The sequence below is a fragment of the Bordetella sp. BOR01 genome (assembly GCF_019218885.1).
Lineage (GTDB): Bacteria > Pseudomonadota > Gammaproteobacteria > Burkholderiales > Burkholderiaceae_B > Bordetella_A.
Window position 1 is genome coordinate 227,616 of record NZ_JAHUWT010000001.1, and the last position, 223,951, is coordinate 451,566.

Here is a 223,951-nt window from a genome sequence, read left to right on the forward strand (position 1 = left end):
GGCGCGCCTGTGCGCAGCGCCGCCCGAAAGCCGCTTCTGGATCTGGGGCGGTGTTGAGGACGGGGCGCGCTTTCCCGTTCTGCAAGAGGCACCGGTTCGCTTTTCAGATGCTCATTACAACGTCTGGCGGATCGACACCGATGATGCCTTCAGGCGGCGATTTTGCGGCGAAACGCCCATAGGCGGCTCGCCAGGAAGGTAAGTACCGCCAGCCCCAGCAAGATAAGCGCCAGCAGTATGTCGTAGCGCAGGCGCGTCGTGTGCAGCAGCAATGCATACGACACTTCATTGAACAGGAATCCGCACGCCGAGATCAGGAAGAAGCGGCGCGCGGCGATGGTCCAGTGTGACGCCAGATGGCGGAAAGTGAGTCGATAATGGCCCGTGAACGATACGATGAATGCAACCAGCCAGCCTGCCGCATTGGCGGCCAGGGGCGGCATGCCCAGCAGTTCCACGCAGCCCACGGCAACCCCCCAGTGCGTGGCCGCGGCCGCGCAGCCTACCGCAATGAACCAGCCTATTTGTTTGATCAAGGGGGGCATGGCGAATCTGGCTATGTGGACAAGTGCCGCACGCAAGGTGCGGCAGGCGTCTGGTGGAAACGCATCGTGGTGTGTGGCGACGATTTTGGCATGAATACGGCAATCGATGCCGGCATGTTGCACCTGGCGCTATCGGGACGGCTGAGCGGCATCGGCAGCCTGACGCAGGGCCCCACGTTTGCCGCCCATGGCCCCGACCTGCGTGCCCTGGATCTGGACCTGGGCGTGCACGTGAACCTGACCGAAGCCATGGGCTCGGCAGCGCAGGCGCCGGTGATGCCGTTGCACGCGCTGATCGCGCGAGCCTACGCAAACCGCCTGGATGGCGCCTGGCTGGACGAGCAATTGGCTCGCCAGTTCGACGCCTTTGAAAAGGTGATGGGCCGCTCGCCGGACTATGTGGATGGCCATCAGCACGTGCACCAGTTGCCCGGCGTGCTGCCGCGCCTGTTGCGCCTGATACGGCAGCGCTACGGCCGATGCGCGCCATGGCTGCGCCATACCGCGCCCGGCATGCAGGAAGGCATCCCGCTGCGCGAAGCGGCCAAGGCCCGCTTGATCGGCGCCCTGGGTGCCCGCGCGCTTGCGCGGGCGGCCCGTCTTGAGGGCCTGCGCACCAATCGCCGCCTGCTGGGGGTTTATTGCCTGCAAGGCGGCGCTCGCCGTTATGCCGAGCTTCTGCAAGGCTGGTTCAGCAACGCCCGCGACGGCGATCTGCTGCTCTGCCACCCGGCCCTTCCGGGCGCTGGCGATGCGCTGGCCACACAGCGCGCGGCTGAATTCGAAGTGCTGGCGCGTCCGGAACTGGGCGACTGGATGCGATTGAACGGTATATGCATCACGCGGCCGCCATCGGGGGGCCGGGGCATCGCAACCGGCATCGGCCGCCATACAGCGGCACGCCTGTGGGCGCCGCCGTGTTCGTCCTAGAATAGATGGTTATTGCCGGTGGCTCGATGCCACCGTTTCCCTCACGGCCGACGAATGCCAAGGTGCCGCGTACCGGATCCCATCGCCCATGACCACCGTCTCCGTCAATGCACACTACCGGATACTGATCGTCGAAGACGACCTGACTATCGCGGGCAACCTGTACCAGTTCCTGGAAGTGAGTGGCTTCGTGCCCGACGTGGCCTACGATGGCCGCACGGCGCTGCGCATGCTCGACGCCCAGCGGTTCGACGCGGTGGTGCTGGATGTGGGGCTGCCCGGGTTGGACGGCTATCAAGTGCTGCACGCGCTGCGGCTGGAGCGGCGCCAGGCCATTCCCGTATTGATGCTGACCGCGCGCGATGCGCTGGATGACAAGCTGGCCGGTTTCGCGCACGGCGCCGACGACTATCTGACCAAGCCCTTCGCGCTGGCCGAGGTGCAGGCGCGCCTGCTGGCCTTGATCCATCGGGCGCAGGGGGCCGTGGTGGACGCGGTGCGCGAGTTCGGCCCTTTACAGTTCGATGGGCGTACGCGCAGCGTATCCGTGGCCGGACGCCCGGTACGGCTGACCCGCAAATCCGGCCTGATCGTCGAGGCCCTGCTGCGTGACCCAGGCCGGATGGTCCCGCGCGAGGAACTCGAAGCACTGCTGTGGGATGACGAGCCGCCCTCGACCGATGCGTTGCGCAGCCAGATGCACCTGCTGCGGCGCGCCCTGGTCGAAGCGGGCTTCGATGGCATCGAGACGATGCACGGCATCGGCTGGCGGTTGGTCATGCCCGAGGCGGGCGCATGAGGGGTGGCACGCTTACCCAGCGCGTTGTCTGGGCGCTGACGGGGGCGGTGACCGTGTTCGTCGCTGCGCTGGCCCTGCTGGCGTACCTGGCGTTCGACCAAATGGAAGACGGGCTGGTCGACCAGATCCTGACGACCGAAGCCGAGCGGGTTGCGCAGCACGTGGCGGCTGAAGCGCAATTCCTGCCACCCCATGGTGCGCGGGAATTGGGCGGTTCGATGCGGGCCTGGCTGCAGGACGGCCAGGTTCCGGACGACATGCCGGCCCAGTTGCAAGGCCTGTCTCCGGGCCTGCATTTGCTGGAACCGGGCGCGGAAACCTGGCACGTCATGGTTACCGATACCCCGCGCGGCCGTCTTTACGTGTTGTACAACGCCACCGACCATGAAGCGCGAGTGCGCGATTTCGGCTTGATCGTGCTGGGCATGGGCGCGCTGTGCATCATTGCCGCCTACGCGCTGTCGCGCCGGGTGGCCGGCGTGGCGGTGGGGCCGCTTCTGGACCTGACCGGCCGGCTGTCGAACTGGGCGCCCGGTTCGCCCGACATGGCCGTCACGCGCGACGACGAAGCGGGCCAGCTGATCGAAGCCTTCAACCGGGTGCAGAACCAGGTCGACCGCTCGATCGCCCGCGAGCGCGAGTTTGCCGCCAATCTCAGCCACGAGGCCCGCACGCCACTGGCCGCCATTCGTTCCGACAGCGAGATCATGCTGCTGGATGCCACGCTTCCCGCCGACACCCGGCTGCGCCTGACGCGCATCGTGACCAATGTCGACCACATCGTGGCCTCGCTGGAAAGCGCGCGTTCCATGGCCAGCGATCAACCCCGCCCCGCCGAGGACGTGGATTTGGCGGCTTGCATGGATGACGCCTGGCGTGGCCTGGAGGTCGAGGCCGATGCAGCCGGCCTGTCGTTCTACAACCGCATTCCCGGCGGCACGGTGTATTTGCTGGATCGCTACGCGCTGTTGACGGTGTTGCGCAACCTGGTGCGTAACTCTATCGAACACGCTGCCCCGGCGACCCTGACCGCGGCGCTGATCGCCGACGGCACACTAGAGCTGCGCGACACCGGCAAGGGCATCGCCCCCGAAGAGCTGCCGTTCGTGTTCCAGCGTTATTACAGCGGCCGGCTGGGCGACACGCCTACCGCCTTGCCCGATGACGGCGGCTTTCCTCGCGGCCTGGGGCTGGCCATTGCCAAGCGTGTCTGCGACATGCAGCGATGGCATCTGCAGGTCGAATCCGAGCGTGGGGGGGAAAGCCATGGCGCGCGCTTCCAGTTGCGCCTGTTATAGGTACAGAACAAGCCATGGATCGAGAACATGGTCAGGCCGGTGTTTCGTGCCGCAGGCGTTCGTCGGCCATCTGGCGCAACCTGGCGCGCTGGATCTTGAAGCCGTTGGCGCTGGCGGCAGTTGGGTATTCATCCACCAGCCACAGGCGGGCCGGCACCTTGAAGGCCGCCAATGACGCGCGCAGGGGCGCCAGCAGGTCTTCTGCGGCAACGCCCGGATCGGCAATGACGAAGGCGGCGGCGCGTGGCTGTCCGTCCAGGTCGATGCCCACCACCTGCGCGTTGCGCACGCCCGGCAGCCGGGACAGCGCATGTTCGATTTCGGCGGGGTCGACCAGGAATCCGCCCAGGCGCAGGGTGTCGCCCATGCGGGACAGATACACGAAGCTGCCGTCGGGGCGCAGGTAGCCCAGGTCGCCGGTGCGGAAGTAGCCGTCGGTAGTCAGGGCCTGGGCAGTGGCGTCCGGGTTGTCCAGGTAGCCGATGAAGTTGCCGGGGGCGCGGATCTCGATCTCGCCGTGCACGCCGGGCGCGCACAGTTCCGGGCCGGCTGGATCGCGCACGCGCACCTGGGCGTGGGGCGATGCCGGAATGCCGCCGCCCAGCGCGCGCTCGGCGGCGGGCAGGCCGGGATGCTGCAACGAGAACAAGGCCTGCACCTCGCTGGATCCATACAAGCCGCGCAAGGGAAAACCGCGTTGCTGCAAGGTGTCTACCAGTTCGGCCGAGCCGGGGCTGAAACTGGCGAAACCGAACACGCGGGCGTGCGGAAAAGGGCGCTCGCCAGGCGCAAGCTCGGCGATGCGGCGCATCATTTCATCGCTGCCGAAGGCATGGGTGATGCGTTCGTCGCGCAGCAGCCGGGCGGCGCGCGGTGCGTCGAACAAGTCCATCATGACTACGGGCGCGCCGCCATGCAGGGCGGCCAACACGCCGTTCAGCCCGAACACACCGCACAGCGGCAAGGCGGCCAGCAGGCGCGCGCCGGGCTCGTGCAGGCCGTAGGCGCTGGCCACTTGCCGGCTGTGGGCCAGCAGGGTGGCCGCGCTGTGCATGACCAGCTTGGGGCCTTGGGTGGTGCCCGACGTCGTGAACAGGATGACAGGGTGCGTCGGGTCGGGTGGCCGCGCCGAGGGGGGCTCGGCCGCAAGCTTGCCATTGCTGATGCCATTGCCGATGGCGGGCGGGTAGGCAACCGTGTCGCGGCCGAGGACACGGCCAGGCCGGTCGCTGCCGGCATCGACCAGCGCAATAGTCTGCAAATCGGGCAGGGCGTCTGGCGCCATGCCCGCCAAGACGGCCGGGAAGTCGATCTTGCGGAATGACGGCTGCATCACCAGCATGCGCGCCCGCGAGCGCGCCAGGATGTACTGCAGTTCGGCGCTGCGGTAGCGGGTGTTGATGGCGACCAGGGTGGCGCCCAGGCGCGCCAGCGCGAACAGCAGGGCGGGCCATTCGCGGCGATTGGGCAGCCACACGGCCACCTTGTCGCCGGCGGCGATGCCTTGCGCGGCCAGCCAGCGGGCCGAGCGGGCGCACAGGACATCGAAGCCGCGATAGCTCAGCGCGCCGGTGTCGTCGATCAGTACGGTGTCATCCGGTCGATCACGCAGGTGCGCGGTGTACAAGTCTGCCAGGGCGTCCGGCCCCGGTGCGGCGTCGGCCGGCATCGTTACAGTTCCATCAGTACAGCTCCATCAGTTCGGCGTTGTCGGCAAAGTCGGCCGGCACGCCAGACCGGATCAGCGCGCCGGATTTCATGACGATGACACGATCGGCGATCTTCATGGCCTCGCGCACGTTCTGTTCCACGATCAGTATCGACATGCCGCGCTGCCGTTGCAGGGTGCGGATGGGGCCCATCAGGTCCTGGAACAGCTTGGGCGCCAGGCCGATGGACGGCTCGTCGAGCAGCAGGCAGCGCGGCTGGCTGAGCAGGGCGCGGCCCAGCGACACCATCTGCTGCTGGCCGCCCGACAGGGTGCCGGCGCGTTGGTGGTAGAACTTGCGCAGCGCCGGCAGTACCTGCATGACCCATTCCAGGCGTTCGGCATGGTCGGCCTTGGGCACGCCGGCCGACCACAAGCCCAGGCGCATGGTCTCGGCCACGGTCAGGCCGGGAAAGATGCCGCGGCCTTCCGGCACCATGGATATACCGGCCGCAGCCAGGCGGCGCGGGTCGGCGCGCGATACGGCCTGGCCGTCGAGCAGCACGCTGCCGGCTTCGGGAGCAATCAGGCCGAACAGGGCTTTCAGCAGCGTGGATTTACCGGCACCGTTGTGGCCGATCAGGCACAGCACTTCGTTGGCGTCCAGGCGCATGTCCAGGCCGTCGAGCACGGGCCGTTCGCCATAGCCTGCGCGCAGGCCGCGCGCCTCCAGTACCGGGGGGACGGCGTCGGTCATGCGCGTTCTCCGAAGTAGATGGCGGCCAGCTGAGGGTCTTGCAGGATGGCGGTGGGGTCGCCGCAGGCCAGCAGCTTGCCCTGGTCCAGGAAAGCCAGGCGGTCGGACAATTGCGTGACCAGGTCCAGGTTGTGCTCGATGATGCAGATGGTGATGCCACGCGCGGCGTAGTTGCGCAGCAGGGCCACGAAACGCTCGAATGAACGCGGGTCCAGGCCGGAGGCGGGCTCGTCCAGCAGCCACAGCGAGGCTTCGCTGGCCATGATGCGGGCCAGGCTCAGGAACTTGCGGTCGGCGTAGGCCAGGTCGGCGGCGCGCGCGTGCCGCTTGTCCCACAGGCCGGCGTCGTGCAGCACGGCTTCGACGCGGCCCGGGTCGCCACGGCGTTGCCATAGCCAGCTACCGCGCTCGGTCACGGTGGCGACGTTCTCCTGCACGCTCATGTGGGTGAACAGGCGCAGGTCCTGGAAAGTGCGGCCCACGCCGCGGCGGGCGATCTGCCAGGGTGCCAGGCGGGCCAGCGGCTTGCCGTGCAGGTGCACCGTGCCGGCGGTGGGCGCCAGGTGCCCCGTGATCATGTTGAACAGCGTGGTCTTGCCGGCGCCGTTGGGGCCCACCAGCGTGGTGATCATGCCGGCCGGCAGGTCCAGCGAGACGTCGCTGATGGCCTGCAGGCCGCCAAAGCGCTTGGACAGCCCCTGCATGCGCAGCAGCACGGGGGTGGCGTTCATGCCTTGCCCCCCATGCGGCGCCCGCCCACCAGCCCGCCGGGGCGGTACATCATCAGCAGCACCATGATGGTGCCGTACACGATCTGCTGGACCGTGCCCAGTTCAGAGGGCGGCAGGAAGGGCAGGTAGGTCAGGGCGGCCGGCAGCAGCATCAGCAGGGCCGCGCCGATAATCGGCCCGAACACCGTGCCGGTGCCGCCGATGATGACCATGGCCATCAACAGGATGGACGTTTCCAGCATGAAGCCTTCGACGTTGACGAAGCTCATGTAGAACGCGTAGATGGCGCCGGCCACGGCGGCCAGCCCGGCAGAGACTGCCACCGACAGGGTCTTGATGGCGGCTACCCATTTGCCGGCGGCTTGCGCGGCCGACTCGCTGTCGCGGATGGCCATCAGGCTGCGGCCGAAGCTGCCGCGCAACAGGGCCGTGGTAATGGCCAGCACGGCGGCCAGCCCCGCGATGGCCAGGGCCAGGAATTCGCCCGGCGTGGTCAGCGCGTGGCCGAATAACGTGGGAGGCGGAATGCCCACCAGTCCGCCCAGCCCGCCCGTGACGCCTTTCCATTCGGAAAACACCGTGACGCCGATCACTTGCAGGCCCAGCGAGGCCGCCACGAAGTACTCGCCGCGCACGCGCAGGGCGGGCAGGGCCAGCACCATGGACAGCACGCCCGACAGCAGCACGGCGCCGGCCACGCACAGCAGCAGCGAGTCGCTGAAATGCATGGCGATATTGGCGGCGGTGTAGGCCCCCACGCCGAAGAAGATGGCGTGCGCCAGCGAGAAGATGCCCGCGTAGCCCATGATGAAGTTCAGGGTGACCGCCAGCATGGCGTTCACGCAGAACAGCACGGCGATGTTTTGCAGATAAGCCAGCATGCGTTGCCTCGTGATACGGATGCCAGGACCCTTTTGTGAACGGGACCCCTAGGACGCGACCGCGCGGCCGAATACGCCGCCGGGCCGGAACAAGATGAACAAGAACAGCACCACGAAGGTCACGGCCTCGCTCCATTGCGGGTCGATCCACGCCAGCGACAGGTTCTCGGCCATGCCCAGCAGCAGGCCGGCCACGGCCGCGCCGCGCAGGCTGCCGACGCCGCCCACGATGGTGGCGGCGATGCTGATCAGCATGACGTGGTGGCCCATGGACGGGTTCAGCCCCGATGTTGCCGCAGTCAGGATCGCCGCCGGCACCGCCAGCAACGAGCCGATCAGGAACACATACTGCGACAGCCGGCGCGGCGTCAGGCCGTACACGCGCACCAGGTCGGGGTTCTCGCCCAGCGCGCGCAGGGCCAGGCCCAGGTTGGTGTGCGTCAGCAGCCAATGCAGCGCACCGAAAGCCACCAGGGCGCACAGCACCGCCACCGCGGCCATCGGCGCCACGTACAGGCCGGGCAGCAGTTCCAGGCTTTTGCTCAGGGGCGTGGGCACGGTCACCAGGCCGCGTCCGAAGACGATGGCGATCAGGTTCTGCGCCACGATGGCCAGCCCGAACGATGCCACGAACACGGTGAAGAAGGCGCCTTCATGGCGCTGGATGACCGAGTACACATAGCGGTCGACCAGCACGCCGAATAATGCCGCCGCCGCACCCGCGCCCAGCGCCGCCAGCGGCCAGGCCCAGCCCAGCACCGTGTACAGCTCGTAGAATACGAAGCCGGCCAGGGTGAACGTGGCGCCGTGCGCCACGTGGAAGACCCGGGTGGTGCCGAAAATCAGCGAGAAGCCCGCTGCGATCAGGGCATACAGCGCACCGGTCTGTATCCCGTTGACGAAAAGCTGGATGAACAGCATGGGCTGCGGAACCTGGCGTATGCCGGTCAGGGCGCGGCGTCGGCGATGGGCTGGGCGCCGTTGTCGCCGATCTTGTTGATCTGGATGGGGGCCTTGATGGTGCCGTTATCCGCGAACGACACGGTGGCACCGACGAAGTCGAAGGTCTTGGTGGCCTTGCGCTGCGCCAGCAGGTTCTCGCCGGTGATGGGCTTGCCGGCCTTTTCCAGGGCGGCGGCGAGCACGGCGAAGGTGCGCACGGCGTTGTAGTAGTTCAGCACGTACATACTGGGCGCCTTTCCGTACTGCTTCTTGTAGTCGTCCAGCATGCGGCGCGTGATGTCGTCGTTCTTGTCCCAATCGACCTTCTGGCTGGTGAAGATCGCGCCCTTGGATTCCGGCAGCGTCAGGGTGGACGGAATGGCAAAGGCCGAGTAACTGACGATTTGCTGCGATACGCCGTTGTCGCGCAGTTGCTTGACGATCTGGCCCTGCTGGCTGCCATACGACGCGATGTAGACCGCATCGGGCTTGACGTCGCGCACCCGCGCGGCAATGCCCGAGAACTGCTGCGCGGTGGCGGGCACCGAGAAGCTGCCGGCCAGTTCGCCGCCGGCCTTGCCCAGCTCGGCCTGCAATTCCTTGACCACCGACTGGCCCAGCGGGTCGTCGACGTACACCAGGGCAATGCGCTTGATGTCGCGCTCCTTGACCAGGTAGGGCACGATGGCGCGCACTTCGAAGTCGACCAGCGGGATCGTGTTCCAGAAATATTCGCCCAGGTCGGCCAGGTCGGGGCCCACGCCGCCGCCGTTGACCATGACGGTCTTGCTGCGGGTGCCGACGGGAGCGATGGCCTTGGATACGCCTGTGAAGGCACTGAGCACGAACGGCACCTTGGCCACGTTGACCAGCTTGTTCATGCCGATGACGCCCTGCATGGGCAGGGCCTGGCTGTCTTCGTACACGATGGACAGCTTGCCGGACAGCATCTTGGATGCATTGATGTGCTCGACGGCCAGGTTGGCGCCGGAGCTGAAGATCTGGCCGTATTCGGCATTGCTGCCGCTCATGGGCAGCAAGCCGCCGATGGTCAGGTCGGCCGCATGGGCCAGCGACGTCAAGGTCAGGCCCTGGCATAGCGCCAGGCCGGCAAGCAGCTTCTTCATGAATGTCTCCGCACGTGTCGTGGTTGTTGTGCGCCGCAGCGTCATGACGGCCGGCTGGCGGCTATGAAAATGCTAGCCAGTCTGAATGATGCGACCTATTCGGATTTACTTAACTGCGGGTTTTCCCGTGCGAGGGGTGGCTCGATATATCACCAATACTGATTAATGACAAAAAATTTCTCGTTTGTGGTTGACATTTCGCTTCCCTATGATCGCTGCACTAAACGCTAACGGTTGTACGCAACCACGAACAGGGGAAGTCATGAATATCTTCAAGCAGGGTGCCCGCGGGGGTGCCCGGGCGGCGTTGCGGGCGATGTCGCGCTCGGCGGCCGCTATCGCCGTGGCTGCCGGGATTGCCTACGGGCCGGCGGCAAGTGCCAGCAACTATCCCAACGGGCCCGTCACGCTGGTGATTCCGTTTTCGGCCGGCGGTTCCACAGACGTGATCGGCCGGCTGCTGGGCGACCGCTTGTCGGCGGCGCTGGGGCAGCCCGTCGTGGTTGAGAACCGGGGCGGGGCGGGCGGCAATATCGGTGCCTCGATGGTTGCCAAGTCGGCGCCGGATGGCCGCACGCTGCTGTTCGGCACGACCGGCATCCTGTCGATGAACGAGTTCCTGTATGCGAACCCCGGATACAAGATCGGTAAAGACCTGGTGCCGGTGGTCTATACCGCTTCGATCAGCAACGTCCTGATCGTGAATAACGACCTGCCGGTCAAGACGGTGCAGGACTTGCTCAAGCTGGTGAAGGAAAACCCGGGCAAGTACACCTTTGCCTCGTCGGGCGCGGGCAGTTCCACCCATATGTCGGGCGAGTTGTTCAAGAGCATGGGGGGCGTGGAAATCATGCACGTTCCCTACCGCGGCAGCGGCCAGGCGCTGGTGGACCTGATGGGCGGCCAGGTCGACATGATTTTCGACAATGCGCCGTCATCGGTGCCGCTGGTGAAGGCCGGCAAGGTGAAAGCGCTGGCCGTGACCAGCCGGCGCCGCCTGGCCGCGCTGCCCGATACGCCCACCATCGATGAATCGGTGCTGCCCGGCTATGAATCGCTGTCGTGGACGGGGATTGCCGTGCCCGGCGGCACGCCGCCCGAGATCATCGAGCGCCTGAGTGCCGAGATCAACAAAATACTGAAACAGCCGGACGTGCAGGCCAAGCTGGCCGAGCTGGGCGCTACGGCCACCGGCGGGTCGGCAGCCGATTTCAACCAGCACATCGACGGCGAACGCGCCAAGTGGTCGAAGATCATTGCCCAGGCGAAGATTCCCAAGCAGTAGCGTTCAGCCTTTGGCCAGCACGCGAACGCCGTCCGGCACCGGTGTTTCGTGCAGGGTGCGCAGCAGATAGCCCACCAATAGTTCCGAGCTGGGCGACAGCGAACGCAGCTTGCGGGTCAACAGATGCACCTGGCGGGCCAGGGTGGGGGTGCTGAGCATGCGGAAGACCACGTCCGGCCCGGTGATGCGCGCCGCGGCCAGGGCCGGCAGCACCGAGTAGCCGCCCGTGTTGCACAGGACGGCCGCCAGCGACGAGCTGTTGGACACCTCGTTGCCACTGTTGGTGAACAGGTCCGGGCGATTGGCATGCTGGCGCAAGTAGGCCCCGATGCCGGTGTCCGCCGTGAAGCCGATGTAGTCGCTGGCCGACAGGTCGGGCCAGCGCAGCGAACGACGGCTGCGGGCATAGCGATGATCGCTGCTGCATACCAGGCCGAAGCGGTCTTCGAACAGCGGCGTGTAGACCAGTTCGTCGAACTGCTTGTGCGGGCTGGCAAAGGCGAAGTCCACTTCGCCATGCACCACCATGCGTTCGACCTGTTCCGAGGCCGCATCGTGCAGCGATACCGTGATGTCGGGATAGTCGCGCCGCAGCTTGCCCAGCGCCTTGCCCAGGAAGTAGTGCGTGACCGATGCCGCCGCGGCAATCCGCACGTGGCCGCGGCGCCCTTGCGACAGGGCTTCCAGGTCGACGACCGAGCTGTCGAACTGCTTGAGGATGTGTTCGGCCTGGGCCTTGAAGCGTTCGGCTTCGGGCGTCATGGCCACGCGCCGCGTGCTTCGGTCGAACAGCTTGAAGCCTATCGTTTCCTCGAACTGCTGGATCGTTGCGGTCAGTGCGGATTGCGTCAGGAACAGGTCTTGGGCCGCCACGGTAAACGAGGCCGTGTTGGCAACGGCCACAAACGCACGGAAGTGCCGCAGCGACAGGTTTCGGGTCATGGCGGGCGCTCGCTCAATTATCAATGAATATGAATAATAGAAAAATAATAATCATTTGTGTGGATGAATATGCCCACCCTAGAATGTATCGGCACTAGAGGACGCATGGTGGCGTTCGCATTATTTGAGGAGATGTCCTGATGTCCCGCCCAGGCGTGCTGAACCTGACTTCCATGAAAGACCGCTGTACGCCCGAAGAGTGGCAGGCCCGCGTGGATCTGGCGGCTTGTTACCGCCTGGTCGACCTTTACGGGTTGTCGGACATGATGGCCAACCATATTTCGTCGCGCGTGCCGGGCGAAGAGGGCGCTTTCCTGATCAACCCGTACGGCATGATGTATGAGGAAATCACCGCTAGCTGCCTGATCAAGGTGGACCTGGACGGCAATATCCTGGCCGCCCCCGATTTTGGCGAGCTGAAGTACGGGGTCAACAAGGCCGGCTACGTCATTCATAGCGCGGTGCATGCGGCACGCCCCGAAGTGGGGTGCGTCATCCATACGCACAGCTGGGCGTCGATGGCGGTGTCGGCGCTTGAATGCGGCCTGCTGCCGATTACCCAGACATCGATGCGGTTCCTGCGCATTGGGTATCACGATTTTGAAGGCGTGGTGCTGAAGACGAATGAGCAGGCTTCCATCGTGCAGGACCTGGGCCAGAACGAGGCCATGCTGCTGCGCAATCATGGCGCCCTGGTGGTGGGCAATACCGTGGGTGAAGCCTTCAACTGGATGCACCGCCTGGAACTGGCCTGCCGTACGCAATTGGCCGCCATGAGCGCGCAGTCGCCGTTGCGGGAAGTCTCGCCCGAGGTGCTGCGTGAAACCTGGAACAACTATCAGCCCGGCACGCGCCGCCCTTATGGCGTCATGGAGTGGCCGGCCTTGCTGCGCAAGCTCGACCGCCTGGATCCTTCTTTCCGTGATTGAAGCCGCATCGAGCGGCACGGCCCTGCCGTGCCGCCGCTGGCATATATGATGAGCACCGCCATCCATCCCCGTATCCTGATATCGGCCCAGGCCCGGGCGCGCCTGGGCGATGCGCTGGGGCAGGCCATGCAAGGCCGCCCATATGAAGTCGTGACGCCGACCCCCGATCCCGCGACAGCGCCCGGCGAGGTGGACCTGGCCTATTGTTCCCGCGACGTGACCGGCCTGTCGACCAAGCACGACGTGAAGCCGCCGCTGGAATCCTTTTACGCCAGCCTGCGGCGCTCGCCCGGCCTGCAGTGGGTGCATGTGCACTCGGCAGGGGCCGACCGGCCCATTTTTGCCGAACTGGCCCAACGCCAGGTACGCGTGACGACCTCGCCCGGTGCCAACGCCGAGGTGGTGGCGCACACCGCCCTGGCCGGGCTGCTGATGCTGGCCAGGCATTTTCCGCTGATGCTGGCGCAGCAGCGCGAGCGCCGCTGGGTGTCGCTGGTGGCCACGGGCATGCCGGCCGACCTGGCGGGACAGACCGCCCTGGTGGCGGGCTGGGGGCCCATCGGGCAGCGTATCGCCGCCTTGCTGCGCATGCTGGGGCTTAGGGTCATCGTGGCGCGCAGCTCGAACACGCCGGTCGATGGAGATACCGAGACCCTGGAATTCGAGGGCATCGGGCAATGCGCCGCTCGCCTGGACTGGCTGATTCTTGCCTGCCCGCTGACCGATCGCACCCGCCGCTGGATCGACGCCGGCGTGCTGGCGATGCTCAAGCCCGGGGCACGCCTGATCAACGTGGCGCGCGGCGAGATCGTCGACCAGGATGCGTTGATCCATGCTTTGCGGCAGAGGCACCTGGCGGGCGCGTACCTGGACGTGTTCGAGCACGAGCCGCTGGACGCCGATTGCCCGTTATGGAGCCTGGACAACGTCATTGTCACGCCCCATGCGGCCGGACATTCGGACGGCAACGAGCGGCGCGTGGATCAGATCTTCCTGAATCATTTGCGTGCGTGGCTGGCCCGGCGGCCCGCCCGCGCCTGACCAATTACGGACCACTGGAAACACCATGGAATTCATTGCTGCACGGATCGATCGAATCAAGCCTTCCCCCAGCTCGATGGCGGGCCAGCGGGCCCGCGAACTGTCCGCGGCCGGCCGGGACATCATCGGCCTGACCGCCGGCGAACCCGATTTCGACACGCCCGACAACGTGACGCAGGCCGTCGTCAGGGCGATGGCCGAGTCCAGGACCAAGTACACCGACATCGGCGGCACGCCCGAACTGAAGGCCGCCATCCAGGCCAAGTTCAAGCGGGAAAACGAGCTGGATTTCGCCACCGGCGAGATCATCGTGGGCACGGGCGGCAAGCAAGTCATTTTCAATGCCTTGATGAGCACCGTCGACGCGGGCGTGGAGGTCATCGTGCCGGCACCCTACTGGGTGTCGTACCCCGATATCGTGCTGCTGGCCGGCGGCACGCCGGTGTTCGTGCCGTGCCCCGCCGAGCGGGGGTTCAAGCTGCAGCCCGACGACCTGGAGCGCGCCATTACGCCGCGCACGCGCTGGGTCATCCTGAATGCGCCCAACAACCCCAGCGGCGCCATCTATAGCCGCGAAGAGCTGCTGGGCCTGGCCGAAGTGCTCAAGCGCCACCCGCATGTGTGGGTGATGAGCGACGACATGTACGAACATGTGTTGTATGACGGCCGTCGTTTTTGCACGATGGCGCAAGTCGCGCCCGAACTGAAATCGCGCACGCTGACGGTCAACGGCGTATCCAAGGCCTATGCGATGACGGGCTGGCGCATCGGTTACGGGGCTGCGCCGGCGGCGCTGGTCAAGGCCATGACCAAGCTGCAATCGCAGTCCACGTCGAATCCCTCATCCATCAGCCAGGCGGCCGCGGCCGAGGCCCTGAATGGCCCGCAGGGCTTTATTGCCGAACGATGCGCGATTTTCCAGCATCGCCGCGACCAGGTCGTGGCCGCGCTTGCCGCCATTGCCGGCATCGACTGCCACGTGCCCGAGGGGGCGTTCTACGTGTTCCCGTCGTGCGCGAAGTTGCTGGGCAAGACGACCCCATCGGGCAAGGTCCTGGAAACCGACGAGGATTTCGTCCTGTACTTGCTCGACGAAGTGAATCTGGCCGTATTGCAGGGCGCGGCCTATGGTGTTTCGCCGTACTTCCGTATTTCTTTTGCCACCAGCCTGGATTTGCTCGAGCGCGGTATCGATCGGCTTGCCCAGGCCGTAGACAGGCTGCGCTGACCGCGCCACGCCGCGGCAGGGGGGCGGGCAGGTCAGCGGCGGGCGTCTTGCAGCCAATCGCCGATCAGGGCCAGGACCCGCTCGCTTTGCTCGCGATGCGGCACATGCCCGCAACCTTCAAGGATGACGGCGCGCCCCTGGGTGAGCCTGGCGATCCGCTCGGCATGAGCCGGTGACCCGTATTCATCCTGGTCTCCGTGCAGGGCCAGTACCGGGCAATCCACGCGGCGCAGTTCGTCGTCGAGCTTCCAATCGGCAAAGCCCGGCGCCAGCCAGTTGTCTACCCAGGCACTGAGCACCCATGCTGCCTTGTCGCCGTGATACTTCATCAGGCGGTCGAGCTGCCCGGGCTGCGCAAAACTGTGCCCGGCTTCCCGTATGCCCGCCAGGGTGCGGTCTTCGGCAAAGCTTTGTGCCGACACGGTGATCAAGCCCTGGCACAGGCGTCCATGGCGGGCCGCGCAGGCAACCGCCATGCCGCCGCCGACGCTGTGGCCCATGGCGACGAACCGGTCCAGGGCCAGGTGTTCCCGCACCAGGCGGAAGCCGTCATCGGCTTCGTCATGGACGAAGCGCAGGTCCAGCGTGCCCGGATGCGGATCGGAACGCCCGAAGCCCAGCCGGTCGTAGGCGATCACGGCTCGTCCGGTGGACTGCGCAAGGCGCTCGGGAAAATCGCGCCATAGTTCCACGCATCCCAGCGAATCGTGCAGCAGCACAATGGGCGGCGCGTCTTCCGGCTGATGGGAGCGCGGCCGATGGGCGGGCGGCGTCCAGCGCCGTGCAAACAGCTGGCCGCGGCCGGTGGGGATGAAAAAATCTACGCTCGTGATGGTAGGCATGGGCGGATTTTATCCAAGAAGGCGGGGTGCCCGCCGCGCGGCCTGGCGGCCGGACGGGGTTTTCAGTCTTTCGGCATTCAGCCTTCTGCCATGCTGTCTTTGCCCAATAGTTCGCGCAGGATCTCCTGGGTATGTTCGCCCAGCAGGGGCGGCGCCCGCCGATATACGACCGGCGACCCTGAAAACCGCAGCGGGCTGGCCGTGACGGCGGCCATGCCCCCAAGCGGGTGCGGCAGGTCTTTGCGCAGTTCACGCGCCCGCACCTGCGGATGCTCGAAAGTCTGCGCGAGGTTGTTGATCGGGCCGCTAGGCACGCCCACGGCTTGCAGTTTCGCGATCCAGTCGTCGCGCCGTCCTCGCTTCATGATGTCCGACAGCAACGCGACCAGTTCCTCGCGATGGGTCACCCGCAACCGGTTGGTGGCAAAGCGCGGATCGTCGCCCAGTTCCGGCGCCCCGATGGCCTTGCAGTAGGCGCGGTACTGCGATTCGTTGCCGGTGGCCACGATCAGGTGGCCATCGCTGGCGGCGAACACCTGGTAGGGCACCACATTCTGGTGCGCATTGCCTGCGCGCGCGGGGGCGACGCCCGACGCGAAGTAATTGGAATTCTGGTTGGCCAGCAGCGCCACGTGGCAGTCGAGCAGCGCGATGTCCAGGTGCTGGCCCAGGCCGCTGCGGTGGCGTTCCTGCAGCGCCGCCAGGATGGCCACGCTGGCGTACATGCCGGTGATGATGTCGGTGACGGCCACGCCGGCTTTCTGCGGCCCGCCGCCCGGCAGGCCGTCGCGTTCGCCGGTGATGCTCATCAGGCCGCCCAGGCCCTGGATCATGAAGTCGTAGCCGGGCAACGAGGCGCAGGGGCCGTCTTGTCCGAAGCCGGTAACCGAGCAATAGATCAGGCGCGGATTGATGGCGCGCAGGCTGTCGTAGTCCAGGCCATACTTGCGCAGGCCGCCGACCTTGAAGTTCTCGACCAGGATGTCGCAGTGCACGACCAGCTCGCGGATCAGCGCCGCGCCCTCGGGCGTGGCCATGTCGGCTTCCAGAGAGCGCTTGTTGCGGTTGGTGCTGAGATAGTAGGCGGCTTCACCGGTGTCCCGGCCCTGGCCGTCTTTCAGGTAGGGCGGGCCCCAGTGGCGGGTGTCGTCGCCGGTGCCGGGGCGTTCCACCTTGATGACGTCGGCGCCCAGGTCGGCCAGGTTCTGGGTGCACCAGGGGCCGGCCAGGATGCGGCTCAGGTCGAGCACGCGTATGCCGTCAAGCGGCGGAGGGCGTGAATCCATGATGATGCAGGCTCTTTGCGCGTGGCCGCGCGGTTAGGGGGTGATCGTGGCGGTGCCGTGGCTCATGACCACGGTATCGCGCGCCGTGGCGCGCACGACGAATTGCAGGGCGTCGCCCTGGCCGTGCCATATATCGAACTGCAGCGTCTCGCCCGGGTATACCGGCGCCGAGAAGCGGGCGTTCAGGCTGGTGAGCCGGGTGGCGTCGTAGTTGCAGCAGGTCTTGACGATGGCGTGCGCGGCCATGCCGTAGGTGCACAGGCCGTGCAGGATGGGCTGCGAATAGCCGGCCTGGCGCGCGATTTCCGGATCGGCATGCAGCGGGTTGCGGTCGGCGCTCAGGCGATACAGCAGCGCGGCGTTGGGCGCCACGGCCAGGGTGCACTGCCGGTCGGGTGCGCGCGAGGGCGCGGCGGGCAGGGGCGCCGGCCCTGTGTCGCCGGGCCCGAAGCCGCCGTCGCCGCGGCAGAAGGTGGTGTGCTGCAAGGTTGCCAGGCAGGTGCCGGCTTCATCGTGCAGCGTGCGCTCGGCGACCACCAGGGCGCCCTTGCTTGCGCCTTTGTCGATGACATGCAGGATGCGGTTCTTGCCGATGACGGTGCCGCTGGCGGGCAGCGGGGCGTGCAGGGCGAGGCGCTGCTCGCCGTGCACCAGGCGCACCCAGTCTATGCCGGCGCGCGGGTCGCTCATCCAGAAGCCGGGGTATCCCAGCACCGTGGCCAGGGTAGGAAAGGCCTGCAGGCCTTGTTCGTAGACGTAGCGCAGCTGCCCGGCGTCGAGAGGGTCTTGCCCCAGGCCGATGCCCAGGGCGTACAGCATGGTGTCTTTCTCGTCGTAGCGGTGGTGCACGTCGTCGAAGTGCCAGTGCTTGATGGTGTCGTAGTCCATGGGCATGGCCGCCTTAGATGGGGTCCCAGTCGATAACGTCGGGCGAACGTTCCAGCGCGTAGAACTGCTTGCGCATGGCCGGAATGGCGATCTCGCCGATCAGCTCGGGTGTCCAGCCTTCGCTGTAGTGCACGCTGCGCACCGGGCGCGGCTGGCTCATCAGCATGATTTCGTTGGCTCGCACGGCGAAGATCTGCGCGTTGACTTCGCTGGCGGCGTCGCTGGCCAGGAATACCGCCAGGGGGGCCACTTTGTTGGCTTCCATTTTCTTCAGTTTCTCGACCCGGGCCTTTTCGGCCTCGGTCTCGGCCGGGATGGAGCTGGTCATGCGGCTCCAGGCGAACGGTGCGATGCAGTTCGAACGCACGTGGTAGCGCGCCATGTCCAGCGCAATGGATTTGGACAAAGCCACGATGCCCAGCTTGGCGGCCGAGTAATTGGCCTGGCCGAAATTGCCGATCAAGCCCGAGGTGGACGTCATGTGCACAAAGGCGCCCGATTCCTGTTCGCGGAAGTAAGGGGCTGCCGCGCGGCTCATGAAGAACGTGCCGTTCAGGTGCACGTCGAGCACCTGGCGCCATTCTTCTTCGTTCATTTTGTGGAACACGCGGTCGCGCAGGTTGCCCGCGTTGTTGACCACGGCGTCGATGCGCCCGAAGGCATCGACCGCGGTCTTGATGATGTTGTGGGCGCCCTGGTAGCTGGCTACGCTGTCGGTGTTGGGGCAGGCCTGGCCGCCGGCGGCCAGGATTTCCTGCACCACCGATTGCGCCGGGCCGTCGCCGCCGCCTTCGCCCTGCAGCGAGACGCCGATGTCGTTGACCACGACTTTGGCGCCCGCCGCCGCCATCGCCAGCGCGACGCCGCGCCCGATGCCGCCGCCGGCGCCGGTGACCACCACTACTTTTCCTGCAACGATACCGCTCATGATTGTTCCTCCTGGGGGACGTGCCTGCCCCGACTCTCTGCATGGTAGATTCCATGGCAGGCCAGCGGAATTCAAAATTAAAGACCCCCCCCTTTTGCGTGGCAGAACATGAGACACGACCTGACCGACCTGCGCTTGTTCGTGAACGTAGGAGAAACCCTGAACCTGACGCGCGCGGCCGAGCGTACTTTCCTGTCGCTGCCCGCGGCCAGCGCCCGCATCAAGAACATGGAAGAGGCCTTCAAGGCGCGCCTGCTGGTGCGCCAGGCCACGGGCGTGGCCCTGACGCCGGCCGGCGAAGTGCTGCTCAAGCATGCCCATGCGGTGTTTCGACAGCTGGAATGCCTGAACGCCGACCTGCAGCCGTATTCCAGCGGCATCAAGGGCCGCCTGCGCCTGCTGGCCAATACTACCGCCACCAATTCATTCCTGGCCGACGCGATGTCCACGTTCCTGGCCGAGAATCCCGATGTGGATATCGAGCTCGAAGAGAAAATCTCGGGCGATATCGTGCTGGCCATTCGGGCCGGCGCGGCCGACCTGGGCATCGTGGCGGGCAATATCGACGTCGACGGGCTGGACGTGATGCCGCTGTTTCGCGATGAACTGGCCATCGTGACCTCGCTGGGCCATCCCTTGGCCCAGCTTGAATCGGCGCGCTTTGTCGATGTGATCGATGCCTACCAGTTCGTGGGCATCCATCCGAACAGCGCCATCCAGACCTTCCTGGAAGATATCGCCTCGGGCCTGGGCAAGCGCCTGTGCCAGCGGGTGCACGTGGGCAGCTTCGAGGCGGTGTGCCGCATGGTCGAGGCGGGCGCCGGTATTGCGGTGGTGCCGCGCGCCTGCGCGGCGCGCTATAGCCGCCCGCAGGCTTTGCACGTGCTGCGCCTGCAAGACAACTGGGCGCAGCGCGACCGCCTGCTGTGCCGCCAGCGCGGGCGCGACCTGCCGCGCTTCGTGGAAGATTTCATCGGGCACGTGCAGGTGGCGGCGCGGGCGGCGTGATGCTGGGCGGCTTGACCCGCGCTGAACAGGGGGTTCGGCAAAAAAGAATCGGCAAGCCGGGGCCGCCGCGCGAATAATAAACGTATCGCGCAAGGCAGTGCGCCTGTGGCGCGCCAATAAGAAAACCGGAGACACACCTATGCACGATCCGCAACGCCGCCGCCTGATGGCGGTGCTGGGCGCCGCCTGGGCGGCCGCTTCCTTGCCTTTGCAGGCCCGCGCGGCCAAGTGGCCCGAGCGCCCCGTCAATTTCATTGTGCCGTTCCCGCCGGGCGGGCCGGTGGACACCACCGCGCGCTTCACCACGCAGCCGCTGGGGGGAATGTGGCAGGTTCCCGTAGTGGTCGACAACAAGGCAGGCGCGGGCGGCATCGTGGGCGCGCAGGCGGCGGCCAAGGCCGAGGCCGATGGCTACAACTATTTTTTCGCCTCGATCCACCACGCGGTGCTGCCCAGCCTGCGCGGCAATCTCAGCTACGACGTCACCCAGGATTTCGTGCCGGTGGGCATGGCGGCGGTGTTTCCCATTGTGCTGGTGGTGCACGAGTCCCTGCCCGTGAAAACCGTGCCGGAACTGATCGCCTATGCGAAGCAGCACCCCGGCAAGCTGTCATTCGGCTCGTCGGGCACGGGCGGCGGTACGCACTTGGCAGGCGAGCTGTTCAACAGCATGACCGGCACGCGCATCCAGCACGTGCCGTATCGCGGCAGCGCGCCGGCCATGCAAGACCTGCTGGGCGGGCAGGTGCAGGTGATGTTCGCCGATGGCCCGTCGGCCCGGCCGCATCTGGACGGCGGCAAGATCCGCCCGCTGGGGGTGGGCAACCCTGAACCCTCGGCACTGTTCCCGGGGATTCCCACCATTGCCGCGTCGGGCGTGCCGGGATACGAGGCTTATTCCTGGAGCGGATTGCTGGCACCGGCGGGTACGCCGGTGGATGTCCTCAAGCGCGTCAATGGCGACATGGTGCAGGTGCTTGGCAACCCCGATACGGCCAAGAGCATGCTGGCCGCGGGTGCCGAGCCCAGGCCGGGCACACCCCAAGAATTCGGCGCCTTCCTGCAGGCCGAGATCGACAAGTGGGGCAAGGTGATCAAGGCGGCGGGGATCAAGCTGGAATAGGGCGGGCAGGCGATGCCTGGCTTGCGGGCGTCAGGCCCGCGCCAGGTCGATGACGGCCTGTCGGGCTTCGTCGTACTCGCGCGCCAGTTGGTCCACCAGGGCCTGCGTCGACAGCAGTTCCTGCGTGGCGCCCACGCCCTGTCCCGCGCTCCAGACGTCTTTCCAGGCCTTGGGGCGGTTGCGCTTGTCCAGGTCGACGGGATTGGCTGCCATGTCGTCCAGCAAGGCGGGGTCCAGCCCGGCGGCGGCAATGCTGGGCACTAGGTAGTTGGCCGGCACGCCCGAGAAGAACGGCGTGTACAGGACGTCGTCGACGCCGGCCCGCAGCACCATTTCGCGGTAGCGGTCGGGGGCCAGGGATTCATGGGTGGCGATGAAGCGCGTGCCCATGTAGGCGAAGTCGCAGCCCAGTGCCTGGGCCGCCAGCACATCCTTGCCGTGGCTGATGCAGCCCGACAGCGCCAGCGGGCCGTCATAGAACGCGCGGATCTCGTTGACCAGGGCGATCGGGTTGACGGTGCCCGCATGGCCGCCCGCTCCGGCGGCCACCAGGATCAAGCCGTCGACCCCGGCATCCAGCGCGCGCCGCGCATGGCGCACCGTGGTCACGTCGTGGAACACCAGGCCGCCGTAGGACCGCACGGCCTTGACCACGGCATCGGGCGCGTGCAGCGAGGTCACGATCAGCGGCACCCGGTGCGCCAGGCAGATGTCCAGGTCGCCCTGCCAGCGCGCATTGGTGGGGTGCACGATCAGGTTCACGCCGTAAGGCGCCACCACGGCGCCGGGATGGGCCTGGCGGTGTGCCGCCAGCCCTTCCTCGATACGCCTCAACCAGTCGCCCAGCACTTCCTGCGGCCGCGCATTCAGCGACGGAAAGGTGCCGACGATGCCCGCGGCGCATTGGGCGATGACCAGGTCGGGCCCAGATACCAGGAACATGGGGGCGCCGATCACGGGCAGGCGGGTGGTCGAGCGCAGGAAGTGCAGCGCGGGCATGGATAATGTGCTCCGGTCAGTTGGTCTGGATATTGGCCGACTTGATCACGTCGGCCCACAGGGCGTATTCGCGTTCGATGCGCGCCTGCACGGCCTTGCCGTCGCCATCGTCGACGGTGTAGCCGCCTTCGACCATGGCCTTGCGGAACGCCGGGTCTTGCGAGACATCCGCCAGGGCCTTGGCCAGCCGCGCCTTGATCGGCGCGGGCAAGCCGGGTGGCGCCATCAGCGCATACCAGCCGACCACTTCGTAGTCTTTCAGGCCGGCTTCGATCATGGTGGGCACATCGGGCAGTTCGGGATTGCGCGTGCGCGAGGTTACCGCCAGGGCGCGTGCCTTGCCGCTCTTGATGAACGGGATGGCCGTGCTGGTGATGTCGAACATGAACGTGATCTTGCCGCTGACCACATCCATCATGGCCGGCGAGTTGCCGCGATAGGGCACGTGCAGCATGGGAGCCTGCGCCTGCAGCTTGAGCAGTTCGGCCGACAAGTGGTTCGAGGCTCCCACGCCCGCCGAGCCGAAGCTGACCGCATCGGGGTGCGCCTTGGCGTAATCGAGCAGTTCGCCCACGCTCTTGGCGGGAATCTGCGGGCCGATCAACAGCACGTTGGTGTAGTCCACCACCATGCCTATGGGCGTGAAGTCCTTGCGCGGGTCGAACAGCTTGCTGTTCTGCACCAGCGGCGAGATCGTCAGGGACGGGCTGGCGGCGAAGCCCAGCAGGTAGCCGTCGGGCGCGGCCTTGGCGGTGGCGTCGGACGCGATCATGCCGCTGGCGCCGGCGCGGTTTTCCACCACCACGGTCTGGCCTAGCTTGTCTCCCAGGTACTTGGCGAACACGCGCGCGGTGGTGTCCACCGGGCCGCCGGGGGCGTAGCCCACCAGCAGGCGCAGCGGGCGGTCGGGGTACCTGGATTCAGCCTGGGCGGCGGTAGCGGTAGCGCATAGCGCCGTAGCCAGGGCGCAGCCCCGCAACAATGATCTGATCTGCATGGATTGTCTCCTTTGTTATGTGTGTGCCGTGGCGCCCCGTTGCGTCTCGGGCTGCGTGGCCGATGTCGGCCGGCACCAGGCGCCGCGATGCGGCGGAAATGCGCGCGCAATGCAGCAGTTGGTGGATGCGCTCGGGCATGTCGTACCGGCAAGGGGATGATGGTGCAGGAAGTGTCCGGCGCCGCGGCACGATTGACCATTCTTCATTCCCGAAGCAGGGGTTTTGCCGGGCGGTACGCTGGGCGGGCGGGGCGCATGCGAGCGCGTGCCGTGGGGCGAACGGTGCTTCGTTTACACAAAACCCCCGCTTCCACAGAGGCAGATTGCCTCGGCGGCGCGGCCGTGGCTAGATATGGCCTGAAGGAGACCGCACATGGACTTGAGCTGGACCCCGGAAGAACGGCGCTTGCGCGAAACCGTACGCGCGTTCGCGCAAGAAAAACTGCCGCAGGATATTCGCGACAAGGTGTTGCGCCACCAGCGCCTGGTACGTGACGACTACGTCCGCTGGCATCGCATCCTGGACGACCAGGGCTGGGGCGCGCCCACCTGGCCCAGGGAATTCGGCGGCACCGGCTGGAATGCCATCGAACGCCTGATCTTCGAGGTCGAGTGTTTCAAGGCCGGCGCGCCGCGCCTGCTGCCATTCGGCCTGAGCATGATCGGCCCGGTACTGATGAAATACGGCAGTCCCGAGCAGCAGCAACGCCTGCTGCCGCGCATCATCCGCGTGGACGACTGGTGGTGCCAGGGGTATTCCGAGCCGGGCTCGGGGTCTGACCTGGCTTCGCTGAAAACGCGCGCCGAGCTCGACGGCGATCACTACGTGGTCAATGGCCAGAAAACCTGGACCACGCTGGCGCAGTACGCCGACTGGATGTTCTGCCTGGTGCGTACCGACCCCGACGCCAAGGCCCAGCGGGGCATTTCGATGCTGCTGATCGATATGCGCACGCCCGGCGTCACGGTGCGGCCGATCCGCACCCTGGACGGCGGGCACGATGTCAACGAAGTATGGCTGGAAAACGTGCGCGTGCCCGTGGCCGACCGGGTGGGCGAAGCCGGGCAGGGCTGGACCTACGCCAAGTACCTGCTGGGCCACGAGCGTACCAGCATCGCCGGGCTGGGCCATTGCCATCGCGAACTGGGCATCTTGAAAGACCTGGCGGCCCGCACCCGGCATCATGGCCGGCCCATCCTGGGAGACAGCCGCATGCGCGACCGCATCTCGCGCGTGGAAGTCGACATCATGGCGCTGGAAATGCTGTTGCTGCGCGTGGCGGCCGCGCGCGGCGACACTCCGGGGCCGGAGGCCTCGGTGCTGAAGATCCGCGGCTCGGAAATCCAGCAAGACCTGGCCATGTTGCAGATGGAGATCGCCGGCCCTGATGCCTGGCCGTACGACCCCGACTGGATGCAGGCCGATGCGGCTTTCCAGGGGCCGGGCCCCGAGATGGCGGCCGCGGCCGGCGCCGGCTATGCCGATATGCGCAAGACCACCATCTACGGCGGCACCACCGAGGTGCAGAAGGGCATCATCGCCCGCATGATGCTGGGCCTGTAAGGCCAGCCACCGCAACGGAACACGATCATGGATTTCGCGTATACCGAAGAACAGCGCATGTTGGCCGATAGCCTGCGGCGCCTGGTGCAAGACCAATGGAGCTTCGCCGTGCGGCGCGCGCGCGCCGCACAGCCGGAACCGGACCCCCACGCCTGGGCGCAATTGGCCGAACTGGGCGTGCTGGGCCTGAACATCGCCGCCGAGCATGGCGGTTTCGGCGAACCGCCGGCCAGCCTCTTGCCGGTGCACCTGGAACTGGGCCGCGGCCTGGTGTCCGAGCCGGTGATTCCCAGCGCCGTGATGAGCGCCACCCTGATCGCCGCCTGCGCCGACGCGGCCACGCAGCAGCAATGGCTGCCGGCGCTGGCCGCGGGCGAAGCCATCGTGGCGCTGGCCTACCAAGAGCCCGGCCGGCGCTACGAGACCGAGCCCGAGCAATGCCGGGTGCAACCGGCGGCCGACCGCGTCCTGGAATTGTCCGGCACCAAGCACCTGGTGTGGCACGGCGCGGCGGCGCAGGCCTGGATCGTGTCGGCGCGCGATATCGACGACGAACCCCTGCTGCTGCTGGTGCCTGCCGATGCGCCGGGTGTCGCGCTGCTCGATACGCCCACGCTGGATCGCGCGCGCTGCGCGCGCATCGATTTCGATCGCACCCCCCTGCCTGCCGAGGCCATCCTGGCGCAAGGCCCGGCCGCCCGCGACGCCCTGGCCGCCGCGCTGCAATGGGGTACCGCCGCGTTGTGCGCGCATGCGGCGGGCGCCATGGAGCGCCTGCTGGAAATCACCATCGACTACCTGAAGACGCGGCGCCAGTTCGGCCAACCCCTGGCGGCTTTCCAGGTACTGCAGCATCGCATGGCCGACATGCTGGTGGCCAAGGAAATGGCCTTGTCCATGGCTTACGTAGCCGCCGCGGCGCTGAGCGAGCCCGACGCGGCCCAGCGCCGCCGCATGCTGGCTGCCGCCAAGCTCGAGGCCGCGCGTGCGGGGCGTTTCGTGGCCCAGAGCGCCGTGCACTTGCATGGCGGCATGGGCATGACCGACGAACTGGAGGTAGGGGATTATTTCAAGCGGCTGACCATGATCGACCAATTGCTGGGCGACAGCGCCGAACAACTGGCCATGCTCGAGGAACTGGAACTGGCATGACCCGGGCATACGAACAGATCGACTTCACGCTGGAAGACGGCGTGGGTGTCATTATGCTGAACCGTCCCGACCGCCTGAACAGCTTCACGGCCGCCATGCATGCGGAACTGGCGCGTGCCCTGGACACGCTGGAAGCCTGCGCCGAATTGCGCGGCCTGGTGATTACCGGCGCCGGGCGGGGGTTTTGCGCGGGCCAGGACCTGGGCGAACGCAAGCCGCTGCCGGACGGCCAGCGCCGCGATCTTGGCGAAGGCCTGCGCAATTTCTACCGGCCGCTGGTGCTGCGCCTGCGTGCGCTGCCGGTGCCGGTGGTCTGCCTGGTCAACGGCGTGGCGGCCGGGGCTGGCGCCAGCCTGGTGTTCGCCTGCGACGTGGTGTATGCGGTGGAATCGGCACGCTTCATCCAGGCATTCAGCAAGATCGGCCTGCTGCCCGACGCGGGCGGCACCTGGTTCCTGCCGCGCCTGGTGGGCTCGGCGCGCGCCATGGGGGCCGCCTTGTTCGGCGACACCATATCGGCGCGCCAGGCCGAGCAATGGGGGTTGATCTGGCGCTGTATTCCCGACGACGCGCTGGCTGCCACCCGCACGCAGATCGTCGCCACGCTGGCCGGCGGGGCTACCCGGGCTTATGGCGCCACCAAGCAGGCCCTGCAGGCGTCCGCCGGCAATACCCTGGAGCAGCAGTTCGACCTGGAATGCGAGCTGCAGCGGCAACTGGGCCATACCGACGACTACCTGGAAGGCATGCACGCCTTTGCCGAAAAGCGGCCGCCGGCGTTCCGGGGCAAGTAGGGGCGGCTGCAGGGGGCGGATTCCGGCCTCTTGAACCCGGTCTTGTAGAAATACGAATTCACAAACCCGGGTCGGGCAGGCATTCTTGCTGCTGCAACGACCTAGCCAAGGAACCCAACATGACGTCTTCCAACCCCGCAGCCTGGATCGGCCGCGGCGAGTCCGTGGCCGACAACCTCGACGCCGGCCACGCCGGGCGCATTGCCGCCACCCTGGGCGAGCCCGCGCCGGCTGCCGGCACGCCTTTGCCGCCGCTGTGGCACTGGGCCTTCTTCATCAGCCCGGTGGGCATGGATGGCGTGGGCCTGGACGGCCACCCGGCGCGCGGCGGCTTCCTGCCGCCGGCCGACGACCGCAACCGCATGTGGGCAGGCGGCCGCGTGGCCTTCCACGCGCCGCTGCGCGTGGGCGTGCCGGCCGAACGCCGCTCTACCGTGGCCGATGTGCGCGAGAAAACCGGCCGTACCGGTGCGCTGCTGTTCGTTACCGTGCGCCATGAATACCACCAGGAGGGCGTGCTGGCCATCCAGGAAGAGCAGGACATCGTCTACCGCCAGCCGTCGCCGCCCAAGCTGGTGGGCAGCGACACGCCGCCCGCTTCGCAGTGGCGCCGGCCGGTCGATCCGTCGCCGGTGCTGCTGTTCCGTTATTCGGCTGTTACATTCAACGGCCACCGCATCCACTACGACCACCCGTACGTTACCGGCACGGAAGGCTATCCGGGCCTGGTGGTGCATGGCCCCATGATCGCTACCCTGATGGTCGCGGCTTTCCGCGGCGCCCATCCCTCGGCACGCCTTGAACACTTGTCGTATCGCGGCTTGCGGCCGCTGATCGCACCCAAGCCGTTCGATGTGGCCGGCCGCATCGACGAACCCGGCCTGGCCGACCTGTGGGCCGAGCAGGACGGCACCCTGGCGCACCAGGCGCAACTGAGGTTTTCGGCATGAGCCCGCCGGGCCGCCCCAAGGGCGAATACCGGAGTGCGCAGCACGAAGGCAGAACGATGAGCCCGCCGGGCCGCCCCAAGGGCGAATACGAAGGTACCCCCATGAACGCCGCCACGCCTGTCCGTCCGCTGGACGGCATTACCGTCATCAGCCTGGAGCACGCCATTGCGGCGCCGTTCTGCACGCGCCAGCTTGCCGACATGGGCGCGCGCGTCATCAAGATCGAGCGCCCCGGCGCGGGCGACTTCGCCCGCGGCTACGACGAACGCGTACGCGGCCTGTCTTCGCACTTCGTCTGGACCAACCGCTCGAAAGAAAGCCTGACGCTAGACCTGAAGCACCCCGAGGCCGCCGAGGTCATGCAGCGCCTGCTGGATTCGGCCGACGTGCTGGTGCAGAACCTGGCGCCCGGTGCCGCCGATCGCCTGGGCCTGTCGTTCGAGACCCTGCACGCCAAGCATCCGCGCCTGATCGTCTGCGATATCTCGGGCTACGGCCAGGGCGGCCCCTACGAACGCAAGAAGGCCTACGACCTGCTCATCCAGAGCGAAAGCGGCTTCGTCTCGGTTACCGGCTCGGGGCAAGAGCCCGCCAAGGCCGGGTGCTCCATCTCTGATATCGCCGCCGGCATGTACGCCTACTCGTCCATCCTGAACGCGCTGCTGCTGCGCCAGCGCACGGGCGAGGGCAGCCGGCTCGACGTCTCCATGCTGGAAAGCATGGTCGAATGGATGGGCTACCCGCTGTACTACGCCTTCGAGGACGCCCCGCCGCCCACGCGCGCGGGCGCGGCCCATGCCACCATTTACCCGTATGGCCCGTTCCCGGTGGGCGATGGCGCCACCATCATGCTGGGCCTGCAGAACGAACGCGAATGGCGCGTCTTCTGCGACCGCGTGCTGGGCCAGCCCGCGCTGGCCGACGACGAACGCTTCGCGTCCAATTCGCGCCGCGCCGCCAACCGCGACGCTTTGCGTGCCCTGATCGTGCAAGCCTTCGCCGGCCTGACCATCGACCAGGTCACCGAGCGCCTGGAAGCCGCCCAAATCGCCAACGCCCGCGTCAACGAAATGAAAGACGTCTGGGCACACCCCCAGTTGCAGGCGCGCCAGCGCTGGCGCGACATCGGCAGCCCGGCGGGCACGCTGCCCGCGCTGCTGCCGCCGGCCTCCAGCAACGCCTTCACGCCGCGCATGGATCCGGTGCCGGCAGTGGGCGAGAACACCGATGCGGTGCTAGCATCATTGGGGTACGCGCCCGACGACGTGGCGCGCTTGCGTGCCGCGGAGGTCGTGTGATGCAAACCGTAGTCCGTACCGCCCTGTTCGTGCCGGCCAGCCGGCCCGAGCGCATTCCGAAGGCGCTGGCCAGCGGCGCCGACACCGTCATCGTCGACCTCGAAGACGCGGTCGAGCATCTGGCCAAAGACAGCGCCCGCGAAGCATTGTGCGATTTCCTGGGCACCAACCCCGGCGTACGGCTCTGGGTACGGATCAACGACGCTTCCACGGCCTGGCACGATGACGACCTGAAGGCCTGCCGCAACCATCCTGGCGTGGCGGCCATCGTGCTGCCCAAGGCCGAGACCCAGGCGCACGTACGGCATGCCGCGCAAGCCGGCATCGATATCGTGCCCATCCTGGAAACCGCCGACGGCGTGCTGAATGCCGCCGAGATCGCCGCCACGCCCGGCGTGCAGCGGCTGGCCTTCGGCAGCCTCGATTACGGGCTCGACCTGGGCCTGACTTCCGACTCCGATGGCGCAGGGGTGGTGCTGGATCATGCCCGGGTGCAGGTGCTGCTGCGCAGCCGCTCGGCGGGGTTGGCGCCGGCGCTGGACGGGGTGTTTCCGGGTGTGCAAGACACTGCCGGCATGCAGGCAGCCGCGTGCCGCGCCCGCGACATGGGTTTTGGCGGCATGCTGTGCATTCATCCCGCCCAGGTGGGCATCATCCACCGCGCCTTTGCGCCGCCGGCAGCCGACCTGGAATGGGCGCGCCGCGTCGTGGCCGTGCACCGCGACAGCGGCGCGGGCACGTTCATGCTGGAAGGCAAGATGGTCGACGCGCCGGTCATCGCGCGTGCCCGGCAACTGCTGCAGCGCGCCGGGGAACAATCCTAGGCGGTCCAGCCAGTTGGCACGCTATCGCCAGGTGTCAGGCTCCCGCAGGGTGCCTGACACCCTACGACTGAGACAGTCTTGGCACACGATGGTGTCAGGCACCTGCGGAGCCTGACACCTGACGGCGATCTCAATCGGGCAGTCGTTCGATCGGCTGGTCGGCCAGTCGTGCCAGCAATGTTTGCAGCGGCCCCTGCGGCAGCACCAGTGCCGGCGCCAGTTCGCCCAGCGGGGCCAGCACGAAGGCGCGCTGGTGCATGCGCGGGTGGGGCAGCGTCAGGCGCGGCGTGTCCATCGCGGTATCGCCGTACAGCAGCAGGTCGAGGTCGAGCGTGCGCGGGGCGTTCTTGTAGGGGCGCAGGCGGCCGTGGCGGTTTTCCAGCGCCTGCAGCGCATCCAACAGCGCCAGCGGGGCCAAGGTCGTGTCGATGGCCGCGACCGCGTTGATGAAGTCGGGGCCGGCGGCATCGACCGGTGCGGTGCGATAAAAGCCGGAAGGCCGGCAGGCCACGATGCCCGGCGTGGCGGCCAGTTCATGCAGCACGGTGCGCAGGGTGGCCTGCGCGTTGCCCAGGTTGGCGCCCAAGCCCACGTAGGCGCGCACGGGCGATGTCATTCGGTGGCGCGCGGCTCGGCGGGGCGGCGCGGGCGGCGGCGGCGCTTGCGCGGCGCGCTGGGTTCGGCCGGATCGCGCGGCAGGCGGGCCAATTCTTCGATCATGTCGGCGCGGGCGGCATCGTCGCCATTGGCCAGGTCCATCCACCACTGGGCCAGCACGCTGTCGAACTCGCCGGCGGCGGCGCGCAATTGCAGGAAATCGCAGGCAGCGCGAAAGCGCGGCTGTTCGATCATGCGATAAATGGTCTTGCCCATGCGGCGCTCGAAGCGCGGTTGCATGAACCAGATTTCCCGCATGTCGGACGAGAATCGGCGCTGGATGGCCAGTTTTTCGGTTTGCTCGTCCAGCACCGAATCGGCCGCGCGCACCAGCGCGGGTACGCTGTGCTCGCCTTCGGCGCGAAACTGCTTCCAGCGCGATTCCACTTGCTGCCACAGCAGCGCCGCAAACAGGAAGCTGGGGCTGATGCTCTTGCCGGCGCGCACGCGCGAGTCGGTGCGTTCGAGCGCCAGTTCCACGAAATGTTCGCCGCCGGGCTGCTCCAGCACCACGTCCAGCAACGGCAGCATGCCGTGGTGCAGGCCGTCGGCGCGCAACTGGCGCAGGCAGTCCATGGCGTGGCCGCAGGTCAGCAGCTTGAGCATTTCGTCGAACAGGCGCGAGGCCGGCACGTTCTCGATCAGCGCGGCCATGGTGCCGATGGGCTTGCGGGTGTCGGGATCGATGCTGCCGTTCAGCTTGGCCGCGAAACGTACCGCGCGCAGCATGCGTACCGGATCTTCGCGGTAGCGCTGGACCGGGTCGCCAATGATGCGTACCTGGCGCTTTTTCAGGTCAGGCACGCCCTGGTGGTAGTCGATGACTTCTTCGGTGTGCGGATCGTAGAACAGCGCGTTCATGGTGAAATCGCGCCGCGCGGCGTCTTCTTCCTGGCTGCCGAACACGTTGTCGCGCAGGATGCGGCCGTGTTCGTCGGTTTCCTGGTCTTGCGAGGCAGGGGCGCGGAAGGTGGACGTTTCGATGATCTCTTGGCCGAACACCACGTGCACCAGCTGGAAGCGGCGGCCGATGATGCGGGCGCGGCGAAACAGCGGGCGGATCTGTTCGGGCGTGGCGTTGGTGGCCACGTCGAAATCCTTGGGCTCCAGGCCCACGATCAGGTCGCGCACGGCGCCGCCCACGATGTAGGCCTCGTAGCCGTGCTGGCGCAGCACTTCACACACCTTGATGGCATGGCGCGAGACGTTGCGACGGTCGATGCCGTGCTTGTCGCGCGCAATGCGCTGGGGTCCCCGGGTAGCCGGCGTGAACAGCCGGCTGACGAATTTTTTTATGGTGTCGGTGATCATTTAGGATTTGGCATCTTCCATGTGTTCGAACAAGTCGAGCACCTGCCAGCCGCGCGTGCGAGCGATCTCGCGCAGCGACGGGCTGGGATTGGCCGCCACCGGCCGGCTGACGGCCTCGAGCAGCGGTACATCGTTGATCGAATCGCTATAAAAGAACGATTCGGAGAAATCCGCAAGTGTCAGTTCCATGCCGGCCAGCCACTGGTTCACGCGCACCACCTTGCCTTCCTTGAAGCTGGGGGTGCCGTGGATGCGGCCGGTGTAGCGGCCGTTGCGGTATTCGGGGTCGGTGGCGATCAGGTGCGGCACGCCGAAGGCGCGCGCGATGGGCGCGGTGACGAAACTGTTGGTGGCCGTGACCAGGGCGCAAAGATCGCCGGCGGCAAGGTGCTGGTCGACCAGCCGCATGGCTTGCGGGGTGATATCGGGGCGCACGACCTGCGCCATGAATTCTTCGTGCCAGGCGGCCAGGTCGAATGGCGTATGCGCGGCCAGCAGGCCCAGCATGAATTCGGCGGCTTGCTCGGCAGTGAGCTGGCCCTGGTTGTAGCGCACCATCAGGTCGTCGTTGCGGCGGCGTGCTTCGTCTGGATCGCCGGCGCGCCCGGTGCGTGCCAGGAAGTCGGCCCACTGGTAGTCGCTGTCGAGCGGCAGCAGCGTGTGGTCCAGGTCGAACAGCGCGAGTCGTCGGGGCGTCATGGAGTTTGTGTATCGGGGTCTGCCAGCATGGCGCGCAGCAGCGGAATGGTAATGGGCCGGCCAGTGGCCAGGGAATAGCGGTCTAGGGCATCGAGCAGGGCGGCAAGCTTGCGGATATCGCGTTCGCGATGCGTCAGCATCCACTGGATGACCTCGGGCGCCAGTTGCAGGCCACGGTCGGCGGCTTGCGCCGCCAGCGCGGCAAGCTTGTCGGCGTCGGACAGCGGTTCCAGGCGGAAGACCAGGTCCCAGCCCAGGCGGGTGCGCAGGTCTTCGCGCAACGGCATGGACAGCGGGGCGCGGTCGCCAGCAACTGCCAAGGCGAATGCGCGGCTCGTGGCCGCGCATTCGCGCCACCGATTGTACAAGGCGAACAGGCCGGCCTGCCGCGATTCGTCCATGCGGTGCACGTCATCGACGGCCACCACCGGCGGCATGGGGGCGGCCGAGTCTGCGTCGGCCAGCTGGCGCAGGGCCTGGGGGCCTTGCGCGGCATCGATATAGGCCGCGCCGGCGGCCGCGGCCAGTCCGCGCAGCAGGTGGCTGCGCCCGCAGCCGGCGGCGCCCCACAAGTACAGCGCCCGGCCTGGCGCCAGCGCGCGCGCGGCGGCCAGCGCTTCGCCATTGGGGCCGGCAAGGTAGTTCTGCAGCGTGGGAGCGGGCGCGGGAAGTACGTCGAGCAGAAGCTGGCGATTCATGGGTGAAGATCTGGATATGGCGGGGTGGCAAGGCCGTTGCGGGCCGGACTGCACGATAGCAAACGCCAGGGCATCGTAAAATGCTGGCGCGGCACCCCGTAAACCCTGCAATTGTTACATACCCCACGGTTTTTCTCATGACTACTCAACCTTCCGCCCCCCTGACGTACCGCGACGCCGGCGTCGACATCGACGCGGGCGACGCCCTGGTCGACCGCATCAAGCCCTTGGCTGCGCGCACCATGCGTCCAGGCGTGCTGGCCGGCATCGGCGGGTTCGGCGCCTTGTTCCAGGTGCCCGGGAAGTACCGCGAGCCCGTGCTGGTATCGGGCACCGACGGCGTGGGCACCAAGCTGCGCCTGGCCTTCGAATGGAACCGCCATGACACCGTGGGTGTCGACCTGGTCGCCATGAGCGTCAACGACATCCTGGTGCAGGGGGCCGAGCCGCTGTTCTTCCTGGACTACTTCGCTTGCGGCAAGCTGTCGGTGGACACGGCCGCTGCGGTGGTGGGTGGTATCGCGCACGGCTGCGAACTATCCGGCTGCGCGCTGATCGGCGGCGAAACTGCCGAAATGCCCGGCATGTATCCCGACGGCGAATACGACCTGGCCGGTTTCGCGGTGGGCGCGGTGGAAAAGTCGTCCATCCTGGACGGCAAGTCGATCCAGCCGGGCGACGTCGTGCTGGGCCTGGCGTCCAGCGGCGCGCATTCCAACGGCTATTCGCTGGTGCGCAAGATCCTGGAACGCGCCGGCGCGCGTCCCGACCAGGATTTCCACGGCCAGCCGCTGGTCGACGTGGTGATGGCGCCCACGCGTATCTACGTGAAGCAGGTGCTGGCCGCGCTGGCCGACCATATGGGTGGCATCAAGGGCCTGGCGCACATCACGGGCGGCGGCTTGCTGGACAACGTGCCACGTATCCTGCAACCCGGCCTGTCGGCCCGCTTGCATCGCGACGCCTGGCAAATGCCGCAATTGTTCCAATGGCTGCAGCAGCAAGGCGGCGTGGCCGACACCGAAATGCACCGCGTCTTCAACTGCGGCATCGGCATGGTGATCGTGGTGGACGCGGCCCAGGCCGACGCCATCGCCGCTACGTTGACGACGCAAGGGGAAACCGTCAGCCGGATTGGCGAGATCGTGGCGCAAGGGGATGGCGAGGCGCAGACGGTCGTCGTCTAGACGCCGTCGTTGCCAGGTGGCAGACGCCTGGCATGGCTGATGCAGCCCTGGCTGGCCAGGCGCTGCTGGTGTCGGCGCCGCTGCATGCCTGCCTGTCGTCGGCGTTTTATTTTTCCAGCAGCGCGGCCACGGCATCGACTGTGTGTGGCACGGCGTCGCCGGACAGGCAATCTATTACCCGCCGTTCGGGCTGCGCGCGCAGCCAGGTGAGTTGCCGCTTGGCCAACTGCCGGGTTGCCGCGATGGCCTGCTCGCGTGCGGTGTCCAGATCGACCGTGCCGTCCAGGTGCGCCCACATCTGCCGGTAGCCCACGCAGCGCACTGACGGCAGGCCGGGATGCAGGTCGCGGCGGGCGTGCAGGGCGCGGACTTCGTCCAGCAGGCCGCCGGCCAGCATGGCATCGAAGCGCTGTTCGATGCGGGCATGCAGGGCGGCGCGGTCGCTGGGTTCCAGGCTCAAGGTGATGTAGCGGTGGCTGGTGGGCGGGTCCGAGGGGCGTTGCGCCTGCAGCAGCGCCGACATCGGCTGCCCGCTGAGCATGCAGATTTCCAGCGCGCGCTGGATGCGCTGGCTGTCGTTGGGGGCCAGCCGCGCGGCGGTGGCGGGGTCCAGTTGCGCCAGTTCGGCGTGCAGGGCGGGCCAGCCCAGGCGGGCGGCGCGGGCTTCCAGTTCGGCGCGCAGGGCAGGGTCGGCCTGCGGCAGGTCGTCCAGCCCCTCGCGCAGCGCCTTGTAGTAAAGCATGGTGCCGCCTGCCAGCAGCGGCATGCGGCCGCGTGCGCGGATGGCGTCGATCAGGCGTAGCGCATCGGTGCGGAATTCGGCGGCCGAATAAGACTGCGCGGGATCGCGGATGTCCAGCAGGTGCTGCGGCACGCGCGCCTGTTCGGCAGGCGAGGGCTTGGCCGTGCCGATGTCCATGCCCCGGTAGATCGTGGCGGAATCGACGTTGATCACTTCCAGCGGCCAGCGCTGCGCCAGGGCCAGCGTGGCGGCGCTTTTGCCGGCCGCGGTGGGGCCGGCCAGGCAGAGAATGGGCGGGGCGGAACTCATGCCGGCAGGGGCGCGGCGTGCCCGCGGGGCGATACGCGCATGATGGCTACTGCCCGCGCAGGAAGAGCTTGTCCAGATCGGATACCGACCATTGCACCCAGGTGGGGCGGCCATGGTTGCACTGGTCGGCGCGCTCGGTGATTTCCATCTGGCGCAGCAGCGCATTCATTTCTTCGATGTTCAGGCGCCGGTTGGCGCGTACCGAGCCATGGCAGGCCATGGTGGACAACAGCTCGTTGCGCTGCTCGGTCAGCAGGCGCGACACGCCCACCGAGCCCAGGTCGCGCAGCACGGCGCGCGCCATGGTCTCGATGTCGCCGCGCGCCAGCAATGCCGGCACCGAACGTACCGCGATCGAGCTGGGGCCGGCCGGACGCAAGTCGAAGCCCAGTCCGGCCAGTTGTTCCTGATGCTCTTCGGCCAGGGCCACGTCTTTTTCCTGGGCGTGAAAGACCACTGGCACCAGCAGGTCCTGGCGCGGCAGGTCGCGGGCGTCCAGGGCCCGCTTCAGTTGTTCGTAGACCACTCGTTCGTGCGCGGCATGCATGTCTACCAGCACCAGGCCACGCCGGTTCTGGGCCAGGATGTAGATGCCGTGCAACTGTGCCAGCGCCATGCCCAACGGGTGTTCTTCATCGGCAGGCAGGCTGGCCGGGTAGGCGGGGCCGGGTTCGCGCAGTGTCGCGGCAGGCGCGGCTGCCGCGTTGTCCAGCGGCCGGTAAAGCGAACGCCAGTCGGCGGCGGGAATACCGGCCGGCTCGGCGTGCAGGCGGAACGGCACCTGTGTATGAGGCCGCACGGCACGGTCGGGCGCAGAGGTTGCCGTGCCGGGCCCGGCCAGGGCAGCGCGGCCGTCGGTGGAGGCGGTGCGCACGGCGGCATCCGCCAGGGCGGGTGTTTCGCCGGCCGAGGTGCCCGGCAGCGTATCTGGCGCCACGCCGGCCGCGGCGGGCACGGCCGAGGCGCCGCCGGTCTGCGCCAGCGCTTGCCCGACCACTTGCGATACGAACCGGTGCACGGCGCCGCTGTCGCGAAAGCGCACTTCGTGCTTGGCGGGATGCACGTTGACGTCTACCGCGCCGGGGTCGATGTCCAGGTACAGCACATAGGCAGGCTGGCGGTCGCCATGCAGCACGTCGGCATAGGCGGCGCGCAGCGCGTGGCTGACGGTGCGGTCGCGCACGTAGCGGCCGTTGACGTACAGGTATTGGCGGTCGGCGCGCGCACGGGCGGCAGTGGGGCGCGTGATCATGCCCGACAGGCCGATGGCGCCTGCCGAGGCGTCTACCGGCAGGCCGTGCTCGGCGAACTCGGCGCCCAGCACGTCGCGGATGCGCTGCCCCGGATCGGCCGGCAGCCACTGGCGCTGCGCGCGGTCGTGATGGAACAGGCGGAAGGCAATATCGGGATGGGCCAGGGCGATGCGCTCCATGGCATCCACGCAATGGCCGAATTCGGTGGCCTCGGCGCGCAGGAACTTGCGGCGCGCGGGCACCGCATCGAACAACTGGCGCACGTCGACCGTGGTGCCCGGCGGGCCGGACGCCGGCGCCACTTGCAGGCTGCCGCCGTCGATCTGCCAGGCATGATCGCCCTGGCGGGTGCGCGATATCAGCGTGACCCGGGCCACCGATGCGATCGAGGCGAGCGCTTCGCCGCGAAACCCCATCGACGCCACCGATTCCAGCTCGCCCAGCGAGCGGATCTTGCTGGTGGCATGGCGCGCCAGGGCCAGCGGCAATTCTTCGGGCGGAATGCCCGCGCCGTCGTCGGATACGGCAATGCGCCGGATGCCGCCGCCTTCCAGGCGCACCTCGATGGCGCGGGCGCCGGCATCGATGGCGTTCTCGAGCACTTCTTTCAGCACGGATGCCGGCCGTTCGATGACCTCGCCCGCGGCGATCTGGCTGATCAGCAGGTCGGGCAGGGCGGCGATGGCGCGGCGTTCGGACATGGCAGGCGGCTGGATGGAATCTGGCATGTGATGATTTTAGCCCCAGGCGGCATGGCCCCCGGCACCGACAGCGTGCCGCGCCGGTGCGCTATAGTCGAAGCCGGTTCGCGTCGGATAAACAGGGCGGCGTGCCATGCCGATCACCGCGCGCGACGCGGCGCCCGCCACGCTATTCACACGGTTATTGCATGCTCGAATTTTTCCAGATGGTGTTGCATATCGACCAGACGCTGGGAGTCTGGGTCGAACAATATGGGGCATGGGTCTACCTGGTCCTGTTCTTGATCATCTTCGCCGAGACCGGGCTGGTGGTGCTGCCTTTCCTGCCGGGCGATTCGCTGCTGTTCATCGCGGGCGCTTTCGGCGCCACCGGCAGCCTGGACCCGGTACTGCTGGGCGTGCTGCTGATCGTGGCGGCCGTTACGGGCAACACCGTCAACTATGCCATCGGCCGCTACATCGGGCCGCGCGTGTTCACCATGAATGTGCGCTTCCTGGACCGTGCGGCGCTGCTGCGCACGCACATGTTCTATGAAAAGCATGGCGGCAAGACCATCGTGATGTCGCGCTTCCTGCCCATTTTCCGCACCTTTGCGCCGTTCGTGGCCGGCGTGGCCGAAATGAACGTACTGCGCTTCCAGTTGTTCAACGTCAGCGGGGCGGTGCTGTGGGTGGCCAGCCTGATCACGGCGGGTTATTTCTTCGGCAATATCCCGCTGGTGAAAGAGCACCTGAACACTATCGTGCTGCTGGGGCTGGCGGCCGCCATCGTGCCGCTGGCCGTGGCGGGGCTGGTGAAACTGGTGCGCGGGCGCCGGCGGGGCGGCAGCGGCCCGCAGCCCTGAGCGCGGCCGCTGCCGGTCATTCCTGGCCGGGGCCGCTGCCGACCTTGGGCCAGTATGTGCCGAAGGTCCACAGGTTCATTTCCGGGTCGCGGCACGAGAACTCGCGGCTGCCGTAGCTGGTGTCGTTGGGTTCGGATTCGATCTGCGCCCCGGCTGCCTTCACCTTGTCGTACAGCGTGTCGGGGTTGTCCACGGCTACGTACAGCGAATCGGTGCGGCGGCCGTCCAGGCCGCCCACCATCTTGCCGTAGGCATCATCGCGATGCTGGCCCAGCATCAGGATCGACGATCCCATGGCCAGTTCGGCATGCTGCACCGTGCCCGCGTGCCGGTAGACGACATGTTCGGTGAAGCCGTATACCTCGATCAGCCAACGGATCATGGCCTCGGCGTCCTGGCAGCGCAGCGTGGGGAAAAGGCGCGGAGGATCGCCGGCCGTATTCGCGTTCATGGGGATACTCCTTCCTGGCGGTTGGAGTTTCCATCATAGAAGCAGGAAAGCCGGGCAGAGCCGGACTTTGATGAATTGTTACCCCTGCCGCGCCGGCGCCTCAGCTGGCGTCGGCGATATGCGCCAGCGGGGGATTCGCGACGAAATACTGCTGGATGCCGGTCATCATGGCCATGGCCAGCTTTTGCTGGTGGCTGGTCGAGCGCAGCAACTCTTCTTCGCGCGGGTTGCTGATGAAGGCGGTTTCCACCAGGATCGATGGAATGTCGGGGGCCTTCAGCACGGCAAAGCCGGCCTGCTCGACATCGCGCTTGTGCAGGCGGTTTATTTTCTTGATTTCGTCCAGGAACGCGGCACCCAGGCGCAGCGAATCGTTGATCTGCGCGGTGGTGGACAGGTCGAGCAGCACCTTGGCCACTTGCTTGTCGTGGCTGCCCAGGTTGACGCCGCCGATCAGGTCGGCCGCGTTTTCCTTGTTGGCCAGCCAGCGCGCCTGCGTGCTGGAGGCACCGCGCTGCGACAGCGCGAATACCGATGAGCCGCTGGCGGTGGGCTTGATCCAGGCGTCGGCATGGATGGAAATGAACAGGTCGGCGCGTACGCGGCGCGCTTTCTGCACGCGCACGTGCAACGGCACGAAGTAGTCGTCGTCGCGCGTCAGGTAGGCGCGCATATTGGGCTGGTCATCGATCATCGCCTTCAAGCGGCGGGCGATGCGCAGCACCACGTCTTTTTCACGCAGGCCGCTCTTGCCGATAGCGCCGGGGTCTTCGCCGCCGTGGCCCGGATCGATCGCGATGGTGACCATGCGCTTGCGGCGCGAGGGCCGGGACGGCTCGGGGGCCGGCTTGGGCATGGCGATGGCGGGCGGGGGCTTCTGGCCCTGGGCTTGCGGCGCGGGGGCCGTGGGCGTGACGGGATTGCGCGCGATGTCTTCCAGGATGCGCGCCAGCGGATCGTCGACGTCGGGCCCGGCCTGCTTGTTCAGCATGGCCATCAGCGGGTCTTGCGCCACTTTGGGGTACAGGTCGAGCACCAGGCGGTATTGGTAGTCGGCAACAGGCTTCAGCGTGAACACCTGGGGCGCCACCGCCTGCTTCAGGTCGAATACCAGGCGCACGACATTGGGGCGGTTCTGCGCCACCCGCAGGGTCTGGATGTACGGGTCGTCGGGGCGCACCTTGGAAACGAGCTGGTTCAGCGCGGTGCTGACTTGCAGGCCTTCGATATCGACCACCAGGCGGTGCGGGTTTTCCAGCGTGAAATGTTCAGCCTTGAGTTCGCTGTCGAGTTCCAGCGTGACGCGTGTGTATTCGTCGGCCGGCCAAGTACGCACCGCCAGGATCGTGGCAGCGTGCGCCAGCCGCGGAATGACCGGCAGGACGAGCAGGGTGGTGGCGACGCTGATCAGGCGTCGGCGGAGGGTGCCGCTGGCGGAGAGGGCACCTGGGGCGGAGGGACAATCGCGTTCAACCATGTTTGTCCTCGTGCGGTAAAGGCAGTCAGGGTGACCTCGCGGCCCGGGTCGGCATAAACCAGGGAAATCTGCATGTCCGGAGGGGGCAGAACCCCCTCGGCACGCTCGGGCCATTCGATCAGGACGACTGCGTCATCACGCAGTAAATCTCGGAATCCCGCGTCCAGCCATTCACGCGAATCACTAAATCTATAGAAATCAAAGTGATAGAAGTATAAGTTAAAAACTTTATAAGATTCAAGCAGCGCATAGCTGGGACTTTTGATTCGGCCCGTTATGCCGCATTCGCGCAACAAAGCCCGGGTAAAAGCCGTTTTTCCAGCGCCCAGCTCGCCTTGCAGGTGAATACGGCCGCCCGGCGGGTGGCCGTGTGCGCCGGTGACCAAAGGCGCGAATTGCCGGGCCAGCGCGTCGGTGGCGGTTTCGTCGGGCAATGACAGGGTCAGGCTGCGCAGCGGGACGGACATGGCGGGGATCGAGTGGTAAAACAGGGTGAACGTGCCCGGATTATAGGAAGCAGCCCGTCTGCTATCATCGTACTGATTTTTATTCTCGTTTGAGCCACGCCCGCGGCCCTTGCCGGCCCGGCTTCTGCCAGGAATATCCACGTCATGAATACGCGTACCGAAAAAGATACTTTCGGCCCCATCGAGGTACCCGCCGATCACCTGTGGGGCGCGCAGACGCAGCGCTCGCTGCAGTTCTTCGCCATTTCGACCGAACGCATGCCGGTGCCGCTGGTGGCCGCCATGGCGCGCCTGAAGCGCGCAGCCGCCAAGGTCAATGCCGAGCTGGGCGAACTGGATGGCAAGATCGCCGACGCCATCGTGCGCGCGGCCGACGAAGTCATCGCCGGCGACTGGCCCGACGAATTCCCGCTGTCGGTCTGGCAGACGGGGTCGGGCACGCAAAGCAATATGAACATGAACGAGGTGCTGGCCAACCGCGGCTCGGAATTGCTGGGCGGCGAACGTGGCGAAGCCCGCAAGGTGCATCCGAACGACCACGTCAATCGCGGGCAATCGTCGAACGACACGTTTCCCACGGCCATGCACGTGGCGGCGGCCCTGCAGGTCGAACATCACCTGCTGCCGGCCCTGAAGGCGCTGCGCGCCACCCTGGCGGCCAAGAGCGCGGCGTTCTACGACATCGTGAAGATCGGCCGCACCCATTTGCAGGACGCCACGCCGCTGACGCTGGGGCAGGAGCTGTCCGGCCACGTGGCGCAGCTGGACCTGGCCGAGCAGCAGATCCGGGCCACGCTGCCGGGGCTTCATCAATTGGCCATCGGCGGCACCGCGGTGGGCACCGGGCTGAACGCGCATCCGCAGTTCAGCGCCAAGGTGTGCGCCGAACTGGCGCACGATACGGGTTCGGCGTTCGCGTCGGCACCCAACAAGTTCCAGGCGCTGGCTTCGCACGAAGCCCTGCTGTTCGCGCATGGGGCGCTGAAGTCGCTGGCGGCCGGCCTGATGAAGATCGCCAATGACGTGCGCTGGCTGGCCAGCGGCCCGCGTTCGGGCCTGGGCGAGATCAGCATTCCCGAGAACGAGCCGGGCAGCTCGATCATGCCGGGCAAGGTCAACCCCACGCAATGCGAAGCCATCACCATGCTGGCCGCGCAGGTCATGGGCAATGACGTGGCCATCAACATCGGGGGGGCCAGCGGCAATTTCGAGCTCAATGTGTTCAAGCCGCTGGTGATCCACAACTTCCTGCAATCGGCGCGCCTGCTGGCCGACGGCATGGCCAGCTTCGACCAGCATTGCGCGGCCGGCATCGAGCCCAACCGCGAACGCATCGCCGAACTGGTCGACCGTTCGCTGATGCTGGTGACCGCGTTGAATCCCCACATCGGCTACGACAAGGCCGCGCAGATCGCCAAGAAAGCCCACAAGGAAGGCTTGTCGCTGAAGGATTCGGCACTGGCGTTGGGGTTTGTGACGGAGGAGCAGTTTGGCGAATGGGTGGTGCCTGGGGATATGACTAACGCTGGGCGGTGAGCGGGTTGCCTCATTGGTGGTGGAGTGGTTGGTTCTTTAGCGTCGGCGCGCGGGCCGGGCGGTGGCCTTGGCTTCACGGTGCCGTCCGGGCGCCCCGCGCGCCCGGGTCCGGCACCGAGGCGCCGCGGCCACCGCCCGGCCCACGCGCCGACTCGCGATGGTTCATCACTTGCTCATTGCTGGGACGAGCGGGGTTCTTGAGCTTCGTCGGCCTGTCCGTCTTGGAAGAAGAAAAAAGTGCGGGCCGCCATCGGACGCCGCCCTGCGCGGCGCCCGATGGCTTTCGCGCGGCGACAGGCGTGAGTTTGTCGCTAGCGCGCGTTCGTACGCCATGCGTTGTGTCAGCCGTCAGGGATGAGCGTGTCAGCAGGGTGGCCGCAGCATTACCTTCAAACACCCTTACGCACGTCACCGCCCGAATGGCCATCCAAGTCGCGCAGGGCGACTTGGATGGCCGGCCCATACTTTTTTCTTCTGGAGCGATGGCGCCCCATCACCAGGCAAGAACCCCGTCCGCCTCGGGGCGCCCGGACGGCACCGTGAAGCCGAGACAGGCCCGCCCCCACGACCGGACGCCAAAAGAACTACCCTCCCATTACCCAGCAACAGCCAGCCACGCAGGTATCGTCACCACCGACATCAACGTCCCCAACGACACCAGCAACGCCACCATGCGTCCATCCCCCCCCATCCGCATGGCGAGGACGTAGGTGGCGGATGCGGTGGGCAGGGCGGCGAAGAGCAGCAGCATGCGCGATTCGGCCAGCGGCAGGCCGAACAGGCGGGCCGCGCCCAGGGCGGCCAGGGGCAGCACCAGCAGCTTGACGGCCAGGATCCAGGCGATCAGGCGGCCATGGCCCCGGCCGCCTTGCCATGACAGGCTGGCGCCCACGCACAGGATGCCCAGCGCCAGCGATGCACCGCCCAGGCGCGCCAGCACGGTGTCGATCGGGCCGGGCAATTGCAGGCCGGCCAGGTTGCCGGCCAGGCCCAGCAGCGTGGCCATGAGCAGCGGGTTGCGCAGCAGTTCGCGCAGCAGGTTGCTGCCGCCGTGGCGTGCCAGGCTGTAGACCGCCACGATATTGGCGATGGGGACGGCAAAGCCGACGATCAGCGCCATGGTGGTCTGGCCGTGCGCGCCGCCCAGGCTGACCGCCAGCGCCAGCCCGATATATGTGTTGAAGCGGTAGCCGCACTGTGCCGCCGAGGCCAGCGCCAATGGCTGGGCGCGCAGGGCCAGGCCGCCCAGCCAGGCCAGCGCGACGCCGGCGGCCACGACCGCGGCCGTGGCCTGCAGCAGCAACAAGGCGCTGCCGGCGCTGATGGGGGTGCGCAAAATGGCCTGGAACAGCATGGCCGGGAACAGCACGAAATACACCATGCGTTCCAGGCCGGCGAAGAACTCGCGATTGAAACCCAGTTTGTGGCGCAGCAGCCAGCCCAGGGCGACCAGCAGGAAATCCGGCAAGACCAGCAGAGCAACCGACATGAAAATTGTGAAAAGTTGGGGAAAATACCGCATATTTCGGCCGCACCGGGCGGCCGTTTTGCTGCTATTCTCCCCGAATTCGGCAGAGCATGTGCGCCATAAGCACGCTGGATTTCATATACTTCGCTCGCCTGCTTTTGCAGCGATCGGCTTATCGGCGGTTCGCTGAAGCCTGCATCATCGGCTCCCATACGGGGGGCCCGCACCTGGAGGAAATACAACAATGAAGATCAAAGCACGTACCTTGGCCTCGGCCATTGCGTTGGCGACCGGCCTGGCGGCCACATCCGTTGCCGCCGCTGCCGACTTTCCCAGCAAGCCGATCCGCGTGATCGTGCCGTTCGCGCCAGGCGGTTCCACTGACATCATCGCGCGCCTGGTCACCCAGCGCATGAGCCAGGAACTGGGCCAGCCCATGGTCGTCGAGAACAAGGGCGGCGCCGGCGGCGCGATCGGGGCAGCCGAAGCTGCCCGTGCCGAACCCGATGGCTATACGCTGTCGATCGCCACCGTGTCGACCATGGCCGTGAACTCGGCGTGCCGTCCCAAAGATCTGCCCTACGATCCCATCAAGGACTTCCAGCCGGTCACCAATTTCGCCAACACCGCCAACGTGGTGTCGGTGAATCCCAAGTTCCCGGCCAAGGATTTCAAGGGCTTCCTGGAAGAACTGAAGAAGAACCCTGGCAAGTATTCGTACGGCAGCTCGGGCACGTGCGGCGTGCTGCACCTGATGGGCGAGTCGTTCAAGATCGCCACCGGTACCGATATCGTGCATGTGCCCTACAAGGGTTCGGGCCCGGCCGTGGCCGACGCTGTCGGCGGCCAGATCGAGATCCTGTTCGACAACCTGCCGTCGTCCATGCCGCAGATCCAGGCCGGCAAGCTGCGCGCCATGGCCATCGCATGGCCCGAGCGCATCGACACCATCAAAGACGTGCCTACCTTCAAAGAGGCTGGCTACCCGCAGTTGAACCAGCCGGTGTGGTATGGCCTGTTGGCTCCCAAGGGCACGCCGATGGACATCGTGAACAAGCTGCGCGATGCCGCCGTGGTGGCCCTGAAAGACCCGAAGGTCATCAAGGTGCTCGACGAGCAGGGTTCGGCACCGTCGGGTAATACGCCGGAAGAGTTCGCCAAGGAAATTCAAGAGCAATACGACTGGGCGAAGGACATCGTCAAGAAGAGCAACATCACGCTCAACTAAGCCGCGCGCGACGGCCGGGCCGATGGCCTGGCCGGGGCCGCACAGCACACGGGCGCCTGCGGCGCCCGTTTTTCTGCCTGAGCGGCGGCAAACCGCGTCATGCCGGAAGCTGCTGGGCCAGGTCGTCGCAAGCCTGGCGCAGCCGCTCGATGAATTCCCGGTGCAAGGCCGACAACGGATCTTGGGTGCGGGTCAGGATGCTGAGCGGCACTTTCAGCGGCGGATCGAGGCGGCGCACCACCATGCCGGGCCGCAGCATGGCGCGCACCGTGATGGCATCGACAATGGCCTCGCCGCAGCCCGCTTCGGCCAGCGCGCACGCCACATAGTGAGTCTGCACCTGGATGGCCACGTCGGGATCCAGGCCTTGCGCATCCAACGCCATTTGCAGTAAAGCGCCTGACGCGTCGCGCGAGTCCAGCACGATCAGGGTATCGTCGACCAGGTCGGCCAGCCGGGTGGCGCCGCCGCCGGGCTTGCGGCCCAGGTGCACCAGTTCGGTATGGCCCAGCGATGCGCGCGTCAGGCCAGGGTAGTCGTGCATGTCGAAGGTGACGGCCAGGTCCAGTTCGCGCGTCAGCAGGCCCTGCACCAGCTCGGCGCTATGGTAGGTATGGATGTCGAAGGTGATGCCGGGCCGCGCATCGCGGCTGGCCCGCACCACCTGGGGCAACAGGCCCAGGCCCAGGGCGGGCGCGCAGCCCAGCCGCAGGTGGCCGTGCGGGCGTTCGCGCAGGCTGGCCGCCAGCCTGCGCACGCTGTTCAAGTCCTGGTTCAGGCGCGAGACCTCGGGGGTCAGGATCTCGGCTTCGCGCGTGGCGACCAGGCGGCCTTTGACGCGCTCGAACAATTTGAAGCCAAGCTGGGCCTCGGCATGCGCCAGCAGCTTGCTGGCCGCGGGTTGCGAAATATGCAGCGCGGCCGCCGCTTCGGTCAGCGAGCCGGTCCGGCGTATGGCTTCGAAGATTTCTATGTGGCGCAGGCGCATGGCGGGGAACTGAGTGAAGGGGGTAGGGCCCTAGGCATTCTATTGCGATAATGGCCGCGTCGGTCCGCGCCTGGGGCCGCGTAACTTTGCAGGAGACCCCCGATGCGTGTTCGACCCTGGGTGGGCGCATGGTGCATCGCGCTATTGTGCGGTGGCGCCGCCAGCCAGACTGTTGCCCCGGCGGCGCACGAAAACGTCAATCCGGAAGCGGCGTCGGGCTACACGGCCAGGCAGGCGGTGTCGGCGCAGCGTTTCATGGTGGCCACGGCCAACCCGCTGGCCACGCAGGCAGGCTATCGCATTTTGCAGGCGGGCGGCAGCGCGGTGGATGCCGCCATCGCCGCGCAACTGGTGCTGGGCCTGACCGAGCCGCAGTCCTCCGGCCTGGGCGGGGGCGCGTTCCTGGTGCACTACGCGGCGCCCAAGCGCCAATTGCGCGTGTACGACGCCCGCGAGACCGCACCGGCCGCCGCCCGGCCCGACCGCTTCCTGCGAGATGGCAAGCCATTGCCATTTGCCCAGGCAGTCAACAATGGCATGTCGGTGGGCACGCCGGGCTTGCTGCGAGGCCTGGAACTGGCGCATCGGCAGCAAGGCAAGCTGCCCTGGCGCAGCCTGTTCCAACCGGCCATTGCGCTGGCCACGCAAGGCTTCGAGGTTTCGCCGCGCCTGCACTCCTTGCTGGTGGCTACCCAGGCCGAATTGGCCGCCCAGCCCGCCGCCGCGCGTTATTTCTATGCCTCCGATGGCCAGCCCTGGCCGGTGGGCCATGTGCTGAAGAATCCGGAATACGCCGAGGTGCTGCGGCGGGTGGCCGACAAGGGCGCCGACGCGTTCTATCACGGCGACATCGCTCACGACATCGTGGCGGCGGTGCGCGCGCATGCCAAGCCGGGCGACCTTAGCGTGGCCGACCTGGCGGGCTACCGCGCGCATGCGCGCGATGCGGTTTGCGGCGAGTACCGTGCCTATCGCTTGTGCGGCGCTCCGCCGCCCAGCAGCGGCCCGTTGGCCGTGCTGCAGATGCTGGGCATCATGCAGCACTTCCCCATGGACAAGCTGGGGCCGCGCAGTGTCGAGGCGGTGCACTATTTCGCCGAGGCGGGCCGGCTGGCGTTTGCCGACCGCGGCTTTTACGTGGGCGACCCCGCGTTCACCAAGGTGCCGGTGCGCCAGATGCTGGACCCCGGCTACCTGGCCCGCCGGGCCGCGCTGATCCATCCGGATCGTAGCCTGGGCACGGCGCTGCCCGGCGACCCGGCCGGCTTGCTGGCAAGCCGTGCGGCCGATGACGCGCTCGAGGTGCCATCGACCTCGCACATCGTGGTGGTCGATGCGCAAGGCGACGTGCTGTCGATGACCAGTTCCATCGAATCGGCATTCGGCAGCAAGATATTCGTGCGGGGGTTCCTGCTGAACAATGAGCTGACCGATTTCTCGCTGTCGTTCAAAGACCCCGAAGGACGCCTGGTGGCCAATCGCGTGCAGCCCGGCAAGCGGCCGCGCAGTTCCATGGCGCCCATGATCGTGTTTCGCGATGACGAGCCTTATATGGCCGTGGGGGCGCCCGGCGGCAGCGCCATCATCAACTACGTGGCCAAGACCCTGGTGGGCGTGCTGGATTGGAACCTGGACATCCAGCAGGCGATCTCGCTGCCGAACCTGGGCAGCCGCAACCAGGCGACCGAACTCGAGCGCGGTACCTACCTGGAAGACATGATGCCGGCCTTGCAAGGCATGGAGCACGAGGTGAAGACGGTGGAGTTTCCCAGCGGCATACAGGGGATTGTCATCAAGGACGGCACGTTGATCGGCGGCACCGATCCAAGGCGCGAGGGGCTGGTGCTGGGCGAGTAGTTCAGTTGCCGGCTTCGGCGCGGATCTCGGCGTCGTGCTCGCCCAGCTCGGGCGGTACCCGGCGCAGGCTGGCGGGGGTGCGCGACAGCTTGATCGGCGATCCTACGCCGCGGTAGTCGCCATGTTCCAGCACCATGCCGCGGTGGCGGGTGTGCGGATGGCGCAGCACGTCTTCAACGTTTTGCACGGCCGCCGCCGGCACGCCCTGCCGCAGCAATTGTTCAGCCAGCGCGGCGGCTTCGTGCGGGGCCAGCAACGTGGCCAGTTCGCCGCGCAGTGCCTCGCGGTGCTGCAAGCGTGCGGCGTTGCTGCCAAAGCGCGCATCGCCGGCCAGGTGCGGGGCGCCCAGCGCCTGTGCCAGGGCCGCGAATTGCCGGTTGTTGCCTACGGCCAGGAAGATCGGCCCGCTGCGCGTGGGCAGGGTTTCGTACGGTGCGATGTTGGGATGGGCATTGCCGGTGCGGCCCGGCACCTTGCCGCTGTAGAAATAATTGGCCGCGTGCGGATGCAGCAGCGATACCGCGCAGTCGTACAGGGTGATGTCCAGGAACTGGCCCAGGCCGCTGCGCGTGCGTTCATTGAGCGCCAGCAGCACTGCCACTGCCGCGTTCAGGCCGGTGACCATGTCCACCACGGGCAAGCCCACGCGCGTGGCATCGCCGTCGGCCTCGCCGTTGACGCTCATCAGGCCGCACATGGCCTGGGCGCAGGCATCGTAGCCGGGCAGGCCGCCCAGCGGCCCGTCGGCGCCGAAGCCGCTGACGCGGCAATGGACCAGGCGCGGGAACATCGCGCTCAATGCCTGGTATCCCAACCCCCATTTTTCCAGCGTGCCGGGCTTGAAGTTCTCGACCAGCACGTCGGCGTCGGCCAGCAGGCGGCGCAGCAGTTCCTGGCCGGCCGATTGCGACAGGTCGAGCGCCATGCCGCGCTTGTTGCGGTTGACGCCGATGAAGTACGACGCCGTGTCGCCCAGGAAGGGCGGCCCCCAGCCGCGTGTTTCATCGCCTGCGGGAGGCTCGATCTTGATGACGTCGGCGCCGTGATCGGCCAGCAACTGGGTGCAGTACGGGCCGCCCAGCACGCGCGACAGGTCGATGACCCGGCACCCGTCCAGGGCGCCGGCTTGCAGCATGGGAATAGGCATTTCGAATAGGTCCTCAGTCCATGGCCACGTGGGCTTCCTGGATGACAGTGCGCCACTTGGGCACTTGTGCGTCGATGAACGATGCCAGGCCCTGCGGAGTCTGGTCGTCGGCTTCGACGATGCCCTGCTTTTGCAGGGCTTGCTTGATGCCGGGGTCGGCCATCGCGGCCACGAAGGCCTGGTTCAGCCTGGCGATCGCGCTGGCGGGCGTGCCGCGGGGTGCCACGATGCCGAAGAACACGCTGACGTCGTAGCCGGCCAGGCCTTGTTCGGCCAGCGTGGGCAGGTCGGGCAGCGCGTCGGAACGTTCGGCGCTGGCCAGCCCGATGGCGCGCAGCGTGCCGGCCTGCACGTGCGGCAAGGCCGTGAGAATGTCGGTGAACGACATCGATACCTGGCCGCCCAGCAGATCGTTCAAGGCCGGTCCGGTGCCTTTGTAGGGCACGTGCAGGATCTGCGTGCCTGCCATCTTGTTGAACAGGATGCCCGCCAGGTGCGACGAGGCGCCGTTGCCCGACGAGGCATAGCTGAGCTTGTCGGGGTTCTGCTTGGCGTAGGCGATGAGTTCGGGCACGTTGTGCGCCGGTACCGACGGATGCACCACCAGGATATTGGGCAGGTGCCCGATGCGGATGACGGGCTCGAAGCTTTTTTGCGGATCGTACTGCTGGCTCTTGTACAGGCTGACGTTGATGGCCAGCGGCCCCGACGTGCCGAACAGGATGGTGTAGCCATCGGGCTGGGCGTTGGCGACGTATTCGGCGCCTATGTTGCCCCCTGCGCCGCCGCGGTTTTCCACCACGACGGTCTGCTTCAGCTGGTCTTTGAGGCCGTCGGCCAGGCGGCGTGCCAGCGCATCGGTGGGGCCGCCCGGCGGGAACGGCACCACCAGGGTCACGGGCCGCGTGGGAAAGGTGTCGGCGGCCGATACGGCACCGCACATCAATGCGGCGGCGCCTGCCATGGCCAGGCAGAAAATACGGCGTTGCATGTTTGTCTCTCCAGATGTCGATGGGCGCGCTCTCGCCCGCAGGCGGGTCGGAGGGCGTTGTTGTGGAACCTGCTGGCCGAACGGCCAGCAGGCGGTGGGTTACAGGGTGTCGGCCAGCAAGGCGCGGCAGGCGGCGTCTTCGTCGGCGGGAATGGCGCAGGGGTCGCGCGGTGCCATGCGGTGCAGCAGTACCTGGTCGGCCAGCAATGCGCGGCTGGCCAGGCCGGGGGCACGGGCTTCCCAGCGCAGCGCGGCCAGCGATAGCGCGTGGTACAGCGCCGAAGCGGCCTGGCGGGCCAGGTCGGGCCGGTTTTCCAGGGCGGCGTGCCGGGCCAGCGCGAAGGCGCCATCCATGGCGTGCCGTTGCTGGCCGGCCAGGGCCGGGTCACAGGCCACGCCGTCCTGCAGCAAGGTATCGACGTGCCGGCGCAACACGGCCAGCGCATCGGTTTTCTGGATGGCGCGCAAGACGTCCAGCGCCACGATATTGCTGGTGCCTTCCCAGATGGACCCCAGGTGGGCGTCGCGCACCAGCCTGGATTCGACAAATTCTTCGATGTAGCCGCAGCCGCCGCGCACTTCCATGCCGTCGCCGGTCACCTTGCGCGCGTCGCGGCAGGCGCGGAACTTGATCAGCGGCGTCAGCACGCGGGTCAGGGCGGCGGCATCGGCATTGGCATCGTGGTCGGCATTGGCCTGCGCGGCAGCCGTCTGGAACATGATGCTGCGCGCCTGTTCAGCCCAGACGTTCATCTTGGCCAGTTGGCGGCGCATCAGCGGCATGTCGACCAGGCGCTTGCCGAAGGCGCGGCGATGCCGCGCGAAATAGACGGCTTCGGTGACGGCGCGGCGCATCAGGCCCGCGGCGCGCATGCCGTTGGACAAGCGCGAGTTATTGATCATGTCGGCCATGTGCTTGAAACCCTTGCCGCGTTCGCCTACCAGCCAGGCCAGCGCGCCGTCCAGGCGGATCTCGCCGCTGGCCATCGAACGCGTGCCCAGCTTGCTTTTCAGGCGCAGGATGCGGTAGGCGTTGTGGGTGCCGTCGGGCAGGTCGCGCGGCAGCAGGAACAGCGAGACGCCCTTCAGGCCGTCTACCGGTTCGCTGCGTGCCAGCACCATGGCGAAGCCCGCATCGGGATTGGAGCAGAACCATTTGTCGCCATGCAGCCGCCAGGTGCCGTCGTCGTGCAGTTCGGCGCGCGTGGTGGTGGCGCTGACATCGGACCCGGCACCCTGTTCGGTCATGAACATGGCGCCCTGGCGCAGGTCGTCGAAATCTTGCGAAGTGACCTGCGGCAACACGCGTTCGACCAATGCGGGGTCGCCGAACTTGCGCAGGGTACGGGCCAGCGAGTCGGTCATGCTGACCGGGCAGCACAAACCGAACTCGGCCTGCACGAACAGGTGGCTGAGCGCGTATTTGGCCACCGACGGCATCGGTTCGGGCCAGCCCAGCACGCCGCCGCGATGGGCCAGCGCGGCCAGGCCGAATTCGCTATACGCCAGGCGTTCGAGTTCGACGTAGGCGGGATGCTTGAGCACGCGCGATTCTTCTTGCCCGGCGCGATTGCGTACCGACAGGGTGGGCGGGTTCCGGTCGGCCACCGCGGCCAGTTCGTCGATATGGCTGCCGGCCAGGGCGCCCAGGCGGTCCAGGTGCGGCAGCAGATGGGCGTGCAGGGCGGGCGGCAGGTACAGCGCGCACAGGCTGGCAGCGTACGGGTCGGCGCTGAACAGGTTCAGCCCGCGTGAATCGGGGATATCTGTGGTGGCGGAGACGGGCGGTGTGGTGGGCATGGCGGGCGCTCGGAAGCAGGAAAATGCATGGTGGCCCAGCCCATCTATCTATACAAATACTGTTTTTGTGTAGAACAATACATATAAAGTATAGATAGTTTGCCGGATATTGCTCATGGATCTCGACCCCCGCCTGCTGCGGTACTTCATCGCCGTGGCCGAAGAACGGCATTTCAGCCGCGCCGCTGCGCGCCTGCACCTGTCGCAGCCGCCGTTGAGCTATGCCATACGCCAATTGGAATCGACGCTGGGCGTGCGCCTGCTCGAGCGCACCAGCCGGCACGTGGCGCTGACCGAAGCGGGGCGCGTGCTGTACCGCGAAGCCCAGGCGCTGCTGCGCCAGTCGGAGGCCGTCGGCACTTTGGTGCAGCGTATCGATGCGGGGTTGCGCGGCCGGCTGCGCATCGGCTTCGTGGGCTCGATGCTGTACCGTGGCCTGCCCGACCTGCTGGCCTCGATGCGCGCGGCCTTGCCGGACGTCGAGCATGTCTTGACTGAGCTGAATTCGCACGACCAGATCGAGGCCGTGCGGCGCGGCGAACAAGACCTGGGCTTCATCCACGCCAACCCGGCGCCCGCCGAGGTGCAGACGCTGGACCTGATGGCCGAACCCTTTGTACTGTGCGTGCCCGATACGCATCCGCTGGCGCGGCGCCGGCGGGTGCGGCTGGAAGCGCTGGCGCAGGAAGATTTCATTCTGTTCGCTCGCGCCGCCTCGCCCAGCTACCACGAGACCGTGCTGTCGATGTGTGTCACGGCCGGCTTTCACCCGGCCATCCGGCATGAAGTGCGGCACTGGCTGAGCGTGGCGGCACTCGTGTCGCAGGGGCTGGGAGTATCGATCGTGCCGGCCTGCCTGGCCCGCAGCGGGTTGGCGGGCACGCGCTTCATTGCATTCGAGCACCAGGCACGCTCGGTCAGCCAGGCAATCTGGCCGCGCGACACGGATTCGCCGCTGCTGCGCAGGGCGATGGAGCTGGTGCGGCAGCAGTATGGGGCTGCATCAGGTGCCTGACCCCTCCTGACTTGCATCGCCGGCGCTTGCTGCGCCGCACGATGAAAAGTCGTTGACAGCTTCCCTGCCCTTGTCCGAGTATTTGTCCAGACAAAGTGACAAACTAGACAAAGGAGAGAGCATGGAAGTCCAGACCATCGGCCCCAAGCGGTATCGATTCAGTTTCGGCCGCTACCTGGAAGAGTTCGAAGTGGGAGCGGTGTACGAGCATCGGCCCGGCCGCACGCTGACAGATGCCGACAACATCCACTTCTCGCTGCTGACGATGAATTTCCATCCCATGCATTGCGACGCGGCCCATGCCAGCCAGAGCGAATTCGGCCGCTTGCTGGTCAACAGCGGGCTGACCGTGGCGGTGGTGCTGGGGATGACGGTGGGCGATGTCAGCGGCAAAGCCATTGCCAACCTGGGCTGGAAGGAAATCAACCTGACCGCTCCCGTTTTTGCCGGCGACACCTTGTACGCCGAGTCCGAAGTGCTCGAGCTGCGCGAATCGCGCAGCCGGCCCAATCAGGGCATCGTCACCACGCTTACCCGCGCCTACAACCAGGACGGGCTCGAGGTGATGAATTTCATCCGGTCCTGCCTGGTGCCCAAGCGCGGGCACGGCGTGGGCGACCAATAGAAAAAAAGCCCTGTCCGCGCGGGCGCCGCCCGCGCTGCATTGCAGTACTCACCAAAGGAGGTATTGCCATGTTTTACCCATTGTCCCGCTGGGCGGCGCTGTTGCTCGCGCTGGCCTTCCCGCTGGGTGCCGGCGCCGTCGAGATGGTGTTGACCTCGGAGGTGGCGGCATCGCACTGGAAGACGCGCTACATGAACGAATTCGCCCAGGATGTGGCCAAGCGCACCAACGGCGAAGTGCAGGTAAAGGTGTTTCCCGCCTCGCAGCTGTACAACGACCAGGATGGCCTGGCGGCCTTGGGCACCGGCGCGGTGCACATGGTGTGGCCGGTATCGGTGCGGCTGGAAACGCTGGATCCCGGGCTGGGCTACGTGAACCTGCCGTTCGGCCTGTCGGACGAGAAAATGGAGAACGCCTGCTTTGCCAGCGGCCTGACCGAATTGATGTCCGACCGCCTGAAATCGCGCCAGTTGCAGGTGCTGGGCCTGCTGCGCACGGCCGACCTGTTCTTCATCTTCCGAGACCGCGATGTGAAGTCGCTGGATGACATGCGGGGCGCCAAGCTGCGTGTGACAGGTGGGCGCATTTTCCTGGACATGGTGCGCAGCTTCGATGCCAGCCCGATCTCGATGGCGGCTTCGGAAATGAGCACGGCGCTGGCGCAAGGGGCCATCGACGGCGTGTTGACCTCGCCGGCCGGCTGGGCCGAGATGATAGGCAAGACCGGCAAATACGCCTTCCATGTGCCGGGCATGTCGCTGGCCACGTATGCGGTGGTGGCCGACCGCAACTGGATGGATGCGCTGACGCCGTCGCAGCACCAGGCGGTGGTCGACAGCCTGAACGACATCATCAAGCGCCAGTGGGACGAAGCCCGCGCGGCCGACGACAAGCTGGTCAAGCAGATGGAAGCGCAGGGGTCGGTCTACCGCGTGGCCGACGAGGCCGGCTCGGCCGAGTGGAAGGCGCGCGCGGAGTCGGCCAAGAAGGTCTATACGGACAAGTATGGCGACGTGGTCAAGCAGGTCGACGCCATCGCCAAGCGCTGCGGAGTCTGACATGGACGACTTGATCGAGTCTGCCAGGCACTGGGCGCTGGCACGCAAGCTGCCCGTGGATGGACAGGACCTGCCCGACCTGGCCGAGGCCGTGGCGGCGCTGGCCGCGGCCGTGGCGCAGCAGGCCGCGGAACTGGACATGACGCAGGCGGCGGCACCGTTCGGGCAGGTGCTGCGCGCCCTGGCACCGCAACCCTGGCCCGGCGTGCCAGGCCGGGCCGAGGCCGAGACCGAAACAGGGCAGGGCAGCGAAGCCTGGGTGCGCGCCAGCCTGGACTGCATCGAGCAGGCCGCGCCCGGCCGGCTGGCCTGGATGGATATCGATGCCGAAGGCGCGCTGGCCGAAGCGCGGCTGCGCGACCAGGAGCGCCGGCAAGGCCGGGTGCGTGGTCCGTTGCACGGCATGCCGATAGGCATCAAGGATATGTTCGACCGGCAGGGGCATGCCTCGGGCTGGGGGTCGCCCTTGCGCCAGGGCAGCGCGCCCGCCGCCGCCGATGCCGCCATCGTGGCGCGTCTGCGCGCCGCCGGCGCGGTGGTGCTGGGCACGCAGCACATGGCCGAGTTCGCCATGTCGCCCACCGGCTGGAATGCGGCCCACGGGCCGGGCCGCAATCCTTGGGATACCGACCGGGTATCGGGCGGCAGTTCCAGCGGTGCCGCCATGTCGGTGGCCGCCGGCCACGTACCACTGGCCATTGGCTCGGATACGGGCGGCTCGGTGCGCCTGCCCGCATCGCTGTGCGGGCTGACCGGCCTGAAACCCACCCAGTACCGCATCAGCATGGCCGGCGCGATGCCGCTGTCGGCCAGCCTGGACTGCATCGGCCCGCTGGCGCATTCGGCCGAATTGTGCGGCCAGGCCTACCTGGCCATGGCGGGCGCCGATGGCGTCGACCTGGCATGCCTGGATGCCGTGGCCAGTGTCGGCAGCGTGCCGCGCCATCCGCGCGTGGCCGTGCCGCAGTGGCGCGATGACGATCCCTTGTCGGACGATATGCGGCGCGCGCTGGATGAAGCGGTGCGCGCCTTGCGCGATGGCGGGGTCGAATGCGTGACCGTGCCGTCGCCGTATCCCTTGCTGCAGCGGGCGGGCCTGCTGGCTTCCACGCTGCTGGGGGTGGAAGCGGCGGCCTTGCACCAGCGCTGGCTGCGCGAGCACGGCGGCCAGTACGGGCGCCAGGTGCGCCGCCGCATCACGCGCGGCCTGCTGGTGCCGGGCGTGGACTATTACGACGCATTGCGCCTGCGCGAGCCGTTCCTGCGGCAGTACCTGCGCGAGGTGCAGGGCGAGGCCGATGCGCTGTTGCTGCCCACCACGCCCGATGTGGCGCCGCGTGTCGAGGACACGCAAGCCGGCGACCAGGCCCGCCTGGAGCGCGATTTCGCCCTGCTGTCGGTATGGACGCGCGGCATCAACTACCTGGGCCTGCCGGTGCTGAACCTGCCGGTGGGCACGGGCGCGGGCGGCATGCCGCTGGGCATGCAACTGGTGGGGCCGCCCCTGGGCGAAGACCGCGTACTGGCGCTGGGGCGCATGTTCCAGCAAGTCACTGACTGGCACCTGCGCCGCCCGGCGGCGGGTGCGGAACCAGGCCGCAAGGCCACCAAGGAGACGACATGACTGCATTCTGGCGCAAGGCCGCGCCGTGGTGCGCCGCGATGGCCATCGGCTTGGGCGCGTCGGCGAACGCCGCGGAAATGATCATCACCAGCGAGATTCCGCTGGCCACCAATCCCAGCCCGTACATCGAGCAATTCATCGCCGAGGTCGGCAAGCGCACTGACGGCGCCATCCAGGGCAAGTATTTCCCGGCCTCGCAGCTTTACAACGACCGCGACGGCCTGGCCGCGCTGGGCACGGGTGCGGTGCACATGGTGTGGCCGGTGTCGTCCCGGCTGGAGCAGTTCGACGCGCGCATCGGCGTGGCCAGCCTGCCGTTCGCGCTGACCACCGAGGAAATGACCAACTCCTGCTTCGCCGACGGCTTCACCCGCATGATCTCGGGCTACCTGGAACCGCGCGGCATGCAGGTGCTGGGCTTCCTGCGTACTGCCGACCTGATCTTCCTGATGAAAGGCCGCGACATCCAGGCGGTGGCCGACCTGCAGGGCCAGAAGGTGCGGGTGATCGGCGGGCAGATCATGCTGGACGCAATGCGGTCGGTACAGGCCAGCCCGATCTCGATGTCGGCGTCCGAGATGTCGGCGGCGCTGTCGCAAGGCGCCATCGACGGGGCCATGACTTCGCCGGCGGGCTGGGTGGACGTGCTGGGCAATACGGCCAAGTACGCCACCCTGGCGCCGGGCATGGGCCTGGCCACTTCGGCGGTCACGGTCGACAAGCAATGGCTGGACGGCTTGCCCGAGGCGCAGCGCAAGGTCATCCACGACGTGCTGCAAGAAATCATCGCGCGGCAATGGCAGGAAACCGTGGCCAAGGACCGCACGCTGATCGACCAGATGGTGGCGCAGGGCGGCCATTACCGCGTCATGGGGCCGGCGGAAGTGGACAAGCTGAAAGAGCGGTTCGTATCGGCCGGCGAGGGTTTCCGCAACAAGCACGCCGACGCCATTTCGCAACTGGAAAAGATCCGCAAGGAGTGCATCCATGATGGCAAGTGACCTGGAATCCGCGCCGCTGCCAAAGGGCGGTTCCGCCGACGACGGCGCCGTGCCGGTGTTCGGCCGGCTGGGCTGGGCCTCGCGCCTGGTGCTGGCGGCCGGCACGATACTGGCGCTGGCGGCGACCGCCATCATGATCCTGGAAGGCTTCAGCCGCTATGCGCTGAACGTCAGCTACTTCTGGGCCGAGGAATCGGTGCGCTTCCTGATGGTGTGGGCGTTCTTCCTGACTCTGGGGGTGGCTGGCTTTCGCCAATGCCACATCCGCACCGAACTGCTGGTGCAGCGGCTGCCGCGGGCCGTGCAGCGTGTGGTGTGGCTGGTGTCGTGCGCGGCCGGCATGCTGTTCGCATTCATCCTGGCCTACTCGTCGATTCCGCAAGTACAGCGCTTCTATTCGATGGGCATGGTGTCCGAGTCGTCGCTCGAACTGCCGATGTGGATACTGTTCCTGGCCATGCCGGTGGGGGGCGTGGCCCTGTTCCTGTACTACGCCTGCGCTGCCTGGTATGCGTGGCGCTGGGGCGATCCGTTTGCGCCCGAGCCGGTCGATGATGACCCCGATGCCGGCGTTGCCGCCGCGATGACCCGCCAGGAGCCGCTGCTATGACACTCGCACTTTCCGTGATGGGCCTGCTGGTGCTGCTGGCGCTGGGGGCGCACGTGGGCACGGCCATGGGCCTGGTCTCGAGCGGCCTGGTGATGTCGGTGGACGGCGTGCCCTTGACCGTGGTGGCCCAGACCGCCTTCAAGTCGGTCAACAGCTATCCGCTGATGGCGATCCCGATGTTCGTGCTGATGGGCAACCTGATGATGCGCGGCAATATCGTGGCCGTGATGATCGAGCTGATCGGCAGCCTGGTGCGCTGCGTGCGCGGCGGGCTGGCGCTGACGGTCATGCTGGCTTGCGTGTTCTTTGCCGCCGTATCGGGTTCCAGCGTGGGCTCGGCCGCCGCCATCGGCGCGGCCACCGTCGATGGCCTGAAGCGCGAGAACTATCCGCCGCGCTTCTCGGCCGCGCTGGTGGCGGTGGGCGGCACGCTGGGCCTGATGATCCCGCCATCGCTGGGCTTCATCCTGATCGGTTCCATCGTGGGGTTGCCGGTGGACCGCCTGTTCGTGGCGGGAATCGTGCCCGGCTTGATGGAAGCCGCACTGTTGCTGCTGACCACCGCATGGCTGACGCGCCGCTATGGCTACGGAGCCACCACCGGCAAGCCGGATGTGGCGGGATTCGTGCGGCGCCTGCCGCGCGCGGCGGGCGCCTTGTCGATGCCGGTGCTGGTGCTGGGCAGCATCTACCTGGGCATCTTCACACCCACCGAGGTGTCGGCGGTGGCGGCAGGCTACGCGGCCGTGCTGTGCGTGCTGGTGTATCGCACCCTGAACTGGGGCGCGGTGTGGAAGGCATCGCAGGAATCGATCCTGCAGTCCACCATGATCTTCATGGTGGTCATGGGCGGCAGCCTGATCGGCTTCATCCTGGCGCGCATGGGCGTGTCGGCTTCGCTGATCGGCGTCATGGAACGCATGGACATGGAGGCGTGGCAGTTCCTGCTGCTGGCCAATGCCGTGCTGCTGGTGCTGGGCATGTTCCTGGACGGCGTGGCCATGATCGTACTGACCGCGCCGCTGCTGTTCCCAATGGCCACCCACCTGGGCATCGACCCGGTGCATTTCGCCGTGATCATGGTGGCCAACGTCGAGATCGCCACGCTGACCCCGCCCATCGGCCTGAACCTGTTCGTGATGAGCGGCATCGCGCGCATTCCCGTGGAACAGGTGGCGCGCGGCGTGGTGCCTTTCTATGCCACGCGGCTGGTGTCGCTGGCCTTGATCACGTATGTGCCGGCGCTGTCGCTGGTGCTGCTGAGCTGACAAACTGGAGAAATCGCATGAAAGACAATGCAGACCCGCCGCCCGCCGGGCTGGCGCTATCCGAAACCCTGGCGCAATACGCATCCGGCTTCGATGCCGCGCGCATTCCGGCCCAGGTGCGCGAACGCGCCCGCCTGCTGATGCTGGACTCGATCGGCATCGCGCTGGCCTCGCATGGCTACGATTTCTCGCGCCGGGCGCTGGCCGCCATCGGCGAGCTGGACAACGGTGGCGACAGCGTGGTGATAGGCACCGGGCTGCGCATGGATGTGCGCAACGCGGCGCTGGCCAACGGAGTGTTGATCCACGGCCTGGATTACGACGACACCCATGCGCGTGGCGTGATCCACGCCACCGCCTCGGCCTTGCCCACGGTACTGTCGCTGGCCGCGCGTGACGACCGCTCGGGCGCCGACATGGTGGCGGCCTATGTGCTGGGCATGGAAGTGGCCACGCGCCTGGGCGCGGTGGCCAAGGGCGGCTTCCACCAAGTGGGGTTCCATCCCACCGGGCTGATCGGCACCTTCGGCTGCACCCTGGCGGCCGGTTGGCTGCTGGGCCTGGACGCGCGCCAGATGGTGGATGCCCAGGGCATTGCGCTGTCCACCGCGGCCGGCAGCCTGGAATTCTTGAACGACGGCGCCTGGAACAAGCGCATGCACCCAGGCTGGGCCGCCTGCGCGGGCATTACCGCCGCCACTTTCGGCAAGCACGGCTATACCGGCACCCGGCTGGCCTATGAAGGCCGCTTCGGCCTGTATGCCAGCCACCTGGGCGATGCCGACTATGACCTGGCGCTGGCCACCGCCGACCTGGGCAAGCTGTGGGAAGTACAGCGCGTGTCGGTCAAGCCGCTGCCGGCCTGCCACTTCACGCATGCCGCCATCGATGCGGCGGCACGCCTGCACGCCCAGGGCGTGCGGCCCGAGCAGGTGCGCCGCATCACGGTGCTGGTGCCGGCTGAGGTGGTCAAGACGGTATGCGAACCCGAGGCCGCCAAGCGCAAGCCCGCCAACAGCTATGAGGCCCAGTTCAGTATTCCCTACCTGGTGGGCACCGCCTTGTGCAAGGGCCGCCTGACGCTGGACGACCTGGAAGACACTGCGTTGCGCGACCCCGTCGTGCTGGCCCTGGCCGCGCTTACCGATTATCGGCACGACCCCGACAGCGGCTTCCCGCGCCATTATTCCGGCGAGGTGATCATCGAACTGCAAGACGGCCGCACGCTGCGCGAGCGCGAGGCGGTGAACCGCGGCGCCGAAGACCGCCCGCTGACAGCCGATGACATACGCGCCAAGTATCGCGACAACGCGCAGCGCCAGGTTTCGCCCGCCCGCGCCGAAGCCATCGAGCAATGCGTGCTGGGCCTGGAGCAGGGCTCGGCGCGGGCCCTGGCGGCCCAGCTGGGCCAGGGCCAGCCCGAAGGGTGAACAGGCCCCAGGCCTATCGCGGCGTGGCAACAGCATTCCAAGGAGAACATGCATGACCGTACATGACGAGGGCCAGGAACGCTTGATCCTGGATATGGTGGGCCGCTTCCTGGAACAGGAGGTGCGCCCGCACGTTTGGCAGTTCGAGCACGACGACATCTATCCCGCGGAAATCGTCGAGAAAATGAAAGAGATGGGGCTGTTCGGCTGCATGATCGCGCCGGAATATGGCGGCCTGGGCCTGTCCACCGTGACCTACGCCAGGATCATCGAGCTGATCTCGGAAGAATGGATGTCGTTGTCGGGCATCCTGAATTCGCACCTGATCATGGCCGCCGCCGTGCAGCGCAACGGCACCGAAGAACAGAAGCGCGCGTTCCTGCCGCGCTTCGCCACCGGCGAGCTGCGCGGCGGCATCGGCCTGACCGAGCCCGACTGCGGCACCGACCTGCAGGCGATCCGCACCGTGGCGCGTCGCGAGGGCGATGCCTATGTGATCAATGGCAGCAAGATGTGGATCACCAACGGCTACCACGGCAATTGTTTTGCCTTGCTGGTCAAGACCGATCTGCAAGCCGAGCCGCGCCACAAGGGCATGAGCCTGTTCATCGCCGAGAAGGGGCCGGGCTTTACCGTCAGCCGCCAGTTGGAAAAGCTGGGCTACAAGGGCATTGATTCGACCGAGCTGGTATTCGAGAACTACCGCATCCCGGCCGACCGCCTGATCGGCGGTGTCGAAGGGCGCGGGCTGCAGATGGTGTTGAATGGATTGGAACTGGGCCGCATCAATGTGGCGGCGCGCGGCGTGGGCGTGGCCCAGGCCGCGCTGCGCGAATCGGTGAAGTACGCGCAGCAGCGCAAGACTTTCGGCAAGCCCATTTGCGAGCACCAGGCCATCCAGACCAAGCTGGGCGAAATGGCGACCCGCACCGAGGCCTCGCGCCTGTTGACGCTGCGCGCAGCCGAAGCCTACGACCGCGGCGAACGCTGCGACATGGAAGCCGGCATGGCCAAGCTGTTCGCCACCGAAACAGCGGTGGAAAACAGCCTGGAAGCCATGCGCATCCACGGCGGCTACGGATACTCGAAGGAATACCTGGTGGAACGCTTCTATCGCGATGCGCCGCTGCTGGTGATAGGCGAAGGCACCAACGAAATGCAGCGCATCATCATTGCCAAGCAACTGGTGGAAAGGAATCGCATATGAGCCTGCCGCTGACAGGATTGCGCATCGTCTCGGTAGAACAGTATGGGGCGGGGCCTTTCGGCACGCAGCACCTGGCCGACCTGGGCGCCGAAGTGATCAAGATAGAAAACCCCCACGACGGCGGCGACGTGGGGCGCGCCGTGGGGCCGCATTATTTCGGGCCGGGCGACAGCCATTTCTACCAGGCCTTCAACCGCAACAAGAAAAGCGTCACGCTGAATCTGAAGCAGCCCGAGGGGCAGCAAGTGCTGCACAGCCTGTGCCGGCATGCCGACGCGGTGTTCAACAACCTGCGCGGCGATTTGCCGGCCCGCCTGGGCCTGACATATGAAAACCTGCGCGAGGTGCGGCGCGACCTGGTGTGCGTGCACCTGTCGGCTTATGGCCGCGACGGCGAACGCGCCGGCTGGCCAGGCTACGATTACCTGATGCAGGCCGAAGCCGGCTACTTGTCGCTGACCGGCGAGCCCGACGGGCCGCCTTCGCGCTTCGGCCTGTCGATCGTCGACTTGATGACGGGTACCACGGCCGCGCTGGGCCTGGTATCGGCGGTGCTGGGCGCGCGCCAGAGCGGGGTGGGGCGCGATGTCGATGTCAGCCTGTTCGACGTGGCCCTGCACAACCTGGGCTACCTGGCCACCTGGTACCTGAACGGCGGACACAAGACCGGCCGCGCACCCCGCTCGGGGCATCCGTCGCTGGTGCCCAGCCAACTGTACCCCACCGCCGACGGCTGGATCTTCGTCATGTGCAACAAAGAGAAGTTCTGGCCGCTGCTGGCGCAAGCCATGGGCCACCCGGAATGGGCCGACGACCCCGACTACCGCACGTTCAAAGACCGCCTGCGCCATCGCGATCGCTTCAACCAGGAACTCGAGGCGGTGTTCATGACCGACACGACGGAAAACTGGATGGCGCGCTTTGCCGGACGGGTGCCGGCCGCGCCGGTTTATGATGTAGCGCAAGCGCTGGACAACCCCTTCGTGCAGGCGCGCCATTGCCTGGTCGATGCCCACGATGCCGGCGGCCGGCCCATCAAGAACGTGGCCTCGCCGATTCGCTGCCCGGGTGAAGTACCGCTGGCGCGGGCGGCGCCAGCCATGGGCGCCGATACCGACGAGTTGCTGGCACAGGCGGGCTACACCCCGGACCAGATTGCCAGCTTGAGGAAGAATGCTGTTCTATGACCGTGAAGATCGAAGCGCCCGGTGGCCGTCCGCGCTATTTGCAGTTGGCCACCACGCTGGTTCAAGAGATACGTTCCGGCCGTTACCCGGTGGGCGGCCTGCTGCCCACCGAGTTCGAGCTGTGCGACCAGTTCGGCGTATCGCGCTTTACGGTTCGTGAAGCCGTCAAGCAATTGGTGCAGATGGGCATGGTGACCCGCCAGCCCGGCGTGGGCAGCCGGGTGCTGGCCGAGGCGCCCGTCACCCAGTACACGCAGACCATGTCGGGCATTACCGATCTGCGCCAGTATGCCTACGAAACCTCGCTGGAAATCGAGGGCCAGGCGCTGCTGAAAGTGAAAGGCGAACTGGCCGACACCCTGGATGCTTCGCCCGGCGAGACCTGGCTGCATGTATGGGGGCTGCGCTACACCGAGGCGCACGATACGCCCATCTGCATGACCGATGCCTATGTCGCGCCGGCTTTTCGCTCGGTATCCGGCGTACAGGGCCGCATGACGCGCGCCCTGTACGCAGTCCTGGAAGAACAGTTCGACTTGCAGATCAAGACCGTGCACCAGGATATCCGCGCCGTGGTGCTGAACAAGGCCACGGCCCGCCGCCTCGAGGCCAAGCCGGGTTCCGCGGGCCTGCGGCTGGAACGCCGCTACCTGGACGCGCGCGACGCGCTGGTCGAGCTGGCGATCAGCGTGCATCCCGCCGATCGCTTCAGCTATCGCGAGTCGTTTCGCCGCGACTGGCAGGTGCCGGCGTGAGAGTTTCCGGGGCAGGGACGCTCGCCATTACCTTGGCAGTGCAAGCGCTGGTCTCGGCCGCGGCGCTGGTCGTGCCGGTGCTGGCGCCGGTGCTCAGCGTGTCGGCCGGGGTGGGGGCCGAGCTGGTTGGCGTGTACGTATCGCTGATGTACGTGGGGGCCATGCTGGGCAGCCTGATGGCTGGCGGCTGGGTGGCGCGCCTGGGAGCCATCCGTGCCAGCCAGGCCGGGCTGGTGCTGTGCGCGCTGGGCTTGCTGTGCAGCCTGTCGGGCCACGTGGTGTTGTTGGCCGCGGGCGCCGTGCTGCTGGGGCTGGGCTATGGGCCGATTACGCCGGCCAGTTCGCACTTGCTGATCCAGACCACACCCGCTCACCGCATGTCTTTCGTGTTCTCGGTCAAGCAGACCGGCGTGCCGCTGGGCGGCGTGCTGGCCGGGTTGCTGGCGCCCAAGATGGAAATCGCCATCGGCTGGCGCGGCACACTGCTGGTCACGGCGCTGGCCTGCGTGGCCTGCGCGCTGCTGGCGCAGGGAGTGCGTGCCGCACTCGATACCGATCGCAAGCCGGGCCGGCGGGTCAGCCTGGGCGACCTGCGCACGCCGCTGGCCTTGATTTTCTCGCGGCGGTCGCTGGCGCTGCTGGCCGGCGCCTCGTTGTGCTTTTCGGCAGTGCAGTGGTCATTCAGCGCTTATGTGGTGACCTTCCTGCACGACAGCCTGGCCTATACGCTGGTGGCGGCCGGGATAATGCTGTCGCTGGGCCAGGTGGCGGGCGTGGCGGGGCGCCTGCTGTGGGGCTGGTGCGCCGACCGCTACCTGGGCGCGATGGCCACGCTGGCCGTGCTGGCACTCTTGATGACCGTGGGGTCGGTCACCCTGGCACTGTTGCCCGCGGGTGCGCCGTTGCCCGCGGTGGCCCTGGCCCTGATCGTGCTGGGCGCGGCCGGGGTGGGCTGGAATGGCGTGTACCTGGCCGAAGTGGCGCGCCAGGCGCCGGCAGGCAAGGCCGGCCTGGCCACCGGCGGCGCCCTGACATGCACATTCCTGGGCGTGGTGCTGGGCCCGCCGGCCTTCGGTGCCATCGCCTCGCTGCTCGACAGTTATCGCATTGCCTTTGTCTTGATCGTGATCCCGGCGTTGCTGTTCGGCGTGTTGCTGGCCGCCCAGCGGCATCGCTTCAAACCCCAGGAGCTCACCAAATGAATCGTCTGCGCAGCCTGTTATTCGTGCCCGGCGACCGTCCCGAGCGTTTCGACAAGGCGGCCGATGCCGGCGCCGATGCCATCATCCTGGACCTGGAAGACGCCGTCCTGCCCGATGCCAAGCCGGCGGCGCGCCAGGCGGTGGCCGGCTGGCTGGCAGCGTCGGGCCGCGCGGCCATCGTGCGCATCAACAGCGCCGGCACTCCCTGGTTCGACGACGACCTGCGCGCGGCCCGCCAGGCCGGCTGCCGCGCCGTCATGGTGCCCAAGTCCGAAGACCCGGCTGTCCTGGCCCAGGTACGCGAACAGTTGGGCGGCACCGCGGTGCTGTTCCCGCTGATCGAGACCGCGCTGGGCGCCGAGAACGCGCGCGAACTGGCGCGTGCGCCCGGCGTCAGCCGCCTGGTATTCGGCAGCGTCGATTTCGCGCGCGATACCGGCATCCAGGACGAACGCGGCTGGCTGCCCACGCGCGTCGGCCTGGTGCTGGCCTCGCGCCTGGGCGGGCTGGCCGCGCCCATCGATGGCACCGCCTTGTCCTGGGACGACCCCGCCACGCTGCGGGACATGGCCGCCGCGGCACGCCGGCTGGGCTTCGGCGGGCAGCTGTGCATCCATCCGCGGCAGGTACAGCCGGTGAATCAAGGGTTCTTGCCTTCCGAAGACGAACTGGATTGGGCGCGGCGCGTGGTGCAAGCGGTGGCCGAAGGCGGGCGCGGGGCGATCACCGTGGATGGGAAGCTGGTGGATAAGCCGCTGCATGATTTGGCGTTGGCCTGGTTGGCGCAGGGCGGTGGGGCTGCTTAGAAATGCCAGTATGGAATAGGGGGGCTACCAACTGGCCGGTGGTGTCGTGCGGCAATTGGTAAGCAGCATCGCCAAGCTGTTCGGGCTGGTCGAGAGAGGCGCGTCTCGCGCGTCCGAGGAGGCTGCCTCGCAGCCCGTGCTTCTGCGCTTGCGCCGCAATTCCTGTTCAGGTGCCGGGCAGCGTCAGCCCCATGGCCGCGAACAGGCCGCCGCAGGCCTTGTTGAAGCGCCGGCCGCTGCGTTCCAGGAACGGCCGCACCCGGTGCGCGGCGCGCGCCAGGCCGTACTCGACGATGAATTCCATGGATACGAAGGTGGCCGCCATGATGGCGAACTGGATGCCCAGGCTGCGTGCCGGGTCGATGAATTGCGGCAGGAAGGCGCCAAAGAACAGCAGGGCCTTGGGGTTGGAAACGGCCGATAGCAGGCCTTGCCCGAACAGCCGCGCGGGGCGCGCGGCCGGCGCGGCCGGACTGGCCTGCAGCTGCACGGCCGGCGCGCGCCAGAGCTGGATGCCCAGATAGACCAAATAGGCGCCGCCCACCCATTTCAGCAGGATCAGCGCCGGCGACCAGGCTTTCAGCAGCGCGCTGATGCCCAGCATCGACAGGCCGATCACCAGGGTGAAGCCCAGGGTGCCGCCGGCGATCGTGCATACCGCCTTGCGGTGGCCATGCAGCGCGCCGTGCGTCAGGGCCAGCAGGGTGTTGGGGCCGGGCGTAAGAGACAGCCCGGTGATGGCAACAAGGTAGAGCAGCCAGGTGTGCGGGGTCATGCTGTTTTGCCGTAGTGCTTCCAGGTGATTCAGTGCGTTCGATGCCGGATTCAAGCCGCGCGGACGTGCGGCTGGCGTACGTAGCCGGCTGCCAGGGCATCGGATACGCGCTCGGCGTAACGCTGCATGATATGCGCAATCGTCTCCAGGTTCTTGGTCTTGAGCCGCTGCATCGGTCCCGTCACGCCCAGGCTGTAGATCACGCCCAGATGAGGCACGCGCACCGGCACGCCCAGTGCGGCCAGGCCTTCGTCGATTTCACCTATGCAGGTGGCATAGCCGCGTTGCCGCACCTCTTCGTATTCGCGGAGGATCTGTGCGGGATCGGTGCACGTATTCGCGGTCAGCAAGGGTAGCGGCTCGGCCAGCGCCGCCTGGATCAGCGTGTCGGACTGGAACGCAAGAATGGCCTTGGCCGACGCGGCGGCATGCGGCGCCATGCCCTTGCCAGGCAGCACGAATCCGCGCCAAGGCGTGTCCGGCGCTTCCATCAGGACGGATGACACGCGATGCCCGGCGTGCAGCTTGGCCAGATAGCAGGTCTCTTCCGTTTCCGCCGCCAGATCGGCCAGGTGCGGCTTGACGACGGCGGCGACCCATTCGGTGTCGGCGCCCGTGTAGGCCAGGCGACGCACGCGATCGCCCAGCATATAGGTGCCGCTGGAGGCCAGGTCGACAAGTTGCGAATCCTGCATGGTGCCCAGCAGCCGGTGGGTGCTGGTCTTGGGCAGCGCCAGCATGCGGGCGACGTCGGTCAGCCCCAGTCCGTCAGGAAAGGAAGCCAACAGCTCGAGGATGCGTATGTAGCGCTCGAGAGGGGGAAGTTTGGGGGCGTGGTTCATGGTGGATCCTTGCTGGCGCATTGTAGGGCTGCGGATTCGGTTTCCCGGGAAAACCCGGTCTTGCTCGCCGCGCGAGTCCATCGCTATCATACCGAAAATCAGTACTATGTTCCGAAAATCGGAACAACCCCAGGGGGATGTTGCCCCGTCTTCGCCGTGATTCGCCACAGGAGCGCCGCAATATGTCAGTTCATACTTTCCGCCTTTACGCTGGCCGCCGCCTGGCGGCCGTGATGCTGGCTGGCCTGGCCGGAGCAGCTTGTGCCCAGGATGTGCTGGTGGGCGCCACCGTACCCATGACCGGTCCGCTGTCCTTGACCGGCAAGCAGTACTACAACTCGCTCAAGCTGGCCGAGGAAGACATCAACAAGGCTGGCGGCCTGCAAGGCAAGCCGGTGAAGTTCATATTCGAGGACGCCCAGGCGTCCAATGGCACGGCAGTCAATGCCTACGTGAAGCTGGTGCAGGAAAACAAGCCGGCCTTCACCTTCCTGACCAGCTACAGCACCCAGAACATCGCGGTGGCACCCGAAGTGGCCAAGGCGGGTATTCCCGCCATGTACGCCGGTGGCGCCGGCGCGGTGGCCGAGCTGGGCAACCCATGGATGTTCCGCATCCGTCCTGAAGACAGCACCGCCGCTGTGGCCATGGCGCGTTTCGTCAAGGACCAGCTCAAGCTGGCAAAACCCGGCATCATCTACATCCAGAACGATTTCGGCCAGGGCGGGGCCAATGCCGCGGCCGCCTTCCTGAAAGAGCAGGGTATCGCCGCCGTGGGCATGGAAGCCTATGGCCAGAACGACAAAGACATGTCGGCGCAGATTCTCAGCCTGAAGAACAAGGGCGCCGATGTGATCCTGGCCTTCGTTTACCCGCAGGACGGCGCCATGCTGCTGCGCCAGGTCAAGATGCTGGGCGTGAAACAGCCGGTGGTGGCCTCTTCCGCGGCTTTCGTGCCGGCCGCCATGCAACTGCTGTCGCCGCGCGACCTGGAAAATGTGTGGGGCGTGATCGACACCTATCTGCCCGCCACCGAGAAAGGCAAGGCCTACTCCGAACGCTACAAGCAGCAGTTCTCGATGGATGCCGACCCCTACGGCGCGGCCTATTACGACGGCGCCATGCTCATGGCCCAGGCGATCAATGCCGTGGGAACCGAGGCGCAGAAGCTGCAGGCCTACCTGAAGGACGTGAAAGACTACCAGGGCGTGTCGCACACGTACGGCTTCGATGCACAGGGCAATGGGGTGCATGATGTGGCCGTGGTGAAGTTCGCCGATGGCACCAAGGATATGCAGTTCATCGAAGCCATTACGGTGAAATGAGCATGGCGGTCGCGATCAGGGGACTGCCATGCAGGAATTGATACAGCTGCTCGTCAACGGGGTGGCACTGGGCAGCGTCTACGCGCTGGCCGCGCTGGGCTTCGTGATTGTGTATTCGGCCACCAGCGTCGTGAACTTCGCCGCCGGCCAGTTCGTGATGCTGGGTACGTTTTTTGGCGTCACCACCATCATCCAGGCGCAATGGCCGGCTGCTGCCGCCTATCCGATGGCCATCGCCATGATGGCCGCGTTCGGCCTGCTGTTCTATGCATTGGTGCACTTGCCGCTGCAGAACCGCCCCGTGGTGTCCGTGATCATCGGCACCGTGGCGGCCGGCATCGCCATGCAGAACGGCGCACTGCTGATCTGGGACGCCTGGCCGTTTCGCGTGCCTTCACCGTTTGGCGACGGGACGGTCAGCATCGCCGGGGGGGTGATCACCGTGCATGCGCTGGCCACCATAGGCATCACGCTGCTGCTGATCGCCGGCCTGTACGCGCTGCTGCACCGCACCGCCATCGGCCGTTCCATGCGGGCGGTGGCACAGGACGTGGAAACCGCAAGGCTGATGGGGCTGCGCGTGCGGTTGCTGCTGGGTTTCGCCTGGGTGCTGGCCGCGGTCTTCGCCGGCTTTGCCGGCCTGCTGGTCGGCCCGATGTGGTTCGCCGACGTCAACATGGGCGATGCCGTGGCACTGAAGGCGTTCGCGGCCACCATCATCGGCGGCTTCGGCAGCGTGCCGGGCGCGATTGCCGGCGGCTTGACGGTCGGGCTGATCGAGATACTGGGCGCGGCTTACCTGTCTTCCACTTACAAAGACCTGCTGGCTTTCGGGATCATGATTCTGTTCCTGCTGGTCAGGCCGCAGGGCATCTTCGGCGAACGCATCGCCGATCGGGGCTGAGCATGAAGAGATCCCACCTGCTGTATGGCCTGGCCGTACTGGTGCTGGCCGCGCTGCTGCCGCTGGTCATGCAGGGCTACGGCAATCGCCTGATGAATACCGCGCTGATTTCGGCCATCGCGGTCATCGGCCTGAACTTCGTGTTCGGCTATGCCGGGCTGATCTCGCTCGCGCATGCGGCGTTCGTGGGCGTGGCAGCCTACCTGGTGGCCATCCTGACAACCACGCACGGCTGGAACCCCTGGCTGGCGGCGTTGCTGGCCATTGCGGCCACCTGCCTGTGCGCGTATGTCACCGGGTGCATTCTGTTGCGGCTGAAGGGCCACTATCTGGCGCTGGCGACCTTGGGGCTGAACGTCAGTTTCACTATCGTGGTGTCGAACTGGCTGGACGTCACCGGCGGCTCCAATGGAATTTCCGGTATTCCGGCCCTGAGCCTGGCCGGGATCGCGCTGGACGACGAGCGGGGGTTTTACTGGTTTTCGCTGGCGGTGTTGGCGCTGCTGGCGGCATTGGCCGCGTGCGTGCGCCATTCACATGCGGGGCGGGCATTGATGGCGGTGCGCGACGATGAGCTGGCCACTGCCATGACAGGCCTGCCCGTCACGCGCATCAAGGTGGCGGCGTTCACGCTGGGCGCGGCCTATGCCGCCGTGGCGGGATGCCTGTTCGCGTTCCACATTCGTTTCGTCTCGCCGGAAGACTTCAATTTTTCGCATTCCATCATCTATCTGGCCATGCTGATCGTCGGCGGCGAAGGCAGCATCGTCGGCGCCATGCTGGGTGCGGTGGGCGTGACCTTGTTGCCCGAACTGCTACGCGGCGTGGGCAACGCCTACCTGCTGGTGTTCGGCCTGCTGGTGCTGGTCATCCTGGTGGTGCTGCCGCGTGGACTGATCAGCCTGGTGGACCCAGCCACTTATCGCCGGCGTGGCCGGCCTGGCGTGGTGGCCCCGGCTGCTCATGGAGGCCGTCCATCATGACACTCATGCGCGTACAAGGCGTCAGCAAGCGTTATGGCGGCGTGCAGGCGCTGTCCGATGTCAGCCTGGATATCGACGCCAATCAGTTCTATGCCATCATCGGGCCCAACGGCGCCGGCAAGAGCACCTTGCTGAACGTCATGACCGGGCTGGTGCCGCCCTCTGCGGGCCAGGTAAGTTTCAACGGGCACCAGCTGACCGGGCAGGCCACTCACGACATCGTGCGTGCCGGGATCGGGCGCATCTTCCAGAGTGGCCGCCTGTTCAGCCGCCTGAGCGTACTCGAGAACGTCATGCTGGGCGCGGCCATGCGCGATTCGCGCTCGCTGGCCGGCATGCTGCTGCGGCCGGCGGCCGCGCGCGCCCGCGAGCGCGCCGCCCGGGATGCGGCTTACGAGACGCTGCGCCACTTCGACCTGCATGAACTGGCCGACCGCAGCATAGGCTCGCTGTCGTACGGCAATCGACGCATGGTCGAGATGGCCCGTGTCATGGTGGCCCAGCCGCGCATGCTGCTGCTGGACGAACCGGCCGCCGGCCTGAATTCCGGCGAGGTCGAGCAATTGATGGCCTTGCTGCGCCAGCTGCGCGAGACACATCGGCTGTCGGTGGTGCTGATCGAACACAACATGGGCATGGTGATGCGCCTGGCCGAACGTGTGGCGGTACTGAACTTCGGGGCCAAGCTGGCCGAAGGCTCGCCGGTGCAGGTGCAGTCGGATCCCGCCGTGCTCGAGGCCTACCTGGGAGGAGGCTACCAGCATGTTGACGTGTAGAAACCTGGGCGCCGCCTATGGCGACATTGTGGCGCTGCGCGGCATCGACCTGGAGGTCAAGGCGGGCGAAGCCGTGGCGCTGATCGGCGTGAACGGCGCGGGCAAGACCACGTTGCTGCGGGCCATTTCGGGCTTGCTGCCCACGACAGGCGAACTCAGCTTCGACGGCCGCGCGCTCGGCGCCATGCCGGTCCAGCGGCGCGTACGGGCAGGCATTGCGCACGTGCCCGAAGGCCGGCGCATCTTTCCCGGCCTGACCGTGCGCGAGAACCTCGAGGTGGGCGCCACGGTGCGTGGCGGCGGTCCGCAATTGCGCGAGGACTTCGAGCGCGTGTACGACCTGTTCCCGCGCCTGAAAGAGCGGGCCGGCCAGTTGGGCTGGTCGCTGTCGGGCGGCGAGCAGCAGATGCTGGCGATCGGCCGCGCGCTGATGGCACGCCCGCGCCTGCTGCTGTTGGACGAGCCTTCGCTGGGACTGGCGCCGCGCCTGGCCGAAGAGGTCTATGCGCGCATCGCGCATATCAACGAAGGCGGCATGACGGTGCTGCTGGTCGAGCAGAATACCGTGCTGGCGCTGGGCATGGCCGACCGTGGCTACGTCATTGAGAACGGCAGCATCGTGCTGGCCGATACCGCCGAAACACTGCGCCATCATCCGCGGGTCCGGGATGCCTACCTGGGCCGCTAACCCTGTCAACGAGAAATCATGTATCCCGATTCATCTTCCCGATCACAGGCGCTGCATACGCGCGCCAGGCGCAGTCTGCCGGGCGGCAACACGCGCACTACGGTTTATCTGTCACCTTACCCTGTCTATGCGGCGCGGGGCCAGGGGTGCCGCGTGCATGATGTCGACGGCAATGTGCTGATCGATTGCATCAACAACTTCACCGCGCTGATTCACGGCCATGCGCATCCGGCACTGGCCGCGGCGGCGCATCGCCAGATCGACCTGGGCACTTCGTTCGGAATGCCCACCGAAAGCGAGATCGTGCTGGCCGAATTGCTGGCCGAGCGCGTGCCCGGCATCGAGCAGATCCGCTTCACCAATTCGGGCACCGAAGCAGTCATGATGGCGCTGAAAGCAGCGCGTGCCTATACAGGCCGGCCCAAGATCGCCAAGGTCGAGGGAGCCTACCATGGCTCGTACGACTACGCCGAGATCAGCCTGGATTCGGGGCCCGAAAACTGGGGCGAGGCCGCGCCGGCCTCGGTGCCGTATGCCCAGGGAACGCCGCCCGCGGTGCTGGCCGATGTGGTGGTGCTGCCCTTCAATGATTGCGCGGCCACCGAGGCGTTGCTGCGCGAGCACGGCGCCAGCCTGGCCGGCGCACTGGTTGATCTGCTGCCCAACCGCGTTGGCCTGATTCCGGCCAGTCCGGCCTATCTGGAAATGCTGCGTCGCGTAACGCGCGAACTGGGCATTCTCTTGATTGTCGACGAAGTCATCACCTTGCGGCTGGGGCCGGGTGGCGCACAGGCACGCCTGGGGGTGCAGCCGGACCTGACCACGGTGGGCAAGATCATGGGCGGCGGGTTCCCCGTGGGCGGGATCGGGGGGCGCGCCGATGTCATGGCGGTGTTCGACCCGTCCGGCGGACGGCCGGCGGTGCCCCATGGCGGTACTTTTTCAGCCAACCCGGTGTCGATGGTGGCGGGGCTGGCAGCGATGCAGTTGCTCGATGCCGAGGCCTATGCACAGCTCGATCGTCACGGCGACAGGCTGCGCCGGGACCTGAACCGGGCCTTCGCCGATTTCGCCGTGGCGGGCCAGGCCACAGGGCTGGGCTCGCTGATCAAGCTGCATTTGAAGGCGGATCCGATCGCCAGCTATCGCGACGCGTATCCCACGCCCCGGCAGGGGCAGGCCATGGCCCGCTTCAATCGCGAAATGCTCAACCGCGGCATCCTGATGGCCGGCTATGGCCTGATCGCATTGTCCACGCCCATGCGGGACGCCGACATTGCAATGATCGCCGAAGCCGCCCATGATGCGTTGGCCGCGCTGCGCCGTGCAGAGGTGCTGTAATGGCCGTCACCGTTGGTATCGATGTAGGCGGCACATTCACCGACCTGATCCTGGTCGATGACGTGGCGGGTACCGTCAAGATTTCAAAGGTGCCCAGCACCGTGGACAACCAGGCCTATGGCGTGCTGGAAGCGCTGCGGCGCACCGAGGTGCCGCTATCGCGCGTGAGCAGCATCGTGCATGGCACGACCACCACGACTAACGCGGTGCTCGAACGCAAGCTGGCAAAGGTGGGGCTGATCACCACCGAGGGGTTTCGCGACATACTGGAACTGGGCCGCCGCACCCGTCCGCATGCATACGGGTTGACCGGCAGCTTCGTGCCGCTGATTCCGCGCGAACTGCGCCGCGAAGTGACAGAACGCATGGACGCGCAGGGCCGCGCGCTGGTGCCGCTGGATGAAGCGGCTTTCGTGGCGGTCGTGCGCGAACTGGCCGGCTTGGGCGTGGAAGCGCTGGTGATCCACTTCCTGCACAGCTACGCCAACCCGGCCCACGAGCAGCGGGCCCTGGAACTGGCGCGTGAGCATTGGCCGAACCAGTACATAACCGCGGGGCACGCCATTATTTCGGAGTTCCGCGAGTTCGAGCGCGGCACCGCGGCTGCCGTGAACGCATCGGTGCAGCCGATCCTGGACCGCTATATCGACCACCTGCAAGAGAGCCTGTCGCAAGCCGGTTTTGGCAATGACCTGCTGGTCATGCAGGGCAACGGCGGCACCGTGTCGGCGCGCACCATCTCGCGCTTGGCCATCAATACCGTCATGTCCGGTCCGGCGTCCGGCGTGATGGCCGCCGCCTATTCGGGGCGCTTGTCCGGCTATCCCAACCTGGTCACTTACGACATGGGCGGAACCTCGTCCGACGTTGCCCTGATCGAGAACGGCGTGCCCAAAGTCTCGAGTGAACTCGAGCTGGAATACGGCATGCCGCTGCATGTGCCGATGGTGGACGTTCATACCGTGGGAGCCGGCGGCGGTTCGATCGCGCGCGTACAGGCCGGCGGTTTGTTGCGTGTGGGCCCGGACAGCGCGGGCGCGCACCCGGGGCCGATCTGCTATGGGCGCGGCGGCGAGCTGCCTACGCTGACCGATGCCAACCTGGTGCTGGGACGGCTGGACCCGCAGCGCTTGCTGGCCGTAGACCGCGCCGTTAGCGTGGATGAGGTGGCCGCCCGTATCGAGGCCACCATAGGCAAGCCGCTGGGGCTGGACGCCGTGCAGGCCGCCGCTGCCATCCTGCAGATCGGCAACAACAACATGGCCGGCGCCGTGCGCCTGGTCAGCCTGGCGCGCGGCTACGATCCGCGTGACTTTGCCCTGTTCGCCTTCGGTGGTGCGGGGCCGCTGCACGCGGTGGCCCTGGCTCGCGAGCTTGCCATACCCACGGTGCTGATTCCGGTGCGCCCGGGGCTGACCAACGCGCTGGGCTGCCTGGTGGCCGACGTGCGCCACGATTTCGTCAAGTCGTTCAATCGTCCGCTCAAAGACCTGAGCGACGCGGCCTTGGCGGCATGCCTGCGCGAGCAAGTTTCCCAGGGCCATGAGGCCATCATGCGCGACGGCATTGCGGTCTCGGAGGTGCAGGTGTTCCATCATGCGCAAATGCAGTTCCAGGGCCAGAGCCATTTACTGACCGTGCCGCTGGACCCCGGCAACGCAACGGTGGCGCAACTGCAGGAAGCTTTTGCCCGGGCCTATTGGCAACGCTTCCAGGTCGAGCTGTCCGAGTTGCGGCCGGTGCTGGTCACGCTGGATACCAGCCTGGTGGGCAAGCGCCAGGGGGTGGCCCTGGACAGCCTGCGCAGCACCGGCTCGGGACACCTCGCTCCGCGCTACCGAAGCGTGTGGTTTGCCGGCTCGGGCTGGGTCGATACGCCGATTTATGCACGAGAAAACGTTCCCCCCGAAGGTCTGGCGGGGCCCGCCATTGTCGAGCAGCTGGACGCAACCATCGTCATCGAGCCCGGCACGCGGGCGCGCGGCGACGACCACGGCAATCTGATCATCTCTCTTTAGGGCTGCAACATTCCCATGGCAAGCATCGATCCGGTCACGCTTACCGTCATACAGAGCGGACTGCACCAGGTGTGCAACGAAATGGACCTGGCGCATTGCCGCGCCGCGTTTTCTCCCATTATTTCCGAGTCGCAGGACCGGTCCAACGGCATCTACCATCGAGACTCGGGCGAATTGATTGCCCAAGGCGAGCTGGGTTTGCCGATCTTCGTTGGCACCATGCAGTTTTCCACGCAGGCGGTCATTGCCCGCGCCAAGAACATCGCGCCTGGCGATATCTTCATGGTCAACGACCCGTATATGGGCGGCACGCACTTGATGGACGTGCGCTTCGTCAAGCCGTTCTTCTATCGCGGCAAGCTGTACGCCTGGCTGGCCAATACCGGCCACTGGCCCGATATGGGAGGCATGGTGCCGGGCGGTTTTTCGGCCCATGCTACCGAGATCGAGCAAGAGGGATTGCGGCTGCCGCCTGTGAAGCTCTACAAGCAGGGTGAACTCGATCCCGAGATCCTGTCCATCCTGATGTCGAACATCCGTATCGCCGAGCAGCGCATCGGCGACGTCAAGGCCCAGGCTGCCGCCCTGGCCATCGGTGAGCGGCGCCTGACGCAGCTGCTGGACCGATATGGGCAGGATACCGTCGACGCGGCAATCGAAGAACTCAAGCGCCAGGCATCGCTGCAGACACGCGCCGTGATCGCTTCGATTCCGGACGGCGACTACCATGGCGAGGCATACCTGGACTCGGACGGTGTCGAGGACCGCCCCCTGAAAGTATCGGTGAAAATCCGCAAGGCGGGCGAACTGATGCACTTCGACCTGGCGGACTCGAGCCCGCCGTGCGCGGGCCCCATGAACAGCGTCATCGCCACCACGCGCTCGTCGATTTACCTGGCCATCAAGCACGTCTTTCCCGAACTGCCCATCAACGCCGGCATGTTCGAGCCGCTGCGCATTGATGACCCGGAAGGCACTTTTCTTTACGCCCGCTATCCCCGGCCAGTGTCCGGCTGCGCGGCAGAGGTCAGCCAGCGCATTGCCGAAGCCGTGTTCGATGCGCTGCAAAAGGCGATCCCGCAACGCTTGTTCGCCGCGCCCGCGGGCACCACGGCCAATCTGGCCATAGGCGGCGACGATCCGACCCGGGACCGGTCTTATGTGATGTATGTGATCTCGGGCGGCGGCTACGGCGGCCATCCCGGGGGCGACGGCTTGACCAACGGGTGTTCGACCATCGGCATCTCCAAGGCAGCCCCCATAGAGGTACAGGAACAGTTGTACCCCGTGCTGTTCGAGCGCTATGCGATACACGAAGGATCAGGCGGAAAAGGCCAGTTCCGGGGCGGCATGGGCATTCATTATCGAATCCGCCTGCGGGCTGGGTCGGCAAAGGCTTCCATGGTGATGGACCATGGAAAATTCGGGCCTCCTGGTGCAGCGGGTGGCGAAGAAGGCGGACGCACGCGCGTCACCTTCTACCGCAATGGCGAAACCTATGTGCCGCCGCATGTATCGAAGGATCAGGGTATCGTGATGCAGGCCGGCGATGTGATCGAAGTCTATACCCCCGGCGGCGGCGGCTATGGGGATCCCGCCAAACGTACGCCCGAGGCCCTGGAATACGATCGGCGCCAGGGTTATTACCCCGTTACCTGAACACCACCGTCTTGTTGCGGTTGATCAGGATGCGATGCTCGACGTGGCTGCGCACCGCGCGCGCCAATACCAGCGATTCGACATCGCTGCCCACTTGGGTCAGGCCCTGCGCCGTCATGGCGTGATCGACGCGCTCGATGTCCTGCTCGATGATGGGGCCTTCGTCCAGGTCGGACGTCACATAGTGGGCCGTGGCGCCGATGATCTTCACGCCGCGCGCATGCGCCTGGTGATAGGGGCGCGCGCCCTTGAAGCTGGGCAGGAAGCTGTGGTGGATATTGATCGCGCGGCCAGTCAGGGCGACGCACATTTCCGGCGACAGGATCTGCATGTAGCGGGCCAGTACCACCAGGTCGACCTGGTGGCTGTCCACCAGCGCCAGCACCTGCTGTTCCTGCTGGGCCTTGGTGTCGGCACTGACCGGCAAGTGATGGAACGGGATATCGTAAGACGCTGCCAGTCCGGCGTAGTCGTTGTGATTGGACACAATGGCCGCGATCTCGGCCTGCAGTTGACCGCTTCGAACGCGGAACAGCAGGTCGTTAAGGCAATGGCCCTGCTTGCTGACCATGATCAGCAGGCGCGCCTTGCGATGGGCGTCGTGTATCTGCCAATCCATGCCGTAGCCGCTGGCCAGCGCGGTGAACTGTTCGCGCAAGGCGCTTTCGGCCGCTGCCGTGGGCAGGTCGAAATGCACGCGCAGAAAGAAACGGCCGGTCTCGTCGTCGCCGAACTGCTGCGAATCCAGGATGTTGCAGCCCAGTTCGAACAGCAGGCCGCTGACGCGGTACACGATACCGGTGCGGTCGGGGCAGGACAGGGTCAGGATGTAGTCGTTGTGCGGCATGGTGTGCAAAAAGGCGGGGCAGCTAGGGCGCCAGGCGCGCCAGGGTTTCTTCGGCAATGGCCAGGCTGGCGGTCAGGCCGGGGGACTCGATGCCGAACAGGTTCACCAGGCCGGGCACCCGGTGCGCCGCCGCGCCGGCGATGACGAAATCGGCCGCCGGTTCGTGCGGACCCGAGATTTTCGGGCGGATGCCGGTGTAGCCCGGCGCCAGCGCGCCATCGGGCAGGCCGGGCCAGTACGTGCGTACCGCATCATAGAACACGTCGGCCCGCGTCGGGTCCAGCGTGTAGTCTTCCGTGGCGATCCATTCGGTATCGGGGCCGAACTTGGCCTGGCCACCCAGGTCCAGTGTCAGGTGCACGCCCAGGCCGGCGTGCTGCGGCACCGGGTAGACCAGGTGCGCGAACGGTGCCCGGCCCGCCAGGGTGAAATAGCTGCCCTTGCACAGGTATTCGGCCGGGATGCTGTCCGGCGGCACGCCCTGGATGTGGTGCGCCAGCGTGGGCGCATGGATGCCCGAGGCATTGACCAGCACATTGCACGACAGGTGCATGGCCTCGTCGCCGCCGAACTGTACTTCGAAGCCGCCTTCGGGGCGCACCCGCGCGCTCAGCATGGGGGTGTGGAACACGCATTGCGCGCCGGCATTTTCGGCGTCGCCCTGGTAGGCCAGCATCAAGGCGTGGCTGTCGACGATGCCGGTAGAAGGCGACAGCAGCGCCGCCGTGCAGCGCAGCGCCGGTTCGAGCGCGCCGGCCTCGCCGGCATCGAGCCTGCGCATGTCGTCCACGCCGTTGGCGCGGGCGCGCGCCGCGATGCCGTCGAGTTGGCGCGCCTCGGCTTCGGTGGTGGCGACGATCAGCTTGCCCAGCCGCTGGTGCGCAATGCCGCGCGTGCCGCAGTAGTCATACAGCAAGCGCTTGCCGCGCACGCACAAGCGGGCCTTCAGGCTGCCGGCCGGGTAATAGATGCCGGCGTGGATGACTTCGGAATTGCGCGAACTGGTGCCGGTGCCGATGGCTTCGCTGGCTTCGGCCACCAGCACCTCGCGGCCGGCCAATGCCAGCGCGCGCGCCACGGCCAGGCCGACCACGCCGGCGCCGACGACGATGCAGTCGATATCAGTACTCATGAGGAAATCGGATTCATTCGGAATGCTTGTGGGCGGGCGTCAGGTCGAACCCGCCGGCGTGGAACACCAGCGGCGCCTGGGCGCTGTGGCCGCAGCGTTCCACCTGGCCCACCATGATGATGTGGTCGCCCTCGACATAGCGGCTGCGGTTGCTGCATTCGAACCATGCGGCGCAGTGCGCATCCAGCATGGGCGTGCCGCCTGGCGCCCGCGCGCGCGGTACGCCATTGAAGCGTTCGCGGGTATGGCCTTGCGCGAAGCGGCGCGCCAGCGCGATCTGTTCGGCGGACAGCACGTTGACGACATAGCGTTCGCAGTGTTCGAAGATATCGAGCGAGGCCGAGCCGCGCGACAGGCTCCAGAGCACCAGCGGCGGATCCAGCGACACGGAATTGAACGAGCTGACCGTCAGGCCGATGGGGGCGCCGTCAGGCGCGGCCGTGGTAACGACGGTGACACCGGTGGCGAAGCGGCCCAATGCGGTACGGAAAAAACGCGCGTCGAAGTCGGGGGCAGTATCGGGCATGTAGGCGGGCAGGGGGCGGCTCAGGGCGAGAGCCGGTCGATGGCCCAGCCGCCGTGGCCGTCGGGCAGGTAGCGCAAGCGGTCGTGCAAGCGCGACGGGCGGCCTTGCCAGAACTCGAACAGGGTGGGCACCAGCCGGTAGCCGCCCCAGTGCGGCGGGCGCGGCGGTTGTTCGCCATATTGGGCGCGGGCCGCCTGTTCGCGTGCCTCGAGTTCGGTGCGGGTCACCGGCTGGCTCTGGTGCGAGGCCCAGGCGCCGATGCGCGAACCCAGCGGGCGGCTGTGGTAGTAAGCGTCCGACTCTTCGTTCGAGGCTTTTTCCACCCGCCCCTCGATGCGTATCTGCCGTTCGAGCGGCTGCCAGAAAAACAGCAGGCCCGCGCGCGGATTGGCGAGCAGGTCGTGGCCTTTGCGCGACTCGTAGTTGGTGTAGAACACGAAGCCTTGCTCGTCGTAGCCCTTGATCAGCACGATACGGGCCGAGGGCTGGCCGGCGGCGTCCACCGTGGCCAGCGTCATGGCATTGGGCTCGGGCACCTGCGCGGCCAGGGCCTGCTCGAACCACAGGCGGAACTGGTCGAACGGCGACGCGGCTGCCGTGTCTTCGAGCAGGGTGCTTTTTTCGTAGCTTTGGCGCAGATCGGAAACGGACATGGAAGGCTTGGAATACAGGTGCGAAGTGGAAGACGGATCACCCGGGAGTTTACCGCCATCGCCCGCTATTGCCCGTGGTTGCTGCCATGGGGGCCGGCCCTAGTTGTCGGGCACGGGGTCGGCCTGCTCTTCCAGGCGGCGGGCAATGCGGTCGAGGCGGGCGTCGTGGATGCCCGCGGCGCGTAGCGCACGCGCCGTCTGCATGACATATTCGGTGCAGCGCCCGTAGCGCCCCGAGGCGCGGCGCACGATGGCCAGCAGTTCGGCTTCGGGCAAGGCGCGGATGTACGCGGGATTGTCGCGGTTCATGATGAACACCAGCGCGTTCACGGGGCCGTCGTCGGTAACGCAGGTAATCCAGCGCGGCAGATAGGCGCCGGTGGACATCTCGCGTTCCCACAGCGCGGGAAAATAGTCGGGCACGGCATGGCCGGCCAGCCGGTACACCACGCCGCGGCACGAGCCCCCGCGGTCCAGGCCGAACACCAGCCCCGGGCATTCCGGCGTGCCGCGGTTCACCCGCGACCACAGGCACAGGGCGCGATGGTGCCCGCGCAGGGTGGCCAGGCGGCGTTCCCGGTAGTCGAAATCGGGCCGCCAGATCAGCGAACCGTAGCCGTAGACCCAGACATCCTCGCCCTGGCGCCAGTGTTTCAGGGCGTCATCGAGCGAGGCGCGCCGTTCTTCGGGCGTCCAGAGACGAAAAGGAATGACGGGGGAGGCGGAGGACAGCGGATTCACGGCGCGGGCGGCTCGGCTTCTTTCGGGGGATGACGGTTGGCCCAGCCGCCGGCGCCGAGCGCCAGGGCATAGGCCCAGAACAGAGGGGCGACACCAATTACCGCACCCAGCGCGCCGAAGGTCAACGGCAGCGATACCTGCGAGGCGTTGATGAACGCCATGCGCAGCCCCACCGCTTCGGCGGCGCGGCCGGGGGGCGTGTGCTGGTGCAGCAGCGACAGCATGCTGGGCTGGCAGCAGCCCAGTGCCAGGCCCAGGACAAAAGACAACCCGACAAGAACCGTAACTTCGACGAACAGCGGGTAAATCATGAAATCGACGGCGGTGATCACCATGGCCGTGCGCACCAGCGACCAGGACCGCACCCGCGCCTGGATAAAGGGCAATGCCAGGCGGATAAGGAATGTTCCCAGCGCGAAGGCAGCCAATATGCTGCCGATCGTGGTGGCCGACAGGCCGATGGCCACGCCGAACAGGGGGACCACGAACAAATGCGTGTCCCAGGCGCCCGACAGGATGGTGTTGACCATCAGGATGCGCCGCAGCGGCGGCAGTTTCAGCAGTTCGGTCACGCGGCGGCGCTGTACTTGGCGCGCGGCGGGTTCGATGCTGTGGTCCATGGCGCGCAGCGCGGGCTGCAGGCGGCGCAGCCCGGCCAGTGCGACCAGCGGACCCACCGCCAGGATGCCGAAGGCCATGCGCGCGCCCAGATGGTCGATGGCCAGGCCGGCGATCAGCGGGCCGCTGAAACCCGAACCGGCCATGGACAGCGACAGCCACGAGAAATTGCGCAGCCGGCGCTGGGGTTCGGCGTGGCCCAGTACGTCCTGGGTGGCCACCTGGTGCAGCATGAAGCCGACGCCGATGCTGCAGGCGGCCACCAGCAGGGCCCATTGTGTCTGGAATGCGAAGGGCAGCAGGGTGCCCAGCACCACCAGCGCATTACCCAGCGTGACGGGGCGCCGCACGCCCACGCGGTCGATCCATTGGCCAGCGCGCACCGACATCAGCATGGGGATCACGGCGAAGACGGCCACCAGGCCGCCCACCGCCAGCGTGGACAGGCCCAATTGCAGGGCGGTCAGCGATACGGTGATGCGCCCGCCTGTCAGCGCCACGTGATTCAGCATCGCGACCACGCACAGCATGCCCGCGCCGGAAAATTCCGTCGCGGCGAGGGGGGGCGAAGGGGAAGGAGAAGGGGCGGACACGGCGTTAACTTCAGCCATTCTGACCCCATCTTCGCGTAGTGTCGAGCCGTGCGCCGGGTGGGCCGCCTGCCCTGCCACCCTTGCGCGCCGGTAACGTACCGAACGCGTTGGCGGACGACCGGCGCCAGTTACATGGCAAATGGCGGTAAATGGGCGCATGGCTTGGCGGCAAAATAAATGTTCGATCAATGAATTGACCTGTGTCGTTCTTGCAACGCCCGGTAGGCGGCGGCGGTTTTCCCGGCGTCGTGGGAAAATACGCGCCATGGCTCTCTTACCCGTCCCCGAATCCACCGATGCGCCCGTTCCGCTCTGCGAAATCGACGCCGAACGCCGCTTCGGCGGCCTGGCCCGCCTGTACGGCCCCGATGCGCCGGCCCGGCTGCGCGAGGCCCATGTGGCCGTGGCGGGCCTGGGCGGCGTGGGGTCATGGGCGGCCGAGGCCCTGGCGCGCTGCGGCGTGGGGGCGCTGACGCTGATCGACCTGGACCACATTGCCGAGTCGAACATCAACCGCCAGGTGCACGCCCTGACGCCCACTTTGGGCCAGTCCAAGGTGGACGCCATGGCCGAGCGCATCCTGGCGATCAACCCCGACTGCGTGCTGACCCGGGTCGACGATTTTGTCGAGCCCGGCAATATCCAGCGGGTGCTGCCCGGCTACTACACGGCGCTGGCCGATTGCACCGACCAGGCAGCCGCCAAGATCGCCATGGTGCTGCATGCCCGCCAGCACGGTATTCCTTTGTTGTTGTGTGGGGGCGCCGGTGGCAAGACCGATCCGCTGGCCCTGCGGGCGGGCGACCTGTCGCAGGCGCTCAACGATGCCTTGCTGGCCAAGCTGCGCAACACCCTGCGCCGCCAGCACGGCTTTCCCAAGGCCAGCGATGCGCGCGGCAAGCCGTTGAAGCGCGTGCCGCGCATGGGCGTGCGGGCGCTGTGGTTCGACCAGCCCGCCATCCTGCCGGCGGCCTGGGCGCGCGCCGCCGAAGCCGACGACGACATGGGCGCGGCGGCGCAGGCGGCCGCGCCTCAGGGCCTGTCGTGCGCGGGATACGGTTCGGTGGTGATGGTGACGGCGGCCATGGGCCTGGCCGTGGCCAATGAGGCCGTGCGCCTTGCCCTGGCTCCGCCGGCGCGGCCGGCTGCCTGATCAGCCGGCGGCCAGCAGGTCGAATTCCATGCGGATTTTCTGGAACGGGAATTCCAGCCGCGCGAAATAAACGACCCGGCCATCGAGGCAGGCATAGCGGCGTAATTCCGCCACCGGCGCCGACACCGGGATCTGCAGCGCTTCGGCCGATTCGCGCCCGGCCTCGATCACGTTCAACACCTGGCGCGCCTGCGTGATGCGGCTGCCGTAGAACTGGTCCAGCACCGGCGCCACCGTGCTGGTGCGGATGCGCGAGCGGTGCTTGCGGAACAGGCTGCTGTCCAGATAGACCTCGCTATAGCAGAACGGCCCGGCCTGGGTGACGTGGACCCGGCGCAGATACTGGAAGCCGCCATCGCGGGCCTGGTCGCAGGGCATGCCCAGGTTGTCCGGCAGCGCCATGCCGGCATTCGATTCCATCAGCGACACGGTGCCCAATTGGTTGCTCAGCGCCACGGTTTCGTCCCAGCTCTTGGGGATCAGCAGGGTGGGCGTTTGCGGCAAGGCCTCGTTCACGAACGTGCCCAAGCCGCGCGAACGCCGGATCAGGCCTTCGGTTTCCAGCAGGCCGAACGCCTGGCGCACCGTGGAGCGCGCCACGCCATATTGCTCGACCAGCGCTTCCAGCGGCGGAACTTGCTGGCCCGGCCGCCAACTGCGGCTGTGGATATTGCTGCGGAACACCGCGGCTATCTGCAGGTACAGCGGCTGGGGGCTGCGCGCATAGAGTTTTGCGGCGGGCATGATCAGGGCCTGGTGCCTGCCGGCGCGGCCGCCAGCAGCGCGATGGCCATGTCGCGCAGCTTGTGCTTCTGGATCTTGACCGAATTGGCGCTTTCCACCGACGGAAACGACTGCAGCACATGAAAGCCCGCGGGTACCTTGAAGCCCGCCAGCGCGCGCCGGCAGGCCGCATGCCAGGCGTGCGGGTCGGCCTGGGCACCGGGGTGCAGCAGCACGAAGGCGTAGGGCACGGTCTTGCCCTGGCGGGTGGCGCCCACCACCTGGCAGGCGCGCACGCCGGGCAGCGATTCCACCAGTTGTTCGATTTCGGCCGGGTTCACCAGGAAACCCGCCAGGCGCAGAGAATCGCCCAGGCGCGCCTGGAACACGAATTGCCGTGGTCCGACGCTATAGCCCAGGTCGCCCGTCTTGAAATAGCCATCGGGTGTCAAGGCATCGGCGGTGGCCTGGGGGTTATCGAGATAGCCGCGCATCAGGCTGGGCGTATGGATCTGCAATTCGCCCGATTGCCCGTGCGGCAGCACGGCACCGCTTTGCGGATCGCAGGCGCGTGCCCGTGCCTGCGGATAGATCAGCAGGCCGCCGGCCAGGTAGCGCACCGACACATCGCCTTGCGCGGCATCCAGCGGCTGGGCCGCCACCAGCGCAATCAGTTCGCTGGACCCGTACAGGCCGGTCAGCGGCACGCCATGCGAGGCCGCCAGTTCGAGCAGATTGTCCAGGGCCGGCGCAAAGCTGGCGAAGCCGCACAGGCGCAGCGTAGCGAAATCGCCCGGCTGCCCCGACTGGAACAATTGCGCCAGTGCCTCGTTGTTGGCGAATGCGTGGGTGATGCGGTGGCGGCGGATCGCTTGCGCGGTACGGGCGGTGTCGTACACCGGTTCGCACACCAGCGGCACGCCGCGCGCCAGGGCGCCCACCAGCATGGCAAAGCCGAAAGCGCCGCAGAAGGGCGCGGCGGCCAGGATGCGGGCATCGTCGTCGTAGCCATAGGCTTGCGCGGCGGCATGGCCGTGGCGCAGCAGGGTGCCCTGGTCGTGCAGCACGAACTTGGGCAGCGAGGTGGTGCCCGACGTGGTGAAGCACAGCACTCCCGCGTCATCCGTCGCGCTGGGTTCGACAGCGGCATGGCTGTTCGCCAGTTGCCGCCAGGACAGTACCGGGCGGCCCCGCACCTGCGCCGGCACCGGCGCCGAGTGCGCGGCTTCATCCAGCGCGATGACGCCGCGCAGGGCGTGCAGCGCGCTGTCGGGCACGTCGTCGAGAATGGCTGCGAAGTCGATGCCCTTGAAGGCCGGCCAGTACACCAGCCATTGCGCCCGCCCGCGGCCCAGAATGTCGGCCACTTCGGCGGCCCGAAACCGGGTGTTCACCGCCAGTACCAATGCGCCCAGGTGCGCGCACGCCAGGAACGCCACGACCCATTCGGCGCAGTTGGGCAGCCAGACGGCCACGCGGCTGCCCGGGCCCACGCCCGCCTGCGCCAGCCCCGCGGCCAGGCGGCCGACTGCAGCGTGCAGTTCGGCTGCCGTCAGCGGCTGGTCGCGGTCGAGCACAGCCACGGCATCGGGCTGCCGGCGCGCCAACGCGCCGAGGTGGGCGGCGAAGGTCGACGGGACGGTGTCGGCGGGTGTTGTGGCGGCAGACATTGTTGTGGTTATATATGATTAAAGTACGTATTTAAGTACTTTATTGAAATCCTGCAGTGGAGACAAGCGGGCCTTTCCATTGACGACAAATGTACGAACAAAAGGAGACACCACTATGCGTTCTGCATTGCCGCTGTTTGCCTCGAAGTGCCTGGCCGCCGCCACGCTGGCGCTGGCGCTGGTGCCAGCCGCGCATTCCCGGGCCTATCCGGACCATGCCGTCACGGTGGTGGTGCCCTATCCGCCGGGCGGCGCCGCCGACATCTTCGGGCGCGCCATCGCGCACGCCATGGAGCCCGGCCTGAAGCAGACGGTGCTGGTGGAGAACCGTCCCGGCGCGGGCGGCAATGTCGGCATGGCGCATGTGGCGCGCAGCGCGGCCGATGGCTATACGCTGGGCCTGGGCACGATCGGCACGCAAAGCATCAACCAGTTCCTGTACGCCAGCATGTCATTCGACCCGGCGCAAGACCTGGTGCCGATCGCGCTGGTGTCCACCACGCCCAACGTGCTGGCCGTGCGCACGCAGTCGCCCTACAAGACCCTGGCCGATGTCATCGAAGCGGCCAAGGCCCGCAAAGACAAGAAACTGACCTACGCGTCGCCGGGAGTGGGGTCGTCGGTGCACTTGACCGGCGCCTACTTCGAGGCGGTGGCCGGCATCGAGCTGCTGCATGTGCCCTTCAAGGGCACGTCTGCCTCGTTGCCGGCGGTGGCGGGTGGCCAGGTGGACCTGCTGTTCGACAACCTGCCCGGCGCGCTGGCCCAGATACAAGATGGCTCGCGGGTGCGCGGCATTGCCATTACCTCGCTGCAACGCGACCCGTCGGTGCCGAACTTGCCAACCTTCGATGAGGCCGGCCTGCCTGGCTTCGACGTGACCGCCTGGTTCGCGCTGTACGCCCCGCGCGGCACGCCCGAGCCGGTGGTGCGCGCGCTGATCGATGCCGCGCGCAGCGGCTTGCAGGCCCCGGACCTGGCGCGCCAGTTCGCAGGCATGGGCGCCCGGCCCGGCACTTTGTTCGGCGCCGAGTTGGCGGCCTTCGAGCAGGGCGAGCGCGAGAAATGGGGCGGGCTGATCAAGCAGCGAGGCATCGCGGCAAAATGAACCGTCCCACTGCACTGATTACCGGCGCCAGCCGCGGCATCGGCCGCGCCATTGCCGCGCGCCTGCTGCAAGATGGCTACCAGGTCGTGAACTTCAGCCGCGGCGCGCCGGCCGAGCCGATGCCGGGCGAGACCTTTGTATCGGTGGACCTGGCCAATGCCGAGCACACGCGCCAGGCGGTGGCCGAGCTGGCGGCCCGGCGCCAGGTGCTGCACCTGGTCAACAATGCCGGCATGATCAAGGTGGCCAATATCGAGCAGGTATCGGACCAGGCCCTGCAGGACACGCTGGCGGTGAACCTGGTGGCGCCGTTGCTGTTGTTGCAGGGGTTGCTGCCCGCGATGCGCCAGCAGGGCTATGGCCGCGTGGTCAACATCGGCAGCCGCGCCGCGCTGGGCAAGCCGGGCCGTACCGCCTACGGAGCCAGCAAGGCCGGCCTGGTCGGCATGACGCGCACCTGGGCGCTGGAACTGGCCGCCGCGGGCATCACGGTCAATGCGGTGGCACCCGGCCCGGTGGCCACCGAGTTGTTCAACCAGTCCAATCCCCCCGGCCATCCACGTACCCGCGAGCTGGCCGCCTCGATTCCGGTGGGCCGCATCGGCCGCCCCGACGAAGTGGCGCACGCCGTGGCCATGCTGCTGGATGAACGTGCCGGCTTCATTACTGGCCAGACGCTATACGTGTGCGGTGGCCTGACCGTAGGCGCGGCCTGACCCCGGCGATGTCAGCGCACGCCACCGCGCGAATGGCGATCCAGGCCGCGCACAACCCCCGAACACCGAAAAGCTTCACCCCACCCGCAAGGTCACATCGAACCACCCCCGCAACGCATTCGACACCCTGATGCCGTCCGCCGCGTGCAAATCTTCCAGCGTCAGCACACGCTCATGCGCACGCTCGCTGTTCAGCAGTTCGGCCCGTTGCACGCCGAGCAGGCAACCGCTGTCGGGCGGCGGCGTGTACCACACGCCGCGCAGTTGCAGGTACACATTGGTGCGGCTGCCTTCGCATAATTCGCCGCGCTGGTTCAGGAACAACATGTCGAATACGCCGGGGTGCGCCGCCAGCCAGGCGGTGGCATCGGCATACCAGGGGCGATGGGTGGTCTTGTAGCGCAGCAGGGGTTCGCGTGCGTCCAGCACCTGGTCGGACAGCATGACCTGCTGGCCGGGCGCCAGCGCCGCCAAGGCGGCAGTCTGGATATGGCGGCGGCCCGCGCGATCCAGCAGCAGGCGCAGCCGGTGCGGGCCGGGCGTCACCAGCGACACGGCGGCCATGCGCAAATCGCGTTCGACCGCATTGCCATCGCAGGGGTAGCCCAGCGCGGCGCACGTGGCTTGCAGCCGCGCCAGGTGGCGCGCCAATAGCGGTATCTCGCCTTCGGCATCGACCAGCAAAGTCTCGATCAGCTCGGGGGCCATGGACGGGTTCCGATGAAGTGGGCCGGGCGGCCTACTGCGGCGGCAGCATGGCATCGCGCAGGATGCGGGCTTTCCACAGGCATTCCTGCCATTCCTGTTCCGGATCGGAATCATGCACGATGCCGCCGCCCACACTGTAGACGCCGTGGCCGTGTTTATCCAGTACCAGCGTGCGGATCGCCACATTCAGCGAAAAATCGCCGTCGGGCGCCAGCCAGCCGATCGCTCCGCAATACAGGCCGCGCGGTGCAATCTCGAGCTGGCGGATGCGGCGCATGGCGGCCACCTTGGGCGCGCCGGTGACCGACCCGCACGGGAACAGCGCATGCAGCACCTGGGCCAGGCTGGCCGCCGGGGCATGGGCCGTGACGGTAGAGGTCATGGTCCACACCGTGGGATAGCGTTCCAGCGAGAACAGCGCCGGCACCTGGACTGAACCGGGTTCGGCCAGGCGGCCCAGATCGTTGCGCAGCAGGTCCACGATCATCAGGTTCTCGGCCCGGTTCTTGGAGCTGGCGTGCAGCTCGCGGCCCAGCCGCGCGTCTTCGTCGGGGTTCGGGTGGCGCGGCGCGGTGCCCTTCATGGGCCGCACGGTCAGGCGTGCCCCGTCGCGCCGCACGAATAGTTCGGGCGAGAACGACAGCACCTTGCGCGCGCCGTCGTCGATGCAGGCGCCGTGGGCAACCGGATGGCGTGCGGCAATGCGCCGGTACAGTTGCTGCCAGTCGCCTTGCGCGCGCACGTCCAGCGGCTGGGTGTGGTTCACCTGGTACAGCTCGCCGGCCGCGATCAGCGCGCGTATGTGTTCGACCTGGCGCAGGTAGTCGGCGCGCGCCAGGCGCGGCTGCACCGACAGGATGCGCGCGTCATCGGCATCGGTGCCGGCATTGCCGGCCGGCGCGGCCCAGGGCGGCTCGACGGCCATGCGGCCGAACACCAGGGCGGTCAGGCGCGGCGCGCCCGTATCGGGCCGCGCTATGGCCGGCGCGCCGGTGGGCGGCGGCAAGGTGGTCTCGGGGGCCAGCCATTCGCCCAGTTCGTAGTCCAGCAGCAGGGCGATCCAGCGGCCGGCGCGCCGGGCTGTCTCGATCGCGTCCAGCGCGTCTTTCAATTGGCCGGGCTGGCGCGCCTCGATGCGCTGCAGCGGGTCGAGCAGGCACAGCGCCCGCCCGGCCAGCCGGTCTTCAAAACGGCATTGCATGACGGCCTATCGCTGTTGCGCCAGGAATTCCGCCAGCACGTGCCCGGTGTGCGACTTGCCGTGCAGTTCCATGACGTGTTCGGGCGAGCCCTCGGCCACCAGCTTGCCGCCGCCAGTGCCGCCTTCGGGGCCCAGGTCCAGCAGCCAGTCGGCCTCGGCAATCACGTCCAGGTTGTGCTCGATCACCACCACGGTATTACCCGCCGCCACCAGGCGGTGCAGAACGTGGATGAGCTTTTCCACGTCGGCCATCGACAGGCCCACGGTCGGCTCGTCCAGCACATATAGCGTATGCGGGATGCGCGAGGCGCGGCCGGTGGTGATCACCCCTTCGGTCAGGCGTGCCTTGGACAGTTCGGTGACCAGCTTGATGCGCTGGGCCTCGCCGCCGGACAGGGTGGGCGAGGGCTGGCCCAGCGTCAGGTAGCCCAGGCCGACGTCTTGCATCAGTTGCAGGGGGCGGTGGATCTTGGGGTGCGCCGTGAAGTATCCCAGCGCATCGTCGACTTCCATGCTCAGCAGTTCGCCGGCGTTCTTGCCGCGCATCTGCACCGACAGCGTGTCGCTGTTGAAGCGCGCGCCATTGCAGGCGTCGCACGGCACCTTCACGTCGGGCAGGAAGCTCATCTCGATGGTGCGCATGCCCTGGCCTTCGCAGATGGGGCAGCGGCCATCGCCGGTGTTGAACGAAAAGCGCGCCGCGCTCCAGCCGCGCATGCGCGCTTCGCGCGTGTCGGCGAACTGGCGGCGCACGTCATCCCAGAATCCGATGTAGGTGGCCGGGCACGAGCGCGGCGTCTTGCCGATGGGGGTCTGGTCGACTTCCAGCACGCGGTCGATGGCTTGCCAGCCGGTGATCTGCTCGCAGCCGTTCCAGCGGGGGGCCTTGCCCTGCGACACCGCCTGCAGCAGATTGTCGAGCAGCACCTCGCGCGCCAGGGTCGATTTGCCCGAGCCGGAAACGCCCGTCACCACGCTCAGGCGGCCCACCGGGATGCGTGCGTCGACCTGGCGCAGGTTGTGCAGCCGCGCGCCGCGGATCTGGATCATGGGCGTGTCGTCCAGCACCGGGCGGCGTCCTTGCAGCGGATGCGCCAGCGGCTTGGCCAAGTAGCGGCCGGTAACCGATTCGGGGGTGTCCATCAGGTCCTGGGCGCTGCCCTGCGCCACTACGCGCCCACCGCGCACGCCTGCGCCCGGGCCGATATCGATGATGTGCGATGCGCGCCGGATGGTGTCGTCGTCGTGTTCCACCACCACCAGGGTGTTGCCGTTGCCTTCCAGGCGGGCCAGTGCGTCCAGCAGGATGCGGTTGTCGCGCGGGTGCAGGCCGATGGTGGGTTCGTCCAGCACGTAGCAGACGCCTTGCAGGTTCGAGCCCAGTTGCGCGGCCAGGCGGATGCGCTGCGCTTCGCCCCCCGACAGGGTGGGGGCAGCGCGGTCCAGCGCCAGGTAGTCCAGTCCGACTTCTTTCATGAAGTTCAGGCGCCCGCGGATTTCCGTCAGGATGTCGCGCGCGATTTCGCCTTCGCGACCGCGTGCCACCAGCCCGGTGAAGAAGGTGTGGGCCTCGGACACCGGCATGGCCGCCAGCTCGGCAATCGAACGGTCGCGCCAGCGCACGGCGCGCGCCACGCGGTTCAGGCGCTGCCCATCGCAAACCGTGCAAGTGCCGGCCTCGCCTTCGTAGCTTGCATTCCAGGCGCTTTCTTCGCCGGTTTGCTCGGCGTCGAAATCCTGCAATTGCAGGCCGGTGCCGAAGCAGCCCGTGCACCAGCCGTGCTTCGAGTTGTACGAGAACAGGCGTGGGTCGGGCTCGGGAAAGCTGGTGCCGCACGAGGGGCAGGCGCGCTTGACCGAGAAATGCTGCTGCTGCAGTTCGCTGTCCAGCGCCTCGTGCAGCTTGTCGACCGGCCACACCATGCTCAATACGCCCTGGCCGTGTTCCAGTGCGCTTTTCACGGCCTGGCGCAGCGCCGCTTCGTTGTCGGGGTCGACCACCAGGTCGGCCACCGGCAGTTCGATGGTGTGCTCTTTATAGCGGTCCAGGCGCGGCCAGGGGCTGACGGGAATGAACGCGCCATCGACCCGCAGATGGCTATGGCCCTTGGCGCCGGCCCACTTGGCCAGGTCGGTGTAGTAGCCCTTGCGTGCGGTCACCAGGGGCGCCAGCAGGCCGATGTGCTGGCCCTTGTAGTCGCGCAGCAGGCGCGCCACGATCTGGTCGGCGTTCTGCGGTTCTACCGCCACCTGGCAGTCGGGGCAATACTGCGTGCCCAGCTTGACGTACAGCAGCCGCAGGAAGTGATGGATTTCCGTCATGGTGGCCACGGTCGACTTGCGGCCGCCGCGGCTGGTGCGCTGCTCGATGGCTACCGTGGGCGGTATGCCGAAGATGGCATCCACGTCGGGCTTGCCGGCCGGTTGCACAATGGCGCGCGCATAGGCGTTCAGCGATTCCAGGTAGCGCCGTTGCCCTTCGTTGAACAGGATGTCGAACGCCAGCGTCGACTTGCCCGAGCCCGACACGCCGGTAATCACCGTGAACTTGTTGTGGGGGATCTCGACGTTGACGTTCTTCAGGTTGTGCTCGCGCGCATTGCGGATCTCGATGGCGCGCGATTCGCGCCGGCGCCGCATCACGGATTGCAGCGGCGTGCCCGCGTCGCCGCCATAGGCCGCCACCGGTTCGGCCAGCACCGGCGTCAGGCCGGCCTGCTCGGCGATCTGCGCATCGGCATCGCTGCTTACCGTCACATCGCCGGGCAGCACGCTGATAGCGTAATCGCGCAGCGCGGCGCCGGTATGCGAACGCGGGTTATCCATCAGGTCTTGCGGCGTGCCCACGCCCATGACCAGGCCGCCGGCGTCGCCGCCTTCGGGGCCCAGGTCGATCAGCCAGTCGGCCGCGCGGATCACGTCCAGGTTGTGCTCGATCACCAGCAGCGTGTGGCCAGCCGCCAGCAGCTTGCGGAAGGCGCGCATCAGGCGCGCCACGTCATCGAAATGCAGGCCGGTGGTGGGCTCGTCGAACAGGAACAGGCTGCCTTTCTTGGCAACCTTGGCGGTCGAGATGCCGCTGCGCGCCGCTTCGGCCAGGTGGCCCGCCAGCTTCAGACGCTGCGCCTCGCCGCCCGACAGGGTCGGCACCGGCTGGCCCAGCCGCACATATTCCAGGCCGACGTCGGCCAGCGGCGCCAGGCCGGTCTGCACGTCGCGCAGCCCCTTGAAGAAGTCCAGCGCCTCGCTGACGGTCATGGCCAGCACCTGGTCGATCGAGGCGCTCTTGCCCAGGTGCTCGACGCGTACTTCCAGCACTTCGGGCCGGAAGCGCCGTCCATCGCAATCGGGGCAACGCAGGTACACGTCGGACAGGAACTGCATTTCCACGTGCTCGAAACCGGTTCCGCCGCAGGTGGGGCAGCGCCCGTCGCCGCTATTGAAGCTGAAGGTGCCGGCGGTATAGCCGCGTTCCTTGGCCACAGGCGCCTGTGCGAACAGCTTGCGGATGGCGTCGAAGGCTCCTACGTAACTGGCCGGGTTCGAGCGCGCGGTCTTGCCGATGGGCGTCTGGTCCACCATGACCACGTCGGCAATCTGTTCGGCACCCAGCAGGCGGTCGAAGGCGCCGGGCGACTCGGACGGCTTGCCCTGATGCTTGAGCAGGGCGGGATACAGCACGTCTTGTACCAGGGTCGATTTGCCCGAACCCGATACGCCGGTCACGCATACCAGGCGCCCCAGCGGCAGTTCGACCGACACATTGCGCAGGTTGTGCGCGGTGGCGCCTTCCAGCACCAGGCGTGGCGTATTGGCCGCCACCGGCATGGGACGGGGCGCCTCGACGCGCTGGCGTCCGCCCAGGTAGTCTCCGGTAAGCGTGGGCGAGGCACGCAGTTGCGCCGGCGTGCCGTCGAACACGATGTATCCGCCGCGTTCGCCGGGGCCGGGGCCAATGTCGATGATGCGGTCGGCGGCCACCATGACTTGCGGGTCGTGTTCCACCACCACCAGCGTATTGCCCGCGTTGCGCAGCCGGTGCATGACTTCGACCACGCGATGCATGTCGCGAGGGTGCAGGCCGATGGAAGGCTCGTCCAGCACGAACAGCGTATTCACCAGCGAGGTGCCCAGCGCCGTGGTCAGGTTGATGCGCTGTACTTCGCCGCCGGACAGGGTGCGGCTTTGGCGATCGAGCGTCAGGTAGCCCAGGCCCACGTCGCACAGGAACTTCAGGCGCGCGCGGACCTCGGTCATCAGCAGGTCGGTGGCGGCATCGAGCGCGCCGCTGAACGACAGCGTGTCGAAGAACGTGCGCACGCGCTCGATGGGCAGCAGCATCACGTCGTGGATCGACAGGCCGTCCAGCGAATCCAGCAGTTCGCGGCTCCAGTTTGTGCCGGCGGGCATGAAGCGCGCGTAGCGTTCGTCGCCGGGCGGCAGCACGCGGTCGGCCTCGGCCTTGGTGCCCAGGCGCCACAGCAGCGCATCGGGCTTCAGCCGCGCGCCATGGCAGGTGGGGCAGGGGGTATAGCTGCGGTACTTGGACAGCAGCACGCGCACGTGCATTTTGTAGGCCCGGCTTTCCAGCCACGCGAAGAACCGATGCACCCCGTACCACTGGGTTTTCCAGGCGTTGTTGCCGCCTTTCCAGTCGGGGTCGCCGTGCAGCACCCAGTGGCGCTGCGCGTCGCTCATGGCTTTCCAGGGCACCGACATGGGAATGCCGGCCCGCGGCGCGTACTTGGCCATGTCGTCCTGGCATTCCTTGAACGAAGGTGTCTGCCAGGGCTTGATGGCGCCTTCGCGCAGCGTCTTGTTTTCGTCGGGAATGACCAGGCCGTAGTCGATGCCGATCACGCGGCCGAAGCCGCGGCACGCCTCGCAGGCACCCAGCGGCGAATTGAACGAAAAGCTGCTGGGCAGCGGATCGGTGTATTCGATGTCGCAGTCGGCGCAGTGCAGGCGGTCGCTGTATTTCCAGGCTTGCGCGTCGGCGCCGTCGTCATCCAGCACGTGCACCGCCATATGCCCGCCGCCCATGCGCAGCGCGGTATCCAGCGCTTCCATCACGCGCTCGCGTTCGGCACTGGAATGGCGAAAGCGGTCTTGCACCACGTGCAGGATGCGCCGTTCGCCTTCGCTGGCGGCAGTCTTGACCTTGGCCTTGCGCGCGCCCTTGCCGCGGGCCGCCGGCGTGCGCGCGCGGCCGGTTTCTTCCTTGTGTACGCGCGTGTAGCCTTGCTGCTCCAGAAAGCCGCGCACTTCTTCTTCAGTGAAGTTGGCAGGCACCGCGATGGGAAAGGTCACCACCAGGCGCGGGTCGCCGGCCGCCGGCGCGCGCAGCGCCAGCGAGGCGGCAATGGAATCGGGCGTGTCGCGCCGTACTTCCTTGCCGCAGCCACGGCAATACAGCCTGGCGCCGCGTGCGAACAGCAGCTTCAGGTGGTCGTTCAGCTCGGTCATGGTGCCGACCGTGCTGCGCGAGCTGCGTACCGGGTTGGTCTGGTCGATGGCAATGGCCGGCAGGATGCCTTCGATGCGATCGACCTGCGGTTTGTCCATGCGGTCCAGGAACTGGCGCGCATAGGGCGAGAACGTTTCAACGTAGCGACGCTGGCCTTCGGCGTATAGCGTATCGAACGCCAGCGAACTCTTGCCCGATCCCGACACGCCGGTGATGACGACCAGTTCGCCCGTGGCGAGAGTCAGATCCAGGTTTTTCAGATTGTTCTGGCGTGCGCCGACGATGCGAATGTGGGAGCTCATGACGGAGGGGGTCGTAGCGTGGACGGGGGGCGATGACGAGGGGAATAAGCCGAAGGCGACAGGATATCGCTGAAAATATCTGTATATATAAACAGTATCTCAGATTACCGGAAATATCGGTAGCGCCCATCGACAGCGGCCTTGGCGCCGTAGATAATGCCTACATTGTGAATTTGATGTCCATAATGTGGTCATTAACCGGGGTTCGCTGCGTAGCCATGGCGTGGATAATGCAAGAAAAACGCGGCCGGCATGCGCGCGCTGCCCGCCGGCGATCCCTGAATCCTACTGCGAGACTTCCATGAGCCCTCCATCCGCTTCTGCCACGATGTCCCGCCTGCTTGCCGAGCGCGTCGTACCCGTGCTGCGCTATGCCGATGCCGCCACCGCCGGCTATGCGGCCGAGGTCGCGGTGCAGGCCGGGTGCGCCACGCTGGAACTGACCTGGACCATTCCTGGCGTCACCGACCTGGTGCGAGCATTGCGCGACAAGCATGGCGACGCGCTGACGCTGGGCGTGGGCACTGTGCTCGACGAAACCCAGGCGCGCGACGCCCTGGTCGCCGGCGCCGATTTCCTGGTGGCGCCCGGCCTGGTGCCCGGGATTGCCGACATGGCGCACGCGGCTGGTGCGCTGTGCCTGCTGGGCGCGTTCACGCCCAGCGAAGTATTGGCCGCGCGCAGTGCCGGGGCCGACATCGTGAAAATCTTCCCGGCCGACACCGGCGGCCCGCGCCACCTGGCGGCCCTGAAGTCGGTGTTTCCCGAGACGGTGCTGTGCCCCACCGGCGGCGTCACGCAGCAGAACATGGGCGAATACTTTGCCGCCGGGGCCGGCCTGGTGGGCATCGGCAGCAATCTTTACGACAAGGCCGCCTTCGCGGCACGCGATACGGCCGCGCTGGTGCGCCAGATCGTCCAGACCCGCGAGGCCGCCCATGGCTGATTTCGATGTGGTAGGCCTGGGCGAGCCGTTGATCGAGTTCAACCAGACTCGTGCTGGCGACCGGCAGTATCTGCAAGGATTTGGCGGCGACACATCGAATGCCGTGATCGCCGCCGCCCGGCAGGGTGCGCGTTGCGCCTACCTGACCCGCGTGGGCGGCGATGCGTTCGGCGAACAGTTGCTGCAATTGCTGCGCGACGAGCAGGTCGAGACGGCCGGCGTGCGTGTCGATCCCGACGCCCATACCGGCGTGTATTTCGTGCAGCATGGCCCCGATGGGCATGTGTTCAGCTATCTGCGCCGCGATTCCGCCGCCAGCCGCATGCAGCCGTCCGACCTGGACAGCGGCCTGCTGGAACGCAGCCGCTACCTGCATGTCTCGGGCATCAGCCTGGCCATCAGCGCCAGCGCCTGCGATACGGTGTTTGCCGCCATGGCGCGCACGCGCCAGGCTGGCGGGCAGGTCAGCCTGGATTCCAACCTGCGGCTGAGCCTGTGGCCGGTGACACGGGCGCGGGCCATCCTGCGCGAGGCGCTGGCCGTGGCCGACCTGTTCCTGCCCAGCATGGACGACCTGCGCCACCTGACCGGCCATGACGACCCGCAGCGCACGCTCGATTGGATCCGCGCCGCCGGCGCGCCTGGCGTGGTGGTGCTGAAGCTGGGTAAAGACGGGGCGCTGGTCGACGACGGCCACAGCCGCACGCCAGTGCCCGGCCTGCGGGTGCAGGCGGTTGACGCCACGGGCGCGGGCGACTGTTTTGCCGGCAACCTGCTGGCGCGCCGTTGCGCCGGCGACGATTGGCTGGCGGCCGTGCGCTACGCCAATACGGCGGCCGCCCTGTCTACCACGGGGTACGGGGCAGTCGATCCTTTGCCGCGCCCGGACGCTGTGCGGGCCCGCCTGGATGCTCAGTAGCTGCTGCTGGCCGGCATTGTCCGGTTGGCGTGCTTGGGTCGCCTCGCATTGGAAGAGTCCAACCCGTGCTCATGAGGTGAAGGCCTCAAACTGTTTTTGCTTGCGAACGGCCTGAATTGGTACAGGTGCCGTTCCGCGCCGCCCGGGGGCAGGCGGGGGGCGGCGCACGTGCGTCGGGCTCGGGCGCATCCAGGCGCCCTCGGTCTGCTGCGCAGACTGCCCCGCCGCCCAACGCGCCGCCCCCCGCCTGCCCCCGGGCGGCGCGGAACGGATCAGTACGCAAACTCCCCCCAACCCAATCCTGCTTTCCGTTGCCACAAAGTCCTCAGTTGGCGACCATGGCGATTTCGGGCTAAAATGCCGGGTTACCCCATTTTTTGCCACCAGCCTGTGGCCCCCCGAGATGCGTCCTTGCATGCCGGACACATCGGGCGAGGGGCGGGTTTGGGGGTTGGACACCATCGAACCTTACCGGAGAACCATCATGGCTGAGCGCAAACGCGTGCGTCGCAACACCCTGGAACGCCGTTGCCTGGGCAAGGCTTTCAAGCGCTTGTTCGTCAAATCGCCCAAGGGCGTTTTCAAGATGCTGGAAAAGATCAAGCGCGCGTAATATTTGCGCGCTTGATGCGAAAGAACCGCCGGCCCGCCCGGCGGTTTTTTTTCGCCTGTGCCTGCCTGTCCGCTTTATTGCACTGCGGCCAGGTGAGCCCGGCCCACCACCGTCTTCCAGCGGTCGACTTCGGCCTGCACGAAACTGCCCAGTTCTTGCGGCGTACTGGACTGCACTTCGGCACCCTGTTCGCGAAATTTCCCGATGACGCCCGGATCGCGCAGCGCCGTGTTCAGCGCCTGATTCAACTGTGCCACGATGGCCGGGTCGGTGCCGGCGGGAGCGAACAACGCATACCACTGCGGCACGCTGACGTCCGGCACGCCCAGTTCGGCCAGCGTGGGAACCTCTTTCAGTGCCTCGGCGCGGTGCTCGCCCGCCAGCGCCAGTGCCTTGACCTTGCCCGATTCCAGGTGCGGATAGGCGCTGAACAGGCTTGGGAACATCACCTGGGTAACGCCCGCCAGCGTATCGGTCATGGCGGGTGCCGACCCCTTGTAGGGCACGTGCAGCATATCGATGCCGGTACGCAGCTTGAACAGCTCGGCCGCCACGTGCGGCGCCGTGCCCAGGCCGGCCGACGCATAGCTCAGGCTCTCGGAGTCTTTGCGTGCCTGGGCGATCAGCGCTTGCACCGAATCGATGTGCGCGCTGCTGGACACCACCAGCAGCGTCGGCGAAGACGCCACCATGCCGATCGGCTGGAAATCGGCTACCGGGTCGTAGCGCAGGTGCTGCAGGGCCGGGTTGATGCCATGCGTGGCAATGTAGCCCAGCATGATGGTGTAGCCGTCATGCGCGGCCTGGGCCACGTATTCGCAGGCGATCGCGCCCTGGGCGCCGGCCTTGTTCACCACGATGATGGGCTGCCCCAGCGCCGCGCCCATTTTCTCGCCCACCACGCGGGCCAGCGTATCGTTGCCGCCGCCCGGGGCCGTGGGTACCACCAGGGTGATGGGTCGTTGCGGCCAGGCGGCCTGCGCGCCACCCGCGGCACAGGCGCAGGCCAGCACGGCACAGGCGCGCGCCGCAAGCGATCGGATATGGGAAAGAGTGGGCATGGCTGTCTCCAGTGAGTTTCTTCGATATGCCAGGCGGCGCCGCCCGGGCGCTGCCCTTCGGTCTCAGAATAGTTCGGCGGGCACGTAAAGGCTGCCGTCCATGATCTTGCGGGCCGTGCGGATCAGGCTGGCTGCCCGCACGCAGCCGGCGGCCGGGGCGGCATCGATCTCGATGTCGATCTCGATGCGGCCGGCCGGGTGCGCCACGGCGATGCGATGCCTGCCGGGCGGACGTGCCGCCGCGGCGGTGCAGGCCACCGTGCCGGGCGTGACGAACGCCGTGGCCACGCCGATGGCGCCGGTCACGGCGTGCGAACGGTGGCAACTGGCCGGCGTGAAATACCGCGACGTCACTTCATCGGGCAGGTCGCCCGGGCTGACCAGCACCGGCTTGGGCACGACACTGTGCGTGACGTCACCCAGTCCCATGCGCAGCGCCGCTTGCCGGCGCAGCGATTCCAGCCTGGCCAGCAGGCGGGCGTCGCCATCCAGCGCGGCCGGCGTCTCGTCGCCGCGCAAACCCAGCGCAGCCGCGGCAACCACGACCAGCGGCATGGCCGCGTCTATACAGGTGACCCAGACACCATCGATCAAGTCGCGCGGCTGGCCGGTGGGAAACAGCCGCCCCGAGGTCTTGCCCCAGGCATCGACGAAGTTCAGCCGGATCGGTGCGCCGGTGCCGCTGACACCGTCGATGCGCGCATCGCCCTCGTACTCGGGACGGCCATCGGGGGTCTGCACGGTGGCGTCTATGGTGGATCGCGTATTGACGTTGAAGATGCGCACCCGCGTCTCGCCCGGCCGGCCGGCCACCAGGCCCTGGTCGATGGCGAAGGGGGCCACGCCCGACAGCATGTTGCCGCAATTGGGGCGCGTGTCGACGGCGGCACGGTCTACGCTGACTTGCGCAAACAAGTAGTCCACGTCGCAGCCGGGGCGGCGTGATGGCGACACGATGGCGACCTTGCTGGTCAGCGTGTGGCCGCCCCCCAGGCCGTCGACCTGTAGTTCATGGGGCGAGCCCATGGCGCACAGCAGCACACGGTCGCGCCGCGCCGGGTCGGGCGGCAGCCAGTCGGCACGGAAGAAGGGGCCGCGCGAAGTGCCGCCGCGCATCAAGACGCAAGGAATGGTTTTCAGCATGGCTGGCATCTTCAAACAAATGCCATAATCCGTGAATTGCAAGTTTTATATTGATTAATGCATGGCACGCATCAATTTCGATCTGCAGGAATTACAGGCCTTCGTGGCGGTGGCCGAACGCGCCAGTTTTCGCGCTGCCGCCGAAGACCTGCATTTGTCGCAGCCGGCACTTAGCCGGCGCATCGAGAAACTGGAAAACCTGCTGGGTGCGCGCCTGCTCGAGCGCACCACCCGCCGGGTGGCGCTGACCCACGTGGGCCGTGTGTTCCTGGAGCGCTCGCGGGTCGCGCTGGATGAACTGGAAAACGCCATCCTGGGCGCCGAAGACCTGGCGGCGCAGCTTAGCGGGCTGGTCACGGTGGCTTGCGTGCCATCGGCCGCCTACTATTTCCTGCCTTCGGTGCTAAGCGAATTCGCCGCGCGCCACCCACGCATCAGGGTACGTGTCATCGACGAAGGCGCCAATGCCGTGCTCAATGCGGTGACGTCCGGGCGTGCCGATTTCGGCATCAATTTCATCGGCACCCAGGATGCCGAGGTCGATTTTCGCGCCATTTTCAAAGAAAGCTTCGTGCTGGCCGTGCGCAGCGACCATCCGCTGGCCAGCCGCAAAACCGCCACGTGGGACGAACTCGCCGGCCAGCGGTTCATGACGGTGGCCAAGGAAAGCGGCAACCGCCTGCTGATCGACGTGGCCCTGGCCAAGGCCGGCAAGCGCGCCATGAGCGCATTCGAGGTCAGCCACATCCTGACGCTGCTGGGCATGGTCGAGGCGGGCCTGGGCGTTGCCGCGGTACCGCAGTTGGCCCTGCCGCTCACCACCCACCCCACGCTGGTGGGCGTGCCCCTGGCCAAGCCGCGCGTCAGCCGCACGCTGGGGCTGATCGTGCGGCATGGCCGGGCGCTTCCGCCGGCTGCGCGGGTACTGTATACGCTGCTGAAAGACGCCGGGCGGGCTGCGCGGGGCTGATGCCTGGCCCGCGGGCCAGGCAGGCCCATTCACTCGACAGGGTCCAGCCAGGGCCGCAGGAATTCCATGAAGGCCCGCGTCTTGGCCGGCAGTACCGGCGACGGAAATATCGCGAACACCGGCAGGGGGTCGGTGCTCCATCCCGGCAAGATGCGTTGCAGGGTGTTGCGGTCGATGATGGGCGCCAGCGCCCGGCAGTTGGGCAGCCGCGTAATGCCCAGCCCCAGCCCCGACAGGGTGCCCATCACGCTGATGTTATTGCCGGCAATGGCGCCATGCACTGCCACGCGCTCGGAACGCTCGCCATTGCGCAGCATCCAGAATGAATGCTCGCGGTCGATGGTGGTGCGCAGGCACTCATGGCCCGCCAGGTCGGCCGGCTGCTGCGGCTTGCCGTGCGCCTGCAGATAATCGGCCGAGGCATACAGGTAGCTGTCCAGCGTGGTGATCTCTTGCACCGAAGGGTCATCCGTCGCGGGCTCGGCACCCAATTGTTCGTGGCCGAACCGCAGCGCCATATCGAACGGCCCGCCTTGCGAATTTTCGGCCGGATTGAGGCCGAGGTCGAATTCGCATTCCAGGTCCGGGTAGCGTTCAGTGAATGCTTTCAGGGCTTCCGGCAGCAGCCAGATGGCCATGCTGTACGGAATGGAGATGCTCAGTCGTCCCTGGGGGCGGGCCGACATCGCCAGCAACTGTTCGTGCGCCAGGCGGGCCTCGTCCACCAGCCCCTGGCAGCGGCGCAGATAGGCCGCGCCCGCATTGGTGAGCTCCAGCCGCCGCGTATTCCGATTGATCAACCGCAGGCCGATGGCCTGCTCCAGCTGGCCTATGCGCCGCGACAGGGTCGAGGTGGGCATGGACAGGGCGCGCGCGGCCAGGCTGAAGCTCTTGCGGCGTGCCACTTCGACGAACAGCGCAATATCGTTCAACTGGATGGGATGGGATTCCATAGATATTCCGAATGAGCCGCCCGAGTTTACCTGCTGCCGGCCTGCGCGCCGGGCCCCCTTGCGGGCGGCGCTCAGTATAAATATGGAAAAACATGACAGATTTGTTTGCAAAATGGGCGATCGCGAATGCGTTGACTTCCCACATATCCCATACACTGGAGCCCTTGTTTTTACCCATAATCAAATAGACCGTCGCAGTCCCTTCGCGAACCGGCCCAGCGCATGAGTGACCCGCATTACTTGTTCACGGTACTGACGCCCACCTATAACCGGGCTGCCACCCTGTACCGTGTTTATGAATCCCTACGTCGGCAGACCTGTCGCAATTTCGAATGGCTGGTCGTCGATGACGGCTCGACAGACCGCACGCACGAGGCGGTGCTGGCCTGGCAGGCGCATGCGGGATTCCCCATTCGCTATATCTGGCAAAAGAACCAGCACAAGAAAACCGCGTTCAATCGCGGCGTGCGCGAAGCCCATGGCGAATTCGTGGTAACGCTGGACAGCGATGACGAAATCCCGCCGCAGGCGCTGCAGATCTTGCAAGAAGGCTGGGAAGCCATCCCTGCCGATCGGCGCGAGAACTATGTGGGCGTCACCGGCTTGTGCGCCCGGCCCGATGGCTCGGTCGTGGGCGACCGCTTTCCGCAGGATGTCGTCGACACCTCGGCGGTCGAGATGTATTTCCGCCACCGCATCAAGGGCGAGAAATTCGGCAGCATGCGCACGGACGTGCTGCGCCGCTTCCCATTTCCCGAAGATGTCGAGGGCTTCGTGCCCGAAAGCCTGATCTGGTGGGCCATGGCGCGCGCCGGCTATCAGAACCGCTGCATCAACCAGGTGGTACGCATCTACCATCCCAGCGCCGACGGCCTGAGCCGCGGCGCGGTATCGGTGCGCAATAACGCCCAGGGCCTGTACCTGTTGGCCTGGGACATCCTCGAGCACCACATGGACTGGTTCCGGTACCGGCCCAAGGGATTCCTGATGGCGGCAGCGCGCTATACGCGGTTTCGCCTGGATCTCGAGCATTCCGGCCTGCCCACTGCGGTGCAGGCTTACCGCTTGACCCCGCCCTCTGCGCGGGCGCTGGTGGCCGTCATGTGGCCGCTGGGCTATGCGCTGTACTGGCGCGATCGCCGGCGCGGCCTGACCTAGCGGCCCGGCCCGGCCCGGTACGCGGCAGGCGGCTGCATTGGGGCCTTAGAACTGCAGTTGTGCAGAAAAGGCCAGGCTGCGCGGGGCGCCCAGGTAATAGCTGTTCAGCCAGTAACTGCGGTCGGTGACGTTGTTCATCGTCAGCCGTAGCGAAAGCGGGCGGCCGTTCAGCTTGGTGGCATAGCGCAGGCCCAGGTCCAGCGTGGTGTACGACGGCAGCCGGCTGGTGTTGGTGTTGTTGGCCCACTGCTTGCCCACGTAGTAGATCCCCGCGGTGGTGCTCAGGCCGGGGGCGAACGGCAAGGCGTATTCGGTATACAGCTTGGCCACGGTCTTGGGCACATTCATGGGGGCGTTGCCGCTGCTGTCTCCGCCATGCACCTTGGCCGCCAGCAGCGTCACGCCGCCCACCACCGTCCAGGCCGGCGTCACCTTGCCGAAGGCGGTTGCCTCGAAGCCACGGTGGCGCTGCGTGCCGTCCTGCGTATAGACATTCGCTGAATTGGTGTACTCGTAGGCTTTCTCGATGTCGAACAGCGCGCCGGTCAGCAGCACGCCGCCCAGTTCGGCCTTGATGCCGATTTCTTTCTGCTTGCTGACCATGGGCGGCATGATGGCCAGGCTGTTGGCGGCCTCCAGCGGCGCGAAGCCGCCTTGTTCCAGGCCTTCGATGTATGTAGCGTACGTCGTCAGCCAGGGGCGCGGCTTGTAGATCAGCGATACGTTGGGCGAGTTGCGCGACTGGTCGTAGTCCGGCTGCGTCGGGTTGCCGTCGGGATCGCGGCCAAGGCTCTGGATGCGGCTGTGGTTGATGCCCACCAGCGCCGACCACTGCTCATTGAAGGTGATCAGGTCGCCGATCATGAAGTTGTCATTGCTCACCCGGCCCGCGTAGTACATCGAGCCCTCGGGCACGGGGGGCCAGGCGGGTTCGGGCACATGGGTCGGCGAGCCAAAGCCGTATGGGCCCTGGTAGCCGGTGTTGGGGCTGTAGCTCGTGCTCCACTCGCGATCGGTGTAGCCGTAGTACCCGGCGGTGATCTTGTGGCCCACCGGGCCGGTGTCGAACGACAGGTCGGCCAGCGCCTGCCAGGCCTCGGATTCGGTGCGGGTCGGGCCCGAATGGATGCGGATCTGGTAGTACTCGGTCGGCGAGCGCACCGAGTTCATGGTGTGGTCCTGCTTGGGCCTGTCCTGGTAGTCGCGCAGGTGCGCGGCGCGCAAGGTCAGGTGGTCGTTGGCCTGGTAGACCAGCTTGGCACCGTACTTGCGGCTTTCGATCTCGTCCTCGATCCAGGGCTGGCTCCAGTTCTTGCTGGCATCCGGTGCCTTGATGCGCGGCACGCCCTCGCGAAACGTCCAGTACGCCGAGGGTGCGGTCGTCTTGTAATCGCTGTAGGACGCGTTCAGTTCGAGCTTGAGGCGTTCGGTGATGCGCCAATCCAGGGCCAGGCTGGCCAGGCTGCGGTCGATCTTCTGGTCGTCTACCGCTGTATCGCCGTACTGCCGGACCACGTTCAGGCGGTATCCGAAGCGGCCGGCATCGTCGATCGGCCCGCCGAAGTCGCCATGCACGTAATACTGGCTGCCGCCGTAATTGCCGAGCGTTACGCTATTGAACCGCTCGGCCGTGGGGCGCTTATTCACGTAGTTGATCATGCCGCCGGGCGAGGCGGCACCGAACAGGAAGCCGGACAGGCCGCTCAGCACCTCGACGCGTTCCTTGTCTTCCAGCGATGTTGCGAATCCGTATGAGCGGCGCAAGCCTTCTTCGGCCCGGTCGTAGCTGTTGAAGCCGCGAATCTTCACCATCGGTGCCCAGCCGGTGATCTGCGGCGTTTGCGAAACTGTCGTGGGGTTGATGCGATAGACATCGTCGGGGGACTGGGCCTGGGTGTTCGCGATCAGGTCGCGCGACACCACCGTCAAGGAATAGGGCGCATCTTGCAGCGCCATGCTGCCCAAGGGCCCCAACGACGAGACCGTACGGGCCAGGTAGCCGTCTTCGGCGCTGCCTTCATTCTGGATGGCATCCTGCCATGCCCGCACCTGCACAGCGGGCAAGGTCGCCACTGGCGTACCGTCACCTGCGGAAGGCGGCGCCGGCCGCAGCGAGTAGGCGCCGTTGGGCAGCGCCACGGCCCGCACGCCGGTGCCCGCCAGCAGTACCGCGAGCGCTTCGCGCACGGTATAGCGCCCGCTCAGCCCGTTGGTCGTGCGCCCCGCGACCAGGGACGCGTCATACGAAAACGTGACTTGCGCGGCACGGGCCAGCGCTTCGATCGCGGTATCCAGCCGGCCTGCCGGGATCGAGAAATCGCGCGCTTGCTGCGGCACGGACGTGGCCTGCGAGGTCGTTTGCGCCGTGACGCAGGCTACCGGGGCAAGGCTGGCCATGACGGCCAGGGCGGGCAGGGTCAGGGGCGACGGCGAGATCCGCAGCACGCAGCGCAGCAGCGCGTGCGCGGGCCAGGCAGGGGGGGCGGCAGAAAGGCGAACAGGCATGGTGTGTTCCGACTCGAGAAAGGCGAAGCCCTGGGTTAAGGCGTCTTCCTATCTACTGACGAACGAGATTCCCAATCCCTTCACTTTGGCTGCATACGAGAGCGCGCACGGTTTCAACCGGGCTTGGACCGCACGATGGTCAGCAGCCGGGTATAGCGGGCGATGGCGATCGGCTGCGTCAGTGCCAGGGTTTCCAGGGCCTTGTCCACATCGTTGGTATGGAATACGCCCGACACCCGCAGGCCGGCCACCTGCTCGTCGCACCAGATATGGCCATGCTGGTAGCGCTGTAGCTCGCGCAGCAGGTCGGCCAGCCGCAGGTCATTGCCGGCGACCACGTCGCGCGTCCAGGCGTCGGCGGCGAAGCCCGGCGAGGGGGCCGGTGCATCGCGGGCGGCCGACATCCAGCGGCTTTCCCCGGCGTTGACAACCCCGCCCGTCGCGCCCGAATCCGGATGCAGCGCCACGGCGCCTTCTTGTACGCTGACACGCACCTGCCCGGCTTCGAGGCGCACCACGAAACGCGTGCCCAGCGCCTGCAAGCGGCCCACCGATGTCTGTACCCAGAACGGGCGCCTGGCGCCCGCGCCGGTATCGGCGCCGGTGGTGATCATGATTTCGCCGCGGGTGACGCGGATCCAGCGCTGCTCGCCCGACAGGGTCGCGTTGGCGGCGCTATCGGTGTTCAGTTCCAGCAGGGTACCGTCGGCCAACTGCCAACGGCGGCGTTCGCCCACGCCGGTGCTGAAATCCGCGGTCATGCGCTGCCACGGCGCATAGCGGTAGGTGGTCCAACCCGCGCCCAACAGGATGCCGCCGCACGACAGGGCGCCCAGCACCGCGCGGCGCTGCAGCCGATGGCCGCGCTTGCGCTCGTCATGCAGCGCCTGCGCGGCGTTCAAGGTGTTCAGCGCCAGGGCTGGCGGCAGGCCGCCTAGGTCGCCGCGCACCTGCACCACGCGCTGCCAGGCCACCGCATGCTGCGGATTCTCGTCCAGCCATGCGGCAAATGCCTGGCGCATCCGGGGCGATGCCTGCGGCCCCGCGAGCTTGATCGACCAGGCAATGGCTGCGTCGACCACCTCGCCGGCAAGCCGTTCCCGGCCCGCTGCCAGCGGGGGCGCAACATGACTGCCGTTCATGGCCGGCGCGCCGTTGCCGGCCGAGGCCAGGCGTGCAGGCTCATTCGAACCTCAGGGCATAGCAGGCCCGCAGCACTTTGGCGACATAGCGCTCGGCGGTCGTGAGCGATATGTCGAGTCGCTTGGCGATCTCCGGGCAGCTTAGTCCCTCCAGCTGATTCCACAGGAACGCGCTGCGCACTGCGGGCGGAAACGCATCCAGGATCTTGTCGATTGCCGCCAGGGTTTCCAGGATGATCTGCTGGCTTTCGACGGAAGGGGTTTGTGGTCCGGGCATGGCGGCCAGGGTGTCCAGCCAGGCTTTTTCCAGTTCCCGGCGGCGCCAATGGTCGATGACCATGCGGCGCGCCATGGTCGACAGGAAGGCGCGCGGCTCGGCGGCGCGTATTGGCTGGCGGCGCGCCAGCAGCCGGGCAAAGACGTCATGCGCCAGGTCGGCGGCGTCGGCCGAATTGCCCAATGCACGGCGCAGCCGCCCCTGCAGCCAGCCATGATGGCTGCTGTACAGGGTTTCCACTTCCTTGTGGACGGCGAATTCTGCGGCTTCCAAACAGGCACCCTCGGTATGCGGCCAGGCCCGGGCAGGCAAATTCTGATCGCGGGCCTATTTGCAAACGATTCTTATTATTGCAAATGCGGTGCAAGCATAGGGGAAACTGTCTGATCCGTAAAGAGGCAGGGCTGAGGCGCCCTGCGCTAGCGGTGGCTAGCGATGGCCGTGCCCGTCGGGCGAGGCATCGTCATCGTCATCGTCTTCATCGTCGTCTTCCTCGTCCGGCAGCGGCTCGTCGCCCAGCGCGAAGGGCAGTACATCGGCCAGTTCGTCGGACCAGGCGGTTTCTTCGCCGGTCTGGTCCAGCTTGACGAAGCGTTCGCCTTCGGCCAGGGTGATCTGCACGGCCCACAAGTACAGGCAATCGTAGGTGTCGTCGTCGGCGGGATCCAGGCCGCCGCGGTTGCCCAGCAGGCGCGCCTGCGGACCGCCCATCTGTACATGGGGCTGGTCGTCGTCTTTGGCGGCCGGGGCCAGCGGCACGCCGAAGGTGACCCATTCGGTGCCTTCTTCGCCCAGCAGTACCTCGGCCAGCACAGGCTTGCCCAGGTAGGCGCTGAGGGCGTCGGCGGTCTTGGCCAGCATGTCCAGCTCTTGGGAACTGAAATGCGTCAACGAGGCCGGTGGCGTGGCGGAAGCAGACATGGAAATTCCTGGTAAGTCGCGGCGCGGGCCGCGAAACACGATGCAAATACCGCCATTGTCGCGCGTTTCCCGCGATCTTTCCTGGCCGCGGCCGGGCCGGGGCGCTAATATCGCGGCTTTGCTTTACCCCCCTTCGCTGCCATGCCCGATGCCGTACCCGCGCCGTCTTCGCGCCACATGCTGCTTCCGCTGACGGCGGTTCTGATCTGGTCGCTGAACATGGTGGTGACCAAGATGGCGGCCAGCGTGATCGAGCCGGCCGTCATCGGCTTTTACCGCTGGGTGCTGGCGGCGCTGCTGCTGACGCCCTTTGCCTTGCCCCGCGTGCTGCGGCATCGCCGCGCCATTGCGCCCCACCTGGGCAAGCTGGCGGTGCTGGGCGCGCTGGGCACGGCCCTGTACCAGGGCCTGACTTATGTGGCCGCGGCCAGCACCACTGCCACCAACATGGGCATCATTACCGCCATGGTGCCGCTGCTGACCATCATCCTGGTCAGCCTGTTGCTGCGCGAGCGTCCCGCGTCCACGGCGGTGCTGGGCGGCGCGCTGTCGCTGGCCGGCCTGGGCGTGCTGCTGGGCGAGGGCGATCCGACGCGCCTGCTGGCCGTGGGCGGCAATCCCGGCGACGCGCTGATGGGGCTGGCCGCGCTGGCCTACGCCATGTATGGCGTATTGCTGCGCCGCTGGCCGATGCCCATCGGCGTGTGGCAGTCTTTATACATACAGGTGCTGTTCGGCATTGCCCTGCAATTGCCCTCGTTCCTGCTGGCACCCGCCTCGCCGCTGAATGCCGGCAATATCCCGCTGGTGCTGTACGCCGGAATTTTTCCATCGCTGTTCGCGCCTTATCTGTGGATGCAGGGTGTGCGCTACCTGGGCCCCAACCGCGCCAGCATCTTCCTGAACCTGATGCCGGTGGCCACGGTTGCCATCGCCGCCGCGATGCTGGGCGAAGTGCCGCATGCCTATCACCTGGCGGGCGGCCTGATGGCGCTGGCCGGCGTCAGCCTGGCGCAATGGCGCCCGCGCGGCGCGCCCCGGGCCGCCTGAGCGGTTCCGGCCTACAATCATTGCTTCCTTCCGACCAGTTTTCCTGCATACGAGTCCATGGCCCAATACGTCTACACCATGAATCGCGTCGGCAAGATCGTGCCGCCCAAGCGGCAGATCCTGCGCGACATTTCGCTTTCGTTTTTTCCTGGCGCCAAGATCGGCGTGCTGGGCCTGAATGGCTCGGGCAAGTCGACGCTGCTCAAGATCATGGCCGGCGTCGACAAGGAAATCGAAGGCGAAGCCGTGCCCATGCCGGGCCTGAACATCGGCTACCTGCCGCAAGAACCCCAGCTCGATCCCGGCCACACTGTGCGCCAGGCAGTCGAAGAGGGACTGGGCGCGGTGGTGCAGGCCAAGAAGCGCCTGGACGAGGTCTATGCCGAGTACGCCGAGCCCGATGCCGATTTCGACGCACTGGCCGCCGAACAGGCCGAGCTTGAAGCGGTCATCGCCGCGGCGGCCTCCAGCGGGGCCGACGACATCGAGCACCAGATGGAAATCGCCGCCGATGCGCTGCGCCTGCCGCCCTGGGATGCCACGGTCGGCAATCTGTCGGGCGGTGAAAAGCGCCGCGTGGCGCTGTGCCGCCTGCTGCTGTCCAAGCCCGACATGCTGTTGCTGGACGAACCCACCAACCACCTCGATGCCGAAAGCGTCGAATGGCTGGAACAGTTCCTGCACAAGTTCCCCGGCACGGTAGTGGGCGTTACCCACGACCGCTACTTCCTGGACAACGCGGCCGAATGGATTCTCGAACTGGACCGCGGACACGGCATTCCCTGGAAGGGCAACTACAGTTCGTGGCTCGAGCAAAAAGACGCGCGCCTCAAGCAAGAAGAAGCCTCTGAATCGGCGCGCCAGAAGACCATCAAGAAAGAACTCGAATGGGTGCGCCAGAATCCCAAGGGTCGCCAGGCCAAGGCGAAGGCGCGCCTGTCGCGTTTTGAAGAACTGTCTTCCTACGAATACCAGAAGCGCAATGAAACCCAGGAAATCTTCATTCCCGTGGGCGAGCGCCTGGGCAATGAGGTCATCGAATTCAACAACGTCAGCAAGGCCTATGGCGATCGCCTGCTGATCGACGATCTCAGCTTCAAGGTGCCGCCGGGCGCCATCGTGGGCATCATCGGGGCCAACGGTGCCGGTAAGTCGACGTTGTTTCGCATGATCGCCGGCCGCGAGCAGCCCGATTCGGGCAGCGTCTCGCTGGGCCAGACCGTGAACCTGGCGTTTGTCGACCAGTCGCGCGATTCGCTGCAAGACGCCAAGACCGTCTTCGACGCGGTGGCCGACGGCGCCGACGTGCTTACCGTGGGCAAGTTCGAGATGCCGTCGCGTGCCTACCTGGGCCGCTTCAATTTCAAGGGCGCCGACCAGAACAAGATCGTCGGCCAGCTCTCGGGTGGCGAACGCGGCCGGCTGCATCTGGCCAAGACGCTGATCGCCGGCGGCAACGTGCTGCTGCTCGACGAACCGTCCAACGACCTCGACGTGGAAACCCTGCGCGCGCTCGAAGACGCCTTGCTGGAATTTCCCGGCAGCGTCATGGTCATCAGCCACGACCGCTGGTTCCTGGACCGCATCGCCACGCACATCCTGGCCTTCGAAGGCGATTCGCAAGTGGTGTTCTTCGACGGCAACTACCAAGAGTACGAAGCCGACAAGAAGCGCCGCCTGGGCGAAGAGGGCGCCAAGCCTCGCCGCCTGCGCTATAAAGCCCTGAAATAAGCGAGGCTCTCATGCTGCTGCAAGCTGCCGATTCCACCTTGCTGATCGTCGATATGCAAGAGCGCCTGTTGCCCGCCATCGCGCAGGGCGCGGAACTGGCGGATACGGCGGGCAAGCTGGCGCAGGGCGCGCGCCTGCTGGATGTGCCGGTGGTGGCCACCGAACACAACAGCGGCGCGCTCGGGCCCACCATCGAATCGCTGCGGGGCTCGGTGCAGGCGGTTTTCCAGAAGCGGCATTTCTCGGCGGTGCGCGAGCCGGGCTTCGATGCCTGGCTGCCGCCTGCGCGGCGCACGGTATTGGTGGTGGGCTGGGAAGCCCATGTATGCGTGCTGCAAACCATCGTGGGCTTGCTCGAATTGAACTACCGTGCCGTGCTGGTGTCTGATGCGGTAGGATCGCGACGGCCTTCCGACCAACATGCGGGCATGCGGCGCATCCGTGCCGCGGGCGCCACAGTGGTCACGGCCGAAATGGTTTTATTCGAATGGATGGAAAGCTGCGACCATCCCCACTTTCGCGACGTGTTACGTTTGGTGAAATAAGCCGCGTGTTGGGCAACATCTGCCTGCGCTGCCCTGTGCCCGGCCTACCCATGGATACAATTTATGGGCATCCCTAACAGCTCAATGCGACGCTTTTTGCGATTCTGAAGGTTCAAGAGTCTGTGGGGGACGCCGTAGTGCCTGATTGTCTGGCCTAGTCTGATTCCAGCGCGCTGTCCCGGGCACAACAATAGGAGCCTCATCATGATGAAAATTGGAACTCTCTCGAAAGTCGGCATGGCTGTCATCCTGTCCGCATCCATGGCAGGATGCTCGTCCTGGGACAGCATGAGCCGCCGTCAGAAAACCACCGTGGGTGGCGCCGCTGCCGGCGGCGTGGCCGGCGCGGTGATCAGCGGCGGCGGCATCCTGGGCACGGTGGGGGGTGCAGCCTTGGGCGGCATCATTGGCGACCAGGTCGGCAAGTAGGTCCGCGCCAGCCTCAGGGCCGAAGGCCCGAGCCCGGTATCCGCCGGCTCGGGCCTTTTCATTTGCATGCGATGCGTGCTGCCTAGCTGCCATTGGTGACCTGGATAATCCTGGAAACCAGCTCGGCCGTATTCTTGGCGTTGAGCTTGCGCATCAGCCGGCCGCGGTGAACCTCGACAGTGCGGTGCGAAATTCCAAGCTCGGACGCGGTTTCCTTGCAGGTCAGGCCGTTGACGATGAACCCCGCGATTTCCTGTTCGCGCGGCGTAAGCGAGGCCGTCTTGCTGGGCGGGCGATGCTGGATGCGGTCGAAATTCCAGATCATCAGATTGAATGGATCTTGCGGGGTCAGCGTAACGCCGCGCGCCCTGGCCCAGAAAATCTCTTTGTTGTGATGCTGCATGAAGCGCTCGTCTTCATACGTGGTGTCGTGGCGCAACGCCTTGAGACAGCGTTCGCCGATTTCGTAATAGTCGGCACTGCACGGATATAGCTTCAGGATCAGTTCGCCCGTCAGCGCTTCGACGGAATAGCCGAACAGGGATGCAAAGGCCTTGTTACAGCGCAATATGCGCCGATGCTCGGTCATGATCAGCGGCGAGGGCGATTCCCGGAACGCCAGTTCTTCCAGTTGGGTTTCTGTCATATGCGTAAAACTACGTATGTGAGTACGTGTGTGCACTTATAGACGTACGTATGAAGAGTGCTCATCATATGCCAAAGAACGATCCCCCTGGAGGAGCATCATGCACAAGCACACCGTCTCGCTTGTCGGTAGCGGGCACACCAAATTCGGCCGGCTCGACGCCCTCGATCTGGAAGACCTTATCGTTTCCGCCGCGCGCGAGGCGCTCGACGACGCGGCCGTGCCCGCCAGCGGGGTCGACGCGGTATTCCTTGGCCATTTCAATTCCGGCATGGTGAGCGATGGCTTTGCATCGTCATTGATCCACCAGGCCTCGCCCGATTTGCGCTTCACGCCGGCCACGCGTTGCGAAAATGCCTGCGCCTCCGGCGCGGCGGCGATTGCCGCCGGCGTGGCGGCCATCCAGGCCGGGCAGGCCGACGTCGTACTCGTGGTCGGCGCCGAGAAAATGACGCACAACAACACCGCCGATGTCACACGGGCGCTGGCGGGCGCCGGCTACCAGAAAGATCCGCAAGAAGCCGCGCTGAGCTTCCCGCAGGTATTCGCCCTGGCTGCCCAGCAATACACCCAGCGCTACCAGGATCCGCTCGCGGCCATGGCGGCCATTGCATCCAAGAACCACGCCAACGCCTTGCGCAATCCGCTGGCGCACATGCACCGGGCGCTCGATGCCGACGCCTGCAACACCGTGTCCGAACGCAATCCCCTGATAGCGCCGCCGCTGCGCCTTACAGATTGCTCGCTGGTCACCGATGGCGCGGCTGCAGTCGTGCTTGCCAGCGCCGAACGGGCGCGCGATTTCCGGCGCGAGGTGGCCTTGCGCAGCATGGTGCACGTCAGCGACCTGCTGCCCATGGCCTCGCGCGATTTCCTGGCTTTCGAGGGGCCGCGCAAGGCCATCGGCGATGCCCTGGGCCGTGCGGGCATCCAGCTCAACGACCTGGACTTCGCCGAAGTGCACGATTGCTTCACCATCGCCGAACTGCTTATTTATGAAGCCATGGGGCTGGCGCCCGCCGGGCAGGGCCACCGCGTGCTGGATGACGGTACCGTGATGCGCGGGGGCGCGCTGCCCGTGAACCTGTCGGGCGGCCTGAAGGCCAAAGGCCACCCCGTGGGCGCAACCGGCGTGTCCATGCATGCCATGGCGTTTCGCCAGCTCACCGGCCAGGCCGGCGATATGCAACTCGACGGCCCTGCGCTGGGCCTGGTGTTCAATATGGGCGGGGCCGCGGTCGCCAATTACGCATCCATACTCGAAGCAAGGCGGGGGTAGCCATGAATGTTGCCAATTGGCTTCATGCGCGCGCCTTGCAGACGCCGGCCGCGCCGGCCCTGTATGCGGGGGCCGAATGCCGCGCCGATTACCGTGCGTTTGCCGCCGGCGCCGCGGCATTGTCTGCGGCCATGGCGGCAGACTACGGCGTGCGTGCGGGCGACCGTGTCGCCCTGTACATGCCCAACCGCATCGAGTACCTGTACGCCATGTACGCCGCCTGGTGGGTCGGCGCGGTGGTGGTGCCCATCAATCACAAGCTGCACGTGAAAGAAGCGGCCTGGATCGCCGCCGATGCCGAAGCGTCATTGCTTATCACCGATGCTGGTAACGCGTTCGACACGGCCATGCTGCCCCAGGGCTGCCGCGAGCTGGGCGTGGACACCGCTCCATTCACGACGGCCGTGCGCAATCCGGGCGATTTCGCCGCGCCATTGCCCGCCGCGCCGGACGCGCTGGCATGGCTGTTCTATACATCGGGCACCACGGGCCGGCCCAAGGGCGTCATGCTCAGCCACGGCAACCTGATGGCCATGGCGCTGTGCTACCCGTATGACGTCGATAGCGTGTCGGCCAGCGATGCCTGGCTGTATGCGGCGCCCATGTCGCATGGCGCGGGGCTGTACAACTTCATGTTCGTGCGCGCCGGCGCGCGCCATGTCGTGCCGGCCTCCAGGGGATTCGATAGCGCCGAGATCTTCGGCCTGGCCCGCCAACTGGGCAACCTCTGCCTGTTCGCCGCGCCCACCATGATCAAGCGCATGGTCAGGGATGCCTCGCGGCCTGTCGCGGGCCTGCGCACCATCGTGTGTGGCGGCGCACCCATGTATGCCGCCGACATGGTGCAGGCGCTCGACGTGCTCGGCCCGGTGCTGGCACAGATCTACGGCCAGGGCGAAAGCCCCATGACCATCACCGCCATGCGCAAGGAGGCCGTTGCCGACCGTAGGCAGCCTCAGTGGGAAGCGCGCATTGCCTCGGTGGGTACCGCGCAGTCCTGCATGGAAGTGCGGGTGGTCGACGCCGCGTTCAACGACGTGCCCGCGGGCACCTGCGGCGAGGTCGTGACGCGCGGCCCGGCTGTCATGAGCGGGTACTGGCGCAACCCGGACGCCACCCGCCAGACCCTGGTCGATGGCTGGCTGCGCACCGGCGATATCGGTTTCCTGGGCACCGATGGTTTCCTGACGCTTACCGATCGCTCCAAGGACGTGATCATTTCCGGCGGCACCAATATCTACCCCCGCGAGGTCGAGGAAGTCGTTGCCAGCCACCCCGGCGTGTTCGAGGTGGCGGTGGTTGGCGCACCGCACCCGGAATGGGGCGAAGAAGTGGTGGCTTTCGTGGTGGTCCGGCCAGGTGGCCAGGTGCCTGACGGGGCGGCACTGGAAGCCTGGTGCCGTGCCGAGATGGCCTCGTTCAAGAAGCCGCGGCGCTACGTATTTTGCGCCGAGCTGCCCAAGAATAGCTACGGAAAGATACTGAAGACCGAATTGCGAGAGCTGGCAAGGCCGGGCGGCGCTCCGGCGGTTTAGGGCTACCGCCAGCCTTGGCGAAAAAGGCCCTGGCCAGCAGTTGCTGGCCAGGGCCCTTTTCTTTGCAGAGCGCCGCGGTCAGGCTTCTTTTTGCGGCATCTCGATCTTGACTTCCAGCACTTCAAGGGTGTCCTGGCGTTCCAGGTGCACCTTGATGTCGTCGGGGTTGATGTTCACGTACTTGGAGATGACGGCCACCAGTTCTTGCTGCAACTGGGGCAGGTAATCGGGCGATGCGCCACGGCCGGAGCGCTCATGCGCCAGAATGATTTGCAGGCGTTCCTTGGCGACAACCGCCGAGGTTTTCTTCTGGCCGAGCAGAAACGACAGGAAGGACATTGCTTACTTCCCTCCGAACAGGCGTTTGAGCAGGCTGGGCTTCTCGTAATCGGCGAATCGCAGCGGTTTTTCTTCACCCAGGTAGCGGGCCACCACGTCTTTGTAGGCTTCGGCTACGTCGGTATCGCGCAGATGGATTGCCGGCAGGCCCTGGTTCGAAGCTTGCAGCACCGATTCGGATTCGGGAATTACGCCGATCAGCTTGATGCGCAGGATGTCTTCGATGTCGGTCAGCGACAGCATTTCGCCGTCGTTGACCCGCTTGGGGTTGTAGCGGGTCAGCAGCAGGAATTCTTTGACAGGCTCTTCGGCTTCGATGGCGCGGCGCGACTTGGCGGCCAGGATGCCCAGGATGCGGTCGGAATCGCGCACCGACGAGACTTCGGGGTTGGTAACCACCAGCGCGTCGTCGGCGAAGTAGGCGGCCATCAGGGCCCCCGTTTCAATGCCGGCGGGCGAATCGCAGACGATGTACTCGAAGTCCATTTCCTTCAGGTCTTCGAGTACCTTGCCCACGCCTTCCTGGGTCAGGGCGTCTTTGTCGCGCGTTTGCGAAGCGGGCAGGATGAACAGGTTCTCGAGCTGCTTGTCCTTGATCAGCGCCTGCTTGAGCGAGGCTTCGCCCTGGATCACGTTGACAAAGTCATACACGACGCGACGTTCGCAGCCCATGATGAGATCCAGGTTGCGCAGGCCGACGTCGAAGTCGATGACGGCAGTCTTGTGGCCGCGCATGGCCAGGCCGGCAGAAAAGCTGGCGCTGCTGGTCGTCTTGCCAACCCCGCCCTTGCCGGAAGTCACCACAACTATACGTGTCATGACCATTTAACCCTTATGTTCGAATAAATCGCGTTATCGTAAAGCAAAAAGCCCGTGTAAGGCTTCTTACAAGATGTAGACATGGTGCCGGCCCGCATGCGCCGGCTTATTTTTTCAAGGCCTCGATGCGCAGCGTCTCGCCATCCAGGTGCACCAGCGCGGGCTGGTTGTGCAGCGACTTGTCGAGCTTGTCTTCCACGACCCGGTAAACACCTGCCACCGCCAGTAGTTCGGCATCGAGCTGGGTGGTGAAGATACGGGCCGAGGTATCGCCGCGCGCACCCGCCATGGCCTTGCCTCGCAGGGGGCCATAGACGTGCACATTGCCGTCGGCAATGACTTCGGCGCCCTGGCTGACCATGCCGATGACCACCAGGTCGGTGTGGCGTGCGTACACGCGTTGCCCCGAGCGCAGCGGCTTGGTGATGACCAGGGCCGAGGCCTGGGCCAGTGCCGCCGGTGCCGGATCGGCCGGGGCCGCCTCGGCCGGCGCGGCGGTGGCCGGGTCGGTCGGCTCGGCCGGGGCGGCGCTATCGTCGGCCGCTGGGGCGCCGGTTTCCAGCGCGACGGCGGGCACGGCCGGCACCGGGGTGGCCGCGTCGTTGGGTGGCGCCGTTTCAATCGTGGGGGCCGGGCGCGCCGTGGGCGTGGACAATTCCACCGGCGCCAGGCCGGCAGCCTGGGCCGCATGCAGGTTGGCGCCTTCGGCCACCACGCCTATGGGAGGCAGGTTGTGGGCGCGCAGCGCCGCCAACAGGGCGGGCCAGTCGATGGGGTCGTCGACCCGGCTGGCGTCGACGACCACGGGTTCGTTCTCGAAGAAGCTGCCGGCGTCGGCCATGCGCTGGTCCAGGGCGGCGGTCAGGCGGGCCAGGTCGGCGCTGTGCAGAACCACGCGTATGGCATACAGCGTGGCACTCTTGAAATCCAGGGCTAGGGAGTCAGTGGTCATGGTCGGAAATCAGGCCGTGGCCCAGGAATCGCGCAGCGTGACGATGCGGTTCAGCACCGGCGCCTCGGGTGTGGAATCTTTGCTGTCGACCGTGAAATAGCCCAGCCGCTCGAATTGCCAGGTGGCGCCGGGCTCGGCCGCCGTGCCGGGTTCCAGCCAGGCATCGACCGTACGGCGCGAATCGGGGTTCAGGCAGGCCAGGAAGTCTTTGTCGCCGGCGTCCGGGTGCGGGTCGGAGAACAGGCGGTCGTACAAGTGTACCCGCGCCGGCACGGCATGCGCCGCACTGACCCAGGTGATGTTGCCCTTGACCTTCACGCTGTCGGCGCCGGGCGTGCCGCTTTTGGTTTCGGGCAGGTATTCGGCCTGCACTTCGGTCACGCGGCCGGATTCGTCTTTGGTGAAGCCGGTGCAGCGCACCACGTAGCCGTACTTCAGGCGCACCATGTTGCCAGGGAACAGGCGGAAGTATTTCTTGGGTGCCTCTTCGCGGAAATCGTCGCGTTCGATCCAGAGCTCGCCCGAGAACGGGAACTGGCGCTTGCCGGCGGCGGGATCGTGCGGGTTGCGCGGGGCCGTGCAGGGTTCGTCCTGGCCGACGGGGTAGTTGGTGATGACCAGCTTGAGCGGGTCCAGTACCGCCACCGAGCGTGCCGCGCCGGGGTCCAGGTCGTCGCGCACGGCCTGTTCGAGCAGGCTGTAGTCGATGCGCGAATCGGATTTGGAAACGGCCGTACGGTCGCAGAACAGCCGGATGGCCGACGCGGTGTAGCCGCGGCGGCGCATGCCGAACAGGGTGGGCATGCGCGGGTCGTCCCAGCCGTCGACGTGGCCCTCGCGCACCAGTTGCAAAAGTTTGCGCTTGCTGGTGACCACGTAGGTCAGGTTCAGGCGGGCGAATTCGTACTGGCGCGGCAGGGGCCGGACCAGCTTGCCCAGGTCGGCCAGGCGGGCCAGGATCCAGTCGTAGAACGGGCGCTGGTCTTCGAATTCCAGGGTGCAGATGCTGTGCGTGATGCCTTCCAGCGCGTCTTCGACCGGGTGCGCCCAGCTATACATCGGGTAGATGCACCACTGGTTGCCGGTGCGGTGGTGCGTGGCATGGCGTACGCGGTACATGACCGGATCGCGCAGGTTGATGTTGGGCGAGGCCATGTCGATCTTGGCGCGCAGCACCAGGCTGCCGTCGGGGTGCTTGCCTTCGCGCATCTCGGCCAGCAGGGCCAGCGACTCGGCGGCCGGCCGGTCGCGCCAGGGCGAGGCCACGCCCGGTTCGGTCAGGGTGCCGCGATTGGCGCGGATCTGCTCGGCGGTTTGTTCATCGACATAGGCATGGCCGGCCTGCACCAGCGCCTGCGCGAATTCGTACATGAACCCGAAGTAGTCGCTGGCGAAATACAGGTTGTCGTTGCCGTCGGCCTTCCAGTCAAAGCCCAGCCAGTGCACGGCGTCGATGATGGCATCGACGTATTCCTGGTCTTCTTTTTCGGGGTTGGTGTCGTCAAAGCGCAGGTGGCACACCCCGCCGTAGTCGCGCGCCAGGCCGAAATTCACGCAGATACTCTTGGCGTGGCCGATATGCAGATAGCCGTTGGGCTCGGGCGGGAAGCGGGTACGGATGCGCGCCGGGTCGGCGGTGGCCTGCGACTGCACCGACGCTGGGCCGGGAGCCCCGGCCCAGCGCTTACCTTGGAAGCGGTCGGCCTGCAGGTCATCTTCGATGATATTGCGCAGGAAATTGGTAGCGGCAGTCGGCGTCGGGGCGGTGGTCATGCTCGAGGAATAGGAAAAAGCAGCAGCAAAGCGTCAATTTTGCCACGTCCGCATCCCGATGCCGTTGTAAACCCGTCCCCCATCATCCGGAAACAGGCTCTACACTACCGGCCATCATGGATATCGTCCCCCTGTTATTGGCCCGCATCCAGTTCACTGCCAGCCTCAGTTTCCTGGCATTGTTCATGGCCCTGGCGCTGGCCCTGTCCTGGCTGCTGCTGTTCTTCAAACTGCGCGCGCACGGCACCGGCCTGCCGGGCTGGACGGCCGCGTACCGGTTCTGGGTGCGCATTTTCGCCCTGTCATTCGTGCTGACCCTGGCCGCCGCGCTGCCCGTGCTGATCCAGGTGGGCAGCCTGTGGCCCGGCCTGATGGACAAGATCGGCAACGTGGCGGGCCCGCTTATCGGCTTTGGCGTGTTGTCGGTGTTCATCCTGAAATCCTGTTTCCTGGGGGTGATGCTGTTCGGGCAGCGGCGGGTGTCGGACCGCGCCCATACCCTGGCCGTATTCATGGTGGCAGTGGGGCAGGCGGTGGCGCTGTTCTGGGTGCTGGCCCTGCAGTCATGGGTGCAGACGCCGGCCGGCGCCACCCTGATCGACGCGCGCTACCAGGTATATGACTGGAACGCCGTCATTTTCAACCCGTCGCTGGGCTGGAACCTGGGCTTGATGGCCTTGTGGTCGGCTCTGGCGGCCGCCTTCCTGATACTGGGCGTGACGGCGCTGCAGGCGCTGCGGCGCCCGCTCGACGAGGGAGAGCGCTGCGCCTTCAAGACCGCCCTGGTGGTGGCCGCGGCGGCCTCGCTGCTGCAGTTGCCCGTGCTCGACGGTGCCGGCCGCGTCATGGCCGAGCACCAGCCCGCCAAGGCCGCCGCCGCGGCGGGCTACTGGCACAGCGGTACCGAACCCGGCTGGACGCTGTTCGGCTGGCCCGACGCCCGCGCCCAGGCCACTCGCGCCCCGCTGGCCTGGCAGGGCGCGGGCGGTGCCTGGCTGGGTCGCGATGCGCAGGGCATATACCTGGGCCTGGACAAGTTCTCGGGCATGCGGCCGCCGGTGGCCCTGACATTCTGGACCCTGCGCGTCGCGCTGCTGCTGGGGCTGGCGATGCTGCTGGTATCGTGCACGACGCTGGTCCTGACGGCACGGCGCGGCATCGATCCATCGCTGATGCCGCGCGGGTGGTTGCGTGTGATCGTGGGTTCTCTGTACACCGGTGGCCTGGCCGTGCTGGCCGGCGGTGTGTTCGCGCTGGTGGGCATGCAGCCTTATGCGGTCAACGCCACCATCACCCAAACCGAAGTGCTGGGCACTGCCGGCACCGCCACCTTGTCGGCCAGCCTGGCCGGCTACCTGATCCTGTACGCGCTGCTGCTGGCCGCGTTCAATGGCATGCTGTTCCACGCGGCCCGCTACGGCGTGGTGCCGGTGCGCAAACCCGGAGGATTGCCCCAATGATCGACATGCTGGCCGCTTCGCTGGGCGTCAGCGCCAACGATCCGACCTTCTGGATGCCGCTGGTGTTCATGGGCCTGTTGTTCCTGCTGATCGCGGGAGGCATCGTGCTCGACGGTTTCGACCTGGGCGTGGGCATGCTGTTGCCGCTGGCGCCGGCCGACGAGCGGGGGCGCATGATGACCCTGCTGAGTCCCTGGCGCGATGCCAACGAGTTCTGGCCGTTCCTGGGCATCGGCCTGTTCGCCTCGGCGTTTCCGCTGGCCTGGGGGACGGTGTTCGGCAAGCTCTACGGCCCGCTGACCCTGATGGCGCTGGGCCTGGTGCTGCGCAGCGTGTCGTTCGAGTTCCGCATCCGCGCCCGCACCGAGCTCAAGCCGCGCTGGATCCTGGGTTTCTGGCTGGGGTCGCTGGCCACGGCGTTCGGGCAGGGCATGATCCTGGGACGCATCGCCACGGGTTACCAGACGGCGGCCGGCTATGGCTGGTTCGCGGTGCTGATGGGCCTGTGCGCGGTGGCGGCCTACATACTGCTGGGGGCTGCCTGGCTGGTGATGCGCGTCGACGGCGACCTGCAGCGCCGGGCCGCGCGCTGGGGCCGCCACGCCATCCGCTGGACGGCGGTGGGCATGGTGGCCACCTCGGTGATGCTGGGCCTGGCCAACGCCGGCATTTTCTACAAATGGAGCAACGTCGGCGGGCTGGCCGTGGCCGTGGTGGTGTGGGCCATGATGCTGCTGTGCTTTTCCAGTGCCGAAATGCTGCTGGCCCGCGTGCCGGGCCGGGGCGAACCCAATAGCTGGCTGCCGTTCGTGCTGTGCGTGGTGTTGTACTTGCTGATGCTGGCGGGGCTGGCCTACAGCCTGTTCCCGTACCTGATCCTGGACGACATGACCCTGTGGGACGGCACGGCCTCGATCGGCTCGATGCGGCTGGTGCTGGCAGGGGCGGTGATCGGCGTGCCGGTGGTGCTGATTTTCAACCTGCTGGCCTATCGATCGGTATTCGGCAAAGACCGCCGCGCGGTCGCTTAGGCGCGGCGGGCCCGGGCCGCTCAGGCGGCCAGGGGCAGGGTGATGCGCACCAGCAGGCCGCCGCTTTCGGCCTGCAGCAGCGCCAGCGTGCCGCCGTGCGCTCGCGCGATGGCTTCGGCCAGCGCCAGGCCCAGGCCCACATTGCCGGTACGGGTGCGGGCGTCGTCCAGCCGCGCGAACGGGCGCAGCGCCTCGTCGCGGCGGTCGGCGGCAATGCCGGGGCCATGGTCGGCCACCTCTAGCACTGCCTGTCCATCGGCACGGCGCAGGCGGATATCCACCGGCGGCTCGCCATGGTGCAGGGCGTTGCCGATCAGGTTGTCCAGCAGCCGGCCCAGGGCCACGGCATCGCCTTGCACGGTCATGCTTTCATCGGGCATGTCCAGGGTGATCGATGTGCCGGTGCTTTGCCAGCCGCCCACCCGGTCGGCCAGCCATTCGGGCAGGGCCAGCGAGGCATAGCGATAGGCGGCCGGATCGGTGCCGCGCACGAAGCCGATGAACTGGTCGACCATGTGCTGCATGTCTTGCAGGTCTTTGCGCAGGCCTTCTTTCAGGGGCGGATCGTCGGCCATCTCGATGCGCAGCCACATGCGCGACAGCGGCCCTTTCAGGTCGTGCGGCAGGCCCGACAGCAAGGTGCGGCGTACCGAATCGGATTCGGCCAGCGCGTCGAGCATGGCATTGAAGCGTTTGCCCAGGGCCCGCGTTTCCTGCGGCCCGGACGGTTGCACACGCTGCGGCTGCCCGGCGGCCAGCCGGTCGGCCGCTTCGGCCAGGCGTGTCAGTGGCCGGGTGATGTGCCACGAAAAGCCCGCCGCCAGCAGCAGCACCAGGCCCAGGCCACCCAGCCAGATGGCGACCAGCGGCGTGGCCACCGGCGGGTCGAGGCGTTCGAGCGGGATGACCAGCCATTCGCGCAGGCGCGGCGCATCTTCAGTGTCGGGGTTGCGGGCCAGCGAGATGAAGATCTCGGGCTCGGGTCCGTGCGACAGCGCCACGCGGGTGCCGTCATTGAGCCGGTCATTCAGTTCGCGGATGGGCCCGCGCAGGTCGCGCCGGATGTCGTCGGGCTGATTGTCGCGCATGGCGCGCAGCCGCTGGCGTTGCGCCTCGCTGTCGCGGTCGTCGTGCCGGCCCGCCTCGTCGCGCTGGTCGGCATCGTCGCGTCGTGGCGGCGGCGGGGACGGGCGGTTCAGGCGCTGCAGGCGGGCCTCGGCCGGCAGCGTGCGCGACCATAGCCGCCATTGGTTCTGCGAGGCGTTGCGCACGAAATCGGCACGCTCTTCGGCGGGAATCTGCGAAACCGCCGCCCGCAGTGTGCGGATGGTGGTGGCGATGTAGCCGATGGCCACGTCTTCCAGGAATTTTTCGCGGTAGTACGACACGGTGGCCAGCGTCGCGGCCTGGGCCAGCAGTACCGCGCCCAGCACGAGCAGGATCAGGCGCGCCCGCAGCGAGCGCGGCAACAGGAAACGGGTCAGGCGATTCATGCGTGGTGCCGGGCCCTGTCAGGGCGAGAACCGGTAGCCGATGCCCCAGACTGTCTGGATCCAGCGCGGCTGCTTCGGGTCGTCTTCGATGGCGCGCCGCAGGCGCAGGATGGCAATGTCGATGGCGCGGTCGTTGCGTTCGCCGCCGTCGTCGTCGCGCGCCAGCGCCAGCAGGCGTTCGCGCGACAGGGGTTTGCCGGCATTGCGTACCAGCGCTTCCAGCAGGTTGATTTCACCGCCAGTCAGCTTGACCGGCTCGCCCTCGCGCAGCAACTGCCGCATGGCCGGGTCGAACACGAAGGGGCCGAAGCTTACCGGCGCGTCTTTGGTCAGGGCAGATGGGCCGCGCTTGCGGCGCAACACGGCTTCGATGCGGGCCAGCAGTTCGCGCGGGTCGAAAGGCTTGCCCAGGTAGTCGTCGGCGCCTGCCTCCAGGCCGATGATGCGGTCCACGGCTTCGTCGCGGGCAGTCAGCAGGATGACCGGAATGTCTTCGCCTTGCTCGCGCAGGCGCCGGCAGGCATCTGCACCATCGCCGCCTGGCAGCATGCGGTCCAGCACCAGCAGGTCGGGGGCATAGCGCGCGATACGGGCGGCCAGGTCGCTGGCGTCGGGCGCGAGCAGGGTGTCGTAGCCGTGCCGGTTCAGGTAGTCGGCCAGTAGCTGCCGCAAGGCAGGGTCGTCGTCGACGACCAGTAGCTTGGTATGTGGGGTGTCCATGTATGCCATAGTGGCCGGGGATGGAGTGGCCGGCAAGGGGCAGGAAATGGATTGAAATATACCGTGACGGTGCGCGGGTTCACTAAAATATCGCCTGAACCCTTGTGCCCGTTTTAAGAACCTTTACAGATGCCCCGTCTTTCGGTCTTTACACTACCTGGTGTCATGACCATGCGTAACTCGCCGTGCACGCGGGCGTCCCGTCCCCTGTTGGCCGGCGTGCTGGCCTGCAACATGGCCCTGGGCGCTTGTGCCACGCCCGGTAATCCCGCTTCCGGCAGCGCTGCCGATGCCGCTGCCGCGCCGGCAGTGCACGCCCCGCCGCCGGCCAAGTCCGCTCCGGCCCGGCACAAAGACCCCTATGCATGGCTCGAGATCGAGCGGGCGGCACGTGAGGGAATATCCGTGCTGGCGCCAGTGCAGCCGTTGCCCGTCACGCCGGCTACCGTGTCCGAATCGCGTGAACTCGACCTGGATCCGGCCCCGTGCCAGCTTGGGCCCACCGAAGGCTTGACCGATGCCTCGCTGCAGCCGGCCGAGGGCCTGCCGGATGCCGCGCTGCGGCCGCGCGGGCCCGACGCCACCGGCACGATCGACGCCCCGGTGGATGCCGGCACTGCCGCCGCGGCGCTGCCCATCCAATGCGCCAACCTGTTTCCCGACGTGGCGTCGGTACCGCCGCAGAACTACACCTTTGGCCTGGAAACCCAGGATCCGGTGCCCCATGGCTCGGTCATGGTGATGACCGGTGTGGCGCAAACCGCCAACCCGTGGTTTTCGTCGGTCAGCCCGCAGCAGGGCTTTGCCTATGGCGGCGGACGCTGGACCTACCGCGACACGGCCGGCCCCGTGCTGGCGCTGGGCAACTTGACGGCCAATGCGCCCATCTGGGGCAGCACGGTGCCCATCGGCGGCCTGCAGGTATCGGACTGGGCCGGCGGAACGCAGGCCGTGCCCGCTGGGCGCCTGGCCTATTCGTCGGCGGTGGGCGTGTTGAACTACACCGATACGGCGACCGGGTCGGGCGCCATCGACTATGGTGTCACGGCCGGCAGCGGCACCCTGCGCTACGGCCTCACGCCGGCCCTGACCCTGGAAAGCCAGATGCAAAGCGCGCCGGCGCTGTCCACGCGCGGCCTGGGCACCACCTACTCGGCGGGTGAGCTGGGCACCTTCCAGGCGGGGGCCACCCAAAGCAGCTTCGACCATGTCAATGCGTGGCGCTACCGCTTCGGCTACAACGTCAATCTGCTCGAATCGGTCAGCCTGGCGGTGACCAACGAGCAGATCGACGCCGGGTTCGGCGATTTGTCGCAATACCGGGCCGGCGCCGCAGGAACGCCTCGCATGCGCAACACGCTGGCGGCCGGCGTGCCGATTTCAGGGTGGGGCACCGTGACGGGCACCTACACCGGCCTGCGCGAAGCCGGCCAGCCCGTCGAGCAGCGCTTCGGGCTGCAGCACAGCATGCTGGTGGCGCCCAGCGTGCGCCTGGCCGTGGGAGCCGACCGCGACGTGGTGACGGGCGACTACGAAATGCGGGCCGGGCTCACCATGCCGGTGGATACGTTCATGCGCGGCCGCTGGCTGCCCTGGTAGGGGTGGGTTGCGCACCCCTGTCGTGCCTGCTGGCTCAATGGGGCTTAAAATCGCCGCCATGACGTTTTCCGCTACTCCCCATGTCTGACCCGCGCGCCCAGGGCGTCCTGCAGCGCGTTTTCGGCTACGAATCCTTCCGCGGCGACCAGCAGGCCATCGTCGAGCATGTCATCGGCGGCGGCGACGCACTGGTGCTGATGCCCACTGGTGGCGGCAAGTCGCTGTGCTACCAGGTGCCGGCGCTGGTGCGCGAGGGCACCGGTGTGGTGGTGTCGCCCCTTATCGCCCTGATGCAAGACCAGGTCGATGCCCTGACCGAACTGGGCGTGCGGGCGGCCTACCTGAATTCCACCCAAGACTGGCGCGTGGCCCGCGACGTCGAGCAGGCGTTCCTGGATGGCGAACTCGACCTGTTGTACGTGGCGCCCGAGCGGCTGCTTACCGACCGCTGCCTGCAACTGCTGGACCGTGGCCGCATCGCCCTGTTCGCCATCGACGAGGCGCATTGCGTATCGCAATGGGGCCACGACTTCCGGCCGGAATACCTGGGCCTGTCGATGCTGCACGAGCGCTGGCCCGACGTGCCGCGCATCGCCCTGACGGCCACTGCCACGGCCACCACGCGCGTCGAGATCGCGCAGCGGCTGGCGCTGGACCAGGCCGAGCATTTCGTGGCCAGCTTCGACCGGCCCAATATCCGCTACCGCATCGTCGAAAAGAACGAGGTGCGGCGCCAGTTGCTGGACTTGATCCGCGCCGAGCACGAGGGCGATTCGGGCGTGGTGTATTGCCTGTCGCGCGCCCGCGTCGAGGAAACCGCCGACTTCCTGCGCCAGAACGGGGTCAACGCCTTGCCCTACCATGCAGGGTTGAGCGCTGCCGTGCGATCCGCCAACCAGTCGCGCTTCCTGCGCGAAGACGGCATCGTCATGGTGGCCACCATCGCCTTCGGCATGGGTATCGACAAGCCCGACGTGCGCTTCGTGGCGCACATCGACCTGCCCAAGTCGGTCGAGGGCTACTACCAGGAAACCGGCCGTGCGGGCCGTGACGGCCTGCCGGCCTCGGCCTGGCTGGCTTATGGCTTGCAAGACGTGGTGCAGCAGCGCCGCATGATCGACGAATCGCCGGGCGACGAAGCCTATCGTCGCCGCCTGGGCCAGCAGCTCGACGCGATGCTGGGCCTGTGCGAAACGGTGGAGTGCCGGCGCGTGCGCCTGCTGGCGTACTTCGGCCAGACGATCACGGCTTGTGGAAACTGCGACGTCTGCCTGGAGCCGCCGCAATCATGGGACGGAACCGTGGCGGCGCAGAAAGTGCTGTCGGCGGTGTACCGCCTGTGGAAAGAGCGTGGCCAGCGCTACGGCGCCGGCCACATCATCGATATCCTGCGCGGCAAGGTCACCGACCGCACCCGCCAGCACGGGCACGAAACCCTTAGCGTGTTTGGCGTGGGGGCCGACCTGTCCGAGAACGCCTGGCGCGGCGTGTTGCGGCAATTGCTGGCGCAGGGGCTGCTGACGGTCGACCACGAAGGCTATGGCACCCTGGCCCTGACCGAAGGCAGCCGTGCCGTGCTCAAGGGCGAACACCAGTTGATGCTGCGGCGCGAATCCGAGAAAAAGGCCCGCGCCGGCAAGTCGGGCGGCCGGGCGCGCGCCGCGGCCGTCGAGCTGCCGCCCGATGCCCAGCCGTTGTTCGACGCCCTGCGCAATTGGCGCGGCGAGGTCGCAAAAAACCATGGCGTACCGGCCTACGTGATCTTCCACGATGCGACGCTGCGCGAAATCGCACTGGCCCGGCCGGGCTCGATGGACGAACTCGGGCATATCAACGGTGTTGGCGTGCGCAAGCTGGAAGCCTACGGCGACGACATCCTGCGGCTGGTGGCCTGAGGCCTGCGCGTCTATTTATTGAACAGTTCGCCGCTGCCCGAGGGCGGCGCCAGGCCCAGGTGGCTCCAGGTGGTCTGGGTTGCCATGCGGCCGCGCGGCGTGCGCTGCAAATAGCCGTGCTGGATCAGGTAGGGTTCGATGACGTCTTCGATGGTGTCGCGTTCTTCGCCGATGGCTGCCGCCAGGCTGTCCACGCCCACCGGGCCGCCGTCGAATTTGTGGATGATGGCTTCCAGCAGCTTGCGGTCCATCAGGTCCAGGCCCTGGGGGTCGACTTCCAGCATGGCCAAGGCGCGGCCGGCGGTATCGGTGTCGATGGTGCCGTGCGATTTCACTTGGGCGTAGTCGCGTACGCGCCGCAGCAGGCGGTTGGCGATGCGCGGCGTGCCGCGTGAACGGCGCGCCACTTCGGCAGCGCCGTCGGGGGTGATCTCGGCATGAAGCAGGCCGGCACTGCGGGTGACGATGCGCCCCAGGTCGTCGGCGTTGTAGAACTCCAGGCGCGAAACAATGCCGAAGCGGTCGCGCAGCGGGTTGGTCAGCATGCCGGCGCGCGTGGTAGCGCCCACCAGGGTGAACGGCTGCAGGTCGAGCTTGACGCTGCGCGCCGCCGGGCCTTCGCCGATCAGGATGTCGATCTGGAAGTCTTCCAGCGCCGGATAGAGGATTTCTTCCACCACCGGCGACAGGCGATGGATTTCGTCGATGAACAGGACGTCGTTCTTTTCCAGGTTGGTAAGCAGCGCCGCCAGGTCGCCGGGGCGCTCGAGCACCGGCCCGGACGTCTGGCGCAACTGCACGCCCATTTCGTGGGCGATGATGTGGGCCAGCGTGGTCTTGCCCAGCCCGGGCGGGCCGAACAGCAGCACGTGATCGAGCGCCTCGCCGCGCTTGCGGGCGGCGGCGATGAAAATCTCGAGTTGTTCGCGGGCGCGCTGCTGGCCGACGTATTCCTGCAGCGCCTTGGGCCGCAGGGCGCGTTCGATGGATTCTTCGTTGGGCGACACCGGTTTCGGCGTCACCAGCCGGGGGGCGTCGGGAAGAGAGGAAAGCGAGTCGGACTGGATGGCCATGATCGGAAACAAGACTGGCGGCAGGACAAGAAAGAATGGGGCCAGCGCAAGCATCGTACACCACCCAGGGGGCCCAGCGGCGCAACGGGCGGGAAGGCTGGTCAATCGCATAATGCCCGATGAGCGGCAGGTGTAGAGGGGAACGGTGAGTTCATTTGCCCCGTCCCAGCCGCGCGGGACTGCGTTTGTGTGAATTCGAACCGTGGCATCCAAAGATGCGACGCTGCGTGGGGTCCTCTTCCCTTTTTGAAACACTGGCCAGCCTCGGCCCCATGCCCAGGACGCCGAGGCGACCCAAGAGCGCAAACCAGGAAATGCAAACTGGCAAATCCAAATCAGGAAATGCAAACAGCGAACTGGCGATATCATGATCCCGTTCGCTATCTTGTCTTGAAGGAAACCCCATGTCCGCCGCACTGCCCACTTACGACGACGTCGTCCGCGCCAGCGAAACCCTGGCTGGCGTCGCGCACCGCACTCCGGTGCTGACCTCGTCCACCGCCGACGCCCGCACCGGCGCCCAGGTGTTCTTCAAGTGCGAAAACCTGCAGCGCATGGGCGCCTTCAAATTCCGTGGGGGCTACAACGCCATTGCCCGCCTGACGCCGTCGCAGCGCGAGGCTGGCGTGGTGACGTTTTCATCGGGCAATCATGCGCAGGCCATTGCACTGGCCTCGCGCCTGCTGGGCGTGCGCGCCACCATCATCATGCCGCTGGACGCCCCCGCGGCCAAGCGCGCCGCCACCGAAGGCTATGGCGGCCACGTCGTCACCTACGACCGCTATACCGACGACCGCGAGGCCGTTGCGCGGCGCATCCAGGCCGAGACCGGCGCCACGCTGATTCCCCCCTACGACCACGCCGACGTGATCGCGGGGCAGGGCACGGCCGCCAAAGAGCTGTTCGAAGAAGTCGGCCCGCTGGACGCCTTGTTCGTCTGTCTGGGCGGGGGCGGGCTGCTGGCGGGCTCGGCCCTGTCGGCCCACGCCCTCAGCCCGGCCTGCGCAGTCTATGGCGTCGAGCCCGAGGCCGGCAACGACGGGCAGCAATCGCTGCGCAAGGGCGAGATCGTACAGATCGCCACGCCCAAATCGCTGGCCGACGGCGCCGTCACCACGCACCTGGGGAAACTGACGTTCCCGGTGATCCAGCAGCACGTCAAAGACATCGTCACCGTCACCGACGCGCAGTTGGTCGACACCATGAAGTTCTTCGCCGAACGCATGAAGATCGTCGTCGAGCCCACCGGCTGCCTGTCGACCGCCGCCGTGCTGCAGCAGGCGGTTGCGGTGCCCGGCAAGCGGGTGGGCGTGATCATCAGCGGCGGCAACGTCGACCTGGCCAGCTACGCCAAACTGCTGGCGGGCTGACCTGCGCCCTTGCGGCCGGCAGCGGCACAGGGCAGAATGGCCTTACCAGTTTGTCAGAACAGGGGCAGCGGCAATGCGTATCCTGCTCATCGGCGGTACCGGCTTCATTGGCCGGCATGTGGCGGCTCGGCTGGCAGCCCGCGGCCATGTTCTCATCGTGCCCACGCGCCAGTATGGCCGCGGGCGCGATCTGCAATTGCTGCCCACGCTCACGCTGCTCGAAGCCGACGTGCACGACGACACCGCGCTCGACCGCCTGCTGCATGAATGCGATGCCGTCATCAACCTGGTGGGCATTCTGCACGGGGGGCGCGGCCAGCCTTATGGCGCGGGCTTCGCACGCGTGCACGTCCAACTGCCGCAGCGCATCGCCCAAGCCTGTCGCCGCCGCGGCGTGCGGCGCCTGCTGCACATCAGCGCCCTGGGCGCCGATTCATCCGGGCCCAGCATGTACCTGCGGTCCAAGGGCGATGGCGAAGCCGCCCTGCACGATGCGTACGCCAACTGGCCCGAGGGCGCCTGCACCATTTTTCGCCCTTCGGTCGTGTTCGGCCCCGACGACCACCTGACCACCCTGTTTGCGCGTCTGGCGCGCTGGCTGCCGGTCATTCCCATGGCCGGCGCCGATGCACGCATGCAACCCATCCATGTTGGCGATGTCGCCATTGCCCTCGAATCGGCACTGGGCAATTCGCACACTGCCGGCCGTACCTATGAACTGGGCGGGCCGCAGGTGCACACGCTGGGCGACATCGCGCGCCTGTGCGCCTTGTGGAGCGGCCATCCGCGGTCCGTATGGCCGATGCCCATGGGGCTGGGGCGCCTGCAGGCCCTGTTGTTCGAATGCCTGCCCGGCGATCCCCTCGTCTCGCGTGACAACCTGGCCTCGCTTACCGTCGACAACACCTGCTCCGGCCCCTTGGCGGCTGAACTAGGTGTCGTGCCCATCAGCATGGAGGCGGTCGTGCCCGGGTATTTGAAGAGCGGCTGAGGCCCAGGGTTTACGGTGCCCTTCGGACGGCCTGCCCGCCCGTTGGAAGCATTCGCGCAACAGCATGCATAAAAGCAACCCCCGACCCGACGTCGAAAGAAAAATCAGCCGCCGCAAAACAGCAAGCATCCCATCATTACCGCACCAACGCCTTCAACGCCAACCGAATCCCGTCCGAAACACCTGTACCCTCGGGCAGTTTTTTCAGTGCGGCCTGGGATTCCTTGTCCGAATACCCCAGCGCCAGCAATGCATTCAGGATGTCGGTCTGGTTGTCGGGGATCGCATGGGCGGCGGCCCCGCCGATATCGGCGCCCAGCTTGCCGCGCATTTCCAGCAGCAGCCGTTCGGCGGTTTTCTTGCCGATGCCGGGCACGCGCGTCAGGCGGCCCGATTCCTGCAATGTGATGGCCTGTGCCAGGTCGCCCACCGACAGGCCCGACAGCACGGACAGCGCCGTGCGCGCGCCGATACCGCTGACCTTGATCAGTTCGCGGAACGCGCTGCGCTCGGCGGCGGTGGCAAAGCCATACAGAATGTGCGCGTCTTCGCGTACCGTCAGGTGCGTGTGCAGGGTGACCCGCGCGCCGGTTTCGGGCAGGGCATAAAGGGTGCTCATGGGCACCTCGATGTCATAACCCAGGCCGTTGACGTCCACGCAAATGGTGGGCGGCAGTTTTTCGATCAGGGTTCCGGTGATGCGTCCGATCATGGTGCGGGTGCCAGCAAAGGAAAGAGAAGCGCGCCGCGCGCGCCTGCCCGCATTCTAAACGGTGCGCCGCGCTGCGGTCAGCCCACCAGGCGGCCGCCGCGCAGGCGGGCGCCGCTGCCGAGCCCGGCCGAGGCCCCCAGCCGCGCCTGCAACGGCCCGACGTGGGCATGGCAGATGGCACAGGCCAGGGCGTCGGCCGAGTCGGGGGCCGGCGTGCCGTCCAGCGACAGCAGGCGCTGCACCATCATCTGTACTTGTTCCTTGGCCGCGCGGCCGGTACCCACCACCGCCTTCTTGATCTGCAGCGCGGTGTATTCGTGCACCGCCAGCTGGCTGTCGGCCAATGCGCATAGCGCTGCGCCGCGCGCCTGGCCCAGCAGCAGGGTCGAGGCCGGGTTGGTGTTCAGGAAGACGATTTCCAGCGCGGCCACGTCGGGGCGGGTCTCGCGCGCCACTTCTCGCAGGTTGTCCAGGATGACCTTCAGGCGCTCGGGCAGTGTCAGCGCCGGCGGCACCACGATGGTGCCGCTGGCCACATAGCGCAGCCGCATGCCTTCGGCATCGATCACGCCGAAGCCGGTGCGGCGCAGGCCGGGGTCGATGCCGAGTACGCGCATCAGTGACGGAAATGCCGGGTGCCGGTCAGTACCATGGCGATGCCGTGCTCGTCGGCCGCGGCGATGACTTCGTCATCGCGCATGCTGCCGCCGGGCTGGATCACGCAGGTGGCGCCGGCCGCCACCACCACGTCCAGGCCATCGCGAAACGGGAAGAACGCATCCGACGCCACAGCCGAACCCTGCAGCGTCAGGCCGGCGTTCTCGGCCTTGATGGCGGCGATGCGGGCAGAGTCGACGCGGCTCATTTGCCCTGCGCCCACGCCCAGCGTCATGCCGCCGCCGGTGAACACGATGGCATTCGATTTGACGTACTTGGCCACTTTCCAGGCAAAGGCCAGGTCGTCCATTTCCTGGTCGGTGGGCTTGCGCTTGGTCGCGACCTTGAACGCATCGCGCGGCACGTTGTACGAGTCGGGCGTCTGTACCAGCCAGCCGCCGCCCACCCGCTTGATGTCGAAGTCGTTGTGGCCGGCACCGGTGGGTATTTCCAGCACCCGCACGTTCTTCTTGGCGGCCAGGACGGCCAATGCCGCGCCGTCGTAGCCCGGCGCCAGCAAGACTTCCAGGAACTGGCCGCTGACCGCCTCGGCCGTGGCCGCATCGACCGGACGGTTGAAAGCGATGATGCCGCCGAAGGCCGAGGTAGGGTCGGTCTTGAACGCCTGCTGGTACGCATGCAGGGTGTCTTGCGCCACCGCCACACCGCACGGATTGGCGTGCTTGACGATCACGCATGCCGGCGTGTCGAAGCTGCGCACGCATTCCCAGGCAGCGTCGGCGTCGGCGATGTTGTTGTACGAAAGCTCCTTGCCCTGCAATTGACGGTAATTGCCCAGCAGGCCAGCGGCGCGCGGGCTGTCGATGTAGAAGGCCGCCTGCTGGTGGGGGTTTTCGCCGTAGCGCAGGGCCTGGGCCTGGTGCACTTGCAGGGTCAGCGTGCCCGGCCAGTCGTGGCGGGCCGGTACGGCATCCTGCGCCGGCGCCGGCTCGGCCAGGCTGGTCAGGTAGCCGGCGATGGCGCCATCGTAGGCGGCGGTGTGGGCGTAGGTCTTGGCGGCCATTTCCAGGCGCAGCGCGTACGAGGTGGCGCCGCCCTGGTCCATTTCAGCCAGCACGCGGGAATAGTCGGCCGGGTCGATCACGACCGTCACGCCGCCGGCATCAGTGCCGTGGTTCTTGGCGGCCGCGCGCAGCATCGCCGGGCCGCCGATGTCGATGTTCTCGACCGCGTCGGCGAACGAGCAGTCGGGCCGGGCGATGGTCTCGCGAAACGGGTACAGGTTCACCACCAGCATGTCGATGCGGTCGATGCCGTGCCGGGCGATGGTGTCCAGGTGCTCGGCACTGTCGCGGCGCGCCAGCAGGCCGCCGTGAATCTTGGGATGCAGCGTCTTGACGCGGCCGTCCAGGATCTCGGGCGAGCCCGTGTGGGCGGCGACTTCGGTCACGGCCAGGCCGGATTCTGCCAGCAGGCGCGCGGTGCCGCCGGTCGACAGCAGGCGCACGCCGCGCGAAGCGAGTGCACGGGCGAATTCGACGATGCCGGTCTTGTCGGACACCGAGAGCAGGGCGGTTTCGATTTTCATGGTGGGGCGGTTGAAATGAAGGAAAGCGGACGGGAGCGCCAGTCGCGCGCTCAGGGCTGGAGATTGTGCGCCTGCAGTTTCTTGCGCAGGGTGTTGCGGGTGATGCCCAGCATTTCAGATGCCCGCGACTGGTTGCCGCCGGAGCGCTCCAGGGCAACTTCGAGCACTGGGCGTTCGACGCATCGCATCACCATGTCCCACATATCGTGGGGCTCGGAATCGCCCAAGTCTTCGAAATAGCGTTCCAGGCTGGCACGCACGCAGTCTTCCAGGACATCTTTCTTGCTCATGAGTACAAATATTTATAGTTGGAGGTGGGTGGCGGATCACGCCGCCAGCAGGGGGTGCGCGGCAGGGGCGGGTGATGCCGGCCCGCCGCGCACAAGATCGTCGAACCAATCGGACACGGCCCGCCACTGGTCGCGGGTGTTGTCGATAAGGTTCATGCGGTCGCGGAACGAGTCCGCGCCGGGCAGGCCGTCGATGTACCAGCCGATATGCTTGCGCGCCGAGCGCACGCCGGTGTGCTCGCCATAGAAGCGGTAATGGTCGTGCAGGTGCTCGAGCAGCAAGTCGCGCATTTCTTCGTGGGAAGGGGGCGCCAGCATGTCGCCCGTGCGCAGGTAATGGTCGATTTCGCGGAAGATCCAGGGCCGGCCCTGGGCCGCCCGGCCGATCATGACCGCGTCGGCGCCAGTGTAATCCAGGACGCGGCGCGCTTTCTCGGGGCTGTCGATGTCGCCATTGGCGATCACCGGAATGGAAAGCTCGGCCTTGACGGCCCGGATGGTGTCGTATTCGGCTTCGCCCGTGTACAGGTCGGCGCGGGTGCGGCCGTGCAGGGCCAGGGCGGCGATGCCGGCGTCCTGGGCGCGGCGGGCCACGCGCAGCGCGTTGCGATGTTCCCGGTCCCAGCCCGTGCGGGTTTTCAGGGTAACGGGCACGCCCAGCGGGGCGCAGGCGGCCACCACGGCGTCCAGGATGCGGGCGACCAGGTCTTCATCGCGCAGCAACGCCGAACCCGAGGCCAGGTTGCACACCTTTTTAACGGGGCAACCCATGTTGATGTCGATGATGCGCGCGCCCCGCGCGGCATTGAAGGCGGCCGCTTCGGCCATCATGGCGGGGTCGGCGCCCGCTATCTGCACCGCCACCGGGGCGATTTCGCCGTCGTGGTTCAGGCGGCGCGAAGTCTTGACGCTATCCCACAGGCGCGGGTTGCTGGCGGCCATTTCCGATACCGCATGACCCGCCCCCAGCCGCTTGCACAGCTGGCGGAAAGGCCGGTCGGTCACCCCCGCCATGGGGGCGACCAGCACGTTGTTGGGTAGGGTCCAGGGGCCGATGCGCATAGACGGGATTTTACCCGCCTTCGTTTGACGCTTATTGATCGGCGGCGGGCGCGGTTTAGGCGCGCAGCCCTTGCAGCAGATGGCGTGCCAGCGGCGCACGCAGCGGCGCGGCCAGGTCCAGGGCCAGCAGGCCCAGGCCGCAGGCGTGCTCGACGGGAGCCAGGCCGGTGGCGAAGGCACGCGGCATCAGGTCGGTAAGGCCGGCGGTAATCCAGCGGTCGGCGCGGCGGGCACGCGCGAAGGCGGCCAGCGCGGGGCCAGGATCGGTGCCGGGGTCGAGCAGCCAGCCGGCCAACCCTTGGGCCAGCCGGGCCGCATCGCGCAGCCCCAGGTTCAGGCCCTGGCCGGCCACCGGGTGCAGCGTCTGGGCGGCATTGCCGATAGCCGCCTGGCGGCCTTGGGTAAGCGCGCGCCGCGCGTTGAGGGCCAGCGGAAAAATGTGCCGCGGCGCCTGGCTGGACAGGCGCCCCAGGCGCGTGCCGAACGCGGCGCTCAGGGCGGCCGAGAAGGCGGCGTTGTCCAGTTGCGCCAGTTCGGCGGCCCGCGCCGGGGCGCTGCACCACACCACCGAATAGGCCCGTGCCTGCTGCGGGTGCGGCAGCAGGGCCAGCGGGCCTTCGTTGGTGAAGCGTTCCCAGGCCCAGCCCGGGCGGGGCAGGGTGGCTTGCGCGCTGGTGATGACGGCATGCTGGCCGTATTCGCGGCGCAGGTCGTTGGCGCCGCTGCCGTCGGACAGGACGGCAACGCCGCAGTGCAGCTCGGCATCGCCCTGCCGCACGGTGATGCCCCGGTTGTCCTGGCCCTGCACGTGGGCTGGCGGCCCGTGCAGCACGGTCACGCCACTGGCTTGCACGCGGTCCAGCAGCACGGCGTGCAATTCGGCGTACGAGACCGTGCTGCCCAGGCGCGGCACCTGGAAGTCGTTGCACTGGATCAGGGTGCTGCCCAGCCGGCCGCGCTGCGACACATGCACGGTACGGATATCGGCGGCGCGCCCGGGCCAGGCGTGCAACGATTCGAGCAGCACGCGGCTGCCGTGGTTCAGCGCCAGCACGCGCGGATCGGCGGCCGGGATCGCGGCCGCCGATCCGTCGGGCGCGGGCGGCGTCCCGGCCAGCAGGGCGATGCGCTCGGGCCGCGCGGCATGGCGGGCCAGCAGCAACGCCAGCACGCGGCCGACCGGGCCGGCGCCCAGGATGGCGATATCGTAGGCAGGCTGAGTCATGCTGGAATTCTACCGTCCACTACAATCGCGGGCGTCCTGTGCTTGTTCGCGCCTTGCCGCGATTCTTCCTGTTCCGATATGCCATCAGCCCCGACCTTCTCTGCCTCCGCCGCCCGACCGCGCAACAAAGTGGTGCTGGGCCTGCTGGCCTGCCTGTTCGGATGGCTGGGGGCGCACTGGTGGTACCTGGGCCGCCGCCATGCCTGGCTGGTCACCCTGGCCGCCATCGCGTGCCTGGTGGCGGCATCGCGGTTTCCGGTGTGGTACGACAATCCGGCCTTCTTCCTGGTCTTCATTCCGATGATCGACGGTTTCATCGAAGGGGTGGTGTTCAGCCTGATGCCGGACGAGAAATTCGATCGTCTCTACAACCCCGCCCATGGCCGGGTGACGCATACCGGCTGGGGGCCGGTGCTGGTGGCCATCATGGGCACGCTGGTGGGGGCCACCATGGGCATGTTTGCGGTGGCGATGGTGGTGGTGTACACCTGGACGGTCATGGGCTGGCTGGACGGGTACGTGCTCTGAGGGCCGCGCTCATTCGCGCATCAGCGCCTCGATCTCGCGCGCATCCACCGGCACGCCGCGCGTGATCAGTTCACAGCCTTCCTCGGTGACCAGCGCATCGTCTTCGATGCGGATGCCGATGTCCCAGAATTGTCGCGGCACGTCATCGGCGGCGCGCACGTAGATGCCAGGCTCGATGGTCAAGACCATGCCCGGCTCCAGCGTGCGCCACGGCCGTTCTTCGCCCGAGGCCGGCCCGGCGCGATAGTCGCCGGCGTCATGCACGTCCAGGCCCAGCCAATGCCCGGTGCGGTGCATATAGAAGCGGGTATAGGTTCCGGACTCGATCACGCCATCCAGCGACCCTTGCAGCAAGCCTTCGTCCAGCATGCCTTGGGCCAGCACCCGCACCGCGGCTTCGTGGGCATCGTTCCAGGCGCGGCCCGGTGCCGTTGCGGCCACGGCGGCCTCTTGGGCCGCCTTCGTCAGGTCGTACAGGGCACGTTGCGGGCCGCTGAAATGGCCGTTGACCGGAAACGTGCGCGTTACGTCGGACGCATAGCTGTCGACCTCGCACCCCGCGTCGATCAGCACCAGTTCACCGTCGCGCAATACCGTATCGCCCGCGGCGTAATGCAGCACGCAGGCATTGGCGCCGGCGGCGACGATGCTGGGGTAGGCCGGCGCTTGCGCGCCATGGCGGCGAAATTCGTACAGCAATTCCGCTTCCAGCTCGTATTCGTGCAGCCCTGCGCGCGTGGCGCGCATGGCGCGCGCATGGGCGCCGGCGGAAATGCGCGCGGCCTGGCGCATGGCCGCGATTTCGCTGGCATCCTTCACCAGCCGCATGTCGGCCAGCACCGGCCTCAGGTCGTGGATGTGCGCCGGCGGCTGGCGCCGGCCGCGGCCCTGCTGCTCGGCCTCGGCCTGCCAGCGGCGCAGCTTGCGCTCGACTGGCCCGGCCGCGGCAAAAGAGCGGTACAGGGCGGGCTGGTCCAGCAGCAGGGCGGGCATCAGTTCGTCGAGCTCGTCGATGGCATGCGCCGCGTCGAACCCGTAGCGCTGCGCTGCCAGTTCGGGTCCGCACCGATAGCCTTCCCATGTTTCCTGTTCAGGATGCCGGGCGCGGCAGAACAGGATCGCCCGGTCGAAGGCGCCCGCCACCAGCACCAGCCATGCGTCCGGCTCGGTAAAACCGGTCAGGTAGTAAAAGTCGCTGTCGTGGCGATAGGGGTATTCAGTATCGCGGTTGCGCATGGCGTGCGGCGCGGTGGCCAGCACGGCGATGCCCCCCCCGGCCGCGCGCAGGTGGGCGAGCAGGCGGCGGCGCCGGTCAGCGTAGGGGGCGATGTCGGTGGCAGGCAGGCTCATGGCGGGCAGTGATCAGGGGCCGGGCAACAGGCCGGGCCAGACGAAGAACACGCCTACTTTACCGCGCCGGCGTGCTGGCCGGGCATTGGGCCTCCTGCTACAATCCGCGCCACTGTCATTGGGGAGTAGCCATCCTTTGAGTCCCCAAAGGAGTCAGCGTCAACAGACTTGGTGGTTTCGTACCCCATGGCGCTGACGGTTCCCGTGCGACGGCTTCGCCCGCCGCCCGGACCTGCCCGGCGAGACCTTTGGCCGCGATGCGTTCACGCCAGCCGGGCGAGCCGCACCGTTGCGCCATTGGTATCTGCTCGTCCGGCTGCGCGTCATGCTGCTCACCCTGTTCCTGTTTTTCCTGTCGGCCCTGGTCATTTACTTTGCCTGCGAATACTTCGTCAATGGCATCGAATGGGTCGGCCATCGGCTCAAGCTGGGCGTTACCGCCACCGGCACGGTGCTGGCCGCCTTTGGCACGGCGCTGCCCGAAAGCGCGGTGACCTTCATGGCAGTGGTGTTCGGGACCACACCCGAGCAGAAGGACATCGGCGTGGGCGCCGCCATGGGCGGGCCGCTGGTGCTGGCCACCTTGGCCTATGCCGTGGTGGGCTTGGCCCTGTGGCGCGGTGGGCGCGGCGCCGCCCGCATCAATGCCGACCAGCAGCGGCTGGCGCGCGACCAGGCATGGTTCATGGGCGTGTTCGTGGCCAAGGTCGGCCTGGGGCTGGTGGCGTTCGCCTGGAAGCCCTGGCTGGGGCTGGTGTTCCTGGGGGTGTACGCGCTGTACGTCAAGCGTGAATTATCCAACGATGAAGCGTGCCTGGACTGCGATGACCTGGCACCCCTGAAACTGCGCCCGCGCGATGACGATCCGTCGATGGCCTGGGCCTGTATCCAGACGGCGCTGGCATTGCTGGTGATTGCCGGCGCCTCGCATATCTTCGTGCGCCAGATCGAATTGCTGGGTATCGCCATGGGCGCCTCGCCCCACTTGGCGGCGCTGCTGCTGGCGCCGATGGCCACCGAGCTCCCCGAGATCATGAATGCCCTGATCTGGGTGCGGCAGGGCAAAGAGCGGCTGGCGCTGGCGAACATTTCCGGCGCCATGATGATCCAGGCCACGATCCCCAGCGCGCTGGGCATCTTCCTGACGCCCTGGCTGCTCGACGGCCCGCTGGTGGCGGCCGGCCTGGTCACCTTGCTGTCGATCTCGCTGCTGTGGTTGCGGTTCCGCCGGGCCGGCATGAGCGTGCCGGTGTTGTCCACGGTTGGAGGGTTCTACGGACTGTTTGCCCTGTACCTGGGTTGGCACTTCGTGCGCTGACCGGGCCATGCCTGCCGCCCAGCCATGGCTCACTGTTGCGTATTAGGTGCCAAAACCGGGAAAACCCTTGTTCTAGATCAGAAAATCACGTAAAATCAACGTGTTTACATCATACGGAGTTGTTCTGTGAATACCGATTCCGGCGACAGTAGTCGATCTTGCATCGACGTCGCTGCCTGACAGGATCCACGCAGAAACTCCTTCTGCCGCATCCTGCCAGCGCAGGGTGTGGTTTGTGGCGGTAGGTTCTTTGCCGCCAACTTCCCGCAAAACCGCCAGAACCGTTGCTGTGTCGTCGCAGCTTGCGTCGTCGCGCGCGTATCGTGCGCCGCCGCCTGCCGCTGCGGGCACGCGCGTATTCGCACGAATCGCTCCCCTGCTCTAGGGAGGCTGCCATGCGTTTATTCGACCTCTTCATGCGCCGTGCCGGCGTGGATCGCGCCGCGATCAACCGCCGCCAGGGTATGTCGCGCCTGACTATCGTGTGCCCGCGCGATGCCCTGGGTGCCGTACGCAAGCAGATATGCCTGGATTTCGGTGCCGCCGGCCTCGATGTGGCGCAGTTTCAAATCGATTCTGGCCGCGACGCCGATTTCGCCTCTGCTTGCATCACGGTGAATTGTCCGCCCGAACTGCGGTCCGAACTCATGTCGCAGGCCCGGCGCTTGCGAGCCAACCCGGCCGTGCGCCACGTCCATTTCGGCACTTCGGCCCGCGCCGCTGCCTGAGCCTGCCCGCGCTGCCCACTGGCCGCACGGGCAGCGTGGCTCAACTACAATGCCGTTTGGGGCGCATAGCCCGCTTTTCGTCGGGTTTTTTCGGATTTAGGCATGGATCGGCTCGGTTGGCTCGTACCGTGGGAATTTTCCCCCACCCTGGTGGCTGCCTTCTTGGCAGCCATCGTACTGTTCGTGCGCGGCCAACGCGTGCACCGGGTCAACGGGGCGCGCCAGTTCCTGTTCTGGGCCGGCATGGTGCTGCTGTACCTGTCGCTGCACACCCGGGTCGACTATTACGCCGAGCGCATGTTCTTCATCCACCGAATCCAGCACCTGGTCCTGCATCACCTGGGGCCGCTGCTGGTCATGGCGGCGTTCCCGGGGTCGGTAATGCGCGCGGGCCTGCCCATGGCCTGGCGGCTGCGGCTGCGCGACTTCCTGCGTACGCGCACCGGCCGCGCGCTGGTGGCGGTGCTGACCAACAAGTATTTCGTGCCGGCGCTGTTCGTGTTCCTGGTGCTGGTCTGGCTGATCCCGTCGGTGCAGTTCTATTCCATGCTCGACTGGCGCCTGTACCGCTTGATGAACTGGTCGGTGGTGATCAGCGGGTTCATGTACTGGAACCTGATCCTCGACCGGCGGCCCAGCCCGCCCGCGGCCATGAGCCCCGGCGGCCGGGTGCTGTCGCCCGTGCTGACCATGGCGCCGCAGATGGTGGCAGGCGCCGTCATCGCCTTCACTGAATCCGACATCTACCCCTTGTTCGAGCTCTGCGGCCGCGCCATCGCCATGTCGGCCCAGACCGACCAGACCATCGGCGGGCTGACCATGTGGATTCCCGCCGCCATGGTCGAGGTGTTTGGCCTGATGGTGGCGCTGGGTACCCTGATGCGCCTGTCGGGCAAGGGCCGCCTGCGGCCCGAAGACCGCCAGGCCCGGGATCGTGCCCGCGCGCGCGAATGTGCCGAGGCCGGCGCCGATCAGGCCGCGGCCAGCCCCTGATGCGCCGGGGTGGCGGTCATGCCACCAGCCCGTGGTACTTGCGGCCCAGGGCCACGGTGGCCTGGAACATTCCCGCCTTGCTGCCACAGTCGTAGCGCTGTCCTTCGTAGCGGTGCGCATAGACCGGGTGGGTACCCATCAGCGATGCAATCCCGTCGGTAAGCTGGATTTCGTTGCCGGCCCCGATCTGGGTGGCACGCAGGTGGTCGAAGATCTCGGGCTCCAGCACATAGCGGCCCACCACCGCCAGCGTCGACGGAGCATCTTCGGGCGCCGGCTTCTCGACGATATGCGTGATGCGGGTGGTGCGGTCGTTGGGCGAGCGCGCCGCCACGATGCCGTACTTGCGCGTGTCTTCGCGCGGGACATCCTGCACGCCCAGCACGCTGGCATCGTTCGCATATGATGCGTCGATCAGTTGCTTCAGCACCGGCGTGTCGGCGTCGATCAGGTCATCGGCCAGCAGCACGGCGAAGGGCTCGTTGCCCACGGCGGGGGCGGCCGTCAGCACGGCGTGGCCCAAGCCCAGCGGGGCGGACTGGCGGATATACAGGCAATTGACATGCGACGGCAGAATGCCGCGCACCATGGCCAGCAGCTCGTGCTTGCCCTTGCTTTCCAGGTCGGCTTCCAGTTCGGGGGCCGAGTCGAAGTGATCTTCGATGGCGCGTTTGTTGCGCCCGGTGACGAAAATCAGGTCGGTGATACCGGCGGCCACGGCTTCTTCCACGGCGTACTGGATCAGGGGCTTATCGACCACCGGCAGCATTTCCTTGGGCATGGCCTTGGTGGCCGGTAGAAAACGGGTGCCCATTCCTGCGACAGGAAAAACGGCTTTGCGGATTGGGCGCATGAGAACCTCGGGTAGAAATTTGGGGTGAACCGCTAAACTTTTCGCGGCGGTCGCTATCATATTGCCATGAACCGCAGGCATACGATATTCAGGTATCCCATTGTGAGGCGCGGGCTGGCGGGCGTCCTGAGCCTGGCGCTGGCCTTGCCCGTCGTGCCGGCCCTGGCCCAGCCCATGGGCCTGCCATCGATGGGCGCGGCCTCGTCAGCCGACCTTTCCCCCGCGCTGGAACGCCAGTTGGGCGAAGCCATCATGGCCCAGGGCAGGCGCGATCCTACCTACATCAACGATCCCGAACTTACCCAGTACCTGACGACCATGGGGCGCCAACTGGCGGCCTATGCGCCCGGCACGGTGCCCGATGTCGAGATGTTCGGGGTAAGGGATCCCGAAATCAATGCTTTCGCCATGCCCGGCGGCTTCATCGGGGTGCACAGCGGCCTGATCGTCTCGTCCACCAGCGAATCCGAGCTGGCCTCGGTGCTGGCGCACGAAATCGGCCACGTGGTGCAGCGCCACATCGCCCGCGGCATGACCCAGCAAAGCCAGAACAGCGTGGTCATGATGGCCAGCATGGCGGCTGCCTTGCTGGCGGCCCTGGCGGGCGGGGGCGGCAACCTGGCCATGGGGGTGGCGGCGTTCGGCCAGGCCGCGGCCATCAACCGCCAATTGGGCTTCTCGCGCGATGCCGAGCGCGAGGCCGACCGCGCCGGCTTCCAGATGCTGACCAAGGCCGGCTACGATCCCAACGGCATGGTGCGCATGTTCTCGCGCCTGATGAGCGCCTCGCGCCTGAACGAGGGCATGGGCGGCGGTGCCTGGGCCAGCACCCACCCGCTGTCGATCGAGCGGATGTCCGATGTCCAGAACCGCGCGCGCAGCCTGTCTCCCGAGCAACACGTCGACAGCGACAACTACTGGTACATACGCGCCAAGATGCGCGTCGTCCAGGGGCGCGACGCGGTCAGCCTGCGCACCGCCGGACAGCAACTGCAAGACGACGCCCGCACCCTGAAGGGCGTGCAGCAGTCGGCGGCCTACTACGGCCTGGCGCTGCAGGCCTTCCAGCGCAACAGCCTGGACGAGGCCCAGCGCTACCTGGACCAGGCCAGCGCCGGCCACAGCAGTCCGCAACTGGCGCGGCTGGAGATCGACCTGGCCGCTGCGCGCAAAGACAGCGCCCGTACGCTGGAACTGGCCTCGGCGGCCATCAAGCGGTGGCCGCAGCAGCGCGCCCTGGGTATCGCCTATGCGCAGGCCCTGCAGGGCGCCGGGCGCCATGCCGAGGCCCAGGCCTACCTGCGCGAACGCATCAAGCAGTGGGGCGACGACGAGCCCGGCCTGTACCAGATGCTGGCCCAAAGCGAAGACCGCAACGGGCAGCCGGTGCAGGCGCGCCGCGACATGGCACGCTATTACGTGCTGACCGGCGCCTACGCCGCCGCCGAATCGCAATTGCAGCAGGCGCGCACCTTGTCCGGCGACTTCTACGAGCAATCGCAAATCGACGTGCAGATCCGCGAAGTGAAAGACAAACTAGCCGCCGAACGCGACCTGCTGGAACGCTTCAAGGGATAAGCGGCACGCCATGCCGGATGCTTCCTGGGCAGGTGTCAGGCACCTGCGGCGCCTGACACCTGACAATATAGATACTACCCCGCCGCATAGCGCAGGTGCCGCCCGACCGGGGACGCTGCGGAGCCGGCTCTGCCGGTCCGCACGCGTCGCCCCCTTGAGGGGGAAGCGCGCCAGCGCTTCGGGGGTGGGCCTATCTTCCAGTTTCGAAGAAACGCCCCAGCCGCTGCGGCAGCCAGCCCAGGTGAGCCGGGAACGGCCCGGTGGGAAACCCGGCGTGCCCGCCTTCGGCTGGCTGGTGCAGCAGCACGTGGCCGGAACATTCGCGCGGCAGGGGTAGCGCGCTTTCGGGCAGGAACGGGTCGTTGCGCGCATTGAGCACCAGCGTCGGCACGGCAATGCTGGGCAGCCATGGCTTGCTCGAGGCACGCGTCCAGTAATCGAGCGCGTTGCGAAAACCGTGCATGGGCGCCGTATAGGCGTCATCGAAGTCGCGCAGGTCGCGCGCGTGGGCAATGCGCATGACATCGATCGAGCCGGGAAAGCGGCGCGCCTTTTCCAGCACCTTGTGCCGCATGGTCTTCAGGAAGTGCGCGCTGTAGAAGCGTCGGTTGAAGAAGCCCTGCGACAGGGTGTTGCCGCCGGCCACCAGGTCCAGCGGCACCGATACGCCGGCGCACGCCGCCAGCCACGACACATTGCTGCCTTGTTCGCCCAGGTGCTTGAGTAGCGCGTTGCCGCCCAGCGAAACGCCCACCGCATGCCAGCGCGCGTGCGGGATGCGCGCGCGCACCGTATCCAGCATGAAGCCCACCTCGGTGGAGTCACCCGAATAATAGGCGCGCGCCAGGCGGTTGGGCGTACCCGAACAGCCCCGGAAATGCGCCACCGCCACGATCCAGCCACGTGCCCGGAAATGATGGGCGATGGACTGGGCATAGCGGCTGGTGCTTCCGCCCTCCAGGCCGTGCAGCAGCAACAGGGCCGGCGTGTCGGGCGTTTGCGGCAGCGAAGGCCAGTCGGCGTCGGTGATCCAGCGGGCGGCAGCGGTCTTGCCCGCGACCACCGGTGCGCTGCTGTCGATGGGTTGTCCGTCGGCACGCTTGTGCGGGAACAGCCCGGGCCCGGTCCAGTCGATATCGATGAAATCGGTGTCGGGCGTGTCGACGCGCTGGCGCACGAAGGCGATCTGGTGGTGCTGCGCCAGGAAGGCGGCATAGATCGTCTGGCTATGACGATCGGGCAGCCAGGCGGGAACAGGGCAGGGCGAGGTATCGAGTCGGGCGGTGGCCAAGCGATCTACCCGGTCAGTGCAGCCGGTCGGGGACATCGTGCAAGTCGAGTACCCCGGCGTCGGCAGGCGCCGGCGATGCATGGTGCACGACCATGCGCCATCCCGCGGGCCCTTTGTGATAGACATTGGTGGCGTAGCAGTTGGCGTACTGCGTGCCCCCGCGCGTGCGCACGGTCACTTGTTCGACCAGGGTGTGCACCGAGCACATCATGCTTTGCATGATGAGAGGGCGCAGCGGCCGGATATGCAGCGGGCCCGCCGCCAGTGTCTGTTGCCACGATTCCTGCACCGCCGTATGGCCGACCGCGCGTAGTCCGCCCGGGTGGATGCAGACGACTTCCTCGTCGTCGGCCCAGATTTGCATCAGGCGGACGGTATCGGCTTGTTCGAGCGCTTCGTAAAACGCTTGCTCGGCTTCTTCAGGCGTGGCGAACATGGGGGCGGGCACGCAGGGTCAGTGGCCGTGCACGACGGCGCCGGGCTTCAGGCGGTATTCGGCGCCACAGTAGGCACAGCGCGCCGACCCGGTATGGGTGACATCGAGGAACACGCGGGGGTGCATGCTCCAGAGCGGCGCCTTGGGGCCCGGGCAGTACACGGGCAGGTCTTCGGCGCCGACTTCAATGGTTTCGTGGGCGGGCGCGGCGGCGGGGGCGGCGGCGGTCATGGTGTTTCCTGAAAAAAATAGCGTGGAAGAAGGCGGCGTATCAGACCGGGGTGAGCCAATGCGCATATTTGGCATTGCGCCCGTTGACCAGGTCGAAGAAGGCCGTTTGCAGCTTTTCGGTCACCGGCCCACGCCGTCCCGCGCCGATCTTGCGGTTGTCGACTTCGCGGATGGGGGTGACTTCGGCGGCGGTGCCGGTGAAGAAGGCTTCATCGGCGATATAGATGTCGTCGCGCGTCAGGCGCTTGGTGACCACGGGGATGTCCAGGTCGGCGGCCAGCGCATGCACGGTGGAGCGCGTGATGCCGGTCAGTGCCGAGGCGATCTCGGGTTCGCACAGGATGCCGTCCTTGACGATGAAGACGTTTTCGCCCGCGCCTTCGGCCACGAAACCGTCGGTGTCGAGCAGCAGGGCTTCGTCGTAGCCGTCTTGCAGGGCTTCGGCGTTGGCAATGATGGAATTGGCGTAGGTGGTGGCCACCTTGGCGCGCGGCATGGTGACATTGACGTGCTGGCGCGCAAACGACGAGACCTTCACGCGAATTCCCTGCGCCAGCGCTTCTTCGCCCAGGTAGGCGCCCCAGGGCCAGGCGGCGATGGCCACATGGACCTTGGCGCCCTTGGGCGAGACGCCCATTTTTTCCGAGCCGTAGAACACCAGCGGACGCAGGTAGCAGGACTCGAGCTGGTTGGCCCGCACGACCTCGCACTGGGCGGCGTTGAGCGTGTCGGGGTCGAACGGCATGGGGATCTGGTAGATGTGCGCCGAATTGCACAGCCGCCGGGTGTGGTCTTGCAAGCGGAAGATGGCGGTGCCGGCGTCGGTCTTGTAGGCGCGTACGCCTTCGAATACCGACAGGCCATAGTGCAGGGAATGGGTCAGGACATGCGTGGTGGCATCGCGCCACGGGACAAGCTTGCCGTCGTACCAGATGAAACCGTCGCGGTCCGCCATCGACATGGTGTTCCCCCTTGAAAGAGGCGCCTATTGTATCAAGCAGCAAGGGTACAATGCCGCTGTTTCAGCGCCGGAGCCGCGGGCAGCGCCCGGGCCTGGTGCCGCGCCGGGCGAACTCTGGCGCGCGTGTGTGTCTTCTTTGATGAGTTCCATGCCGTCCAGTTCCACTTGCCAGGGGGCGTCAGGTGCCCGCTGAGTCTGCTGCCGTGCCCGAAGACCCCCGCCTGGTGCGGCAAGAACGCATCGCGGCGTTTCGCCAGGGCGTGCATGCCATCGTGCCGGCCCTGGTCGCCACCGCCACCTGGGGCCTGGTAACCGGGGTGGCCATGGTCAAGTCCGGCCTGACCGAATCCATGGCCCTGGCCATGACCCTGCTCTTGTACGCCGGATCGGCCCAGCTCACCTCGCTGCCGCTGATCGCCAGCGGTGCCCCCCTGTGGCTGATCTTCATGGCCGGCTGCGTGGTCAACCTGCGCTTCATCATTTTCGGCGCCGCCCTGCACCCGTACTTTCGCCACCTGTCCTGGCCGCGCCGCCTGGGCCTGGGCTATTTCACTACCGACATGGGTTTCGTGCTGTTCATGCCGCGCTTTGGCGACGCCACCGAGCGCGGCACGCGCGAACAGCTGTGGTACTTCCTGGGCACGATCGCGCCGGGCTGGATCGTCTGGCAGTCTTCGTCGATTGCCGGCATCTACCTGGGCACCCTGGTGCCTTCGGCCTGGTCGCTCGATTTCGCCGCGGTGCTGGCCTTGCTGGCCATTACCGTGCCGCTGGCCAATTCCAAGCCCATGCTGATTTCCATGCTGGCGGCGGGGCTGACCGCCTGGGTCGGCCAGTTGCTGCCTCTGCGGCTGGGCCTGGCCGCCGCCGTCATCGTCGGCATCCTGGCGGGCATCGGTGCCGAGCGGTATTTCCACAAGGTGCGCCCATGACCCTCTGGCCATCCGAAATCTACGTTTATTCGGCCATCCTGCTGCTGGCACTGTGCAGCGTGCTGACCCGGGCGGGATTCATGCTGTTCGGCGACTACGTGCCGCTGCCCGACGGCGTGCGCCGAGCCCTGCGATATGCCCCGGCGGCGGCCCTGACAGCCATCATCGTGCCCGACTTGCTGCCCTGGAAAGCGGGGGCCGGACCGGCGTTCGACTACCGCCTGGTAGCCGCCATGGTGGGGGTGATCGTGTTCCTGCGTACCCGCAGCGCGGTGATGGTCATTGTGACCGGCATGGCGGTCTTGTGGGTATTGCGTTGGCTGGCCGGCTGAGGCACCGGGGCCGGCTGCGCTAAAATAAAGTTATCCACAGCAATCCGGGCTTGGCAGCATACTCGTTTTGTTCTTTTTCATGGCCCCCGGCTTCTGCCCATCCTGATGACTGACTCCAACACTACCGAAGCTTCCAGTACCGACGCGCCCACCCCGACTTTCTCCGACTTCGGATTGCATCCCCAACTGCTCCAGTCGGTTGTCGACACCGGATACACCACCCCCACGCCGATCCAGGCGCAAGCCTTGCCGGCGATCATGGCGGGACGCGACGTCATGGGCGCGGCACAAACCGGCACGGGCAAGACGGCGGCCTTCACGCTGCCCATCCTGCATCGCCTGATGCCGCTGGCCAATACCAGCGCATCGCCGGCGCGGCACCCGGTACGCACGCTGATCCTGACGCCCACGCGCGAGCTGGCCGACCAGGTCTACGAAAGCGTCAAGCGCTACAGCAAGCACTCGCCGCTGCGCTCCGCGGTGGTGTTCGGCGGGGTCGACATCGGCCCCCAGAAAGAGGCGCTGCGCCGGGGCTGCGAGATCCTGGTCGCCACGCCGGGCCGCCTGCTCGACCACGTCGAACAGAAAACCGTCAACCTGGGGCAGGTCGGCATCCTGGTGCTGGACGAGGCCGACCGCATGCTCGACATGGGCTTCCTGCCCGACCTGGATCGCATCGTCCGGCTGCTGCCGGCCCAGCGCCAGGGGCTGTTGTTCTCGGCCACGTTCAGCAACGAAATCCGCAAGCTGGGCCGCACGTACCTGAACCAGCCCATCGAGATCGAAGTCGCCGCGCGCAATGCCACGGCCGACACGGTCAGCCAGATCGCCTACCAGATGCCCAGCGACGCCAAGCGTGCTGCGGTGGTGCACCTGGTCAAGTCGCGCGGGCTGAAGCAGGTGATCGTGTTCTCCAACACCAAGATCGGCACGGCGCGCCTGGCGCGCGAACTCGAACGCGATGGCGTGCGGGCCGAATCCATCCATGGCGACAAGAGCCAGGCCGACCGCATGAAGGCGCTCGAAGCCTTCAAGGCGGGCGAACTCGAAGTGCTGGTGGCCACTGACGTTGCCGCGCGCGGCCTCGACGTGGCCGGCGTACCCTGCGTCATCAACTACGACCTGCCGCACAACGCCGAAGACTACGTGCACCGTATCGGCCGCACCGGCCGCGCCGGTGCATCGGGCGAAGCCATCGCACTGTTCACGGCCGACGAAACGCGCTACCTGCAAGACATCGAAAAGCTGATCAAGCGGCCGGTGCCGCGCGGCACGCTGGATGTGCCCCACGACCTGGTGGTGCGCAGCCATACGCGCGAACCCCGCGATACGCGCGAGCCCCGTGCGCGCGGCCGCGAACGCGGCGATCGCCGTGGGGCGTCGTCGGGTTATGGCGCACCCCGCCAGCCGGCCGACGATTTCTTCTACAAGCCCTACGAAGAACCGACCGCGCCGGCTGCTGACAAGGCCGAGGCCTCATCCGAATCGCGTTCCGCCACGCCCAAGCGCCAGGTGGCCGTATTGCTGGGCGGCAACCGCAAGTCTTGAAGCGGCCGCCAGGCCAGCTAGCTAGCCCGCCAGCAAGGCGGGCACGTCGGGCAGGCCGCTGGCTACCGGCGGACTATCAGGCCCCAGGCTGTCCAGCAGCCGTTCCAGATGGCCGATATGCGGCAGCATCGGACCATAAAACACCACGCGCGACCCTATCTGCACCAGCAGCGTGGGAAAGTTCTCGACGTCTTCGTCGCCGAGCAGGTCGGGATGGTCTTCGATGTCGATCCATGCGTAGACCCGCTGGGGCTGGGCTTCGGCCAGGGCCGCCAGCTTGGGACGATATTGTTCGCAGGTATCGCACCAGGCGGCGCAGAAGCAGGCTACCAGCCAGGTGTCATTGCCGCCGGAGGGCAGGGCGGCGCGCAGCGAGGAAGTGTCGGGTCCGGGAACGAGCAGGGGCATGGCATCAGATCGCAACGTATTTGAGACTATGATACCCGGCATGTCTATCGACAGGTTCGCCCCATGATTCCTCCTCGTCCCGATCCCGCGGCGCCCCCGTCCGCGCGTGCCGCCGCGGTAGGCGCGGCCGGCATCGTCCAGGCATTCAAGCGTGCCCTGGTGTCGCAGTGCCATCCCAATATGCTGCTCGCGGTGTTGCTGCCGTTCGTCATCGCGCTGCTGGGCGCGCTGCTGCTGGTATGGCTATTCTGGACTCCCCTGACCGAATGGCTGAACCTGCAAGCCTCGCAATGGCAGTTCGTCAACGATTTCGACGCCTGGCTAGTGGGCATCGGCCTGTTTTCCATCAAGCTGTACTTCATTCCGGTCATTGCGGCAGCCATCCTGCTGCCTGTATCGGGCATCCTGGGGCTGGCCATCGCGGCCATATTCGTCATGCCATTGGTGCTGCGGCACGTCGATGCGCGCCAATACGCCGGGGTATCGCGCCAAGGGCGCAATGCCACCGCCTATAGCGTATGGAATGCCATCTGGGTCAGCGTGGTATTCGCACTGGGCTGGGTCCTGACCCTGCCTTTCTGGCTGATCCCGCCCATGGCGGTCATCCTGTCGATTTTCTGGTGGGCTTTCGCGTTCTCGCGCATGCTGCGCATCGACGCCATCGTCGAACACGCCAGTCCGGCCGAGCGGCGCATCCTGCTCGAACGCCACAATACCGGCTTCTGGATCATCGGCCTGATCTGCGCGTTGCTGAATCTGCTGCCGCCGGCCTGGATCATCCTGCCCGTGTATTCGGGCCTGGTATATGCCCACTATGGGCTCGAGGCCCTGCGGCGCTTGCGGCAGGAACGCGTCATCGAGGCCTGACCCCACTCATCGGATTTCCATGGCTGCTTCATCTTCCCGCCGCATCGGCTTGATCATCGTGGGCGACGAAATCCTGTCCGGACGCCGCCAAGACAAGCATTTCACCAAGATCGTCGAGCTGCTGGCCGCGCGCGGCCTGCAGCTGGCGCGCGCCGAAATCCTGCCCGACGACCGCGGCACGCTTACCGCCGCTTTGCGCCGCAGCTTCGCGTCGGGCGATATCGTGCTGTCGTGCGGCGGCATCGGTGCCACGCCCGACGATCACACCCGGCAGGCTGCCGCCGCCGCGCTGGGTGTGCCGCTGCAATTGCATCCCGACGCCGAGCAGGCGATTGCGCTGCGCGTGGCCGAAATGGCGGCCAAAGGGCAGGGCACGGCCGACATGGCCGCCGCCGAGAACCAGCAGCGCCTGCAGATGGGCGTGTTTCCGGCGGGCAGCGAAATCGTGCCCAACCCCTACAACCGCATCCCGGGGTTCTTCATTCACGACCATACGTTCGTGCCGGGGTTTCCTGTCATGGCCTGGCCCATGCTGGAATGGACGCTGGACACTCGCTACGCTGCGCTGCATCACCAGGTGGCGCATGTGGAACACTCGTTCCTGGTGTTCGGCATTCCCGAGTCGCGCGTGGCGCCCGTCATGCAAGCCTTGCAGCAGCGCTGGGACGGGGTGCGCGCGTTCAGCCTGCCCAGCGTGGGCGAGGCCGGCGGGCAACCCCACATCGAGCTGGGCGTCAAGGGCGAGCCCGACGCCGCGGCCCAGGCACTGGCTTTCCTGCAGCAAGAGGCGTTGCGCCTGGGCGGCCGGCTGGCGCCTTGATGGCAGCGGAGGGCCGATCCTGGCATGGGTTGCCAAATCGCCGCCAAGATTTCACAATACGGGAACCAGCCCTATGGTGCGCTGCGGCATCCGCCGCCGCCCAAGGCCTCATCACCGCACTCATCCATCATCGTGACTTCCACCACGTCAGCTATTGCGCCGGGCTCGGACAGCGAGCATGCACCGGGCCAGTCTCCTATTGCCATCCAGGTCATCGAGCGCGCCATGCGCCTGCTGGACGCACTGGCGGCCCATCCCGACCCGGTCACCCTGAAAGAGCTGTCGGCGACTACCGGCCTGCATGCCTCCACGGCCCATCGCATTCTCAACGACCTGGTGGTGGGGCGCTACGTCGAACGTGTCGATAATGGCCTGTACCAACTGGGAATGCGCCTGCTCGAGCTCGGTTCGCTGGTGAAAGGGCGCCTGAATGTGCGCGAGGCCGCGATCTCGGCCATGCGTTCGCTGCACAAGCTGACGGGCCAGACCATCAATCTGTCGGTGCAGCAGGGCGACGAAATCGTTTATATCGACCGTGCCTGGAGCGAGCGCTCCGGCATGCAGGTGGTGCGCGCCATCGGCGGGCGTGCCCCGCTGCACCTCACCTCTACCGGCAAGCTGTTCCTGTCCACCAGCGACAGCCGCCAGGTGCGCGCCTACGCGTTGCGCACGGGCCTGGCCGGGCACACGCGCAACAGCCTCACCGACCTCGAACGCCTGGAACGCGAACTGGCCCTGGTGCGCCGGCATGGCTATGCGCGCGACAACGAAGAACTCGAATTGGGGGTGCGCTGCATCGCGGCCGGCATTTTCGACGATACCGGCAAATTAGTGGCCGGGCTGTCGATCTCGGCGCCGGCCGAGCGCCTGCAAGACGACTGGATCCACGTCCTGGTCGAGGCGGCCCGCAATATTTCCGAGGCCCTGGGCTACGAACCCACCGTTACCACCAACAGTGCCGGCAAGGGCCTGGCGCCGCACGCCGTGCGCACCTAGCGCCCGCATCGCGATCTTTTCCCGACGCGCAATAAAAAACCCCTGGCAAGCCAGGGGTTTGCAGGGGCCCGAAGGCCAGAGTTATTAGTCTTATTGTTTTGGCACGCCAGCCTTCTTGAACAGCTCGGCCCATTGCGGCACTTGCTGCTGCACTTTGGCCTCCAGGGCCTTCGGGTTGGCTTCGTCGTTCAGTACTTCCGCGCCCAGGCCCGCCATGCGTTCCTTGAACTTCGGGTCGGCCAGGCCGGCCTGCAGCGCCTTCACCAGCTTGTCGACCACCGGCTGGGGCGTACCCTTCGGTACCCACATGCCGTGCCAGATACCCACTTGGAAGCCCTTGAAGCCCGATTCGTCCATGGTGGGCAGGTCGGACAGGGTAGGCACGCGCTTCAGGCTGGTAACGGCATACGCCTTCACCTTCTTGGCGCCGATTTGCTGGGTGGTATTGGTGGTCTGGTCGCACATCAGGTCGACCTGCTTGCCCAGCAGGTCGTTCATGGCCGGCCCCGTGCCCTTGTAGGGGATGGTCAGCAGGTCGACACCCAGGGCGTCGATCAGCATGGTGCTGCACAGGTGGCTGGCGGCGCCGATGCCGGCGTTGGCCACCGAGACCTTGTCTTTGTTGGCCTTGACGTACTCGACCAGTTCCTTGATGTTGTTGGGCGGGAAGTCTTCGCGGGCCACGAGCGTCATGGGAACATCGACCACCAGGCCGATGGGCTCAAAGCTCTTGAACGGATCATAGCCCGGGTCTTTGTAGAGCGAAGGCGCCGTGGTGAACCCCAGGTGCATCAGCAGTATGGTGTAGCCGTCGGGATCGGCGCGTGCCACGTACGACGTGCCTATGGTGCCGCCTGCGCCGGCCTTGTTCTCGACCACCACGGTCTGGCCCAGCGTCGGCCGCATGGCTTCGGCCAGCGAGCGCGCCACGTTGTCGGTGGGGCCGCCCGCCGAGAACGGGACGACCATGTTGATGGCCCGCGCCGGGTATTCTGCCGCGTGTGCGGCACCTGTGGCAAACAGGGCGCTCGCAGCCAGCAATGCCGAAAGCGTACGGGGGATGAATGTCATGGGGTCTCCTGTGCCGCGGGGTGCGCGGCGGTGTTTTCACTTGGACTGACGAGCCTTTCTTGGAGTGTCATCAGTTGGTCGCCAGTGTAGAAAACAATGGATATGCCGTCACCGGGTATTTCCCCCCATCCTGCGGCATAGCAAACACAATTTGTTGCATCGCATCAAATAGCTTGACAGTTGGTTCGAGGTCCGTAAAATGGCATTTGTGCAGTGCAGCAAATGGGTCGGCGATAACTTGCAACATCGGATCCCGCGCCCGTTTCCATCCGTCGCAAACATCGTTATATGCCGGCACGCCCCCGGCTCTTCTACCCGGAGACCCTTATGACCGCCATTCCGCAACACGTTCTGGATAGCCAGAAATCCGCCCTGAATACCCTGGTGGCCACCCAGGCCACGCTGTTTGCCGGCTTCGAAAAGCTGGTCGACCTGAACTTGAAGGTCGTCAAGGCCACGCTCGACGAAGTGGCCCAGACGTCGCAGCAAGCCATTGGTGTCAAAGACCCCCAGGAAGCCGCCGCGTTCGCCAGCTCGCTGGTGCAGCCGGGTGCCGAAAAGGCCATGGCGTATGGCAAGCATGTGTATGACATCGTTGCCAGCGTGCAAGGCGAACTGGCCAAGCTGGCCGAAACGCAGATCGCCGAAGGCCAGCAACAGGTGGCCGATGCCGTCGAGCAGTTCTCGAAGAACGCGCCCGCCGGCTCGGAAAGCGCCGTCGCGCTGCTGAAGTCGTCGCTGGCCACCGCCAACGGTGCCTACGAATCGATGACCAAGGCCGCCAAGCAGGCCGCCGAAGTCGCTGAATCGAACCTGAACGCCGCCGCTAACGCCACGTTCAAGGCCGCGACCGACGCCGCCGATGCCGCTACCAAGTCGACCCGCAGCCGCCGCGCCGCTGCCTGATCGCGCCGCGGGGTTGTTGCCGCGGACCAGACTGTAGTACTGTTGAGTGACAGAGCAGAGCTGGAATTAGCCACCCCACCGGGTGGCTTTTTTTTATTTTGGCGCAACATGACGCCCGTTGTTACCGGTGCGCAGGGCCTCAGGCGCCCGCCCCGATGGCGCCGACGCATTCTCCCACCAGGGCCGGCCCGCGGTAGATCAGGCCCGTATACAACTGCACCGCATTGGCGCCGGCGTCGATCTTTTCGCGTGCCTGGCGGCCCGACAGAATGCCGCCCACGCCGATGATGGCGGTGTCCGCCCCCATGCGCTGGCGCAGCCGGGCGATGACGGCCAAGGACAGCGCATGCACCGGCGCACCCGACAGGCCGCCGGCTTCGTTGGCATGCGCCTGGCCGGCCACCGCATCGCGCGACAGGGTGGTGTTGGTGGCAATGACGCCGTCCACGCCATAGCGCGGCAGAATGTCGGCAATGGCGTCGACCTGCGCTTCGGTCAGGTCGGGGGCGATTTTCACGGCCAGCGGCACGTGGCGCTGGTGCCGGTCGGCCAGTTGGGCGCGCTTGTCGCGCAATCGGGCCAGCAGGGCCGACAGTTCGTCGCCGCCTTGCAGGGCGCGCAGGTTCTGCGTATTGGGCGACGAAATATTCACCGTGACATAGTCGGCATGCGGGTATACGCCTTCCAGCCCCAACAGGTAATCGTCGGCGGCACGTTCGATGGGGGTGTCGGCGTTCTTGCCGATATTCAGTCCCAACACGCCGCCCTGGGTACGCCATTGGCTGCGCTGCACGTTGGCAATGAAGGCATCCAGCCCCTGGTTGTTGAAGCCCAGCCGGTTGATCAGCGCCTGGGCGCGCGGCAGGCGGAACATGCGGGGCTTGGGATTGCCGGGCTGGGCACGCGGGGTGACGGTGCCCACTTCCACGAAGCCGAAGCCCAAGTTGCCCAGGGCGTCGATATGGGCGCCGTTCTTGTCCAGGCCGGCGGCCAGTCCCACGGGGTTGTCCAGCGCCAGGCCCATCAGGGTGGCGGGCGCCCGCGGGCGGGCGTGCAGCAGCTTGCGCGTTGCCCCGCAGTCATAGGCGCGCTGCAGCCCGGCCAGCGTGACTTCATGGGCGGTTTCCGCGTCCATGGCGAACAGGGCCGGACGCGCCAGGGGGTAGGCTTGGAAAAGGATGGACATGGGGCGCAATTGTAGCCAGTTTGCCCCGCCGCGCGCGCCGTATCAGAGCACGTCGGGCGGCGGTTCTTGCCAGGCGCCGTCCAGGTGCATCTGCAGTGGGCGGAACCGGGATTTGTAGGCCATCTTGCGGCTGTCGCCGATCCAGTAACCCAGGTACAGCCAGGGCAGATCCAGCGTGCGGCATTGTTCTATCTGCCAAAGCACGTTGTAGGTGCCCAGGCTGCCGCGCGCGGCCGGATCGTAGAAGGTGTACACCGATGACAGGCCGTCGTCGAGCACGTCGATGATGGACACCATGATCAGCGTGCCTTCGGCGTTGCGAAACTCGACCAGGCGCGTGTTGACCCGGCTGGTCAGCAGGAACTGGGCGTACTGGGTACGGCTGTCTTCATCCATGCCCCCGCCCGGGTGGCGGCCCTGCTGGTAGCGCGTATACAGGTCGTAGTGCTCGGGAGACCAGGCCAGTTCCGCCACGAAGGCGCGCAGGTCCTGGTGGCCGCGCCACGCGCGGCGCTGGCTGCGGTTGGGGGTGAAGTGGGCCGCGTCCACGCGTACCGGCACACAGGCATGGCAATTGTCGCAATGCGGCCGGTAAGTAAATAGCCCGCTGCGCCGGAACCCCTGTTCCACCAATTGCGAATATGCGCCGGCATTGATCAGGTGGCCAGGCGCGGCCACCTGCGAGCGCGCCTGGCGCCCGGGCAGGTAGCTGCACGGATACGGCGCAGTCGAATAAAACTGCAGCGTGGCGAAGGGAAGTTCTTTGAGCTGGCTCATGGACAGATCCGCCCGAATGTCGAGTCCGGGCGGGTATACACATCTTAACGCCGATGCGGCTCAGTACAACAACCGCGAGAATTGCGCGGGGTGCAGCCGGCCCTGGCTGTTCAGGTGTCCGGGCTGCCAGGCGGGCGCGGGTTGGGCCACTGCCTGGCGCACGTGTTCAACGAAGCGGGCGCGTGGCACCGGCCCGGCCCCCAGGCTGGCCAGATGGCGTGTCTGTTGCTGGCAGTCTATCCATTCGACACCGGCGTTGCGCAAGAATGCCACCAGGTATGCCAGGGCCACTTTCGATGCGTCTGGCACGCGGGTGTACATCGATTCGCCGAAGAACATGCGGCCCAGGCTGATGCCATACAGGCCGCCCGCCAGTTCGCCATCGATCCAGGTTTCGACGCTGTGTGCCACGCCCGCCGCATGCCAGGCGCGGTAGGCCTGCCGCATGGCCGCGGTGATCCAGGTTCCGGCCTGGTTGCCGCGCGGCGCGGCGCACTGGGCCACCACCGCTTCGAATGCCGTATCGACCCGTACCTGCAGGCGCGGCAGCACGCTGTTTTCGTCGCGTGCGATCTGGCGCAGCAGTTTGCGCAGCGAGTGCGAGGGCGCGAAATCGGCGCAAACCAGGACCATGCGCGGGTCGGGGCTCCACCATAGAATGGGCTCGCCTTCGCTGTACCAGGGGAAGATGCCATTCGAATAGGCCATTGCCAGGCGTTCCAGCGACAGATCGGCGCCGGCTGCCAGCAGGCCGGCGGGGTCGGACAGGGCGTTCTCGACCGGCGGGAAGGGCGTGTCGCAGGATAGCCAGGGCAGCTTCAAGGTTCAGCGATGCGATTCGAGCGTGTAATGGTGGGTGCCGAAGCTGCCGCGCCGGCGGTCTTCCAGGAATTGCTTGAGGGTAGTGGCCACCGTGCGAAACGACAGGTCTTCCCAGGGAATCTCGGCTTCGTCGTAATAGCGCGCTTCCAGGCTCTCGGGGCCGGGATCCAGCTCGGGGCCCAGCGCCCGTGCCAGATAGAACAGGTGCACCTGTTCTATCTGCGGTACGTCGATGATGGTGAACAACTGCCCCATTTCGATGCGTGCACCCGATTCCTCGAGTGTTTCGCGGGCGGCCCCCTGGGCCGTGCTTTCGCCCAGTTCCATGAAGCCCGCCGGCAAGGTCCAGGTGTCGTAGCGGGGTTCGATGGCGCGCCGGCACAACAGGATGCGGCCTTCGCAGACTGGTACCGTGCCCACCACCATGCGCGGATTCTGATAATGAATGGCGCCGCAATGGTCACAGACGTCGCGTTCGCGGTTGTCTCCATCGGGCACGCGGCGATGGATCGGCGTGCCGCACTGGCTGCAGAAGCGTGCTCGGCGCGGGGCGGGAAAGTACTTCGGGGGCGATTGCGCTGTCATGGCGTCGATTCTAACGGCAGTCGGCCCGCCTGTTGCACGGCGCGCGTCAGGGGCGCGGATTGGCTACAAAGGCCATGCGTGCCGGGATCCCGGCACGCTTGGCATCGCGATGCAAGGGGGCCGGGCCAGGCAGCGCCGGGTGCACAACCGACACGATACCGCCGGCCGATTCCAGCGCGTCGGCCAACGGCTGCCCATGCGAGTCGCGCAACTGGTCGAGCAGGGCCGGCAACTCGCGGCCCTCGACCATGGTGGGGCCCACGTCGGCCTGCGCATACAGGCGCCCGGTGTCGTCCAGCCACCAGGCTGTCACGGCATGCACCGGCAGGCCCGTGTGGGTTGCCAGGCCGATACCGTCATCGGCGCGGCGCAGCAGGTAGGGCGCGGCATCCAGGCGCAGGTAGACGCGCTGCGGGCCGTTCTGGAAGTACCAGCGACCCTGGTCGTCGCTTGCGTAGTTGCGGCCGATGAAATCCTGTATCTGCGTATTCGTGATGGAATCGCCCGGCCCGCCATCGGCCGCATCGCCCTGCGGATGCAGGCGCCAGCGCCCGCGTTCGTCCAGCGACAGCCAACCATATACGGCCGGGACATCGGGCCATTTGGCCAGGGCTGCTTTGACGGAAGAGTCCATTACGGTTGGCGGCGCCCAGGAACGCAAGAAATCAACGCTCCATTTAACCAGAATGGCCGGCCGCCGATAATCGGAGCGTCTTTATGCCTGCACGGCTGCTTCGCGCACCATGGCCGGCCATCCCAGCGTCGCGCCGCGCGTAATCGCGGCATAGACGGCTTCATTCCGGTTGTGCACCTGCAGGCGCTGATACACGGTTTCGGCATGGACCTTGGCCGTTGCAACCGCAATATTCAAGTGGCGCCCGATCGCTTTCAGGGTGTGTCCGCGCGCCAGCAATACCAGCACTTCGTATTGGCGCGGGGTCAATCCCAGCGCCTCGCTTTCTTGCTGGCGGCAAGGCAGGTCCACGGACACCGAGCAGCAGATCTCGCTGTCGTAGTCCTTTGCCGGTGGCTTGCGGGCGACCCGCGCAGGAAAATACATGCCGCCCGCCAATACCAGCCGGATCGAGGCCTGCAGCATTTCTGACGGTGCATCAGTTGGCACGCAGCCCACCACGCCCGGCGGCAAACCTTGAGCCCAAGGAGCCAGGCCCCTGTCGTCGGACAACAACAGGATGTTCTTGGGCAGGTATGTCAGCTTGGCGAGGGTCACCATCTGATAGATGTCGTCGATGCTGCGTACTGACAGCAACATCAGCTCATATCCCTGGCCGCGTGATGGCGCGACCGCCATGTCCAGATGCGCAACGCTGTCAACGCTCCAGCCAGGAACGGCTTGCGAAGTCGCCTGAAGAATGTCGCGCCGTATCGACGGCTGCGACTCGACCACAATGATAGTCGGCACGTTTGCAGCTCCCCTGGGTGATCCCGGTGCCTTTTTCTTGTCATAGAAGGCACGCTAGCAGCGGTGGCGATAGGCAAATCGGTAGCAAGGCAGGGTATCGGACCCGGCCTGCTACCACGTGTACAACAGGGGCTTCTCCCGAATGTGAAAAAATTTAACGCGAGATAACAGAACTAGCAATAGTTTTGTTGCCAAAAGTTTTGCCGCCAAAAAGCTCTTGTTGTCAAAAAGCGTCAAATGATCTTTAATAGTTACTGAATCCAGCAGTTTAGCTGTACCCGATGGCTTTTCGCGTCCCAGTTGAGGGGGAATTCTTCGAACCGCTCGGCAAAGCACGACGCTCGCAAGCTGTAGTTGGATCGGGGTAGCCAGTGATCCAGCAGGGTTCCATAGAGCGCGGTCACTTCATGTGCGGTGCTTTGCGCCTCGCATGTGGCAATGCGGCCGCCAGGCAGGGTGATCTCGAATGCGTCCTTGGGTTTTGGTCCGAAGCCGTGGGGAACTTGGACGCCGCAGTAATAGCGCATGAACGGCGTGGGCACGAACATCGGCGTGTCGTAGGTCAGCCCGAAGAAGGGGCCGGTCAGCATGTCGGAACGCAGGTTGGCGAACAGCTTGCGAAAGTCGTTCCAGCACGCGTACTTCTGGTTCGACATGCCTTCGTAGCGCACTGCCCAGAAGCGAGTGGGGGGCAGCTCGCGAATGGTGATCCTTGGATTGCTGGCGGGCAGGCCTCGGACGTCGGCGGCCAATTTATTGGATTCGTTCGTCTTGGCGATGTAGCAGGAATGCGCTTGCCGGAATTGGCCGGGAGAAATACCCCAATAGCGCGTAAACGCCCGCGTGAACGCCTGCTGGCTCGAAAAACCCATGTCGATGGCAATCGAAAAAGGCGGTTGGCGAGTGTGCGCCACCATCAGCGCGCAGCGTCCCATCAGATTGCGGTGTATGTAATCCCTGGGCGAGTGCTGAAAATCCTTGAGAAACAAACGGGACAAATGGAATCGGCTTAGCCGGATTTTTTGCGCTAGTTCCTGGATTAATGCGTCGTGAGCACAATGTTCAGTTGAGTCGTGCAGGATTTTTTGTTCGATCTGCGTAATGCAGTATTGAATGCGAGGGTCCACAAGCTCGTCCTTTCGCTGGTTCGCCAGCGTCCACTCCTGGTTCTGGAATACCCATTGTCGGCTCTGGAATCGCAATGAACCGACATCTCAAAAAAAAAGTTGAAAGATCACAAACTGTAAATTTTGTGAAATGAAACCGCCTAGAATGAATTCCATGCAGGAGGTTGGAACGGGAGCGGCAGACTCTCTAAAGACCTGAAGCTGGACCCGGAAATGTAAAAAACAGCTGGTAGTTGGCGACGCTGGTTTTTCACGGTCGGATTATGCGGTAGGCCAGGAAAATACTGAATAGGCCGTTGGTAGTAGACCAGTTGGTGCAGCAGGTTGGCACTGGCTCGGGGTTTAAAAACACCGTTTTCTATTTTTTCTTTGCCCTTAAAGGCCGAGACGGGGAAGTGTTTGTCCGCGATTCCTGAAAATGGAAATCAAGATTGTTTCAAAATCATTTCCGGGCCGGAGGGAAGCAGCTTTTTTCAGCAATAAATTCATCCGATGCAGTGCAGGTTTATCGAAATACCTGGCTACGGCATGAACCCGGATAACCGTGTTTGACCGCCTCGAGACGGTTTCTCGAGATATCAGGAGGCATACATCATGAAGAAAGCACTATTGGCAGTAGCGTTGGCCGCCAGCTCCATTGGCATGGCCCAAGCGGCGGGTTTCGCGATTGGCGTTTTCGGCGGCACCGGTTCGTCAACCGCGGGCACCCAAGGTGGCTCGCAAGCGACCAGCAACAGCGGTTCGCTGGGATTCGGCGCTGCGGCCCAGGGGACGAGGTCGACGAGTTCGACCAGCGCGAACTCAGGCGTCAGGCTGACTCCGCAAGGCGCCAATACCTATGCCAATGGCACCAGCGTCAATCAGTCGGTGGGTGGCGGCTATACAGCCGGATTCGCGGCCGGTGGAACGTCGGGCATGGCTGGCGGGGAATACACCAGCGGCGCCACCGGCAACGTGGGCAGTATCGGTTTCGGCGGCTGGAGCTGGTAAGCCTATCCGTTCGGATCGATACCTGTCGCGTGGGGAAGGATTCGCTTCCCCACGCGTAGGAGAACTCGCATGAGACATGCTCTCTGGTTTGCGTGCCTGGCCTGCGTGGCCGGCGCTGCGCTGCGGCCCGATACCGCGTGGGCGTCCGGTCCGTGGGCGGCGCCGGTTGGTTTCAGCGGGCCGGTGCCGGCCTGCTCGCAGGACGATTATCGGGACGCGCAGTTCGCCAGTTCGTTTCCGGCGATCGAGCCAGCCGAAAAGAGCTTTGTCCTGGCCGGTGATGAGCCTTTGGAATGCCGCCAGCGCGGCGCCAGCGAATTCGCCAGCTTCATCGCGCGAACCGGCACGGCCAGCGACGACAAGTTCCGGGAGTATTGGTTGGCTACCAGGCTGGTGCCCAGTTATCCCGATGTCGGTAATTCTGCGCTTTTGCCGCTCTGGCAATGGATCGAATTCGCACGATAAACCGGATATTGGCTGTTTTTCATTACCCAAGTGAATCTGTCGATTATCTTCCCTGGCCTGCGGGCTGGCCGGAGGATAGTCAGGGGAAGTTTATTCAACGGCAGCTGTTGCATCTAGCCGGCTTATTAATAAGCCGGATTGGGCTAATCGTCTCAGGAGCGCTGGAAATGGATGAGAAACTTGACGAAGAAATCAAGCGGTGGACGGTCAGGCGCAAGAGCGTCTTGGTCATGGATATTATCCAGGGCCGAACCAGTGTACGAGAGGCCAGCGAGGCTTTTGACCTGCCGGTAGGCGAAATCGAGCGTTGGGTGGAAGAGGGCAAGCGTGGTCTTGAAAATGCTCTAAGATCCAACCCTTTGAATATAAAGGAATTTTATGAGAAACAGATCAAGACCCTGCAACAGGCCTACGGCGAGGCCATGCTTGAACTGCGAGTCAGGGGCAAGCAGACCGGGCCTGCGCCCGACGATGAGAAGTAGCCCTTCCAAGCCACGACAGTAGGTAGGCCAAAGCAGATATTCGGGAATCAATGGCCAAAAAATAATTGGGAAAAGATAGGCGCTAAATTATTTTATAAAAATTAGTCTGCTGGATCACAAAGTGGCAAAGAATTATTTTAGTGTAACCATAAAATTAATTGTCCGTGCTCGTAATGTTACAAAAACACGGCACAACATGATTATGTGGCGAATATTCCTGCCGACAGCGCGGGGTGCCCCATTCCAGGAGAAAACTGATGAAACGCCTACTATTCCTGACACTGGCCTTGTGCAGCTTCGGTGCGTATAGCCAGACAATCAACACCGGTGCCAACGCCTCATCCAACGCAAACAGCAATGCCAATTCGAGTTCCCAATCGGGTACGGCCGAAGTTGGAGTGTCGGCCCAGATGGGCATGGGAAATATCACTTTTGAGGGCTCCTCGCAACGCAAGAACCAGAATATTTCCACGACTCCCAATGTTTACATCGCACCCAGTATGTTCGGCGGCGCCAACAATTGCGGACAGAGCAACACCGTGGGGGTAGGGGTGACGGGGTTTGGGATAGGGGGCTCGGTTGCCACCGAGAGTTCGGCTTGTAACGCGCGCGAAGACACGGCGACTGCCTACAAGCTGGGTTACAAAGAGGTGGCCGACATGAGATTCTTCTGCTTTGGCGAAGACCAGAACCGCCTGGCCTGGGAGGCAACCGGCCACGTCTGCCCAGCGACGGCCAGGCCTGTATCCCAGCCAACCCCGCGGTCCGGCACGGCTCCCGACAATGGCAACAACGGACCGCTGCCAGGCTACATCGAGCCCTGAAGTGGGTCGAGCGAAGAACGACCCTGGGCAGATTTCCCTATCCGGGCTGCAAAAGAAAAGGCTCTCGTCATCGAGAGCCTTTTTCTTGCTGGAGGCGCAAGCCGGAATCGAACCGACGTACACGGATTTGCAATCCGCTGCATAACCACTCTGCCATTGCGCCAGAGGCATCAACTGCCAAGCCCACCATTATACAGGAAGCAGAACTTTCGTGTTTCGCCGCCGCAGAGCGACTTATCAGCCCCGTCCTGCCGTGAGCGCTTCCTCCGCAAAGACTTCGGCCGCGACTTTTGCGCTTTCCAGGGCGGCGGGGACACCACAATAGACGGCGACCTGCAACAGGATTTCCCTGATCTCATCCTGGCTCAAGCCATTGTTCAGTGCGCCCCGGACATGAAGCCGAACTTCGTTCGGCAGATTCAGGGCCGAAAGCATGGCCAGATTGATGATGCTGCGCGTGCGGCGATCCAGCCCGGGCCGCGACCACAAGTTCCCCCAGCACAGCTCGGTCACGAACTGCTGGATGGGCGCGGTGAAGTCGGTTGCCGACTCCAGCGACTTCCGGACATGCTCTTTGCCCAGCACTTCTTCACGGACTTTGACGCCCTTCGTGAACAGATCCGACGTGAATTCTTCGCGTTCAGCCATTTGAAACTCCTTGGGTAATCAGATCGGCGGCAAGTCATTCCGGCTTCATGCCAAGCTGCTTTATGAGGTTGCCCCATCGCTCATCTTCCGCGCCGACAAATTCGGCGAACTGGGCCGCCGTATACGTGCTGGATTCCGCTCCTATTTCTTCTATGCGCCTGGCCATCTCGGGGGTGGCCATGATTTTCACGATCTCGCTATTCATGCGGTCCACGATTTCTTGTGGCGTGCCGGCCGGGAAAAACAGTCCATACCACTCATAGAGTTCGAACTCAGGGAATCCCGACTCGGCAATGGTCGGGATCTCTGCCAGTGCGGCAGGGCGCTTTGCGCCGGTGGTGGCTATTGCCCTTACTTTGCCGTCGCGCACGAACGGCAGGGTCGAAGTGGGGCTATTGATCAGGACTTGGATATGCCCCGCCGCAAGATCCACAACCGCCGGCCCGCCGCCCTTGTATGGAACGCTCAGGATGTCTATGCCGGCGACCTTCTTCAGGTATTCCATCGACAGGTGTCCCGACGACAGGCCGCCCGGTTGCCCATATGCCAACGTGCCGGGCTCGGCCTTGGCAAGCGCTACCAGTTCCTGCAGTGTCTTGGCGGGCACATCGGGATTGACCGTCATCAGCCCGGGCATCTTGGCAATCAGCGCCAGGGGAATGAAATCTTTATGCGAGTCGTAGGGCAGGGATTTCGCGATATGCGGATTGATCGTGTGCGTGCTGATGAGCATTCCCATTGTGTAGCCATCGCCGGGCGCCGCGGCCAGTGCCTGAGTGCCGATAATATTGTTGGCGCCAGGCTTGTTCTCGACAATGACGGGCACTCCCAGGTTCTTGTGCAGTTCTTGAGCAAGATAGCGCGACAAGATGTCTGTCGTTCCGCCGGGCGCAAGCGGCACGACAATCTTCAGCGGCTTGTCGGGGTAAGCCTCGGATGAGAAGGCGATCTGGGGCGCAAGCAGGGAAAGCGCCGCGGCAAGGGCGGCAGCAACGATTCTCATGGTGTCTCCGTGATTAATAATTGTTGCGGCCGACGAATGAAGACGAGGCTACGGCATGGTTAGAGGGGCAAGGTGCCGGCCAGATCGTGCCCTCCTGCCTCGGATGGCTCTAATCACATGCGGAAGCGGGAGCCGGCATCGACAGCCAGGACTTCGCCGCTTATGTACGTTGCCGATTCCGAAGCCAGGAAGAGGGCGGCGGCGGCCACCTCGCTGGGTTCGCCCATGCGGCCATACGGAAGATTCTTCAATAGCGACGCGTATGCGGTGCGGTCCCGTTCCGTCTTGGGGTCGAGCAAGCTAGCGGTCCGGCCGGTACGTATCAATCCCGGATTGATGCCTACCACCCGCACGCCGTAATCCACACTTTCTGCTCCCAGCGCTTTGGTAAAGGCGATCAGTGCGGCATTTGCGGTTGTGGTACCGATGGATTTGGGATTCAGCCTTTCGCCGGCTATCCCTATGATGTTGATGATGACTCCCGACCTGCGGCTGCACATATCGGGATAGAGCGCCCGCGTCAGCATGATGGTCGACATGACTTTGCCGTCAAAGGCTGCGCGAAACGCGCCCGGGTCCAGTTCCGTAAGGCTGCCGCGGCCGATTGCCCCGGCGCAATTCACCAGGATGTCCGTTTCGGGAAAATCCGCGCCCAGGGCGGATGCACGTTCTGGCCTTGAAAGATCTTCGGCGCGCACCACGACATCGACGGCATGATCGTCGACGAGCTGCTGCCTGGCTTGTTCCAGCGCCGCGCGGTCTCTTGCCACCAGGCATAACGAGCAGCCTTTGGAAGCCAGTGCATGCGCGATAGCAAGCCCAAGCCCCTTGGAGCCGCCTGTGATCAAGGCTCTTTTTCCTTTCAAACCATCCATTCCTGTCTCCAAGCGTATGCCGCGTTCGATGGCGGGCGCACGCAAGTCATCAAGCAAAAGCCGTGCCATCGTTGGTGTGGCGGAAAAAAAAGCACCTGATATCACTTTGCGCGATCTATTCAGGATGGCCTGTCGCCGTCACCAGGTAGTGGTGCAGGCGGCACACTCTATTGGCCAAGTTGAGGACAGTTTGTGTTTTTGTGTCCGCAAATCGAGCACTTCGATGTGTCTGGCCATGTGGCAGGTATTGCGCCTGGCAACGGTCAGGAGAGGCGGCCGATTCAGGGTCGGACTGTTTTCACATGAATTTATTTCCGGGATTCCTTAGTCGGGATTACGGAATGCTTTCTCCTAAATAGTCTAATCACGCGCTGGAGTTCCGGTTATGGCCAAGTTAAGGTGGGCGGGTAATTTTTAATCAACAAGCCGTTGGGTTTTTGGCATTTGCGCTGGAAAAAAGCGTTGTAAAGCGGATATCAAGTTGAATAAAGAAAAACGTCACTTGCACTTGGGATTCACGATTTGGCCTTTCGGATTTCACCCCGCTGGCTGGCGCCTGCCCGGTGCGCGAACTGGCGCCGAGATTGACCGGACTCTCTTCAAGAAAGCCGCCCAGGTCGCCGAGTCTGGAAAGTTCGATTTTTTCTTCATCGGCGACCGGGTCGCTTCATCGACTGAACTGCAAAATGAACGCCCCAATCAGGTCATGCGGCCCGAAGCCCTGTCGTTGGCGGGGTTCGTGGCAGGAGTGACGGAGAAGATCGGGATCGTCGTCACGGTCAACGTTACCTATGCGGAACCGTACAGCGTGGCGCGTGCCACGGCTACGCTCGACCGGCTGAGTGGCGGGCGCATCGGCCTGAACATCGTCACTGGCGAGGACAAGTCAGCCGCGCAGAATTACGGCCGCAAAGAACACTGGGACAATTCGTTGCGCTACGAGTGGGCCACCGAATTCGTCGAGGTCGTCAAAAGCCTGTGGGATTCCTGGGAAGACGACGCGATTCCTGGCGACAAGCAGCGCCTTTTTCTGAATCCAGAAAAAATTCACCGGATTTCCCATCGGGGCAAATTCTTTTCTGTCGAAGGCCCCTTGAACGTTGAGCGTCCAATCCAAGGCCAATTGCCTATAGTCAATGCCGGGCGGTCGGAAAACGCCGTGGAATTGGGTGCCCGGCTCGCCGACATCAGATTCACGGATTCGTCCAGCTACGGCCTCGACGGGGCCAGATCCTATTACGCGCATCTGAAAGAGCGTGCCGCAGCCGCTGGCCGCGATCCGGCGGCGCAGGTGGTGATTTCCGGAATTGCGGTATACACCGCAAGAACTTCGCAGCAAGCGCATGCGCTGTACCGCCAGGTGCAGGAAGCGTGGCCGATTCCCATCGATCTTCAAGCGCTGTCCCAAGAACTGGGCGTGACCCTGGATGGGTTCGAGCCCGCGACGCCGGTGTCGCAAGTACCCGGATTCCAAGACCCCACGGAGGCGGTGGCCGAGCATTTGCACACGGCCCGCTGGCTTTATGGCGACAACGGCATTTCCCTGGCCGATCTGTTTCGCTACTACCGCCGGCACACTCTTTTCAAGGAAGTCGTTGGCAGTCCGACGGAAATCGCCGACTTCATCGAGCATTGGTTCAATGAGCGTGCCGCCGACGGCTTCATGATCTTCCCACCCTATATGGATGGGGCCCTTGAAGACTTCGTCGAACTGGTGATTCCCGAGTTGCAGTCGCGTGGCCTGTTCCGCACCGAGTATTCGGGCTCGACGCTGCGGGAGCACTTCGGGCTGGAGCGTCCGGCCAACGTGCATGTCACGCGCAATGGCTGACACGCCCGAGATCCGCTTTGAGCACGTAGGCCGAACCTACCAGGGCAGGGCGGGGGCAACCGAGGCACTGAAGAGCGTCGATTTTTCCGTCGGGAAGAACGAGTTCGTGTCCTTGGTCGGGCCCAGTGGCTGTGGCAAGAGTACCGCGCTGATGCTGATGGCGGGCCTGGAAAAGCCGGATTACGGCACGGTGGCAATCGAAGGCCAGTTGGTAAGCCAGCCCAGCGACCGCGTAGGTATTGTTTTCCAGGACGCCACCTTGTTGCCGTGGAAAAGTGTCATGGATAACGTGCTCTATCCCGCGCGGATTCGCGGTATTCCGGTCAAACAGATCGAGCCGGCCGCGGCTGCGCTTCTGGAACTGATGGGCCTGGATCGCTTCCGTAACCGCCTGCCGCACGAGTTATCCGGCGGCATGCGGCAGCGCGTGGGTATTTGCCGGGCGCTGGCGTATTCGCCCCGCATTTTGCTGCTTGATGAACCCTTCAGCGCGCTGGATGCGCTGACGCGGGACGAGATGAACCTTCTATTGCTAGAGATCACCGAACGCCTGAATCAGACGGTGGTCCTTATTACGCACAGCGTCTCGGAGGCCTTGTTGCTGTCGGACCGGGTATTGGTGATGTCGTCGCGGCCCGGTCGCATCGTCGCCGACATCACGGTGCCTTTCAGTCGGCCGCGTAGCTCGGCAAGCGTCCTGCACTCTGCCGCGTTCAGGCAATTGGAAGACCAGATTCGCAACCTGATCGCAGGACGCGAGCTACATGACACCGCACGCACGCCCGGCGCGGTATTTCGCCGGCGGCTTGAAAATTTCCGGCAGCAGATCCACAACGAAAGCACGTCGCCCATTCTTCATGATTAGCCCGCATTCCCTTTCGTCGCCCATCGCTGGCCAGGTATCCGCGCAGGAATGGCAGGCGCGCGTGTCGCTGGCCGCGGCCTACCGCCTGCTGGCCCTGACCGATGTCTTCGACTTGACCTACAACCATCTCTCCGCCCGCGTGCCGGGGCAAGGGGATGCCTACCTTATCAAGGGTGAACAACAACTGTTCCGCGAGGTCACCGCATCGTCGCTGGTCAAGTACGACTTCGCCGGAAACCGCTTGCTCGACAGCCCTTATTCCATAAGCGCGGGTGGCCAGGTGATCCACGGCGGCGTCCTGCAGGGCCGCCCCGACTTGCAGGCGGTGTTTCACACCCATACACCTGCCAATATGGCGCTGTCCGCGCTGAAGGTGGGCCTGCTGCCCATTACCCAGCATGCGGTCCGCTTCCATGGCCACCTGGCCTATCACGACTTCGAAGGCTTTGAGTTCGATGCGGTCGGGCGTGATCGTATCCTCGCCAGCATGGGCGACAAGCGGTTCCTGGTCATGCGCAACCATGGTGTATTGATAGGCGGGCGCACCATCCCCGAGGCTTTTGTCGAGCATCATTTCTTCGAATGGGCCGCGCGCGCGCAAATTGGCGCCCTGCATGCTGCGGGTGGCGTTGGCGGGCTGGTGATCCCGGATGACGCCGTGTCGCGGCGTGCTGCGCAACAAGTCCGGGCACGCGGCCCGATCAGCGAGAGCAATCGCGACTGGCCTGCGTTGATCCGCTGGCTGGACGAGGTCAGCCCTGACTACCAAACGTAGGCCGCCCCATGAACCGTGAAGAAGCCTTGACCGCCCGGTTGCTGCCACGGCCGTTGGTGTTCAACGGCTGGCCCCAGGTGCGACGGATCGCGGTACCGCTGGCCGCGGCGCTATGTGCGCTGCTGGTGTGGGAACTTGCCTGCCGCGTTTTTCAAGTTTCCAAGGTGACGGCCCCGGCGCCCAGCGATGTGATCGGTGTGCTGTACCGCGGCAGCGACGTCATCCTGCCCCATGCCATTGCCACGCTGCGCGAGGTCGTGATCGGGTTTGTTTGCGCCACCACGCTGGGGTTGGCGCTAGCGCTGCTGATTACGCTGTACAGGCCCGTCAAAGAGGCCGTCTTCCCGAACCTGGTGGTGCTGCAGTTCATTCCCAAGATCGCGCTTGCGCCGCTGTTCATCGTGTGGTTTGGTATCGAAACGGAGTCGCGGGTAGCTTTTGCCACGTTCATGGGCTTCTTCCCGGTGATGATTTCCACCATTGCCGGGTTGTCCGCCGCCCCGCCGCATCTCGTGCGCTACGCCCACTCGCTACGCGCCACGCACTGGCAGGTTTTCACTACCATTCGCGTACCCGCGGCGCTGCCCTACATCTTCAGCAGCAGCAAGATCGCGGTGTCTCTCTCGGTGATCGGGATCGTGGTGGGCGAGTTCATTACATCGCAGCGTGGCCTTGGCTACCTGGTGCTGTTCGCCTCTTCCAAGGCAGACACGTCGTTGATGTTTGCCTCCGTCGCCTGCCTCAGCGCCGGCGGCATGGCGCTGTTTGGCGTCGTCACCGCTATCGAGAAGCTGGCGTTGCGCAAGTACTGCAGCTTTTGAACACCTCGTTTCCTTACGCAATCGGAGATTCATTTCCATGACCGGTCCCAGCCCCTCGTCCGCGCGCGCCGCATCCCCCGCCAGGCGCCATCTCATCAAGGCAGCGGGTGCTGCCGTCCTTGGCGCGCTGCCAGGCATCGTACGGGCCCAGCCGCTGCGCAAGGTGCGTTTCGGCCTGCCTTACGTGCCCCAGGGAAGTACGCTGTATCCCCAGGTGGCCCAGCAGGGCGGCATCTGGCGCAAGCGGGGCCTGGACGTGGAACTGTTCAGTCACAAGGGGTCCTTTCCCGCGCTGCAAGGCGTGGCGTCGGACAAACTGGACTTCGCCATTTCGCAGTTTCCCTCTCTGGTACTGAGCGCGGCCAAAGGTCTGCCGCTGCGCGGCATTGCCATCACCTCGTATACCAATGGCTGGGCCGTGGGCCTGCGTGACGATAGTTCCATTCGCAAGCCGGGCGATCTGGCTGGCCGGACTGTCGGCCGTACCCTGACGACCAGCGACAGTATTTTCCTGCCTGAATACCTGCGCCGCTCCGGTGTCGACCCGGAGAGCATCAAGTCCGTCAACTTCGACAATAGCACCCAGGCCGTCATCAACAAGTTGGCAGACGCCAACAGCACGGTGATCGGCAGTTCAGCGCCGGTCTACCTTTCCCAGGGTACCCAACCACGCTATTTGCCCTATGGCGCGGTCGGCCTGGAAACCTACGGCCACGTGCTTGCAGTCAAGAGCTCCCTGCTCGATTCGGATCCTGAACTGGTGCGCGACATCACGGAAGGCCTGCTTGAAGGCATCAAGGTGGCACTGACCGAGCCAGGCCGTGCACTCGACCTGTTCTTCAAGGCCGCGCCCGAGGTGCGCCTGTCGTCCACCGGCGCGGAGTTCACCAGAATCGGTCTCGGCCTGTACCAGTACATCGGCGATTCGGCCCCTGCGCGCCAGCATGGCCTGGGGTCGGCCGATGCAGCGGCGCTGAAGGAATATTCCGAGCTCATCGTCAAATTCCTGGCTGAACCCAACACGCCCGTACCCTCTATCGACCAGGTGTTCGACCTTCGCTACGTGGGCAAGACGACGCTGACCGCCCAACAGTGGGCGGCGGCGCAGCAGCGTGCGCAGCCGTACGCCATTTATTACTGAGCGCAGCCTTTGCATGAGGGGGGTGCGCAGCGCACCGTGCCTCGCCTGACAACGATGACTACATCCAAGCGCACGATCCGGCTGGGTTTGTTTCTTTTGGCCGATGGACACCATGTGGCCGCTTGGCGCCGCCCTGGCCGGCGTTCCAATCCGGCAACGGACTTCAACCATTATCTGGAAATCGCACGCCAGGCGGAAACCGGTTATTTCGACTTCCTTTTCGTGGCCGACTTCCTTGGCGTACGCACCACCGACCCGACGGCAATCAGCCGCACGGCGCGCACGCTGAGCCTGGACCCGTTCACATTGCTGTCGGCGCTGGCCGCGACGACGCAGCATATCGGCCTGATTGGCACCGCCTCCACGACCTATAACGAACCGTTCCATGTGGCGCGCAAGTTTGCATCGCTGGACATAATCAGCCAGGGCCGCTCGGGCTGGAACCTCGTCACTTCGCAGAACGATCCCGAGGCCTGGAACTTCGGGCACGAAAGCCACGCCGCCCATGCGTCGCGTTACGACCGGGCCAGCGAGTTCGCCGACGTGGTGCTGGGCCTGTGGGACAGTTGGCAGGCCGGCGCCATGCGGGATGATGCGGCCACTGGAATTTTCCTGGACCCCGAAGGCATGAAAGTGCTGGGCCACCGGGGTACGCATTTCTCGGTTCGCGGTCCGCTGGACGTCGCACCCTCGCCGCAGGGGCGGCCGATCGTGGTGCAGGCAGGTTCTTCCGACACGGGTATCGCACTGGCCGTACGTACGGCCGACATCGTGTTCACTGCCCAGCCCTCGGCGGGCACGGCCAAGGCGTTCTATGCCAAGGTGAAAGCCCGCGCCGCCGAAGCCGGCCGCGACCCGGGCAGCGTCCTGGTCATGCCCGGCGTGGCGCCGGTGATAGGCCAGTCCCGGAGCCACGCCCAGGAATTGAAAGACGAGCTGGACGCTCTGGTTCACCCCGCCGTTGGACACCACCTGCTGTACAACGCCACCGGTGGCCTGGACCTGTTGGCCTATTCCCCGGATTCGCCCTTGCCCGATATCCTGCCCGAAACCAACGGCAGCAAGAGCCGGCAGCAGGTGCTGCTGGAAGTCGCGCGCCGCGACAAACTCACCATCCGGCAGCTTTACCTGATGCTGGCCGGTGCCCGCGGCCATCGCTATGTCATCGGGACAGCGCAAGACGTGGCCGACGAGCTCGAGCACATGCATCGCGACGAGCAGGCCGATGGCTTCAACATCATGCCGTTGACCCTGCCCGAGGGGTTGGGCGATTTTGTTCGAGAAGTGGTCCCGGAATTGCAACGCCGGCACTTGGTTCGCACTGCCTACAAGGGCCGGCATCTGAGAGAGAGCCTGGGTCTGGGGGCACCGCATCGGGTTTCCCCCGCGGCTTGATTTCGATGGTGGTTGCTGGAATAAAAAAATCCCTTGCTCAAGGCAATCGGTGCCTGTTAAGAGGCGCCCCGGCAACCTGGGAAAACTCCTAAACTACAGATATGCACCGACTTGTGTGTGAATCACTCGACGGCCACCTTCGAGCATCGGCACCTCGATCTCTTGGGAAATGCCATGCTTGGACTGACAATGCGGGCGCGACGCCATCTCGAGATTCAAGAACAAGAAGGCGCCGCTGTTCCAGTGGCCTGTAAATCAAACTCGAGATTGCGTCGGCGGCTTTAAAGCGGCCCCTTCTGGTCAGATGGGGCTTACCTGTTCTTTCCCACTAGATTTTGGGAGAGCGATACAGAGTATCCATGCTCTAGTACTTGTAATGTGGAGCCCGAAGAGTTTGGTTGTTTTCAGAGGGCTGGATGAAGCGATTTTTCAGGCGGGATTTTCGGAGCCAAAGAGGCCGGGTAGCGGGCGAGAGGTGATTGGGCGGTCGGAGCTGTTGGGGCGGCGGGGTAAAAAGTAGGGTGTCTGCGTCGACCGTCTCGGCCAGTTCCGCTTCGGCATAGGAATTTTTGAGATGCAGGCTGATGTTGTCCGCCAAGGTATCGAACAGCGCTGCCATCCAATCATTGCAGGCATTCAACACCGGTATGGCTCTGTGCCTCTGTCGACGCTCAGAGGGCGCTTGAAATAGCAGCGGAAGAAACGCCCCACGCCAGTGCCCATTCCCGGGCATCCTCTTCTCGCGCTGGCGATAAAGGTTCGACAGGCGGGGTGGCATTGAAGCGCGGTGCGGGCGCGGGCTGGGTAATGCCGTCCACGGTGATAAAACTGTTGCGCGCCGCATGGTGTGGATGGCGCGCCGCCTCGTCTGGCGCGAGCACAGGTGCAAAGCAGCTGTCGGTCCCTTCGAGCGCTTGACACCACTCACTGCGCGTGCGCTTGACGAATATCTCGGTAAAACGCTTTCGCAATTCAGGCCAGCTGACGCGATCATCAAATGCCGGAAGCCCTTCTACGTCGGCGCCGGCGGCGCGCAATTTGTCAACGAGCACGCGTTGAAACTTCGTCTCTATCGGTGCAATGGAAACGTAGGCATCGTCCGCGCATCGATACACGTCATAGAAGGGCGCTCCAGAGTCGAGGAGATTCGTTCCACGAGGTCCATTGTGCAATCCGGCCGCATACAGTCCGTGAAACGGTGTCATCAGTGCATTGACGCCGTCAATCATTGCAGCATCTACAACTTGGCCCTGGCCGCCGTTGCGCACGTGCAGGATCCCGGCCAGCAGGCCCATCGCCAACAACATCGCGCCGCCCGCGTAGTCGCCAAGAAGATTGAGCGGTGGCGTGGGGGGGTGATGCTTACGGCCCATCGCGTACAGCGCTCCCGTCAATGCGATGTAGTTAAGGTCGTGGCCAGCAGCCTGAGCCAATGGTCCCTCTTGGCCGAAGCCGGTGACACGACCATAGATCAGGGTGGGATTGTCTTGCAGACACGCTTCAGGGCCAAGCCCCAGCCGCTCCATGGTTTGCGGACGAAACCCTTCTATCAGCGCGTCGGCTCGACTTACCAACTCACGAGCAAGTCGAAGGCCTTGGATGCTCTTCAGGTCTAACTTCATTGTGCGCTTGCCACGCAAGACAAGGTCGTACTGAGCCGGCCGCTCGATGCCAAGTCCGCTAGGCTTCTTGCGATCGATGCGGATCACATTCGCGCCCAGGTCGGCCAACAGCATGCCACATAATGGCCCCGGCCCGACGCCGGCAAACTCGACGACCCGCAAGCCTGCCAAAGGACCGCCTGGGATCGTAGGTCGACCGCCGCTTGGCTGCGTACTGGATCCCGCTCTTTCAGAATGTGTGTAGGCTTCCAAAACTTCTCCTTGCGTTACGCGGCACCGCACCCAACCTGGATCGCCTGACGGCCGTTCCGCTGCCCCTGACGCGACGACAGTAGCCGCCGAGGCAAGGAAGCGCTCAAACGACCCCGCTGGCCTTAAGCGTTGCCAGACGCTCTGCACTCATTCCCGGCAAATGGCCAAGTACCTCGTCGTTGTGCTCACCAAGCGTTGGTGGAGCAATGTCGTAAGAGATGGGATTGCACGTCATCCGCATCGGACTGGTCAGTAGAGGGATCTCTCCCAAGCGCGCGTGACGGGTGCGCGCTACATTGCCACGTGCGTTCACCTGAGGATCTTCGAACACGCTCTTGAGGTCATTGATTTGCGCGCAAGGTACCCCCCGTGCTTCCAATGCCGAAACCCAGTGTGCAGACTCGCGAGAGGCGAGGATCGGAGAGATGATCTGATCCAGCCTGGCCGCATTTCGCACGCGCTCAGGCGATGTAGCGAACTGCGCATCGGCCGGCAAATCGTCTCGGCCGATCTCGGCGCATAATTTGATGAACTGGCGATCGTTGCCGATAAGCAGGACGATCGATCCGTCCGACGCCTCAAATTTCCCGCTCGGGTAGGTCACCGGGTTCGAGTTGCCCACTCGCTGCGGCACGATGCCGGATGCGAGATAGTTCACACCAAAATAGGACAATGCAGACACTTCCACGTCGAGCAAGGCGAGGTCGATGTATTGCCCCTTTCCTGTTGCGTCGCGTTGACGCAAAGCTGCAACAACCGCCAAGGCGCCATAGATGCCCGTCATGAAATCGATGACGGGCACGCCGGCGCGCAAAGGGCCGGCTCCTGGCAATCCGTCTCTCTCTCCGGTGACGCTCATTAACCCACCGATGGCCTGCATAATTGTGTCGTACCCCGCACGTAGACGGTATGGGCCAGTCTGACCAAAACCAGTGATAGAGCAATAGACGATGCGTGGGTTGATCTCTTTGATCTGCTCATAACCCAAGCCGTAGCGCGTTAGCGTGCCTGTCTTGTAGTTTTCGATCAGAACATCAGCATCGGCGATCAGGTCCTGCACAAGCTTTGCGCCATCGGGACGCGCGAAGTCAATGGTCACGGATTTCTTGCCTCGATTCGCAGCGCAGAACGGCGCGGAAAGACGCTCTCCGGAGGATTCAAAAGATGGTTCCCAGTTTCTGCTGTCGTCGCCTTCTCCGGGGCGCTCAATCTTTACCACCTCTGCGCCAAGATCTGCAAGATGCTGTGCCGCCAACGGGCCAGCGAGCAATCTTGCCATATCAATAACGCGAACACCGTCAAGGGCGCGAACGGCTTCACCCCCTTGTTGAACATCGCCAGGCGTAGCGGCGGCGCTTCTAGTTGGCATTAAACTTTCTCCCGTAAATAGTAGTAGTACACGAGCCTAACGAAGTCAGATAGATACACCGCTGGCTTTGATGATGGGCGTCCATCGCGCTATTTCAGCAGCGATAAACCGAGCCGAGCGAACCGGGTCGGGATCGGCTACCGGCTCGATCCCCATCTTCGAAAGCGATTCGGCCAACTCTGGGTCAGACATCACCTTGCGGGTCGCTTCTGTCAATCTATGCAGGACTGCGGGGGGTACCCTGGCAGGCATTGCGACATGATTGACGGTCACGGCAGACGAGTCAGGGATTCCCGATTCGATTGTTGTTGGTATCTCCGGCGCACTTGCCGATCGCTGCTCTCCGAGCGTGGCTATGATCCGTAGCTTGCCGGCCTGATGCTGCGGCAGCGCTGTTCCAAACGTATCGCACAGGAAATCAATCTGCCCGGACATCAATGCCACCTGGGCTGGATTTGTTCCCCGAAAGGGTATGTGAAGCGCATCCAGACCCGCCCGAAGTTTGAGAAGCTCTCCTGCAAGATGATTGATACTGCCCGGTCCTGCGGAACCGAATGTGTACTTGCCTGGAGCGCCACGAACGAGCTTTAGGAAATCCTGGAAATTCTGGGCTGGAAGATCTGGGCGTACTGCCAGAACCAGGGGTACCACACCCACTATGAACATTGAGAAGTCTTTCAATGGATCGTAAGGGCACTGACGAAGCATCAAGGGGCTTGTCACATGGGATGACGACGTTCCGAATAGCAGGGTGTAGCCATCCGGCAGCGCCTTGGCCACTGCGTTGGCACCCAAGGTCGTGCCAGCGCCAGCCCGGTTTTCTACAACGACAGGCTGGCCCACTATTTCGCGAAGCCTCTCCGCATACCGGCGCGCGAACACGTCGGTCGGTCCACCGGCGGGCGCTGGAACCACCAATTTGATTAGCCGGGTTGGGTAAGTTCCCTGTGCACGTGCTGTGGAGGAAAGTATGCCGATCGCCGCCGCGGCCAGCAGGGCCTGTCGCCTTTGCATGTTTGTCTCCTTTTATTCGTTCTGGATTTTGGGCGACATCGCCTCAGATAGATACACCCGTGGCCTTGACGATAGGTGCCCAGCGTGAGATTTCCGAAGCCACGAACTGCGCCGAGCTCACGGGATCTGTATTTGCGATAGGCTCGATACCCATCTTGGTCAGGGCATCCAGCATTGTTGGGTCGGCCATAACCTTCTTCGTTGCGTCCACCAACCTGGTAACGACACGCGCCGGAACCGTGGAAGGCATAGCCAGAAAGTTGACGGTCACGACCGATGAGTCGGGGATACCGGACTCGATAGTTGTGGGAATGTCAGGAGCGCTCGCCGACCGACGCTCGCTGAGTGTGGCAATGATCTTCAGTCTGCCTGCTTGCTGCTGTGGCATCGCAGATGCGACGGTATCAAACAGAAAGTCGATCTGGCCAGCCATCAATGCCACCTGCGCCGGGTTCGTGCCTTGGAAGGGGACGTGCAAGGCATCAACGCCCGCGCGCATCTTCAGCAGTTCGCCAGCCAGATGATTGATGCTGCCCACACCTCCCGATCCGAACGTATACTTGCCGGGATTGGCATGCAACAGGTTCATGAAGTCCGTGAAGTTTTGTGCGGGAAGTCCCGTGCGTACCACCAGGACGAGTGGCAAGACTCCGATGTTGATGAGCGTGAAATCTTTCAACGGATCATAGGGCGGCTGGCGCAGCATCAGTGGACTTGTCACATGAGAAGAGGACGAGCCAAACAGCAGTGTGTAGCCATCAGGGGCCGCCTTCGCCACCGCGTTCGAGCCAATGGTTCCGCCAGCCCCGGTTCGGTTCTCGACAATGACGGGCTGCCCCAGCATTTCACCGACTTTCTCTGCGTATCGGCGGCCCACGACATCTGTTGGGCCTCCTGCGGAGTAGGGTACGACAAGTTTCATTGGCCGACTCGGGAAAGCTTCCTGCGCACGTCCTACGCAAGGAATGAGCGCTACCGCGGCACCAGACGCGGCCGTCTGGAGGAATTCTCGCCTCAACATGTGTTGTCTCCTAAGTTTCTTCTATATTTTTCGAAGGGCGCTGTTGCCGACTACACGGGTGACCATGCGGGAGCGCGCGACTCCAGGAATGCGGTCACGCCTTCGCGCGCGTCGGTCGAAAGAAGTCCGAAGCTGATGTTCTGAACGGCGCTGTCAATTCCAGCGCGCAGGCCGGCGTCCTCGCATTGCCAGATGAACTCCTTCGTGCGTCGCTGTGCTTCCGGACTTCCACGAAGAAGAGACGCCGTCAGGCGTTCAAGTTCATCCTCCAGCTGTTCCCTGGAAACTGCCCGTGTCGCTATCCCGATCTCCACTGCTTCCTGCATTGGAACTCGACGCCCCGTCAGCAACAGATCCATCGCGTGCTTCCTGCCAATGCCGCGTATCAGCGCCATCACCGCAGGAGAGGGTGGAACGCCTCGATGCGCCTCCGGATAGCAAATGAACGCGTCCTTCTCGCCGATCACCAGATCGCACCAGCTGGCAACCGTCGCACCAGCGCCGAACGCGTAACCCTCAATGACAGCCACCGTCGGTTTGGTGCAGAAGTAGACGGCCTCATTGAGGCGGCGAAGTCTCTGGTAGGTTTCCTCCGCAACGCTGATCGGGGCAGACTGCAGGGCAAGCAAATCTCGAAGTTCCCGACCCGCGCAGAAAATTCCGCCGGATCCGCGAAGGACGATGACCCGGCAGTCTGGGTTGCGAGCGCATTCCCCGAACAACTCAGTCAGCTGATCGATCAGCTGGTTGTTCAGGGCATTGCGATGTCCTGGATTGTCAATATATATCGTCGTGGTGCCGTGCTTTCCCGCTTCGGCGAATGCCTTGCCGACCTGATTTTCCGACATGTCACTTCCTTCTAGGTCAGATTGCAAAGAGGAGGCGGTACTTCCACTAGATCGATCTGGCTCGCTGTGTATGTGACGCCTCGTTCCTTACTATCTTGCAGTGCGCACCGTTAGTCGTCCAATCTCTTTTAGAATCGTCTGCGATTCCAATTTTGAATCGACGCTCGGAGGTACAGATGGAACTCAAGACACTACGCAGCTTCATCGTTCTTGCAGAGGAATTGCATTTCGGTCGGGCTGCGGCACGGCTGCACATCACGCAGCCTCCGTTGAGCAAGCAGATCGCCCAGCTCGAAAGCGAACTCGGGGCACGCCTATTCGAGCGTGGATCTCACGGTGTCCAACGAACTGCCGCTGGCGAGGCATTGGTGGTAGAAGCCCGAAAAATCCTGGCGCATGCCGAGAAGGCCGCCACGATTGTTGGCCGTGTAACCCATGGAGACTTCTCGACGGTGCGGATAGGATTCAACGCATCCGTCATGTTCATGGGTATTGAACACCTGATTCAGGTGCAGCGGGATCGGCTTCCCGATCTGACATGCGACTGGACAGAAATGGGTACGTCAGAGCAACTGGGCGAACTTCGCAATGATGGAATCGATCTGGGCTTCGCTCAACCACCGCGGCATCTTCCCGGATTGACATCGTTCGAGTTCGGTCGTCCGCAGATGATGGTTGCCTTGCCGACATCGCATCGCTTCGCAAAGCGCCGCTCGATTTCTCTGAGTTCGTTGGCTGGTGAGGATTTCGTGATTGTGTCGCGAGAGCTGGCACCGGGCTACTTCGACCTGACCATCAGTGCTTGCGTCGCCGCTGGTTTCAATCCCCGCTTGCGCCACTATGCGCGTCATCTGCTCACGGTACTCGGTCTTGTCGCAACGACTGGCGCCGTGGCACTGGTTCCACGAACGCTTGCGCGAGCCGCAGTACAAGGCGTGGAGCTGCGACCCATTCAAGGCGTGCGTCCTGAGCTATCCTATTCCATTGTCTGGAACCCTGAGAGTCGGGTCGCAGTGTTGCCACGTCTGCTGACCCTGTTTGGAGTTCCCCCGAGGCTCAGCAATAGGCGCTAGAGCCATGGAGCCCTCGACGCGGCGCCGGCGGCCACGTTCAGGCAGGAACCATGAGCTCCAGCAGTGTCACGCGCACGTCATCCGGGATTGGCGTGGCGCGGTTATCGCCGCGCTTGACGTAGACGTGAACGAACTCGCCCACTGCGCTGGCGACCTGTGCGTCCCTACGGAAAATGCCGACCTCATAGCGCACGCTGCTCGTGCCCAGGTGCAGCACTCGCAGGCCAACCTGCACGTCGTTCGGAAACGCCAGTGAAGAGAAATAGGTGCACTTGCTTTCAACGACGAGGCCAACCGTCGCGCTGCCTGCAAGATCCAATACACCTTTTTCGATCAACCGCCTGTTGATCGCGGTGTCAAAGAATGCGTAGTAGACGATGTTGTTGACGTGCCCGTACACATCGTTGTCTGTCCATCGGGTTGGGATGGTGACAAAGCATCGGTAGATATCTCTGCGGGGCGCTTCGGCCCGGCTCATAGAGCTTCCGCATACAGTGCGTGCGCATCAGCCAGGGTGAGTTCCCGCATGTTGTTGACTAGCAGGCGAGTCTGGTTCATGGCATCGGCTGCCAGTTGTGGGACATCGGATTCCTGGATCCCTACATCGCGCAGCCGAACAGGAAGGCCGAGTTCGCCGCTGAGCCGGGCCATGTAGGCGCAGAACGCTGAAGCTCTCTGCGCCTCGCTTCCTGTCGTCCCTGGCCTGACGACGTCTTGCAGTTTGGCGTACAGGGGCAGCGCAGCCTCCTGGTTGAATCGCAGGACGGGGCCGAGCATCAACGCATTTGAGAGGCCATGCGGGACGTGGAAGCGGGCGCCGACCGGATAGGCCAGGGCATGGATCGCGGCGACCGGGGCATTCGCAAAGGCCATGCCGGCCATGCAGGCGCCAAGCATGAGGTTCTCCCGGGCCTGACGATCGCTACCCATGCGGCAGGCCTTGTGTAGCGAGGTCGACATGAGCCGCAGTGACTCGCATGCGAACGCGTCTGAGATCGGGTTCTTCAACCGCTTGCTGGTGTAGGCCTCGATGGCATGTACCATTGCATCGATGCCGGTTGCCGCCGTGATCGGTGTGGGCAAGCCGAGTGTCAGTTCGGCGTCCAGAAGGGCGAGGTCAGGTAGCAGGCTGGGGGAAACGACGCCTTTTTTTTCACCTTCTCCTGTTGTCACTATGGAGATGGGGGTTGCCTCGGAGCCGGTGCCGGCAGTGGTTGGGACGAGGATCAGCGGTAGCCGCGGCCCCCGCGCCTGGTTCACGCCATAGATGGAACTCAACGCTTCGCCGCTTCCGGCAAGGAGGGCGGCCAGCTTGGCGGCATCCAGGGAGCTGCCGCCCCCAAACCCCACGACACAGTCGGCAGAGTGGCCCCGCGCGGCCGCCGCTGCCGCCAGGATGACCTCTTCAGGGGGATCGGCCTGGACGTCCGAAAAAGTGACCACTCTCAACTCGGGGCGTTTTGTGAATCCGGCCAAGACCGGGTCGAGCAGGCCCGCCTTGACGACGCCGGGGTCGGTGACCATCAGCACATTGCGGTAACCCATCTCCGCGATCCGATCGGCCAGGCGCGCGGCGCCTCCATACTCGACCACGATCGAACGCGTGCTGTTGAAACCGAAATCAAGCATCAAAGGGTCCTGTGCAAATGTGGGTGCTCAGCGGACAAGCATGCGGCGCGCGATCTGCGCGTACTGCTCGGAAACTTCCTGGGCCGAGAGCTTCCCGTCGGGCTGGAACCACTTGGGAAGCGTCGTCACGGCCGCCATCACCCAGGTGATGAAAAGCATAGGCTGCATGTCCGCAATGCTGCCATCCGCAATGCCGGCCAGTACCACGGCGCGGATACGGTGGTCGAACGCGCGCATCCGCTTGCGGATTGCCGGGAATTCGTCCGCGGGCACCGACTTGAGCTCTAGCGCGGCCGCACAGGCGCCCAGCTCGGCCAAGATGTTGGCGGTGTAGTGCAGGACGAAGGTGGACATTTGGTCCAACCCAGTTCCGCCTTGCGCGGTGGCCATGTCCAGGGCGCGGTCGGCCGTGTCAAAGCCGACGTCGAAGCAGGCCAGCAGGACATCGTTCTTGTTCTTGAAGTAGTGATAGATCGACGTCTTGGTAACGCCGAGCTGCAACGCGATGTCGTCCAGCGACGTGTTGTGGAACCCGTTGGCGCTGAAAAGCCGGCCCGCCTCGCGAACGATGATGGCTCGCTTGCGAAGGTACTGCTCTTCAGCCGAACTGACCTCGCCTTGCCAGCGGCCCGGGGTCTTTTTGGCGCTCGTCGTCTTCATAGTGTGGTGAAGGTGGATGGGACAGGAGGCAGATCTTAGCCAACCCCGTCTCTTGAAGATTTAGTTGCAGTTTCTAATTTGCATTGTAATTTAAAGTATGATTAATTACTTGAAAATATTGTGATTGAATATAAATTCAAATGAAAAACCTGAAGCGACAGTTTCCTGGTGCCTTCTTTGTTGAGATCGACAACCCGCCCGTCAACGGCCTGAGCCACGCAGTCAGACGCCGGATCGTTGATGGTCTGGCCACTGCGCAAGCTAACGGAAGGGCCCGCTATGTCGTTCTTGTGGGGACGAGTCCGGGCTTTTCGGGGGGAGCCGACTTGCGAGAGTTCGGCACGCCCATGGAGGCTGAAGAGCCTCATCTCACGACTGTGATCAGGATGATTGCAAGCAGTGCGAAGCCGGTGGTGGCGGCCATCCATGGGATTGCGCTGGGCGGGGGGCTGGAACTGGCCATGGGCTGCCACTTCCGCGTTGCCACGCAGAACGCGACCATCGGGCTGCCGGAGATCAAGCTGGGATTGATGCCGGGGGCAGGCGGGACGCAGTTGCTTCCTCGACTGACCGACATTCCAACGGCGCTGGACATGATTCTGGAAGGATCTGCCTGTCGCCCGGATCGGCTGCGCCACACCCGCTTCTTTGCGGCGACCGCTGACGGCAGCACTGCCAGTGACGCAGCCGCTGAAGCCTGCAGGGTGATGGAGTCGGTCCTGGCTTGCTCGGACCCGGTCACCGATGGGCGGTGCCTGCGGGTGGAGACGGCAGGTCATGAGCAGTTGCTGGTCGACTCCCTCTCAGGCGCCCAGCGGCAAAGCTCGCATTTGCCTGCCTTGCTCAGTTGCGTCCAGGCAATTCGAGCCAGCACGCACATGACATTCGAGGAAGGACTCCAGTACGAGCGCGTTCTGTTCCTGGATCTTCTCGAATCGCCGAGCTCACTGGCGATGCGTCACCTCTTCTTTGCCGAGCGTGCGGCGGGAAAACTGGCCGCACCGCAGCAGGGCAAACCGCGGAGTGTCAGCTCTGTCTTGATGATCGGCAACGCGGATGGCAATGGCATTGCTGAACGCCTCAAGAATTTGCTGGTCCGGGCGGGCGTCGCAGTCCATGAAGAGGGCGAGGTGCCAGTGGATCTGCGGCCCGATCTGATCATCGACCCGGTTTCGAAGGATGTTTCGCAGTCGTCTGCGGCCTTCGAGAGGGTGCAAGGGTACTTGCATCCTGATGCCGTGTATGTGCTCGCCGCCGAACCGTCTTTGGTGGATTCGGTCGCGCACCTGTTGCCAAGCCCCGACAAGGCTGTGGGCCTCTACATGAAAGAAGACAGGGGCGCGTCTTCCATCCTGGAGATTGTGGGTGGTAGCCACACCGCGGACAGCGCTATGGCGATGCTCGCCGCGCTCGGCAAGCTAATGGGACTTCCCAGTGTGTTTGCGCTGGGGGGATTGGGGCCGTCCGGGCCGCGCCTGCTCAGCGCCTTCCGAGAAGAGGCCGGCCGGCTGCGCGCGGGCGGATTGGCCGAAGCGGATTTGGCCAATGCCCTCGCCGCATCGGGGTACACCACCGGTCCGTTGCTGGCCCTGAACCACCGGCAATCCGGGCCGGCGAGCTCCGAGGCCCTGGCTGCCGTGGAGAGACTGAACCTCAAGCTCGCGTACACCGCACGTGACATCGCAGAACAGGGCGCCGTCGCCCGGCAAGACGATCTGGACGTACTTTGCGTCATCGGCTACGGCTTTCCGCGCCACCTTGGCGGCCCGTTGTTCTACGCGGATCACCGTCAACACCAAGCGAACTGATAAGTACCAACCAAACAAGGAAACCTATGTCGGAAGCTTTTATCGTCTCTGCTGTCCGTGCCGCTAGCGGCCGACGCAACGGACGCCTCTCGGGATGGCACCCCGTGGATCTGGGCGCGAAGATGTTGGACGCTGTTGTGGCTGATGCCGGTGCAGATCCCGCCGTCATCGAGGACGTGATCATCGGTTGCGTCGGGCAGGCCGGTGAACAGGCGCTCAACGTTGCCCGAAATGCGGTGCTGGCATCCCGCCTGCCCGAGTCTGTCCCCGGGACTTCCGTGGATCGCCAGTGCGGTTCGTCGCAGCAGGCGATTCACTTCGCCGCCCAGGCCGTCATGTCCGGGACGATGGACGTCGTTATTGCCGCCGGCGTCGAAAGTATGAGCCGCGTTCCCATGGGAACGGCTACCGACCTGGTGGAGAAGAACGGGTTCGGAAGCTACATGAGTCCAGCCCTGGACTCGCGCTACGCAGGAGAACGCTTTAGCCAGTTTATGGGGGCCGAGATGCTTGCTGCGAAGTACAAGCTGACCAGGGACCTGTTGGACGAGTATGCGTACCAGAGCCACTGTCGCGCCGCCGCGGCATCACGGGCGGGAGAGTTCCGCAACGAAATCATCCCCTTGCAGGCCATGTCCCGCGACGCGGGCGCTCTCGACGGAATGCACGACGCGGATGAAGGTATCCGGTTCAATGCCTCTCTCGAAGCCATCTCTCAGGTCAAGGGGCTGACCGAGACCGGCGTGACAACCGCTGCCAACGCAAGTCCGATCACGGATGGCGCCGCCGCCATCATGATCGTCAGCCGCGCCGGGTTGAAAAAGCTGGGGGTCGAACCGCTGGCGCGGATTCATCATCTCGGCCTGTACGCCCACGATCCGGTGATCATGCTGGATGCCCCCATCCACGGGACCCTGCGGTCTCTGGGAAAAATCGGCCTGGACGTCGACGACATCGACCTGTTCGAGGTCAACGAGGCATTCGCCTGTGTTCCGCTGGCCTGGCTCCAGGCGACAGGCGCGGACCCCGCGCGCGTGAATGCGCGTGGCGGCGCCATTGCCCTTGGTCACCCTCTGGGCGCGTCCGGGGCGCGGCTGATGACCACGCTGGTTCACGCGCTGGGCCAGAGCGGCAAGCGCTACGGCCTGCAGACCATGTGCGAGTTCGGCGGCATGGCGAATGTGACGGTCATCGAGCGGCTCTGACGCCGCAGAAAAATCCACGCTGCAGAAAGGTTCAATCTTGGAAATCACCACGCAACAAATCTATGTCGTCACGGGCGGCGCGTCCGGGCTGGGTGCCGGAGTCGTGCGGCTGCTGGGCGACCAGGGCGCCACCGTTGTCATTGCCGACCGCGATGAAGAGCGCGGCCGGGCCCTGGCCGGCCAAATCAAGCAGCATTTCGTCAAGTGCGACATCACGTCCGAAGCCGATGCGTCCCGGGTGTTCGAATTCGCGGCATCCAGGGGTGCGCTGCGCGGGCTCGTCAACTGCGCCGGCATTGCCGGACCGGAGCGGGTTGTGGGCAAGGAGCGGCCACACGCGCTGGAGAGCTTCGAGCGGATCGTGCGGGTCAACCTCGTGGGGACGTTCAACATGATCCGCCTGGGCGCCCAACTGATGTCGCACCAGGAGCCGACGCCGAGCGGCGAGCGCGGCGTGATCGTCAACACGGCATCCGTTGCCGCATTCGATGGCCAAATCGGCCAGGCCGCCTATGCAGCGTCGAAGGCGGGAATCGTTGGAATGACGTTGCCCGTAGCCCGTGACCTTGCGCGCAGCGCCATCCGGTGTGTCACCATCGCGCCCGGAATTTTCTCGACACCGTTGCTGATGGATCTTTCGTTGGAGGTCCGCCAGGGTCTGGCGGCCTCGGTGCCTTTCCCGTCCCGACTGGGCGAGCCGCGCGACTTCGCTCTTATGGTGCAGCACGTACTCAACAACGAGATGCTCAACGGCGAAGTCATCCGTCTGGACGGCGCGATTCGGATGGGGCCGCGATAGTTCCGCGAACTCCCGACCCTGCGTCGTACGAAAGATCGGCGAGATACTCGACGACAACGTCGACGGCCTCTTGCGGCAGGGCAGTCAACTGCGAGATCGTCATGGGCAGATTCCTGCCCAGCCTAGGCAGGACGCTCTTGCCGAAAATCCGCTGCATTTGCGACTGGGTACAGGACGCGAGTCTGATCGCGCAATTGCGGTGCTTCACGCAGGAAGCGCCGCGGCTTGCGGGAGTGCGGCCCAAGAAATGGATTCAAAAATGGCCTTAAATCGCTTGGTGCAGGCGGACATCAGCGGACGTCGCTGGAAACAAAAAAGGCCGAAACGCGAAGTTTTCGGCCTTTTTTCAATCATCCATGGACGTCAGTGGATGCCCATGGACAATAAATAATTCTGGAGCGGGAGACGAGTCTCGAACTCGCGACCTCAACCTTGGCAAGGTTGCGCTCTACCAACTGAGCTACTCCCGCGTATTTGGCTGTTGCCTAGCCTGTTACGCGAAGTTTCAGGGGCGGGCACCAAAGACCAAGATTATAGCATCGTTTTTTGCGTCTTGCCATTGTCTGGCCATCCTGGGCCAAGGGCAAGGCTTTCAGGCGGACGGCAGGACGTATACAGTGGGCCCATATTTCTTGCGCATCCGGCCGTGGCGCCTGCCGCCGGCCCATCTTCCGATGGCCTTCAGCCCCGCTTTCTCTGCTCCTGTTGCCGCGCTGGTCTATGGCCCTTCGTCGCGCGGCGCCGACACCTTGTTGGCGGACTTCGCCCGCGACCTGCTGGCGCAGGGCCGGCGGCTGCATGGGCTGGTGCAGCATGAAATCGTGCCGCGTGGCGGCGGCAGGCCGCAGCGCCAGTTGTCCGACCTGCGTTCGGGCCGGCTGTACGGCCTGTCGCAAGACCTGGGCCCCGGCTCGCGTGCCTGCAGCCTGGATCCGGGAGCCCTGGCGGCCGCCAGCCATGTGCTGCGTGCCGCCTTGCAAGCGCGCGCGGAACTGGTCATCGTCAACCGCTTCGGCGCCATCGAGGCCGCCGGCGGCGGCTTCGCCCAGGAAATGCTGGCCCTGATGAGCGAAGGCATTCCCTTGGTTACTGTCGTGTCTGCGGTGCTGCTGCCAGACTGGCGCCGGTTCACCGGGCAGGCGGGCCTGGAATTGCCCGTGGCGCGCGCGCCCCTGCAAGCCTGGTTCGAACAACTGGCGAACGGCTATGCCGCCGCCGGCCAGCCGGACGCCGCGACATGACTATTGCATCCCTTGATTTCGCGCAACTGTATCGTCAGCACCTGGCCGAGGCCCGGGCCCAGCCCAAGCCGCCCCAGGCTTGGGACAGGCGTGCGGGCGAACTGGCGCAACGCATGACGGTCAGCCGCTACGCGCAGGATTTCATCGCCCGCATGCACCTGGATGGCGCGCATACGCTGCTGGATGTCGGCTGCGGGCCGGGCACCCTGGCCTTGCCGCTGGCAGCACGGCTGGAGCAGGTGGTGGGCCTGGACTACAGCTCCGCCATGCTCGATGCGTTGGTGCACAATGCCCAGGCCCAGGGGCTGGCCAATGTGCGGCCAATATTGCGCGCCTGGGAAGACGACTGGTCCGACGTCCCGATATGCGACATCGTGGTGGCTTCGCGATCCACCGTGGTCGAAGACATGGCCGCCGCACTGGCCAAGCTGCATGCCAAGGCCCGCCTGCGCGTCTACCTGACGCACCTGGCGGGCGGCCATTTCATCGATCCGGCCATCCAGCAGATCGTCGGCCGCACGCGGCCGGCCATGCCCGACTACATCTACGTGATCAACATCCTGCACGGCATGGGCATCTATCCGACGCTGGATTACATCACCGTGGAAAGCCAGTTGGCCGCCGCGCCTGACTTCGACGACTATGCGCGCCGCGTGGCCCGTTCGATGGGCGGCCTGGACGACCGCGAGCGCCAGCGCCTGCGGGCCTGGTATGACGACGCATCGCCGCGCGATCGCATCGGTGCACCGCTGCGCTGGGCGTTCATTCACTGGCAGAAAGACGCCGGCGCTTGATGCGGCTTCAACCGTCCAGCGAGACGGCTTCGCGCTGCAGTACGGCTTGCACGGCGGGCCGCCTGGCCATCTGCATGCTGGCGGCGCTCCAGGCGGGATAGTCGGCGCGCATGTCCAGCCCGATCCGGTTGCCCCAGCGGTACAGCACCAGCAGGAACGGATCGACCACCGAATAGCCGCTGGCCAGTGCCTGATGCCTGCCGTCGGCGAACTGCTGGTCGATGACGCGATAGGCATCGATGACGGTGCGCCGTCCCTGGGCACCGATACCTTCGTAGTGCGCGGTGTCGCCACTGTAGCGTTCGGGCCGCCAGATGCCGCCATAGCCGGCGCCGTGCACCCAGCCCGACAGCCATGCCAACCATTCCTGGCAACGTGCGATCCCGACCGGGTCGCCGGATGGCAGCAAGCCTGCCTGGGGATGCTGCTGCGCCAGGTAGGTCAAGATGGCAGGCAGCTCCGTCAGCACGCGGCGCTGGCCGGGAATACCCAATGCAGGCACGCGCGCCTTGGGGTTGATGGCCAGGTACTCGGGCCGGTAATTCGCGCGCGTCGCCACGTCGACGAGTTCCAGCGTGTAGGGGGCCTGCACTTCCTGCAAGGCGATATGCGCCGCCATGGAGCAGGCGCCGGGGGAATAGAAAAGTCGGTAGTCCATGCGGCCAGTCTAGGGGCCGCCCAGCGTCGCCGCAAACCAAGATTTGTGAGAGCTGGGTAGTAGTGATATTAATGGGCGCATGGCCAGCCGACACCTTCCCCCATTGCAGACCCTGCGCGCCTTCGAGGCGGCGGTACGGCTGCGCAGTTTCACGCGTGCGGCCGATGAACTGGCCTTGACCCAGGGCGCCGTCAGCCAGCATATCCGGCGGCTCGAGTCCACGCTGGGCACGCCATTGTTCGTCCGCGAACACCAGGGGGTCGCGCCGACCGCGCATGCGCAGGCGCTGGCGTTGCAGGCGCGCCAAGGCCTGACCGTGCTCGAGCGGGCTTTCAGCCGTGCCGATACCGGCCCGCGCAATGCGCCCGGTGCGGCACCGCCCCAGCGGCTGGTACTGAGCGTATTGCCGGCTTTCGCGCAGCGCTGGCTGGCGCCGCGCGTGCCGCGCTTCCTGGCGGCCCATCCCGGCATCGAGCTCGATGTACGCCCCAGCACTGCGCTGGCCCGCTTGAATGGGCGCGACGGCATCGACCTGGCCTTGCGGTACGGGCCGGGCGCCTGGCCGGGCCTGGAAAGCGAGCGCTTGATGGACGAAGAAGTGTTTCCGGTGGCCAGCCCCGCGTACCGGCGCGGCCGCCGGCTGCGCGCGCCGCGCGACTTGGCGCGCTGCACCTTGCTGCGGCATACCTGGCAGCCCTGGGAGCCCTGGTTCCAGGCCGCGGGTGTGGACATGGTCGAACCGGTCCACGGACCGCAGTTCGATGACACCGATGCCTTGCTGCACGCCGTCATGTCCGGTGCCGGCGTGGCGCTGGCGCGCCGTTCGCTGGTGGCCCCCGATCTGGCGGCCGGCCGGCTGGTGCGGCTGTGGGACATCGGCATTGCCGATGTCCATGCCTATTACCTGGTCTGGCGGCCCGGCAGCGCCAAGCTGCAGGCCATCGGCGCGGTACGCCGCTGGCTGCGCCGCGAAGCCGCCGCTGCAGGCACGGGCGCCTAACGGTCGGCGGCCTGCTGCACCTGCTGCGCCGTCTGCCCGAACAAGATCTTCTTGCCTTCCTCGGTCACCGCCGGGCGGTGAGTGTAGGGGTCGCCTTGCGCATAGGCCCGCACGGTGGCCGGCCGGTTGCGTATCGTGTCGAACCAGCGCCGCAAGTGGGGAAATTCGTCCAGTTCTTGCTGCTGCCGTTTCCAGGGCACGATCCATGGATACGAGGCCATGTCGGCGATGGTGTAGTCGTTGCCCGCAACGAAGGGGTGTTGTTCCAGGCGGCGATCCAGTACGCCGTACAGGCGGTTGGTTTCCTTCACATAGCGGTCGATGGCATAAGGCAGTTTCTCGGGCGCATACAGCCCGAAATGATGGTTCTGGCCGGCCATCGGCCCCAGCCCGCCCACTTGCCAGAACAGCCATTCCATCACTGTCTTGCGGCCACGTGCATCGGCCGGCAGGAAGCGCCCGGTCTTCTCGGCCAGGTACAGCAGGATGGCGCCCGATTCGAACACCGTGACCGGCTCGCCGCCGTCGGCCGGCGCGCGGTCGATGATGGCCGGCATGCGGTTGTTGGGCGAAAACGCCAGGAACCCGGGCTTGAACTGATCGCCCGCACTGATATCGATGGGATGGATGCGGTAGGGCAGGCCGGCTTCTTCCAGGAACAGCGTGATTTTGTGCCCATTGGGCGTGGGCCAGTAGTACAGCTCGATCATTGGATTTCCTTGTGTCGCACAAGCGTCGGGTTTATTCTAGATCGATCGTTTTAAAATGAACAGCCCAGTCCGAAAATCACGGGCTGAACCAGGAGCAGCGATATGAAGATTGAAGGCAGGAACGTGCTGGTTACCGGCGGGTCCAGTGGTATCGGCCTGGCCACTGCCCAGGCGCTGCTGGCGCGCGGGGCGCGGGTATTCATCACGGGTCGGCGCGCCGAGGCGCTGCAGCAGGCATTGACGCAACTGCGCGGCGCTGGCAAGGCGCACGGCGTGATCGCCGATGTGGCCACTGCCGCCGGCCGGGTGTATACCTTGCAGGCCGCGCTCGAGGCCATGGGCGGGCTGGATATCCTGGTCAACAACGCCGGCGGCGTCAGGGCCGGCCGGTTGGAAGAAACAGCCGAAGCCGACATCCGCGCCATGATCGAAGTGAATCTGGCCGCGCCGATTCTGCTGGCGCGTGCCGCCTTGCCCAGTTTGCGCGCTGGCGGCGGCATGATCGTCAATATCTCGTCCGGCATCGCCTTGGTGGGGGTGCCGTTCTACACCACTTATGCTGCAGTGAAGGCTGGCGTGGCGCATTTTGGTGAAGCGCTGCGCCGCGAACTGAAGGGTGAAGGCGTGCACGTGATGACGGTGTACCCGGCCGCGACCGACACTCCAATGATGCAGTCATCGCGTGCCGGCCCCGATCTGGGCTTTGTGCGCGAGCCAGCCGCGGTGGTGGCGCAGGCCATCATCGACGGCATCGAGTCCGAGGCTTTGCAAGTGGTGCGCGGCGGCGACACACGGGCGGCCATGATCGCGCAGAATCGCACCGATCCAGGCGCGCTGGACCAGCGTTTCGTGGGCCTGAAACCGGCATTGGCCGAGGCCGTGCGAGACCATTCGGCGCTGTAGCCGCGCGGCCGCCGTCAGGCCCGGGGGCCTGGCTGCCGCTACTCTTATATAAGAGTGGCACAATAGCGGGCATCCCGTCATGTCTCCGGTCCGGTATTGTCGGTGGGGCGCAACGCCCAGCCACCTTGGCCCGGTTTTCCCGATTTCATGCCTGCTTCGACTTCCGCCGATTTCTCCGCCCTGTTGCGCCAACCCTCCGGCTTCATGGCCTTCTTGCTGGCCCGCGTGTTTGCCGTGGGCGCCACGCAGATCCAGGCGGTGGTGGTCGCCTGGCAGGTGTATGACCTGACGCGCGAGCCCATGGCCCTTGCCTACGTGGGCCTGGCGCAGTTCCTGCCTATGTTGCTCTTGCTGTTGCCGGCCGGCGACCTGATCGACCGGCTGCCGCGCAAGCATATCCTCGCCGTCAGCTGGAGCGTAGGCGCGATCTGCAGCGCCTTGCTGTGGTGGGTATCGGGCCGCGGGCACGCGGGTGTGTCCGGCATCTATTCGGTGCTGGTGCTGTTCGGGGCATCGCGTGCTTTTTCCGGCCCGGCCATGCAGAGCCTGTTGCCGCAGTTGGTGACGCGGGAGCAATTGCCCCAGGCCATCGCCACCAACAGCATGGTGATGCGTGGCGCCGCCATTGGCGCGCCGTTTCTGGGCGGCCTGCTGTACGCGGCCGGTGGCAGCCTGCTCACTTATCCGATATGCCTGGTGGCCTTTGCCGCCGGGGCATTGTTGCTGCGGAAAGTGCGCGTGCTGCCCGCGGCAGCCAGGGCCAGCGCGGCGCAGGCTGCCGGCAGCAATATCTGGCAGCGCTTTGGTATCGGCATCCGCTTCATCTTCCGCCGGCCCATGATCCTGGGCACTATTTCTCTCGATTTGTTCGCTGTGCTGCTGGGCGGCGTGGTTGCCCTGCTGCCTATTTATGCACAGGAAGTCCTGCACGTGGGTCCCCAGGGGTTGGGTCTGCTGCGCAGTTCGATTGCAGGCGGCGAGGTGGTCGCGGGCATTTGCCTGAGCATGTTTCCCTTCAACGCCAAAGTGGGGCGGCGAATGCTGCTGGCGGTGGCAGTGTTCGGCCTGGCCAATTTGGTGTTCTCGTTATCGCACTGGATGTGGCTGTCGTGCCTGGCGCTGGCCGTGGCGGGCGCGGCTGACATGGTCAGCGTCTATGTGCGCGGTGCATTGTTGCAGTTCGCGACGCCCGACGAGATGCGCGGGCGCGTCAATTCGGTCAACATGCTCTTCATCGGCTCGTCCAACGAACTCGGCGAATTCCGTGCCGGGTCCAGCGCCGCCTTGCTGGGTGCCGTGCCGGCTGCCATCGCCGGCGGCCTGTGCACGCTGGCCGTGGTGGGCCTGTGGAGCTATCTGTTCCCGGCGCTGCGCACCGTCGATCGATTTGAAAACGCCCAGCGCTGAGCGGCCCGGGCCGTGGCCGGGCGTGCCCGTCGGGCCATCAGGCCTGGCCGATTTCCCGACGGATAAGGTCGGCGATGTTGCGCTGGCGGGCTGCCGGCATGCGGTCCAGAATGCACGAGACGCTGACGGCCAGGCGGGGATACCCCGAGCGGTCGCGTAGTGCCACGCCCACCCCCAATACACCGGGCACCGCCGCATTCCCCACTGCCGACCAGCCGCGGTTGCGCGTGGCTTCGACCAGCAACCGCATATGCGGCACCGTCATCTGGCCATACGATCGCAGCGCTTCGCGGTACTGCTGCATGATGGCCTCGGCTTCATCGACCGGCAGGGCGGCCAGCAGCGCCAGGCCGGCCGCGCCCACGCCCAGGGGCTGGCGATGGCCGATGGTCACGGCCAATACCTGCACCGGATAGCTGCCGATCTCGCGGTGCAGGCATAAGGAATCCGTGCCTACGCGGCAGATAAGAAAAGACGAATCCCCGGTGTGGTCGCTGATGCGCCGCATGGCGGGAGCCAATTGCGCCACCGACAGGGTCTGTTCGTCTACCGGCTGCGTCCAGGTCGAGGCCACGCGATAGCGTCCGGTCTGTGCGTTGCGCACGGCGTAGCCCTCTTCGACCAGGACCGAGACGTAGCGGTACACGCTGGTGCGCTGCATGGCCAGGGCGTGCGCGATGCCGGCGATATCCAGGCCTTCCGGTGTGCGGCGCAAGGCCGCAAGTATGTGCAGGTCCCGTCTCAGGGTGCTGGCGCCCGTATTCGCGTTCTGTGTGCTGTTCATTATTTGAACATCCAAACTTCCTGATATGACAGGCCACGTAGATCATATATCGGGCTTGGTTCACACGTTGTTTGAATAATGAACAAATCATTGGAGACTGCCATGCATTCTGTTATGCGACGCTTTGTCGTCCGACGCCTGGTCCGGCCCCTGGCCGTTTTGCTGGCCGGTGTCGGCCTGGTTCCGGTCACCCACGCTGCCGAGGCCGAGGCTTACCCCACACGCCCCGTGACGCTGGTGGTCGGCTACGCGGCCGGCGGCGCCACTGACATCGTGGCCCGCCTGGTGGCGAAGTCGCTGTCGGATTCGCTGGGCCAGCCGGTGGTGGTCGAGAACCGCACAGGCGCCAACAGCAATATCGGCGCCGAGGCCGTGGCCCGCGCCAAACCCGACGGATACACCCTGTACATTGGCTCGATCGCGAACACCATCAACCGTACCCTGTACGAGAAGCTCAACTACGACTTCAAGAAAGACTTCGCGCCGGTGGCGCTGCTGGCCACGATTCCGAATATCCTGGTGGTGCATCCCAAGTTGCCGATCCACTCGGTGCAAGAGTACGTGGCCTACGCCAAGAGCCATCCCGGCAAGCTGACCTGCGCGTCGTCGGGCAGCGGCTCTTCCATTCACTTGTCGTGCGAGATCTTCAAGATGACGACCGGCACCGACATCCTGCATGTGCCGTACCGGGGCAGCGGCCCGGCGGTGGCGGATTTGCTGGGCGGCCAGGTGGACTCGATGTTCGACAACCTGCCGTCGTCGCTGCCGCACGTGCAGGCCGGCAAGCTGCGCGCGCTGGGCGTGACCTCGCTCGAGCGGGTGTCGTTCGCGCCCGATGTGCCCACCCTGGCCGAGTCCGGCCTGCCGGGCTTTTCGGTGCAGTCCTGGTTTGCCGTCATGGCGCCGGCCGGCACGCCGGACGCCATCATCGGCAAGCTGAACCAGGCCATCAACGATGGCCTGTCGGGCGATGCCTTGCGCCAGTCCTACACGGCCGGCGGATTCGTGCTGCCCACGGCGCCCAATACGCCGGCGATGCTGCAAGAACTTATCGATAGCGAAATCGAGAAATGGGGCAAGGTCGTGACCTCGGCCGGCCTCAAAGTGCAATAGCAGAACCAGGAGCTGTCCGTGTACCCGATTGATTTCTTTCTGCGGGCTGCCGCCCGTTTCAGTGGCCGCGTTGCCCTGGACACGCCACAGGGCGCGTGGACCTACGGGCGCTTGCGCAGCGAGTCGCAGGCACTCGCCGCCGCATTGCAGGCCCTGGACCCCGCGCCGCAGAGCCGCGTGGCGATCTGCGCCGGCAATACGGCGCAGCATGTGGTGGCGCTGCTGGCGGTGATCGCCTCGGGCAAGATCTGGGTGCCGCTGAACTACCGCAGCACCGCGCCGGAAATCGCGCGCATCCTCGATGCCACCGAGCCCGGCATCGTGCTGACCGACGGCACCGGCGATGCGCTGGTGGCCGCAGGCCAGGCGGCGCACATCCAGCTGGATGGCACCGGCGAGCACACCCTGGCGGGCCTGCTGCAAGCCTATGCCGGCCGCGAACCCGTGCGCTGCGAACCCGGCACGGACGCCACGCAGGCGATCAAGTTCACCGGGGGCACCACCGGCCTGCCCAAGGGCGTGATGCAGCCCTACCGGGCCTGGACGGCCGTCATCGTCAACCAGATCCAGGCCTGGAAGCTGACCAGCGAAGACCGCTACGTGGTTGCCGCGCCCGTGACGCATGGCACGTCCACCTATCTGTTGCCCGTGCTGGCCCAGGGCGGCACCCATGTGTTCCTGGAAGAGTCGTCGCCGGCCACCATTACCAAGGCATTCCGCGAGCGCGGCGGCACGCTGTCGTTCATGCCACCCACCCTGATCTACATGATCATGGCCCAGCCCGGCGTGTCGCGCGCCGATTTTCCCGGCCTGCGCAACCTGATCTACGGCGGGGCACCCATGCCGGTTGAAAAATTCGAGCAGGTGCGCGAATTCTTCGGGCCGGTGGTGGGGGCCACCTACGGCCAGACCGAATCCCCGCAGATCGTCACGGCCATTACGCCGGCCGATTTTGCCGACCTGGCCAACCTGGGGTCGGTGGGCAGCGCCACCTGGTTCTCGGAATTCGCCATCATGGATCGCGAAGGCCGCATCCTGCCGGCCGGGCAAGCGGGCGAAGTGGTGGTACGGGGCGATCTGGTCATGACCGGCTACTGGCGCCTGCCCGAGAAAACGGCCGAAACCATTGTCGATGGCTGGCTGCACACGGGCGACGTGGGCGTCGTGGACGAACGCGGCTACCTGACCATCAAGGACCGCCTGCGCGACGTCATCATCACCGGCGGCTTCAACGTCTACCCCATCGATGTCGAGAACGCGCTGGCCCAGCATCCCGCCGTGTACGAGTGCTCGGTCTTCGGCATTCCCGACGACAAATGGGGCGAGGCCGTGCAGGCGGCCGTGCAGCTCCACAGCGGCGCATCCGCCGAACCGCAGGATTTGATGGTGTTCGTCCGCGACAGGCTCGGCCCGGTGCATACGCCCAAGCGCATCCATGTTTTCGATAGCTTGCCGCGCTCGTCGGTAGGCAAAGTGCTCAAGAACGTCGTCCGGGATACCGTCATCAAGGAGCTCGCATGAACCGCCCCGTTACCCGCCTGTGTGCCCACCATCTCGAGGGCATGTCGTACCGCGATTCCGACCTGGTCGAAGACCTGATCGGCAAGAAGACCTACGCCGAAGTGATGTTCTCGCAGATTATCGGCCGCGACGCACGCCCCGTGGACCTGCGCATCGTCGATGCCGTGCTGATCACCCTGATGGAACACGGCCTGACGCCCAGCGCCATCGCCACGCGCGTGGTCTACATGAGCGCGCCCGAAAACCTGCAGGGTGCGGTGGCAGCCGGCCTGATGGCCGTGGGCAGCAGTTTCGTGGGCACCATGGAAAACTGCTCGCTGCTGCTCGATCGCATCCTCAAGGCCGACGATGCCCAGGCCGAGGCGCGTGCCATCGTGCAGGCGCATCGCGATACCAGGCAGCCCTTGCCCGGTTTCGGCCACCACTTGCACAAGCCTGATGACCCGCGCGCGGTCAAGCTGCTGGAACTGGCCCGTGCCGAGCCCGACCTGGCAGGAAAGTGGGTGGGGGCGCTGGAACTGCTGGCGCTCACCGTCGACAGCGTGTATGGCCGCCACATCACCATCAATGCCACCGGCGCGGTGGCGGCCCTGCTGGGCGAACTGGGCATTCCCACCAAGCTGATGCGCGGCTTCGCGGTCATCTCGCGCGCCGCCGGCCTGGTAGCGCACGTGGCCGAAGAACAGCAATGCCCCTCGGGCCGCTTCATCTGGGAAACGATCGACCGCGAGATTCCCTACGTGGGCGCGGGCAAATCGGCCCACCGCCACCAGGAGAACTGACCATGGCAACGCAAGCGCCCGTCGCACTCGTAACCGGTGGCAGCGCCGGAATCGGCCGTGCCGTAATCGAACGGCTGCTGCAAGACGGCTATGAGGTCGTCAACTTCGACCTGAAGGCGCCCGCCGCGTGCCTGGCAGGTGAAATGCATGTAGCGGTCGACCTGTGCAGTGCCGATGCCACGCGCCAGGCCGTGGCCGCGCTGGCGGCCGAACGCGATGTCTTGTACCTGGTGAACAACGCCGGCACGGTACGCCCGGCGCTGCTCGAGCACGCATCGCCGGATGACCTGGCGTTCGTGATGGCGCTGAATATCCAGGCCCCCATGCTGTTGATGCAGGGGCTGCTGCCGGCCATGCGCCGCCGGCAATTCGGGCGCGTGGTGAATATTTCCAGCCGCGCGGCCCTGGGCAAGGCCGAGCGCATGGTGTATGCGGCCAGCAAGGCGGGCCTGCTGGGCATGACACGCACCTGGGCACTGGAAATGGCGGGCGACGGCATTACCGTCAATGCCATCGGGCCGGGGCCGATCGCCACCGAATTGTTCGAACGGGTGAACCCGCCGGGCGCGCCGCAAACCGAGAAAATACGCGCCAGCATCCCGGTGCGGCGCATGGGCACGCCGGCCGACATCGCGCATGCAGCGGCCTCGCTGCTGGACGATCGGGCCGGCTTCATCACCGGCCAGGTGCTGTATGTGTGCGGCGGCATGACGGTGGGCCTGGGGGCAGCGGCATGAGCAACGATCTCGATCATTTGCAGGCCTTGTTGCCCGCCGCCAGCACCCGGCTGGCCGGCAAGGTGGCGCTGGTGTCGGGTGGCGGATCCAGCGGCCCGGGCTGGAGCATCGGCAAGTCCAGTTGCGCCACGCTGGCGCGCCATGGCGCGGCCGTGTGCGTGCTGGATGCCAGGCTCGAGGCCGCGCAGGATGCTTTGGTCGCCGTACAAACCCTGGGCGGGCAAGGCCTGGCCCTGCAAGCCGATGTGGCCGACCCCGCCGCCATGGAACAGGCCGTACAGGCCGTCATGGCGCGCTACGGCAGGCTGGACATCCTGCAGGCCAATGCCGGCATCGGCAAGGTGGGCGGCCCCGAAGACATCGACATGGCCGACTGGGAACGCATCCAGAAAGTGAACGTCGACAGCCTGCTCATTGCCAGCCGGCTGGTCTTGCCCATCATGTGCAAGCAGGGCGGCGGCGCCATCGTGGCGGTGTCGTCGGTGGCCGGCTTGCGCTACCTGGGTTATCCGCACCTTGCCTACAACGTTACCAAGGCGGCGGTTATCCACTTCGCGCGCATGATCGCCCAGCAATACGCCGGGCAGGGTATCCGCGCCAATACCGTGGTGCCCGGCCTGATCGACACGCCACGGGTGCGCAATACGGTGGCACGCATGTTCTCGGCCGACGATTTCGAACAGGCCAGGGCCGCGCGCGATCGGCAAGTTCCCATGGGGCGCATGGGCACGCCATGGGAGGTCGCCAATGCGGTGGCTTTCCTGGCCTCGGACGAGGCAGCCTACATCACGGGCACCGAATTGGTGGTCGATGGCGGGCTTATCGGGAAGTACGCCTAGTCCCCTGATTCAAGCAGCAGTCATTGCGGCCGTGCCCACGCGGGGGCGGCCGCGCGTCACCTCTCGCGGTCAGCAGTCATACAACAGCAGTGTTTATCAGGAGAATTTGCAATGTGGAATTGCCGCAGCATCAAATCGTTGGTAAGCCTGACAGCCATGGCGGCGAGCCTGGCATGCGGCGTACCGGCCCAGGCTGAAAGCCAGTATCCGCAACGCCCGGTGACCATCGTCGTGGCCTTCGCACCGGGTGGCGCGACCGACGTGCTGGCCCGCAAGCTGGCACAGAAGCTGGGCGACCATTACAAGCAGTCATTCGTGGTCGAGAACAAGCCGGGGGCAGGGGGCAATATCGGCACGGCCTATGCGGGAAGGGCCAAACCCGATGGCTACACGCTGTACCTGGGCACGGTGGCATCGCATGGCGTGGCACCCAACTTGTACAAGCACACCGGCTACGATCCCATCAAGGATTTCACACCTATCGGCCTGATCGCGGCCAGCCCGCAAATCATCGTGGTGAACAAGGATTCGCCCATCCGCTCCATTGGCGACCTGGTCCAGCACGGCAAGACCGACAATGCCACCTATGCCTCATCCGGTGCCGGCACCACCATCCACCTGGCCGGCGAGATGTTCAACATCAAGGCGGGCACCAAGATGGAACACGTGCCATTCTCGGGCAGCGGACCAGCCGTCAACGCCTTGCTGGGCGGCCATGTAGACGTGATGTTCGACGACATGCCGTCCTCGGCACCGCACGTCAAGGCGGGCAGCCTGCGGGCCCTGGCCGTGACGGGCACGCAGCGTTCGGCGCTGTTTCCCGAGCTGCCCACGCTGTCCGAAGTGGGCAAGCCCTACGGCCTGGAAGGCTTCGATGTCTCGGCCTGGTTCTTCCTGGGGGCGCCGGCCGGCATACCGGACGGCATCGCTGATTCGCTGAACAAGACGCTCAACAGCATCCTGGTCGAAGACGACATGAAGAACTACGCGGCCGAGCGCGGCGCGCAGACCCTGCCCGGTACGCGCCAACAGGCCAGCCAGTTCATCGCGGGCGAACTGAAAAAGTGGGACGAGATCATCACGGCGGGCAACATCCCCAAGCTGTGATTGTTCGGATCCGCCAGGTTGCGCTTGCTGCGCACACAGGAGATTGCAGTGGAAAACCCGACCGCCGCCCGCAATGAGGTCATTGCGCAATGGCGCGATACTGTCGCGCGCCTGGCCACCGAAACCGGCACCGGCCTGGGCCTGATGCCGGATTCGATGGCCCAGGCCCTGCATGCCACGGCGCAGGCCGTGCCCGGCGCCACGCCGACTGCGGCGCTGTCCGCCGATCCGGGTTGGCACGACTGGTGGGAAAAGCGCGAGCGGCTCGCGGCAAGAGAGGTGACGGTGCAAGACCTGGCGCGGGCATCGCTGGACCGCCTGGCGCAGGTGCAGGGCGCCACGGCGGCGTGCGTCGAGTTGCTGCATGATTCGGCAATGAAGCAGGCACTCCAGCTGGACATGCGCCTGGCGGCGGGCGAGCCGCTGGGCTTGCTGGGCGGCATGCCGCTGGCGCACAAAGACCTGCTGCATCGGGTGGGGCGCATGGCAGGCTATGGCATGGCGCAGGCCGCCGGCCCGGCCTCGTTCGATGCCACGGTGCTGCGCCGCTTCGACCAGGCCGACGCGTTGCACCTGGCGCGCCTGCACATGACCGAGCTGGCGTTCGATCCGTCCGGCACCAATGCCATGGCCGGCCACTGCCGCAACCCCTGGTCGGCCACGCGCATCCCCGGAGGATCGTCCAGCGGCTCGGCTGCCGTGGTCGCGGCCGGCGCCGTCGATGGCGCACTGGGCAGCGATACCGGCGGCTCGATCCGCATTCCCGCGGCCCTGTGCGGCGTCACCGGCCTGAAACCCACCTTCGGCCTGGTCAGCCGGGCAGGCGCCATGAGCCTGAGCGCCACGCATGACCACCTGGGCCCGATCGCGCGCAGCGCGCGCGATTGTGCGCTGATGCTGCAGGCCATCGCCGGCCACGACATTGCCGATGCGGGCAGCGTAGCGGCCCCGCGCAGCGATGACTACGCCGGCAGCCTGGATGCCCCGGTGGCCCGATTGCGCATAGGCGTGCCGCAAGGCTATTTCACCGCCGGCCTGCATCCCGGGATACGGGCCGTGATTGACCAGAGCATCGCATCATTCCGGCTGCTGGGGGCCGACATACGCGAAGTGCCCGATTTCCCCTACGATGCCGTGAACGCGCTGGCCATCCTGATGATCCGCGCCGAGGCGACCGCTTTGTACGAAGGCCTGCTGCGGCCGCAGGCCCCGGCGACGCTGGGCGATTTCACGCGCGCGAGGCTGCAGGAAGGCGCGCCGATCCCGGCCACGCTGTACTTGCAGGCCCTGGCCCTGCGCGGCCCCCTGCTGTTGCGATTCGCGCAAACCGTGCTGGCCGATGTCGATGTCTTGCTGGCGCCGGTGTTTCCCCTGCCCACGCCGCGTATCGATGCCTTCGACACCATGAACGCGCAATCGCAATTGCTGCGTGGCGAACTCACGCGCCTGACGCGGCCGGTCAATTATCTGGGCCTGCCGTCGCTGTCGCTGCCAGGCGGGGCGTGCGCGCCGGACGATGAGCCCGGCGAGCTGCCGGTGGGCTTCCAGTTGATCGGGCGCCCGTACAGCGAAGCCTTGTTGCTGCGGCTGGGCCATGCGTTCCAGAAGGCGACGACGTGGCATTTGCGCCGGCCGCCGATGGCGGCTTGAATATCCGCCAAGGCTGGTATAGCGGCGCGGCTTTCGAAAATTGGCTGATTCCTGTCCTTTTTTGAGTTGGACGCCAAAGGCGGCGCATTCCTAGAATGGCTTGCGCATCTTGCGCGGGCAACACCGCCGCTGCGCCCTGCAAAACATAAAGGAGACAAGCACTCATGAGGAAAGCCTGGCCTTCGCCCTCACTCGCCAGGGGACTGGCGCCGTACCTTGCCGCTGCGATGTCCTTGCTCGCGCCGATCGCTGCCCATGCGGACGCGGCTGGCCGCTACCCTGATCGCGCCATCAACCTGATCGTGCCCATCGGCGCGGGGGGCGTGGCCGATACGTCGGCCCGCATCCTGGCCCAGCGGCTGGGCGACCACCTGAAGGTGCCGGTCGTGGTCCAGAACAAGCCAGGCGCCGCCCAGGCTATCGGTGCCGAGCTGGTGGCGCGCGCCAAGCCCGACGGCTATACGCTGCTCTTCTCGACCAGCGGCTTCGTGGCGGCCCCCATGCTGATCAAGGGCTTCAAACCCGATCCCGTCGAGGACTTCGACCCCATCTCGCTGATCGCCTCCAGCAATAATGTGCTGGTCGGCGCCAACGCCATTCCTGGCGGCAGGCTCAAGGGCTTGGTGGAGCTGGCCAAGGCCAAGCCCGGCCAAGTGTTCTACGGCTCGCCTTCCGGCGCGACTACGTTGGTGTTCGAATACCTGAATCAGGTGACGGGCGCGAAGCTCGAGCCTATTCTCTACCAGAGTACCCCGGCCGCCTGGGCGGACATCATCGGCGGCCGGGTCCATGCCACCATGGAAGGACCCAAGCTCGCCCAGGGGCAGGTACAGGCGGGCAAAGCGCAGGTGCTGGCCGTCTTCGGACATAAGCGGGCCCCCGAGTTCCCCGACGTGCCGACCGTGGCCGAACAGGGCTATCCGGGTTTCGGCATCGAGAGCTGGCAAGGCCTGTGGGCGCCCAAGGGTACGCCTGCCGAGGTGGTTCGCACACTGGAGCAGGCCGTGGTTGCGGTCATGGCCACGCCGCAGATGAAGCAGGAAATGCGCGCGGCCGGCCTGGACGCGGTGGGCAGTACGGCTGCCGAGTTCGGCAAGGAACTGCACGACAACGCGGCACTGTGGCGCAAGGTGGCCACCGAGGCCGGCATCGAACCCCAATAGGCGGCCCTTATGTTCAATCTTCTTGAAAAATGCCGCCGGCCGGGCGGTTTGGTGATGGGCTGGTGTTCGTCAGGCTCGCCCTTGCTGGGCGAAGCCATGGCAGTTGCCGGTTTCGACGCCCTGACAGTTGACCTGCAGCATGGTGTGCAGGATTTCTCCGATGCGTTGCGGGTGCTGCAGGCCATCGACGGCCGGGGTGTGCCCGCCATGTGCCGAGTGCCCTGGAACGAGCCCGGCATTGTAATGAAAGCGCTCGATGCCGGCTTCCAGGGCATTATTTGCCCGATGATCGATGACCGGGCCCAGGCGGAACAACTGGCGCGCTGGTGCCACTACCCGCCACATGGCATGCGATCGTTCGGCCCGCATCGCGCCCAGATCAGCCTGGGGAACGACTATGTGGCCCACGCGCATGAAGCGCTGGTCATCCTTCCCATGGTGGAAACCGAGGCGGGCCTGCGCAACCTCGACAGCATCCTGTCCGTTCCCGGGATTTCGGGTGTCTACGTGGGGCCCAACGACCTGGCACTGGCGCTCGGCCATCCGGCCCAGGCCATCCCGTGCGAGGCGGTGAAGGAACATATCGAGCACATTCTCGGGCGCACCAAGGCGGCGGGCAAGCTCTGCGGTATCGCTTGCGGTTCGCCGCAAATGGTGGCCGACATGCTGGCGGCCGGCTTTGACATTGCCACCTTGCAGAACGACTTGCGCCTGTTCTTGCATGGCATGACACAGCAATTGGTCGAGACCAGGCAACTGCGCCCATCTGCCGGGTGACCTGGCAGGCTTGTCGGCCGTGCCGGTTCCCGTTCCCAGGCCGGGTCACGAGGAACGCAAGGCGAAGGGCGAGCCCGGCGAGCGGCTCAGGGGGTGGCCGCGCACTGCCTGGCCGTCTCCGCGAACCGGTGGACGGTAGCATCGTGCTCATGGCGACGCCAGGCCAGCAAGGTCTGCAGGCCGGCGTCTTCCGCCCACTTGCGCGCGATTTGCAGAGGCCGTATGGCGATGCCTTCCACGGCATGCGAGGCCACTGCGTAAGGTACCGTGGCCAAGCCCACGCCGCGGCGCACCAGCCCCAGCATGGCAGTGATTTGCGACATCGACACAATGGCCCGGGGCATCACCCCATGCGCCGCGTAGAGCCGTTCCAGCGCCAGGTGGAAATACCGGGAATGCGGTGACCAGGCGATCATCGGTGCGCCATCCAGATGACGCAGCGGCACCTGCCGCAACGCGCTGAGCGCGTGGTCGGCTGGCATGGCCAGTGCCCAGCGGTCCGTCGTCAGAAGATGCGATGCGAAAAGGCTGGAGTCCACAGGCGGGCGCACCAGGGCTACGTCCAGCGCTGCTTCGCCCAGCATATGCAGTTGTTCTTCGATCAGCAACTCCTTGAAAACGAAGCTGACGCCGGGATACTGCTCGTGATGCCGTTGCACCAGCCGGGGCACCAGGTCAAACGCCGCCGTCGAGGTAAACCCGATGACGAGCGTGCCTTGTTCTCCACGGGCGGCCAACTGCGTCTTGGCGGCGGCTTCGCCGGCGCGATGCAAGATGGCTCGGGCCTCTTGCAGCAGGAACGTACCTGCCGGCGTCAGCGAGACCGAGCGGTTGCTGCGCACCAGCAGCCTGACGTTCAGCCGTTCTTCCAGCAACGAGATTTGCCGGCTCAGCGGCGATTGCGTCATATGCAGGCGCTGGGCCGCCTGGCCGAAATGCAGGGTCTCGGCCAGCGTCACGAAACACTGAAGCTGTTGCAGATCGAAAGGGCGTTTCATGGCATGGGCAAGGCCATTATCGTGGTGGCCATCGTTATAGATGAGTCAGACAGGCTACCCCGAAGCGAAAACAGGGCCAGATTGCTTATTGGGGGTTCTTATGCACGACGCCACCAGGCAGGTTTCCGTAGAGCGCTGAAGGTCACCATGGATCTGCTTACACTGCGCAAATCTGCCGAGACGCGGACACCTCGCATCCGCAATCGGCAGGAAGTTCGCCAACGCCCCGGGAATTGTCACCTCGCGCAGGATGAGGGCACCATGGAAAGAATAGCCGATGGCGTTACCATGTCCGGCCATATGTGAATTAGAAAGGGCTCGATCGCGCCGTATTGCGACCGCCTGGCAACCAATATCAGAGAGGTGCAAATGGCTGAAAGCAGTTGGGATCGAGTGCCAATCGACTCGCAAAGCATCGATGCGCCGCTGTCGCGCGCGGCGGTGTTTCTCACGTTGACGGTCGCCGAGGGCCGGGAGGCCCTGCAGGCCGTCGCCGGTGTCCTGGACGGGCTGGACGATCTGATCAAGACCGTCGGCTTTCGCGATCTCAACGGTCGGCTGTCGTGCATCACCGCCCTGGGGTCGGAACTGTGGGATCGTTTCCAGACCGGCAGGCGCCCGAAGGAGTTGCGCCCCTTCACGCCGATCAAGGGCCCGACGCACGCGGCGCCGGCCACGCCCGGCGACCTCTTCTTTCATATCCGGTCCGAGCGCGAGGATCTCTGCTTTGAATTCGAGCGGCTGTTGCTGGACCAATTGGGCAGCAGCGTGACGCTGGCCGACGAGGTCGCGGGTTTTCGCTACTTCGACTCGCGCGACCTGCTTGGCTTCGTCGATGGCACAGCCAACCCGACTGGCCACGACATCGGCTCGTCAACGCTGGTCGGCAGCGAGGATCAGGAGCACGCCGGCGGCAGCTACGTGGTGGTGCAGAAGTATCTGCATCGAATGCAGCCGTGGGCTCAGCTTTCCAAGGATGAGCAGGAGCAGATCATCGGCCGGGAGATCGTCAGCAACGTCGAATTGCCCGACGCGACGAGCGGCCAGAAGTCGCACAAGACCCTCGCCACGATCGTGGACGACGACGGCACAGAGCACGACATCCTGCGCGACAACATGCCTTTCGGTCGTCCCGGCCACGGCGAGTATGGGACGTACTTCATCGGCTACTCCAGGTATCTGTGGGTGACGCAGCAGATGCTGGAGCGCATGTTCCTCGGCGATCCGCCGGGTATGCACGACCGCCTGCTCGATTTCTCGACCGCGCGCACCGGCGCCGTGTTCTTCGCTCCCGCGCCCCGCACGCTGAGCGCACTGGTGCAGGCGGTGCAAACGTAGTGCGGGGTCGCATGGCCCCGACGACGGCCATGGGTCCTACGCGTCGTCCGGTGTCACCGCGCTGTCAACCAGCCGGCGAATGTCGTAGATCGACATCTTCCCGAGGCTGGGCAGCACGTTCTTGCCGAAAATCCGCAGGATAAAAAACGTTGGCTGTCGGTGGATTTCCGCGGCTTTCGCTGGAATGAAAAAAGGAGCCGAAGCTCCTTTTTCAACGAATTACAGACGCCAGTGGAAGTCTGTAGATCATAAGTTGGAGCGGGAGACGAGTCTCGAACTCGCGACCTCAACCTTGGCAAGGTTGCGCTCTACCAACTGAGCTACTCCCGCGTTGCCGGGCCCGGTTAAAGCAATGGGCCAATCAGCGAAGACCGGCATCATAGCGGTTTTCCGGGCGGTGTGCAAACCATTGGCGGCCTGCCGTTAATATGTGGGATATCGTTCGCTGTGCGCATAATCCGTTCTTGTTTTCAGTAACCCTTGCCCCTTACATGCCGGACCCATCCCAGGCCTTGCCCGACACCCCACTGGCCCCCGCCTTCCAGGACTTGACCCCGTTCAATACGCTGGGCTTGGCGGCTCGTGCTGCCGCCTTCGTCAGCCTGCGTGCACCGTCCGAGCTCGACGCCTTGTCGACGCTGGCCGGACGCTATCCCGGGCTGCTGGTGCTGGGCGGGGGCAGCAACCTGGTGTTGCCCCCGCAGGTCGACAACCTGGTGGCGCATGTGGCGCTGGCCGGCGTGCGCCTGCTCGAGGCCCGGCCCGACGCCTGGATCATCGAGGCCGGTGCAGGCGAAAACTGGCATGGCTTCGTGTCGGCCTGCGTGGCCAGTGGCTGGGACGGCCTGGAAAACCTGGCGCTGATCCCCGGCACCGTGGGCGCCGCGCCGGTGCAGAACATCGGCGCCTATGGGGTGGAGCTGGCCGACCGCTTCCTGGGCCTTACCGCCTGGAACGTGGCACAGCGCCGCCTGGTGGACATGGATGCGGCCGCCTGCCGTTATGCCTACCGTGACAGCGTGTTCAAGCACGAGGCGCCGGGTACCTGGATCATCGTATCGGTGCGCTTTGCGCTGCCGCGGCCCTGGCGCGCCGTGCTGGATTATCCCGACCTGCAGCGCCAGGCTGGGCTGGCCGGCGGCACCCCCACGGCGCGCGCTATTTTCGACGCCGTTTGCGATATCCGGCGCGCCAAGTTGCCCGACCCGGCGGTTATCGGCAACGCCGGCAGCTTCTTCAAGAATCCGCTGGTCGATGCGGCGACACGCGACGCGCTGGCCGCACGGTATCCGGGCCTGGTCTCGTATCCCCAGCCCGATGGCCGCTACAAGCTGGCCGCCGGCTGGCTGATCGATCAATGCGGCTGGAAGGGCCGGCACCTGGGCCCGGCCGGGGTGCACGACAGGCAGGCCCTGGTGCTGGTCAACCGTGGAGGAGCCACGGGTGCCGACATTCTGGCGCTGGCCGCCGCCATCCAGCGCGACGTGGCCGACCGTTACCAGGTAAAGCTGGAGCCCGAGCCTGTGGTGTGGCGCGATGCGCCGCCTCGGGGCTGAGGCGGCAAGGGTAAGGCCGTTTACAGCCCCAGCACCGCCTGCATGTCGAACAGGCCGTTGCGGTGGCCTTGCAGGTAGCGTGCCGCGCGCAGGGCGCCTTCGGCATAGGTGGCGCGGCTAGTAGCACGGTGCGTGATCTCGATGCGTTCGCCGACGCCGCAGAAATACGCTGTGTGGTCGCCCACGATGTCGCCACCGCGCACGACCGAGAACCCGATGGTGCCCGGCTTGCGCACGCCCGTGTCGCCATGGCGGGTCCAGGTGGCCACGTCGGGCAGGGCCACGTCCCAGGCCGAGGCAATGGTTTCGCCCATTTTCAGGGCCGTGCCCGACGGCGCGTCGATCTTGTTGCGATGGTGCGCCTCGAACACTTCCACGTCGTAGCCCGAATTCAGGATGCGCGCAGCCACGTCCAGCAGCTTCAGGGTGGCGTTGACCCCCACGCTCATGTTGGGCGCGAACACAATGGCGATTTTCTGCGCAGCCACTTCGATGGCGGCGCGGCCGTTGTCGTCGAAGCCGGTGGTGCCGATGACCATGCAGGTGCCGTGCCGCACGCAAGCCTGCAGGTGGCCCAGGGTGGCTTCGGGGCGGGTGAAGTCGATCAGGCAGTCGGCGCCGGCCACGGCGTCGAGCTGGTCGGTGATGGCCACGCCGGTATCGCGGCCCAGGAAGGCGCCGGCATCCTGGCCGATGGCCTCGGCGCCAGCGCGGTCCAGGGCGGCCGCCAGGGTCAGGTCGGGGCTGTTCAGCACGGCTTCGATCAGCATGCGGCCCATACGGCCGCCGGCGCCGGCAATGGCGATGCGCATAGTGTTTCCTTGTTCCACGGCGTCAGCGCAGCGGCTCGGCGCCGCCGCCAGGTTGGCCGATAGAACTGGGGGGCAGGGCGTCGGGCGCGTTCAGCCGCAGCTCGCGGCGGCCGGGCGGCGGCGTCTGGGGCTGCGCGGCAGGGTTCTGCATGTCGGACATATCGGGCTGGGCATCGCCGGCATCGGGGAGCGACTGCGTATCGGGGGTCGGTTGCGCATCCGGCGCCGGCTGCGCAGCGGGCGCGGGCTCGATAGGCTGGGCACCGGCTGGAGGCGTGCCCAGCGCGGGCAATTGGGCCGGATCCACCGGCGCCGGCGCGGTAATGCCGCTTGCGCCAGCGGCGTCCTGGCGGGCCGTTTCCGCATCGACTTTTTCGTCGGCCTTTTCCAGGGTCGGGTTGCCTTCGGCGTCGAGCTGGAAGGGCTGCAGCTCGGGCTGTTCATCGCCGCTCCAGCGCACCAGGCGGTCGTTGTCGAACCAGACCGTGAACTTGCGTTCTTGCGCCTTGCCGTAGCCCGGCTTGAAGAAATAGGGGTAATCCCAACGATCGGCGTGCAGCACGCTGGTCAGGGTAGGGCTGCCCAGGGCAAAACGCACTTGCTCGCGCGTCATGCCCGGCTGCAGCAGGGCGACCTGCTCTTGGGTGATCCAGTTGCCTTGCTGCACAGGCGCTTTGTACGGGAAACCCCATTTGTCGGATGTGCAGCCTGCCAAGGCAGCGGCAACGGCAGCCGCCGCCAGGGCTGTTTTCAGGAACCGGGTCGGAATACGTGCAATCATGGACGCCAAGTGCCCCTATCTGTGATTTAAAGCCAGTAAAACCGTTATCATAAAGGTTTCATATTGCGGTAGTTCCGCAGGCGGCGGAAAAAGGCGGTACGCTGCCAGGGTAGCTACCGTGATTTCTGCCCATGCCAAACCGCGGACGGAGAGCGATTACACCATGACCACCGACCAAAGCGAACTGAAGAACATGGGTTTGAAGGCGACTTTCCCGCGCCTGAAAATTCTGGATATCTTCCGTAAAGCCGACCAGCGCCACCTCAGCGCCGAAGACGTCTACCGTGCCTTGATCGGCGAAAACGTCGAAATCGGCCTGGCCACCGTCTATCGGGTGCTGACCCAGTTCGAGCAGGCCGGCATTCTCAGCCGCAGCCAGTTCGATAGCGGCAAGGCCGTATTCGAGCTCAACGACGGCGATCACCACGACCATCTTATTTGCACCAACTGCGGCAAGGTAGTCGAATTTTCGGATCCCGACATCGAAAAGCGCCAACACAAGGTTGCCAAAGACAACAACTTCGTGCTGGAAAGCCACGCCATGGTGCTATATGGCATCTGCGGCGACTGCCAACGCACCCGTTAGGTTTTTTGCCTTGGGCCGCCCCAAGGCAAAAAGCGCCCCCTTTTGGGGCAGCAAGCGCAGCGCAGCGCTTTTTCTCTTTGCGGCAGGCTAGCGCGACGGCTCTGCCAGCCCGCCCAGCATCTCGCGCGCATGTTCGCGCGTGGTGGCGGTGATCTTGATACCGCCAAGCATGCGGGCGATTTCTTCCACACGTTCGCCGGCATCCAGTTCTTCGATATGCGAACGGGTCGTGCCGGCGGTTTCCGTCTTGCTGACCCGGTATTGCGCCGCGCCGCAAGCCGCCACCTGCGGCAGGTGGGTCACGCACAGCACCTGATGGCGCTCGCCCAGTTCGCGCAACAGCTTGCCCACCACTTCGGCCACCGCGCCGCCCACGCCGCTGTCGACTTCATCGAAAATCAGCGTGGGGACGCGCGCGGCGCGGCTGGCAATCACCGACAAGGCCAACGAAATACGCGACAGTTCGCCGCCTGAGGCCACCTTGGCCAGCGGGCGCGGCGACGTGCCGGCGTGGCCGGCCACCAGGAACTCGACGTGGTCGCTGCCTTGGGCGGACCCGGCGCCCCGCGACACCACGGGTTCGAACCGGCCGCCCTGCATGGCCAGGGTTTGCATGGCCTGGGTGACTTGCTTGCCCAGGCTCTTGGCCACCTTGGCGCGGGCGGCCGACAACTTGCCGGCCGCCGTTTCATATTGGACGCCTGCCGCTTCGGTCCGGCTGCGCAGGGCGTCGATATCGGCCGCCGCCTGCAAGTCGGCCAGTTGTGTGTGCACTGTGTCGCGCAAGGTCGGCAAGGCCTCGGGCTCGACCTTGAACTTGCGGGCGGTTTCGAACACCGTGCCCATGCGGGCTTCGACATTGGCCAGCCGCTGGGGGTCGAGTTCTACGCGGCTGACGTAGTTGTTCAGGTCGGATACGGCCTCGGCCACGGCGATGCGGGCTGATTCGAGCTCGTCGGCCACGCCTTGCAGGGCAGGGTCGTGGCGCAGCATCTGCTGCAGGCGATGCTGCGCGGTGTTCAGGCGATGGTGGGCGCTATCGCCTTCGCCGTCGAGCGCTTCCAGTATTTGCCCGGCACCATCGAGCAGGGCCTGGGCATGTGCCAGGCGCGACTGTTCGGTTTGCAGGGTGTCCCATTCGTCGGGCTGCAGGGCCAACTGGTCGAGCTCTTCGGCTTGCCATTGCAGGCGCTCGCGTTCGGCGGCCAGGCCGGCGGCATCTTTTTCGGCCAGTTCGAGCTGGCGCGCCAGCCCTCGCCAGTCTTTCCAGGCCTGGGCCACCGCCTGGCGCAGTTCGCCATGGCCGCCGTGCGCGTCGAGCAGGTCGCGCTGCGCCTCGGCGCGCATCAGGCTTTGGTGTGCATGCTGGCCATGGATGTCGACCAGGCTGTCGCCCAGCTCGCGCAGTTGCGTCAACGTGGCGGGCATGCCATTGATATAGCCACGGCTACGCCCCTGGGCATCGACCACGCGGCGCAGCGCCAGTTCGTCGCCGGCGTCCAGTTCGCGTTCGGCCAGCCATTTTCGCAGGGTGTCGGGGATGTCGAACAGGGCCGTGATGTCGGCGCGCGTGGCGCCTTCGCGCAGCACGCCGATGTCGGCCCGTTCGCCCAGGGCCAGCGCCAAGGCATCGATCAGGATCGACTTGCCGGCGCCCGTTTCGCCCGAAAACACCGTGAAGCCGGCCCCGAAATGGATCTCGGCCTGTTCGACAATGACGAAATCACGAATATGCAGGGTACGCAGCATGCGGGTGCCGTTATTCCACGCTGTCCGAGGCCTGTGGCATCAGGTTCCAATGCAGCTTGCGGCGCAGGGTCGAGAAAAAGCTGTAGCCTTCAGGGTGCACGAAACGAACCGTATAGGGTGCACGCTGCACCGAGATACGGTCGCCCGGCTGCAGGTCGGACCAGGTCTGCATGTCGAAATGCACACTGGCGCCGACCTCTACCCGGCCGATGGCCGTCAGGGTCATGCTGAGCTCGCCGCCGCCCGGAATGACGATGGGCCGGTTCGACAGGGTCTGGGGCGCCACCGGCACCAGCACGATGGCATCCAGGCCGGGGTGCAGGATGGGGCCGTTGGCCGACAGCGCATAGGCCGTCGAACCCGTCGGGGTGGCGATGATCAGCCCGTCGGCACGCTGCGAATACATGAAGGCGCCGTCGAGCTCGACCCGTACTTCGATCATGCCGCCGCGCCCGGCGCGGTTCAGCACCACGTCGTTCAGCGCCGGCGCGGTATACATCAGCTGGTCGCCGCGCCAGACGCTGCCCACCAGCAGCATGCGGTCTTCGGCCTGGTAATTGCCCTCGATGACCCGTGCGAGCGCACTGTGCGCTTCTTGCAGCGGCACGTCGGTGATGAAACCCAGGCGTCCGTGGTTGATGCCCACCAGCGGCACGCCGTAGGGCGCCAGGGTGCGGGCCGCGCCCAGCACCGTGCCGTCGCCGCCCATCACGATCGCCAGCGATGCGGTTTCGCCGATTTCTTTCAGGCTGGCCACCGGGTATTCGTGCACGCCGGTATTGCTGGCGGTATCGGCCTCGACCAGCACGCGACGGCCGGCCTGCTGCAGCATGTGCGCCAGGGCGCGCAGCGGTGCATCCAGGCCGGTATCCTGGTGTCTGCCAATCAGGGCGACGATAGGGAAGTGCATGGCGAAAAGGAAACGATTATCGAAGGGAACAGCGGATTCGGCGATTATATGGGGCCGCATGTTCCGCTGCTGGACAAAAATCGCCCATTTCCAAAAGTTTCCCTACAATAGTCGATATGGATGATCGTGCACGCGCATTGCTTAAAGCGTTGATAGAACGCCACATCGCCGACGGACAACCGGTCGGTTCGCGCACGCTTTCCAAGGTTTTCGACCTGTCGCCGGCCACCATCCGCAATGTCATGGCCGACCTCGAAGACCTCGGGCTGATCCACAGCCCGCATACCTCGGCCGGGCGCATTCCCACGCCGCGCGGCTATCGCATATTCGTCGATTCGCTGCTGGCGGTGCAGCCCTTCGAACTCCAGCACCGGCAGTTCAGCGAAGCGGCCCTGACGGCCACCGAGCCCTCGCGCGCAGTCAACGCGGCAGCGGCGCTGCTGTCGAATCTGACCCAGTTCGCCGGCGTGGTGCTCACGCCCAAGCGCGCGCAGGTGTTTCGCCAGATCGAATTCATCCGGCTGTCCGACAAGCGCGTGCTGCTCATCATCGTCACGCCCGATGGCGACGTGCAGAATCGTATCCTGTCGATGCAGCGCGACTATACCGAGATCGAACTGATCGAGGCAGGCAATTTCTTCAACATCCATTTTGCCGGCAAGTCTTTCGATGCCGTGCGCCGTACGCTTACCACCGAACTGGCCCAACTGCGCGAAGATATCTCGCGCCTGATGCAGGCCGCCGTGGAAGCCGGCGCCGAAGCCGCCGAAGACGGTGACGACATGATCATCTCGGGCGAACGCAAGTTGCTCGACGTGACCGACATTGCCTCCGACATGGACCGCCTGCGCAAGATGTTCTCGCTGTTCGAGCAGAAAACCGATCTGTTGCAGTTGCTCGATATCTCCAGCCGTGCCCAGGGCGTGCAAATCTATATAGGTGGCGATTCGCAGTTGCTGCCCATGGAAGAAGTCTCGGTCATCACGGCGCCTTACGGGGTCGACGGCAGGGTGATCGGTACCCTGGGGGTCATCGGCCCCACCCGCATGGCGTACGAGCGTGTCATTCCCATCGTCGACATCACGGCGCGGCTGCTGTCCAACGCTTTCAGTCAAAACCAATAGATCTGCATCGGGCCGGCCTTCTTTTCGCGGAGAAGGGCCCAGAGGGGTGTTTTCGTGTTTCTTCGCCTGTTCAAGTATTTGTGGCCCGAGCGTTACTTGCCCGAACCCCGCCAGGCGGACCCTTTCGATGAAAACCCTGCCCCCAGCGCGCCCGGCGGTGTCGGCGTGCTGTTGGTCAATCTGGGGACCCCCGACGCGGCCACGCCGCGCGACATCCGCCGCTACCTGGCGGCATTCCTGTCCGACCCGCGCGTCATCGAGATCCCCCGCTATTTGTGGCTGCCCATTCTGCACGGCATGGTCCTGGCACGACGGCCGCGTCGCCTGCAGCCGCGCTACGCCGGCATCTGGATGGAAGAGGGCTCGCCACTGATGGTGTACAGCCGGCGCCAGGCCGAAGGCGTGCAGCGTGTGTTGAACGAGCGCGGCCATACCGTGCAGGTCGAGCTCGCCATGCGCTATGGCGAACCCTCGATCGCCCAGGCGATCGACCGGCTGCGCAAGCAAGGCTGCCAGCACATTCTTACCGTGCCGCTGTATCCGCAGTACGCGGCCAGCACCACCGCCACCGTGGTCGATGCAGTCGCCGCGCAGGTCGGACGATTGCGCGACCAGCCCGAATTGCGCTTTATCAAACGTTTTCACACTGACCCCGGCTACCTGGACGCGCTGGCGCGCCGCATATCCGATTACTGGCAGGCCAACGGCCGGCCGCAGAAGCTGGTGATGAGCTTTCACGGCTTGCCGCGCTATTCCATCGAATTGGGCGACCCGTACTACCGCGATTGCCTCGAAACCGCGCGCCTGCTGCGCGAACGCCTGGGGCTGCCGCCCGAACAGGCCGAAGTCACGTTCCAAAGCCGTTTCGGCGCCGCACGCTGGCTCGAACCCTACACCGAGCCCACCCTGAAGATGATGGCCGCCCAAGGTGTTACCGAGATCGACGTCGTGTGCCCTGGATTCGTGGCCGACTGCCTGGAAACGCTCGAGGAAATCAGCCAGGAATGCCGCGATGCCTTCCTGGGCGCGGGGGGGCGCCAGTTCCGCTACATTCCGGCCTTGAACGACCATCCGGCCTGGATAGAAAGCCTGGCCGGCCTGGTCGACAATCACTTACAAGGCTGGCCCACACGCGCCGGCTGAGGCCGTACACTGGCTGTTAGCACGTCCGCCGCGGCGGACGCTGTCGGCTTGGCAGGCCGCCACCGATCGCAACTCTTCAGGAGACAGCGCATGAACACACCCGTGAAACCCGGCGTGGGCACTTCCTCCGAGCCTGGGCATGCCAATCTGAAAGAAGACCCCATCGAGCGCGAGCTCGACGAAGCCCTGGCGGATACCTTCCCGGCCAGCGATCCCATCGCCGTCACGCCCGAAGAAGCCCCGCAACGCGAGTCCGAGACCGCCATCGACGAAGCCCTCGAAGACAGTTTCCCGGCCAGCGATCCGCCAGCCCCGGCGCAGCCCGACAAGCCCTAGCGGTATCCAGCCAAGGCGCGGGGCCTGGCCCGCGTCCTGGCCCCGCTTGCCGGCCTTGGCCTCTTGAAATCACCGAATCGGCCCCCATTATCGGGGCCGACGCTATTGTTTTTTGGAGGAATTCCCCATGACGGCATCTCAAGAGCCTGTCGATCAAGCCCCCGAGTCCGGCGAGCAGGCTCCGGCCATGCCCGCCACCGTTGAAGCACTGCAGGCCGAACTGGCCGCCGTACGCGCCGAGCTCGAGGCTGCCCAGGCCACCGTCACCGCGCAGCAAGACCAGTTGCTGCGCACCCGTGCCGACGCCGAGAATGTTCGCCGCCGGGCGCAAGACGACGTATCCAAGGCGCGCAAGTTCGGCATCGAGTCTTTCGCTGAAAGCCTGGTGCCTGTCAAAGACAGCCTGGAAGCGGCGCTGGCGCAGCCCGACCAGACCCTCGAAGCGCTGCGCGAAGGCGTCGACGTCACCCTGAAGCAACTGACTGGCGCCTTCGAACGCAATCTGCTCAAGGAAATCGCACCGGCCCAGGGGGACAAGTTCGACCCCCATCAGCACCAGGCGATTTCGTCCGTGCCTTCCGACCAGCCTGCCAATACCGTGGCGCAGTTGCTGCAAAAGGGCTACGCCATCGCCGACCGCACCTTGCGGCCCGCCCTGGTGATGGTGTCAGCCGGCCAAGGTTGAGCGCCATGTCCGGCCCCACGTCTTTCGACCCGGCCCAGGTCTTCGAAGTGTTCGCCATGCGCCCGGTCGGCAGCGCCGATTTCGACCAGATCGTGGTCGAAGCGCCGGGCGATGACCTGCGCTGCGTGTTCTTGTGGGGCCAGGATTGTTACAATTGTAATTTGTTCAAGCAGGCGGCTTTGCTGCACCAGCAGGCGCTGCTGGCTTTGGGGTTGGCCTGGTTCCAGGCCGACGTCTACGCCGACGAAGCCCTGGGGCGCCGGTTTTCGCTGCATGGCGTGCCCACTTTCGTGCTGTACCGCGGCGGCAAGCGCCTGGGGCGCATCACGGGCTGGCCGGGGCTGCCGCGCTTCACCGAAGCCATCGAACGCCTGCAGGGCCCTGTCCCGGGGCCGGCTGGGGGCCCTTGAAAAACCCCTCTGGCGACCCCAGTTAGGCTAAGACTCAGTTTTCATTCCTGTATTTACGGATCTTCATCAAGGTATTCCACCATGAGCAAAATCATCGGTATCGACCTGGGCACGACCAACAGCTGCGTGGCTGTCATGGATGGCACCCAGGTCAAGATCATCGAAAACGCCGAAGGCGCCCGCACCACGCCCTCCATCGTTGCCTACATGGACGATGGCGAAACCCTGGTCGGCGCGCCGGCCAAGCGCCAGGCTGTCACCAATCCCAAGAACACCCTGTACGCGGTCAAGCGCCTGATCGGTCGCAAGTTCGAAGAAAAGGCCGTGCAGAAAGATATCGACCTGATGCCCTACAGCATCGTCAAGGCCGATAACGGCGACGCCTGGGTCGAAGTGCGCGGCAAGAAAATCGCGCCTCCTCAAGTGTCGGCCGACGTGCTGCGCAAAATGAAGAAAACCGCCGAGGACTACCTGGGCGAAGAAGTCACCGAAGCCGTGATCACGGTGCCGGCGTACTTCAACGACAGCCAGCGCCAGGCCACCAAAGACGCCGGCCGTATTGCCGGCCTGGAAGTCAAGCGCATCATCAACGAGCCTACCGCGGCCGCGTTGGCGTTTGGCCTGGACAAGTCCGAAAAGGGCGACCGCAAGATCGCCGTCTATGACCTGGGCGGCGGCACGTTCGACGTGTCGATCATCGAGATCGCCGATGTCGACGGCGAGAAGCAGTTCGAAGTACTGTCGACCAACGGCGATACGTTCCTGGGCGGCGAAGACTTCGACCAGCGCATCATCGACTACATCATCGGCGAGTTCAAGAAAGAGCAGGGCGTCGACCTTTCCAAAGACGTCCTGGCCCTGCAGCGCCTGAAAGAGGCGGCCGAAAAGGCCAAGATCGAGCTCTCGTCCAGCCAGCAGACCGAAATCAACCTGCCGTACATCACGGCCGATGCGTCGGGCCCCAAGCACTTGAATCTGAAGATCACGCGCGCCAAGCTGGAAGCGCTGGTCGAGGAACTGATCGAGCGCACCATCGACCCCTGCCGCGTGGCCATCAAGGACGCCGGCGTGAAGGTTTCCGAGATCGACGACGTGATCCTGGTCGGCGGCATGAGCCGCATGCCCAAGGTCCAAGAGAAGGTCAAGGAATTCTTCGGCAAGGATCCGCGCAAGGACGTCAACCCCGACGAGGCCGTAGCCGCGGGTGCCGCCATCCAGGGTTCGGTGTTGTCGGGTGATCGCAAAGACGTGCTGCTGCTCGACGTCACGCCGTTGTCGCTGGGTATCGAAACCCTGGGCGGCGTCATGACCAAGATGATTCAGAAGAACACCACGATCCCGACGCGTTTCTCGCAAACGTTCTCCACGGCCGACGACAACCAGCCTGCCGTGACGATCAAGGTGTTCCAGGGCGAGCGTGAAATTGCCGCGGGCAACAAGAGCCTGGGCGAATTCAACCTCGAGGGCATTCCGCCGGCGCCGCGTGGCCTGCCGCAGATCGAAGTCACGTTCGACATCGACGCCAACGGCATCCTGCACGTGTCCGCCAAGGACAAGGGTACCGGCAAGGAAAACAAGATCACCATCAAGGCCAACTCGGGCTTGTCGGAAGACGAGATCCAGCGCATGGTCAAGGATGCCGAGGCCAACGCCGAGGAAGATCATCGCGTTGCCGAGCTGGCCCAGGCCCGCAACCAGGCCGACGCGCTGGTGCATGCCACCCGCAAGTCGCTGACCGAATATGGCGAGAAGCTCGAAGCCTCTGAAAAAGAAGCCATCGAGAACGCCATCAAGGAACTGGAAGACGTGCTCAAAGAAGGCGACAAGGCGGCCATCGACGCCAAGGTCGAGGCCTTGTCGACGGCTTCTCAGAAGCTGGGCGAAAAGATGTACGCCGACATGCAGGCGGCCCAGGCCGGCCAGCAGGAAGCGGCCGACTCGGCCAAGCCGGTGGACGAGAACGTGGTCGACGCCGACTTCAAGGAAGTCAAGCGCGATCAGTAATGGCCGTCCATGACGCCTGAATGCGCCCGGTAACCGGAATTTCCGGCTACCGGGCGGATTTGTTCAGTAGCTACAAGTTTATGGCTCTTCCCGAGCCCATCCATTATGGCAAAACGCGATTACTACGAAGTCCTGGGCGTGGCAAAGAACGCCGCGGACGATGAACTGAAAAAAGCCTACCGCAAGCTGGCCATGAAGTACCATCCGGACCGCAACCCGGACAGCAAAGACGCTGAAGAAAAGTTCAAGGAAATCAAGGAAGCCTACGAAGTCCTGGGCGACGAGCAAAAGCGCGCCGCCTATGACCGCTATGGCCATGCGGGGGTCGATCCCAATGCGGCCGGCATGGGGGGCGCGGGCATGGGAGGCGGCTTTGCCGATGCCTTCGGCGACATCTTCGGCGAGATCTTCGGCGGCGCCGGGGGCCGGCGCGGCGGCGGTGCGCAGGTGTACCGTGGCGCCGACCTGAAATATGCGCTGGAAATCACGCTGGAGCAGGCGGCGCACGGCTTCGATACGGAAATCCGCGTACCCAGTTGGGAACACTGCGACACCTGCCATGGCAGCGGCGCCAAGGCCGGCACTTCGCCCAAGACCTGCCGTACCTGCGGCGGCTCGGGCGCGGTGCGCATGCAGCAGGGGTTTTTCAGCGTGCAGCAAACCTGCCCCACCTGCCATGGCAGCGGCAAAGAGATCACCGATCCGTGCCCGGCCTGCGACGGCGTGGGACGCATCCGCCGCAACAAGACCTTGCAGGTGAAGATTCCCGCAGGGATCGACGACGGCATGCGCATTCGTTCCAGCGGCAATGGCGAGCCGGGCATCAATGGTGGTCCGCCGGGCGACTTGTACGTCGAGATCCATATCAAGCAGCACAAGATCTTCCAGCGCGACGGCGACGACTTGCACTGCGAGCTGACCATTCCGTTCACCACGGCGGCCCTGGGCGGCGAACTGCAAGTGCCCACCCTGGGCGGCAAGGCAGAGATCTCCATTCCCGAAGGCACGCAGTCCGGCAAGACCTTCCGCTTGCGCGGCAAGGGCATACGCGGGGTGCGCGCCGGCTATCCGGGCGACTTGTACTGCCATGTGGCGGTCGAGACCCCGGTGCGGCTCAGCGATGAGCAGAAAACCATCCTGCGCCAGTTCGAGACCTCGTTGAGCGACGGGGGCGATCGCCATTCGCCGCAAAGCAAGTCCTGGACCGATCGCGTAAAGGAATTCTTCAGCTGATCGGGCAAGCGTGGCTTCATCGGCGCGCATAAAAAAACCCTGCCGCACAGCGCGGCAGGGTTTTTGCCATCAGGCCCGGCCCATGCGGGCCACATGCGGGCCGGACAGCTTGCCTGTTATTGATCAGTGATCAGTTGGCAACCGGGGGATAGTCCAGTTCGCCGAAGGTGTACTGGCCATTGGCCTTGGCTTGGGCCAGTTCGGCGCGGACCTCTTCGCGGCTCTTGCCGGCGGCAGTGGACACCTGGGCAGCGGGGTAGTCTTGTTCGCCGAAGGTGACCAGGCCGGCAGCCTTGGCCCGGGCCAGGTCAGCCTGCACCTGGGCGCGGGTCGGCGCGTTGGCGTCGGCCTGGCCGTACACGCCCTGGAAAGGGACGTTGTTGGGTTCGATATTGGGCGAGGCGGCATACGCGCCGGCGCTCAGCAGGCCCATCGAAACAAGTAGAGCAGTGGCTAGGGTTTTCATGATAAGACCTCCATTCGTCTGTTGATCTGGGACTGAATCCGGCGGCCTTTCCGTCGTGGTTCGTGTTGTTTCCCGATGACTGAATTCTGCGCGCGTCCGAACCTGGGATAAACCCTGATTTATTGAAAATATTTTTCCATTTTTCGGAGCAATCGGCTCAAGTTCCTTGATTTCGGTGGAGTTATGGCAACAGGCGCTCCCCGAACCCCAGGGTGCGGCTGCGATGAACCAAAAAAAAGCCGGCCCAGGGGGGCCGGCACCAAGCTGAACCGATTGATCGTTATGGGGTGGTTTTCTTCGGCGGGGTGAAGTCACCCGCCACCGCCGTGCTGAAAGCCGACGGCTGCAGGTACTTGCGCAGTGTGGCATTGACGGTATCCGGTGCCAGGGCGGCGATCTGGCGGTCCATTTCGGCCGACCATTCGAACGTGCGTCCGCGCTTCAGGTAACTGACCCAGGTCGATGCCAGCACGCTGTCTTGCGCGCGGGCCAGCTTGCGGTAGTTGAGCAGGGCGGCGATACCGTCTTTCACTTCTTCGGCGGTGAAGCCGTCTTTCAGCACCCGGGCCAGTTCTTCGCCGATGGCTTTTTCAAGCCGCTCGCGGTTTTGCGGGGCATAGATGGCGTAGATGGTCCAGCTTGCGGTGGGCTCGAACGAAGACACCGCCAGGTTGCTGCGCACGTTGTACGACAGCCCGTCGGTTTCGCGCACCCGGCTCCACAGGCGCGAGGTCTCGGACGTGCCCAGCAGGAAGTTGGCCAGGTACAGCGCCGGGAAGTCGGTGTTGGTATCTTGCAGCTCGAGCGGCATGCGCGAGATAAAGAACGCGTTGGCCTTGTCGGGCGTATCGATGTCGAAGCGCTGTGCCTTGATGGCCCGGTAGGGGTCGGGCAGGCGGGTATAGGCCGGGGCCTGCTGCCAGTCTTTGAGGCCCGTGGTCATGGCCTGTTTCAGCGCGGCCGCGTCGAAATCCCCCACGGCCGAGAACTTGATGTGGCCGGCGCCGTAGAAGCGCTCGTGGAAAGCGGCCAGCGCATCGCGGTCGATCTTGTCGGCTTCGGCCAGTGCTTCGTCGAAGGTGGGTACATAGCGCACGTCGTCGGCGGGCCACGGGTTGTCCTGGCGCGCCAGCGCGCGCGAGGCCAGGGCCGTGGGTTCGGTCATGGCGCTGCGGATCGACGTGAGCGCCTGGCGCTGGTATTCCTCGACCTGGACCTTGGGGAAATTGGCGTGGCGTACGACATCCAGCACCAGGGCGACCAGCTCAGGCAAGTGTTCGCCCGCTGCCGACATGGAAACCGTGAGATCGGTACCCGAACCGTTGAATTCGACCTGGGCCTGCAAGGCATCGAAGCGGTCCTGGATTTCCTGGCGCGACAGCGTGGATGTACCGCGCTCGAGCAGGTCGGCCGCGGCCGCGGCATTGACGCGCTGGCCGCGCAGGCTGTCGGCGTCGCCGAACTGGATCAGCAATTCGGCCTGGACGCGGCCGCCGCGCGTGGCCTTGGGCAGCAGGGCCAATTGCACTGCGCCATTGGGCAGGCTGAGCTGGCTGCGCTGGGTCAGTTTGTCGATGTTCTCGGGTGTCGGATCGAAGGCGTCGGCCTGCTTGAAGTCGGGGTCGCCCTGGTAGTCTTTCAAGAGGCTGGCCAGGTCGGGGCGTTGTACCAGCGGCGCGCGCTGGGGTTTCTGGGTGGGGATGTAGCGGCCTTCGGTGCGATTGCTGCCCACCAGATAGGTGGTGGCCACGCGTTGCACGTCTTCTAGCTTGGCGTCGCGCGCCCGGTCGCGTTGCAGGAAGAACAGGCGCCAGTCGCCGCTTGCAATCGCTTCGGAAAGGGCCACGCCAATTTTTTCGGGATCGGAATACACCTGTTGCCAGGCGGTCAGCCACTTGCTGCGGGCACGGTCGAGTTCCGCCTGGGTGAAGGGTTTGTCGGACAGGGACTCCAGGGTGGACGTCAGTACCTGAAGCGCCTTGTCCTGGTCCATGCCGGGCTGCAACTGCGCGCCGAACATGGCTACGCCCGGGTCGAGTTGATCCATCGTGAACCCGAACACGTCGGTGGCCAGCTTGGTGGGTACCAGCGCGTGGTACAGGCGTCCCGAGGGCGTATCGGCCAGGATGGTGGTGGCCAGGTCGAAGGGCACGTAGTCGAGGCTGCCGGCGGCCGGGATGTGGTACATGGCCGCCACCAGCGGGGTGCCGCCCGCCCGGCGCAGGGTAATGGCGCGTTCGCCATCTTGTACGGGCTCGACGGTGTATTCGGATGGCAGCGTGCGCTGCGGCCTGGGCAGCTTGCCCAGGGTGTCCTTGATGGCATCCAGGGTGGTCTGCGGGTCGAACTTGCCGGCCACGATCAGCACCGCATTATCGGGCTGGTAATACTGGTGGTAGAACTCGCGCAACTGGGCGACATCGACGTTCTCGACGTCGGAGCGCGCGCCGATGGTGCTCTTGCCGTAGTTATGCCACTGATAGGCCGTGGCCTGCATTTTCTGCATCAGGACGCGGAACGGGTTGTTCTCGCCGCTTTCCATTTCGTTGCGCACCACGGTCATCTCGGAATCGAGGTCTTCCTTGGCGATCAGCGAATTGACCATGGCGTCGGCCTGCCAGCCCAGGTACCACTTCAGGGTCTCGGGGTCGGCGGCGAAGCTGGCGAAGTAGTTGGTGCGGTCGGACGAGGTGGAGCCATTGGCCTGCAGGCCGCGCCGCGAGAACTCGCCCAGCGCATTGCGTATCGTGGGGGTGCCCTTGAACAGCATGTGCTCGAGCAGGTGGGCCATGCCGGTCTGGCCGTAGTTTTCCTGGCGCGAGCCGACCAGGTACGTCATGTTGACGGTGGTGGTGGGCTTGGATGCGTCGGGCGCCAGCAGGATGCGCAGCCCGTTGGGCAACCGGTATTCGGTGATGCCCTCGACCGAGGCAATCTCGGTCACGCCCGCCGGGACCGGGGCGGCACCGGCCTGAAAGGCCAGGAAAGAGGTGATCAGCAGGGCGTTCAAACGGGCCGACAGCCCCGATAGCGAAAGACGCATGGCAAGTATCCATGTAACGGACGAATGTCGTTGGAGTGTATACGCGTCGGATGGTTCCTATTTGAACCGCTCCCCGTCGCGGGTGTAAGCTGTTGAAAACAGAGCTATTCCAGACGGACTGCGCGACAGCCTGCAGCGGGCTTTCCGTCTTGCGCTTCGCTGGCCCCTCGTGGCCCAGGGGCGTGTCGTTCGCGCGTTCACCGCCGGCTGTCCTGTGCCGGCCACAACCCGACCGGAGGAACGACGGCCATGCTGACCGATCTCGTCACGCGCGCCCTGTCCCAGCTCATGGGTGCGCCGCTTAGCCAAGACCGCATCAAAGGACGATTCCGCTACGCCTACGCCAGCGACGACGGCCAGTTCGTCGCCATCCTGGGCCATGACCTGACCACTTATGTGGTGGATGTGCCGGCCCAGCGCTATTTTGCCGAATGTGGCGGCTCGCCGCGCGGCTTTGCCGGGCATGTGCTGGAAATGGAAGGCCTGGCCACGCAACGGCGTGCCTGGCCGGCGGCCAACGAGCTATTCGACCTGGACATGGACGGCGAGGATATTTCCTGGCGCCGCTGTCCGGGGCCGCAGACGCATTTCGACATACAAGAAGGGCGTACGCGGGCGGCTTAGGGGCAATTCAGGGCGCCAGGCATCCGCCCGGGGCAGCATCCGGGGGCATCTGTGCGGTCCAGGTTTCACTACAATTCCTGCCATGACGCCTTATGCCGCCCCGCAATACCCCGTACCCGCCGACGCCATCCTGGTCGAGTGCCGGCATGACCGCCACGCCGAAGCCATTCTGGCAATTTTCAACGACGCCATCCTGACCTCTACGGCCCTGTATGACTACCGGCCGCGGACCCTGGCGTCGATGCAGGGCTGGTTCCAGGCCAAGGAAGCGGGCGGTTTTCCTGTGGTGGGCCTGGAAAACGAAGCCGGCGAACTGATGGGGTTTGCCAGTTATGGCGTGTTTCGCGCTTATCCGGCCAACAAGTACACGTTCGAGCATTCGGTCTATATCGATGCCCGCTTCCGGGGCCGGGGCCTGGGCGAGGCGCTGATGCGCATCCTGATCGACAGGGCGCATCTGCGCCAGGTGCATGTGCTGGTCGGCAGCATCGATGCCACCAACACCGGCAGTATCCGGCTGCACGAGAAGCTGGGCTTCGTGCATGCCGGCACGATCCGGCAAGCGGGCTTCAAGTTCGGCCGCTGGCTGGACCTGGCGTTCTACCAGCTGACGCTGGATACGCCGGCCGACCCGGTCGACGGCTGAGCCCGGCCGCGGCCGGGCTTACTTCGACAGCAAGCGCATGGCCTGTTCCAGGCCCGCCACCGTAACGGGGTACATGCGTTGCTGCATGATGTCGTGCAGCAGCGCGATCGATTGCCGGTATTGCCATGACGCCGTGGGTTCGGGATTGAGCCAGACGGCCTTGGGCCAGGCGTCCAGCAGCCGGCGCAGCCATACGGCACCGGCTTCTTTGTTGTAGTGCTCTACCGAGCCGCCGGGTTGCAGGATCTCGTAGGGGCTCATGGTGGCGTCGCCCACGATGATCAGCCGCCAGTCGGGGTTGTACTTGCGCAGCACGTCCCAGGTATCGAAGCGTTCGTTCTGGCGCCGGCTATTGCTTTGCCACAGGCTTTCGTATGGGCAATTGTGGAAGTAATAGACCTCCAGGTGGCGAAACTCGCTGCGGGCGGCCGAGAACAGTTCTTCGACCCGCGCGATGTGGTCGTCCATGCTGCCGCCCACGTCCAGCAGCATCAGCACCTTGACCGTATTGTGGCGTTCGGGCACCAGGCGCAGGTCCAGGTGGCCGGCATTGCGCGCGGTACTGGCGATCGTGTCGTCCAGGTCCAGTTCCAGGTCGGCGCCTTCACGGGCAAAACGCCGCAAGCGGCGCAGCGCCACCTTGAAGTTGCGTATGCCCAGTTCAAGCTGGTCGTCGTAGTCGCGGAACTGGCGCATGTCCCACACCTTGACAGCGCTGCGATTGCCGGCTGAATCGCCGCCGACGCGAATGCCCTCGGGGTGGTAGCCGCTATTGCCGAACGGCGAGGTGCCACCGGTGCCGATCCACTTGCTGCCGCCCGCGTGGCGCTCTTTCTGTTCTTCCAGCCGCTGCTTGAACAGTTCCATCAGCTTGTCCCAGCCGTGCTGCTTGATGGCGGCTTTTTCTTCGGGAGTCAGGCTTTTTTCGAACTGCTTGATCAGCCAGTCGACAGGAATTTCCTTGCCCGCGGGCAGGGCGGCCTCGATGCCCCGATAGTACGAGCCGAAGGCCGCATCGTAGCGGTCGTACAGCGACTCGTCCTTGACCAGAGCCGCGCGCGCCAGGTAATAGAAGCTGTCCAGCGTGGGCGCCATTACATCGTGGCGCAAGGCGTCGAGCAGGGTCAGGTATTCCTTGACCGAGACCGGCAGTTTGTGGGCGCGCAGGTGGTAGAAGAAATCGATCAGCATGATGGCTGGC

216 protein-coding genes, 3 tRNA genes, 1 pseudogene and 1 riboswitch (1 of these 221 running past the window's edge) are annotated in these 223,951 nt (G+C 65.7%); of the genes and pseudogenes, 115 read left to right on the plus strand and 105 right to left on the minus strand.

The genetic code is table 11. From position 1 onward, the window contains the following. On the plus strand, positions 1 to 202 hold the end of the coding sequence (locus tag KW845_RS01055) for a glycosyltransferase family 39 protein (protein ID WP_218367334.1). 1,394 nt of this gene lie to the left of the window's left edge; only the last 202 of its 1,596 coding nucleotides appear in the window; the start codon falls outside the window, past its left edge; the stop codon is at positions 200 to 202. Here KW845_RS01055 and KW845_RS01060 read toward each other — a convergent pair. Then, positions 150 to 545, minus strand: coding sequence for a GtrA family protein (locus KW845_RS01060; protein ID WP_218367335.1), 396 nt, complete (start codon positions 543 to 545; stop codon positions 150 to 152). The two genes, KW845_RS01055 and KW845_RS01060, sit on opposite strands and share 53 nt — an antisense overlap. A 90-nt stretch (positions 546 to 635) precedes the next feature. Between KW845_RS01060 and KW845_RS01065 the strand changes: the two genes are divergently transcribed. The 3 genes from KW845_RS01065 to KW845_RS01075 all read left to right on the plus strand — a co-directional run bounded on the left by KW845_RS01065 (position 636) and on the right by KW845_RS01075 (position 3,572). Further along, positions 636 to 1,475: a ChbG/HpnK family deacetylase gene (locus KW845_RS01065; RefSeq protein ID WP_218367336.1), complete on the plus strand. Its 840-nt coding sequence runs from the start codon at positions 636 to 638 to the stop codon at positions 1,473 to 1,475. Positions 1,476 to 1,563: 88 nt separating this feature from the next. Beyond that, entirely contained in the window at positions 1,564 to 2,274 is a 711-nt protein-coding gene (locus KW845_RS01070) for a response regulator transcription factor (protein ID WP_218367337.1), read from the plus strand. Then, complete coding sequence (locus KW845_RS01075) at positions 2,271 to 3,572, plus strand: HAMP domain-containing sensor histidine kinase (RefSeq protein ID WP_218367338.1); 1,302 nt, start codon at positions 2,271 to 2,273, stop codon at positions 3,570 to 3,572. The genes KW845_RS01070 and KW845_RS01075 overlap by 4 nt, the downstream gene beginning before the upstream one ends. A 31-nt stretch (positions 3,573 to 3,603) precedes the next feature. Here KW845_RS01075 and KW845_RS01080 read toward each other — a convergent pair whose 3' ends face one another. The 6 genes from KW845_RS01080 to KW845_RS01105 are packed head-to-tail and all read right to left on the minus strand — an operon-like array spanning position 3,604 to position 9,658. Then, positions 3,604 to 5,241 (minus strand): AMP-binding protein, encoded by a 1,638-nt coding sequence (locus KW845_RS01080; RefSeq protein WP_218367339.1) that lies wholly within the window; start codon positions 5,239 to 5,241, stop codon positions 3,604 to 3,606. A 13-nt stretch (positions 5,242 to 5,254) separates the two neighbouring features. Next, on the minus strand, positions 5,255 to 5,977 hold the full coding sequence (locus KW845_RS01085) for an ABC transporter ATP-binding protein (RefSeq protein ID WP_218367340.1): 723 nt from the start codon (positions 5,975 to 5,977) through the stop codon (positions 5,255 to 5,257). After that, positions 5,974 to 6,708, minus strand: a complete 735-nt coding sequence (locus KW845_RS01090; RefSeq protein ID WP_255592297.1) for an ABC transporter ATP-binding protein — start codon at positions 6,706 to 6,708, stop codon at positions 5,974 to 5,976. The genes KW845_RS01085 and KW845_RS01090 overlap by 4 nt, the downstream gene beginning before the upstream one ends. Beyond that, on the minus strand, positions 6,705 to 7,589 hold the full coding sequence (locus KW845_RS01095; RefSeq protein WP_218367341.1) for a branched-chain amino acid ABC transporter permease: 885 nt from the start codon (positions 7,587 to 7,589) through the stop codon (positions 6,705 to 6,707). The genes KW845_RS01090 and KW845_RS01095 overlap by 4 nt, the downstream gene beginning before the upstream one ends. Before the next feature lie 48 nt (positions 7,590 to 7,637). Then, a complete protein-coding gene (locus tag KW845_RS01100; protein WP_218367342.1) occupies positions 7,638 to 8,510 on the minus strand; it encodes a branched-chain amino acid ABC transporter permease in 873 nt (290 codons plus the stop codon). 26 nt (positions 8,511 to 8,536) lie between these two features. Beyond that, positions 8,537 to 9,658, minus strand: coding sequence for an ABC transporter substrate-binding protein (locus tag KW845_RS01105; protein WP_218367343.1), 1,122 nt, complete (start codon positions 9,656 to 9,658; stop codon positions 8,537 to 8,539). Between the two features lie 262 nt (positions 9,659 to 9,920). Between KW845_RS01105 and KW845_RS01110 the strand changes: the two genes are divergently transcribed. After that, entirely contained in the window at positions 9,921 to 10,943 is a 1,023-nt protein-coding gene (locus KW845_RS01110; protein ID WP_255592299.1) for a tripartite tricarboxylate transporter substrate binding protein, read from the plus strand. A 3-nt stretch (positions 10,944 to 10,946) separates the two neighbouring features. Here the strand turns inward: KW845_RS01110 and KW845_RS01115 are convergent, their stop codons facing one another. Beyond that, positions 10,947 to 11,885: a LysR family transcriptional regulator gene (locus KW845_RS01115; protein ID WP_218367344.1), complete on the minus strand. Its 939-nt coding sequence runs from the start codon at positions 11,883 to 11,885 to the stop codon at positions 10,947 to 10,949. 140 nt (positions 11,886 to 12,025) lie between these two features. Between KW845_RS01115 and KW845_RS01120 the strand changes: the two genes are divergently transcribed. From KW845_RS01120 to KW845_RS01130, 3 genes are read left to right on the plus strand one after another with little or no spacing between them, the layout of a single operon-like run. Beyond that, positions 12,026 to 12,814, plus strand: a complete 789-nt coding sequence (locus KW845_RS01120) for a class II aldolase/adducin family protein (RefSeq protein WP_218367345.1) — start codon at positions 12,026 to 12,028, stop codon at positions 12,812 to 12,814. Positions 12,815 to 12,859: 45 nt separating this feature from the next. After that, positions 12,860 to 13,855: a D-2-hydroxyacid dehydrogenase gene (locus tag KW845_RS01125; protein WP_370628164.1), complete on the plus strand. Its 996-nt coding sequence runs from the start codon at positions 12,860 to 12,862 to the stop codon at positions 13,853 to 13,855. Positions 13,856 to 13,880: 25 nt separating this feature from the next. Beyond that, the gene (locus KW845_RS01130) at positions 13,881 to 15,083 is read left to right on the plus strand and encodes an aminotransferase class I/II-fold pyridoxal phosphate-dependent enzyme (protein WP_218367346.1); all 1,203 of its coding nucleotides are present in this window, start codon (positions 13,881 to 13,883) and stop codon (positions 15,081 to 15,083) included. 32 nt (positions 15,084 to 15,115) lie between these two features. Here the strand turns inward: KW845_RS01130 and KW845_RS01135 are convergent, their stop codons facing one another. The 4 genes from KW845_RS01135 to KW845_RS01150 all read right to left on the minus strand — a co-directional run bounded on the left by KW845_RS01135 (position 15,116) and on the right by KW845_RS01150 (position 19,027). Beyond that, the gene (locus KW845_RS01135; protein ID WP_218367347.1) at positions 15,116 to 15,925 is read right to left on the minus strand and encodes an alpha/beta fold hydrolase; all 810 of its coding nucleotides are present in this window, start codon (positions 15,923 to 15,925) and stop codon (positions 15,116 to 15,118) included. 77 nt (positions 15,926 to 16,002) lie between these two features. Next, positions 16,003 to 17,211, minus strand: coding sequence for a CaiB/BaiF CoA-transferase family protein (locus KW845_RS01140; protein ID WP_218367348.1), 1,209 nt, complete (start codon positions 17,209 to 17,211; stop codon positions 16,003 to 16,005). Positions 17,212 to 17,244: 33 nt separating this feature from the next. Continuing rightward, entirely contained in the window at positions 17,245 to 18,105 is an 861-nt protein-coding gene (locus KW845_RS01145) for a MaoC/PaaZ C-terminal domain-containing protein (protein WP_218367349.1), read from the minus strand. Positions 18,106 to 18,112: 7 nt separating this feature from the next. Beyond that, positions 18,113 to 19,027, minus strand: coding sequence for an SDR family NAD(P)-dependent oxidoreductase (locus tag KW845_RS01150; protein WP_218367350.1), 915 nt, complete (start codon positions 19,025 to 19,027; stop codon positions 18,113 to 18,115). Positions 19,028 to 19,135: 108 nt separating this feature from the next. Here KW845_RS01150 and KW845_RS01155 point away from each other — a divergent pair, with 108 nt between their 5' ends. After that, the gene (locus KW845_RS01155; RefSeq protein WP_218367351.1) at positions 19,136 to 20,035 is read left to right on the plus strand and encodes a LysR substrate-binding domain-containing protein; all 900 of its coding nucleotides are present in this window, start codon (positions 19,136 to 19,138) and stop codon (positions 20,033 to 20,035) included. 139 nt (positions 20,036 to 20,174) lie between these two features. Next, positions 20,175 to 21,158: a tripartite tricarboxylate transporter substrate binding protein gene (locus KW845_RS01160; protein ID WP_218367352.1), complete on the plus strand. Its 984-nt coding sequence runs from the start codon at positions 20,175 to 20,177 to the stop codon at positions 21,156 to 21,158. Positions 21,159 to 21,188: 30 nt separating this feature from the next. Here the strand turns inward: KW845_RS01160 and KW845_RS01165 are convergent, their stop codons facing one another. Beyond that, entirely contained in the window at positions 21,189 to 22,157 is a 969-nt protein-coding gene (locus KW845_RS01165; RefSeq protein ID WP_218367353.1) for a nitronate monooxygenase family protein, read from the minus strand. A gap of 16 nt (positions 22,158 to 22,173) precedes the next feature. Next, the gene (locus tag KW845_RS01170; protein ID WP_218367354.1) at positions 22,174 to 23,154 is read right to left on the minus strand and encodes a tripartite tricarboxylate transporter substrate binding protein; all 981 of its coding nucleotides are present in this window, start codon (positions 23,152 to 23,154) and stop codon (positions 22,174 to 22,176) included. Between the two features lie 373 nt (positions 23,155 to 23,527). On the opposite strand from KW845_RS01170, the gene KW845_RS01175 reads away from it, so the two are divergent. The 6 genes from KW845_RS01175 to KW845_RS01200 all read left to right on the plus strand — a co-directional run bounded on the left by KW845_RS01175 (position 23,528) and on the right by KW845_RS01200 (position 29,736). Continuing rightward, entirely contained in the window at positions 23,528 to 24,718 is a 1,191-nt protein-coding gene (locus KW845_RS01175) for an acyl-CoA dehydrogenase family protein (RefSeq protein WP_218367355.1), read from the plus strand. A gap of 27 nt (positions 24,719 to 24,745) precedes the next feature. Beyond that, the gene (locus tag KW845_RS01180; RefSeq protein WP_218367356.1) at positions 24,746 to 25,870 is read left to right on the plus strand and encodes an acyl-CoA dehydrogenase family protein; all 1,125 of its coding nucleotides are present in this window, start codon (positions 24,746 to 24,748) and stop codon (positions 25,868 to 25,870) included. Beyond that, positions 25,867 to 26,664: a 2-(1,2-epoxy-1,2-dihydrophenyl)acetyl-CoA isomerase PaaG gene (gene paaG / locus KW845_RS01185; RefSeq protein WP_218367357.1), complete on the plus strand. Its 798-nt coding sequence runs from the start codon at positions 25,867 to 25,869 to the stop codon at positions 26,662 to 26,664. The genes KW845_RS01180 and paaG overlap by 4 nt, the downstream gene beginning before the upstream one ends. 119 nt (positions 26,665 to 26,783) lie before the next feature. Further along, the gene (locus KW845_RS01190) at positions 26,784 to 27,614 is read left to right on the plus strand and encodes a MaoC family dehydratase N-terminal domain-containing protein (protein WP_218367358.1); all 831 of its coding nucleotides are present in this window, start codon (positions 26,784 to 26,786) and stop codon (positions 27,612 to 27,614) included. A gap of 101 nt (positions 27,615 to 27,715) precedes the next feature. Beyond that, positions 27,716 to 28,912: a CaiB/BaiF CoA-transferase family protein gene (locus tag KW845_RS01195; protein ID WP_218368578.1), complete on the plus strand. Its 1,197-nt coding sequence runs from the start codon at positions 27,716 to 27,718 to the stop codon at positions 28,910 to 28,912. Then, positions 28,909 to 29,736, plus strand: coding sequence for a CoA ester lyase (locus KW845_RS01200; protein ID WP_218367359.1), 828 nt, complete (start codon positions 28,909 to 28,911; stop codon positions 29,734 to 29,736). The genes KW845_RS01195 and KW845_RS01200 overlap by 4 nt, the downstream gene beginning before the upstream one ends. 130 nt (positions 29,737 to 29,866) lie before the next feature. On the opposite strand, the gene KW845_RS01205 is transcribed toward KW845_RS01200, so the two are convergent. The 4 genes from KW845_RS01205 to hda are packed head-to-tail and all read right to left on the minus strand — an operon-like array spanning position 29,867 to position 33,101. Next, entirely contained in the window at positions 29,867 to 30,352 is a 486-nt protein-coding gene (locus KW845_RS01205) for a 2-amino-4-hydroxy-6-hydroxymethyldihydropteridine diphosphokinase (protein ID WP_218367360.1), read from the minus strand. Continuing rightward, on the minus strand, positions 30,349 to 31,704 hold the full coding sequence (gene pcnB, locus KW845_RS01210; RefSeq protein WP_218367361.1) for a polynucleotide adenylyltransferase PcnB: 1,356 nt from the start codon (positions 31,702 to 31,704) through the stop codon (positions 30,349 to 30,351). Before pcnB ends, KW845_RS01205 begins: the two co-directional genes overlap by 4 nt. Then, the gene (locus KW845_RS01215) at positions 31,705 to 32,403 is read right to left on the minus strand and encodes an HAD family phosphatase (protein WP_218367362.1); all 699 of its coding nucleotides are present in this window, start codon (positions 32,401 to 32,403) and stop codon (positions 31,705 to 31,707) included. It abuts the gene before it with no gap. Further along, the gene (gene hda / locus KW845_RS01220) at positions 32,400 to 33,101 is read right to left on the minus strand and encodes a DnaA regulatory inactivator Hda (protein WP_218367363.1); all 702 of its coding nucleotides are present in this window, start codon (positions 33,099 to 33,101) and stop codon (positions 32,400 to 32,402) included. Before hda ends, KW845_RS01215 begins: the two co-directional genes overlap by 4 nt. Positions 33,102 to 33,238: 137 nt before the next feature. Between hda and purM the strand changes: the two genes are divergently transcribed. Next, a complete protein-coding gene (gene purM, locus KW845_RS01225) occupies positions 33,239 to 34,288 on the plus strand; it encodes a phosphoribosylformylglycinamidine cyclo-ligase (RefSeq protein ID WP_218367364.1) in 1,050 nt (349 codons plus the stop codon). 106 nt (positions 34,289 to 34,394) lie between these two features. Here purM and miaA read toward each other — a convergent pair whose 3' ends face one another. Continuing rightward, a complete protein-coding gene (gene miaA, locus KW845_RS01230; protein WP_218367365.1) occupies positions 34,395 to 35,339 on the minus strand; it encodes a tRNA (adenosine(37)-N6)-dimethylallyltransferase MiaA in 945 nt (314 codons plus the stop codon). Between the two features lie 46 nt (positions 35,340 to 35,385). Beyond that, positions 35,386 to 37,293, minus strand: coding sequence for a DNA mismatch repair endonuclease MutL (mutL, locus tag KW845_RS01235; RefSeq protein ID WP_218367366.1), 1,908 nt, complete (start codon positions 37,291 to 37,293; stop codon positions 35,386 to 35,388). Between the two features lie 188 nt (positions 37,294 to 37,481). Here mutL and KW845_RS01240 point away from each other — a divergent pair, with 188 nt between their 5' ends. Then, the gene (locus KW845_RS01240; RefSeq protein ID WP_218367367.1) at positions 37,482 to 38,138 is read left to right on the plus strand and encodes a VTT domain-containing protein; all 657 of its coding nucleotides are present in this window, start codon (positions 37,482 to 37,484) and stop codon (positions 38,136 to 38,138) included. Positions 38,139 to 38,154: 16 nt separating this feature from the next. Here the strand turns inward: KW845_RS01240 and KW845_RS01245 are convergent, their stop codons facing one another. The 3 genes from KW845_RS01245 to tsaE form a co-directional block, all read right to left on the minus strand. Then, complete coding sequence (locus KW845_RS01245; protein WP_218367368.1) at positions 38,155 to 38,589, minus strand: VOC family protein; 435 nt, start codon at positions 38,587 to 38,589, stop codon at positions 38,155 to 38,157. Positions 38,590 to 38,689: 100 nt separating this feature from the next. Then, on the minus strand, positions 38,690 to 40,066 hold the full coding sequence (locus KW845_RS01250; RefSeq protein WP_218367369.1) for an N-acetylmuramoyl-L-alanine amidase: 1,377 nt from the start codon (positions 40,064 to 40,066) through the stop codon (positions 38,690 to 38,692). Continuing rightward, positions 39,997 to 40,533, minus strand: coding sequence for a tRNA (adenosine(37)-N6)-threonylcarbamoyltransferase complex ATPase subunit type 1 TsaE (gene tsaE / locus KW845_RS01255; RefSeq protein ID WP_218368579.1), 537 nt, complete (start codon positions 40,531 to 40,533; stop codon positions 39,997 to 39,999). Before tsaE ends, KW845_RS01250 begins: the two co-directional genes overlap by 70 nt. A 144-nt stretch (positions 40,534 to 40,677) precedes the next feature. On the opposite strand from tsaE, the gene fumC reads away from it, so the two are divergent. Continuing rightward, on the plus strand, positions 40,678 to 42,069 hold the full coding sequence (gene fumC, locus KW845_RS01260; RefSeq protein ID WP_218367370.1) for a class II fumarate hydratase: 1,392 nt from the start codon (positions 40,678 to 40,680) through the stop codon (positions 42,067 to 42,069). 595 nt (positions 42,070 to 42,664) lie between these two features. Here the strand turns inward: fumC and KW845_RS01265 are convergent. Further along, positions 42,665 to 43,558, minus strand: a complete 894-nt coding sequence (locus KW845_RS01265) for an AEC family transporter (protein WP_218367371.1) — start codon at positions 43,556 to 43,558, stop codon at positions 42,665 to 42,667. Between the two features lie 223 nt (positions 43,559 to 43,781). Between KW845_RS01265 and KW845_RS01270 the strand changes: the two genes are divergently transcribed. Beyond that, the gene (locus KW845_RS01270; RefSeq protein WP_218367372.1) at positions 43,782 to 44,765 is read left to right on the plus strand and encodes a tripartite tricarboxylate transporter substrate binding protein BugE; all 984 of its coding nucleotides are present in this window, start codon (positions 43,782 to 43,784) and stop codon (positions 44,763 to 44,765) included. Positions 44,766 to 44,862: 97 nt separating this feature from the next. Here the strand turns inward: KW845_RS01270 and KW845_RS01275 are convergent, their stop codons facing one another. Continuing rightward, positions 44,863 to 45,753 (minus strand): LysR family transcriptional regulator, encoded by an 891-nt coding sequence (locus KW845_RS01275; RefSeq protein ID WP_218367373.1) that lies wholly within the window; start codon positions 45,751 to 45,753, stop codon positions 44,863 to 44,865. Positions 45,754 to 45,855: 102 nt separating this feature from the next. On the opposite strand from KW845_RS01275, the gene ggt reads away from it, so the two are divergent. Continuing rightward, complete coding sequence (ggt, locus tag KW845_RS01280) at positions 45,856 to 47,610, plus strand: gamma-glutamyltransferase (RefSeq protein WP_218367374.1); 1,755 nt, start codon at positions 45,856 to 45,858, stop codon at positions 47,608 to 47,610. A gap of 1 nt (position 47,611) precedes the next feature. On the opposite strand, the gene KW845_RS01285 is transcribed toward ggt, so the two are convergent. The 3 genes from KW845_RS01285 to KW845_RS01295 all read right to left on the minus strand — a co-directional run bounded on the left by KW845_RS01285 (position 47,612) and on the right by KW845_RS01295 (position 51,548). Beyond that, positions 47,612 to 48,757 carry a CaiB/BaiF CoA-transferase family protein gene (locus KW845_RS01285; protein ID WP_218367375.1) on the minus strand — a complete coding sequence of 382 codons (1,146 nt, stop codon included), beginning with the start codon at positions 48,755 to 48,757 and terminating at the stop codon, positions 47,612 to 47,614. A 13-nt stretch (positions 48,758 to 48,770) separates the two neighbouring features. Beyond that, the gene (locus KW845_RS01290) at positions 48,771 to 49,748 is read right to left on the minus strand and encodes a tripartite tricarboxylate transporter substrate binding protein (protein WP_218367376.1); all 978 of its coding nucleotides are present in this window, start codon (positions 49,746 to 49,748) and stop codon (positions 48,771 to 48,773) included. Between the two features lie 99 nt (positions 49,749 to 49,847). Further along, entirely contained in the window at positions 49,848 to 51,548 is a 1,701-nt protein-coding gene (locus tag KW845_RS01295) for an acyl-CoA dehydrogenase family protein (RefSeq protein ID WP_218367377.1), read from the minus strand. 115 nt (positions 51,549 to 51,663) lie between these two features. Here KW845_RS01295 and KW845_RS01300 point away from each other — a divergent pair, with 115 nt between their 5' ends. From KW845_RS01300 to KW845_RS01360, 13 genes are all read left to right on the plus strand, one after another. After that, a complete protein-coding gene (locus KW845_RS01300) occupies positions 51,664 to 52,563 on the plus strand; it encodes a LysR family transcriptional regulator (RefSeq protein ID WP_218367378.1) in 900 nt (299 codons plus the stop codon). A 121-nt stretch (positions 52,564 to 52,684) separates the two neighbouring features. After that, on the plus strand, positions 52,685 to 53,188 hold the full coding sequence (locus KW845_RS01305) for a MaoC family dehydratase (protein WP_218367379.1): 504 nt from the start codon (positions 52,685 to 52,687) through the stop codon (positions 53,186 to 53,188). A gap of 68 nt (positions 53,189 to 53,256) precedes the next feature. Next, the gene (gene dctP / locus KW845_RS01310; RefSeq protein WP_218367380.1) at positions 53,257 to 54,246 is read left to right on the plus strand and encodes a TRAP transporter substrate-binding protein DctP; all 990 of its coding nucleotides are present in this window, start codon (positions 53,257 to 53,259) and stop codon (positions 54,244 to 54,246) included. A gap of 1 nt (position 54,247) precedes the next feature. Then, on the plus strand, positions 54,248 to 55,870 hold the full coding sequence (locus KW845_RS01315) for an amidase (protein WP_218367381.1): 1,623 nt from the start codon (positions 54,248 to 54,250) through the stop codon (positions 55,868 to 55,870). Beyond that, positions 55,867 to 56,871, plus strand: a complete 1,005-nt coding sequence (dctP, locus tag KW845_RS01320; protein WP_218367382.1) for a TRAP transporter substrate-binding protein DctP — start codon at positions 55,867 to 55,869, stop codon at positions 56,869 to 56,871. Before KW845_RS01315 ends, dctP (KW845_RS01320) begins: the two co-directional genes overlap by 4 nt. Next, positions 56,858 to 57,481, plus strand: coding sequence for a TRAP transporter small permease (locus tag KW845_RS01325; RefSeq protein WP_218367383.1), 624 nt, complete (start codon positions 56,858 to 56,860; stop codon positions 57,479 to 57,481). Before dctP (KW845_RS01320) ends, KW845_RS01325 begins: the two co-directional genes overlap by 14 nt. Next, on the plus strand, positions 57,478 to 58,749 hold the full coding sequence (locus KW845_RS01330; protein ID WP_218367384.1) for a TRAP transporter large permease: 1,272 nt from the start codon (positions 57,478 to 57,480) through the stop codon (positions 58,747 to 58,749). The genes KW845_RS01325 and KW845_RS01330 overlap by 4 nt, the downstream gene beginning before the upstream one ends. A 17-nt stretch (positions 58,750 to 58,766) precedes the next feature. After that, positions 58,767 to 60,179, plus strand: coding sequence for an MmgE/PrpD family protein (locus KW845_RS01335; RefSeq protein WP_218367385.1), 1,413 nt, complete (start codon positions 58,767 to 58,769; stop codon positions 60,177 to 60,179). Between the two features lie 52 nt (positions 60,180 to 60,231). Then, positions 60,232 to 61,386: an acyl-CoA dehydrogenase family protein gene (locus KW845_RS01340; RefSeq protein ID WP_218367386.1), complete on the plus strand. Its 1,155-nt coding sequence runs from the start codon at positions 60,232 to 60,234 to the stop codon at positions 61,384 to 61,386. After that, positions 61,383 to 62,573, plus strand: coding sequence for a CaiB/BaiF CoA-transferase family protein (locus tag KW845_RS01345; RefSeq protein WP_218367387.1), 1,191 nt, complete (start codon positions 61,383 to 61,385; stop codon positions 62,571 to 62,573). Before KW845_RS01340 ends, KW845_RS01345 begins: the two co-directional genes overlap by 4 nt. Beyond that, the gene (locus KW845_RS01350; RefSeq protein WP_218367388.1) at positions 62,570 to 63,328 is read left to right on the plus strand and encodes a GntR family transcriptional regulator; all 759 of its coding nucleotides are present in this window, start codon (positions 62,570 to 62,572) and stop codon (positions 63,326 to 63,328) included. The genes KW845_RS01345 and KW845_RS01350 overlap by 4 nt, the downstream gene beginning before the upstream one ends. After that, positions 63,325 to 64,530: an MFS transporter gene (locus tag KW845_RS01355; RefSeq protein ID WP_218367389.1), complete on the plus strand. Its 1,206-nt coding sequence runs from the start codon at positions 63,325 to 63,327 to the stop codon at positions 64,528 to 64,530. Before KW845_RS01350 ends, KW845_RS01355 begins: the two co-directional genes overlap by 4 nt. Further along, a complete protein-coding gene (locus KW845_RS01360) occupies positions 64,527 to 65,336 on the plus strand; it encodes a CoA ester lyase (RefSeq protein ID WP_218367390.1) in 810 nt (269 codons plus the stop codon). The genes KW845_RS01355 and KW845_RS01360 overlap by 4 nt, the downstream gene beginning before the upstream one ends. Before the next feature lie 166 nt (positions 65,337 to 65,502). Here the strand turns inward: KW845_RS01360 and KW845_RS01365 are convergent, their stop codons facing one another. Both KW845_RS01365 and KW845_RS01370 read right to left on the minus strand, forming a co-directional pair. Beyond that, positions 65,503 to 66,111, minus strand: coding sequence for a LysE family translocator (locus KW845_RS01365; RefSeq protein ID WP_218367391.1), 609 nt, complete (start codon positions 66,109 to 66,111; stop codon positions 65,503 to 65,505). A gap of 50 nt (positions 66,112 to 66,161) precedes the next feature. Beyond that, positions 66,162 to 66,953: an IclR family transcriptional regulator gene (locus tag KW845_RS01370; protein WP_218367392.1), complete on the minus strand. Its 792-nt coding sequence runs from the start codon at positions 66,951 to 66,953 to the stop codon at positions 66,162 to 66,164. Between the two features lie 182 nt (positions 66,954 to 67,135). Here KW845_RS01370 and KW845_RS01375 point away from each other — a divergent pair, with 182 nt between their 5' ends. The 8 genes from KW845_RS01375 to KW845_RS01410 are packed head-to-tail and all read left to right on the plus strand — an operon-like array spanning position 67,136 to position 76,647. Continuing rightward, on the plus strand, positions 67,136 to 68,278 hold the full coding sequence (locus KW845_RS01375) for an ABC transporter substrate-binding protein (RefSeq protein ID WP_218367393.1): 1,143 nt from the start codon (positions 67,136 to 67,138) through the stop codon (positions 68,276 to 68,278). Between the two features lie 28 nt (positions 68,279 to 68,306). Beyond that, entirely contained in the window at positions 68,307 to 69,182 is an 876-nt protein-coding gene (locus KW845_RS01380) for a branched-chain amino acid ABC transporter permease (protein WP_218367394.1), read from the plus strand. Between the two features lie 2 nt (positions 69,183 to 69,184). Then, a complete protein-coding gene (locus KW845_RS01385) occupies positions 69,185 to 70,165 on the plus strand; it encodes a branched-chain amino acid ABC transporter permease (protein ID WP_218367395.1) in 981 nt (326 codons plus the stop codon). Beyond that, positions 70,162 to 70,941 (plus strand): ABC transporter ATP-binding protein, encoded by a 780-nt coding sequence (locus KW845_RS01390; protein WP_218368580.1) that lies wholly within the window; start codon positions 70,162 to 70,164, stop codon positions 70,939 to 70,941. Before KW845_RS01385 ends, KW845_RS01390 begins: the two co-directional genes overlap by 4 nt. After that, complete coding sequence (locus KW845_RS01395) at positions 70,928 to 71,629, plus strand: ABC transporter ATP-binding protein (RefSeq protein ID WP_218367396.1); 702 nt, start codon at positions 70,928 to 70,930, stop codon at positions 71,627 to 71,629. The genes KW845_RS01390 and KW845_RS01395 overlap by 14 nt, the downstream gene beginning before the upstream one ends. An 18-nt stretch (positions 71,630 to 71,647) precedes the next feature. After that, positions 71,648 to 72,970: an aspartate aminotransferase family protein gene (locus KW845_RS01400; RefSeq protein ID WP_218367397.1), complete on the plus strand. Its 1,323-nt coding sequence runs from the start codon at positions 71,648 to 71,650 to the stop codon at positions 72,968 to 72,970. Beyond that, a complete protein-coding gene (locus KW845_RS01405) occupies positions 72,970 to 74,988 on the plus strand; it encodes a hydantoinase/oxoprolinase family protein (RefSeq protein ID WP_218367398.1) in 2,019 nt (672 codons plus the stop codon). The genes KW845_RS01400 and KW845_RS01405 overlap by 1 nt, the downstream gene beginning before the upstream one ends. A 15-nt stretch (positions 74,989 to 75,003) precedes the next feature. Further along, positions 75,004 to 76,647 carry a hydantoinase B/oxoprolinase family protein gene (locus tag KW845_RS01410; protein ID WP_218367399.1) on the plus strand — a complete coding sequence of 548 codons (1,644 nt, stop codon included), beginning with the start codon at positions 75,004 to 75,006 and terminating at the stop codon, positions 76,645 to 76,647. On the opposite strand, the gene purU is transcribed toward KW845_RS01410, so the two are convergent. From purU to KW845_RS01440, 6 genes are all read right to left on the minus strand, one after another. Continuing rightward, positions 76,640 to 77,494, minus strand: a complete 855-nt coding sequence (gene purU, locus KW845_RS01415; protein WP_218367400.1) for a formyltetrahydrofolate deformylase — start codon at positions 77,492 to 77,494, stop codon at positions 76,640 to 76,642. The genes KW845_RS01410 and purU overlap by 8 nt on opposite strands. 22 nt (positions 77,495 to 77,516) lie before the next feature. Further along, the gene (locus tag KW845_RS01420; protein ID WP_218367401.1) at positions 77,517 to 78,626 is read right to left on the minus strand and encodes an NAD(P)/FAD-dependent oxidoreductase; all 1,110 of its coding nucleotides are present in this window, start codon (positions 78,624 to 78,626) and stop codon (positions 77,517 to 77,519) included. Between the two features lie 13 nt (positions 78,627 to 78,639). Then, a complete protein-coding gene (locus KW845_RS01425; protein WP_218367402.1) occupies positions 78,640 to 79,152 on the minus strand; it encodes a flavin reductase family protein in 513 nt (170 codons plus the stop codon). Between the two features lie 20 nt (positions 79,153 to 79,172). Next, positions 79,173 to 79,805, minus strand: coding sequence for a pyridoxamine 5'-phosphate oxidase (pdxH, locus tag KW845_RS01430; RefSeq protein WP_218367403.1), 633 nt, complete (start codon positions 79,803 to 79,805; stop codon positions 79,173 to 79,175). A gap of 99 nt (positions 79,806 to 79,904) precedes the next feature. Beyond that, complete coding sequence (locus KW845_RS01435) at positions 79,905 to 80,537, minus strand: gamma-glutamylcyclotransferase (protein ID WP_218368582.1); 633 nt, start codon at positions 80,535 to 80,537, stop codon at positions 79,905 to 79,907. Between the two features lie 5 nt (positions 80,538 to 80,542). After that, complete coding sequence (locus KW845_RS01440) at positions 80,543 to 81,757, minus strand: MFS transporter (protein WP_370628165.1); 1,215 nt, start codon at positions 81,755 to 81,757, stop codon at positions 80,543 to 80,545. Positions 81,758 to 82,022: 265 nt separating this feature from the next. Here KW845_RS01440 and KW845_RS01445 point away from each other — a divergent pair, with 265 nt between their 5' ends. After that, positions 82,023 to 82,910, plus strand: coding sequence for a ThiF family adenylyltransferase (locus tag KW845_RS01445; RefSeq protein WP_218367404.1), 888 nt, complete (start codon positions 82,023 to 82,025; stop codon positions 82,908 to 82,910). On the opposite strand, the gene KW845_RS01450 is transcribed toward KW845_RS01445, so the two are convergent. Together KW845_RS01450 and KW845_RS01455 are read right to left on the minus strand one after the other, a co-directional pair. Beyond that, a complete protein-coding gene (locus tag KW845_RS01450; RefSeq protein WP_218367405.1) occupies positions 82,911 to 83,654 on the minus strand; it encodes a GntR family transcriptional regulator in 744 nt (247 codons plus the stop codon). 2 nt (positions 83,655 to 83,656) lie between these two features. After that, on the minus strand, positions 83,657 to 85,303 hold the full coding sequence (locus KW845_RS01455; protein ID WP_218367406.1) for an AMP-binding protein: 1,647 nt from the start codon (positions 85,301 to 85,303) through the stop codon (positions 83,657 to 83,659). A gap of 115 nt (positions 85,304 to 85,418) precedes the next feature. Here KW845_RS01455 and KW845_RS01460 point away from each other — a divergent pair, with 115 nt between their 5' ends. Further along, the gene (locus KW845_RS01460; protein ID WP_255592310.1) at positions 85,419 to 86,411 is read left to right on the plus strand and encodes a tripartite tricarboxylate transporter substrate binding protein; all 993 of its coding nucleotides are present in this window, start codon (positions 85,419 to 85,421) and stop codon (positions 86,409 to 86,411) included. After that, entirely contained in the window at positions 86,408 to 87,127 is a 720-nt protein-coding gene (locus tag KW845_RS01465) for an SDR family oxidoreductase (protein WP_218367407.1), read from the plus strand. The genes KW845_RS01460 and KW845_RS01465 overlap by 4 nt, the downstream gene beginning before the upstream one ends. Positions 87,128 to 87,202: 75 nt before the next feature. Here KW845_RS01465 and KW845_RS01470 read toward each other — a convergent pair whose 3' ends face one another. From KW845_RS01470 to uvrA, 3 genes are read right to left on the minus strand one after another with little or no spacing between them, the layout of a single operon-like run. Then, complete coding sequence (locus KW845_RS01470; protein ID WP_218367408.1) at positions 87,203 to 87,835, minus strand: aminotransferase class IV family protein; 633 nt, start codon at positions 87,833 to 87,835, stop codon at positions 87,203 to 87,205. Between the two features lie 31 nt (positions 87,836 to 87,866). Next, positions 87,867 to 89,036, minus strand: a complete 1,170-nt coding sequence (locus KW845_RS01475; RefSeq protein WP_218367409.1) for an aminodeoxychorismate synthase component I — start codon at positions 89,034 to 89,036, stop codon at positions 87,867 to 87,869. Between the two features lie 6 nt (positions 89,037 to 89,042). Continuing rightward, complete coding sequence (uvrA, locus tag KW845_RS01480; protein ID WP_218367410.1) at positions 89,043 to 94,805, minus strand: excinuclease ABC subunit UvrA; 5,763 nt, start codon at positions 94,803 to 94,805, stop codon at positions 89,043 to 89,045. A gap of 301 nt (positions 94,806 to 95,106) precedes the next feature. Here uvrA and KW845_RS01485 point away from each other — a divergent pair, with 301 nt between their 5' ends. The 3 genes from KW845_RS01485 to KW845_RS29400 all read left to right on the plus strand — a co-directional run bounded on the left by KW845_RS01485 (position 95,107) and on the right by KW845_RS29400 (position 97,283). Then, positions 95,107 to 95,751, plus strand: coding sequence for a bifunctional 4-hydroxy-2-oxoglutarate aldolase/2-dehydro-3-deoxy-phosphogluconate aldolase (locus KW845_RS01485; RefSeq protein ID WP_218367411.1), 645 nt, complete (start codon positions 95,107 to 95,109; stop codon positions 95,749 to 95,751). Continuing rightward, positions 95,744 to 96,670 (plus strand): sugar kinase, encoded by a 927-nt coding sequence (locus KW845_RS01490; RefSeq protein WP_218367412.1) that lies wholly within the window; start codon positions 95,744 to 95,746, stop codon positions 96,668 to 96,670. The genes KW845_RS01485 and KW845_RS01490 overlap by 8 nt, the downstream gene beginning before the upstream one ends. Positions 96,671 to 97,154: 484 nt before the next feature. Continuing rightward, complete coding sequence (locus KW845_RS29400) at positions 97,155 to 97,283, plus strand: hypothetical protein (RefSeq protein WP_255592312.1); 129 nt, start codon at positions 97,155 to 97,157, stop codon at positions 97,281 to 97,283. 74 nt (positions 97,284 to 97,357) lie between these two features. Here the strand turns inward: KW845_RS29400 and KW845_RS01495 are convergent, their stop codons facing one another. Continuing rightward, complete coding sequence (locus KW845_RS01495) at positions 97,358 to 98,344, minus strand: tripartite tricarboxylate transporter substrate binding protein (protein WP_218367413.1); 987 nt, start codon at positions 98,342 to 98,344, stop codon at positions 97,358 to 97,360. Positions 98,345 to 98,407: 63 nt separating this feature from the next. Then, positions 98,408 to 99,487, minus strand: coding sequence for a 4-oxalomesaconate tautomerase (locus KW845_RS01500; protein ID WP_218367414.1), 1,080 nt, complete (start codon positions 99,485 to 99,487; stop codon positions 98,408 to 98,410). A gap of 61 nt (positions 99,488 to 99,548) precedes the next feature. Here KW845_RS01500 and KW845_RS01505 point away from each other — a divergent pair, with 61 nt between their 5' ends. Then, complete coding sequence (locus tag KW845_RS01505) at positions 99,549 to 100,457, plus strand: LysR family transcriptional regulator (protein WP_218367415.1); 909 nt, start codon at positions 99,549 to 99,551, stop codon at positions 100,455 to 100,457. Between the two features lie 29 nt (positions 100,458 to 100,486). Here KW845_RS01505 and KW845_RS01510 read toward each other — a convergent pair whose 3' ends face one another. After that, positions 100,487 to 101,410, minus strand: a complete 924-nt coding sequence (locus tag KW845_RS01510) for a LysR family transcriptional regulator (RefSeq protein ID WP_218367416.1) — start codon at positions 101,408 to 101,410, stop codon at positions 100,487 to 100,489. Between the two features lie 222 nt (positions 101,411 to 101,632). On the opposite strand from KW845_RS01510, the gene KW845_RS01515 reads away from it, so the two are divergent. Beyond that, positions 101,633 to 102,568, plus strand: coding sequence for a glycosyltransferase family 2 protein (locus tag KW845_RS01515; RefSeq protein WP_218367417.1), 936 nt, complete (start codon positions 101,633 to 101,635; stop codon positions 102,566 to 102,568). A 45-nt stretch (positions 102,569 to 102,613) separates the two neighbouring features. On the opposite strand, the gene KW845_RS01520 is transcribed toward KW845_RS01515, so the two are convergent. The 4 genes from KW845_RS01520 to KW845_RS01535 form a co-directional block, all read right to left on the minus strand. After that, entirely contained in the window at positions 102,614 to 105,073 is a 2,460-nt protein-coding gene (locus KW845_RS01520; protein ID WP_218367418.1) for a TonB-dependent receptor, read from the minus strand. 113 nt (positions 105,074 to 105,186) lie between these two features. After that, a complete protein-coding gene (locus KW845_RS01525; RefSeq protein WP_218367419.1) occupies positions 105,187 to 106,215 on the minus strand; it encodes a FecR domain-containing protein in 1,029 nt (342 codons plus the stop codon). 40 nt (positions 106,216 to 106,255) lie between these two features. Next, entirely contained in the window at positions 106,256 to 106,765 is a 510-nt protein-coding gene (locus KW845_RS01530; RefSeq protein ID WP_218367420.1) for a sigma-70 family RNA polymerase sigma factor, read from the minus strand. Between the two features lie 156 nt (positions 106,766 to 106,921). After that, positions 106,922 to 107,413, minus strand: a complete 492-nt coding sequence (locus tag KW845_RS01535; RefSeq protein ID WP_218367421.1) for a hypothetical protein — start codon at positions 107,411 to 107,413, stop codon at positions 106,922 to 106,924. Positions 107,414 to 107,554: 141 nt separating this feature from the next. On the opposite strand from KW845_RS01535, the gene KW845_RS01540 reads away from it, so the two are divergent. From KW845_RS01540 to KW845_RS01555, 4 genes are all read left to right on the plus strand, one after another. Further along, on the plus strand, positions 107,555 to 108,463 hold the full coding sequence (locus KW845_RS01540; RefSeq protein ID WP_255592316.1) for a DMT family transporter: 909 nt from the start codon (positions 107,555 to 107,557) through the stop codon (positions 108,461 to 108,463). A gap of 57 nt (positions 108,464 to 108,520) precedes the next feature. Further along, positions 108,521 to 110,194 (plus strand): energy-dependent translational throttle protein EttA, encoded by a 1,674-nt coding sequence (gene ettA, locus KW845_RS01545; protein ID WP_218367422.1) that lies wholly within the window; start codon positions 108,521 to 108,523, stop codon positions 110,192 to 110,194. A gap of 11 nt (positions 110,195 to 110,205) precedes the next feature. Next, positions 110,206 to 110,739 (plus strand): isochorismatase family protein, encoded by a 534-nt coding sequence (locus tag KW845_RS01550; protein ID WP_218367423.1) that lies wholly within the window; start codon positions 110,206 to 110,208, stop codon positions 110,737 to 110,739. Between the two features lie 207 nt (positions 110,740 to 110,946). Next, positions 110,947 to 111,168: a glycine zipper 2TM domain-containing protein gene (locus KW845_RS01555; protein WP_218368585.1), complete on the plus strand. Its 222-nt coding sequence runs from the start codon at positions 110,947 to 110,949 to the stop codon at positions 111,166 to 111,168. Between the two features lie 82 nt (positions 111,169 to 111,250). Here the strand turns inward: KW845_RS01555 and KW845_RS01560 are convergent, their stop codons facing one another. Continuing rightward, entirely contained in the window at positions 111,251 to 111,814 is a 564-nt protein-coding gene (locus tag KW845_RS01560) for a LuxR C-terminal-related transcriptional regulator (protein ID WP_218367424.1), read from the minus strand. Between the two features lie 100 nt (positions 111,815 to 111,914). Between KW845_RS01560 and KW845_RS01565 the strand changes: the two genes are divergently transcribed. After that, a complete protein-coding gene (locus tag KW845_RS01565; protein WP_218367425.1) occupies positions 111,915 to 113,093 on the plus strand; it encodes a thiolase domain-containing protein in 1,179 nt (392 codons plus the stop codon). A 2-nt stretch (positions 113,094 to 113,095) separates the two neighbouring features. After that, positions 113,096 to 114,628, plus strand: coding sequence for a class I adenylate-forming enzyme family protein (locus KW845_RS01570; RefSeq protein WP_218367426.1), 1,533 nt, complete (start codon positions 113,096 to 113,098; stop codon positions 114,626 to 114,628). Between the two features lie 78 nt (positions 114,629 to 114,706). Here KW845_RS01570 and minE read toward each other — a convergent pair whose 3' ends face one another. The 4 genes from minE to KW845_RS01590 form a co-directional block, all read right to left on the minus strand. Further along, positions 114,707 to 114,967, minus strand: coding sequence for a cell division topological specificity factor MinE (minE, locus tag KW845_RS01575; protein ID WP_012247903.1), 261 nt, complete (start codon positions 114,965 to 114,967; stop codon positions 114,707 to 114,709). 3 nt (positions 114,968 to 114,970) lie between these two features. After that, the gene (minD, locus tag KW845_RS01580; protein ID WP_218367427.1) at positions 114,971 to 115,786 is read right to left on the minus strand and encodes a septum site-determining protein MinD; all 816 of its coding nucleotides are present in this window, start codon (positions 115,784 to 115,786) and stop codon (positions 114,971 to 114,973) included. Between the two features lie 106 nt (positions 115,787 to 115,892). Further along, positions 115,893 to 116,738: a septum site-determining protein MinC gene (gene minC / locus KW845_RS01585; protein ID WP_218367428.1), complete on the minus strand. Its 846-nt coding sequence runs from the start codon at positions 116,736 to 116,738 to the stop codon at positions 115,893 to 115,895. Positions 116,739 to 116,747: 9 nt separating this feature from the next. Then, entirely contained in the window at positions 116,748 to 118,511 is a 1,764-nt protein-coding gene (locus tag KW845_RS01590; protein ID WP_218367429.1) for a glutamine--tRNA ligase/YqeY domain fusion protein, read from the minus strand. Positions 118,512 to 118,627: 116 nt separating this feature from the next. On the opposite strand from KW845_RS01590, the gene KW845_RS01595 reads away from it, so the two are divergent. After that, entirely contained in the window at positions 118,628 to 119,971 is a 1,344-nt protein-coding gene (locus KW845_RS01595; protein WP_218367430.1) for a cytochrome ubiquinol oxidase subunit I, read from the plus strand. Next, complete coding sequence (locus KW845_RS01600) at positions 119,968 to 121,002, plus strand: cytochrome d ubiquinol oxidase subunit II (RefSeq protein WP_218367431.1); 1,035 nt, start codon at positions 119,968 to 119,970, stop codon at positions 121,000 to 121,002. The genes KW845_RS01595 and KW845_RS01600 overlap by 4 nt, the downstream gene beginning before the upstream one ends. A 20-nt stretch (positions 121,003 to 121,022) precedes the next feature. On the opposite strand, the gene KW845_RS01605 is transcribed toward KW845_RS01600, so the two are convergent. Both KW845_RS01605 and KW845_RS01610 read right to left on the minus strand, forming a co-directional pair. Then, entirely contained in the window at positions 121,023 to 122,495 is a 1,473-nt protein-coding gene (locus KW845_RS01605; RefSeq protein ID WP_218367432.1) for an ATP-binding protein, read from the minus strand. 18 nt (positions 122,496 to 122,513) lie between these two features. Continuing rightward, positions 122,514 to 123,215, minus strand: a complete 702-nt coding sequence (locus KW845_RS01610) for a response regulator (RefSeq protein WP_209155133.1) — start codon at positions 123,213 to 123,215, stop codon at positions 122,514 to 122,516. A 171-nt stretch (positions 123,216 to 123,386) separates the two neighbouring features. Here KW845_RS01610 and KW845_RS01615 point away from each other — a divergent pair, with 171 nt between their 5' ends. Together KW845_RS01615 and recQ are read left to right on the plus strand one after the other, a co-directional pair. Next, positions 123,387 to 124,814, plus strand: coding sequence for a fimbrial protein (locus KW845_RS01615; protein WP_255592320.1), 1,428 nt, complete (start codon positions 123,387 to 123,389; stop codon positions 124,812 to 124,814). A gap of 80 nt (positions 124,815 to 124,894) precedes the next feature. Beyond that, entirely contained in the window at positions 124,895 to 126,709 is a 1,815-nt protein-coding gene (recQ, locus tag KW845_RS01620) for a DNA helicase RecQ (protein WP_218367434.1), read from the plus strand. Positions 126,710 to 126,720: 11 nt separating this feature from the next. Here the strand turns inward: recQ and ruvB are convergent, their stop codons facing one another. Beyond that, complete coding sequence (ruvB, locus tag KW845_RS01625) at positions 126,721 to 127,782, minus strand: Holliday junction branch migration DNA helicase RuvB (RefSeq protein ID WP_218368586.1); 1,062 nt, start codon at positions 127,780 to 127,782, stop codon at positions 126,721 to 126,723. 404 nt (positions 127,783 to 128,186) lie between these two features. On the opposite strand from ruvB, the gene KW845_RS01630 reads away from it, so the two are divergent. Next, the gene (locus KW845_RS01630) at positions 128,187 to 129,152 is read left to right on the plus strand and encodes a threo-3-hydroxy-L-aspartate ammonia-lyase (RefSeq protein ID WP_218367435.1); all 966 of its coding nucleotides are present in this window, start codon (positions 128,187 to 128,189) and stop codon (positions 129,150 to 129,152) included. 73 nt (positions 129,153 to 129,225) lie between these two features. Further along, complete coding sequence (locus tag KW845_RS01635; RefSeq protein WP_218367436.1) at positions 129,226 to 130,143, plus strand: complex I NDUFA9 subunit family protein; 918 nt, start codon at positions 129,226 to 129,228, stop codon at positions 130,141 to 130,143. A 136-nt stretch (positions 130,144 to 130,279) separates the two neighbouring features. Here KW845_RS01635 and ruvA read toward each other — a convergent pair whose 3' ends face one another. The 6 genes from ruvA to KW845_RS01665 form a co-directional block, all read right to left on the minus strand. Beyond that, positions 130,280 to 130,855 carry a Holliday junction branch migration protein RuvA gene (gene ruvA, locus KW845_RS01640; RefSeq protein ID WP_218367437.1) on the minus strand — a complete coding sequence of 192 codons (576 nt, stop codon included), beginning with the start codon at positions 130,853 to 130,855 and terminating at the stop codon, positions 130,280 to 130,282. 77 nt (positions 130,856 to 130,932) lie between these two features. Further along, a complete protein-coding gene (gene ruvC / locus KW845_RS01645; protein WP_218367438.1) occupies positions 130,933 to 131,472 on the minus strand; it encodes a crossover junction endodeoxyribonuclease RuvC in 540 nt (179 codons plus the stop codon). After that, positions 131,472 to 133,061 carry a bifunctional phosphoribosylaminoimidazolecarboxamide formyltransferase/IMP cyclohydrolase gene (gene purH / locus KW845_RS01650; protein ID WP_218367439.1) on the minus strand — a complete coding sequence of 530 codons (1,590 nt, stop codon included), beginning with the start codon at positions 133,059 to 133,061 and terminating at the stop codon, positions 131,472 to 131,474. The genes ruvC and purH overlap by 1 nt, the downstream gene beginning before the upstream one ends. Before the next feature lie 50 nt (positions 133,062 to 133,111). Next, positions 133,112 to 133,351, minus strand: a complete 240-nt coding sequence (locus tag KW845_RS01655; protein WP_218367440.1) for a helix-turn-helix domain-containing protein — start codon at positions 133,349 to 133,351, stop codon at positions 133,112 to 133,114. 36 nt (positions 133,352 to 133,387) lie between these two features. After that, entirely contained in the window at positions 133,388 to 134,413 is a 1,026-nt protein-coding gene (gene dusB / locus KW845_RS01660; RefSeq protein WP_218367441.1) for a tRNA dihydrouridine synthase DusB, read from the minus strand. Between the two features lie 55 nt (positions 134,414 to 134,468). Further along, positions 134,469 to 135,638, minus strand: coding sequence for a UbiH/UbiF/VisC/COQ6 family ubiquinone biosynthesis hydroxylase (locus KW845_RS01665; protein WP_218367442.1), 1,170 nt, complete (start codon positions 135,636 to 135,638; stop codon positions 134,469 to 134,471). Positions 135,639 to 135,716: 78 nt separating this feature from the next. Here KW845_RS01665 and KW845_RS01670 point away from each other — a divergent pair, with 78 nt between their 5' ends. Then, the gene (locus KW845_RS01670; RefSeq protein WP_218367443.1) at positions 135,717 to 136,166 is read left to right on the plus strand and encodes a TM2 domain-containing protein; all 450 of its coding nucleotides are present in this window, start codon (positions 135,717 to 135,719) and stop codon (positions 136,164 to 136,166) included. Between the two features lie 9 nt (positions 136,167 to 136,175). Here KW845_RS01670 and KW845_RS01675 read toward each other — a convergent pair whose 3' ends face one another. Further along, entirely contained in the window at positions 136,176 to 137,516 is a 1,341-nt protein-coding gene (locus tag KW845_RS01675; protein WP_218367444.1) for an aminopeptidase P N-terminal domain-containing protein, read from the minus strand. 108 nt (positions 137,517 to 137,624) lie between these two features. Further along, positions 137,625 to 137,799: riboswitch (yybP-ykoY riboswitch) on the plus strand. A 42-nt stretch (positions 137,800 to 137,841) separates the two neighbouring features. Between KW845_RS01675 and KW845_RS01680 the strand changes: the two genes are divergently transcribed. Continuing rightward, a complete protein-coding gene (locus KW845_RS01680) occupies positions 137,842 to 138,834 on the plus strand; it encodes a sodium:calcium antiporter (RefSeq protein WP_218367445.1) in 993 nt (330 codons plus the stop codon). 72 nt (positions 138,835 to 138,906) lie between these two features. Here the strand turns inward: KW845_RS01680 and KW845_RS01685 are convergent, their stop codons facing one another. Beyond that, the gene (locus tag KW845_RS01685; protein WP_218367446.1) at positions 138,907 to 139,185 is read right to left on the minus strand and encodes a hypothetical protein; all 279 of its coding nucleotides are present in this window, start codon (positions 139,183 to 139,185) and stop codon (positions 138,907 to 138,909) included. 44 nt (positions 139,186 to 139,229) lie between these two features. On the opposite strand from KW845_RS01685, the gene KW845_RS01690 reads away from it, so the two are divergent. Beyond that, positions 139,230 to 139,562 carry a hypothetical protein gene (locus KW845_RS01690; RefSeq protein WP_218367447.1) on the plus strand — a complete coding sequence of 111 codons (333 nt, stop codon included), beginning with the start codon at positions 139,230 to 139,232 and terminating at the stop codon, positions 139,560 to 139,562. A gap of 102 nt (positions 139,563 to 139,664) precedes the next feature. Continuing rightward, complete coding sequence (locus KW845_RS01695) at positions 139,665 to 140,555, plus strand: cytochrome c oxidase assembly protein (RefSeq protein ID WP_218367448.1); 891 nt, start codon at positions 139,665 to 139,667, stop codon at positions 140,553 to 140,555. A 16-nt stretch (positions 140,556 to 140,571) separates the two neighbouring features. Here KW845_RS01695 and galU read toward each other — a convergent pair whose 3' ends face one another. Then, positions 140,572 to 141,408, minus strand: coding sequence for a UTP--glucose-1-phosphate uridylyltransferase GalU (gene galU, locus KW845_RS01700; RefSeq protein WP_218367449.1), 837 nt, complete (start codon positions 141,406 to 141,408; stop codon positions 140,572 to 140,574). Between the two features lie 66 nt (positions 141,409 to 141,474). Here galU and KW845_RS01705 point away from each other — a divergent pair, with 66 nt between their 5' ends. Next, a complete protein-coding gene (locus KW845_RS01705) occupies positions 141,475 to 142,986 on the plus strand; it encodes a M48 family metalloprotease (RefSeq protein ID WP_218367450.1) in 1,512 nt (503 codons plus the stop codon). 190 nt (positions 142,987 to 143,176) lie between these two features. Here the strand turns inward: KW845_RS01705 and KW845_RS01710 are convergent, their stop codons facing one another. From KW845_RS01710 to KW845_RS01725, 4 genes are read right to left on the minus strand one after another with little or no spacing between them, the layout of a single operon-like run. Next, on the minus strand, positions 143,177 to 144,313 hold the full coding sequence (locus KW845_RS01710) for a YheT family hydrolase (RefSeq protein WP_370628166.1): 1,137 nt from the start codon (positions 144,311 to 144,313) through the stop codon (positions 143,177 to 143,179). After that, complete coding sequence (locus KW845_RS01715; RefSeq protein ID WP_218368587.1) at positions 144,291 to 144,713, minus strand: nuclear transport factor 2 family protein; 423 nt, start codon at positions 144,711 to 144,713, stop codon at positions 144,291 to 144,293. Before KW845_RS01715 ends, KW845_RS01710 begins: the two co-directional genes overlap by 23 nt. Before the next feature lie 18 nt (positions 144,714 to 144,731). Then, positions 144,732 to 144,944 carry a zinc-finger domain-containing protein gene (locus KW845_RS01720; protein WP_218367452.1) on the minus strand — a complete coding sequence of 71 codons (213 nt, stop codon included), beginning with the start codon at positions 144,942 to 144,944 and terminating at the stop codon, positions 144,732 to 144,734. A 40-nt stretch (positions 144,945 to 144,984) separates the two neighbouring features. After that, on the minus strand, positions 144,985 to 145,905 hold the full coding sequence (locus KW845_RS01725; RefSeq protein ID WP_218367453.1) for a branched-chain amino acid transaminase: 921 nt from the start codon (positions 145,903 to 145,905) through the stop codon (positions 144,985 to 144,987). A gap of 224 nt (positions 145,906 to 146,129) precedes the next feature. On the opposite strand from KW845_RS01725, the gene KW845_RS01730 reads away from it, so the two are divergent. The 3 genes from KW845_RS01730 (at position 146,130) to KW845_RS01740 (ending at position 148,717) form a co-directional block, all read left to right on the plus strand. After that, positions 146,130 to 146,837 (plus strand): AzlC family ABC transporter permease, encoded by a 708-nt coding sequence (locus tag KW845_RS01730; RefSeq protein ID WP_218368588.1) that lies wholly within the window; start codon positions 146,130 to 146,132, stop codon positions 146,835 to 146,837. After that, complete coding sequence (locus tag KW845_RS01735) at positions 146,834 to 147,169, plus strand: AzlD domain-containing protein (RefSeq protein ID WP_218367454.1); 336 nt, start codon at positions 146,834 to 146,836, stop codon at positions 147,167 to 147,169. Before KW845_RS01730 ends, KW845_RS01735 begins: the two co-directional genes overlap by 4 nt. Before the next feature lie 105 nt (positions 147,170 to 147,274). Next, complete coding sequence (locus KW845_RS01740) at positions 147,275 to 148,717, plus strand: DEAD/DEAH box helicase (RefSeq protein WP_218367455.1); 1,443 nt, start codon at positions 147,275 to 147,277, stop codon at positions 148,715 to 148,717. A gap of 21 nt (positions 148,718 to 148,738) precedes the next feature. On the opposite strand, the gene KW845_RS01745 is transcribed toward KW845_RS01740, so the two are convergent. Beyond that, on the minus strand, positions 148,739 to 149,125 hold the full coding sequence (locus KW845_RS01745) for a thioredoxin family protein (RefSeq protein ID WP_218367456.1): 387 nt from the start codon (positions 149,123 to 149,125) through the stop codon (positions 148,739 to 148,741). A 63-nt stretch (positions 149,126 to 149,188) separates the two neighbouring features. On the opposite strand from KW845_RS01745, the gene KW845_RS01750 reads away from it, so the two are divergent. From KW845_RS01750 to KW845_RS01760, 3 genes are read left to right on the plus strand one after another with little or no spacing between them, the layout of a single operon-like run. Then, a complete protein-coding gene (locus KW845_RS01750) occupies positions 149,189 to 149,992 on the plus strand; it encodes an EI24 domain-containing protein (protein ID WP_218367457.1) in 804 nt (267 codons plus the stop codon). A 19-nt stretch (positions 149,993 to 150,011) separates the two neighbouring features. Then, positions 150,012 to 150,812 carry a molybdopterin-binding protein gene (locus KW845_RS01755; RefSeq protein ID WP_218367458.1) on the plus strand — a complete coding sequence of 267 codons (801 nt, stop codon included), beginning with the start codon at positions 150,012 to 150,014 and terminating at the stop codon, positions 150,810 to 150,812. 24 nt (positions 150,813 to 150,836) lie between these two features. Then, positions 150,837 to 151,808, plus strand: a complete 972-nt coding sequence (locus KW845_RS01760; protein WP_255592322.1) for an IclR family transcriptional regulator — start codon at positions 150,837 to 150,839, stop codon at positions 151,806 to 151,808. Between the two features lie 90 nt (positions 151,809 to 151,898). Here the strand turns inward: KW845_RS01760 and KW845_RS01765 are convergent, their stop codons facing one another. Both KW845_RS01765 and KW845_RS01770 read right to left on the minus strand, forming a co-directional pair. Further along, positions 151,899 to 152,879 (minus strand): tripartite tricarboxylate transporter substrate binding protein BugD, encoded by a 981-nt coding sequence (locus KW845_RS01765; RefSeq protein ID WP_218367459.1) that lies wholly within the window; start codon positions 152,877 to 152,879, stop codon positions 151,899 to 151,901. A 70-nt stretch (positions 152,880 to 152,949) separates the two neighbouring features. Beyond that, positions 152,950 to 153,126 (minus strand): hypothetical protein, encoded by a 177-nt coding sequence (locus tag KW845_RS01770; protein WP_218367460.1) that lies wholly within the window; start codon positions 153,124 to 153,126, stop codon positions 152,950 to 152,952. An 80-nt stretch (positions 153,127 to 153,206) separates the two neighbouring features. Here KW845_RS01770 and phaP point away from each other — a divergent pair, with 80 nt between their 5' ends. After that, on the plus strand, positions 153,207 to 153,785 hold the full coding sequence (gene phaP, locus KW845_RS01775; RefSeq protein ID WP_218367461.1) for a TIGR01841 family phasin: 579 nt from the start codon (positions 153,207 to 153,209) through the stop codon (positions 153,783 to 153,785). Positions 153,786 to 153,924: 139 nt separating this feature from the next. Here the strand turns inward: phaP and KW845_RS01780 are convergent, their stop codons facing one another. From KW845_RS01780 to KW845_RS01810, 7 genes are all read right to left on the minus strand, one after another. Beyond that, the gene (locus tag KW845_RS01780; protein WP_218367462.1) at positions 153,925 to 154,971 is read right to left on the minus strand and encodes a quinone-dependent dihydroorotate dehydrogenase; all 1,047 of its coding nucleotides are present in this window, start codon (positions 154,969 to 154,971) and stop codon (positions 153,925 to 153,927) included. A 42-nt stretch (positions 154,972 to 155,013) separates the two neighbouring features. After that, positions 155,014 to 155,748 (minus strand): arginyltransferase, encoded by a 735-nt coding sequence (locus KW845_RS01785; protein WP_218367463.1) that lies wholly within the window; start codon positions 155,746 to 155,748, stop codon positions 155,014 to 155,016. Between the two features lie 60 nt (positions 155,749 to 155,808). Next, positions 155,809 to 156,570, minus strand: coding sequence for a leucyl/phenylalanyl-tRNA--protein transferase (gene aat, locus KW845_RS01790; protein WP_218367464.1), 762 nt, complete (start codon positions 156,568 to 156,570; stop codon positions 155,809 to 155,811). Positions 156,571 to 156,573: 3 nt separating this feature from the next. Further along, complete coding sequence (locus tag KW845_RS01795) at positions 156,574 to 157,155, minus strand: NUDIX hydrolase (RefSeq protein WP_218367465.1); 582 nt, start codon at positions 157,153 to 157,155, stop codon at positions 156,574 to 156,576. 46 nt (positions 157,156 to 157,201) lie between these two features. After that, complete coding sequence (locus KW845_RS01800) at positions 157,202 to 157,789, minus strand: DUF2946 family protein (RefSeq protein WP_218367466.1); 588 nt, start codon at positions 157,787 to 157,789, stop codon at positions 157,202 to 157,204. A gap of 81 nt (positions 157,790 to 157,870) precedes the next feature. Beyond that, on the minus strand, positions 157,871 to 158,578 hold the full coding sequence (locus KW845_RS29695; RefSeq protein WP_218367467.1) for a response regulator transcription factor: 708 nt from the start codon (positions 158,576 to 158,578) through the stop codon (positions 157,871 to 157,873). Positions 158,579 to 158,829: 251 nt separating this feature from the next. After that, complete coding sequence (locus tag KW845_RS01810; protein WP_218367468.1) at positions 158,830 to 159,705, minus strand: GyrI-like domain-containing protein; 876 nt, start codon at positions 159,703 to 159,705, stop codon at positions 158,830 to 158,832. 594 nt (positions 159,706 to 160,299) lie between these two features. On the opposite strand from KW845_RS01810, the gene KW845_RS01815 reads away from it, so the two are divergent. The 4 genes from KW845_RS01815 (at position 160,300) to KW845_RS01830 (ending at position 162,466) form a co-directional block, all read left to right on the plus strand. Next, positions 160,300 to 160,695, plus strand: coding sequence for a hypothetical protein (locus KW845_RS01815; RefSeq protein WP_218367469.1), 396 nt, complete (start codon positions 160,300 to 160,302; stop codon positions 160,693 to 160,695). A 69-nt stretch (positions 160,696 to 160,764) separates the two neighbouring features. Beyond that, positions 160,765 to 161,160, plus strand: coding sequence for a hypothetical protein (locus KW845_RS01820; protein WP_218367470.1), 396 nt, complete (start codon positions 160,765 to 160,767; stop codon positions 161,158 to 161,160). A 167-nt stretch (positions 161,161 to 161,327) separates the two neighbouring features. Next, positions 161,328 to 161,642, plus strand: coding sequence for a DUF1153 domain-containing protein (locus tag KW845_RS01825; RefSeq protein ID WP_218368590.1), 315 nt, complete (start codon positions 161,328 to 161,330; stop codon positions 161,640 to 161,642). 257 nt (positions 161,643 to 161,899) lie between these two features. Continuing rightward, positions 161,900 to 162,466, plus strand: coding sequence for a hypothetical protein (locus KW845_RS01830; protein ID WP_218367471.1), 567 nt, complete (start codon positions 161,900 to 161,902; stop codon positions 162,464 to 162,466). Positions 162,467 to 162,555: 89 nt separating this feature from the next. Here KW845_RS01830 and KW845_RS01835 read toward each other — a convergent pair. The 4 genes from KW845_RS01835 to KW845_RS01850 all read right to left on the minus strand — a co-directional run bounded on the left by KW845_RS01835 (position 162,556) and on the right by KW845_RS01850 (position 164,992). Next, positions 162,556 to 162,629: transfer RNA gene (locus tag KW845_RS01835), tRNA-Cys, on the minus strand. 74 nt (positions 162,630 to 162,703) lie between these two features. Continuing rightward, a complete protein-coding gene (locus tag KW845_RS01840; protein ID WP_218367472.1) occupies positions 162,704 to 163,114 on the minus strand; it encodes a carboxymuconolactone decarboxylase family protein in 411 nt (136 codons plus the stop codon). Between the two features lie 34 nt (positions 163,115 to 163,148). Next, positions 163,149 to 164,015: a tripartite tricarboxylate transporter substrate binding protein gene (locus KW845_RS01845; RefSeq protein ID WP_218367473.1), complete on the minus strand. Its 867-nt coding sequence runs from the start codon at positions 164,013 to 164,015 to the stop codon at positions 163,149 to 163,151. 215 nt (positions 164,016 to 164,230) lie between these two features. Then, positions 164,231 to 164,992 (minus strand): short-chain dehydrogenase/reductase, encoded by a 762-nt coding sequence (locus KW845_RS01850; RefSeq protein ID WP_218367474.1) that lies wholly within the window; start codon positions 164,990 to 164,992, stop codon positions 164,231 to 164,233. On the opposite strand from KW845_RS01850, the gene KW845_RS01855 reads away from it, so the two are divergent. The 7 genes from KW845_RS01855 (at position 164,958) to KW845_RS01885 (ending at position 171,820) form a co-directional block, all read left to right on the plus strand. Continuing rightward, complete coding sequence (locus tag KW845_RS01855) at positions 164,958 to 165,320, plus strand: hypothetical protein (RefSeq protein ID WP_218367475.1); 363 nt, start codon at positions 164,958 to 164,960, stop codon at positions 165,318 to 165,320. The two genes, KW845_RS01850 and KW845_RS01855, sit on opposite strands and share 35 nt — an antisense overlap. A 153-nt stretch (positions 165,321 to 165,473) precedes the next feature. Then, positions 165,474 to 166,823, plus strand: a complete 1,350-nt coding sequence (locus tag KW845_RS01860; protein ID WP_218367476.1) for an NtaA/DmoA family FMN-dependent monooxygenase — start codon at positions 165,474 to 165,476, stop codon at positions 166,821 to 166,823. Further along, positions 166,816 to 167,688: an ABC transporter ATP-binding protein gene (locus tag KW845_RS01865; protein ID WP_218367477.1), complete on the plus strand. Its 873-nt coding sequence runs from the start codon at positions 166,816 to 166,818 to the stop codon at positions 167,686 to 167,688. The genes KW845_RS01860 and KW845_RS01865 overlap by 8 nt, the downstream gene beginning before the upstream one ends. Beyond that, on the plus strand, positions 167,681 to 168,463 hold the full coding sequence (locus KW845_RS01870) for a class II aldolase/adducin family protein (RefSeq protein WP_218367478.1): 783 nt from the start codon (positions 167,681 to 167,683) through the stop codon (positions 168,461 to 168,463). The genes KW845_RS01865 and KW845_RS01870 overlap by 8 nt, the downstream gene beginning before the upstream one ends. An 8-nt stretch (positions 168,464 to 168,471) precedes the next feature. Beyond that, positions 168,472 to 169,284 carry an ABC transporter permease gene (locus KW845_RS01875; protein WP_218367479.1) on the plus strand — a complete coding sequence of 271 codons (813 nt, stop codon included), beginning with the start codon at positions 168,472 to 168,474 and terminating at the stop codon, positions 169,282 to 169,284. A gap of 37 nt (positions 169,285 to 169,321) precedes the next feature. Then, complete coding sequence (locus tag KW845_RS01880; RefSeq protein WP_218367480.1) at positions 169,322 to 170,425, plus strand: ABC transporter substrate-binding protein; 1,104 nt, start codon at positions 169,322 to 169,324, stop codon at positions 170,423 to 170,425. Positions 170,426 to 170,479: 54 nt separating this feature from the next. Next, positions 170,480 to 171,820, plus strand: coding sequence for an LLM class flavin-dependent oxidoreductase (locus tag KW845_RS01885; protein WP_218367481.1), 1,341 nt, complete (start codon positions 170,480 to 170,482; stop codon positions 171,818 to 171,820). A 364-nt stretch (positions 171,821 to 172,184) separates the two neighbouring features. Here KW845_RS01885 and KW845_RS01890 read toward each other — a convergent pair whose 3' ends face one another. The 6 genes from KW845_RS01890 to KW845_RS01915 all read right to left on the minus strand — a co-directional run bounded on the left by KW845_RS01890 (position 172,185) and on the right by KW845_RS01915 (position 177,946). Further along, positions 172,185 to 172,439 carry a hypothetical protein gene (locus KW845_RS01890; protein ID WP_218367482.1) on the minus strand — a complete coding sequence of 85 codons (255 nt, stop codon included), beginning with the start codon at positions 172,437 to 172,439 and terminating at the stop codon, positions 172,185 to 172,187. A 52-nt stretch (positions 172,440 to 172,491) separates the two neighbouring features. Next, positions 172,492 to 173,628 carry a CaiB/BaiF CoA-transferase family protein gene (locus KW845_RS01895; RefSeq protein ID WP_218368591.1) on the minus strand — a complete coding sequence of 379 codons (1,137 nt, stop codon included), beginning with the start codon at positions 173,626 to 173,628 and terminating at the stop codon, positions 172,492 to 172,494. A 169-nt stretch (positions 173,629 to 173,797) separates the two neighbouring features. Then, positions 173,798 to 175,063, minus strand: coding sequence for a CaiB/BaiF CoA-transferase family protein (locus tag KW845_RS01900; RefSeq protein ID WP_218367483.1), 1,266 nt, complete (start codon positions 175,061 to 175,063; stop codon positions 173,798 to 173,800). Positions 175,064 to 175,108: 45 nt separating this feature from the next. After that, positions 175,109 to 176,077, minus strand: coding sequence for a tripartite tricarboxylate transporter substrate binding protein (locus tag KW845_RS01905; RefSeq protein WP_218367484.1), 969 nt, complete (start codon positions 176,075 to 176,077; stop codon positions 175,109 to 175,111). Positions 176,078 to 176,120: 43 nt separating this feature from the next. Beyond that, the gene (locus KW845_RS01910; RefSeq protein ID WP_218367485.1) at positions 176,121 to 176,999 is read right to left on the minus strand and encodes a tripartite tricarboxylate transporter substrate binding protein; all 879 of its coding nucleotides are present in this window, start codon (positions 176,997 to 176,999) and stop codon (positions 176,121 to 176,123) included. A gap of 149 nt (positions 177,000 to 177,148) precedes the next feature. Next, complete coding sequence (locus tag KW845_RS01915) at positions 177,149 to 177,946, minus strand: enoyl-CoA hydratase/isomerase family protein (protein ID WP_218367486.1); 798 nt, start codon at positions 177,944 to 177,946, stop codon at positions 177,149 to 177,151. Between the two features lie 176 nt (positions 177,947 to 178,122). Here KW845_RS01915 and KW845_RS01920 point away from each other — a divergent pair, with 176 nt between their 5' ends. Then, complete coding sequence (locus KW845_RS01920; RefSeq protein ID WP_218367487.1) at positions 178,123 to 179,019, plus strand: LysR substrate-binding domain-containing protein; 897 nt, start codon at positions 178,123 to 178,125, stop codon at positions 179,017 to 179,019. Positions 179,020 to 179,056: 37 nt separating this feature from the next. Here the strand turns inward: KW845_RS01920 and KW845_RS01925 are convergent, their stop codons facing one another. The 3 genes from KW845_RS01925 to KW845_RS01935 are packed head-to-tail and all read right to left on the minus strand — an operon-like array spanning position 179,057 to position 181,308. Beyond that, positions 179,057 to 179,497: a thioesterase family protein gene (locus KW845_RS01925; RefSeq protein ID WP_218367488.1), complete on the minus strand. Its 441-nt coding sequence runs from the start codon at positions 179,495 to 179,497 to the stop codon at positions 179,057 to 179,059. Next, the gene (locus tag KW845_RS01930) at positions 179,494 to 180,648 is read right to left on the minus strand and encodes an iron-containing alcohol dehydrogenase (RefSeq protein ID WP_218367489.1); all 1,155 of its coding nucleotides are present in this window, start codon (positions 180,646 to 180,648) and stop codon (positions 179,494 to 179,496) included. The genes KW845_RS01925 and KW845_RS01930 overlap by 4 nt, the downstream gene beginning before the upstream one ends. Positions 180,649 to 180,675: 27 nt before the next feature. Further along, the gene (locus KW845_RS01935) at positions 180,676 to 181,308 is read right to left on the minus strand and encodes a TetR/AcrR family transcriptional regulator (protein WP_218367490.1); all 633 of its coding nucleotides are present in this window, start codon (positions 181,306 to 181,308) and stop codon (positions 180,676 to 180,678) included. A 140-nt stretch (positions 181,309 to 181,448) separates the two neighbouring features. Between KW845_RS01935 and KW845_RS01940 the strand changes: the two genes are divergently transcribed. The 3 genes from KW845_RS01940 to KW845_RS01950 are packed head-to-tail and all read left to right on the plus strand — an operon-like array spanning position 181,449 to position 185,120. Continuing rightward, complete coding sequence (locus KW845_RS01940) at positions 181,449 to 183,116, plus strand: enoyl-CoA hydratase/isomerase family protein (RefSeq protein ID WP_218367491.1); 1,668 nt, start codon at positions 181,449 to 181,451, stop codon at positions 183,114 to 183,116. A 26-nt stretch (positions 183,117 to 183,142) separates the two neighbouring features. Further along, entirely contained in the window at positions 183,143 to 184,321 is a 1,179-nt protein-coding gene (locus tag KW845_RS01945; protein WP_218367492.1) for an acetyl-CoA C-acetyltransferase, read from the plus strand. 37 nt (positions 184,322 to 184,358) lie between these two features. Continuing rightward, on the plus strand, positions 184,359 to 185,120 hold the full coding sequence (locus tag KW845_RS01950) for an SDR family NAD(P)-dependent oxidoreductase (RefSeq protein WP_218367493.1): 762 nt from the start codon (positions 184,359 to 184,361) through the stop codon (positions 185,118 to 185,120). A gap of 394 nt (positions 185,121 to 185,514) precedes the next feature. Here the strand turns inward: KW845_RS01950 and KW845_RS01955 are convergent. Next, positions 185,515 to 185,590 (minus strand) — tRNA-Gly (locus tag KW845_RS01955). 204 nt (positions 185,591 to 185,794) lie between these two features. On the opposite strand from KW845_RS01955, the gene KW845_RS01960 reads away from it, so the two are divergent. Both KW845_RS01960 and KW845_RS01965 read left to right on the plus strand, forming a co-directional pair. Next, positions 185,795 to 186,361: a DUF2478 domain-containing protein gene (locus tag KW845_RS01960; RefSeq protein ID WP_218367494.1), complete on the plus strand. Its 567-nt coding sequence runs from the start codon at positions 185,795 to 185,797 to the stop codon at positions 186,359 to 186,361. Beyond that, on the plus strand, positions 186,358 to 187,155 hold the full coding sequence (locus KW845_RS01965) for a class I SAM-dependent methyltransferase (RefSeq protein ID WP_218367495.1): 798 nt from the start codon (positions 186,358 to 186,360) through the stop codon (positions 187,153 to 187,155). Before KW845_RS01960 ends, KW845_RS01965 begins: the two co-directional genes overlap by 4 nt. 7 nt (positions 187,156 to 187,162) lie before the next feature. Here KW845_RS01965 and KW845_RS01970 read toward each other — a convergent pair whose 3' ends face one another. Then, positions 187,163 to 187,813 (minus strand): glutathione S-transferase family protein, encoded by a 651-nt coding sequence (locus tag KW845_RS01970; RefSeq protein ID WP_218367496.1) that lies wholly within the window; start codon positions 187,811 to 187,813, stop codon positions 187,163 to 187,165. 79 nt (positions 187,814 to 187,892) lie between these two features. Here KW845_RS01970 and KW845_RS01975 point away from each other — a divergent pair, with 79 nt between their 5' ends. Beyond that, positions 187,893 to 188,813 (plus strand): LysR substrate-binding domain-containing protein, encoded by a 921-nt coding sequence (locus KW845_RS01975; protein WP_218367497.1) that lies wholly within the window; start codon positions 187,893 to 187,895, stop codon positions 188,811 to 188,813. Here KW845_RS01975 and KW845_RS01980 read toward each other — a convergent pair. After that, a complete protein-coding gene (locus tag KW845_RS01980; protein ID WP_218367498.1) occupies positions 188,810 to 189,523 on the minus strand; it encodes a glutathione binding-like protein in 714 nt (237 codons plus the stop codon). The genes KW845_RS01975 and KW845_RS01980 overlap by 4 nt on opposite strands. Before the next feature lie 102 nt (positions 189,524 to 189,625). Here KW845_RS01980 and KW845_RS01985 point away from each other — a divergent pair, with 102 nt between their 5' ends. Both KW845_RS01985 and KW845_RS01990 read left to right on the plus strand, forming a co-directional pair. Then, positions 189,626 to 190,426 carry an SDR family oxidoreductase gene (locus tag KW845_RS01985; protein WP_218367499.1) on the plus strand — a complete coding sequence of 267 codons (801 nt, stop codon included), beginning with the start codon at positions 189,626 to 189,628 and terminating at the stop codon, positions 190,424 to 190,426. Positions 190,427 to 190,573: 147 nt separating this feature from the next. Then, complete coding sequence (locus KW845_RS01990; protein ID WP_218367500.1) at positions 190,574 to 191,833, plus strand: MFS transporter; 1,260 nt, start codon at positions 190,574 to 190,576, stop codon at positions 191,831 to 191,833. 37 nt (positions 191,834 to 191,870) lie between these two features. On the opposite strand, the gene KW845_RS01995 is transcribed toward KW845_RS01990, so the two are convergent. Then, entirely contained in the window at positions 191,871 to 192,617 is a 747-nt protein-coding gene (locus KW845_RS01995; RefSeq protein WP_218367501.1) for an IclR family transcriptional regulator, read from the minus strand. Positions 192,618 to 192,719: 102 nt separating this feature from the next. On the opposite strand from KW845_RS01995, the gene KW845_RS02000 reads away from it, so the two are divergent. From KW845_RS02000 to KW845_RS02040, 9 genes are all read left to right on the plus strand, one after another. Next, positions 192,720 to 193,730, plus strand: coding sequence for a tripartite tricarboxylate transporter substrate binding protein (locus KW845_RS02000; protein ID WP_218367502.1), 1,011 nt, complete (start codon positions 192,720 to 192,722; stop codon positions 193,728 to 193,730). An 18-nt stretch (positions 193,731 to 193,748) separates the two neighbouring features. Next, entirely contained in the window at positions 193,749 to 195,251 is a 1,503-nt protein-coding gene (locus KW845_RS02005) for an AMP-binding protein (RefSeq protein ID WP_218367503.1), read from the plus strand. Further along, entirely contained in the window at positions 195,248 to 196,033 is a 786-nt protein-coding gene (locus KW845_RS02010) for a citryl-CoA lyase (RefSeq protein WP_218367504.1), read from the plus strand. Before KW845_RS02005 ends, KW845_RS02010 begins: the two co-directional genes overlap by 4 nt. 2 nt (positions 196,034 to 196,035) lie before the next feature. Continuing rightward, positions 196,036 to 196,770 (plus strand): SDR family NAD(P)-dependent oxidoreductase, encoded by a 735-nt coding sequence (locus KW845_RS02015; RefSeq protein ID WP_218367505.1) that lies wholly within the window; start codon positions 196,036 to 196,038, stop codon positions 196,768 to 196,770. Beyond that, complete coding sequence (locus tag KW845_RS02020) at positions 196,767 to 197,609, plus strand: SDR family NAD(P)-dependent oxidoreductase (protein ID WP_218367506.1); 843 nt, start codon at positions 196,767 to 196,769, stop codon at positions 197,607 to 197,609. The genes KW845_RS02015 and KW845_RS02020 overlap by 4 nt, the downstream gene beginning before the upstream one ends. A 111-nt stretch (positions 197,610 to 197,720) precedes the next feature. Further along, complete coding sequence (locus KW845_RS02025) at positions 197,721 to 198,716, plus strand: tripartite tricarboxylate transporter substrate binding protein (RefSeq protein ID WP_218367507.1); 996 nt, start codon at positions 197,721 to 197,723, stop codon at positions 198,714 to 198,716. A 48-nt stretch (positions 198,717 to 198,764) separates the two neighbouring features. Beyond that, positions 198,765 to 200,366 (plus strand): amidase, encoded by a 1,602-nt coding sequence (locus KW845_RS02030; RefSeq protein WP_218367508.1) that lies wholly within the window; start codon positions 198,765 to 198,767, stop codon positions 200,364 to 200,366. 227 nt (positions 200,367 to 200,593) lie between these two features. Then, positions 200,594 to 201,529, plus strand: coding sequence for a tripartite tricarboxylate transporter substrate binding protein (locus KW845_RS02035; protein WP_218367509.1), 936 nt, complete (start codon positions 200,594 to 200,596; stop codon positions 201,527 to 201,529). A 9-nt stretch (positions 201,530 to 201,538) separates the two neighbouring features. Then, on the plus strand, positions 201,539 to 202,306 hold the full coding sequence (locus KW845_RS02040) for an HpcH/HpaI aldolase/citrate lyase family protein (protein WP_218367510.1): 768 nt from the start codon (positions 201,539 to 201,541) through the stop codon (positions 202,304 to 202,306). Between the two features lie 86 nt (positions 202,307 to 202,392). Here the strand turns inward: KW845_RS02040 and KW845_RS02045 are convergent, their stop codons facing one another. Next, the gene (locus tag KW845_RS02045) at positions 202,393 to 203,304 is read right to left on the minus strand and encodes a LysR family transcriptional regulator (RefSeq protein ID WP_218367511.1); all 912 of its coding nucleotides are present in this window, start codon (positions 203,302 to 203,304) and stop codon (positions 202,393 to 202,395) included. 369 nt (positions 203,305 to 203,673) lie between these two features. Between KW845_RS02045 and KW845_RS02050 the strand changes: the two genes are divergently transcribed. Beyond that, entirely contained in the window at positions 203,674 to 204,642 is a 969-nt protein-coding gene (locus tag KW845_RS02050) for a Dyp-type peroxidase (protein WP_218367512.1), read from the plus strand. 254 nt (positions 204,643 to 204,896) lie between these two features. Here KW845_RS02050 and KW845_RS02055 read toward each other — a convergent pair. After that, positions 204,897 to 204,972, minus strand: a tRNA-Gly gene (locus KW845_RS02055). A gap of 161 nt (positions 204,973 to 205,133) precedes the next feature. Here KW845_RS02055 and murB point away from each other — a divergent pair. After that, positions 205,134 to 206,198 (plus strand): UDP-N-acetylmuramate dehydrogenase, encoded by a 1,065-nt coding sequence (gene murB, locus KW845_RS02060; RefSeq protein ID WP_218367513.1) that lies wholly within the window; start codon positions 205,134 to 205,136, stop codon positions 206,196 to 206,198. Between the two features lie 20 nt (positions 206,199 to 206,218). Here murB and dapB read toward each other — a convergent pair whose 3' ends face one another. Together dapB and KW845_RS02070 are read right to left on the minus strand one after the other, a co-directional pair. After that, positions 206,219 to 207,010, minus strand: coding sequence for a 4-hydroxy-tetrahydrodipicolinate reductase (gene dapB, locus KW845_RS02065; protein WP_218367514.1), 792 nt, complete (start codon positions 207,008 to 207,010; stop codon positions 206,219 to 206,221). Positions 207,011 to 207,254: 244 nt separating this feature from the next. Beyond that, positions 207,255 to 207,791, minus strand: a pseudogene (locus tag KW845_RS02070) (outer membrane protein assembly factor BamE); the annotation flags it as partial. A 163-nt stretch (positions 207,792 to 207,954) separates the two neighbouring features. Here KW845_RS02070 and fur point away from each other — a divergent pair. Continuing rightward, complete coding sequence (gene fur / locus KW845_RS02075; RefSeq protein WP_218367515.1) at positions 207,955 to 208,377, plus strand: ferric iron uptake transcriptional regulator; 423 nt, start codon at positions 207,955 to 207,957, stop codon at positions 208,375 to 208,377. 87 nt (positions 208,378 to 208,464) lie between these two features. On the opposite strand, the gene recN is transcribed toward fur, so the two are convergent. Beyond that, positions 208,465 to 210,126, minus strand: coding sequence for a DNA repair protein RecN (gene recN / locus KW845_RS02080; protein ID WP_218367516.1), 1,662 nt, complete (start codon positions 210,124 to 210,126; stop codon positions 208,465 to 208,467). Positions 210,127 to 210,136: 10 nt separating this feature from the next. Further along, a complete protein-coding gene (locus tag KW845_RS02085; RefSeq protein ID WP_218368592.1) occupies positions 210,137 to 211,036 on the minus strand; it encodes an NAD kinase in 900 nt (299 codons plus the stop codon). A 116-nt stretch (positions 211,037 to 211,152) separates the two neighbouring features. Here KW845_RS02085 and hrcA point away from each other — a divergent pair, with 116 nt between their 5' ends. The 7 genes from hrcA to dnaJ all read left to right on the plus strand — a co-directional run bounded on the left by hrcA (position 211,153) and on the right by dnaJ (position 217,971). Then, complete coding sequence (gene hrcA, locus KW845_RS02090; protein WP_218367517.1) at positions 211,153 to 212,160, plus strand: heat-inducible transcriptional repressor HrcA; 1,008 nt, start codon at positions 211,153 to 211,155, stop codon at positions 212,158 to 212,160. 54 nt (positions 212,161 to 212,214) lie between these two features. After that, positions 212,215 to 213,303, plus strand: a complete 1,089-nt coding sequence (gene hemH / locus KW845_RS02095; RefSeq protein ID WP_218367518.1) for a ferrochelatase — start codon at positions 212,215 to 212,217, stop codon at positions 213,301 to 213,303. A 90-nt stretch (positions 213,304 to 213,393) separates the two neighbouring features. Beyond that, positions 213,394 to 213,639: a hypothetical protein gene (locus KW845_RS02100; protein ID WP_218367519.1), complete on the plus strand. Its 246-nt coding sequence runs from the start codon at positions 213,394 to 213,396 to the stop codon at positions 213,637 to 213,639. A 127-nt stretch (positions 213,640 to 213,766) separates the two neighbouring features. Beyond that, on the plus strand, positions 213,767 to 214,324 hold the full coding sequence (gene grpE / locus KW845_RS02105) for a nucleotide exchange factor GrpE (protein ID WP_218367520.1): 558 nt from the start codon (positions 213,767 to 213,769) through the stop codon (positions 214,322 to 214,324). Between the two features lie 5 nt (positions 214,325 to 214,329). Beyond that, on the plus strand, positions 214,330 to 214,734 hold the full coding sequence (locus tag KW845_RS02110; RefSeq protein ID WP_218367521.1) for a thioredoxin family protein: 405 nt from the start codon (positions 214,330 to 214,332) through the stop codon (positions 214,732 to 214,734). Positions 214,735 to 214,743: 9 nt separating this feature from the next. Beyond that, complete coding sequence (gene dnaK / locus KW845_RS02115; RefSeq protein WP_255592449.1) at positions 214,744 to 216,738, plus strand: molecular chaperone DnaK; 1,995 nt, start codon at positions 214,744 to 214,746, stop codon at positions 216,736 to 216,738. A gap of 105 nt (positions 216,739 to 216,843) precedes the next feature. Next, complete coding sequence (gene dnaJ, locus KW845_RS02120; protein ID WP_218367523.1) at positions 216,844 to 217,971, plus strand: molecular chaperone DnaJ; 1,128 nt, start codon at positions 216,844 to 216,846, stop codon at positions 217,969 to 217,971. Between the two features lie 130 nt (positions 217,972 to 218,101). Here the strand turns inward: dnaJ and KW845_RS02125 are convergent, their stop codons facing one another. Further along, a complete protein-coding gene (locus KW845_RS02125) occupies positions 218,102 to 218,437 on the minus strand; it encodes a DUF4148 domain-containing protein (protein ID WP_218367524.1) in 336 nt (111 codons plus the stop codon). A gap of 280 nt (positions 218,438 to 218,717) precedes the next feature. Continuing rightward, positions 218,718 to 221,480, minus strand: a complete 2,763-nt coding sequence (locus KW845_RS02130; RefSeq protein WP_218367525.1) for a pitrilysin family protein — start codon at positions 221,478 to 221,480, stop codon at positions 218,718 to 218,720. Positions 221,481 to 221,729: 249 nt separating this feature from the next. Between KW845_RS02130 and KW845_RS02135 the strand changes: the two genes are divergently transcribed. Then, a complete protein-coding gene (locus tag KW845_RS02135; RefSeq protein ID WP_218367526.1) occupies positions 221,730 to 222,104 on the plus strand; it encodes a hypothetical protein in 375 nt (124 codons plus the stop codon). Between the two features lie 82 nt (positions 222,105 to 222,186). Beyond that, a complete protein-coding gene (locus KW845_RS02140; RefSeq protein ID WP_218367527.1) occupies positions 222,187 to 222,750 on the plus strand; it encodes a GNAT family N-acetyltransferase in 564 nt (187 codons plus the stop codon). A gap of 18 nt (positions 222,751 to 222,768) precedes the next feature. Here KW845_RS02140 and KW845_RS02145 read toward each other — a convergent pair whose 3' ends face one another. Then, on the minus strand, positions 222,769 to 223,941 hold the full coding sequence (locus KW845_RS02145; protein WP_218367528.1) for a VWA domain-containing protein: 1,173 nt from the start codon (positions 223,939 to 223,941) through the stop codon (positions 222,769 to 222,771). Between the last annotated feature and the right edge of the window lie 10 nt (positions 223,942 to 223,951).

Bases quoted from the DNA above. Each gene is read 5' to 3' on its own strand.
- KW845_RS01060 (WP_218367335.1), bottom strand. From the start codon at position 545: ATGCCCCCCTTGATCAAACAAATAGGCTGGTTCATTGCGGTAGGCTGC.
- KW845_RS01065 (WP_218367336.1), top strand. From the start codon at position 636: ATGAATACGGCAATCGATGCCGGCATGTTGCACCTGGCGCTATCGGGA.
- KW845_RS01070 (WP_218367337.1), top strand. From the start codon at position 1,564: ATGACCACCGTCTCCGTCAATGCACACTACCGGATACTGATCGTCGAA.
- KW845_RS01075 (WP_218367338.1), top strand. From the start codon at position 2,271: ATGAGGGGTGGCACGCTTACCCAGCGCGTTGTCTGGGCGCTGACGGGG.
- KW845_RS01080 (WP_218367339.1), bottom strand. From the start codon at position 5,241: ATGCCGGCCGACGCCGCACCGGGGCCGGACGCCCTGGCAGACTTGTAC.
- KW845_RS01085 (WP_218367340.1), bottom strand. From the start codon at position 5,977: ATGACCGACGCCGTCCCCCCGGTACTGGAGGCGCGCGGCCTGCGCGCA.
- KW845_RS01090 (WP_255592297.1), bottom strand. From the start codon at position 6,708: ATGAACGCCACCCCCGTGCTGCTGCGCATGCAGGGGCTGTCCAAGCGC.
- KW845_RS01095 (WP_218367341.1), bottom strand. From the start codon at position 7,589: ATGCTGGCTTATCTGCAAAACATCGCCGTGCTGTTCTGCGTGAACGCC.
- KW845_RS01100 (WP_218367342.1), bottom strand. From the start codon at position 8,510: ATGCTGTTCATCCAGCTTTTCGTCAACGGGATACAGACCGGTGCGCTG.
- KW845_RS01105 (WP_218367343.1), bottom strand. From the start codon at position 9,658: ATGAAGAAGCTGCTTGCCGGCCTGGCGCTATGCCAGGGCCTGACCTTG.
- KW845_RS01110 (WP_255592299.1), top strand. From the start codon at position 9,921: ATGAATATCTTCAAGCAGGGTGCCCGCGGGGGTGCCCGGGCGGCGTTG.
- KW845_RS01115 (WP_218367344.1), bottom strand. From the start codon at position 11,885: ATGACCCGAAACCTGTCGCTGCGGCACTTCCGTGCGTTTGTGGCCGTT.
- KW845_RS01120 (WP_218367345.1), top strand. From the start codon at position 12,026: ATGTCCCGCCCAGGCGTGCTGAACCTGACTTCCATGAAAGACCGCTGT.
- KW845_RS01125 (WP_370628164.1), top strand. From the start codon at position 12,860: ATGATGAGCACCGCCATCCATCCCCGTATCCTGATATCGGCCCAGGCC.
- KW845_RS01130 (WP_218367346.1), top strand. From the start codon at position 13,881: ATGGAATTCATTGCTGCACGGATCGATCGAATCAAGCCTTCCCCCAGC.
- KW845_RS01135 (WP_218367347.1), bottom strand. From the start codon at position 15,925: ATGCCTACCATCACGAGCGTAGATTTTTTCATCCCCACCGGCCGCGGC.
- KW845_RS01140 (WP_218367348.1), bottom strand. From the start codon at position 17,211: ATGGATTCACGCCCTCCGCCGCTTGACGGCATACGCGTGCTCGACCTG.
- KW845_RS01145 (WP_218367349.1), bottom strand. From the start codon at position 18,105: ATGCCCATGGACTACGACACCATCAAGCACTGGCACTTCGACGACGTG.
- KW845_RS01150 (WP_218367350.1), bottom strand. From the start codon at position 19,027: ATGAGCGGTATCGTTGCAGGAAAAGTAGTGGTGGTCACCGGCGCCGGC.
- KW845_RS01155 (WP_218367351.1), top strand. From the start codon at position 19,136: ATGAGACACGACCTGACCGACCTGCGCTTGTTCGTGAACGTAGGAGAA.
- KW845_RS01160 (WP_218367352.1), top strand. From the start codon at position 20,175: ATGCACGATCCGCAACGCCGCCGCCTGATGGCGGTGCTGGGCGCCGCC.
- KW845_RS01165 (WP_218367353.1), bottom strand. From the start codon at position 22,157: ATGCCCGCGCTGCACTTCCTGCGCTCGACCACCCGCCTGCCCGTGATC.
- KW845_RS01170 (WP_218367354.1), bottom strand. From the start codon at position 23,154: ATGCAGATCAGATCATTGTTGCGGGGCTGCGCCCTGGCTACGGCGCTA.
- KW845_RS01175 (WP_218367355.1), top strand. From the start codon at position 23,528: ATGGACTTGAGCTGGACCCCGGAAGAACGGCGCTTGCGCGAAACCGTA.
- KW845_RS01180 (WP_218367356.1), top strand. From the start codon at position 24,746: ATGGATTTCGCGTATACCGAAGAACAGCGCATGTTGGCCGATAGCCTG.
- paaG (WP_218367357.1), top strand. From the start codon at position 25,867: ATGACCCGGGCATACGAACAGATCGACTTCACGCTGGAAGACGGCGTG.
- KW845_RS01190 (WP_218367358.1), top strand. From the start codon at position 26,784: ATGACGTCTTCCAACCCCGCAGCCTGGATCGGCCGCGGCGAGTCCGTG.
- KW845_RS01195 (WP_218368578.1), top strand. From the start codon at position 27,716: ATGAACGCCGCCACGCCTGTCCGTCCGCTGGACGGCATTACCGTCATC.
- KW845_RS01205 (WP_218367360.1), bottom strand. From the start codon at position 30,352: ATGACATCGCCCGTGCGCGCCTACGTGGGCTTGGGCGCCAACCTGGGC.
- pcnB (WP_218367361.1), bottom strand. From the start codon at position 31,704: ATGATCACCGACACCATAAAAAAATTCGTCAGCCGGCTGTTCACGCCG.
- KW845_RS01215 (WP_218367362.1), bottom strand. From the start codon at position 32,403: ATGACGCCCCGACGACTCGCGCTGTTCGACCTGGACCACACGCTGCTG.
- hda (WP_218367363.1), bottom strand. From the start codon at position 33,101: ATGAATCGCCAGCTTCTGCTCGACGTACTTCCCGCGCCCGCTCCCACG.
- purM (WP_218367364.1), top strand. From the start codon at position 33,239: ATGACTACTCAACCTTCCGCCCCCCTGACGTACCGCGACGCCGGCGTC.
- miaA (WP_218367365.1), bottom strand. From the start codon at position 35,339: ATGAGTTCCGCCCCGCCCATTCTCTGCCTGGCCGGCCCCACCGCGGCC.
- mutL (WP_218367366.1), bottom strand. From the start codon at position 37,293: ATGTCCGAACGCCGCGCCATCGCCGCCCTGCCCGACCTGCTGATCAGC.
- KW845_RS01240 (WP_218367367.1), top strand. From the start codon at position 37,482: ATGCTCGAATTTTTCCAGATGGTGTTGCATATCGACCAGACGCTGGGA.
- KW845_RS01245 (WP_218367368.1), bottom strand. From the start codon at position 38,589: ATGAACGCGAATACGGCCGGCGATCCTCCGCGCCTTTTCCCCACGCTG.
- KW845_RS01250 (WP_218367369.1), bottom strand. From the start codon at position 40,066: ATGGTTGAACGCGATTGTCCCTCCGCCCCAGGTGCCCTCTCCGCCAGC.
- tsaE (WP_218368579.1), bottom strand. From the start codon at position 40,533: ATGTCCGTCCCGCTGCGCAGCCTGACCCTGTCATTGCCCGACGAAACC.
- fumC (WP_218367370.1), top strand. From the start codon at position 40,678: ATGAATACGCGTACCGAAAAAGATACTTTCGGCCCCATCGAGGTACCC.
- KW845_RS01265 (WP_218367371.1), bottom strand. From the start codon at position 43,558: ATGTCGGTTGCTCTGCTGGTCTTGCCGGATTTCCTGCTGGTCGCCCTG.
- KW845_RS01270 (WP_218367372.1), top strand. From the start codon at position 43,782: ATGAAGATCAAAGCACGTACCTTGGCCTCGGCCATTGCGTTGGCGACC.
- KW845_RS01275 (WP_218367373.1), bottom strand. From the start codon at position 45,753: ATGCGCCTGCGCCACATAGAAATCTTCGAAGCCATACGCCGGACCGGC.
- ggt (WP_218367374.1), top strand. From the start codon at position 45,856: ATGCGTGTTCGACCCTGGGTGGGCGCATGGTGCATCGCGCTATTGTGC.
- KW845_RS01285 (WP_218367375.1), bottom strand. From the start codon at position 48,757: ATGCCTATTCCCATGCTGCAAGCCGGCGCCCTGGACGGGTGCCGGGTC.
- KW845_RS01290 (WP_218367376.1), bottom strand. From the start codon at position 49,748: ATGCAACGCCGTATTTTCTGCCTGGCCATGGCAGGCGCCGCCGCATTG.
- KW845_RS01295 (WP_218367377.1), bottom strand. From the start codon at position 51,548: ATGCCCACCACACCGCCCGTCTCCGCCACCACAGATATCCCCGATTCA.
- KW845_RS01300 (WP_218367378.1), top strand. From the start codon at position 51,664: ATGGATCTCGACCCCCGCCTGCTGCGGTACTTCATCGCCGTGGCCGAA.
- KW845_RS01305 (WP_218367379.1), top strand. From the start codon at position 52,685: ATGGAAGTCCAGACCATCGGCCCCAAGCGGTATCGATTCAGTTTCGGC.
- dctP (WP_218367380.1), top strand. From the start codon at position 53,257: ATGTTTTACCCATTGTCCCGCTGGGCGGCGCTGTTGCTCGCGCTGGCC.
- KW845_RS01315 (WP_218367381.1), top strand. From the start codon at position 54,248: ATGGACGACTTGATCGAGTCTGCCAGGCACTGGGCGCTGGCACGCAAG.
- dctP (WP_218367382.1), top strand. From the start codon at position 55,867: ATGACTGCATTCTGGCGCAAGGCCGCGCCGTGGTGCGCCGCGATGGCC.
- KW845_RS01325 (WP_218367383.1), top strand. From the start codon at position 56,858: ATGATGGCAAGTGACCTGGAATCCGCGCCGCTGCCAAAGGGCGGTTCC.
- KW845_RS01330 (WP_218367384.1), top strand. From the start codon at position 57,478: ATGACACTCGCACTTTCCGTGATGGGCCTGCTGGTGCTGCTGGCGCTG.
- KW845_RS01335 (WP_218367385.1), top strand. From the start codon at position 58,767: ATGAAAGACAATGCAGACCCGCCGCCCGCCGGGCTGGCGCTATCCGAA.
- KW845_RS01340 (WP_218367386.1), top strand. From the start codon at position 60,232: ATGACCGTACATGACGAGGGCCAGGAACGCTTGATCCTGGATATGGTG.
- KW845_RS01345 (WP_218367387.1), top strand. From the start codon at position 61,383: ATGAGCCTGCCGCTGACAGGATTGCGCATCGTCTCGGTAGAACAGTAT.
- KW845_RS01350 (WP_218367388.1), top strand. From the start codon at position 62,570: ATGACCGTGAAGATCGAAGCGCCCGGTGGCCGTCCGCGCTATTTGCAG.
- KW845_RS01360 (WP_218367390.1), top strand. From the start codon at position 64,527: ATGAATCGTCTGCGCAGCCTGTTATTCGTGCCCGGCGACCGTCCCGAG.
- KW845_RS01365 (WP_218367391.1), bottom strand. From the start codon at position 66,111: ATGACCCCGCACACCTGGCTGCTCTACCTTGTTGCCATCACCGGGCTG.
- KW845_RS01370 (WP_218367392.1), bottom strand. From the start codon at position 66,953: ATGAACCACGCCCCCAAACTTCCCCCTCTCGAGCGCTACATACGCATC.
- KW845_RS01375 (WP_218367393.1), top strand. From the start codon at position 67,136: ATGTCAGTTCATACTTTCCGCCTTTACGCTGGCCGCCGCCTGGCGGCC.
- KW845_RS01380 (WP_218367394.1), top strand. From the start codon at position 68,307: ATGCAGGAATTGATACAGCTGCTCGTCAACGGGGTGGCACTGGGCAGC.
- KW845_RS01385 (WP_218367395.1), top strand. From the start codon at position 69,185: ATGAAGAGATCCCACCTGCTGTATGGCCTGGCCGTACTGGTGCTGGCC.
- KW845_RS01390 (WP_218368580.1), top strand. From the start codon at position 70,162: ATGACACTCATGCGCGTACAAGGCGTCAGCAAGCGTTATGGCGGCGTG.
- KW845_RS01395 (WP_218367396.1), top strand. From the start codon at position 70,928: ATGTTGACGTGTAGAAACCTGGGCGCCGCCTATGGCGACATTGTGGCG.
- KW845_RS01400 (WP_218367397.1), top strand. From the start codon at position 71,648: ATGTATCCCGATTCATCTTCCCGATCACAGGCGCTGCATACGCGCGCC.
- KW845_RS01405 (WP_218367398.1), top strand. From the start codon at position 72,970: ATGGCCGTCACCGTTGGTATCGATGTAGGCGGCACATTCACCGACCTG.
- KW845_RS01410 (WP_218367399.1), top strand. From the start codon at position 75,004: ATGGCAAGCATCGATCCGGTCACGCTTACCGTCATACAGAGCGGACTG.
- purU (WP_218367400.1), bottom strand. From the start codon at position 77,494: ATGCCGCACAACGACTACATCCTGACCCTGTCCTGCCCCGACCGCACC.
- KW845_RS01420 (WP_218367401.1), bottom strand. From the start codon at position 78,626: ATGAGTACTGATATCGACTGCATCGTCGTCGGCGCCGGCGTGGTCGGC.
- KW845_RS01425 (WP_218367402.1), bottom strand. From the start codon at position 79,152: ATGCCCGATACTGCCCCCGACTTCGACGCGCGTTTTTTCCGTACCGCA.
- pdxH (WP_218367403.1), bottom strand. From the start codon at position 79,805: ATGTCCGTTTCCGATCTGCGCCAAAGCTACGAAAAAAGCACCCTGCTC.
- KW845_RS01445 (WP_218367404.1), top strand. From the start codon at position 82,023: ATGGCTCTCTTACCCGTCCCCGAATCCACCGATGCGCCCGTTCCGCTC.
- KW845_RS01450 (WP_218367405.1), bottom strand. From the start codon at position 83,654: ATGCCCGCCGCAAAACTCTATGCGCGCAGCCCCCAGCCGCTGTACCTG.
- KW845_RS01455 (WP_218367406.1), bottom strand. From the start codon at position 85,303: ATGTCTGCCGCCACAACACCCGCCGACACCGTCCCGTCGACCTTCGCC.
- KW845_RS01460 (WP_255592310.1), top strand. From the start codon at position 85,419: ATGCGTTCTGCATTGCCGCTGTTTGCCTCGAAGTGCCTGGCCGCCGCC.
- KW845_RS01465 (WP_218367407.1), top strand. From the start codon at position 86,408: ATGAACCGTCCCACTGCACTGATTACCGGCGCCAGCCGCGGCATCGGC.
- KW845_RS01470 (WP_218367408.1), bottom strand. From the start codon at position 87,835: ATGGCCCCCGAGCTGATCGAGACTTTGCTGGTCGATGCCGAAGGCGAG.
- KW845_RS01475 (WP_218367409.1), bottom strand. From the start codon at position 89,036: ATGCAATGCCGTTTTGAAGACCGGCTGGCCGGGCGGGCGCTGTGCCTG.
- uvrA (WP_218367410.1), bottom strand. From the start codon at position 94,805: ATGAGCTCCCACATTCGCATCGTCGGCGCACGCCAGAACAATCTGAAA.
- KW845_RS01485 (WP_218367411.1), top strand. From the start codon at position 95,107: ATGAGCCCTCCATCCGCTTCTGCCACGATGTCCCGCCTGCTTGCCGAG.
- KW845_RS01490 (WP_218367412.1), top strand. From the start codon at position 95,744: ATGGCTGATTTCGATGTGGTAGGCCTGGGCGAGCCGTTGATCGAGTTC.
- KW845_RS29400 (WP_255592312.1), top strand. From the start codon at position 97,155: ATGGCTGAGCGCAAACGCGTGCGTCGCAACACCCTGGAACGCCGTTGC.
- KW845_RS01495 (WP_218367413.1), bottom strand. From the start codon at position 98,344: ATGCCCACTCTTTCCCATATCCGATCGCTTGCGGCGCGCGCCTGTGCC.
- KW845_RS01500 (WP_218367414.1), bottom strand. From the start codon at position 99,487: ATGCTGAAAACCATTCCTTGCGTCTTGATGCGCGGCGGCACTTCGCGC.
- KW845_RS01505 (WP_218367415.1), top strand. From the start codon at position 99,549: ATGGCACGCATCAATTTCGATCTGCAGGAATTACAGGCCTTCGTGGCG.
- KW845_RS01510 (WP_218367416.1), bottom strand. From the start codon at position 101,410: ATGGAATCCCATCCCATCCAGTTGAACGATATTGCGCTGTTCGTCGAA.
- KW845_RS01515 (WP_218367417.1), top strand. From the start codon at position 101,633: ATGAGTGACCCGCATTACTTGTTCACGGTACTGACGCCCACCTATAAC.
- KW845_RS01520 (WP_218367418.1), bottom strand. From the start codon at position 105,073: ATGCCTGTTCGCCTTTCTGCCGCCCCCCCTGCCTGGCCCGCGCACGCG.
- KW845_RS01525 (WP_218367419.1), bottom strand. From the start codon at position 106,215: ATGAACGGCAGTCATGTTGCGCCCCCGCTGGCAGCGGGCCGGGAACGG.
- KW845_RS01535 (WP_218367421.1), bottom strand. From the start codon at position 107,413: ATGTCTGCTTCCGCCACGCCACCGGCCTCGTTGACGCATTTCAGTTCC.
- KW845_RS01540 (WP_255592316.1), top strand. From the start codon at position 107,555: ATGCCCGATGCCGTACCCGCGCCGTCTTCGCGCCACATGCTGCTTCCG.
- ettA (WP_218367422.1), top strand. From the start codon at position 108,521: ATGGCCCAATACGTCTACACCATGAATCGCGTCGGCAAGATCGTGCCG.
- KW845_RS01550 (WP_218367423.1), top strand. From the start codon at position 110,206: ATGCTGCTGCAAGCTGCCGATTCCACCTTGCTGATCGTCGATATGCAA.
- KW845_RS01555 (WP_218368585.1), top strand. From the start codon at position 110,947: ATGAAAATTGGAACTCTCTCGAAAGTCGGCATGGCTGTCATCCTGTCC.
- KW845_RS01560 (WP_218367424.1), bottom strand. From the start codon at position 111,814: ATGACAGAAACCCAACTGGAAGAACTGGCGTTCCGGGAATCGCCCTCG.
- KW845_RS01565 (WP_218367425.1), top strand. From the start codon at position 111,915: ATGCACAAGCACACCGTCTCGCTTGTCGGTAGCGGGCACACCAAATTC.
- KW845_RS01570 (WP_218367426.1), top strand. From the start codon at position 113,096: ATGAATGTTGCCAATTGGCTTCATGCGCGCGCCTTGCAGACGCCGGCC.
- minE (WP_012247903.1), bottom strand. From the start codon at position 114,967: ATGTCCTTCCTGTCGTTTCTGCTCGGCCAGAAGAAAACCTCGGCGGTT.
- minD (WP_218367427.1), bottom strand. From the start codon at position 115,786: ATGACACGTATAGTTGTGGTGACTTCCGGCAAGGGCGGGGTTGGCAAG.
- minC (WP_218367428.1), bottom strand. From the start codon at position 116,738: ATGACCACTGACTCCCTAGCCCTGGATTTCAAGAGTGCCACGCTGTAT.
- KW845_RS01590 (WP_218367429.1), bottom strand. From the start codon at position 118,511: ATGACCACCGCCCCGACGCCGACTGCCGCTACCAATTTCCTGCGCAAT.
- KW845_RS01595 (WP_218367430.1), top strand. From the start codon at position 118,628: ATGGATATCGTCCCCCTGTTATTGGCCCGCATCCAGTTCACTGCCAGC.
- KW845_RS01600 (WP_218367431.1), top strand. From the start codon at position 119,968: ATGATCGACATGCTGGCCGCTTCGCTGGGCGTCAGCGCCAACGATCCG.
- KW845_RS01605 (WP_218367432.1), bottom strand. From the start codon at position 122,495: ATGAATCGCCTGACCCGTTTCCTGTTGCCGCGCTCGCTGCGGGCGCGC.
- KW845_RS01610 (WP_209155133.1), bottom strand. From the start codon at position 123,215: ATGGACACCCCACATACCAAGCTACTGGTCGTCGACGACGACCCTGCC.
- KW845_RS01615 (WP_255592320.1), top strand. From the start codon at position 123,387: ATGCGTAACTCGCCGTGCACGCGGGCGTCCCGTCCCCTGTTGGCCGGC.
- recQ (WP_218367434.1), top strand. From the start codon at position 124,895: ATGTCTGACCCGCGCGCCCAGGGCGTCCTGCAGCGCGTTTTCGGCTAC.
- ruvB (WP_218368586.1), bottom strand. From the start codon at position 127,782: ATGGCCATCCAGTCCGACTCGCTTTCCTCTCTTCCCGACGCCCCCCGG.
- KW845_RS01630 (WP_218367435.1), top strand. From the start codon at position 128,187: ATGTCCGCCGCACTGCCCACTTACGACGACGTCGTCCGCGCCAGCGAA.
- KW845_RS01635 (WP_218367436.1), top strand. From the start codon at position 129,226: ATGCGTATCCTGCTCATCGGCGGTACCGGCTTCATTGGCCGGCATGTG.
- ruvA (WP_218367437.1), bottom strand. From the start codon at position 130,855: ATGATCGGACGCATCACCGGAACCCTGATCGAAAAACTGCCGCCCACC.
- ruvC (WP_218367438.1), bottom strand. From the start codon at position 131,472: ATGCGCGTACTCGGCATCGACCCCGGCCTGCGCCGCACCGGCTTCGGC.
- purH (WP_218367439.1), bottom strand. From the start codon at position 133,061: ATGAAAATCGAAACCGCCCTGCTCTCGGTGTCCGACAAGACCGGCATC.
- KW845_RS01655 (WP_218367440.1), bottom strand. From the start codon at position 133,351: ATGAGCAAGAAAGATGTCCTGGAAGACTGCGTGCGTGCCAGCCTGGAA.
- dusB (WP_218367441.1), bottom strand. From the start codon at position 134,413: ATGCGCATCGGCCCCTGGACCCTACCCAACAACGTGCTGGTCGCCCCC.
- KW845_RS01665 (WP_218367442.1), bottom strand. From the start codon at position 135,638: ATGACTCAGCCTGCCTACGATATCGCCATCCTGGGCGCCGGCCCGGTC.
- KW845_RS01670 (WP_218367443.1), top strand. From the start codon at position 135,717: ATGCCATCAGCCCCGACCTTCTCTGCCTCCGCCGCCCGACCGCGCAAC.
- KW845_RS01675 (WP_218367444.1), bottom strand. From the start codon at position 137,516: ATGAGCCTGCCTGCCACCGACATCGCCCCCTACGCTGACCGGCGCCGC.
- KW845_RS01680 (WP_218367445.1), top strand. From the start codon at position 137,842: ATGCTGCTCACCCTGTTCCTGTTTTTCCTGTCGGCCCTGGTCATTTAC.
- KW845_RS01690 (WP_218367447.1), top strand. From the start codon at position 139,230: ATGCGTTTATTCGACCTCTTCATGCGCCGTGCCGGCGTGGATCGCGCC.
- KW845_RS01695 (WP_218367448.1), top strand. From the start codon at position 139,665: ATGGATCGGCTCGGTTGGCTCGTACCGTGGGAATTTTCCCCCACCCTG.
- galU (WP_218367449.1), bottom strand. From the start codon at position 141,408: ATGCGCCCAATCCGCAAAGCCGTTTTTCCTGTCGCAGGAATGGGCACC.
- KW845_RS01705 (WP_218367450.1), top strand. From the start codon at position 141,475: ATGAACCGCAGGCATACGATATTCAGGTATCCCATTGTGAGGCGCGGG.
- KW845_RS01710 (WP_370628166.1), bottom strand. From the start codon at position 144,313: ATGTCCCCGACCGGCTGCACTGACCGGGTAGATCGCTTGGCCACCGCC.
- KW845_RS01715 (WP_218368587.1), bottom strand. From the start codon at position 144,713: ATGTTCGCCACGCCTGAAGAAGCCGAGCAAGCGTTTTACGAAGCGCTC.
- KW845_RS01720 (WP_218367452.1), bottom strand. From the start codon at position 144,944: ATGACCGCCGCCGCCCCCGCCGCCGCGCCCGCCCACGAAACCATTGAA.
- KW845_RS01725 (WP_218367453.1), bottom strand. From the start codon at position 145,905: ATGTCGATGGCGGACCGCGACGGTTTCATCTGGTACGACGGCAAGCTT.
- KW845_RS01735 (WP_218367454.1), top strand. From the start codon at position 146,834: ATGACCCTCTGGCCATCCGAAATCTACGTTTATTCGGCCATCCTGCTG.
- KW845_RS01740 (WP_218367455.1), top strand. From the start codon at position 147,275: ATGACTGACTCCAACACTACCGAAGCTTCCAGTACCGACGCGCCCACC.
- KW845_RS01745 (WP_218367456.1), bottom strand. From the start codon at position 149,125: ATGCCCCTGCTCGTTCCCGGACCCGACACTTCCTCGCTGCGCGCCGCC.
- KW845_RS01750 (WP_218367457.1), top strand. From the start codon at position 149,189: ATGATTCCTCCTCGTCCCGATCCCGCGGCGCCCCCGTCCGCGCGTGCC.
- KW845_RS01755 (WP_218367458.1), top strand. From the start codon at position 150,012: ATGGCTGCTTCATCTTCCCGCCGCATCGGCTTGATCATCGTGGGCGAC.
- KW845_RS01760 (WP_255592322.1), top strand. From the start codon at position 150,837: ATGGGTTGCCAAATCGCCGCCAAGATTTCACAATACGGGAACCAGCCC.
- KW845_RS01765 (WP_218367459.1), bottom strand. From the start codon at position 152,879: ATGACATTCATCCCCCGTACGCTTTCGGCATTGCTGGCTGCGAGCGCC.
- KW845_RS01770 (WP_218367460.1), bottom strand. From the start codon at position 153,126: ATGTTGCAAGTTATCGCCGACCCATTTGCTGCACTGCACAAATGCCAT.
- phaP (WP_218367461.1), top strand. From the start codon at position 153,207: ATGACCGCCATTCCGCAACACGTTCTGGATAGCCAGAAATCCGCCCTG.
- KW845_RS01780 (WP_218367462.1), bottom strand. From the start codon at position 154,971: ATGTCCATCCTTTTCCAAGCCTACCCCCTGGCGCGTCCGGCCCTGTTC.
- KW845_RS01785 (WP_218367463.1), bottom strand. From the start codon at position 155,748: ATGAGCCAGCTCAAAGAACTTCCCTTCGCCACGCTGCAGTTTTATTCG.
- KW845_RS01795 (WP_218367465.1), bottom strand. From the start codon at position 157,155: ATGACAGCGCAATCGCCCCCGAAGTACTTTCCCGCCCCGCGCCGAGCA.
- KW845_RS01800 (WP_218367466.1), bottom strand. From the start codon at position 157,789: ATGGACTCTTCCGTCAAAGCAGCCCTGGCCAAATGGCCCGATGTCCCG.
- KW845_RS01815 (WP_218367469.1), top strand. From the start codon at position 160,300: ATGAAGAAAGCACTATTGGCAGTAGCGTTGGCCGCCAGCTCCATTGGC.
- KW845_RS01820 (WP_218367470.1), top strand. From the start codon at position 160,765: ATGAGACATGCTCTCTGGTTTGCGTGCCTGGCCTGCGTGGCCGGCGCT.
- KW845_RS01825 (WP_218368590.1), top strand. From the start codon at position 161,328: ATGGATGAGAAACTTGACGAAGAAATCAAGCGGTGGACGGTCAGGCGC.
- KW845_RS01830 (WP_218367471.1), top strand. From the start codon at position 161,900: ATGAAACGCCTACTATTCCTGACACTGGCCTTGTGCAGCTTCGGTGCG.
- KW845_RS01840 (WP_218367472.1), bottom strand. From the start codon at position 163,114: ATGGCTGAACGCGAAGAATTCACGTCGGATCTGTTCACGAAGGGCGTC.
- KW845_RS01850 (WP_218367474.1), bottom strand. From the start codon at position 164,992: ATGGATGGTTTGAAAGGAAAAAGAGCCTTGATCACAGGCGGCTCCAAG.
- KW845_RS01865 (WP_218367477.1), top strand. From the start codon at position 166,816: ATGGCTGACACGCCCGAGATCCGCTTTGAGCACGTAGGCCGAACCTAC.
- KW845_RS01870 (WP_218367478.1), top strand. From the start codon at position 167,681: ATGATTAGCCCGCATTCCCTTTCGTCGCCCATCGCTGGCCAGGTATCC.
- KW845_RS01875 (WP_218367479.1), top strand. From the start codon at position 168,472: ATGAACCGTGAAGAAGCCTTGACCGCCCGGTTGCTGCCACGGCCGTTG.
- KW845_RS01880 (WP_218367480.1), top strand. From the start codon at position 169,322: ATGACCGGTCCCAGCCCCTCGTCCGCGCGCGCCGCATCCCCCGCCAGG.
- KW845_RS01885 (WP_218367481.1), top strand. From the start codon at position 170,480: ATGACTACATCCAAGCGCACGATCCGGCTGGGTTTGTTTCTTTTGGCC.
- KW845_RS01890 (WP_218367482.1), bottom strand. From the start codon at position 172,439: ATGGCAGCGCTGTTCGATACCTTGGCGGACAACATCAGCCTGCATCTC.
- KW845_RS01900 (WP_218367483.1), bottom strand. From the start codon at position 175,063: ATGCCAACTAGAAGCGCCGCCGCTACGCCTGGCGATGTTCAACAAGGG.
- KW845_RS01905 (WP_218367484.1), bottom strand. From the start codon at position 176,077: ATGCAAAGGCGACAGGCCCTGCTGGCCGCGGCGGCGATCGGCATACTT.
- KW845_RS01910 (WP_218367485.1), bottom strand. From the start codon at position 176,999: ATGAAACTTGTCGTACCCTACTCCGCAGGAGGCCCAACAGATGTCGTG.
- KW845_RS01915 (WP_218367486.1), bottom strand. From the start codon at position 177,946: ATGTCGGAAAATCAGGTCGGCAAGGCATTCGCCGAAGCGGGAAAGCAC.
- KW845_RS01920 (WP_218367487.1), top strand. From the start codon at position 178,123: ATGGAACTCAAGACACTACGCAGCTTCATCGTTCTTGCAGAGGAATTG.
- KW845_RS01925 (WP_218367488.1), bottom strand. From the start codon at position 179,497: ATGAGCCGGGCCGAAGCGCCCCGCAGAGATATCTACCGATGCTTTGTC.
- KW845_RS01930 (WP_218367489.1), bottom strand. From the start codon at position 180,648: ATGCTTGATTTCGGTTTCAACAGCACGCGTTCGATCGTGGTCGAGTAT.
- KW845_RS01935 (WP_218367490.1), bottom strand. From the start codon at position 181,308: ATGAAGACGACGAGCGCCAAAAAGACCCCGGGCCGCTGGCAAGGCGAG.
- KW845_RS01940 (WP_218367491.1), top strand. From the start codon at position 181,449: ATGAAAAACCTGAAGCGACAGTTTCCTGGTGCCTTCTTTGTTGAGATC.
- KW845_RS01945 (WP_218367492.1), top strand. From the start codon at position 183,143: ATGTCGGAAGCTTTTATCGTCTCTGCTGTCCGTGCCGCTAGCGGCCGA.
- KW845_RS01960 (WP_218367494.1), top strand. From the start codon at position 185,795: ATGGCCTTCAGCCCCGCTTTCTCTGCTCCTGTTGCCGCGCTGGTCTAT.
- KW845_RS01965 (WP_218367495.1), top strand. From the start codon at position 186,358: ATGACTATTGCATCCCTTGATTTCGCGCAACTGTATCGTCAGCACCTG.
- KW845_RS01970 (WP_218367496.1), bottom strand. From the start codon at position 187,813: ATGGACTACCGACTTTTCTATTCCCCCGGCGCCTGCTCCATGGCGGCG.
- KW845_RS01975 (WP_218367497.1), top strand. From the start codon at position 187,893: ATGGCCAGCCGACACCTTCCCCCATTGCAGACCCTGCGCGCCTTCGAG.
- KW845_RS01980 (WP_218367498.1), bottom strand. From the start codon at position 189,523: ATGATCGAGCTGTACTACTGGCCCACGCCCAATGGGCACAAAATCACG.
- KW845_RS01985 (WP_218367499.1), top strand. From the start codon at position 189,626: ATGAAGATTGAAGGCAGGAACGTGCTGGTTACCGGCGGGTCCAGTGGT.
- KW845_RS01990 (WP_218367500.1), top strand. From the start codon at position 190,574: ATGCCTGCTTCGACTTCCGCCGATTTCTCCGCCCTGTTGCGCCAACCC.
- KW845_RS01995 (WP_218367501.1), bottom strand. From the start codon at position 192,617: ATGAACAGCACACAGAACGCGAATACGGGCGCCAGCACCCTGAGACGG.
- KW845_RS02000 (WP_218367502.1), top strand. From the start codon at position 192,720: ATGCATTCTGTTATGCGACGCTTTGTCGTCCGACGCCTGGTCCGGCCC.
- KW845_RS02010 (WP_218367504.1), top strand. From the start codon at position 195,248: ATGAACCGCCCCGTTACCCGCCTGTGTGCCCACCATCTCGAGGGCATG.
- KW845_RS02015 (WP_218367505.1), top strand. From the start codon at position 196,036: ATGGCAACGCAAGCGCCCGTCGCACTCGTAACCGGTGGCAGCGCCGGA.
- KW845_RS02020 (WP_218367506.1), top strand. From the start codon at position 196,767: ATGAGCAACGATCTCGATCATTTGCAGGCCTTGTTGCCCGCCGCCAGC.
- KW845_RS02025 (WP_218367507.1), top strand. From the start codon at position 197,721: ATGTGGAATTGCCGCAGCATCAAATCGTTGGTAAGCCTGACAGCCATG.
- KW845_RS02035 (WP_218367509.1), top strand. From the start codon at position 200,594: ATGTCCTTGCTCGCGCCGATCGCTGCCCATGCGGACGCGGCTGGCCGC.
- KW845_RS02040 (WP_218367510.1), top strand. From the start codon at position 201,539: ATGTTCAATCTTCTTGAAAAATGCCGCCGGCCGGGCGGTTTGGTGATG.
- KW845_RS02045 (WP_218367511.1), bottom strand. From the start codon at position 203,304: ATGAAACGCCCTTTCGATCTGCAACAGCTTCAGTGTTTCGTGACGCTG.
- KW845_RS02050 (WP_218367512.1), top strand. From the start codon at position 203,674: ATGGCTGAAAGCAGTTGGGATCGAGTGCCAATCGACTCGCAAAGCATC.
- murB (WP_218367513.1), top strand. From the start codon at position 205,134: ATGCCGGACCCATCCCAGGCCTTGCCCGACACCCCACTGGCCCCCGCC.
- dapB (WP_218367514.1), bottom strand. From the start codon at position 207,010: ATGCGCATCGCCATTGCCGGCGCCGGCGGCCGTATGGGCCGCATGCTG.
- fur (WP_218367515.1), top strand. From the start codon at position 207,955: ATGACCACCGACCAAAGCGAACTGAAGAACATGGGTTTGAAGGCGACT.
- recN (WP_218367516.1), bottom strand. From the start codon at position 210,126: ATGCTGCGTACCCTGCATATTCGTGATTTCGTCATTGTCGAACAGGCC.
- KW845_RS02085 (WP_218368592.1), bottom strand. From the start codon at position 211,036: ATGCACTTCCCTATCGTCGCCCTGATTGGCAGACACCAGGATACCGGC.
- hrcA (WP_218367517.1), top strand. From the start codon at position 211,153: ATGGATGATCGTGCACGCGCATTGCTTAAAGCGTTGATAGAACGCCAC.
- KW845_RS02100 (WP_218367519.1), top strand. From the start codon at position 213,394: ATGAACACACCCGTGAAACCCGGCGTGGGCACTTCCTCCGAGCCTGGG.
- grpE (WP_218367520.1), top strand. From the start codon at position 213,767: ATGACGGCATCTCAAGAGCCTGTCGATCAAGCCCCCGAGTCCGGCGAG.
- KW845_RS02110 (WP_218367521.1), top strand. From the start codon at position 214,330: ATGTCCGGCCCCACGTCTTTCGACCCGGCCCAGGTCTTCGAAGTGTTC.
- dnaJ (WP_218367523.1), top strand. From the start codon at position 216,844: ATGGCAAAACGCGATTACTACGAAGTCCTGGGCGTGGCAAAGAACGCC.
- KW845_RS02125 (WP_218367524.1), bottom strand. From the start codon at position 218,437: ATGAAAACCCTAGCCACTGCTCTACTTGTTTCGATGGGCCTGCTGAGC.
- KW845_RS02130 (WP_218367525.1), bottom strand. From the start codon at position 221,480: ATGCGTCTTTCGCTATCGGGGCTGTCGGCCCGTTTGAACGCCCTGCTG.
- KW845_RS02135 (WP_218367526.1), top strand. From the start codon at position 221,730: ATGCTGACCGATCTCGTCACGCGCGCCCTGTCCCAGCTCATGGGTGCG.
- KW845_RS02140 (WP_218367527.1), top strand. From the start codon at position 222,187: ATGACGCCTTATGCCGCCCCGCAATACCCCGTACCCGCCGACGCCATC.
- KW845_RS02145 (WP_218367528.1), bottom strand. From the start codon at position 223,941: ATGCTGATCGATTTCTTCTACCACCTGCGCGCCCACAAACTGCCGGTC.